This is a genomic window from Iodobacter fluviatilis (assembly GCF_004194535.1).
Lineage (GTDB): Bacteria > Pseudomonadota > Gammaproteobacteria > Burkholderiales > Chitinibacteraceae > Iodobacter > Iodobacter fluviatilis_A.
This window is the reverse complement of record NZ_CP025781.1, coordinates 1,784,645-2,015,330: the sequence shown is the minus strand read 5'-3', so window position 1 is coordinate 2,015,330 and position 230,686 is coordinate 1,784,645. Positions and strand designations below refer to the sequence as shown.

The window sequence follows — 230,686 nt, the reverse complement described above, 5'->3', positions numbered from 1 at the left end:
CTTCCGCACTACCCCCTGCTCCGCCCAAACCCGCAGCAGTTGCTTCTAACTCAGTGGACAAATCTGTGCCGCTGGCGATTGCGGCCGCAATTTTATCCGTTGAAGCATTCAGATCGGCAATCGCCGCTGATGCAGCATCAACGGGGGCTGAGCCCAGCATCTGAGCGTCAACCTGTACCGTACGATCTCCGCCAATTTCTAGCAGCTCGCCATTGGGCATAAGTAGCTGAACTCGCCCATCTACCGAGGTAACAAAAATTTCATTCTCATTCAACTGTTGGCCTTCTTTTAAAGGCACAGACTTCCCAGTCGCATCTCGCAAAAAAACGCTACCATCAATATGAACAACGGTAACGTTGGGTTTGCTTGCACTAATTTGCTCGGCCATGATAGGTCAACCAGTGAATGAGTTAGGCTTTTAGGCTAGCCCCATTCCTTTGACGTTCCTACTGTACCTAAGTACAGTGCCAGCGGCCGCTGGTCAGAAAAAAGCCCCGTATAAACGGGGCAACTCTGACACAAAAATGTAATGAAAATACAAATTAGCGTATACCCTTAGACAGCAGCGTAAGTTGCAAACGATCATTCACACTGAGCTTTTCAAATATCAAGCTTAGGTGAAACTTAACAGTACGCTCAGTAATACCCAACTCACGAGCAATTTCTTTATTCGCACTACCACTGGCGGCTAAAGTAGCCACTTCGCGCTCACGATCAGTCAGCGGCCCCATCCAAGCCTGAGTATCTTTGGGTACAAATAATTTATGCATAGAGCGAATCAAGGCCTGCAAAATAGCTGGCCCTGCCCAAACCCCACCAGCCGCAATCACATTCAAAATGGCCTGCAAAGACTCGCCCGTGGCATAGGCATGGCAATAACCCCGTGCGCCCGCTGTTAATGCCGCTAGGTGTTCTTCATCGCTAGGTGTTGAGCTTAAAAAAAGTACTTGGTTAGACGTGGTATATACAAGCCAGCTGGCATCGCTCAAAGCTGGCAAGCTAGGCAAAGCCAAATCAATCAGCACCACACCACCGCTAAGCTGGCTTAATGCAGGCAAAGAACCTAGCAGCAAGAACTCTTGCTGCGTACCCTGCTGGATATGCGCAAACAAGGAGGTATCGGTAGTTAAAATGGAGAAGTTCATCGCTCAGTCAACGCATTGGATTTTGCACGAAGTACCGGTTTCAACAAATAGGAAAGCACTGTTTTTTTACCCGTTAAAATATCAACCTCAGCCACCATGCCGGGGATAATAGGTAGTTTTTTTTCTCCAGCCTTCAAGAAGCTAGCATTCGTTCTTACCTTAACGATATAAAAAGCGTTACCTTTTTCATCCACAACGGTATCTGCACTGATGTGCTCTAGCTTGGCCTCCAAACCACCATAGATAGAGAAATCATAGGCTGTAAATTTTACAATTGCTGTGGCGCCAGGGCGTAAAAAGGCAATATCTTTCGGCAAGATCCTAGCTTCTAATAACAGCGCGTCATCCCCCGGCACAACTTCAATAATATCTTTACCAGGCTGCACCACTCCACCCACGGTATTAACTTGCAATTGCTTTACAGTGCCATTTACCGGCGAGCGAATTTCTGACTGCTTCACCCGATCAGCAAGGGCCACACTACCTTCAGTCAAGCTATTGAGCTTGCCCACCGTTTCACCCAGTTCTGCACGGGCGACGTTTTTGAAACTCAGCTCTACCTCACGAATTTTGCTACCTGCCTCAGACATCGCCGATTGGATACGCGGAATTTGCGAGCCTGCAGAATCGCGCTCACCCAAATAACGCGAAACATCACGCTCTAAACGTAGGATTTCTACATCAGAAACGGCACCACTTTTCAATAAAGGCTTAGTGGCTTCCAGCTCACGTAAAGTCAGCGCATAGCCTTGGCCTGCTTGTTCGCGGCGAGTGCGTGCTTCATTTAGCTCCTGCCCGCGTTGCACCAACTGCTGCTGTGCGCCGCTGATCAAAGCCGTCATTTCAGCATGACGTGATTCATACAAGCCACGCTCTTGAATCACTATTCCTGGCGCTTCGGCCTGTACTTCAGCAGGAACAACAAAGTCTTTACCCGAAGCCAGCGCTTCCAGCCGTGCAGCCTTAGCTTTCAGCGATAAATACTGTGCCCGATTTTCTTTTAATGACGACACAAAGCGGGTTGGGTCAATCGTAATCAGTAATTGCCCCTCCTTAACCTGCTGCCCCTCTCTGACTAAGATGGCCTTCACAATGCCGCCATCCAAGCTTTGTATCACCTGTATCTGCCTTGAAGGAATCACCTTACCTTCGCCACGTGTAACTTCATCAATTTTTGCCAAACTAGCCCAAATCAGCACCACCAACACGGTTAACGCAGATACCCAGACCAAGACTCTTGCACCACGCGAGCTTTGCTCAACAATCACCCAATCGGCATCAGCAATAAAATCATTGTGATCAACGACATCCGCCGCTTCGCCTCTAAATAAATAGCGATCAAACCAATACGAGCTTTTGCTGACTAAAGCTTGCCACTTGTTGCGCCAAAATGCAGGTTTAACGGTTTTAATCTCCATCATCAACTCGTCCTACCTATTCTGCCCTGCTGCAGGGCTTCAATCACCTGCGCTTTCGCGCCATCTGCAACGACTTGCCCTTGATCTAGCACGATCAAACGATCGACCAAATCCAGCAAAGAGGTGCGATGTGTAACCAGCAATAAGGTTTTTTGCGCGATATAAGCCTTCAGGCGCGCTTTTAGTTTTTCTTCAGAAAGGTGATCCATTGCACTGGTTGGCTCATCTAGCAACAGCATCGGCGGATCATTCAATAAAGCGCGAGCAATCGAAACCGCTTGCCGCTGCCCCCCCGATAAGGAATCACCACGTTCAGAAATCAACATATCAAAACCGCGTGGGTGCAGATCAGAGAATTCCTTCACCCCAGCTAAATCAGCCGCAGCCAAAATACTGCTATCGTCTGCAAATGGCGCGCCCATGGCTATATTCTGGCGCAAGGTGCCATAGAACAAGATGGGCTCTTGTGGCACATGCCCAATGGCACGGCGTAATTCAGCGGGATCAATTTGCCGCGTATCCACACCATCAATTAACACCGCCCCTTCAGTAGGGTAATAAAGCCCAAGGATCATTTTTTCGATCGTGGTTTTGCCAGAACCAATCCGGCCAATAATGGCCATTTTTTCACCGGCTTTAAGCTTAAATGAAACATTATTGAGTACTTTTTCATCACTACCGGCATAGGCAAAGCTGACGTTTTTAAATTCAATTTCACCTCGGAATGATTCGCGGTGTAAGAAATTGCTATCTTGCGGACGCTCAACCGGCAACTTCATATGAGATTCAATCCCCGCCAGCGAGGTGCGCGCATTTTGGTATTGCATCAACAAACCAGCCACCTGACCAAGCGGGGCTAATGCACGGCCAGATAACATAGAGGCGGCAATAATCCCCCCCATTGTTACCATGTTTTCGGTGAGTAAATACACACCCACAATAATCACGACCACACTCACCAATTGGCTAATAAACGATGCAAAATTAACCGTTGTTGATGAAAGTAATTTAAGTTTTGAGCCCACTTGGGCGAGGAAATGCGTTGAGCGCTCCCAGCGACGCTGGAACTCGCTCTCCGCTCCCATCACCTTGATGGTTTCTATCCCAACCAAGCCCTCAACCAAGGTAGCATTACGCTGTGCGGATGCCCGCTGAGTGAGCTCAACCATTTCGCGCATTTTATCTTGGGCCAGCAAGGTAAAAACCACCACCAGCACAATGCCCACCATGGCAGGCACCGCCAACCACGGCGAGATCCACATCATCACCAGTAAGAAAATCAGCACAAAAGGCAAATCTACCAAGGTGGTTATCGAAGCCGACGCGATGAAATCTCGTACCGATTCAAAAGCACGCAAATTAGCCACAAAAGAACCGACCGAAGCGGGCCGCGCCTCCATGCGGATTCCAAGCACACGCTCCATAATCAAAGCGGATAAGGTCACATCAATACGCTTTGACGCTACATCAATAATATAGCCACGGATCGTTCGTAATAAGAAATCAAACGTCAACACCGCTAAAGCGCCAATCGCCAGCACCCACAGCGTTTCTAAGGCATGGTTGGGCACGACTCTATCGTAAACATTCATCGAAAACAGCGGCATGGCCAGCGCCAGCGTGTTAATCAGTAGCGCGGCCAATAGTGCATCACGGTATAAGCGCCAATTGTCTTTAACTACACTCCAAAACCAATGGCGACCCCGCACCGAGCCATGCTCTGGTGCACGGGCTTCAAATCTAAACTTGGGCCGAACAAAAATAACGATGCCAGTATGCACGTCTTGTAATGCCTCAGCACTAATCAGCTCAGATGATTCACCGGTTTCAGGAAAACATACGCGTGCCATGCCGTCATCCAGCCACTCCAGCAGTAAGCAAGCGCCTCGATCTTTAAGCAGTAAAATAACGGGGAATAAGCTGGTAGGTAATTCATTCAAGGAGCGGCGCACCACTCGAGCAGATAAGCCTGCTCGAGCTGCTGCGCGCGGCACGAGTGAGGGTGATAAGAGATTATCGCTCAGGGGTAAGCCAGCAGATAAAGCCTCACACGTCCAAGGAGAGCCATGAATACGTGTAAGCTCAGCCAAACAATCTAAAAGGGGATCAAAGCGGCTTTGATGCTCACCCACACGCCAATCAGGACGGTCAGAAGCTTTCGAATGGCTGGGGTTGGACTCGCTCATACCTGAATTTCGTTGTAGTAGTTATGAAAATATATTCTACGCAGTTTGTAAGCTAAAACATATACATTACTTAGTTAACACTAATATATAAGTAAATGATTACATTTTTTAATCGAGTAATACTTTTCCAGGGTTCATAATTCCAGCCAAATCAAACGATTGTTTAATTCTTTTCATTAATGCTAATTCCAAGGGATTTCTGTATTTAGCCAAATGATGGCGCTTTAATTGTCCAATCCCGTGTTCTGCACTGATACTGCCGTTATGCTTTGCAACGCAAGCATAAACAATATCATTCACCATAGGCTCATCTGAGTAAATCGCTGCAGTTTTATCTGCTCTAAATACGTTGTAATGCAAATTACCATCGCCCAAATGCCCAAATGCAATAATGGCGGCATCACTGAAAGCCGCCGCCAACTCTTGACCACATTCAGTTAAGAAATCAGGAATACTGCCTACTGGCACACTAATATCATGCTTAATACTTACGCCTTCTCTGCGTTGAGCCTCTGGGATATGCTCTCTTAACTGCCAAAAATCTCTGGCTTGCTTACTATTTTGTGCCAACAAAGCATTTTCACAGTCTAAAGTAACGAGCACTTGCGCTAATTGATCGCTTAATACCTCGCTATCTCCCCCATCCGATAGCTCCAGCAGCGCCGCCCATTCAGGCAAAGGCTTAAAAGGGTGAGGCAAGCTAGGGCATTGCTTAGCCAACAACTCAAAACAAGGCTTGGAAATCAGTTCAAATGAAGTTACTCGGTCACCCACTGCAGCCTGAACGCCGCGGAGTAACTCTACCGCAGCGGCAGGATGATCCAAAGCCACCAAAGCCGTTGCATGGGCCGTTGGCAGGGGGTAAAGCCGAAGCACCGCACGGGTAATCACGCCTAAAGTGCCCTCAGAACCAATAAAGAGCTGCTTTAAATCATAACCAGTATTGTCTTTTCGTAGCCCGCGCAAACCGTCCCAAATTTCGCCATTGGGCAGCACGACTTCCAAGCCCAAAGTCAGCTCGCGCATATTTCCATAACGCAGCACATTCACGCCGCCCGCATTGGTCGCTAAAGCGCCACCCATGCGGCAAGAGTCAGCCGCAGCCCAATCGGCAGGAAACAAGCGATTTTCCGCGCGCGCAGCAGCCTGCACCTGCGCCAAAACAGCGCCTGCTTCTACAATAATGGTGTTGTTATCGCTGTCCACCTTGAGTACTCGGTTCATTCGCTCCAAGGACAACACCAAGGCCTTGCCCGATGTATCAGGCGTAGCAGCACCACAAAGGCTGGTGTTTCCACCTTGCGGAACAATAGCAACGCCGTACTGGGCACAAAGCTTAATCACAGCCGACACTTCTGCGGTGCTGCGCGGCCTAGCCACCGCCAATGCCGCTCCCTGATAACGACGGCGTTGATCTAAGCAATACGCCGCAGTAGCTTTGCCACTTAAAACACCCGCCACATCAAGCAACTGGCTTAATTCATTTAAAAAAATGTTCACACGTAAAAATCCTGCCGCTGTGCATGCGCACTGATCACCCGTTGGCAATGCCCAGGGTCTTTGGCATAGGTTATTTCACCGGCCGCAGGCTTATAAAAATCATATAAACGCGATACCCAAAAGCGCAGCGCCGCCGCACGTAATAGCACGGGCCACGCGGCAATTTCATCCAAGCCTAAGGGGCGAACTGTTTGATAGCCATGCAACAATGCCTTGGCCCGCAGCGAATCGATATCGCCTGATTCTGTTACGCACCAATCATTCAGCGTGATAGCTAAGTCATAGGCCAACACATCATTGCAGGCGTAGTAAAAATCAATAAAACCGCCCACATGATCGCCATTGAGCAAGACGTTATCGCGGAATAAATCAGCGTGAATCACGCCTTGGGGCAAGTGATCAAAACAATGCTCAGCCTGTAAAGCCAACTCGGAGCGCAATTGCTCGGCCTCATCCGTGCCCATTAACTCAAACAGCTGTGGCGCGGTGGCATTCCACCATTTTGGCCCACGCGGATTGGGCATTTGCCCTTGGTAGCTGCGCGCAGCCAAATGCATTTGCGCCAGCATTTCGCCAACCTCTGCGCATTGCAAAGCACTAGGCTCATCGACCACCGTGCCGGGCACACACTGCACCAACAATGTTGGCCGACCATTTAACTCATCAACATATTGATCTTCCAAATTGGCAATCGGCGCGGCCACTGCAATGCCATGATGGGCAAGATGAGCCATTAAATTGACGTAGAACGGTAGCTCATCGGCAGCCAAGGTTTCAAACAGAGTCAGCACATAGCGGCCATGCGTGGTGGTCACAAAGTAATTTGTGTTAGTAATCCCAGCAGCAATACCTTTAAGCTCAAGCAAGCTGCCAATGGAATAACGCTTTAGGAAGGGACCGAGGTCTTCCACTGTCACGGTGGTAAAAACTGACATAGATTTGACTCAAATGGGCATTCTTAAACTGGTTTTCCGCCCACAAAAAACACGCAAATATAACGTTGAATTATAAATAACAAGCGCGAATATCCATCTCAAGCTTGCAATCACTGCTCATGCTTTTTGTGTATTTCGTAGACTATTCATTACTTACGATACTTCATCAAAATTCAAAAATGACCCAGCGTGGTACTGATAAATTACTGCCGCCCAAATCATCACTGCGGTCAAAACGTCCTTGCCCTTCTCTATCGATCAAGAAATAAGGCTTACCCACTTTAGGGGTTACTTTCATCATGTAAAGCTTACCTTTTAAGCGATACTCTGCAATGGTTGCGTCAGATTTTTCGATCACCTTGATTTCTGGCTCATCCTGCACTTTTGCCTCGCTTTCTTTGGCTGGCAAAGGTGGGGGCGCATCACTCGGTGACGCAGCAAAGGCGTAACTGCTCAGTAATAGGCTAAGCAAAATAATGCGCATGATCGTTTCCTTGTTAAAGTCGCTACTGGAGTCTGAATTATTCTTTACACGGACAAGCGCTAATTGACGTCTTTTATCGTGGAATACATCGTACAAAGCTGACATATAAACACAGCAGCTTAGGCCTTATAATACGCTGGATTTAATGTCTTCCAAATATCAATCCGAACCTTGGCTAGCGGCAAACGCACCAGTGTTTTCATTTTTCTTACACTTAGTATAGAGAGTTTCATCGCATGGCGACCCTGCTTTTAATTGACGGCTCTTCCTACCTCTACCGAGCCTTCCATGCGATCCGCGATTTGGCGGCTCCCGATGGCACGCCCACCAATGCCCTCTATGGCTTTGTGAATATGCTGAAAAAACTACGTCAGCAAACCCCCGCCGATTATATCGCCTGCGTGTTTGATGCCAAGGGTAAAACCTTTCGCGACGATTTATACCCTGAATACAAGGCGCAACGCCCATCCATGCCCGACGAGCTGCGGGTGCAAATCGAGCCCATTCACGCCGCTGTGAAAGCCTTTGGTATTAAGATTTTGATGGTGGATGGCGTAGAAGCTGACGATGTAATTGGCACCCTTGCAAGCTGGGGTACAGAGCACGGTATTACTACCATCATGTCTACCGGCGATAAAGATATGGCACAGCTAGTCAATCAGCACGTGCGAATTGAAAACTCAATGACCGAAGAAGTGCTGGATATCGAAGGCGTGATTAATAAATTTGGCGTACGTCCTGAGCAAATTGTCGATTATCTAGCGCTGATTGGCGATACCGTAGATAACGTGCCTGGCGTACCCAAATGCGGCCCTAAAACCGCACAAAAATGGCTAAGTGAATACCAGACACTAGACGCCATCGTCGCCAATGCCGATGCAATCAAAGGTGTGGTTGGCGAAAATCTGCGCAATACACTGCAATGGCTGCCAATGGCCAAACAACTGGTCACCATTAAATGTGATCTGGATTTAAGTTGTGAGCTACCACAACAATTTACAGATTTAGCGCCACAGGCAGAAGACTGGGATACGCTGCTGGGCATCTTTCGCAAAGCAAACTTCAAAACTTGGATTCGCGAGGCAGAAAGTAAGATAAGCACCGTGACAGCCCCCACCAGCGGTGATTTATTTAGCGCCCCAGCCGAACCTGCCGCCACAGCGGAAATCATCAGCGAGTCAGCCCCTATTGAGCGCCACTACCAAACCATCCTCAGCCAAGAGCAGTTAGATGAATGGCTAGAGCAACTGATGGCCGCCGATGTGGTTTCGCTAGATACCGAAACAACGGGTCTTGACACGCTCAATTCGCAAATTGTGGGCATGTCTTTTTGCATTAAAGCAGGTCTTGCAGCGTACTTACCCCTTGCTCACTGCGGGCCAGATGCAGTGGAACAGCTACCGCTAGATGCCACGCTAGCCAAACTGAAACCTTGGTTAGAATCCGCAGAGCACAAAAAGCTAGGCCAGAATTTAAAATTTGATCAGCATATTTTTGCCAACCACGGCATTGCACTGGCTGGCATTTCTGACGACACCATGCTGATGTCTTATGTGCTGGCCAGCTTTGAAAAACATAATATGGATGCACTGGCCGAACGCGAGCTAGGCGTTGCTACAATAAAATTTGAAGAGCTCTGCGGCAAAGGGGCCAAACAAATTGGCTTTGACGAAGTTGCGGTTGAGATTGCCAGCACTTACGCCGCAGAAGATGCCGACATCACCCTGCAACTTGCCCACGCCATGCTGCCACGGCTAACTGGCGGGCTGGCTACGGTGTACCGTGATATCGAAATGCCCTCGCGTGCGGTGCTGTTTGAAATGGAGCGCACCGGCGTATTGCTCAACAGCCACAAGCTAAATCAGCAAAGCCACGAAATTGGCCTGCGCTTACTTGAAATCGAACAAACCGCTTACGATTTAGCTGGCCAGCCATTTAATCTGGCCAGCCCTAAGCAGCTTGGCGAGATTTTCTTTGAACAGCTCAAGCTGCCGGTGATTAAAAAAACCCCTAAGGGCGCGCCTTCTACCGATGAAGAAGTATTGCAGGAACTGGCCAAGGATTTTCCGCTGCCCAAGGTCTTACTTGAGCATCGTTCGCTTTCTAAACTTAAATCCACCTACACCGACAAACTACCGCTCATGGTAAACCCGCGCACCGGCCGCGTTCACACCAGCTATAACCAAACCGTCGCCGTGACTGGGCGTTTAAGCTCTACCGAGCCTAACCTGCAAAATATTCCAGTTAAAAGCCTAGAAGGCCGCAAGATTCGTGAAGCCTTTATTGCTCCCAAAGGCTGGCAGATTATGTCGGCCGATTACTCGCAAATTGAGCTGCGTATCATGGCGCATTTATCTCAAGATGCTGCAATGATTGCTGCGTTTACTTCTGGGGAAGATATTCACCGCACCACCGCTGCCGAAGTGTTTGGCGTAGCACTTGATCAAGTTAGCAGCGAGCAACGCCGCTACGCCAAAAGCATTAACTTTGGCCTGATTTATGGCATGGGCGTGTTTGGCTTGGCCGCGCAATTAGAAATCCCGCGTGACGCGGCTAAAAACTTTATCGACCGCTATTTTGCCCGCTTCCAAGGCGTAGCCATGTATATGGAAAACATCCGCGCCAGCGCTAAAGAACACGGCTATGTAGAAACCGTTTTTGGCCGCCGCCTGTGGCTACCAGAAATCAAATCATCCAATGCCGCACGCCGCGCCGGAGCAGAACGCGCCGCAATTAATGCCCCAATGCAGGGTACGGCGGCGGATTTAATTAAACTAGCCATGATTAATGTTGCGAATTGGATTAAGACAGAAAAACTACAAAGCCGATTAATTATGCAGGTACACGATGAATTGGTGCTAGAAGTGCCTGACCATGAGGTGGCAATGATGCGTGAGCAATTGCCGATTAGAATGGCACAAGCGGCAGAACTTACAGTTCCATTACTCGCAGAAGTGGGCGTGGGCATGAATTGGGGAGAAGCTCACTAATATATTTCCCCTCGTTGCCTTTACCGAAAAGCGAGGGGCAGATGACAAAAACAGCTAAATTTCTATCAATAACAATGCTTGCTTTGTCAGCCTATAGTAAATAGTCTAAAGTCTAAGTACTAATCAATACCTCTAATCAATGACAATAATCCATTCCCCTTTCAAGCAAAATATAAGTTGGCAATTGCTATGCGCAGCACTACTACTGCTCATTGTGCAACCTGCTGCTGCCCTCACGCTTGGGGAATTGACAATTCAATCATCGGTTGGCCAACGATTTAAAGGCTTTATCCCCTACCAACTCGCCCCCGAAGATGGCTTGGCAGAAGACTGCAATAAATTAAGTGTTATTGCTACAAACAATGACCTACCAGGATTAGGCCAAGCCTCATTACGCCTAGAAAGTAATGAGCGCAGCGGACGAATTTTAATTCAATCGGCAGATCCCCTATTTGAACCGGTAGCCAGTTTTAGCCTCAAAATGGAATGCAAAGGACAACAACTACAACGTAGTTACACCGTCTTTTTAGACCCTGCGCCCATCAATCCTCCAATCATTACAGAAGAAGCATCTTCAAACAAAGTAATCACTAAAGCAGCGACTAGGTCGCCACGCGCAGCTCGAACCAAATCGACCCAAAAGCAAACAACAGAACCAAGCAACAACGCCACCAACTCGCCCAAATCGCCAGAGACCTCTCTCACATTAGCCCCTCTACCCGCCACAGTGGGCCAGTTGCGGATTGAGAGCGAGTTAAGCAGCAAAAACGTAGCACCCGCCGTACTGAGCCCTGAAGATTTAAAAACCAAAATTGCGATGATGCAGAGCCTGCAAGAGCAGCTGCAATCGGAAATGATACGCCTGCAAAAATCGATGCTTACCCTGCAAACCTTGACTGGTGGCCAAGTCGTCGCCAGTAGCACAAGCAGCGCGCCTACAGCACACTTAAATATTGATCAAGCAGAAGAAACAGCTCCCCCCAAGCCCAGCGCCATCAGCCCCCCACTCCCTGCCCCAACCGCTGTTCAAAGGCACCCTACTGAAGCCACCAGCAGCAACCGGTGGATTGTCTTAGTGCTCGTGCTCTTGGCAGCCGTTGCAGGCGGTTGGATCTGGCTGCGCCGCAAACAAAAACAAAATACATGGGAGCCTGACTCTGATAGCAGCATCTCTAGCATACACCGCAGCAATATCAAGCCCATCCCAGCGAATACTCAAGAAGGGCACTCTATATTTAGGCACAGCCAGCTGTTTTATGGCGGCATTGAAGTGCAAGAGGAAGATGGCAGCGCCACGCTAGAACGCGCGCAATTATTGGTTGCCCAAGGCGAAACAGACAAAGCCATTGAGCTGCTGTATATCACCATTAATGAAAATGAAAACGAAACAGAACCTTGGTTACTACTATTCCGCGTTTTACGCCAACAGGGCATGAAAACTGAATACGCACAACTTGCCAGGCGCTTCCATGATCTCAATGGAGATAAGGATGACTGGGCCTTGGTGCGTAATATTGGTTACCGACTCGACCCTGAAAACCCGCTATATAGCCCACCTGAAAACGCCCTGCCGCATGTTGAAGCAGAGGCAAAGCCGGTTAATCTTGCGCAAACGCCAGCGCCTATAGACATTGAGCACCCCATAGAAATTGAGCTGCCTTTAGATATCACTCTGCCTGCCAAACTAGCAGAGCCAGAAAACATGGTGGTAGAAGTTGAGCCGCAGCGACCACAGGACGCCATGTTGATGGATTTCTTAACCGCAGCAGCAGAAAATACTGAGCAAAATACTTACAGCTCAGACAATGCGCCCTTGCAAATAATCTCGCTAGATTTGCCACCGCTTGAGTTTGTTCCCCCGCCGGAAGAAGAGAATAGCCCGCTTGATCTTTCTTTAATTACTCCTGAAGAAGAAACCATTGAAGCAGCCACGGTTCCCGATAACGCCGAAGAGGTTTTTGAAGAAATTGATTTAGTGGAGCTCGATATCGAGCTACAACCACCACTGTCCTTTTTTGAGCCGCATAAAAAATAAGCGGCAAACTCCTGCAGACAGCCCACAGGCGGCTAATGATAGAATGCGCCCTTGTATGAAAAACTCAAGGAATCGCAAGTGATACTGCCTACTCGCCTCGTTATTGCAACTCGTGAAAGCCCGCTTGCTCTCTGGCAGGCTAACCATATCAAGGCGAAGCTTGAGGCGCTCTATCCAGAGCTCACCGTTGAGTTGCTTGGAATGACCACTCAAGGCGACCGAATTTTAGACGTCACTTTGAATAAAATCGGCGGTAAAGGCTTATTTGTTAAAGAGCTAGAAACCGCGATTGAGGAAGGGCGTGCCGATTTGGCCGTGCACTCCATGAAAGACGTGCCCATGCTCTTGCCAGCAGGCTTTGCACTGGCCGCCATTGGCGAGCGTGAAGACCCCCGCGATGCCTTTGTCTCAAACCAATATCAATCCCTAGATCAGCTTCCTGCTGGTGCCATCGTTGGCACCTCTAGCCTGCGCCGTGAATCGCAACTACGCGCTCGTTTCCCTCACCTGTTAATCAAGCCCTTACGTGGCAATGTAGGCACACGTTTAGGCAAATTAGATGCAGGTGAATACGACGCCATTATTCTGGCCGCATCCGGCTTAATTCGACTGGGCTTAGGTAATCGAATCAAAAGCGCCATTTCCCCTGCTGATAGCCTGCCATCGCCAGGACAAGGCGCGCTAGGCATTGAGATTCGTGAAGATAGAGAAGATTTAAAAACCCTATTAGCGCCACTAAACCATGCCATCACGGCAGCCTGTGTCACGGCAGAGCGCGCCTTATCACGCCGCTTGGGCGGATCTTGCCAGATTCCACTGGGTGCTTTTGCAGAAGAAGACGATGGCTTTTTGCGCCTGCGCGCCTTTATTGCTAACCCAGATGGCAGCGATATTGTGTATGCCGAAGCCAACGGCTCACTCGCCGCCGCCAATGGCCTTGGTTTGCAAGTTGCTGAATTACTTTGCACCGAAGGCGCAACAGAGATCTTAAAAAACCTAGCCGCTGCGGCTTAGCCCGCCTCAGGCGATTTATCTTGCGTGGCCTTGACTAACTTGATGCTTAGAGGGCTGGCTATTTCTCCACGCTACATTTCTAGGGCACGACTATGAGCCAAACTCTTGAAGGTCTGCGCCTGTGGGTAACTCGCCCCAGCCAGCAAGCTGTCGGCTTAATCACACTACTCAATGAGGCTGGCGCAGAAGCGGTAGCAATGCCACTACTGGAAATTGCCCCCGCCGCCGATCCAGCCTCGCTAGTGGCGGCTTTAGCTAACTTAGCGCAATTTGATTTAGCGATCTTTGTTAGCCCATCGGCGTTAGATGCCGTGTTTGCACAATTACCGCAGTGGCCAAAAGATTTACCGATTGCCGTTGTTGGCCCAGGTAGCGAGCGCCGTGCCAAAGAACTAGGTGTGGAACAAATTATCTGCCCAAGCAGTCAATTTGATAGTGAGGGCTTGTTACTTGAGCCTGCCATGCAAAACTTACAAAATAAAAAAATTGTCATATTTCGCGGCAATGGTGGTCGTGAGTTATTACCTAAAGCCTTACAAGAGCAGGGAGCACAGATCACCTTGATCAGCGCCTACCAAAGACAGCCTCCCCACTTTGATCTAGCACGCTTAAATGCCGAATTAGCCGCTGGCTGCGATGGCATCGTCATTTCTAGCTCTGAAGCGGCGCAACACTTATTTCAGCTCGCTGGAGATGGTGCGCTGCAAGCGTTACAATCACGCATATATTTCGTGCCTCATCCGCGCATTGCAGAGTCACTGATCGCTTTAGGTGCCAAACAAATAGAACTAACAGATGCGGGGGATAACGGTATTTTACGTGGCCTACATCAGCACTTCACCCATCCCCGCTAGGAAACCAGACCAAGATGACTCAGGATACTTCTCAAGAATCACTTTCTGCGGCACTGCAAACTCCCAGCCGTCGTTTTATTCCTCAAACGGCCATTGTGCTTAGTACTGCAGCCTTAATTGCCTCAGGCGGCGTATGGCTATACCAACAGCAGGCTATGGAGCAGCTCAAGCTGGATGTAAGCCGCCAACTCGCCAATAATAAAACCAGCGCCAGCCAACTGACGCAGCAACTCGCCGAAAATACTAAATTACAGCAGCAATTTGTCGGCAAGCTGTCTTTGCTTGAAGCCAAGCAAGCTGAATCTCTAAATCAGCAGCAAGCCCTAAATAATATGTATGAGGCACTTACGCATAACGAAACACACCGCGCCTTATCAGAAATCGAACAAATCTTGGGTTTTGCCAGCCAGCAATTGCAATTAGGCGGCAATATCAATGGAGCCCTGTTGGCACTGGCCAATATCGATCAAAAACTCACTCAGCTCAATCGCCCTGAGCTTATCAGCCTGCGCCAAAGCATTACTCGCGATATTGATACGCTAAAAGCACTACCTTATGTAGACACCATTGGCATTAGCGCCAAGATCGATAGCCTGATTTCAGGGCTAGATGACTTACCCTTAGCCATTGATAGCTATCGCCAGGCCCCGCCTCAGGCCGAGGAATCAGTCAGCATCACCGCATTTGGGCGTTTTTCTGATGATCTCTGGCACCAGCTTAAGCAGCTGATTAAAATTCGCCGAATGGATAAACCGGAAGCCATGCTGCTATCCCCAGAGCAGGGCTTTTTCCTGCGCGAAAACATTAAGCTCAGATTATTAGACGCCCGCACCACGCTGATGCTAAAAGATGAAACCAGTTACCGCAGCGATCTTGCCGCCGCGTTACGTTATTTAGAGCAATACTTCGATCAAAAATCCCCCCAAACCGCCACCTCTATTGCCACGCTTAAGCAACTGCACTCACAAGATTTAGTGATTACCTTGCCAGAGCTGGGCACTAGTTTGGCCGCCGTTCGCAGCGCACGCACGATTGCAGAAAGGGCTAAGCAATGACCACGCTTTGCCGCATCAGCTTAACGCTCACTTTTACGGCTACACCTAAGGCTATCCGATGAGAATCCTATTTTGGATCATCGCCCTATTTGCGCTGGCAGTCGGCCTGACCCTATTTGCCCAGCTGAATACCGGCTATGTACTCCTGTTTTTGCCACCTTGGCGTATTGAAATATCGCTGAATGTGTTCGCCATGCTGACCTTGGCAACCATTACCCTGCTGTATTTACTGCTAAGGCTAATCGCCGAATTTGGCGGCTTGCCACAACGGGTTAAGCAATACCGCGAACGTCAGCAAAGAGATGCCTCCATTCAACTAGAGCGTGAAGCGCGCTTAGCCTTTTTTGAAGGCCGCTATCAACGTGCTGAGCGGCTAGCTGGTGAGGCGCTCAATAATAGCGAGAATAACGATGCCTTCGCCGTGAATGCGCTATTGGCCACGCGAGCTGCGCATCAAATGCGTGATTTTGCTCGCCGAGATCAATACTTAGAAAAACTTCAACAGCGTTTTGGCAATCAGCACTTATCTGCAGCCATGATGGCAGCTGAACTTTATCTGGATGAGCGCCGCTATAGCGATGCGAGTAATGCCCTTGCCGCAGCAAGGCAAATCTCACCCAAGCTCACTGCCGCTCTGCAATTAGAGCTACGTTTGCGCTTACGTGAAGAAAACCCAGACGCTATTTTACGTTTGGTAGAGCAGCTAGCCAAAAGCGAAGCCGTAGATGCAGAGCAAGCAAGACGCATCCGCAATCAAGCTTATTTGCTAAAGCTAAAGCAGCAGCCTTTATCCAGCCAGCAATTACAAGACTGGTGGCATAAGCTGCCAAGCGGCGATAAAACCCTGCCGCAGCTGGTAGAAGCCGTAGCCGACAGCCATAAGCAGCAAGGTGAGCCTGCCTTTGCCCGCATCTTGATTGAAGAAACGCTGCGTAATGAATGGTCCAGCACGTTAGCGGGGCGCTATGGCTTACTTGGCTTAACGGGCGAAGCTTTGATCTCTCAGCTACAACAAGCTGAACTCTGGCTGAAGCAACACCCTAAAGATCATTTACTGCTACTGACCTTGGGCAGGCTCTGCCGTGCAAGCGCACTCTGGGGTAAAGCACAAACGTATCTAGAAGCCAGCATTGCTGTGCATCCTACGGCGGTTGCCCATGCGGAATTGGCGGAGTTATTAGATTCGCTAGATAAAAATGATGTCGCTAGCAAGCATTATCGTGCCAGTTTGTCCTTGGCCTTACCGCAGGCTAGCTTGCTGTAGCGCTAAGACAAAAAACGGCTGCATCTTGCAGCCGTTTTGCTTATTTCACCGCTTGTTTTTTCGGTGGAGCAGACGGTTTAGCTTCATCAGAGAAAGCGATCCACGCAAAGGGCGCAGAACTTTTATTACGTTCAAAGAAACTAGGTGGCGCTGAAGCATCACGAACAGGAACAACGGGTTTACGGACTTGCGTATGAATTAGCATTTTAATGCCCCCGAGTAAGTTGCAATAGCATATTACGCGATGGCAATACAATACATTGGAATAATTACCTGCTAATTGACTTAAAACAAGATACGAATTGTCCATGCAAGTAACATAAAAGACACAAAGATAAACAATTCCTTACTTATCTCCGTAAAACAAGTAAAAAACTCACCAAAACTGCGCTAAAGCCAAGTAAAAGCCCTCGCCCCACCTTTAGCCAAAGTAAAATAGTAAAAAAATACTTACAAAAGATCAGGCGACATGACCGCCCGCAGCAAGTAACTAATTTGTCCCGCTCTAACCCGCCTTTGTAGCCACCAACAGCCACCACGGCGCACATTCCAATCTAATTCTTTACCTGCCATCAGTACCGCAGCGGCATGCCCAAGCTCAGTCTGATGGCCAACCAAGACCAGTACCTTACCCGTTTCACGCGGCCAATTACTCACCTCTAAATAAGTGGCGGCACGCGCACCAGGATTAAGCCTTGCATCGATTTTAAATTGCTTACTTAATGCCCTAGCGGTTTCTTGGCTGCGTAATGCCTCACTAGAAATCACCGTAAGCGCAGCACCATTTAAACGTTTATTCAACCAAGCTGCCATTTTCTCGGCCTGCTTGCGTCCTTTAGCCGTCAGCGGACAAAGCAAATCGTTTTCGCCCTCTTCCGCTTCGGCATGACGCCACAAAATTAAATCCACAAACTACGCCTTTATACGATGGAATAAACTGGGGCAGCCTCCCCCACAAGCATCACAGGCCATTCACATCAAATTGAACCAAGATCATCAAAAGCGAATCGCCTAGCAGCCTGTCGGACTTAGACGGTCGAAGCGAAAAATCGCATGGTCGAGACCAGATTTTGCCGGATTTGCAGCGCCAATAACGAGTTATTGGTCAAAAATCTGGTGAAATATAGGCCGATCAGGTGATTTTGCAGCTGGCTGATGCTAAGTCCGACAGGCTGCTAGAGCAAGTAAGCACTCCCTCTAGGAAAACACCCGCTTTTATCCCCTAAACTTAACTACGTGGCGTAGCCGTCAATTCTGCCAATAGAGTTGCTTGTGAAGAGCGTGATTTACCGCCACGCGCCGTCTTGCGACGATAGCGGCCATCCGACAACATTTCCCAAGCTTGGGTGTTGTCCACTAAACAAGGGCGTAGGCTTTCACGAATCACACGACGTTTTACTTTTGGATTTAAGATCGGGAAAGCAATCTCAATGCGGCGGAATAAATTACGCCCCATCCAGTCGGCAGAAGACAAATACACATCTTCAGCACCATCGTTATAAAAATAAAACACGCGATGATGCTCTAATAAGCGCCCAATAATCGATCGAACCCGAATATTGTCCGACACCCCAGGAATACCTGGGCGCAGTGCACACACCCCGCGCACGATCAGGTGAATCGTCACCCCCGCTTGCGATGCCTGATACAGCTTATCGATCACCGTAGGCTCTAAGAGCGCATTCATTTTTGCGATAATGACCGCCTTACGCCCTTCCTTGGCGTGGGCAATTTCTTTATCGATATACTTTAAAATATTCGGCTGCAAAGTAAACGGCGCTTGCCATAGCTGATGATGATCGCCAGCCAAGCCAAGGCCGGTAAGCTGCATAAACACATCATTCACATCGCTGACGATTTCTTCATTCGTCGTCATCAAGCCAAAATCGGTGTACAGCTTAGTGGTACGCGGATGGTAATTACCTGTGCCAACATGGGCATAGCGGTTTAAGCGCCCTTCCTCTCGGCGCACAATCAGCAACATCTTGGCGTGGGTTTTATAGCCATATACGCCATACACCACGTGCACACCTGCCAGCTCTAGCTTGGCAGCCCAGTTAATATTGGCTTCTTCATCAAAGCGCGCCATCAACTCAACCACCGCCGTGACTTCTTTACCACGCCCTGCCGCCTCGCTTAAGGCTTCCATCAAAGCTGACTCAGTGCCGGTACGATAAACCGTCATCTTAATCGCCACCACCTGTGGGTCCCTTGCTGCCTGCTGCAGCAAATCAATCACGGGGGTGAAACTTTGGTAGGGGTGATGCAATAAAATATCGCCTTGGCGAATCGCGGCAAACATATCTGGCTGCTTGCGTAGCTCCGAAGGAATCCCCGGTACAAACGGTTCAAACTTTAGATCTGATCGATCAACCTGATCTGGCACTTGCATCAAGCGCACTAAATTTACTGGCCCGTTTACGCGATATAAATCAGCATCTTTTAAACCAAACTGATCACGCAAGAAATCTTGTAAATGCTTAGGGCAGTTATCCGCCAGCTCTAAACGCACAGCATCGCCATAAGAGCGTTGCGACAACTCGCCTTTTAACGCTGCACGTAAGTCTTTTAGATCATCATCATCCACCGATACATCAGAATCGCGCGTCACGCGGAATTGATAACAACCCAGCACCTGCATGCCAGAAAACAACTCATCCACATGCGCATGCAAAATGGAAGATAAGAAAACAAAGCCGTTTTCCACACCAGAAATCTCATTCGGCATTTTTACAAAGCGCGGCAAAATACGCGGCGCTTGCACAATGGCAATCCCCGAGCTACGGCCAAACGCGTCGTTGCCTTCTAGCTCAACAATGAAATTGAGGGATTTGTTAAGTACTCGCGGGAAAGGATGCGAAGGATCAAGCCCAATCGGCGTTAGAATCGGCATCAACTCGCGGAAAAAGAAATCACGCACCCATTCGCGCTGCTCATCACTCCACACGCTGCGGCGGAAAAAATGAATCCCCTCTTTAGCCAGCGCGGGGAACAGCACCTCTAGCAGCAAGCTATATTGGCGATCCACTAAATCATGCGCTTCCCGCGTCACCAACTCAAAAGCCTGCTGCGGAGTCATGCCTTCTGGCAGTAAACGCGTGGGGTTATGACAAATATTTTCTTTAAGCCACGCTACCCGCACTTCAAAAAACTCATCCAAATTGGACGAAACAATGCACAAAAACTTCAGACGTTCCAACAAAGGATTACTAGCGTCCTCCGCCTGAGCCAATACTCGGCGATTGAACTCCAATAACCCCATTTCACGATTGAGCATTAACTGATTGTCTGTAGGTTTGTAACTCATCTTTCTTCGCTTTGGTATAGCGTTACACGCTGTCAGGAATAAATAAAACCCTAGAATGGATAAGGTTTCGAGCCAATTTTAAGCTTCAAATTCAATCGCGAATTTCACGCCAACTCTGCCAATTAAAACATTTATAGCGTAAGCACGTTTTTTAACCACGCCATACATTAACGCAGGTCACCTAAACCGCCTTTGCCAACCCTATCTATATTTATGAGATTGCGCTTCACCCACCCTACACACACTTTCTAATAAAAATACTCTGCCGCCTACAGCAGAAACAACACAGGCCACTCTAAGTGGCCTGTGCTTAAGAATTATTGCGGCACAAAGCCTGCGGGCATTTCTGCGCCATCGCCAAAGAAATAATTCTCTAACTGCTGCTGCAAATACTGCCGCGCACGCGGATCAGCCAAGCTCAAACGGTTTTCATTAATCAACATGGTTTGGTGCTTAATCCAAGCCTGCCATGCTTCTTTAGACACATTCTCAAATACCTTCTTACCCAAAGCACCTGGCAATGGCGGGAAATCCATCCCCTCCGCTTCACGGCCCAGCTTTACACAGTTCACAGTGCGGCTCATTAGTATCACCTCAATAATATTACATTTATGTTTCTAGAAAATGACAAAAGCTGCATGGGAGTGGCAAGAACGCCAAATGCATAGCAGCAAGTGTTGACTCAGCCAAGGTAGCCATGATTATAACAGAGGCAAGGCCCCCAGCAGAATCAGCCAGCCTAAGTTCACAGCCTGAATCAAGCCTTTGGCAAATTGCATTAAGCCTATCATCAACCCACTACACATCGGCTTGTGCAAGCCCCTCCAAAAATTACAAAAAATTACAAAAATAAACTGCTTGTAATAATACATAAAAACCCTAGTAAAAATCCGTCTTTACACGCCGTTTTTTCACACTTCCCCCTAGCTAAGCTAGCCAGCCAAAACAGCCTGCCTAAATGATATTTAGGCACAAAAAAACAGGTTAAATTACCCCAGAAAAGCGCATATAAAAAAATATTTAGTGAACCCATCCAAGATAAAAAATCAAAAAATGCCATTCTGAAACAGTGACTTAAATAAATCTCTAATATGTAAATAAAATTCAAAGAAAGCTATATTTATACCATTGACGCAACACGATACAAAACGTTACATTTCGCCATGAAATTAAGAAAAATCTTACGTCTAACGTCATAAGCAATGACGAATTAATCCTTACAGCCCCATCACATTTTTAATATGCATCCATTCTTGGTTTGATAATTTGGTGGAATAAAGAAACTACTCTAAGTATTGGTCAAACTCGTGTTTTTACCTATCGATACAGCGCTCAATGCGCTGTTTTACTTTTCAGCAAAGAACGGCAACTAAGATGGCGCGTAGTCCATCCGCCATTACGCTAGCCGTATGGAAAGCACTCTTTCTACGCGAAGCCGTCGGCCGACTGTTCTCCGGCCGCGCCACTTGGTTTTGGCTGCTGGCCGAGCCAATGTTTCATGTGGCCTATCTGGTTTTTATTTTTACCGGCATTCGCGTAAGCAATATCGGCGGCATCGATACCACCATCTGGATTATGGTTGGCATGCTTGCCTACTTTATGTTTAACCGCACCGGCACACAGGTCAAAAATGCAATCAATGCCAACCAGGCACTATTTGCTTATCGGCAAGTAAAACCAGTCGATACCGTGCTGGTGCGTGGCGCACTAGAAGGCTTTTTGATGATTATCATCAGCAGCATCTTGCTAATGTGCGCCGCGCTATTTAATCACCCCATTACCCCTAGCAACCCTCTAGCCGTACTCGAGGCTTTTTTTGGGCTATGGCTGGTTGGCATGGGCTTTGGTTTGGTGGCTTCTATTTTTAGCGAGCTAGTCCCAGAGCTGGGCAGGGTCATCAATTTAATCATGATGCCGCTGTATATGATTTCCGGCGTGATGTTCCCCATTGCCACCGTACCGCAGCCCTACCGTGACTGGCTGTTGCTCAACCCTGTAGCGCATGGATTAGAGGCCGCTCGCCTTGGTTTTGCAGGCAATTACCATGCCGTACCCGAGCTGAGCATTGCTTATATCTATAGCTTTGCCCTTGTCAGCATCTTTTTAGGCTTGGCTTTACATCGCCGCTTTGCCCAAAGGCTGACCACTAAATGATTATTGCTAAAGATGTGCATAAGCGTTACCTCACCGATCACGGCCCCGGCCGCTGGGTGCTGCAAGGCGTTAATTTTACGATTCCACCCAAGCTGAATGTCGGGCTGATCGGTGCCAATGGCGCGGGTAAATCCACCCTATTGCAGATTGTGGCGGGTGTTGATCACCCCAATAAAGGCAGCGTAGAGCGCCAGTGCAAAGTGTCTTGGCCGATGGGCTTTGGCGGTGGCTTGCAAGGATCCTTAACGGGCCGACAAAACTCCAAGTTTGTTTGCCGCATTCACGGCCACGAAGACGATATTCCTGATCGGCTAGCCTTTATTCAAGACTTTGCTGAGATTGGCGACGCTTTTGATCACCCCATTAAAAGCTATTCATCCGGCATGAAGGCAAGGCTGCAGTTTGCCATGTCTTTGGCTTTTGATTTCGACGTTTATATCTCGGACGAAGTGACCTCGGTGGGCGATGCCGCATTCCGCAACAAAGCCGCTGCCGCCTTTAAAAATCTAGCCGATAAAGCGGGGCTGATTATGGTGGCGCATGGCGAGGCCACGCTAAAGCAATTTTGCTCCGCAGGCATTTGGATACACGACGGCAAGGCGCACTGGTTCGACCAGATCGACGACGCGCTAAAAGCATATAAAGACACATTAAAGAAATGATTAGAAAATTTAGAAATGGCCGTGTTGCCAAAACATGGGCCAGAAACCGCAAAAAATGGTCGCCGCCACTCAAGCGCAACCTGATTTTTAGCATCGCCCTAGTTGCCTTTGCGCTATCGGCCTTTTACTGGCTGGCGCTTGCATCAGACCGCTATGTATCTACCGCGCATGTGATTATTCAACGCACTGACGTGGCCGGTGGCCAAGGGATGGATTTCTCTAGCCTGTTGGGTGGATCTGGCGGCAATCGCGCCGATCAGCTGCTGCTACGCGATCATCTGCTGTCTATCGACATGCTTAAAAAGCTGGATACCCGCTTAAATTTGCGCGCCCATTACAGCGATAGCCATCACGATCTGCTATCCCGCATGTGGTCTGTGGATAACTCTATCGAACACTTTTATAGCTATTACCTATCCCGTGTAAGCGTGGAGTTTGACGACTACACCGGCGTGCTGATTATTAAAGCCCAAGGCTACAACGCAAAAATGGCCCAAGCCATCACCGCCTTGCTGGTGCAAGAAGGTGAGCTATTTATGAATGAAATAGCGCATAGCCTAGGTAAAACGCAGGTCGAATTCCTAGAAAAACAAGTGATCACCATGAACGAGCGCTCCATCAAAGCGCGCCAAGCGGTATTAAGCTACCAAAACAAACAAGGCCTTGTCTCCCCACAAGCCGCAGCAGAAAACATCGTCGGTATTGTTGCCAAGCTAGAAGCACAACGCACCGAGCTAGAAACCCAGCGTAGCGCCCTGCAATCTTATTTAGTCCAGGATCACAGCAGCATTATTCAGCTGAATCAGCAAATAGAAGCCATCAATAAGCAGCTTGCCCAAGAGCAGGCCAAGCTAACCTCGCCCACAGGTAAGCCACTAAACCGCACCGTAGAAGAGTTTCAGCGCCTAGAAATGCAGGCGGCCTTTGCCCAAGACGTTTACAAAGTAGCACTGGTGGCGCTAGAAAAAGGCCATATCGAAGCCACCCGCATGATCAAAAAAGTATCGGTTATTCAAGCCCCAAGCCAACCCGAATACCCACTAGAACCACGCCGCTATTACAACACGCTGGTATTTATGCTCGTCATCATGCTCATGGCCGGTGTGGCCCAGCTGCTGGCCGCCATTATTCGCGACCATAAGGACTGACCCCATGAAAATCGCCTCTATCCTCATCAACAGCATGCTGGCCCTGCTTTGCAGCACAGCCGCTGCTGCCACCAGCCCGTTTGAAATCAGTGCCGCTCAAAAGCAAGCGAAGCAAGAACAACAACTCGCCAAACTAGCCAAGCCCGCCGCCGACGAGCAGCCCTTAGCAGAGCCACCACAACGCTATGACTACAGCACTAATTTAAAAAGTGATGTATTTGGTGCCAACCTATTTACCGGCGCATTTGCCCGCGCAGGCGCCACCCAATTCAACCCTGATTACGCCGTGGCCGTGGGTGACAAAATTCAAATTCGCCTATGGGGCGCGTTTGATTTTGACACCTCGCTGACCGTAGACCCCAAGGGCAATATTTTTCTGCCCCATGTTGGCCCCGTCACGGTCTTGGGCGTGCGTAATCAAGATTTACAACGCATTGTAGAGGCCGCCGTTGCCCGCACTTTTCGCAGCAATGTAAACAGCTACGCCAGCCTAGCCGCCGCCCAACCCGTGCGTGTATTTGTTAGCGGCTTTGTAAACCGCCCTGGCCTGTATAGCGGCACCAGCATGGACAGCCTGCTGCATTACCTAGACCAAGCAGGTGGGATAGATGCGGAGCGCGGATCATTTCTAAACGTGCAAGTAAAGCGCGGCCAAACCATCCGCGCCAGCGCCAATCTTTACGACTTCTTACTAAACGGCACCATGCCGCTAATTCAACTGAGCGATGGCGACGTTATTTTTGTAGCGCCACGTCAACGCAGCGTAAAAGTAAGCGGCCTAGCCGCCAATGCCAAACGCTTTGAATTTAGCGATAAAACCCGCACCGTGGCCGACCTGATCAACATCACCAAGCCCAACGCCGCCACCACCCATGTGCGCGTGATTCGCAACACCGGCAGCATCAAAAATATCGAATATTACCCACTAGGCGATGCCGCCAGCGTGGCACTACAAAATGGCGACGAGCTGGAATTCACCGCCGATAAAAAACCCGGCAGCATCACCGTGCGGGTAGAAGGCGAGCACAACAGCGCCCAAGAATACGTAATGCCCTACGGCGCACGCATGAGCCAGCTGCTAGCGCAAATCCAATTCACCGATCATTCCGATCAAGCCAGCCTGCAGCTATTTCGCCAAAGCGTAAAAACACGGCAAAAGCAAATGCTGGATACCTCGCTGCGATCCCTAGAAGCCGCCGCCCTCACCGCCCGATCAGGCACCAGCGACGAAGCCGTGCTACGCAAACAAGAATCAGAGCTGATCTTGCAATGGGTAGAGCGCGCCAAAAAGATCGAACCAAGTGGCCAAGTTGTGATCGCCCAAGCCAGCAGCCGCGATCAGCTACTGCTAGAAAACGGCGACGTATTACGTGTACCCACCAAAGACGGCCTAGTACTGGTCAGCGGCGAAGTGCTCTTCCCCAACGCAGTGGCTTTCGACCGAACACTACAGCTAGATGATTACATCAACCGCGCCGGTGGCTACACCCAAAACACCGACGTAGCCCGCATCGTAGTCGCCCGCCGAGATGGCAGCTTTAACGAAGCCAGCAGCGAAACCGGCATCTTTGGCTCCGCCAAAAGCAAAATCGCCATTCAATCTGGCGACGAGATTCTAGTACTGCCAAAAATCGACGTGAAATCAAGGCAGATTTGGAAAGATATGACACAGATTATTTATCAGATAGCGGTAAGTGCGAAGGTGGTACTGGGACTATGAACATCCAACTAAAAAATACAAAACACACGCCAATCAACAAAATTGTCATCGTCGGCCATCCACTATCAGGCTACCAAGATGTAGAAGCTCTACTTAATAGTGGGGGAATGAATGCTGCACTGCCATCACGTCGAGATGGATTTTTGCCCGCAGAAATCAGCATGGCACTCTGCAAAGCGCACCATGTGCCTCGTTTCGAGCTAATGAATTCGCCCGCAGAAATTAAGCAGATTGAAACAGCGGCGCTTTGGCATGGCATGGCGCTCGATCTTTTTCTTGGCAATATTGATCAGGAATTCTGGGGCTGGGCGGATCCGCAATCCGTGTATTTGTTGAATTACTGGCAATCACTCGACCCGCAAATTGCTTTTATTCTGGTCTACGACACACCACAGCAGCTGATCAGCCAAGCATTTGATGAGCAAACACAGCTATCAACAGAAGCGTTGGAAAAAACCATACACGGTTGGTGCGCCTATAACGCCGCCCTGCTGCATTTTTACCATCGCAATACTGAGCGCTGCCTGCTTGTGCACTCACAACAGGTACGCGAATCCACTGCGGCCTGCTTACAACAAGTGCGCACTCGTATTGGTGCGCCAGTCCAAACTGTCAGCGAATGCGGCCGTGTTAGCCACATTATTGATGTTACTACTAACGATGAAATCGCTCGTCAACAGCAAACCAGTCTCAAAACCTATATTGCACAGGCCCTGATGCACGATCAGCCTGACAGCATGCAGCTTTATGAAGAGCTGCAATCGGTCGCCAATCTACCACTGGTCGATACGCCATCCAAGCCAGCCAGCCCACTGGATGCATGGCTGGCAATGACAGCTATGCAATCCCAACACACAGAGCAAATCACACAAGTAGAAGTGAAGTGCCAAGAGCAAGCAGCGCACATTCAGCAGCTCAATCAACAAATAAGCAGCAGCAAAATACAGCTTAATGAAAAGCAACAGGGTATTGCCCAGCTACAGTTGAGCCTCGCTTCAGACCAAAAACAAGTACAAGAGCAGCAAAAAGAAAATGCCCTGCTCCTTGCTCATCTACACCAAGTACAAGAAGAGCTGGAACGCCAGTTTTTAGCCGATCAGCAACAAAAAATCAAAGCTCTGCAAGTCAGTGAAACATTAGCCACTGAGCGCAAAAAGGATATCGACAAGCTGAGCTTAGAAAAAGCCAAGCTTGCAGAAGAGTATAAAAAAGAAGTTGCACAGCGCAAAAAAGACAAAGAACAACATGCGGCAGAGCTAATTGCACAAAATACTCAATTAAAAAATCAACTCGCAGCAGAACTGACCGCACAAAGCACGCAGTTAAAAAAACAGCTCGCAGCAGAGCAAGCCACCATTCAAGCAAGCGCATTAAATAAACAACTCACCACCCAATCTGCACAAGAAAACGAGCTATTACTCCGCCAGCTGCATCAAGTTCAAGAAGAACTTGAACGTTATTTTCATGAGAACCAAAAGCTCAAGCACCCAGTTGCACCGCCAAAGCCAAGCTACTATGGGGCTGCAGATCGCATCAAAACCCAGCTTTCTTACAAGCTAGGTGCAACCATGATTAGCCAATCCAGCAGCTTATCCGGCCTGCTCACCCTGCCTTGGGCGTTAATAAAACAAGTGCGTGAATACCGCGCCAACCACCAAGCCAATATCAAACTACCGCCCATCCAACAATACAGCGATGCGCATGAAGCAGAACGAGTTAAACAACACCTCTCCTACCGCCTAGGCACAGTACTGCTAAGCAGCGCCCGCAGCCCGCTAGGTTGGCTAAAAATGCCTTGGGTGATGCACGGTGAAATACGTCAATTCAAATTAAGCCGCAGCAGCAAATAAAAAGACTTACCCCTACTACCCAGCAAATGACATCGAGTACAAAAATGCATAACAGCACCATTTCACACACTTCTTACTTGCATCATTTTCGCCATCAAATGCCACCCAAAAATATTATTGTCGTAGGGGCGGGAGCGGGTAGCTGGGCCAATTTGCTGAGCGAATGGGAGGTGGGCGACGCACACTTCGTAGAAGCCGATAAAAACCAAATTCAACATCTGCGCAGCAAGCTTGCCAAGCATGCAACATGGCAAGCACATACCGCCGTAATGTGGCATGAATCAGCAGAAATCAGCTTTTACCAAGCAGCCAACCCTGCCGAAAACAGCAGCCTGTCGCCCGATACCCTTGCCAACCTTTGGCCTAATTTTAAAACCTTGGGGCAAGAGCAACGCCAAACCACCACCCTTAATCATTTAATCAATGAGATTCAAGCTGAAACGCCACCCAATTGGCTGATTGTTGACTGCTTACCCGCTTTAAACATTATTCAAGGCGCAGGCGCATGGCTGAATCATTGCGAAGTCATCATTGCGCGTGTCTTGCTGAGTGATAAAGGATTTACAGGTTTAAATACCAGCAAAGAAGAGCTAGATACCTATTTAAATAGCCAAGGCTTTCATTTTGTTTCCCTACAAGAAGAACGCCACCCCAATATTGGCAACGCACTCTATGTGCGTAATGTAGAGCAAGTAATCCAATACCCAAGCCAAGCATTAGAAGCAGAACAACCCACAGGCAACAACAATCAACAAATGCCCGTAATCACAGAAAATGACGTATCAACAGAAAAATTACAGAATCAAGTAGTAACGATGCTAAATGAAAAAAACATAAGCCAAGCAGCTAGCAACTCCGCAACTACAGCATTAAAAGCTCAACTCGAAATAGCCAACATATCGGCCGCTGAATTTAAACAACAGTTAGAAATCACTCAGCAAGCAACAACAACGGCAGATAAAGCACCGCAGGATAACAAAGCCCAACTGGATGCCGCTAACCTTGCCAAGGACACACAGCAAAAGCTAGATGAAGAGCGCCAAGCCAAGCTGCTTGAATTGCAAAAACAACTAGATATCGCACTTATCGCCAAAACGAGCAGCGAAAAAGCACTCGCAGAAGTTAAAGCACAATGTGATCTTCTCAATATAGAAAACGAGAAAAATATTGCCTTAGATAAGAAATTAGACCTGCTATTAACTGAGCAAAAGAATTATAGCAATCACTTACAGGGCAATTTATTTGCAGAAATGACCCGAGGCCTTAGCAACACCGCCAAGCAAATTGAATCGTTTATGGGTGTACAGAACTACCTAGAAAACGGCAAAAGCCCACTCAGTTTTCATGGCTGGCCGATTAGCCCGGATATTGCGCTATTTTTGCTAGGTAAAATCGAAGAAAAAAATTACGATTTGATTATTGAATTTGGCAGCGGCACATCGACCGTGCTCTTTGCTAAAGCGCTTTTACAAAAAAATAAATCAACCACCCTCACGCCAGTACAAGAGATTAATTCAGTAACATTTCAAAAAAAGATTGTTACCTTTGAACATAATAAAAACTATTTTGAACAGACACTAAAAAACGTAGAACAACAAAACTTAGCACACTTAGTTGATCTTGTGCATGCACCATTGGTTGATTATCAATATAACGAAGAAGATTACTTATATTACTCATGCGCAGATAAATTAAAAGAAATATCAAAATCACTGAATGGCCGTACAGCTAAGATATTAGTATTAGTTGATGGCCCTCCAGGCGTTACAGGCCCGCTTGCACGTTTCCCTGCTATTCCCTATCTATTTAAATATTTAGGAAATCATCAATTAGATATTGTGCTAGATGATTATAATCGTAAAGAAGAAAAAGATACTGCCGAAAAGTGGAAAGATCTGTTTATAAAACGAAATATAAATTTTTTAGAAGAGAATATTCCATGTGAGAAAGGTGCATTTTTTTGTAGTATTAATTAAATAGCATTAATTTTTATAATATAACATAGCGCAAAAAAAACATCATGAAAGATGAAATTATAAGCAAAGCAAATCAGTCATACATGAGTGGGGATTATTTAAATGCTTATAACCTTTACAAGCAAGCTGCATTAAGAATGAGTACAAACAGCTTCGACTTAAATATATTACTATGCGCAAACAGACTAAATAATATTTCAGTCAACAAAGAAAAATTACCAAGCGAAAATTCACCATATTCATTAACGGAATTACATAAAAATAATCCTGAGCAGGTCTACCTAAACCTTGAAAAACGGAACAATCCAATTTGGCTATCATTAGGTGAAAATTGTCTCTCAGATAATATCTTACAACGCCATGGTTTAAAGTCATTTAGCTCTCCTTATGCAGCTTCGCGTTCAAATATTGACTATGTAATTGCTTTGGAAAAAGAAAATTATGCAAGTATTTTACTGAAAGAAAACCTTGTTTATGAAGATGCATGGGGGAAAAAAGTTGTTCGTTCAACATCGATAATAAATGCAGATGATATTTATGAACCCAGTTGTAGCAAAGGATTCGAATTTACTCACCATGATCCAATATCATCCATCAATGACAGGAATAGTTTTCAAAGAAGAATTCAGCGCTTAAACGAGTTCAGGAAAAAGAAAGATGTTGTATTTCTCTATCACCATAGAATCACAGAAAGATCTAACCTCATAAAGCTTAGAGAAAAATTTTCTACGTTTATTTCATTTTATCTTGGCAATCAATCAAACTGCCATTTGATTTTTTTCTATCAAACATTAATTCCTAAAGGGGGAGACAGCTTAAATCTAATTTCGTTTCATCAAATATAATTGAGTTTGAATTCTTCACTGAACGCGCATGGGGGGAAATAATCTAGATGACTTTTGGGCAAGAAATGATGATGACCTAGTTGCTCTGATGTTGCAGCAAGCAGCTCAATATTTTTACAAGAAGATATATTAATTTTTTATAAAAAATACGCCACGGGAGAAAGGTGAATTTTTTTTGAATAATTTAATAATTACACAAGCGCCTGACCTATGAAAAATGAAATCGTAAGCAAAGCAAACCAACTATACATAAAGGGAGATTATTTAAATGCCTATAATCTCTATAAAAAAGCAGCCGCAAAGTTAAAAACAAGTAGCTTTAACTACAATTTGTTTTTATGTGAAAAAAAATTAAATCTTGACGTATGCACGCAAGAAAAATCCACCACAGAAAATGATGCAATAACAAAACTGCTGCAAATAAATGCCAACGAAATAAAATCGAGCGCGCAAGAAAAAAGCAGATACCTCGCCATTTTTAATGATTTAAAGAAAAAAAAATCTGAGCCCGCTGAGGCAAGAAAAATAAACCCAATTCCTAGTGATTGGCCCAAAGATTTAACATTAGCTCCACTTCCAGAAAGTACAAATGATTTTGCATGGCAAGCTGCGCGAAACATTACCTTATGCCCAAGTGAAACACAACTTGTTGGCTTAAGTATTGTTATTCCTACTTTTAATCGGACAAACATCCTTGACATTACCTTAGCATGTCTTGTTAACCAAAAAACAAATTATAGATTTGAAGTTATTGCCGCCGATGATGGTAGCCATGAAGAATTAACTCAAATATCAAGAAAATATGAAAATTTATTAGATATAAAATTTGTAAGGCAAAGAGACTATGGATACCAATTATGTGCAGTACGTAACCTTGGATTACGCACTGCAAAATATGACTATGTTGCTATTTTAGATTGTGATATGGCCCCAGGTATTAACTGGGTAGAGTCATATATGGAACTATTAGTTCAATCATCTGATGTTGCACTAATTGGCCCTAGAAAATATGTAAACACTCAAGGGCTTGTTGCTGATTCATTCTTAGAAGATCCTAACTTTCTAGCTTCTTTACCCGAAATCGTCACCAATAATAATGTTGCTGGTAAAGTAAACGGTGTTGCATCCGTAGATTGGCGCTTAGAACATTTTCAAAAAACAGACAATTTACGCTTATGCGATAGCCCTTTCCGGTTCTTTAGCGGAGGTAATGTTGCCTTTGCAAAGAAATGGCTAAGTATTGCGGGCTGGTTTGATGAAGAATTTACCCACTGGGGCGGTGAAGATAATGAGTTTGGTTATAGATTGTATCGTGCTGGGTGCTTCTTTAGAGCGATAGATGGCGGATTAGCATTTCATCAGGAGCCGCCAGGTAAAGAAAATGAAACGGATAGGGCCGCTGGCAAGGCAGTAACAATTAAAATTGTTGAACAAAAAGTCCCATATTTTTATAGAAAATTAGAGACTATTGATAAAGCAGTTATTAAACACACCCCATTAGTTTCTATCTATATTCCTGCATATAATTGCGAAAAATATATTGAACAATGTGTGAACAGTGCTCTTAATCAAACCATTACAGACCTTGAAGTATGTATCTGTGATGATGGCTCAACCGATGCTACCTTAGAAATATTAAAGCATAGCTATGGTCAAAATCCCAGAGTTCACTTTCTCAGCAAAGAGAATGGCGGAATTGGCGCTGCATCAAATGCAGCCATCAAACTTTGCCGTGGCTACTATATTGGCCAACTAGATTCTGATGATTTTCTTGAGCCTGATGCGGTGGAACTTTGTTTAAAAGAATTTATGAGTGATAAAAAACTAGCATGTGTTTACACCACCAACAGAAACTTAAACCCTGATGGCTCATTAATTGCTAACGGATATAACTGGCCAGAATATTCGCGTGAAAAATTAACCACGGCAATGATTTGCCACCACTTCAGAATGTTCACCATGCGCGCATGGAATTTAACCTCCGGATTCGATGAAAAAATAAGCAACGCCGTAGATTATGACATGTACTTAAAATTAAGTGAAGTTGGCCCATTTAAACACTTGAATAGAATTTGTTATAACCGTGTTTTACATGGTGAAAATACTTCTATTAAGAAACTAGGTCTGCAAAAAGAAAATCATTTTTCTGTTGTCAATATGTCACTGCAACGCCAAAATATAAAGTCTATAAATTATAGGCCACTAAATGATGATAACGATGCATGTCGTAAATATTATTTCACTTGTAAATAAGTACGCGAAAGGGAAAAATTATGCCATTAAATATAACTGTCACACATAATAACGATACAATTAATTTTAACTATTCATTTTCAGAAGGAACATTTAGTCACCAATTAGAAGTATTAGATAGTTAATTTAGAAAGTTACAAAATACTTCCAATGACTGACGCTGAAATACTAAACTTTAATATTGCAAAAAAACTAATAGAGAAAAAATAAAAAAACATAGAAAACCAACAAATTCACCATCTTACTACAAATTCAATTATGAATTTAATTTCATCAATCAAAGACAAATTAATTGTAGAGCTTAAAACGTGAAAATCACAATCGCAGGAACAGGCTATGTTGGCCTTTCTAATGCCATTTTATTGGCACAGCATAATGAAGTTGTCGCGCTCGATATTATCCCTGCAAAAGTAGAGATGCTAAATCGTAAGGAATCCCCGATTGCAGATAAGGAAATTGAGGAGTATCTGCAAACTAAAGCGCTTAATTTAAGAGCAACGCTGGATAAGCACGATGCTTATTCCAATGCGAATTATGTGATTATTGCTACGCCCACTGATTATGATCCAGAAACAAATTACTTTAATACTAAATCAGTAGAGGCGGTGATTAAGGATGTGATGGCGATTAATCCACAAGCGGTAATGGTAATTAAATCGACAGTCCCGGTGGGCTATACGGCAAAAATTAAGGTGCAATTTAATTGTGAAAACATTATTTTTTCACCTGAATTTCTGCGTGAAGGCACGGCGCTGTATGACAATCTGCATCCTTCGCGCATTATTATCGGTGAATGCTCTGAGCGGGCAGAAATCTTTGCTGGTCTATTAACGCAAGGGGCCATTAAGCAAGATATTGCTGTGCTATTTACTGTTTCTACCGAAGCCGAAGCGATTAAATTATTTGCCAATACTTATCTGGCCATGCGCGTTGCTTACTTTAATGAACTGGATACTTACGCATCCATGCTAGGACTGGATAGTAAACATATTATTCAGGGTGTGGGTTTAGACCCGCGAATTGGTGAGCATTACAATAATCCATCATTTGGTTATGGCGGTTATTGCCTGCCAAAAGACACTAAACAATTGCTGGCCAATTATCAGAATGTACCACAAAACCTAATTCGAGCAATTGTGGAATCTAATACTACACGTAAAGATTTTATTGCAGAAAACATACTAAAACGTAAACCAAAAGTAGTTGGGTTTCATCGTTTGATTATGAAATCTGGCTCAGATAATTTCCGCGCTTCTAGTATTCAGGGTGTAATGAAGCGCATCAAAGCCAAAGGCATTGAGGTGATTATTTATGAGCCGAGTTTAACTGAAGCAGAGTTTTTTCACTCTAAAGTGGTGAATGATCTAGCACAATTTAAGCAATTATCTGATGTGATTGTGGCCAATCGTATGAGTGATGATTTGAGTGATATTGCGGATAAAGTATATAGCCGCGATCTATTCGGCAAAGATTCATGATTCATAAGCTATTGTTTTATTGGTTTTTTTATAAAAAACAATTTGCTGAAGCACTGGCCTACTGTGATAAATCGCTACTGCTGCGTAGCGATTTTGAGCTGTATGCGGCGTATCGCTTGGGGCTTTATGAAGCCGTTGCCAATTGCTCTTTTAAACCTAGGCATTGGCGGGGTAATGTGGCGATTGCCCTATCACTGGCTGCTTGCGGCCGTCATGCTAAAACCACCGCTGCCGTGCATGGTTTGCTTACGCAGCGCAGCTTTACACGGCACAAAGCAGCTTTGGCTGTAGGCTTAACCTCCTATATGCCAGAGCTTGCGTTTGACATTATTCAAGATACGAATGTGCCTGTAGGTTTGCGGGCTGCCTTATTTTTGGCTACCGGCCAGCAGCAGCAAGCAGCCGATTTATTGCGCGCAAACCGAGCCAATAACTTAGAAGAAAAACCAGAGCAGCGGCTATTACTTAGTAATGCCGTGCCATCCACACCGGCAGAAAAACTTACAGATATAAATATTTTCCTTACCAGTTATTCTTTATCGCCCTTAGCTTTATGCGATAACACCCAGCCACCCAGCGTCTTAAATTTAAAACCTGCCTGCCCGCTACCAAGCAAGATAGGGCCGCTGCTTACAGTACTCATGACGGCCTATCAAGCCAGTGAGCATATTGAAGCCGCTATTTATTCTGTGCTGGCGCAAACATATCAAAACATAGAAATCATTGTGATCAATGATGGCAGTACTGATAAAACCGAGCAGATTGTGCGAGCAATTGCTTTGTCTGATCCGCGCGTTATTTATCTGGGGCTGCCGTGCAATGTTGGCACTTTTGTGGCCAAAAATATTGGCTTGAGCCATAGCTCTGGTGAGTTTGTGACCTGCCATGATTCAGATGACTGGTCACATCCCATGCGGCTAGAACGACAAATCCAGCCTTTACTTGATAACGAGCAGCTTGTTTTCACCACTTCGCAATGGGTACGTATTCAGGATAACGGCATTTACTTTGCACGCCAGCTTTATCCGCTGCTGCGCTTAAACCCCGCTTCGCCTCTGTTTAGAAAACACATAGTGCTCAAGCACGCAGGCGGCTGGGATGCAGTTCGCACAGGTGCAGACAGCGAATTTTTAGCCCGCTTGGAGCTGGTATTCGGGTCTAAAGCCATGCACCGCGTAGCCCAGCCACTAGCCTTTGGCGCTCATCGTCCTGATTCACTGATGACAGCCAAAGATACGGGTTATTGCACAAATGGAATATCCCCAAACCGTATGGCGTATTGGCAATCTTTTACCCAATGGCATATTGATGAATTAAGAAATAAACGCAAACCTTACATTGCTACAGGCATTCAGGCAGCAAGGTTTTTTACTGCGCCTGATTCAATACAAGTTTCATCTAAAGATATTGCAAGATGCATGAACCAAAATATATTTATACCATCCAATTAATAAATGCATTTCGTATACTAATACAACAACAGGAATTAACTTTGTGATTGGCATTTGTTCTTCCGGTATTTGGTCTATTCCGCATATATCTTCATTTCTTGAGCTGCCGCTATTCAAGATTCGGCGATTGACCACTACTGCCTCAATACAACAGCTCAATAGCATTGCAGGCTGGGGCCAGCGCCCGAGTACGCGCTTATCCCGTGCGTTGGCGGCAAAGTATCAGCTTCCTTTTCTTGCACTAGAAGACGGTTTCTTACGCTCGTTTAATACTGGCGAGCATAGCCCGCCTTTGGCTTTGGTATTTGATTCGCAAGGTATTTACTACGATTGCACCGGCCCTTCGGCTTTGGAAACGCTGCTTAATTCTAATGATGATTTGCTAGCGGGCATTACGGCGGATGTGACGCGAGCTAAGGCTTTGCTGCTGCAGCATCAGCTGAGTAAATACAATCATGCGCCGGTGTTGGATCAGGCTTTGCTGCGCGGCGATGATCGCCAGCGGGTACTGGTGATTGATCAAACGGCTGGGGATATGAGTGTGGCTTTGGGTGGTGCGAGTGCGGCTAGTTTTAGCCAGATGCTGACTGCGGCTTACGCCGAAAACCCTGACGCTACGGTTTATGTAAAGACGCATCCAGAGGTTACGTCAGGGCGTAAGCAGGGTTATTTAAGCCATGTGCAAGATGATGAGCGCACGGTAGCGTTGCGCCAAGCGATTAACCCGCTAAGCCTGATTGAGCAGATGGATAAGGTGTATGTGGTGACGTCCACCATGGGTTTCGAGGCTTTGCTGGCTGGCAAGCCGGTCAGTGTATTTGGCATGCCTTGGTATGCGGGCTGGGGCGTAACGGACGATAGTCAATGCTGCGCGCGCCGCACTCAGCATCGCTCTGTGGATGAGTTGTTTGCGGCGGCGTATTTCCATTACAGCCGCTATTTAAATCCTGTAAATCATCAGCGTGGCACGATTTTTGATGTGATTGATTGGCTGATATTGCAACGCAAAATGGCCAAACATTATTCTGGCCGAATGATTTGTGTGGGCTTTAGGCGCTGGAAAGCGGTGAATATCAAACCGCTGCTGTCACTGCATGCTGGGCAGGCTTTATTTGTAAAAGACGCGGCTCAGGCGGCGGCTTTAGGGCTGCAAGCGGCAGATTGCTTGGTGTTTTGGGGGCGGCAAGCGCCTAAAGGCGTGGCAAAGCTGGCAGCTGAATCTGGCGCGCGGCTGCTGCGCATGGAGGATGGCTTTGTGCGCTCGGTGGGCTTGGGCTCAGATTTAATCCGCCCACTGTCGCTCGTGCTGGATGAGCAGGGAATTTATTTTGATCCTAGCCATCCTTCTGCTTTAGAACACATCCTAAATACCACAGCATTTTCAGCGGCGGAATGTGCGCGCAGCCAGCATCTACGCCAGTTCATCACTGAGCATGGCATCAGTAAATATAATTCAGAGCCGCGTGATATCGCACTATGGCCATGCACTGGCAAGGAAGTTGTGCTGGTGCCGGGCCAAGTCGAAGACGATGCTTCGATTCGCTATGGCTGCAGCGATGTTAAAACCAATCTTGGCCTGCTGCAGGCGGCCAGAGCGGCGCATCCCAACGCATTTATTGTCTACAAGCCGCACCCGGATGTGATGTCGGGCAACCGGGCGGGCAAGCTGGCGCTGGCTCAGGCGCTGCAATTTGCGGATTTTATGGAGGCTAGGCTGTCGGTGGTCAGCTGCATCGATGCCTGCGATGTAGTGCATACCATGACGTCCCTCACCGGCTTTGATGCGCTGCTGCGTAATAAGCGGGTGGTGGTGTATGGCCAGCCGTTTTACGCTGGCTGGGGGCTTACCGAGGATGTATTAAACGCTGGCGCGGCCTTTGCTCGCCGCACACGGCCATTATCACTAGATGAATTAGTGGCGGGCACTTTATTGCATTACCCACTGTATTGGGATTGGTCTTTAAAAGGCTATACCCATTGCGAGGCGGTATTGCAGCAAATTATTCAAACCCGTAATACGCTTGAAGCCCAAAATGGGCTAGAAAAACTGCGCGTTGGCTTTGTACGTCGCCAATTACGCAAGCTTAATATATTAGCGAAAGCTTGGATTTTTAAATCATGATTAATGAAGGTATTCAGGCATTTGCTGGCAAACGCGTGCTGTTATTACAAGGGCCGGTTTCCACATTCTTTGCACGCTTGGCAAAAGATTTACGCAATACTGGGGCAGAAGTTTTTAAAGTAAATTTTAATGCCGGTGATTGGTTTTTTTATCCGCGCAATGCCATTAATTATCAAGGCAAGATGGAGGATTGGCCTGCTTATTTTGAGGCGTTAATCAAACGGCTAGATATTGATGCCATTTTATTATTTGGCGATTGCCGACGTATTCATCAAGATGCACACGCTATTGCTGATAAGCACGACTTAGAAATCGGCGTATTTGAAGAAGGCTATGTGCGCCCAGATTACATTACACTAGAGCGATTTGGCGTCAATGCTTACTCAAAATTATCCCGCGAGCCAGCGCATTATCAGGAAAAAACAGCTGTTCCCAAAAAACAGCCTGTGGGTAATGCGTATTGGGCGATGATTTGGTTTGGATTTTGGTATGGCAGCATTGCAGCCTTAGGCAAAGTTTTCTTTAGGCATTATCAGCATCACCGCCCTTTATCACTGCTGGAGTTTTTTCCGTGGATGCGCTCGGCACGGCGTAAACAATGGTATCGCTGGGCAGAGCGCGGCACACAAGAAGAGCTGATTACGCATTGGGACAAGCAATTCTTTTTAGCGCCCTTGCAAGTATTTAATGATTCACAAATCACCGTGCATGCTGATTTTGATGGTGTGGAGCACTTTATTGAAGACACGCTGCACTCCTTTGCTCAACATGCGCCAAAAGACACACTACTGGTTTTTAAGCACCATCCAATGGATAGGGGCTATCGAGATTACACAAAGCTAATTAACAAGCTAACGCGCCAAGCCAAAGTGGCAGCTCGGGTGCTGTATATCCACGACCAGCACTTACCCACGCTGCTTAATCATGTACGTGGCGTGGTGGTGGTGAACAGCACCGTAGGCTTATCCGCCCTACACCACGGCGCGCCGACTATTACCTGCGGCAATGCAATGTACGATATTGCGGGCCTTACCTATCAAAACGGGCTGGATCAATTCTGGCAAGCGGCCCCTAATGCCAAGCCGAATAACGCCTTGTATCTGCGCTTTAGAGATCATTTAGTGGCCAAAACTCAGCTTAATGGCAGTTTTTATAAGCCACTGAAATTACTCGACTCATACACAGGCCTAGTGTGGGGAAGAATAAAAACAATAAATAGTGAAGTTCAAGCAAAAAATGGCAAACTTAATGCCAATCCAATAACAGAAATCAAGCAACATAAAATTTCAGGACAGCAGAATCAATTAATCTTAAATAGATTAATCAAAACAAACAGCCAAGAGTAGATATCACTGATCAATAAGGAGTAAGCAGCCAAGTTAGTGCCATATAAATAGCTAATCGCTTACGCTCAACAATTATGCCATTTAAATATAAATTAACGAAAAAAAGCATTACAAACCATAATCAAGCAACGTCTTTACAACCTTAATAAAATGAAGATATGCTATGTAAAAAATACACAGAGTAAATATTATGCGCAGCAAAATTCCATATGCATTGTTCTTTTGCTTGTTTAGTGCATCTACATTTGCCGATTACTCTCTTTTAATAGATGGCGTATCCAAGCATTTTGGCTGCAAAAAAAACAGGCATAATCCCTGTGAATATAATGAAATAAACCCAGGTTTAGGCATTGAATTATCTTCTAAAACAAGCAATTGGGGCATCCCATTTATACGCGCCGGAGCCTATAAAGACTCCTACTCCGATGCCGCAGCCTACGCCGCAATGGGTGTACGCCAAGATTGGGAAATCAGCGGCCCCTTTCGATTTGGAGCGGGTGTAATGGGTGGATATTTAAAAAGCAAACGTCAAGATGGCGCTATTGCACTCCCGTTTATTTATTTGACATACAAAGATTTAGCCCTTGAATTAGGTTATATCGCCGATACGCAAATTCTTAATCAAAGAAACAAAGCGAAAAGCCTTGCCACCCTAGGGTTTCGCTGGGATTTTTAAAAAATATTCCTACCCAGTTTTAACAAAAGAATCATCTCCATGCAAAAAGCCCAGCATCATCTGCTGGGCTTTTTGTATTCAAGCAATTAATTTATTAATTGCTGATCAGGCTTTAAACATTGAATAAGAAATTCAACACATCGCCGTCTTTCACTACGTACTCTTTCCCTTCTGCACGCATCTTGCCCGCTTCTTTTGCGCCTTGCTCACCTTTGTATTGGATGAAGTCTTCAAAAGCGATGGTTTGGGCGCGGATGAAGCCGCGTTCGAAGTCGGTATGGATCACGCCAGCGGCTTGTGGGCCGGTGTCGCCTTTGTGGATCGTCCAAGCGCGTACTTCTTTAACGCCAGCGGTAAAGTAGGTTTGCAGGCCAAGTAAATCGTAACCTACGCGAATCAGGCGATTCAAACCTGGCTCTTCTAGGCCCAGCTCGGCGAGGAATTCTTGCTTGTCGGCGTCATCCAGCTCGGCGATTTCGGCTTCGATTGCGGCACATACGGCGACAACTGGTGCGCCCTCTAGAGCGGCATGGGCGACCAAGCGATCAAGCAGCGGGTTATTTTTGAAGCCGTCTTCGGCCACATTGGCCACGTACATGGCTGGCTTGATGGTCATCAGGCAGAGTGATTTAATCGCCAATACTTCGTCATCACTCAGGCCAGCCGAGCGTGCTGGCTTGCCGTCATTTAGCAATGGGATCAGCTTTTCTAATACCGCCACCATTTGGATGGCTTCTTTGTCACCAGCGCGGGCTTTTTTGCTATCGCGGGTGAATACTTTTTCTGCCGTGGCCAAATCGGCCAGTGCCAGCTCGATACCGATGGTTTCGATATCGGCGATTGGGTCTACACGGCCATTCACGTGAATGACGTTATCGTCTTCAAAGCAGCGAACCACGTTCACAATCGCGTCGGTTTCGCGGATATTAGCGAGGAACTTGTTACCCAAGCCTTCACCTTTAGACGCGCCAGCCACAAGACCAGCGATATCAACAAACTCTACGATCGCCGATTGGACTTTTTGCGGTTTAACGATTTCAGACAACTGAGCAAGGCGCACATCCGGCACTTCAACGATGCCAACGTTAGGCTCGATGGTGCAAAAAGGATAGTTTTCAGCCGCAATACCGGCCTTGGTCAGTGCATTAAATAGTGTCGATTTACCGACATTAGGCAGGCCAACAATGCCGCATTTGAGACTCATATCAATCCTTTTGCCGCAAATCGCGGCCAACATATACTTTAAAAGCGGGATTTTACCCGATTGTGAACGCCGCCGCTCCCACCCTGAACAAATCCCATTGGCAAATAGGGGTGATTTGCTCGTGTTCAGTGGGGAAACCCAGGTCTTGAACCACTTCGACCCCAGAGAACACGGAATTTCACGGAGAAAAACGAGGGTTTAGTAAAATTGTTTGTTATGAATCTAAAATCAACGCCAAACCGTCATCCCCGAATGTTTTAGTCGGGGATCCAGCAGCGCAGCTAGATTCCCGCCAAAAGCATGCGGGAATGACGACGTTTCAAAAACAGTAAATTAATCCGAACCAGAGCCTAAGGTTTCTTTCCCCGCCCCCGCCCCGTAAACTGCAGCTCCTTTGCCTTTTATTGCCCAGCTCATGAGTAAACGCCGTACTTCTCCCCTACCGCATCGCGATGGTATTGCCCCGAGTTTTTTGCAGCTGCCTGCGGGGCAATGGCCTGATTTGCTGACGTTTTTAATCACCCGCTTTCCGCACATGCCTGCCGAAATTTTGCGTGGGCGTTTAGAGCGTGGCGAGATTGTTGATCATCAAGGCGAGGTATTAAATGTTGCGAGTAGCTACCAGCCTAATGGCCGCATCTGGTATTACCGCGAAGTGCCGGAAGAAACGCCGGTGCCTTTTGCCGAGCACATTATTTATCAGGATGAGCGCTTGCTGGTTGCCGATAAGCCGCACTTTTTGGCCTGCATTCCGGCTGGGCGTTATTTGCAAGAAACGCTGCTGACTCGACTACGTAAGTCGCTAGGAGCGCCCGACATTGCGCCAATTCATCGCTTGGATAGGGAAACAGCAGGGATTATGTTGTTCAGCCTCGATCCAGCCTGCCGCGCTGGCTACCATGCGCTGTTTTCTGAACGCGATGTGGCAAAAGAATACGAGGCGATCGCGCCTTTTCGCGCTGATTTAGAGCTACCCCGCGTGCATCGCAGCTTTATGCAAGAGCAACAGGGCATGTTCACCATGGAAGAAGCGCCAGGCGAGCCCAATAGCGAAACCTATATCGAGCTAATCGAGCAACGCGGTGAGTGGGCGCGTTATCGCCTTAAGCCACACACCGGCAAAAAGCATCAGCTGCGCACGCATTTAAGCGCCCTAGGCGTGCCTATTTTGAATGACCCTTGGTATCCAGAATTGTTGCCCGAAAAAGGCGACGACTTCAGCCGCCCCTTGCAATTATTAGCAAGGGCGATTGAGTTTGTTGATCCGTTTACCGGTGAAAATCGGCGTTTTGAAAGCCAGCGGGAACTGTGCTGGCCTGAATAGAAGTCGCTCTAAAAGGCATCGCTTGATGCAGGCTTAGGGCGGGTGAAACCCGTGTATTTTTCAACACAGCTCGCGGGTTTCACCCCGTAGGCGCTAACCAAAGTCAAAAAGATCTTTTTATGCCTTCGGCACGTTGATTTTGGAGCGGTTGGCCACCGCGGGGGCCTTCCTTTCTTGAACGGCCAAGAAACGAAGCCAAAGAAGGCCGCCCCAAACAGCACGAAGGCCCCTCACTGCGGACAATCGAGGTGGCGTCAATTCAACTCGCTTCGCTCAAACACGAATTGACGATTACCCCACCCCGTTTGTTCCTCGTTTCGGCGTGCTTCAGGGGGGATTTAAGCCCCATGCCGAGAGCGTGGGCATCGTGTTTTTTCTATGTTTGCTAATGAAAAAACATTTGGTTAACACACATGGGGTTTCACCCGCCCTACGTAAGCAACCTTACTTCTTCACCGGCCGCTGCCAGCCGTAAATCGTTACCTGCTTAGCTCGTGCCACAGTCAGCTCGCCAGCCGGTGCGTTTTTGCCGATCACCGATCCTGCGCCTGTGGTTGCGCCTGCACCAATAGTGACGGGTGCAACCAGCACATTATTCGAGCCGATGCGCACTTCGTCTTCAATCACGGTGCGGAATTTATTCACGCCGTCGTAATTGGCCGTAATTGTGCCTGCGCCCACGTTCACCTTACTGCCCATGGTGGTGTCGCCGATATAGCTCAGGTGATTTACTTTAGAACCTTTGCCGATGGTGGCTTTTTTGACTTCTACAAAATTGCCGATATGCACGTCATCGGCCAGCTCCGCACCGGGGCGAAGACGCGCAAATGGGCCGATGAGATTACCCTTGCCTACTACCGCGTCTTCCAGATGGCTAAATGGGTGAATGATGGCATCGTCATGAATCGTTACATTCTTTAAAACGCAGTTAGCACCGATTTTTACGTTTTCCCCAAGCAATACTTCGCCTTCAAACACGCAATTCACATCGATAATCACATCCATGCCGTGGCGCAACGTGCCGCGAACATCGATACGCGCAGGGTCAATCAAGCTTACACCCGCCAGCAACAATGATTGGGCGATCTCGGCTTGGTGAATGCGTTCCAGCTGAGCCAACTGCACCTTATTATTAATCCCTTCGGCTTCCCAATGATCTTGCGGGTGCACGGTGGCGATCTCAATGCCATCGCGCACAGCGAGGGCAATCAAATCGGTGGCGTAATATTCGCCTTGGGCATTGTCATTTTTAAGCTCACCCAGCCAGCCTGCTAATTTAGCTGTTGGCAGCGCCAAAATGCCTGTATTCATTTCCGTAATGGCGGCTTGCTCAGGGCTGGCATCTTTTTGCTCAACAATGCACGTTACCTTGCCCGCAGCATCGCGAACAATCCGGCCATAGCCAGTCGCATCGTCCAAGATATCCGTCAAAATCCCTAACTGCCCTTGGCTGCTGGCGGCTAACAGCGCCTGCAGCGTGGCTAAGCGAGTCAAAGGCACATCGCCGTATAACATCAGCGTGGTTTCACTCTGCAAATACGGCAAAGCCTGCGCAAGCGCGTGGCCTGTGCCTAGCTGCTCGGCCTGATGTGCCCAAGCCAGATCCTTGCTATCTAGTAGCTCTGCTTGCACCTGCTCACCACCGTGGCCATACACCACCACCAACTTGCTCGGTTTTAAATGTCGCGCAGTATCAAGCACATGCCCCAGAAGCGGCTTGCCCGCCAAGCGATGCAAAACCTTTGGCATTTTGGAATACATACGCTTGCCTTGGCCGGCAGCGAGAACAACAACATCAAGCAAAGCGCTCATACGACAAAACCTAGTAAGCTAAAAGACATTATTTTAACCCTTTTTGTGCGAAAAACTGGCGGAAAAATGTAATATGAGTTCCGTAGGGCGGGGAAACCCCATGTGTGCTAACTAATTAGTTTTTTCATAAACAAACAGTAAAAAAACACTATGCCCACGCTCTCGGCACGGGGCTTAAGTCACCCTGAAGCACGCCGAAGCGAAGAACAAGCGGGGTGGAGCAGTCGTCAATTCGTGTTTGAGCGAAGCGAGTTGAATTGACGCCACCTCGATTGTCCGCAGTGAGGGGCCTTCGTGCTGTTTGGGGCGGCCTTCTTTGGCTTCGTTTCTTGGCTGTTCAAGAAAGGAAGGCCCCCGCGGTGGCCAACAGCTCCAAAATCAACGTGCCGAAGGCACTAAAAAGAACTTTTTGATTTTGGTTAGCACATATGGGGTAAAACCCGCCAGACTTTTGCACGAAATGCTACAAAAACGGCGGGTTTCACCCACCCTACGTTCTCCGACCTTATCAGGCCAAATAACGCTGTTCTAAATGCTTACGAAAATGCGCTGGGTTGAGTGATTCACCTGTGGCACGGCGGACCAGTTCACCCGTTTCCCACTGGCTGGCTTGGCTCCAGATATTGGTATTCAGCCAGCTAAATATCGGCTCTAAATCACCCACAGCGATGCGCTCGTCCAGATCTGGATGCAGCTTACGAATCGTGGCAAAGTATTGCGCTGCATACATAGCTCCCAGCGTATAGCTCGGGAAATAGCCAATCATGCCATCAGTCCAGTGGATATCTTGCATGCAGCCATTTTTAAAATTGCCCTTGGTATCCACGCCCAAATAAGTCTGCATTTTTTCATCCCACAGTGCGGGCACATCATCGGCTTCGATTTCGCCATCGATCAGTGCGCGCTCAATTTCGTAGCGCAAAATAACGTGCGCTGGGTAAGTCAGCTCATCGGCATCAACACGAATAAAATCAGGACGCACGCGGGTATACATCTTGGCCAGATTAGCCGCTTCAAACGCAGGCTGATCGCCTAAATGCTTTTTAACCAGCGGGCTAATCAGCGCCAAAAACGCTGGGTTTCGGCCTAATTGCATTTCGAACGATAAGCTCTGGCTTTCGTGAATGCCCATAGAGCGAGCGCGCCCAACCGGCAAGGCCACCGTTTCACGCGGCAGGCTCTGCTCATAACGGGCGTGGCCGGTTTCATGCACGATGCCCATCATGCTTTGCATAAAATCATCTTCGCGATAGCGGGTAGTAATACGCACGTCTTCTGGCACACCACCGCAGAAGGGGTGGTTTGATACATCCAAGCGGCCACCTTCAAAATCAAAGCCCAATAAAGCCATTACTTCTAAACCCAAAGCACGTTGTTTTTCAACCGCAAACGAGCCAGTCGCAGCGATTAGTTGCTCGGTGCCTTGTTTTTCCATAGCTTGGCTAATCAGCCCTGGCAGCCAGCTTTTAACATCAGCAAAAATACGATCCAGCTCAGCGCAAGTCATGCCCGGCTCGTATTTATTTAAAAGTGATTCGTAAGGCGATAAGCCAGTTTCCTTTGCCAAGAGCTGTGCTTCTTCGCGAGATAAACGTACTACTTCACGGAAATTTTGTAAAAAACCCTGCCAATCGTTATTTGATCGCTGAGTCCGCCACTCATGTGAGCAGTGCGATCCCACAAGTGTCTTGGCTTCTATCAAGCTGGCAGGCAGCAAATTGGCGTGCTCCCACTGACGTTTAATTTCACGCAGGCTGGCTTGCTCAGCCGTGCTTAGATCCCCAAGCTCTGCCGCATTAATCAACTCGGCCAGTGCCGAGTCAGTCAAAGTGTGATGAATCAACACGCCCAGCTCGGCCATCGCTGCACCGCGCGCATCATTGCCTTTAGACGGCATCATTGCAGCCTGATCCCAACCTGCGATCGAGCCTAAATGCTCATAGCGATAAATACGAGTAAATGTTGCAACAACAGCTTGATAGGCAGTTTGGCTCATTAATATAAGACCTCTATAGATAAGAATACTTATCATGCCAGTTTGCATGACAAGTGCAACTGCTTTGAGCCCTAGCAGCCTATCGGACTTAGACGGTCGAAGCGAAAAATCGCATGGCCGAGACCAGATTTTGCCGGATTTGTAGCGCCAATAACGAGTTATTGGTCAAAAATCTGGTGAAATATAGCCCGATCAGGTGATTTTGCAGCTGACTGATGCTAAGTCCGACAGGCTGTTTGCGCAAAAGAACCTTCAGGTAATGCAGCATCTCAGCCAGACGACAGCTAATCTATATGTAGATGAAAGCAAGGAGGCCCCAATATGCAAGACCTAAAAATAATATGGAAAATCATGCTCCCGGTAGGCTTACTCACCCTGGTTACGCTATTGATTGTGCTGCTAGCACTGCACGCCATTGCATCCATCAGTAGTCTTGCCTCTTCAGCTTTAGATGAAAATGCCCACAGAGTATTTCTTGCTAATCAAGCGGCGTTTTTTATCACGAGCACCACCACCGATGATCGCAACCAAATTCACGCTTGGAGTACGCAAATGGAAGCAGCTGCCGAGCAACAATTTCAAATTAATTTAGACAAGGGGCGCAGCGCTTTAGAAAAATTGTATGCAATAGAAAGCGACAACAGCCGAAAAACATTGATCGATAATGCACGCAAAAAATTACTGCAATTTGAAAAACTAGATAAAGAAGCTTTTAAACTAACCCGGCAAGGCATGCCCACTGAAGCCTATGCCCTTATCAATGGCGATGCTTACACCGCTTATAAAGCCGCAATGGGCTATCTCAATCAATTAGTAAAATTAGAACAAAATGATATTGCAATTTCACGCGCACAGATTGATGCACGGGGTAAAAGCACGTTTTGGACGGTGGTGATTGCGACGGTTTGTGGCTTTTTGACTAGCCTTGCAGCCGTATGGCTTAGCACGCAACAAATCCTAAAACAATTGGGTGGCGAGCCTGCTTACGCGACTAAAGTAGCCCAACAAGTTGCCGCTGGCGATCTTAGCTTGCAAGTTATGCTGCACGCAAACGATCAAACTAGCCTACTGTTTGCTATGCGCCAAATGGTAGAAAAACTAAACACTATTGTTATTCAGCTCAGAAACGCCACACAAGCCACCTCGATATCGTCTTCAGAAATTTCTAACGCCGCCCAGCTACTCTGTAAAAACACCAATATCAATGCCAATCTACTAAAAGAAAGCAGCAGTTCCATTGATCACCTCAGCATCAGTACTGAAAGTAATACCCACACAGCGCGTATTACCAACGCCATGACTCGTCAATCCACATTAGATGCCCGCAACAGCCGTGAATCAGTGCAAGAAACCACCTTGGCCATGCTTAGAATTGCCAAAGAAATTAAAATTATTGATGAGATTGCCTACCAAACCAATCTACTGGCTTTAAATGCCGCTATTGAAGCGGCACGAGCAGGGCAAAATGGTAAAAGCTTTGCGGTAGTAGCCGCCGAGGTCAGAAAACTAGCCGAGCGCTGCCAAACCGCAGCACAAGCAATTGGCGAGTTATCCCAGAGCAGCGTACTGCTTGCAGAAACCGCCAGGGAGCAGCTCAATCAAATTGAGCCAAATATTAGAAAAACTGCCGACTTGGTTGAAGAAATAGCCGCAAATAGCCACGAGCAGAACCAAGAGCTTGATCAAATTAGTCAGAATATTGCCGAAGTATCGCAAAGAGTAGAGATCAATGCCGCAGCATCCGTACAACTATCGGCCACTGCCGAACAACTCGCTGAACAAGCCCTGCAAGTGCAAGCTCAGCTTGCATATTTTAAAGTATAAAAGAATGAATCTAACCATACTTGTCTCACAAAGCCTGCAAGCTTGGCCAAAGGGTAGCGACCACTAGTGATGCTGGTTTTGCCCCGTCATAAGTGATACTTTTTGATGTAATTTTGAGTCTTTGTAAGATTACTCGCCATGCCGTCTTTTAAAGTGCAACGAATCATCCAGATCCGTGTGGATCAGTTGCCTTACATTCTTCCCATAGCACGTCAGCTTGACCACTGAAAAGGCGAGGTTATCGATACTTTTGTCCCGCTTGGTAAGCGTGGGAAAATTGTTAAAGTTCGCTGGATTGCCTGTTGCGCTACCGAGAGGGATGTCACCATGGAGCATTCAGAAGAAGATCTACAGCTCGCATAAAACACTTTAAGTGCGTTTTAACAGACAAATAAAAAGGCAGCCGAAGCTGCCTTTTTATTTACCACAAATACTTCACCACTAAAGCTTAGTGACCACGCTTTTTGAGCTTGTCGATCACGGCAAGTTTTGCTACCGCTTCTACTAGCTCGGCCTGAGCCATCGCAAAGTCCATCGATGAGCCGTGGTTCTTAATTGATTCTTCGGCGCGGCGTTTGGCGTCTAGCGCCTTCGCTTCGTCGATGTCTTTACCGCGAATAGCAGTATCTGCCAACACGGTAACCACATGAGGCTGCACTTCTAACATGCCGCCCGAAACATAAAGAATCACTTCTTCATCGCTATTGGCAACTTTGATGCGCACCGCTCCGGGCCTCACGCGAGTGAGTAGTGGGGCGTGACGCGGCAGAATACCAATCTCACCTTTTTCAGCAGGAGCCGAGATAAACTCAGCGACGCCAGAGTAGATCAGTTGCTCTGCACTTACCACGTCCACATGCATTGTCATTGCCATGGCACTAATCCTTATTGCATGGTCTTGGCTTTTTCAACCGCTTCTTCGATGCTGCCTACCATGTAGAAGGCTTGCTCTGGAAGATGGTCGTAATCGCCATTAAGAATGCCCTTGAAGCCCTTGAGGGTTTCTTTCAGTGGCACGTATTTGCCTGGAGAACCAGTAAACACTTCGGCCACATGGAAAGGCTGTGACAAGAAACGTTGGATCTTACGTGCGCGGGATACCGACAATTTGTCTTCAGGAGACAATTCATCCATACCCAGAATCGCAATAATATCCTGCAGTTCTTTGTACTTTTGCAATGTTTGCTGCACACCACGCGCAACAGCGTAATGCTCTTCACCCACCACTTGCGGATCAAGCTGACGCGATGTTGAATCGAGTGGATCAACCGCTGGGTAAATACCCAGTGAGGCGATGTCACGCGAAAGAACAACGGTTGCATCCAAGTGAGCAAATGTTGTTGCTGGCGACGGATCGGTCAAGTCATCGGCAGGCACGTAAACGGCCTGAATCGACGTAATCGAACCTGTCTTGGTCGAAGTAATACGCTCTTGCAGGGCACCCATTTCTTCAGCCAGAGTGGGTTGATAACCCACGGCAGAAGGCATACGGCCCAAGAGTGCAGATACTTCAGTACCGGCCAGTGTGTAGCGGTAGATGTTATCTACGAAGAACAGAATGTCACGGCCTTCATCACGGAAGTGTTCGGCCATCGTCAAACCAGTCAGCGCTACGCGCAAACGGTTGCCTGGTGGCTCGTTCATCTGACCGTAAACCATCGCCACTTTATCAAGAACATTGGAGTCCTTCATTTCATGGTAGAAGTCGTTCCCTTCACGGGTACGCTCACCTACACCAGCAAACACGGATAAACCAGCGTGTGCCTTAGCGATATTGTTGATCAGTTCCATCATGTTAACGGTCTTACCCACACCCGCACCGCCGAACAAACCAACCTTACCGCCCTTAGCAAACGGGCACATCAAGTCAATAACCTTGATACCTGTTTCTAATAGATCGATAGATTGGCTAAGTTCGTCGAACTTAGGTGCAAGTTGGTGAATCGAGCGCTTATGCTCGCTCTTCACTTCACCGGCTTCATCAATTGGGTTACCGAGCACATCCATGATGCGGCCCAGTGTAGCGTTACCAACGGGTACCGTAATCGGTGCGCCAGTACCACTTACCAACATGCCACGCTTCAGGCCGTCAGTACTACCCATTGCAATCGCGCGTACTACGCCGTCGCCGAGCTGTTGTTGTACTTCCAGCGTCAGGCTGACTGCGTCGAGCGTGATCGCGTCATACACCTTGGGCAGGCTGTCACGTGGAAATTCCACGTCGACGACCGGGCCAATGATTTGTACGATTTTACCTTGGCTCATCGTTATTCCTAATCCCAGTTATTCATTGTGCATCAGGGCCATTACACCGCTGCCGCGCCAGAAACGATTTCGGAGAGTTCCTTCGTAATCGCTGCTTGACGGGTTTTGTTGTAAAGGAGCTGTAGATCGCCGATCACATTGTCTGCGTTATCAGTCGCCGCTTTCATCGCCACCATACGGGCCGCTTGCTCAGAAGAAATGTTTTCCGCTACGGCCTGGTAAACCAATGCCTCAATGTAACGGCTCATTAATTCATCGATCACAGTCTTAGCATCTGGCTCAAACAGGTATTCCCAGTTGTAGCCTTTTTTAGGCTCGCCAAATGCGTTGTCTGATAGCGGCAACAGCTGCTCCATCACTGGCTCTTGCTTCATGGTATTCACGAAACGAGTGTAAACGAGGTGAACTTCGTCTACTTCACCAGCAACAAAGGCATCGATCATTACTTTGACCGGGCCAATCAGCTGCTCAAGGTGCGGGGTATCGCCGAGTCCGTGCGCAGAGGACAAAACCTTTGCGCCGTAACGGTTCATAAACCCAATACCCTTGTTACCGATCGCGGTGACAGAGGTTTCTACGCCGTCTTGATGCCATTCCTTCATACGGTTCACGGCCAGACGTAGGGAGTTGGTGTTTAAACCACCACACAGCCCCTTGTCTGAAGTAATCGTAATCAGGCCCACACGCTTAACAACGTCGCGCTTTTGCAAATAAGGGTGCGTGTAGTCAACAAAGGCAGCGCTCAGGTGTGCAGCCACATTACGGATTTTTTCACCGTAAGGGCGTGCCGCTCGCATACGCTCCTGAGCCTTGCGCATTTTTGATGTCGCAACCATTTCCATAGCACGGGTGATCTTTTGCGTATTTTTTACGCTCTTGATCTTGGTCCGAATTTCTTTACCGCTTGCCATGATTTGATCCTTGTCTCAACGTATCAAATCAATACGCAGCGCTGGCCTTGAAGGCTTCCACGGCTTTCACGATTGCTTTTTCGTCATCAGAAGCAAGGTCACCCTTGTCTTCGATACGAGCTAGCACGTCAGCATGGTTAGCTTTCAGCTCTGCCAAGAATGCCGCTTCAAACGCTAATGCTTTTTCAACTTTGATGTCATCAAACACACCCTTGTTGATCAGCAATAACGTAATGGCCAGTTCAGAAACTTTCAACGGGCTGTATTGACCCTGCTTCATCAGCTCTGTAACCATCTTGCCACGCTCAAGTTGCTTACGTGTTGCTTCGTCCAGATCAGAAGCGAACTGCGCGAACGCAGCCAATTCACGATACTGAGCCAGAGCCAAACGTACACCACCACCAAGCTTCTTAATAACCTTGGTCTGCGCTGCACCACCTACGCGAGAAACCGAGATACCGGCGTTCATCGCTGGGCGAATACCCGCGTTGAACAAGTCAGTTTCCAAGAAAATCTGACCATCAGTAATCGAAATCACGTTAGTTGGAACGAATGCAGATACGTCACCCGCTTGGGTTTCAATAATTGGCAGAGCGGTTAAAGAACCGGTCTTGCCTTTTACTGCACCGTTAGTTAGCTTTTCTACTTCTGCTTCGTTAATGCGGGAAGCACGTTCCAGCAAGCGCGAGTGTAGGTAGAAAACATCGCCCGGATACGCTTCACGGCCCGGAGGACGGCGCAGTAACAGGGAAATTTGACGGTAAGCTACAGCTTGCTTAGACAAATCGTCATAAACGATCAAAGCATCTTCGCCGCGGTCGCGGAAGTATTCGCCCATCGTGCAACCGGAGTATGCAGCGATGTATTGCAGAGCAGCAGCTTCAGAAGCAGCAGCAGCAACCACAATGGTATGACCCATCGCGCCGTGCTCTTCTAATTTGCGCACTACGTTAGCGATCGAAGAAGCCTTTTGGCCAATCGCAACATAAATACATGTCACACCATTGCCTTTCTGGTTGATGATCGCGTCCAGAGCAACGGCAGTTTTGCCGGTCTGACGGTCACCAATGATCAGCTCGCGCTGACCACGACCAACTGGCACCATGGTATCAATAGACTTGATACCTGTTTGCAGTGGTTGCGACACAGATTGGCGGGAAATAACGCCTGGCGCAATTCTTTCGATTGGTGCAGATTCTGTTGTACCCAATGGGCCTTTACCGTCGATAGGCTGGCCAAGAGAGTTAACAACACGACCAATCAATTCACGGCCGACTGGAACTTCCAGAATACGGCCGGTACATTTGACTTCGTCGCCTTCTTGAATGTGCTTGTAATCACCAAGCACAACGGCACCAACAGAATCACGCTCTAAGTTGAGCGCAAGACCGAAGGTATTACCCGGGAATTCCAGCATTTCGCCCTGCATAGCCTCTGACAGGCCGTGCACACGAACGATACCGTCTGTTACGGAAACTACAGTACCAATGGTACGTGTTTCGGAAGCAGTCGATAAATTCTGGATCCGAGCTTTAATCAGTTCACTGATTTCGGACGGATTGAGTTGCATGATTTCTCCTAACTCTTCAGGCTCGAAGCGAGAGCGGTTAGCTTGCCGCGGACAGATGCGTCTACGACCAGATCACCTACCGTCACCTTCACGCCCCCGATGAGTTCCGGGTTAACGCTGACTTGGGCCGTGACCTTGCGGTGCAGCTGTTGGGAAAGTGTTGCTGATAATTCAGCAACTTGGGCATCAGTCATTGCAAAAGCGGACTCAATGCTGGCTTCAACTTCGCCAGCATCGGCTGCTTTGTACTCTTCAAATAGCTCTGCTACTGCCGCTAGGGCAGTAAAGCGGCGATTTTCAAGTACGGCGTCGATGAAGTTATGCACTTCATCGCTCTGCTGACCACCCAATAATCCAAGCAACAGCTCCTTAACCTGAGCCACGGAAAACTTTGGATTAGCTACTACTTCTAACGCCAACTCGTTGCCTGCAATCAGGGCGAGTTGGGCCAACACATCCGACCAAAGTGGGAGCGTGTTGGTTTCTTTAGCTAGACGAAAGATAGCTACGGCGTAGGGCCTTGCGACGGTAATGAGTTCTGCCATGACGCTCTTACAGTTCCGCTTTGATGGATGCTAACAATTCAGCATGGGCACTCGCGTCAACTTCACGGCGCAGAATTTGTTCAGCGCCTTGTAGCACCAAACCTGCAAGTTGTTGACGTAATGCTTCTTTTGTTTGCTGAATTTGCTGGTCAATTTCCGCTTGAGCGCCGGCAACAAGGCGTTCGCCCTCTGCCTTTGCATGGCCCTTGGCTTCTTCAACCAATTGCGCGCCACGCTTTTCAGCTTGCGCAATGATTTCAGCGGCGTGCTGCTTTGCTTCGCGAAGCTTGTCAGCTGCTGCTTTTTCGGCCAAAGCAAGATCTTGCTTGGCACGATCAGCAGAAGCTAAGCCATCAGCGATACGCTTAACACGCTCTTCCATCATATGGGTCAGCGGAGGCCACACGAATTTCATCGTGAAGATGACCAAGATCGCAAAAGTGATCATTTGGCCAAAAAGCGATAGATTAATATCCACGCTGTTGTCCTCCTAAAAGACGGGCTAGATTACTGAGCAACCGCATTAAGCAGAGGAGTCAGGAACGGGTTGTTGAATGTGTAAAGCATTGCAACACCAACGCCGATCATTGAAATAGCATCTAACAAACCAGCAATAATAAACAGCTTAGTTTGCAGAACTGGGATCATTTCTGGCTGACGGGCAGCAGATTCTAAGAACTTACCGCCAAGCAAAGCAAAACCAAGTGCAGTGCCGATAGCAGCTAAACCGATGATGATCGCGGCAGCGATAACAGTCATGCCTTGAACGCTAGCAATTACTTCTGGTGCAACCATTTCTAATATCTCCAAGAGGAAGGTTGGGTAAAACAAGGGGAAAGCGAAACGCTCATATAGACCAGCCTAAGCTGGCCCAGAGGAAATTAGTGATCTTCAACCGCAAGGCTGAGATAAACAATCGTCAACATCATAAATACGAAGGCTTGCAGGGTAACAACCAAGATATGGAAAATGGCCCATGGTGTGCCAAGAATCCACTGCGCCCAGAATGGCAGTAACGCGATCAGAATAAAGATCAGCTCACCGGCATACATATTGCCAAATAGTCGCAAAGCTAAAGAGATCGGTTTAGCTACCAACTCAACCATCTGGAAAGCAAAATTAACTGGCGCTAACAACACGGTCATTACTAAACCTTCAGCATGGAATGGCGCAGTAAATAACTCTTTAAGCCAACCCACAAGGCCCTTAGCTTTAATAGAGAAACCAATAATCAACAACATGACAGACAAGGACATCGCAAAAGTCTGGTTCACGTCGGCAGTTGGCACAACGCGGAGCTTTTCAATGCCAAATACATGCAAGCCAATCCAAGGCAATAGATCAACAGGCAAGAAATCCATGGAGTTCATCAAGAACACCCAGCAGAAAATCGTTAAACTTAATGGGCCAATTACTTTCGATTTACCGTGAAAAGCGTCTTTAATTTGCGAATCAACCATTTCAACGATTAATTCCACAAAATTTTGCAATGGGCCTGGTACACCCGATGTCGCCTTTCTTGCGGCATAAGCAAAGACACCGACAAAAAGGAGACCTAAAGCGAGAGCAACCCAAAAAGTATCCAAATGGAAACCATTCGCTGCCTGATTAAAGGATAAATGGTGTTGAATATATTCGGTGGCGTTAGCGGGTGCGTGGTGTTCAGTCATTTTATTTTTTGCCGTCAAATTTTATCAAAAGCCCAAACCAAAAGGCACTGGTGGTGGCGAGATAACCCACAAACGTCCATGGCCAATCTGCCTTTCGGTACAAAATAAACAACGCCGCAAACGCGACGAGTGTACAAACCAACTTGCACATTTCAGCAGCAAAATGCTGCTTTAAAAGTACAGCTGGCGGAGCGTATTCAACACGATATGCGATGGCTGCGTACAAAACACTGCCTATCACCGCGATAAATCCGCCCAGTAAACTTGAAATTGCCGGATTTTGCCCCAAGATCAAGAAGAGTAAGAAAGCCGTACTAATGGCGATTCCAATCTTTAGTCGGATGATGCCCCGAACCTGTGCTTTCCCAATCATTGCTTCACCACTAGGGAAAAACCCCGCGATTATACTGACCTGATTTGTGTTGCGTCAATTTTACCTATTGAACTATTCAGTAAAATTTACTTGTCATTCAAGTAAGTCACAAGTAAAAACCTGCTTACTTACAAAAGGCCGGCACATAGTTAGCCATAACTTTATTACATCTTTCTAAGCAAGCTATTCAGTTGTTCTGAGCTACTGTACTCGATGGTGATTCGGCCACTCCCCTGTTTACCAGGCTTAATGGATACTTTGGCCCCCACTCGCGTAGATAGTTCTTCTTCTAAACGAAATATTTCTGGATCAGGCTGCGAAGCGGGTTTTTCTATCGCTGTTTCTTGTTGTTTTTTAACCAAAGCTTCGGTTTCTCTCACCGATAAGCCTTTTGCAATAACTCGCCTTGCCAGATCAAGCTGCAATAAAGCATCCAAAGGCAGCAAGGCGCGAGCATGGCCCATACTGAGCTGATCAGCCATTAGCATATTCCGCAGTGGCTCAGATAAACTTAACAGTCTTAATAAATTTGAAACGCTGGCTCGGGACTTTCCTACCGCAAGTGCCGCAGCTTCATGTGTCATACCAAATTCTTCGATCAAGCGTGCAATACCTAACGCCTCTTCTAGCGGATTCAAATTTTCGCGCTGAATATTTTCGATTAAAGCCATTGCCAAAGCGGCTTCATCGGCAATTTCACGTACTAAAGCAGGAATCTCCGTCAGCCCTGCTTTGATAGATGCTCGCCAACGGCGTTCACCAGCGATAATTTCGTACTTATCTAGCCCAATAGGCCGTACCAGCACAGGCTGCATTAAGCCCTGTGCTGTAATTGATGCAGCAAGCTCATCTAATGCAGTTTCATCCATCTGCATACGAGGCTGATACTTGCCCGGCTGCAAAGCCGTAATTGGCAAGTTTTGCAAAGAATCCTGACTATCCCCCATCAAGGCATCTAAACCGCGACCAAGTCCTTTCATTTTCATGCTGTGGGAATCTCTTCTAGCAGGTTATGACGGGCCAGCAATTCTTCAGCAAGTTGAAGATACGCTTGTGCGCCTTTGGAGTGTTTGTCGTAGGACAAGATTGGGCGACCATAAGACGGTGCTTCGGCCAAGCGAATATTACGCGGTATGACAGTGTGGTAAAGCTTGCTGGTGTAATGTTTAATCAGTTGATCCGAAACTTGCTGCGCCAAAGTTGAGCGTGGATCAAACATGGTGCGCAGTAAGCCTTCAATCTCAATTTTACGATTCATCGAATGTTTAACGCGTTTAAGCGTATTCACCAAGTCAGATAAACCCTCCAGTGCGTAATACTCACACTGCATCGGGATCAATACGGCATCCGCCGCCACCAAGCCATTCAGGGTTAGCAGCGTTAACGCCGGTGGGCAATCTAAAATAATGTAATCATAGTGCTCGCTGACTTGGGCTAAAGCGTTTTTAAGCCGCGATTCTCTGTGCTCCTGATTCACCAGCTCCACCTCGGCCCCTGCCAAATTACGATTGGCGGGTAGTACGTCGATGCCTGCTAATTCAGAATGCTGAATAATCTCTTGAATCGGCGTTGCACCAAGCAAAAGGTTATACACAGAGCTGGCTAATTTCGCTTTATCAATCCCTACGCCCATCGTGGCATTGCCCTGCGGGTCTAAATCCACCAGCAGAACTTTTCTGCCCAGATGAGCCAGACTTGCAGACAAATTGACGGCCGTAGTGGTCTTACCTACGCCGCCTTTTTGATTGGCAATTGCCAGAATTTTCATCTTTTAATCCTTCACTGGCCGTTAATAAAACGTAACTATGCCTTAACTACATGCACCAGATGACGTTCAGCATCGATACCTGGCACTTTTAAATGATCCACGTGGGTAACTTTAACAGTTGCAGGCAAATGAGCGATTTCTTCAAAGGGGTAAACGCCTTTTAAAGCTGCCCATTCGCCATCCTCAGCCAATAAATGGCTGGTCAGTTTAATAAATTCACCCAGCTCGGCAAAGGCACGCGAAGTAATGATCTGGAATGGTGCTTCTGGCTTATATAGCTCCACTCTTTCGGTCAGTACCGTCACATTGGTGAGTTTTAATTCAGCAATCACTTGGCGTAAGAACGTGGTTTTTTTATGATTTGAATCGAGCAAAAATAATTGCCAATCTGGCCGTGCAATCGCCAATGGAATCCCAGGCGTACCAAAGCCCGACCCCACATCCAAGATACGGATATTCTCGCCCTTAAACTGTGGCAAAGGTGCCAGCGAGTCCAAAATATGGTGTGAAACCATACGCTCTGGCTCACGAATTGCCGTTAGGCTATAAGTTTTATTCCACTTAGCAATCAAGGCCACATATGCCAACAAATTTGCGGCTTGGGACATCGATAAATCAATTTTAAGCTCAGTCAGGCCAGCGGCCAGTTCAGAAAATAGGGAATCAGAAGCTGTCATTCAGTAACCTTACTCGCATCAAGCGCTTGTTTTTTCTTGAGATGAACCAGCATTAAAGCAATAGCTGCTGGGGTAATTCCTGAAATTCTGGACGCTTGGCCCATGGTTTCCGGCTTATGCTTGCTTAATTTTTGCTGAACTTCCTTAGATAAACCCGATACCTGTGCGAAATCTAAATCCTGGGGTAAGTTGAATTCCTCTAGATTATCGCGGTTAGCCACTTCAGATTGTTGCCGCTCGATATAACCCTGATATTTCAATTGAATTTCTACCTGCTCAGCGACGAGTGGGTCTTCAACAGCCGGTTTGGCAATTTCCATAGTCATCAAACTATCGTAGGAGACCTGCGGACGGCGCAGTAAATCGGCCAGCGTGTATTCACGCTCAATCGCTTTACCCAACACCCGCTCAGCGTCGCCTACCGCAAGAATACGTGGATTTACCCATGTCGTGCGCAAGCGTTCCAATTCTAAATCAATTGCATCGCGTTTTTTGCAGAAGGCTTCCCACTGCGCATCACCAATCAAGCCCAGCTCACGGCCCATTTCTGTCAGACGTAAATCAGCATTGTCTTCGCGCAATTGCAGGCGGTATTCGGCACGGCTGGTAAACATGCGGTAAGGCTCGGTCACGCCATTGGTCACCAGATCATCCGCTAATACGCCTAAATAAGCTTCATTGCGTTTTGGCGTCCAAGCGTCTTTTTCACGCACATAGAGGCCCGCATTTAAGCCTGCCAGCAAGCCTTGCGCTGCAGCTTCTTCGTAGCCCGTAGTGCCATTAATTTGCCCAGCAAAGAATAAACCAGCAATGCTTTTGGTTTCAAAGCTGGCTTTTAAATTACGCGGATCGTAGTAATCGTATTCGATGGCGTAGCCCGGACGCAGAATATGTGCGTTTTCCATACCGGCGATCGAGCGCACGGCAGCCAGCTGAATATCAAATGGCAAACTGGTCGAAATACCGTTTGGATAATATTCGTGCGTATCTAGGCCTTCAGGCTCTAAGAAAATCTGGTGGCTGTCTTTATCGGCAAAACGATTAATTTTGTCTTCGATACTTGGGCAATAGCGCGGGCCAACGCCTTCAATTTTGCCGGTAAACATTGGGCTGCGATCAAAACCACTGCGAATAATCTCGTGCGTTTTAAGATTGGTGTGCGCCATCCAGCAAGGTAATTGCTTAGGATGCATGCCGACATTACCACGTACCGAAAACACCGGCTCTGGCGTATCGCCGTATTGGGCTTCTAGTACCGAAAAATCAATCGAGCGGCCATCAATGCGTGGCGGCGTACCGGTTTTTAAGCGCCCAACCGGTAAATTTAAATCGCGTAAACGTGCCGCCAAGGTGACCGAGGCTGGGTCGCCAGCACGGCCACCAACGTGGTTTTCTAGGCCAACGTGAATTTTGCCAGAAAGGAAAGTCCCTGCCGTCAGCACCACCGCACCCGCTTCAAAGCGAATACCAATTTGCGTAATCACGCCAGTTACACGATCACCATCTAGGGTTAGATCGTCAACGGCCTGCTGAAATAAATCCAGATTGGGTTGGTTTTCCAGCATATGACGAACGGCCGCTTTATAGCGAACGCGATCAGCCTGAGCACGAGTAGCACGAACAGCAGGGCCTTTGCTGGAATTCAGCGTTTTAAACTGGATGCCGCCAAAATCGGTGGCCAGCGCCATAGCACCACCTAAAGCATCCACTTCTTTAACCAAATGACCCTTACCAATCCCACCAATCGAGGGATTACAAGACATTTGGCCAAGGGTTTCAATATTATGCGTGAGGAGTAAAGTTTTACTCCCCATGCGCGCGGCCGCCAACGCAGCCTCAGTCCCAGCGTGACCGCCGCCAACGACAATCACATCGTATCGAGTAGGATAAAGCATAGTGGGCATTCCAGCAGGCAAAGGGCAATTATTTTACGCCCTATCTGCCCCGACGACTATCACGGCGCGACGAAAAGAAAACGCCTCGATGATCTCGAGGCGTTTCACGTGAAACAAAGATTATTTACAGCAGACCAAACTCACGCGCGGCTTCAATCGCTGCGCCTACAATACCGGCATCATTTTTCAGCTCAGCGGGCACAACAGGGAAACGCAAGCCCGTTAATTCTGGAATAAATTTCTCATGTTTCTTACTAATTCCGCCGCCAATAATAAGTAAATCTGGCGAAAGTAATAATTGTAGATGCAAGATGTATTCGTTAAGCCGCTGTGTGTATTCTTTCCATTTTAAATCTAAATCGTCTTTTACTTTACCGGAGCAATACTTTTCTGCAATGTCATTGTCTTTTAAAATAAGATGGCCCAATTCGGTATTGCTAATTAATTTACCATCCATAATTAATGCACTACCAATACCTGTACCAAGCGTGATCATTAGTACTTTCCCTGAAATACCTTTAGCTGCACCAAACACCCCTTCGGCCAAGCCAGCAGCATCTGCATCATTAATTAATTTAAGCGGTAAACCCGTTACTTGGGCCAAAATATCTTGAGCAGGTGCATTCATCCAAGAACCATCTACATTGGCAGCAGAAAGTGTAACCCCGTTATGCACAATGGCAGGGAAAGTACAGCCAATCGGGCCTTGCCAGTTGAACAGTTCAACCAATTGCTTAACCACCAACCCCACAGCCTCTGGGGTGGCAGGTTGAGGTGTATCAATCCGAATACGTTCAGCTAAAAGCTCGCCAGTTTCGACATTAACCGGTGCACCTTTAATCCCTGTACCACCGATATCAATGCCCAAAACAATTTTGGGGGAGGTGAATTGTTCAGTCATGGTTTATTTACTCTTCAAGAGTGTATTGATTATTTTTATTTAAAAATAAAGCACCGTTTTATTTTGGAGCAGGCGATCTAAGCTCTACTAAACGTTTTTTATCTTCTTCTGCTTTAGCTTTTACCGTTTCAATTTCAATTAATTTAGTTTTATTGTCATTCTTTATTTCCTGCAACTCTTTTTTAGCCAAGCCATATTCAGTATCCAAATCAGCAGGGATAGGTTTATTCTTTTTATTTAAACGACTCATTTGTTTTTCTATGCGTTCTTTATGCTGCGTTGCCGTTTGCAGACGCATGGTATTTGCACTCATTGCGGATTGAATAATGCTAATACGCCGATCTCGAATAATATCTATTTCTTCAGGCCGAGAAAACGATTCTAGTAAGGCACGGTCTTTTCGCTGCTGCTCTTTTTGCTGCGCTTGTTCCTGCAGTTTTTTTTCTTGCTCCTCCTTGCTAACCACAGGTAAGGGCGTGGTTTTTACCATTCCTGATTTATTAAGCTCCGAAATACCACTGCTAGGAGTAATCGACGGTGGCTTGTCGCTGTATTGCACCCTGCCCGCTTCATCAACCCAGCGATACAGCTTGGCTGAAACGGGTGCCGTACATAGCGCCAGCAGTAAAAAAGTAAGAAAACTACGCAACATAAAATATACCTTTTAGATTCCGTACTGATTACGATAAGCACTTACTTTGGCTAGCTTCTCATCCATACCTGCCTGAGCGCCCAAATACCCTAGCAAATCATCCAGTGACGCAATTGGAATCACAGGGATTCCAAACTGCTGTTCCACTTCTTGCACTGCAGACAACGCACCTTGGCCACGTTCCATACGATCAAGCGCAATTAAAACCCCCGCTGGCTCGGCGCCTGCTGCACGAATCATATTCACCGACTCACGCACTGAAGTACCGGCAGAAATCACATCATCAATAATCATCACTCGCCCTGTAAGCGGAGCACCTACCAGTACGCCGCCTTCACCATGGTCTTTGGCTTCCTTGCGATTAAACACAAACGGCACATTACGGCCCTGTGCGGCTAATGCAACCGCCGTAGCCGAAGCAAGCACAATACCTTTATAGGCTGGCCCGAATAACACATCAAACTCTACGCCAGATGCTTGTACCGCCTGTGCATAAAATTGCGCCAACGCGCCTACCGATCTGCCGTCACTAAATAAACCTGCGTTAAAAAAGTACGGCGATTGACGGCCAGCCTTAGTGATAAAATCACCAAAGCACAGCACATTTTGCTCTACAGCAAAAGAAATAAAGTCGCGACGAAAATCACTCATGCTGCATTATCCTGTTTTATTGTTCTCAATACTGCGAAGCATAACATTTCTTACAAAAGGACACCGAATGCGCATTATCAGTGCTAATTTAAACGGCATTCGCTCAGCTGCAAACAAGGGCTTTTTTGAATGGCTAGCCACACAAGATGCCGATGTGGTGGCCTTGCAAGAACTTAAAGCACAAGAAGCCGATCTTTCCCAGCAAATGAAGGCCCCCGAAGGGCTAAAAGGCTTTTTTCACTATGCGAATAAAAAAGGCTATAGCGGCGTAGGCCTCTATTGCCGCCGCGAACCAGACCGAGTCATTACCGGCCTTGGCATTGCGGATATCGATTTTGAAGGCCGCTATTTGCAAGCCGACTTTGGCAATCTTTCTGTGATCTCCCTTTATTTACCATCGGGCTCTTCATCAGACGAGCGCCAGCAGGTTAAATTTTCATTTCTAGAACGTTTCCGCCCTCATTTAGAACAGCTTGCCGCTAGTGGCCGCGAAGTGGTTCTGCTGGGAGACTGGAATATCGCTCACAATGAAATCGACATTAAAAACTGGAAAGGCAATCTGAAAAACTCAGGTTTCTTACCAGAAGAGCGTAGTTGGTTGGGTAAACTATTCAGCGAGCTAAATTTTGTAGATGTCTGGCGCAAGCTTTACCCAGAAATTCCTGGTTACACATGGTGGAGTAATCGCGGCCAAGCCTATGCCAAAGACGTAGGCTGGCGTATCGATTACCACATCACAACACCAGGTATTGGCGCTACAGCGACAACGGCATCTGTATATAAAGAACAAAAATTCTCTGATCACGCCCCGCTGATTGTGGATTACGATTACCAGCCTTAAAAACTTGCTCATTCATATAAAAATCTAAAATCTGTAGACACAGAGAACACAGCACTTGAACGCAGATGTTTTTTTTCTGTGTACTCTGCGTTCTGCTTTGGCTCTGTATCTACAGATTTTCTTCACGCTCTGATTCACTTTTCCACGGTGCAACCTTAAATAGTAACAACATGCCCGGAATAGCCAGTGCAGTGCATAAGAAGAAGAAATTAATCCAGCCCATTTGTTCTACCAACCAACCCGTGCTGGCATTAATAAAGGTGCGAGGTACGGCAGCCAAACTAGTAAACAAAGCAAACTGAGTGGCGGTATAACGTGGATCAGTGGTTCTTGCGATATAGGCGGTAAATGCAGCCGTACCCAACCCAACGCCTAAAGCTTCAAACGCTATCACGGTCGCCAGCGCTACCTTATCTGCCCCCATCGTCGCCAACCATGCAAAACCCAGAATAGATAAAACCTGCACCACCCCAAATAGCCACAAGGCGCGGTTAATACCCAGCTTAACCATCCATATACCGCCAACAATCCCACCAAAGACGGCAGGCCAAAGGCCGGCATTTTTAGCGATCACGCCAATTTCTGTTTTACTAAAACCCAGCTCTAAGTAAAACGGCGTAGCCAAAGCCGTGGCCATGCTATCGCCTAATTTATATAAAAAGATGAACGCCAGAATCCACAATGCATTACGCCAGCCATGACGGGTCATAAACTCATGGAATGGTTCAATCACCGCTTCACGCAGTGATTTAGGCGGGCGAACTAATTGTGGCTCGCTCACAAGCAACGTCATCACAATACCCGGTAGCATAAACAGGCCTGTAATCATAAACACCTGCGCCCACGGCAGATGATCTGCAAGAATCAAAGAAAACGCGCCGGGAATCAGGCTAGCAATACGATAAGCATTTACGTGCACCGACGTGCCAAGACCCAATTCTTCGTCACTTAGAATTTCACGTCGATAAGCATCAAGCACAATATCCTGACTGGCACTAAAGAACGCCAGAGCGGTGGCGAGATAAGCAATCGACCATAAATCTAGCTTGGGGTTAAATAAACCAAATGAGGCGATTAAAACCAGCAAGGCGAGCTGAGTAAGTAGCATCCAGCCCCGCCGCCGACCTAGCCCCGGCACAGCATAGCGATCCAATAAGGGAGCCCAGATAAATTTCCACGTAAATGGGAATTGGATCAGCGCAAAAAAACCAATCGCTTTTAAATTAACACCTTCACTTTTTAACCACGCAGGGACTAAATTAAGCAGGATATATAGCGGCAAACCCGAGGCAAATCCGGTAAACACACAGATCAACATGCGCCGAGACAACAAGAGTGATTTCCAGTGAGTAGTAGTCATAGTGTCTGGCGGTAAAAAAGAGGCATTACCTTACCTTAAATTCAACATTTCAAGGACATACCTGTGCGCATTATTAAAAAATACACAGGCTATTTTTACCAAAATGGTAAGCAAATACGCCATTTCCGGCACTCTGCTGGTAAACCCCAATAGGACAAGCAGGATAAATCAAGCTAATGTTAATTCAAACGATCGTTTTGACACGCCACAATTTCTACCTAAACGCAGCGATTAAGCACCAAGAAGAAAAAAGAAATCAGCTTGATTTTTAATTAATACCATTGCTGGGAAATGCACCGATGTCGACCTACACACAGCTATTAAGCCCGCTCGATCTGGGCTTTACCACCCTTAAAAACCGCGTTTTGATGGGGTCCATGCACACGGGGCTTGAAGAAGCCCCTGATGGCCCTGAGCGCATGGCGGCCTTTTATGCCGAACGCGCAAAAGGCGGCGTGGGTTTGATCGTTACCGGCGGCATCGCACCCAATGCAGCAGGCCGTATTTATGAAGATGCAGCCATGCTGGCCGATGAATCTGATATTCCACGTCATCTGCCTATCACCCAAGCCGTGCACGATGCAGGTGGTAAAATCTGCCTGCAAATTTTACACGCAGGCCGCTACGCCTACCATACAGCCAGCGTTGCCCCATCCGCCATTGCTTCACCCATCACGCCGTTTACACCACATGCCTTAAGTGATGCAGAAATTAAAACCACCATCGCTGATTTTGCTACTACCGCAAAACTCGCGCAGGCGGCTGGCTACGATGGCGTAGAAATCATGGGGTCGGAAGGTTATTTAATTAACCAATTTCTTTGCAGCCATGTAAATCAACGTGACGATGAATGGGGAGGGGATGCCACCCGCCGTCAGCGTATCGCGGTTGAAATCAGCAAAGCCGTCCGCGCTGCGGTTGGCCCCAACTTTATTGTGATTTTTCGCCTATCTTTGCTTGATTTAGTCCAAGATGGCAGCACGCTGCCCGAAGCGATTATCCTTGCCCAAGCACTTGAAGCAGCTGGCGTTACCCTGATTAACACCGGCATCGGCTGGCACGAAGCACGTATCCCAACCATCGCCGCAGCCGTACCTCGCGGTGGCTTTAGCTGGGTAACGCGCAAATTAAAAGACCATGTGTCCATCCCGCTGATCGCGGTAAACCGCATCAACACCCCAGAAATTGCCGAGCATATTTTAGCCAGCGGCGATGCGGATATGGTGTCCTTAGCTCGCCCGCTTTTGGCCGACCCTGATTTTGTCAATAAAGCCGCGAGCAAGACCGCCAATCTGATCAACACCTGTATCGCCTGTAACCAAGCTTGCCTAGACCATGTGTTTGAAGGCAAAGCAGCCTCTTGCCTAGTCAACCCTCGCGCCTGCCGCGAAACCGAATTCCCGATTGCGGCCAAAACCCAGCAAGCCAAACGCATCGCCGTGATTGGCGCAGGCCCAGCCGGATTATCTTGCGCTACTGCCGCAGCTAGCCGAGGCCACAAGGTCACGCTGTTTGAAGCAAGCGCTGCCATTGGTGGCCAATTTGGCATTGCCCAGCGCATTCCCGGCAAGGAAGAATTCACCGAAACACTGCGCTACTACCGCAATCAGCTTGATTACCTTGGCGTAAATGTAAAACTCAATCATTTTGCCAAAGCGGCCGAGCTAGCCGGTGAATTTGATGAAATCGTAATTGCCAGCGGTGTAAAACCACGCGTACCAGATATTGTTGGCATCGCCCACCCCTGCGTAGTTTCCTACCCAGCCCTGCTGCGTGGCGAGGTAAAACCGGGTAAAAAAATTGCGATTATTGGCGCAGGTGGGATTGGTGTTGATACCGCGGTGTTCCTATCAGAAACCCATAGCGATCTCAGCCCAACAGACAACTTTATCCGCGACTGGGGTATTGATTCCAGCATGAGCAGTGCGGGTAGCTTAGCCAAACCGGCCATGCAGCCTAGCGGCCGAGAAATCTGGCTATTAAAACGCAGCAAGGGCAAGCCTGGCAGCGGCCCCGGCAAAACCACTGGCTGGGTACACCGCGCCACCTTGCAATTACGCGGCGTAAACCTGCTCGGCTCAGTTGAATACCTGAAAATCGACGATGCTGGTCTGCATATCAAGCAAAATAACGAAGAGATCTGCCTTGAAGTCGATCAAATCGTGCTCTGCGCAGGGCAGGAATCAGTCACCACACTTTGGGATGAACTCAGCGCAGCCGGAGCGCCCGTCCACCGCATTGGCGGAGCGTTACTTGCCGGTGAAGTAGACGCCAAACGCGCCATTGCCGAAGGATTTAATTTAGCGATGGGGTTTTAAGCTAGAGCCTATTGGACTTTGGGTGGACCTAAGGAATAGCTTAAAATAAGCTCCAAAAATGACACCCTCAATAAGATCGTCATTCCCGAGTGTTCTTGTCGGGAATCCAGCGGCTCTGCTGGATCCCCGATAAATACACTCGGGGATGACGGGCCAGCCATTTCAGGAAGTTAATATAGGGCAAGTCCGGCTGAGCGGCCAGATCGGGCTTGTGATTCACAAGCCCATTTTTACATCGCTAAGGCAATCACACCCGTAGCAATAAAGACCGCCCCCAGCAAACGTAATAGCCGATCACCCTCTCCTAGTAATCGCCCACCAATTAAGGCAGCAAATAGCATAGAGACTTCGCGGGCAGGAGCAACGTGGCTGAGCGGTGCGGCCTGCATGGCAAATAAGACCAATACATAAGAAATAGGGCTGATCAACGCCACAATCAGCGCGTATTTCCATTGTGTTTTCCACAGGGAAAGCGTGGTGGCTTTGCCTTTTAATAAGGGCGGCGCTAAAAAAACAATCCGAATAAAATTGCCAAAGTAATCCAGCAAAATCGGTGAAAGTAATAAAACTTTGACGGCATAGCCATCTAAAACCGTATAACTGGCAATAAATAAGCCTGTTAGCAGGCCATAAAACAGCCCCTGCCTTACGCGTGGCCCTTGGCTAACGTCCTGCATCGTTTTAAAGATTTTGGGCCCACCGGCAATTAAAAATACCCCAGCCACAACCCCCAACATTCCCAGCATGCCCTGTAAAGACAGCACTTCGCCAAGCAAAAATACCGCACATATCGATGAAATCAGCGGCCCAGAACCACGTGCTATCGGGTACACCACAGTTAAATCGGCCTTGCGATAGCCTCGAAGTAGCGCCACAAAATACAGCACATGTAAAACGCCTGAGAGCGCAACAAAAGTCCACTCAAGCCTGCCCCAGCTTGGCACCACGTCCCAGCCATAGTAAATGCCGACCGGCGCCCAGACCACCATAATTATCAGGCTAGAAAAGCCAGCAAAACGCGCGTCTCCACCGGCTTTTTTCGCCGCAATATTCCACAAGGAATGAATAAAGCCCGCCAGAATAACCAGAGCAAAAGCAGAAAGCGGCATCAGTCAAGATCACAATGTATTTGCAGGCTTTCAGTTGAGTTTAAGTGAATTCGAAAACCCTCATTGATAAGAGCCTCTTTTACCTGACACAGCGGAAGTACATATCGCTCCACTCGGCGTTTTTGCCAAAATAGTGGAGTAAACACGCTCAGAGGTAATAGCCGTACACGACGCCCATGCAGAAGAAAGGACACATCAATATGAGTACCGTCCACGTCGTGGCCATTACTTCCAAAAATGGCATCTATCTCACCTTGCCTACTGGAATAACAAAAGCGAAATGTGCGAATACCCAGAGAACGAAACTTATTACGGGCGAAACCAAGCTGAGATTCTTTTTTTTCATAGCCCCGAGTCAAAATCAAACCAATGTGCTCAGGTAAATTCGTCTGAATGCGCTGCAATTTACTAAATACATCTGAATCTACCTGCACCTGCTGAGCTGGCCATCGCGGTCTGATTTGCACTTTGGCATAAATGCCACGATTAAGAGTAAGTAAGGTCAAATGCAGCGCCTTTAATTAAAAAAACGATAAAACGAAAACATAGCAAATACTGGATCAAGCGCCTTGCTTAGGCATCAAAAACCACAGAATCAAATAAACAAAAATACCGGGAAACGCCGCCGATATGCAAGACACAATCACAAAGATCAGACGCAGCTTGCCCGAGCCTATCCCCAGATAATCAGCCAGCCCTCCCATTACCCCTGCAACCCACTGATCATCACGACTTCTGCGTAAAACTTTATTCATGGTTTATTTCCTAGTTAGCACTGCGATTTGCAATCCGTTCCACCAAAAATAACACGTTTTTGCTTTGCAAATAATCAAACAAATACCCCAATCAAACTGTATCGCTCCAGCGAAGCCCCAAAGGAAGCGCTATGGGAGCAAATAGAAAGTGCAAGACTCTGCGCTGGCTTTTGCCTGATGATTTTGACGATGAATGCAAAAGCAAAGGCCGCATCAACAAAGCGCTACCAGATTCAGCCGCACAGACGATCTCTTGCTGGCGAGCTAAGACAGCATCCTCCGCCGTTACCAAGCCTTGCAAATGCGATCCTGGCACCAAGCGTAGCGGGCCATCATCTGCCCCACACGGATCCAAATGAATCCTCACCGCAATCAGCTGCTGCAATATCTCAACAGGTGCTTGTACATACAGCTGGCCTTCTTTAACTGACCAGCCCTGCAATGCAGGGTGCTCAATACGCTCTGCCACAGGAATGCTTAAATCTTGATGCACCGCGACCAGCCAATTTCGGGAAGCAGATTTTTCAAAAAAGGTGCACTGAACCGCAACCATGCCTGCTGGAATCAATGGTGATAAAACCGGATTCTGGCGTATTTTTGCAGAAAGAGAGCGGCACCCATCTTGCGATAAGAAACGCCGTGTTCCTACCGTGGTGCAACGCATTTTTTCAATCTGCCCAGCAATAGCTCTACATTCCGCAGGGTTTAATACGGCGGAAACCAAAGCAAAGCCATCACGCTCAAATGCATTCATATGTATCTATGCCAGGAAGATATTTTGATATCCAGCTTACCATTACTTTTTATTCCAAAAAAAAACCCGTCATCACTAACGGGTTTTTATAGAGCGTTAAGCTTTTATTTTGCTAAGGCACTAGCAACATCGCCGGCATGTTGCCCCACAATCAGGTGGAATACTTGTTCACCCTGTGGCATCACGCCTTCTACACCCGCTGCTTTTAAAGCGGCTTCATCAAGGCGTGAAGCATCTGCAAGCTCTACACGCAAGCGCGTACCCGCAATGGCTTCTAACTTACGAATGTTAGATAAACCACCCAAAGCCGCCTGAATTTGCATCGCTTTACCATGAATATCGCTACCACCCGTAGCGCTTGCCTTGGTAGAAGTCACTGCCGCTAGTGCCTGAACTGGAGCAGTTACGGCGTCTGCTTCAGGGCCTGCTACTTTCAGGTAATTCACCATATCGGATTTCAGATTGTCTGATTGCGTACCAAAAATAGCCTGAATACCATTACCTACCACCATCACACCAGCAGCACCCATGGCTTTCAGCTTAGGCTGATTCACTTTCGAGATATCTTTAACCGAAATACGCAAACGGGTAATACATGCATCCAAACCGCTAATATTGCTGCGACCACCAAATGCCAGCACTAATTCACGTGCACGGCCATGCTCGCTGCTATCCACAATGTGCTCTTCCGCCGTTTCGTCTTCACGACCCGGTGTTTTCAGATTGAGTTTTACAATCACAAAGCGGAATACTGAGTAGTAAATCGCTGCGTAAACCGCGCCCAGAGGCAGAATCAACCACCAGTTTTGCGCGTATTTACCCAAGGCATTAAACATCAAGAAATCAATACCCCCTTGTGAGAAGCTAAAGCCCATATGAATATTGAGCGAGTTAGCAACAAACTGGGTAGATGCAGCCAAGAAAGCGTGAATCACATACAGTTGTGGAGCCACAAACAAGAAAGCAAATTCAATTGGCTCGGTAATACCGGTCATAAATGAAGTCAGCGCAGCTGAAATCATAATACCGCCAATTTTGACGCGGTTTTCCGGTTTGGCTGTGTGCCAAATGGCAATAGCCGCAGCAGGTAGGCCAAACATTTTGAACAAGAACGCGCCAGACAAGATCCCGGCAGTAGGGTCCCCGGCAAAGAAGCGAGCAATATCACCATGTACGGCTTTACCACTTGCATCAACAAAATTACCAATTTCAAAGAAAAATGGCACATTCCAAATATGATGCAGACCAAACGGCACCAACATCCGTTCCACAAAACCATACAAAGTCGCGGCTAAGCGTGGATCTGCATAGGCAGCCCATAAGGAGAAGCTCTTAATCACACCTTGAATCGGAGGCCAGATCAGCGACAAGATCACGCCGACAAAGATCGCTGCGATACCCGTTGCAATCGGCACAAAACGCTTACCGGCAAAGAAGCCAAGGTAAGGTGGTAGCTCGATGCGATAGTATTTATTGAATAAGCCAGCCGCCAGAGCACCGGCGATAATCCCGCCAAATACGCCGGTTTCCATCGCCTTCATACCCATCACCATGGCAGGTTCAGAGCCCAGTACCGGCGCCATCACCCCCATCGTTGCCAGCAGTACAACATAGCCAACCACGGCAGCAATTGCAGCTACGCCGTCGTTTTCGGTTAAACCTAAGGCCACACCAATTGCAAAAATAAGAGCGAGATTACCAAAAATCGCACCGCCGCCTGCGGCCATCAAATGTGAAACAACTTCCGGTAAAAAAGAAAAATTGGAAGCACCAAAACCAAGCAATAAACCCGCTACCGGCAATACTGACACCGGTAACATGAGCGATTTGCCGATTTTTTGCAAAAATGCAAAAGCGTTTTTAAACATCACTTTCTCCGTACCGCCTACTACTTGACAAAGCCAAGCAGCTATTTTCTTAAGACAGAATTTCCATATAGCGTGGGGCATCTGCACCAATAATAAGATGGAAAACTGGACCATTAACAGGCATCACTGCCAAAACACCGGCATTTTGTAATCGCTCTAAATTACAGCGGCTTGCATCTTTCAGTACCACGCGTAAACGCGTAAGAGCCACCAGTTCTAAGGAGCCAATATTGCCCCAGCCACCCAAAGCTGCAACCAACAAAAACGGAAAACTGTCACGCATGGTATTTTGATCTTTTAAGATTGATTCTCACGCATAAGGCGCAGTGCCACAATCCATTGAACACCGCATGATATAAGACTTTAGAGCTTGACCTGTCCGCTTGACAAAACAGGCCAATAGCGGCCTGTTTTAATCATCATTTAATCAGCAAGCTGCTGAGATAAACGCGTACGCACTTCTGCTACCGTACCCATTTGAAGCACTTCAGCCGCCAACTTTTGGCAATCCGCTTTCGACAATGTACGCACCAAGGCTTTAACAGCCGGAATAGCCGGTACGCTGACGGATAATTCATCCACACCCATACCAATTAACAAGGGAACCGCTGAAGGATCAGATGCAATACCACCGCAAACCCCTACCCACTTGCCATGGGTATGCGCCCCCTTCACGGTGTTAGCGATCAAACGCAAGACACCTGGGTGCATTGCATCGGCATCTTTAGCTAGCTTAGGATGGCCGCGATCCATCGCCAGTGTGTATTGGGTTAGATCGTTAGTACCGATCGAGAAGAAATCCACTTCACGAGCAAAGATTTCTGCCATCACTGCAGTAGCCGGCACTTCTACCATAATCCCGATCTGTACTGCAGCGGTAACACCTAGCACTGCTTTTTCTTCCGCCACAATGCGCTTCACTTCACGAACTTCTTCTAAAGAAGTAATCATCGGGAACATGATGGCTAACTTAGCGTGTTCGGCAGAGCGCAAAATCGCACGAATTTGTGTATGCAATAATTCTGGCTCGGCCAAGCATAAACGCACACCGCGCACGCCCAAGAAAGGGTTTTCTTCTGCAGGCATCGGTAAATAAGGCAAAGGCTTATCGCCACCCACGTCTAAAGTACGAACAACAAAAGTTCTATCCTTGCCAAGTGATTTAGCAATATCGCTATATATTTTGTCTTGTTCGGCTTCTGAAGGCGCTTCGGTGCGTTCTAAGTACAAAAACTCGCTGCGTAACAAGCCAACACCTTCACCGCCGAGTTTAACGGAGTGCTGTGCTTCTTCCAGCCCGCCAATATTAGCGACTACTTCAACGCAAACACCATCAGTAGTGGTAGCGGGCTCAAAAGCTGCAGCCAGCTCTTCTGCCTGACGTTTTGCTAATTTAAGTTGGCGTTCACGAATGCTACTGACTTCTTCTGGCGAAGGATTTAAACGCAAACAACCCTTGCTGCCTTCTAAAATAACTGGTGTACCGTTGGCCAATTGCAATGCGGCATCTTCGATGCCACAAATCGCCGGAATATTCAGAGATCTAGCCAAGATCGCTACGTGGCTAGTTGCTCCGCCACCAATCGTACAAAACCCAAGTACTTTATTGCGGTCTAAACTTGCGGTATCCGATGGGGTTAAATCTTCTGCAATCAGAATGGCATCATCTGGCACTTCAAACGCTGCCTCTTTAATCCCAGCAATCAAGCGCAATACACGGCGGCCAATATCGCGAATATCATTAGCTCGGCCCGCTAAAATTTCATTTTTAAGCTTCGCTAATTTATCAGCGTAGCTGGTAAATGCAGCGCGCCATGCAAAGCCTGCGCTCTTCCCTTGGCTAATCGCGGCAGTAGCCAAGTCTAATAAATCAGGATCGGATAATAACTCTTGGTGAGCGGTAAAAATTCCTGCCTTTTCCGGATCGGCAATCTCACCTTTCAATGCTTCTAACTGCTGATACGCTTCTTTTAGCGCAACATCTAAGCGACGTTTTTCTAGCTCAGGCTTGTCACCTGCTTCATGCACGTCGATCACTTCTTGTTTTACTTGGAAAATATGCCCAACAGCCAAACCTGGTGAGGCAGACACACCCATCAGTACATTTGGATCATTCGATTTTAATGCAGGCCGAGTTTGTGCCTTAGGAATATGCTTTGCAGCCACCGCAGGCAATACACCACCACAGTCTTCACCTGAACCACTGGCAATCAGCTCTGCTAGTGCTTTAGCGGCTTGACCTGCATCCGGGCCGATGGCTTTTACAAAAATCGAATCTCCGTGCTGAACTTCCAAGCCCATAATCGAAACTACGGATTTTGCATTGGCTTCATCACCAGCGCGAACTAACTTGAGTTCAGATGTAAAAGTCTTGGCCATATTGGCAAGCACAGCGGCAGGACGTGCGTGTAAACCCGTTGGATTTGGCACAATCACGGCCGCAGATTGAATAGCAGCATCTGCTTGTGGAGCGACGCTACTTGCATTGCCAACCAGCGTGGCACCTGCTAAATCTAAAGAAAGTAAAATGTCTTGCCCAGCAACAACCGTTTTTTTAGTTGTTGGGGTGTACTTAACCACTTTATCTCCCGTTGTAATGACCATTTGCGTCAATAAGCTCAAAGCTTTACGCGCAACCAAATCGGCATCAAACTCAATCAACGGCTGACCAACTTTTACTTCTGCCCCCTCGGCCACTTTAGCGGTAAAACCTTCACCACGCATCATGACCGTATCCAAACCAATATGAATCAGCACTTCAACACCTGCAGGCGTGGTAATGGTAATCGCGTGCCGTGAAGAATGAAGTTGAGTCACTTTACCGGCAATAGGTGCGAGCAAGTGATTGGAGATTGGGTCAACGGAAATCCCATCTCCCACCATTTTTTGAGCGAAAACCGGATCAGGAACCGATTCGATAGCAACAACAACACCAGACAGCGGTGCAAATAGATCCAGCCGAGAGGCTTGAGTCGAGTTATTCATGGCAACCTCGTTATTGGGGGTAGTGCTTGTAAAGACTCTTTGTCGGCTTTATAGCCAATCGGGATGTAGCAATCCGTTGCACTTAGGATATTTCTACTGGCTGCTAGTTTAGTGCTTAGGCAAAGAAAATAATTGTGAATTTATTGCCTTTGTCATTGCATAAATTTGCGTTATCTCACAAAACAGCTAAATTTGGCAAAAAGATACATGTCATCTAGCTAAATAATGACTGTGCAGCCCAGAAACATACATGTGCATGACTACAACAAAATGTAATCAGCGATTAGGATTTCGCCAAATTCTTTGACCGCTTAAAATGTAATCTAATCGTAAGTCCCAAGTATCCACCGCTAATTGTTCCACATGCTGCACATCAAAAGCTAAGCCCACTAAACGGGGCTTTTTCCATACCCGACGCCAGCGCCGAAACTCAAAAGTGCAATCGTAATATCCACCACCCTGCCCTAAACGAGCCAGATTTGAATCAAAACCCAACAAGGGCAGAAACACGATATCCAGATCACGTGGGGAGCATGGCACGCCAGATTGCAGCTCCAAAATGTTTTGTGGACCAAGCTTCCAACGATTTTTAGCATCCAAACGTACAAAAGTAAGCTTTCTACCACGCTTTGGCACTTGTGGCAGATACACCTCTACACCACCTGAAATGGCACGTAGCATTAATAGCCAAGGAGAAAACTCACTGCCTGCAGGAACATATGCCGCAACTTTTAGGCCACGCCGCAATAAGCCAAGCTGCTTTGCCTGAATAGCAACAGCACTTTCTGCGGCATGTCTTTCAAGGGGGGTATTGAAGCACGAGCACGACGTATCAAACGCCGCGCTTCGGATTTGCTAGATTTACTGATGATATTCACGTGATGTGAAACAATGAAGAGCTTCCCGCGAGTGCCGTCCGACGAGCAATCTTGAACCGAAGGTTCAAGCGGTCACCGACCGGATGCCATCAGGTGCATCCAACGGGGGATGCGCACAACAGGCACACTCATGGCAGGCAACCAAAGTAATTATTGGTTCAGAGAGACAAGTCGTAACAAACACCGCAGGAAAGCATTGGTTTACACAATTGCCACATTAGGAAAACATATCAGTCTGTTCGCCAATTACTGCGTCAATCGCTGAATTCATGTTGGTAATTCTACGCTGAATTGTAGCAATGTCAAAACCCCCATCAACCCGCGTATGCAAATATTCATGCGTAATATTTAACGCAGCCATAATGGCAATTTTTTCCAAACCAACCACCTTACCAGACGCGCGAATCTCATGCATACGCTGATCTAGGAGCTCTACGGCCTGTACTAAAGTCGCTTCTTCGTTTTCTGGACAAGCCACACGAAACTCACGGCCCATGATAGAAACGTCGAGTTGCTTAATCACCGCATCACTCATTCTGATCCTCCGGCAGTTTCGCCAAGATAGCAGCAACTCTTTCTTTGCTGCCCTCTACCTTAGCGAGCAAACCTTGATTTTGCTGCTGTGTTAGCAATAATTTCTGGCGTAAGCCCCGATTTTCATCGCGTAACTCACGACAAAGCTGAGCCAATTGCCCAATTTTGTCTTCAAGATTTACAAGTTCAGCTTCCATCAGTCACTTCCAAAGCTACAGAGCAGTCAAATTCTAAGACATTTTTCTAGAACACGCCTCGCCAATAATGAAACATTCTAAGCAATTAGCCCTGCTCAAAACATCATTTCACAAATCTGGGTCTGGCAACTCGGTTTCATCCGTTGGGTCATAAACCGGCATTTCCAAGAAATCATCCGGTGTTTCCAAAGTGATGCGGCCTAATATTCCAGCACGAAATTCAGTCAAAATCATATCAGCAGTTTTTTGAGTATCGATACGGCCACCCGACAGCATCGCACCACGTTTTTTACCAATCAACTCAAACAAAGGCTCTGCATCACCCAGCAAATCTTTCAATTTATAGCGATCAAGCAAGAGCTGTGGATAGCGTTCGATCAAGCTTTCAATGGCGTACAAAGCCACATCCACTTCATCATAAGCATTACGACCAATCGATCCTGCCATTGCTAAACGATAACCAGAATCTTCATTCTGCACTTTTGGCCACATCAAACCTGGCGTGTCATACAAAATCATCCCCGCCAAAGTCTCTACTCGCTGCTGCATCTTGGTCACACCAGGGGTATCTGCCACTTTAGCAATTTTACGCTTAGCTAAATGATTAATTAACGTCGATTTACCGACGTTAGGAATCCCAACAATCATCGCACGAAGTGGTTTTTCTTCCCCGTCACGATGTGGCGCTAAAGCCTGACACAGCTGAGGAATCAGCTTAGCACCCTGAATTTTATTATCTTCGCCCAACAATACCGCTTCTGTACCTGGCTGAGATTTAAACCATTCAAGCCAGATTTTATTAAGTCTTGGATCTGCCAAATCTGCTTTATTCAAAACCTTGAGGGCAGGACGCTGCCTTAAGCGGCGCATCGGCTCAATCATGGGATTGCTACTAGACAGTGGCAAGCGAGCATCAACCACCTCAATCACCAAATCTACCTTGGCCATGGTCTCTGCAACCTGCTTGCGGGCAGTGTTCATATGCCCTGGAAACCACTGGATCGCCATCGAACCCCTCCGTCAAAACGAGCCATTATACGGTGAAAAATCAAACGATCCATCAAATCAACTACTTGGGCTGTGGGCAATATCAACTGACTCTGTGGATAACCACAAAACATGAGAAACCCAAAAAACTATCTCCAAATTGTCCACAGGCCAAACAGATTTCACACCCAGCCTTGTGGATAAGTTAAGGTGTTGAAAAATATAATAAAAATGACTTATCCACAGAAAACATCAACCCTTATTAGTTGTTCTTATATCTTTCTTCTTAAATGAAGTATTAAAAGAAAAAAAAGGTGTAAATATATTTTTCAACGCAAAACATCCAAAAAATGTTCTAAAATCGCAAGCTTGAAAGACAAGGACAGCAAAATGAAAAAATACTTACAGCTGACACTAGTAATCAGCATTGCTATAAGCATCACTGGCTACTTACTTTTTCAAGCTCCAAATAAATCAGCACCTGATATAAAATTAACCAGCATTCAAGGTCAAAATCTAAACCTGTCTACATTAAAAAACCAAATCGTTTTAGTTAACTTTTGGGCAACAAGCTGCACTGGCTGTATTCAAGAAATGCCTGAACTTATAAAACTACAAAAAAAATATGAAACAAATAATTACAAAACAATTGCAGTAGCAATGGATTACGATATTCCTGAATATATTGAAAATTATGTAACAGAAAAAAAATTACCTTTTTTTGTTCAACATGATTCAGATGGAAAAATTGCTAAAGCATTTGGAGATGTTGGATTAACGCCTAGTACATTTTTAATTAATAAAAACGGTAAAATAATTAAAAAATACGTTGGGGTTGCTGACATAAATGAAATAGAAAAACTGATCAATAAAGAAATAAAAAACATATAAATATTAGTTTAAAATCAATTAGTTACCTATTTTTTTAAAATAAAACCGGTCTACATAAAAAATGTACTTAAATACATGGCAAAAAAAAACGACCCGCAGGTCGTTTTTTTAAAAAAAACTAATCATATTTCTGTAAAAACAATTTTAGCTACAGCAAGTGTATTTAATATATCTTCATCACTATGTGCTGCAGAAACAAATCCTGCTTCAAATGCTGACGGAGCTAAATATATTCCTTTATTTAACATTCCATGAAAAAATGCATTGAATCGAGTACGATCAGAATTCATTACATCTGCAAAGGATACTGGGATATTTTCACTAAAATAAAAACCAAACATTCCACCCACACTTTGGGCATTAAAAACAGTGTTGGTCTCTTTAGCAACTTGAATTAAACCCGTAATTAATTTATTAGTTTGCTGTGTTAAAGAATTAAAAAATCCAATTTCCCTGATCTTCTTTAAAGTAACCAATCCTGCAGCTACTGCAACAGGATTTCCAGAAAGAGTACCTGCTTGGTAGACCGGCCCTAAGGGCGCCAGCTTCGCCATAATATCGCTACGACCACCAAAAGCCGCGAGCGGCATACCACCACCAACTACTTTTCCTAAGCAAGTTAAATCAGGTTTGATGCCATGTAAGCCTTGGGTACATTGTAAATCAACACGAAAACCGGTCATGACTTCATCATAAATCAGCACTGCACCGTATTTGATGGTTAAATTTCTCATTGCTTGTACAAAAGTAGGGCTAGCTTGCACCATATTCATATTGCCAGCGATGGGTTCTACAATGATGGCGGCAATTTTATCGCCGATTTCAGCAAATAATTGTTCTAGGGCTGCTACATCGTTATAAGGTAAAACTAATGTATCAGCGGCAACTGACGCAGGAACACCAGCTGATGAAGGATTATCGAAAGTTAATAAGCCAGAACCCGCCTTTACTAATAAGCTATCGGCATGACCGTGGTAACAACCCTCAAATTTCACCAATTTATCGCGGCCTGTAAAACCTCGCGCAAGGCGAATAGCACTCATTGTGGCCTCTGTGCCGCTAGAAACTAGGCGAACTTGTTCGATAGACGGTAGCATTTCACAGATTAAATCGGCTAATTCCACTTCTAAAGCCGTTGGTGCGCCAAAACTCATGCCATTTTTAGCTGTAGAAATCACTGCTGCTACTACATCAGGGTGGGCATGGCCTAAAATCAAGGGGCCCCAAGAGCCAACATAATCAATATAACGTTGATCATCAGCATCCCAAATATAAGCACCCTCACCTTTTTTAATAAAGAGTGGCGTACCGCCAACAGAACCAAAAGCCCGAACTGGAGAATTAACACCACCAGGAATATGCTTTTGTGCAGCAGCAAACAATTGTTGATTTTGATTCATGTCGAGATCCAAAATAGAAAAGCAATATGATAGCGCTATCAATCTGCTAGAGCATTGTTTAGCTATTACATGTTGCTTTGTTTTTCTAGTAACGTAGTTTTATATTTGTTACTACATAGGTATTAGAGTCTGTTGACATTTGATTCACAATTGCCCTGAGCCGGAAAACGGCCAGACACAAGACATGTGACGAAGGCAATAACGGGTTATTGTCGAGGAGCATCACGCAGTGAATGGTCATTTTCCGGCTCAGCCCCAAAAATGGGCCAAACGCAGCCGTGAATGAAACGTCAACAGACCCTAGCAGCCTGTCGGACTTAAGACTGATCTACTACGGAAAAGCCGGATTTGGCCAGATTTCACGCATTTTCTTGTTGAATAGCCAGCTATTCGCCTCAAAAACCCGCGAAATCTGTCTCAAACCGATCTTTTCCTCGCTACGATCGCTTAAGTCCGACAGGCTGCTAGGATCAATTTAAATATTAGGCACAAAAAAATAAGCACCTCTGTAAAGGTGCTTATTTTTTGTTGGGCTTCGTTTCACTCCGTATCAAGCTCCGACTATATGGCTATTAAATTGCAGCTGTTTAATATCACCAAGTTGTATAAGCATGCTCAGAAAGATAGCTATTAAAATAGCGTGGATCATCTGAAACTTCCTCACCTAACCACTCAGGTTTATCAAAATATTCATCGCTACTTGTTAGCTCTAATTCAGCAATAATCAGAGGAGCATTTATGCCGTGAAATTCGTCGATCTCCCAAGTATATCCAGCAAATTCTACTAAATATCGAGTTTTATCGAGTAATATTGGGCAGAGTTTAAGTAGCTCGATTGCGTCTTGTTTGGGAATTTCATATTCAAATTCCACGCGCTCAATGCCTTCTGTTTTGCCTTTTATGGTTATAAATCCCTGCTCACCTTTTAAACGAACCCGCACAATTCGGTTTAGGTCACTGGATAAATAACCTTGAGCAATACGGCTCGATTGCTGCACTGCACTACGCCAAACATCGTTGTTTAATAAGAATTTACGTTCAATTTCTATGCCCATATATCTTCCTAATTATTAAAACGGCTTAACCACCACCAAAATCACACAAGCGGCTAAAACGAGTACAGGGATTTCGTTAAAAAAACGATACCATCGATGGCTGCGTGTATTACAGTCGCGGGCAAAATCTTGGCAAATCTTCCAACACCAAGCATGGTAAGCGATTAAAACGGCAACTAAGGTAAGCTTTACATGCATCCAACGCCAGCCTACACCCATATAAAAATCAAAATATGACCACAGCCAAATCCCAAAAATCAGCGCCAAAATGCCCAAGGGCGTCATAAAGCGGACTAATTTTCGCTCCATTAGTTTTAAACGCTCAATTGTTGCTGAGTCTGTGCTCATAGCATGATTTACAAATAGCCTTGGTAAATAAAACAAACCTGCAAACCAGCTCGTAATAAAAATAATATGCAGTGCTTTTATCCAGAGCATTAATTTGCCTTTTTAGCGGGATATTTACGCAGTGCAACATCGTACAAACCTTGTACCGCTGGAATTTTAGCCTGTAAGTCTTGAATGCGGGTTTGGTTTGATGGGTGAGTTGATAAGAATTCAGCGGGTTGGCCTTGACTAGCAGCGGCCATTTTTTGCCATAAGCTCACTGCTGCTTCTGGTTTATAACCTGCTCTGGCGGCTAGCTCTAGGCCCATGGTATCGGCTTCGGATTCATGCTCGCGGCTATTAGGTAGGAAATAACCCACTTGTACTAGTTGATCGGCCATACCCATATAACCGTCGTATTTACCCCCTGTAAGGATGGATAAACCTTGCATGGCTAATTGCTTGTTATAGGCGCTACTCATGCGCTCACGGCTATGCTCTCTTAAAGCGTGGCTGATTTCATGGCCCATAATTTGGGCAATTTCATCATCAGTTAGCTTTAGTTTTTCGATAATGCCAGAGTAAAACATGATTTTGCCACCCGCCATGCAATAGGCATTGAGCTCTGGGCTGGTTTCAACATTGACTTCCCAATCCCATTTACTAGCGTCGCCACGAAAAACGCTGGCTTGGGGAATGATGCGATTGGCAATACCACGTACCCTTGCCGTCATTTGCTTATTGCTATTTAGCGTGCCTTTGGACTGCGCCTTACTCAGGGTTTCTTGGTAGGACTGCAATGCCATTTTGTCTACTTCTTGCTCAGACAAAAGCATACTCATACTTTGTTTGCGGTTGATATTAGTAACACCGCTATCGGTTGTACTGACTTGCTGACAGCCTAGCAATAGTGTTGAAAGAACAGTAACGCTAATCAGTTTTTTCATAGCTATCCTTTAGACTTCTATCATCTCAAAATCATCTTTTCTAGCGCCGCAATCTGGGCAGGTCCAGTTTGGAGGAACATCTTCCCAAGAGGTTCCAGCGGCAATTCCATCATTAGGTAGGCCTTCAGCTTGATCGTAAATAAAACCACAAATGAGACACATATATTTTTTCATTCGATTTACCTATTAAGTAAGTTAAAATTTAATTTTACCTGATTCAGTGAATACCCTCATGACTGCCAGCCCCCCTATTGTGCTTGTATTTGCCGGCAATGATCCTACTGGCGGCGCTGGACTTGCTGCAGATATGCTGGCTTTGTCGTCACTCGGTTGCCATGTCACGCCAGTTATCACCGGCATCGTTATACAAGATAGCGCAGGTGAGCAAGATGTTTTACCTATTGATAGTGAATGGGTTGAAGATCAAGCACGCTGCATTCTTGAAGACATGAAGGTAGATGCCATTAAAGTAGGCTTAATTGCTAGTATTGAAGCCCTTACCGTTATTGCTGAAATTGCCTCAGATTACCCAGAAATTCCACTGGTATTAGACCCAGTCTTCTTCTCTAAGCCAGATGATCACTTAGCTAGCGAAGAGTTACTTGCTATGTTGCGAGAGCTGTTATTACCACACACTACGCTACTAATACTTAATAGTATTGAAGCGCGGTATTTAGCTTCAGATGATCCTGATGAGCAAGTTGATTTAACGCTAGATATCGCTGCTAGTCGAATTCTAGACTGGGGTTGTGAATATGTGTTGATTACTGGCACGCATGAAAACACCCCTAAGGTGATTAACACCCTGTACAGCGATATGGGCCGCTCTAGCGTTGATACATGGGATCGCTTAGTGGGGAGTTATTACGGCTCTGGAAATACGCTGGCTGCGGCTATTGCAGGCGCTTTAGCTAATGGTGCTGAGTTTATTGAAGCCGTTAAAGAAGGCCAAGATTACACTTGGCAAACGCTGCAGGCGGCTTATCGTCCAGGTATGGGGCCGCAGATTCCAGATCGATTCTTTTGGGCCCGTCCTGTTGAAGAACAAGGCGCTGTTGATGAGGCTAAAGATCATTCTGCTGGGTAAGGGCTGTTTCACGTGAAACAGCTTGCTAAGAGATGATGAAAGAAACAAAACAACCGCCATGCCTGCGTTTAGAAAAAGCCATTGATCGTATGGTGCGTGGCTTAGCTGCGCCTTTACAATTAGCCGATTTGGCAGATGTAACACATTACTCACCTTGGCATTTAGCGCATCGTTTTCAAAGCGCATATGGCGATAGCCCGCAGGCATTTTTATGGCAATTACGCTTAGAGGTGGCGGCATCTCTTTTGCAATGGTCACCTTATTTACCGATTGGGCAAGTGGCCGATTTAGTTGGTTTTTCTTCCCCAGCTACTTTTAGTCGTGCATTTAGCCGTAGCTTTGGCTTTACTCCCAGCGATTTACGCGCTGGCCGCGCCGTGGCAATTGGTTGGATGGCTAACAATTTAGGTGAAATGTCTTATCGCCCTGGCCCTTCTATTGCGGGTAGCAAAATCGATAGAGTGTGGAGTTGGGACGAAGTGGAGTCTTGCATCACCCTTGCCGATTGGCCTGCGGAGCGAATGGCTTATCAGAGAGAAGTGGGTGATTATGGTGTGCATCTAGATACGCTGCGCATCAATTTTCAGCAGCAGTGCTTGCAGGTAGGATTAAACGCTGATCGTTGGTTTGGCTTGGTTTGGAGTGATCCAGCCACCACACCTGCTGGCCGGCGCCGTTACGATGCTGCGGTTACTATACCTAAGGCCTTTAAACTACCTCGGCATCTTGGTGAGTATCAGCGCCCTGCTGGGCGTTGGGCAGTATTTAGTCATGTGGGGGAGTATGCAGATATCGGCCCACGTTGGCGCGATTTAATGCTGGTTTGGTTGCCATTTTCTGGTTGGATGCTAGACCCGCAGCGGCCACGAGTAGAGAGCTATTACGATGGCAGTTATGATCTCTGTTTGCCTCTATTACCAGGGCGTAGCATTCAAGACCGTTTACCAGAGATTTTGCCTGAGCTGCTGAAGCTAGTTACAACGGTGGTGATTGATAAATAGTGTTTCACTAAAGCCCAGATCTTAAACTACGGAGCCCGTAGAGAACACGGAATTTCACGGAGCAAAACGATAAGCATTTTTTTGTGTATGTTTTGTTCTGTGCCGGAGATTTATGCTGTTTGTGAGGATTGCCAACACCAGTGCCAAGGCTCGTAGAGATAGCCATATTGATTGCCACGTGGGAAAGAGAGCGTAAAGCCAAAATCACCTGCATTTATAGTTAACCAACTAAATGCGCTGGTATTTTCAAAAGCTTCTTCAACTACGGGGCCACCGGGTTGGTAGATATCGATGGCGCGGCCGGTGTGGTGTTCGCTGCAGCCTGGTGGGGCAAGTACTTGCAATATCTGCTCGATATCCTGCCCCGCGGATAGTTTTCTTTTAATTAGCTCGCATTGCCTGCTCGATGCCCGATAGGCAGAGGTGATTTGGATATCAACTCCTGCTGCTTTGGCCGCTGTCTGCATGGCCAGCCAGCCAGCGGCTGCCTCAGGGATAAGCTGCCATACTCGCCCATCCGCTGCTATTGCAACATTGACCAGTTCGCTGGCTTCTTCAAATAATTGCAAAGGACGACGGTTAAGCAAATCCAGAGGGATCCCTAGATCTGCCCACGCCGCTGCAATTGCTGCTGACATATGTATTGGCATATTAAAAGCCTGGAAACTTCAAAGCAGAACTAATAGGTTTGCCTTTACGTGCACGCTTGCCTTGATAAGGGGCCATTTCATTGACGTTAAGTACCCACTCCACGACTTTTCCTGCGCGGCCAGTGCCATTGATAGTCAGTTTTTCACCATCGCAAATGGTAATAGCAGCAAGGCTGTCTTTATCATCTAGGGCCATCGTAATCACACCACGCCCTCCTCCTGCCAGCTGCTTAAATTCGGCGAGGGTAAATATATGCAATTTACCGCCTTTAGATAGGCAAGCCACTTGCGATGTTTCACGTGGAACAAAGGTGGAAACCTTCAACAGCGTCTCGCCTTCTTCGATGCTTAAGAAGCTTTTACCAGCTTTTTGGCGGCTCATTAAGTTTTCAAATAGGCAGTAGAAGCCATAGCCGCTAGAGTTGGCGATAACTAAATGATCCTGTGGTCTGGCGGTGAGTAGCTGCACGATCTGTGTTTTGGCGGCCAGATCTACGAGCGTTGTTACGGGTACACCATCGCCTCTGCCGCCTGGAATCACCGATGCCTGAATGGTATAGACGCGGCCGTCTGAGCCAAACATGGCAATTGAATCGATTGAGCGGCACTCAATAAAGGCCAGTAGTGTATCGCCGTCTTTAAAGCTTAAGTTCTGTAGTTCAAGTGCATGTCCTTGGCGGGCGCGCATCCAGCCTTTTTCTGACAAGATAATAGTCATGGGCTCGTCTACTACGGTGACTTCCAATGAGGCGCGTTCGGCTTCCACAATCAAGGTGCGGCGTGGGTCGGCAAATTTCTTTTTGTCGGCTTCAATCTCTTTAATAATGAGTTTTTGCATGACGTCAGGCGAGGCTAAAAGATGCTCTAACTCTGCTTTTTCTTTTGCCAAATCTGCCAGTTCTTGCTCAAGCTTAATGCCTTCTAAGCGGGCAAGCTGACGTAAACGAATCTCTAAAATATCTTCGGCTTGTCGATCGCTTAAATTAAAGGCTTCGATCAAGGCCGCTTTAGGCTCGTCGCTATGACGAATAATGCGGATTACTTCGTCGATATTCAGAAAGACAATTAAGCGCCCTTCCAAAATATGCATGCGATCATTAACTTGGCCTAAGCGATGCTCGGTGCGGCGGGTAACGGTGGTAAAGCGAAAAGCAATCCACTCGGAAATCACCTGCTGCAACGATTTTTGCCCTGGGCGGCCATCAAGGCCAATCGTCACCATATTGATGGATAAGCCACTCTCTAGCGCGGTGTGCGCCAATAGTAGCTTCATCATATCGTCTGGATTTTGCCTTGATGATTTTGGCTCAATCACCAAGCGAACGGCGTTTTCCTTGCCGGATTCATCCCTTACTCGATCAATCAGCGAGAGAATCAGTTGCTTGGTTTGAATCTGCTCTTGGGTAAGGGCTTTCTTACCTTTCTTGATTTTGGGATTACTTAAATCTTCAATTTCTTCCAATACTTTTTGTGTGGAAGTGCCGTGCGGCAATTCATTAATGACGATTTGCCACTGGCCGCGAGCTAGGTCTTCTTTAGTCCAACGGGCGCGAACTTTTAAGCTGCCTCGGCCATTTTCATAGGCCGTTACAATATCCTTGCGTGGCGAGATAATCTGCCCACCACCTGGCAAATCTGGCCCCTGGATATAGCTGAGCAAATCACTGGTCGTCAGCGTAGGCTTTTTAATCAGTGCAATGGCCGCATCGGCAACTTCGCCTAGATTGTGTGCTGGGATTTCTGTTGCCATTCCTACCGCAATCCCAGATGCACCATTCAGCAGCAGTATGGGTAAGCGTGCAGGCAATAGCGCTGGCTCTTGGAAAGCGCCATCATAATTTGGGATGAAATCGGTGGTGCCTTTATCAAGCTCACTCAGTAGTAACTCAGCAATCGGGGTTAAACGCGCTTCGGTATAACGCATAGCCGCTGCGCCATCTCCATCGCGGCTACCAAAGTTACCCTGGCCGTCAATGAGTGGATAGCGCAGTGAAAAATCTTGGGCAATACGCACCAGAGCGTCATAGGCCGATTGATCGCCGTGTGGATGGTATTTACCCATCACATCACCCACGATACGCGCTGATTTAATTGGCTTAGCATTGGCAACCAAGCCAAGGCCATGCATGGTGAAGAGAATGCGGCGTTGTACTGGTTTTTGCCCGTCTTCTACCTGTGGCAAAGCGCGGCTTTTAATCACGCTCATTGCATATTCTAGGTAGCTTTTCTCGGCGTAAAGCCCTAGCTGTACGGATTCGCCATCATCTGGAGTCGCAGAGATCTGCGCTTCAACAAAGCGGCGCGGTTCATGATCTGCAATGAGCTCATCTGTATCATTAGGCTCTATATCGTTAGCTTCTATATCGTGGCTTGTCATAGTTTCACGTGGAACATTCGAGGATGGGATTGTTTCAATACATGCTGTCACAATAGGTCGGGTGAAGCCCGCCAAGGCAAGATAGTATGCCTAGTTAGGCGCTGGAATCTACCCACTTTTTATGTATTGTGTCCTCATTAAGATAACTCTATGCAAAAAATAGCTTATTTAGTTTTGATTTTACTTTGGTCTACCACCCCTTTGGCGATTAATTGGAGTGTACAAGGTGTGCCTTTTTCTTTGGCTTTAGCTGGACGTTTTGGCCTAGCCGCCGCGCTTGGCTTATTGGTTTTATTACTTAGCCGTAAAAAAATACCTAGAAGCAGCTGGCCAGCTGCTGCCTGTGCTGGAGCAAGCACCGCCTTGTCGATGCTTTGTGTTTATTGGGCGTCGCTTACCGTATCGTCGGGCTTAGTGGCGGTGTTGTTTGGATTAATTCCGCTCGCTACGGCAGGTTTTTCATGGCTTTGGCTAGGTTTAAGTCTAAACCGTGGCGAATTATTGGCGATGGCCATGGGGATGACAGGCTTATTTATTATCTTTGTAGAAAAGCTCAGTTTAAGTGGCGTAGCGGGAGTGCTGGCTGTGCTGATAGCCGTTTTGATTCAAGCCGCTGCTGCGGTAAAGTTAAAAACACTGGCTGTCGGCCAATCACCGCTGGCGGTCAATGCCGGTGCACTGGCGATTGCTGCTGTGCTGTTGAGTATTGTTTGCACCATGCAGACGAGTAGCCTTGCATGGAATTTCCCTAGTCAGAGTATGCTGGCTATTGCTTATTTAGCAGTATTTGGTTCGGTGCTGGGTTTTAGCCTGTATTACTGGCTGATCCGTGAATGTAAACCGATTACAGTATCGTTGATCTCCATTATCACCCCTGCTTCGGCCTTATGGATGGGACATAGCCTAAATGCTGAGGTGATATCAGGTGCATTAATTGGGGGAACAGCCTGTATTTTGCTGGGGCTGATGGTTCATTTGCTGGCGCAACCTCGTCGTGAGGCCTCCCCTTACCATAAAGTTCATTTTGGTAAATAAGAAAGCAGCCTTTGCGTAGCGCCACGGTGTGTAGCGGCAAAAACTAAGCCTGCTTCTCCCATCGCCCTACTCACTTTAGGATGAGCTAATAAATATTGTGCTTGGGCGATGATGCTGATGGCGTCTTGCCCTTGCCATGCGGCGTGATTGGCGAGGGCGGCTTGGGCGGCTTCAGTAAAATTATAGGTTGAAGGGCCAAGTAATACGGGGGTGGCGATGGCGCAGGCTTCGATTAGATTCTGACTCCCAAATGGCAAAATAGAGCCACCGATAATGGCTAGATCGCTGGCTGCATAGTAGCGGGTCATTTCCCCCATAGAATCCCCAAGCAAGACTTGCACGCGGCTAGGGATAGATTTTTCGTCCCATTGGCTGCGCTTTAGTAAGGCTAAGCCTCGATCAGTGAGTAGTTGCTCAACGCTAGCAAAACGCTGTGGATGGCGCGGTACAATGATCAGCAACAAGTCTGCAGGCCAGTCTGTTAGTGCATCAAGGATTAATGCTTCTTCGCCATCGCGGCTGGATGCCAGTAGCAAAACCTTGCTCCGCCCAATTGCCACTCGCCAGTTTTTACCCTGCAAAATTGCGTTTTCATTGGGTAGATTATCAAATTTTATATTGCCAACGATGGCGGTATGAACGCTGCCAAGCTGCTGCAAACGTGCTGCATCCTGCTGGCTTTGGGCCAATACGCCAGCCAGCCGTGCTACGGCGGGTTGAACGAGATATTTAATTTTTTGATAACCCTTGAGCGATTTCTCAGATAAACGCGCATTGGCTAAAAACAGCGGGATATCGTGTTCGGCACAACAATGGATTAGATTGGGCCAGATCTCGGTTTCCATCAGCAGGCCAAATTGCGGCTGATAATGTTTTAAAAAGTGCCCTACCGCACTTGGATAATCGTAAGGCAGATAGGCAATCTCGGCTTGTTCAGCAAATAATTCTTGAGCGGTGGCGCGGCCAGTGGGCGTCATGCAAGTGATTAATAATCGATGCTTGGGATATTGAGCTTTTAGCTCAGCAAAGAGTGGTGCTGCTGCACGGGTTTCGCCTACGGATACGGCGTGCAGCCAAATTAAGGGAGCTTGATTTGGGCTGCTGCGATAAAACCCCAGCCGCTCTAGCCAATGCTGGCGATAGTCGGGCTGGCGTTTTGAGCGCTTAAGTAGATATAAAAAAATAAAGGGAAAAGCGCAGTAAAGCAGCGCTCGATATAGCCAGCGGCTCATGCCAAGCCATCCTTGGTTGCTTGCCAAACGCTGTTTAAATCTGGCGGAGCGCCGTTGCTGCCTAGGTTTACAGCGTAAGTGCTGGCCAAAACACCAGTAAGTAGCGGATCAGACGCACAAAAAATCGCCACCACGGGCACTGCTACAGCCGCTGCTAAGTGAGCTAGGCCAGTATCAACGCCCACTACAATCTGGCTACCTGCTAGCAAATATGCGGCCTCAGCTAGATTTAAACGCGGTGGGCAAAGCGCATATGGGACAGCCGCTGCCAAGCGCTGGCTGCGTTCTTGTTCAAGCATGCTACCCCAAGGGAAAATTGCGATGATATTTAGCTCTAGTAGGCGCTTAGCCAAATCAATCCAGTGTGCTTCTGGCCATTCCTTATCTCTGCGGCTGGTGGCAGAAAGTAGAACGGCGTAGCGAGATTTAGCAAGCCAAGGCAGATCTAGCTGCGGTACTTTCAGGCCGTAATCAATTTTGTTATCGATAGTGTAGTTAAATATGTGGGCGCTTAATTGGCGATTTCTTTGGATGGCGTGTTGATCACGCGCGACTGAATATTGTTTGTGGTAAACCAAGCTGGCAAGACCTTCACGAGCGGATTGCCTATCGTATCCACTAATGGGGCCTATTGCTTGTTTGGCAATAAAGGCGCTTTTAATTAAGCCTTGCGAATCTAAAATTAAATCATATTTGCATGATCGTATATGAGCACGAAAGTTTAAAAATTCTGCTTTAGATTTGAGTGGAGCCTTACGCCAACGTCTCAGTGCCGTTGGAATAATTGATCGCACCGCCGGATGCAGGCTTGGTAGGTCAGCAAAGCTCTCTTCTACCACCCAATCGATAGCAATATCGGGCCTATGCCTTGCTAAATCGCTAAGAGCAGGGAAATTATGAATGATGTCCCCCATCGAGGAGAGACGAACAATTAGGGTTTGAAACATGCGCGCATTCTACCCGTACTGGCTTGATAACGACTACACTGCAAGCGAAGTATAATTTACAGGATTAGTAAATAATGATTGATGAGCTATTGGCTGTTTTACCTTGGATACTTACGCTTATTATGATTTCTTTATGGGCTTGGAGCGAGCGTTTGCGTCGTGTTCAGAATTTAAAACTTACTATGTTAATGGGAAAAGACTCGCTTACAGGGCTATCCAATCGCCGGGATTTTTTAGAGTTGGCCGGCAGAGAAGTGAATCGAAGCCAGCGATTTTCTAATCCTCTAACTGCTTTAATTGTTGATGTTGATGACTTGCGTAATCTGAATAGCACTTATGGAACGATTGGTGGTGATTTAGCTTTAAAACATTTAGCTAATGCTTGCCGGCAAAGCGTGCGTGATTTTGATTTGATTGCGCGCTTCTCAGGAGAAGAAGTCGCATTAATTTTACCCGATACGTCACTAGATGGGGCAATTGTGGTGGCTGAGCGCATTCGTAAAAAATCTGTAGAACAAAGAATATCCATGCCAGACGGCCTAGAATTCACCATGACTGTGTGTATTGGCGTGGCGCAAACCAAAAATGAAATGGATAGTTTAGAAGACCTATTATTAGCGGCGGATATTGCATTGCAGCGCGCTATGGAAAATGGCCCCAATAAGGTTATGTACTAGATCACGATTGAAATGTACGTCCCCACTATCTACTTGCGCGATGATAGCTCATCGTCTACGGTGCTTCTTTTTGCTTGGCCATTGTATGTCTACTCCTAATCAAGCACTCGCTCTTGCCGCGCTGAATCATCAATCTAATTTAACTAAACCTCAGGGTAGCTTGGGTAAGCTTGAAGAGCTGGCCGTGTGGTTTGCTGCGCGCTCTAATTCGGCGATACCTGGGCGTTTACAGCCAGCCATCGTGGTGTTTGCTGCTGATCATGGCGTGGTTGCTGAAGGCGTTTCGGCGTTCCCAAAGGAAGTGACTGGGCAGATGGTGGCCAATTTTGTTGGCGGCGGAGCAGCAATTAATGTGTTGGCGCGTGAAGTGGGTGCCAGTTTATCGGTGGTTGATGTGGGTGTAGCCAGCAGCTACTCCACGGTGGTGACCAGTGGTGCACAGTTGTTTAGAGTACCGGTGCGTGCGGGTACGGGTAATTTGCGGGTTGAGCCTGCAATGAGTGAACCAGAATGCCATAAGGCTTGGTCGATTGGTGTTGGCAGTGCGCAAGAAGGGTTTATTCGTGGCAAAACGCTATTGATTGGTGGTGAAATGGGTATTGCTAATACCACGGCCGCTGCAGCCTTGATTTGTGCGCTCACTGGTATCGAGCCAGAAGAAATTGTTGGCCTTGGCACAGGGATTTCGGCGACCAGCCGTGAGCATAAAGTACAAGTGGTTAAAGATGCGTTGGTGCGGGCGCGTGCTGCGGGCGCAGTCAGCGCTAAAGATTGGCTGATGCACGTAGGCGGCTTAGAAATCGCCGCTTTGGCAGGTTTTTACACTGGTGCTGCTGAAGCGGGTATTCCTATTTTGCTGGATGGTTTTATCACCACCGCTGCGGCACTTGTGGCGGTAAAAAACCAACCACGGGTAGCAGATTGGCTGCTTGCAAGCCATGTATCGGATGAAAAAGGCCATCGTCATGCCTTAGCAGCTTTACAGCTAGAGCCATTATTAGCTCTGGGTTTGCGCTTAGGTGAAGGAAGTGGTGCTGCATTAACGATTCCGCTGATTCAAAGCGCATTGGCTTTGCACCGTGAAATGGCGACCTTTAGCTCTGCCGGTATTGCTACTAAAGAATGAGTAGTTTTCGTTTAACACTGCTACGCCACGGGGCAACAACGGCGCCTGCTGGCATGTTAATTGGCCATAGTGATTGGCCGCTCTCTGCCTTGGGCGTGCAGCAGCTTGCCAGCCGCGCCGAGCACTTTGCACGTTTCCCCCCCAGCAGCGTGGCCAGCTCGGATCTATGCCGCTGTGCAGATTCTGCACAGCAGCTAGCAGCTAGTGCTGGCGTAGATTGCCATATCGATAGCCATTTGCGCGAGATTCACTTTGGTGAGCTGGATGGCTTGGCTGAAAGGAGCCCCGCGCAGCAGATTGCGTTGGCGCTATGGCAGCAAGATTTGTCCGCCAATTCACTTGGCATAGAAGCTTGGACGGATTTCTCGGCAAGGGTCGCTACCGCCACTCAAGCATGGCTAAAAGCTGGTCAAGGCGAGCATCGGGTATTGATAACCCATGGTGGCGTGGCTAAAGCATTGCTCTTGGATTGGCTGGGCCTGCCTCTTACACGGCATAATCAGCTGTGGCTGGCTCATGCGGGCTTAATTACCCTCTACTGGGACGATGACTACCCGCCTATTTTGCAAGGCATAGATAATGATGTTCGATTGGCGTAAGCCTGTACTGGCGCTGCAATTTTTAACCCGTTTGCCTACGCCGCAGATTCGTGATTTTCAACCTAGCCTGCTTGCTGCAGCCGCGCCGTGGTTTCCGGTGGTGGGTTTATTGATTGGGGCGTTTTTATCTGCCCTTGTGTACTGGTCCAGCTGGATAGACCCTTGGCTGGCGGCTTTAGTTGGTTTTTTGCTTTGGACATGGATTACCGGCGGCCTGCATCTGGATGGCCTTGCCGATATGTCCGATGGTTTGGGAGCAGCCCATCGAGATCCCACACGGTTTTTAGCCGTACTTAAAGATCCACATCTAGGCAGTTTTGGAGTGCTTGCCTTGATTGCCCAATCTGCTGCCAAGCTGGTGTTGTTGATGCTTTTAGCCAAGCAAGGAGCATGGCTATCCTTGCTATTGATTCCTGCCTGGGCGCGTTTAGGCGTGCTGTATTGGAGCTGTTTACCTGCACTAGCCCCTGGCATGGCTGAGCAATTTGCTTGGCAAAAAAGCAGCTGGTCTTTATATATTATTTTGGCGTTGCTCTTAGCAGCATCCTATTTTCTGGCCTCGCCTTTATTAGCGGCCCCGCTGTTAATTTGGGCTTATGCAAAGTGGCTGATGCATAAATTAGGCGGCATGACAGGTGATTGCTTGGGGGCGGGGATAGAAATAACAGAAACAGGGCTGTTATGCTGTGCCGTATTGCTGAAGCCATTTCTTCTTTTTTGATGTTATGCGGCTCCCTTAAGCCGCGCTGAGCAAGGAACAAGCGGTACGGGGTAATCGGCTATTCGTGTTTGAGAAAAACGAGTTGAATCGAAGTCATGCCGAAGGCCTTAAAAACTAAAAATGCACAGCTACGTTGTGCTTTATCAGGTGAAGGTATGAAAATTATTCGTAGTATTGAAGTCTGGGAAAAGGGTATGGATGGCGGTTTTATTGGCCATTTACCACTGGCAGAGACCATCAGCTTGCCATTTCTCTTTAATCTGTTTCGGCATGAACAAGATAAGCCAGATGAAGAGATGAAGCTCTCCTATATGTTAGACGCTGCGCGTATCGCCCTTTTGCAGCCCTATGTGGCGGAGCTTATGGATTTGGCGCTGCATGATTATATTTTGACGGCCCATGGCCAGCCTGATTACTAGTTTTTTAATGCCTCCTACAAGCTAGCCATTAAAGGAATTTATGCTGCGCTTACTTTGCATTTTAATGCTCGCCCTACCCGTACATGCCCAAACGCTGCGGATTGCTGCTGCATCTGATTTGGCTTCTTGCATTGAAGACTTAAATGCAGGATTTAAGCAGAGTCAACCTAATACTGAGTTCAAAGTCAGCTTAGGTTCGTCTGGCAACTTCTACACCCAAATCGCCGCAGGTGGGCCGTTTGATGTGTTTTTATCTGCCGATCAATCCTATCCAAAACAGCTGGCTGCTAGTGGTGCTGCAGAGTTATCAACCCTAAAACCTTATGCGATTGGCCGCTTAGCGCTATGGACGATGCAGCCTAATGTGGTGCTTGATTTGACCCGCTTGGGTGATGTAGGGATTAAGCGTATTGCCATTGCTAATCCAGATCACGCTCCCTATGGTCAAGCCGCCCGTGCCGCTATGCAGCAGGCAGGGGTATGGGATACTGTCAGCCCCAAATTAGTATTGGGTAATAATATTGTTCAAGCGGTGCAGTTTGTACAAACTGGCAATGCCGATGTGGGTTTAGTGGCGTATTCATTGCTGAAGTCGCCCGCTTTAAGCGGTGTTGGCCGATCCTTGCTATTGCCGGCCCAAAGCCATTCACCGTTGATTCAGGCCGCGATTGTGACGCGTTACGGCAAGAGCAATCCACTGGCGGCCAGCTACGTGGATTTTCTACAAAGTAATGCTGCCCGCAGCACGCTACAACGCTGTGGTTTTGATCTGCCGGAGCGCCATTGAGCCCTGAGCTTTTTGCCACGCTGTGGTTAACGCTAAAGTTGGCGGGCGTTACCACGCTGTGTCTCTTGCCAATTAGTATTATTTTGGCGCGCTGTCTGTGTGAATGCCGCAGCAACTGGGTGCTGTTGCTAGAAATAATCGTCACTCTTCCCATTGTTTTACCACCTACTGTGATTGGTTTTTATCTGCTGCAGATTTTTGCCCCGCAAGCTTTGGCTGGGTCTTGGTGGGTAGCCATATTTGGCCAGCCGCTGGCGTTTAGCTTTAGTGGGCTGGTGGTGGGATCTATCCTCTACAGCCTGCCCTTTGCTGTGCAACCTATTCAAACCGCTATACGCGGTGTTTCACCCGAGCTAATCGAATCTGGCCGTGCCTTAGGCGGTTCGGCAAGCAAGGTGTTTTGGGGTGTGGTGTTACCCGCTGCTAGGCATGGCATTTATAGTGGCGCAGCGCTTTCTTTTGCCCATACCGTGGGCGAGTTTGGCGTGGTGCTGATGCTGGGCGGTAATATCGCGGACGAAACGCGTGTTGCATCGATTGCATTATTTGATGCTACGCAGCGGCTTGATTACGCCAGCGCGCATCAATATGCCATCGCACTATTGCTGATTGCTGCGGTAATGGTATTGGTAATTGCAGGGCTGAGGCGTTATGCAGATTCGGTGGGCAAGTCTTAGTTTATTATTTTTTGATTATCATCAATTACCCTATATCTAGTTGAGCATTGATAGTTTAAACACCATATATTGTGGTCTGTGAAAATATTCTACCCTGATCTAGGTGGGGAAAAATGACCATATACCCGCAATATGTGCTGAAACGCGATGGCCGCATCGTGCCTTTTGATGTTGATAAAATTCGTCTTGCCCTGCTGAATGCCAGCCGCGTAACAGGTGAATTTGATGAGGCAGAAGCAATCCGCTTAAGCTCGCTGATTAGCAGCCGTTTGCAGGGTGATCTCACCCCCACTATCGAGCTGATTCAGGATCAGGCTGAAGAAGCGCTGTTGCAATATCATTATCTAAAAACCGCCCGTGCCTTTATTGCTTATCGTAGCCAGCATGCACGTTTGCGCTCCGATGTGCGCACCGTGGTGGATGTTGAATCGTCAATTAATGAATATCTGGATCAATCTGATTGGCGGGTGAATGCCAATGCCAATCAGGGCTGGAGCCTAGGCGGGCTGATTTTAAATACCAGCGGCAAGATGATTGCCAATTATTGGCTAAGCCATGTTTATCCGCCAGAAATTGGCGAGGCGCATCGCTCTGGTGCCATGCATATTCATGATTTAGATATGCTATCTGGCTATTGTGCGGGCTGGTCTTTACGCCGCCTTTTGCAAGAAGGATTTAATGGCGTGCCGGGCAAGGTAGAAGCCAAACCGCCTAAGCATTTCTCGGCCGCCATTGGCCAGATTGTTAACTTTTTAGGTACTTTGCAAAATGAATGGGCGGGCGCTCAGGCATTTAGCTCATTTGATACCTATATGGCGGCGTTTATTCGTGCGGATAATCTGCAATACAAGCAGGTAAAGCAATATATCCAAGAGCTGATTTACAACCTGAATGTGCCCAGCCGCTGGGGCACACAAACGCCGTTTACTAATCTGACTTTCGATTGGATCTGCCCAGAAGATTTACGTGAACAAATCCCCTATGTGGGTGGCAAGGAAATGCCATTTAGCTACGGCGATTTGCAAACTGAAATGGATATGATTAACCGCGCCTATATCGAAGTGATGATGGAAGGCGATGCGCTAGGGCGTGTGTTTACTTTCCCTATTCCCACCTACAACATCACCAAAGATTTTGCTTGGGATCACCCCAATACCGATCTTTTGTTTGAAATGACCGCTAAGTATGGCCTGCCCTATTTCCAGAATTTTTTAAATTCGGATTTAGAGCCGCATATGGTGCGCTCGATGTGCTGCCGCTTGCAGCTTGATCTGCGTGAGCTATTAAAACGCGGTAATGGCTTATTTGGCTCGGCTGAGCAAACCGGCTCGCTGGGCGTGGTCACTATCAACTGCGCGCGTATTGGTTATGAATTCAAAGGCAATGAAGCGGGCCTTATGGCGCGTGTTGATCAGCTGATGGATTTGGCCAAGCAATCTTTAGAAATTAAACGCAAATTGATTGGCCGCTTAATTGATGGCGGTCTTTACCCCTATACCAAGCGCTATCTGGGTACGCTGCGTAATCACTTCAGCACGCTGGGGGTAAATGGCATTAACGAGATGATTCGCAATTTTAGCGATGATCAAGACGATATCAGCTCGGAAGCAGGTTACGCCTTAGCAATCCGTTTGCTGGATCATATTCGCGCCAAAATGACCGAAATTCAGGAAGAAACCGGCCATCTTTACAATTTGGAAGCTACGCCAGCCGAAGGCACGACTTATCGCTTTGCCAAAGAAGATAAAAAGTTTTATCCCGATATTTTGCAAGCAGGCACGGTTGAGCAGCCCTTCTATACCAACTCCAGCCAGCTGCCGGTAGGCTTTACCGATGACCCATTTGAAGCCTTGGGCCGTCAGCAGGAATTGCAGCGTAAATACACCGGCGGCACGGTTTTGCATCTGTATATGAACGAGGCCATTTCCAGCCCCGCAGCGTGTAAAGCACTGGTGAAAAAAGCGCTGACCAACTACCGCCTGCCCTACATCACCATCACGCCTACTTTCTCTATTTGCCCGAAACACGGCTACCTGAGCGGCCACCACGAGTTTTGCCCAAAGTGCGATGGCGAGTTGCTGGTGAAGAAGAGCTGTGTGCTGGGATGAAAATTCAAAAAGGTCTGTAGACACGGAGCGCACAGAGTTAAAAAGCAGCACACAGAGAGACACTTAAGAAGTTTTGTAGGTTTTCTCTGTGGGCTCTGTGTTCTCACTGTTCTCTGTGTCTACAGATCTTTTTCGACCTTAAACTACATTTAACAGGAAAAAATCATGAGTGATTTATCGGTTCAAACCCAGCTATCTCCTGAGCTTAAAGATGAAGAACGCACTCGCTGCGAAGTCTGGACGCGGGTGATGGGTTATCACCGGCCTATTAGTAGTTTTAATATCGGGAAGAAAGGCGAATTTAAAGAAAGGCAATTTTTTAACGAATGTAATACCGTTCAATAATGATGCCCGCGCCCAAGATTGGCGGCTTGGTGCCGTTCTCTAGCTGTGATTATCCCGGCGAGCTGGCTTGTGTGGTGTTTTTGGCTGGCTGCCCTTGGCGCTGTGGCTATTGTCATAATCCGCATTTACAAGCGCGTGAGCATCACGATGCAGCACCACAGTGGGATGAAATCCTGATCTGGCTAAAAACGCGGCGTGGCCTCTTGGATGCGGTGGTTTTTTCGGGCGGTGAGCCACTGACCGAGCCTCAGTTACCCGAGATGATGCGTGCTGTAAAAGCACTCGGCTTTAAAATTGGCCTGCATAGTGGCGGCGCTTATCCCAAGCGTTTGCAGGAATGCTTGCCCTATTTGGATTGGGTGGGTTTTGATATTAAAAGCGATTTTCTGCACTACGAAAAGATCACTACCATCGTAGGCAGTGGTGCTGTCGCTAGCGCTTCTTTAAAGCTGCTATTGGCGAGCAAAGTGGCGCTGGAATGTCGCAGCACCATCCATCCCAGCTTGCATAGCGAGGATGAGCTGATCGCCCTTGCTAGAACCTTAAGCGCTGCAGGGGTGCAGCGCTATGTATTGCAATCCTTCAGGCCAGCTGGTTGTATCGAGCCTGCACTGGTTAATTCTGCGCAGCTTCATTTTCCTCAGCGTGCCACTTTAGCGGCAATTGAGCAGCAGTTTGCGTCATTTGAGTTTGTACCAACACTTGTTGTCTAAAGGCGCGGTAAGCTTGTTTTAGGCTTGAGAAAATCAGAAAGTTGGCGTGTAATTCATCTAGCTTGTGGTGTCTGGTGGCAATAAATTCGGTCTGTGATTTGCGCCCTGATAGCGCCAGTGCGATGCCGCGCTCTTTTAAATCTCTTTGCAAAATAATGATGGCTTCTATTCCAGCTAGATCAATCTGGTTAATCGGCACGGTATCTAGCACCACCCACGAGACATGGCTGCCTGCACCGTCGGCTAGCGACAATACGCGTTGGCGGAAGTAATTGGCGTTAAAGAAATTAAGCGAGGCATCAAAGCGATAAACCAGCATGCCATCAATCGGCGCAGCGCCGGGGTGGTGGGATAAATCGTGAAAGCTGTTTTTGCCAGGATAAACACCCAGCAGGCTTTCATGCGGCCGGGCCAGCTTAATAAGTAACCGCAGCGTCGCCATTAACACTGCAAACAGCATGCCCTGCATCACGCCTACACAGGCCACGCCAATAATGGTAAGGATGGCAATACCGTATTCGCCACGGCTGGCTTGGCGAAAATAAATAAAATTAGCAAAACTCATTAGCCCAAACGAGGCGGTAATCAGTACGGCGGCCAGCGCGGCAATCGGCACATATTGCAGCGGGGCGGTAAACAGCGCGATGGCAATGGCGATAGACGCCGCAGCGACTAGGCTCACCATTTGCGTTTTACCACCGGCATGATCATTGACTGCCGTTCTGGAATCCGCGCCACTAATCACAAAGCCCTGTGAAAAAGCAGCCGCAATATTCGCCATACCCAATGCGGTAAATTCTCTATCGGCATCGATTTCATAACGATTTTTAGCGGCAAAGCTGCGTGCCGTTAGAATGGCGCTGCTAAAGCTGATTAGCGCCAGCCCTGCGCCTGCGCCGAGTAATTCACCCAGATGGGCTCTGGGGATGGTGGGCCAGTGCAAAGTGGGTAAGCCAGCTGGCAATAGGCCAATCACTGGGATACCTGCAGATTGTAGATTCAGGCTAAAAATAACCAGTGCCGCCACTGCCATCGCAATAAGGGAGGTGGGGAGCTTAGGTAATAAGCGCTTAATAATTTGGATAAAAACCAGTGTGCCAAGGCCAATGATGGCCGTTGCTGGGTGTAGCTCTGGTAGGCGATTTGGCAGCTCAAGAATGCGGCCAATAAAGTCGTGCTTTTGAAAAGTAAAACCGAGTAATTTACCCAGTTGCCCCAGCGCAATGCTGATCGCTACGCCATTTAAAAAGCCTGCTAGAATCGGCGGGGATAAAAAATCGGCCAGAAAGCCTAGTTTAAAGCGGCTAGCCAGCAGGCAAAACAGGCCGGTAATCAGTGCCAAGGCTACTGATAGTGAGATATATAGCTCAGGCAATCCAGCCGCCATCGGCAGTAAAGTTGAAGCCACCATTGCACAGGTCGCCGCATCTGGTCCTACAATCAATTGCCGTGAAGAGCCAAATAGGGCGTAAGCCACCATGGGTAAAATACTGGCGTAAAGACCTGCAATAGGGCTCATTCCGGCTAGCTGGGCATAGGCTACGCCTACTGGCAGGGCGACGGACGCCACAGACAATCCCGCCAGTAAATCCTGACGCCAGCAATCACGCGGGTAGTTAAGAAATAATGCCAGCCCAGGGATGGTGCGTAGAAAGAATTTGTTCAATGCCGAGTCCTGTTGCGTAGCTAACGTTTTTTGTAGGGTGGGCAAAACGTTTTATCTTGCGCACGCGGTTGATGCACGAGCGTTGGGTATTGATGATTCGCTTATCCTTAGCAAATCACCCCCGCCTGATCCCTGCAAAACTGAATAAACCGGCGTAAGGCTGCTGAATGATATTTTTGTTTGTGCCACGCAAGGTACAGCTGGCGTGGGAAGCGCTGCTGGATGGGCAGGCAGACTAATCGCCCGCTGCTTAGGCGGTCTTTTACGGCCAGCTTGGAGATAAAAGTGATTCCTAGCCCCTGCTCTACCGCTAGCATCACCGCCTCCAGTGTATTGAGCTCTAATCCAATGCGGCTGTTACTGAGCTGTGGCTGGATCAGTTGCTCAAATTGTTCCCGATTACCAGACATAGGTTCTCGCAGTACCCATGTTTCGCCATTTAAGGTGGTGATTGCCAGCTCTGCCTTGGTCGCCAATGGATGAGATGTTGCCGCTACAATGCACATTTCATCTTGTAGCCAAGGATCGGCGATTAAATCGGGGTGGTGATTTTTGCCTTCGATCAAGGCGAGGTCTAGCTCAAAATGGGCGAGCGCATGGCTAAGGATATGGGTATTGGCAATAGAGATACGCGGGGTGGTGGCTTGCTCGGAACGTGCTAGCAAAATAGGGAGTAGGTAATTGCCTATGGTTTGGGTGGCTCCAAGGCGTAGCTGCCCAACAGGCTCGCTATCACTGGCAAACATCGTTTCAATATCTAGCACCCGAGCGAGTAACTCTTCGACCACGGGTTGTAATAACTTACCCTCTGCATTCAATTGCAGGCGTGGGTGAACCCGATCAAACAGCGGCGTTGCCAGCTGGCGCTCTAACTCTTGTAAAGATTGCGAAACCGCGCCCTTACTTAGACATAGCTCATTGGCGGCCATGCCAAGATTGCCATAACGAGCTATAGCCGCGAAGGTTTTTAGCTGCTGCAGAGTAAGCTTCATATTGTTTTGCTAAACACCTAATTCAAATCATTTAGATATGATAAACAATGGCCGAGCGTTATTCTATTTATATTGTCAGAAGCAAGAAGGCCGTTATGTTTACTCGAACTCGTCAATTACTCGCCGCAGCCCCTACACCAATGGCAGGACTGGCCTTAGGGATTGCTAGCTTAGGGTGGTGTTGGGAAAACGGCGGTGAATTTCATGGTTATGCTCAATTACTTGGAGCTGCCATTGCTGCAGTGTTATTACTGATCTTAGCTTTCAAATTTGCACTGCACCCTCGTTTATTACAGCAAGATTTAGCTCACCCTGTAGTTGGCAGCGTGGTGCCTACCTTTGCAATGGCGACAATGGTGGTTTCCAAGGCGCTGGGCAGCTTTGATGTGAACTTTGCAGAGGGACTTTGGTTATTTGCCGTGGTCTTGCATATGGCGTTTCTGGTGATGTTTATCTGGCACCGCGCCAAAGACTTTGAAATCCATCATATGGTGCCAAGTTGGTTTGTACCGCCAGTGGGCATTATTGTGGCCGATGTGGCTTTCCCCGGTGGGCAGTTTGCAGCGCTTGCTCATGGTTTATTGTGGTTCGGTATTTTCTGCTACGCCGTAATGTTGCCGCTGATGTTGTATCGGCTGATTTTTAGCCATGAAGTTCCAGACGCAGCCAAGCCCACTATTGCTATTTTAGCCGCTCCTGCCAGCCTTTCGCTTGCTGGTTATCTAACGATTACCGCCGAGCCATCATTATTGATTGTGGCTGTGTTATTTGGGATTTCGCTCTTGATGACGGGAATTATCTATCTGGCCTTTTTTAAGCTGCTGGGCCTGCCTTTTTCACCAGGCTATGCCGCATTTACTTTTCCACTGGTGATTGGTTCTACTGCCTTATTTAAGCTTAGCCATTTACTTGGGCAGTGGGAGTTTGCTGCTGAATACGTGGCGCAGGTACAGTGGCTAGCGCAGCTAGAGTTGGGCGTTGCCACGGTGATCGTTGGGTATGTAGCGGTGCGCTATGTGATGTTTTTTATGCAAAAAGGCAATGAAAGCAAAGCGCTGAGACTGGCTTAGAGCGCCAATCTACTGAAGGCTGGCAAGCTATTGCCCTATAAGCTGTTTAGCTAGACGTAAAAAAGGCTGCATATCACTATGCAGCCTTTTTTTGCTTAATTTATTCTGCGGTTTTATCGCTGCCTACTTCTTCAGTAACAGCCGTTACTTCGGTCACGATTGGATCAGCAGTCACTTCAGCTGCTAGGGTAGCAGTCTGTGGTTTTTTGCGATCTTCGATATTTTGTACGAATTTGGCTGCAGCTGTTTTTTCTTCAACAGTCACATCGCCAACTGGCTTGCCATTCAGATCAAAGCGCTTGCCGCCACGAGCTACCGACTTAAGGTAGCGCACTTTGCGACAGTGAGCGGCAATGGCGCGATGCACATGATTGGCACCAAACTGTGGCAGTGCTTTTTCTAGCTCTTTGTGAACACCGATCATTAAAGGTTTAAATTGCTTCATCACCGGATAACGCTGATAAAGTAATTCAATAATCATAATTTGCTGCTGACGGGCAGATTTCTCGCCAATCGCAGATTGAAATGCTTGGGCTAAAGCTGAATTTTGATCGGTCATCATTGGAAAACTAGGGTTGGTATGAACGGGTAGCTTACCTTAACTCTGCGTTTGCATATACCGTACTATCGCAAAGTGTCGTTTATCAGTCCTTAGTAAAATGGCTGCATATTTTTTATTCTCTAGCAAAAAACGGCTAAAAATGATTGTTTCCGCTTAGTAAACTCATTATTTTGGCTATTTTTTGCCTTTTAAGGCCATTTTTCTCGGTTTTGAGCGCTAAGGGTGAAGAGTGCAATATTTGATGGAATGCATCGTTATTTGGCGATTACAGCGCCAGATTGTGGATTAAAACCAAAGAGCAGGCCGTGGCTGAGGCGATACTTATCCGCTGTTTTGGCTCTCTTGCACTAGCCCAGTGCCAATCTACATCAAGATTACTATCTGTAATTATGCTGCTACCGCGTATTACGTGCTCACGTAAACCCGCTTTAAACGCCGCTTCACGTAAAGTCCAAAGCAGATAAAAGCGCTCTTGAGCTTCTGCCTCTTCGGCGTTTACCCAGCTGGCTTCATCTTGATGCAGTGCAAATGTGGCCAATTTGGCGATATTGGCTTTAGGTCGGCAGCTTTCAATATCTAGCCCTACTCGTTCAGTATTGACCGTCACCCCCAAGCTATCCCCACTATGCGAAATACTGGCGTGCAAATGAGCAGCCTTGCTTAAATAGGGGAAAAACTCGCCTTCTTCAATATCTGCCGCTGCGTAATCAACCCCTAAGGCTCGTGTCGCTGCTTGAGCGAGCAGCATGCGGCCAAGAATAAACTGCTGAACGCGGGCGGGTGATTTCATTGTTACTAGCTTGGCTTTGCTACTGGCTGAGAGCGAATCGCTGCTAAGCGAAGGATTAAGTGAGATTTGGGTAAGAATAACTTTGACGTGAAGCATGTGTAAACCAAGGGTAAAGGATGGGGAATGATATACCTTGGTGCGAGTTTGAACTTCTCAAACAATTCAAGGCCGTCATCCTCGAGTGTTTTTATCGGGGATCCAGCAGAGCCTCTGGATTCCCGACACAAACATTCGGGAATGACGAGATAACACTACCCCGCCTTCCCATCCGCTCTTGGCTTTAAATACACCGGCATAAAGCGGCTGCCCCATAGTAGGAAGGCCAGCAATGCGCCCAAGGCTGCGGCGCAGAGCAGGGTGTTTTGCCAAGGCAACACTTCGGCCAGCACACGAGCAATGGCGACGCCATGCAGCAGGCAATAGAGTGTCCAAGCAAGGCGGCTGAGGATCAGTGGCAGGCCAGCGTGGCCCAGACTCACCCTTGTGGCAAAGCCCAGTAGCATCGTGCCAAAAAAGCCGATGCTGATGGCGTGCAGCGGTGCAAATCCCAGAATGGCCGAACCAGCTAGTAGGGCCGCATCTTGTACGGTGTAAAGCAGCATCGCGACCGCCGCCCAGGCAAAGGCAAGATGCAGCATGGCTAAGAGGCGGTTTTGGAGCGAGGCAAATAGACGCCAGCGGTAGCTGGTATAAAGTAGCAGCCCAGCAAATACGGCATCAACAGGCAGGCTGTTGAAATGCGCCAGCTTTAAGGCCCCATGGCCCCAAGACAAGGCAATCATGGCGTTTAACAGCCATAGCGGCCGCCATGCGCTGTAGTTTGGGATGGCGTTGGCAGAGAAAAACGGCAGCATTCTGTGGCTGACGGTTAAATACACCGGCAGCAAAAATCCCCATAAGCCGATTTCTATCATGCTCAGCCAGCCCGTCGTTGCGCCAAACACGGCCCAATACAGCGCCAGAGCTTGTCCTATCCACCCCATAGCAAAGGCCAGTGCAATACGAATGGCGTGGCCGCGATCTGGGGCGCTGCTGGCTAGCACACGGTTTAACCAGACGAGGCAGGCGGCCCCCCAACTAATCCAGTGCAAGGCAATGCCGAGCCTAAGCAGTGGCTGCCAAAATAGCGCGGCAATCAAGAGGGCGCTACCTATGGCATAGGTGATAAAAATCGGCACATAGAGCTTGGCTGGGGGGCTGGCCACTCCCAGCCATTTAGGCCCCGCCGTGTAGATAAAGCCCAGCATAAACAGCGGGAAAAATCCGTACAGCATCAGATAGCCATGCAAAAACATCGGTGCAATACTGCTGGGCATGGTGTTGCCGCTAGCCCTAAGCAGCATTTCGCTGGCCCACCAAGCAAGGCTTGCGATCAGCAATAAAGTGCCGCAAAAAAAGCCAACACGGTGAGGGGCGCTGAGAAAGGTTTTCATAAGGCTTTCTCACTGCTTTGGATGCGTCGGTTTGCCATGTTCTGCCCTATTGCCGCCAGTGTGGGGGCATCGAGTAGCAATTCGGCACTGGGATAAATACGGTTTTCTTCCAGATCCGCATGGGCGGGGTAGCGCTTGGAAAATTCACTGGCTAAAGCCAGAGGTAAGCTGCCACCTTGTCCTGCAGCCAGTGGGATTAGATAGCCGCGTACTTCTTGCCAGAGCAGGCCAAGTGTTTCGTGTTCGGCGCTGGTTGATGCAATGATGGCTTGCAGCTCAGCATCGCCGTATTGGCTAAGTAGCGGGAATAAATCGAGATCTTCATCGTCATGGTGCAGCGGGGCTGCCACGTTGAAATAGCGCAAGATGCCGGTAGCAGCATCTTGTGCCTTGGCATCTACACCCTCTTTAATCAGGTGCTGAGCCAGTTTGAGCGTTAAATCAGCGTACTGGCGCACCCTGTCGTGACAGGCTATCAGCATGGCGATAGGCGTTTCAAAAGTGACCGTTTCGGTAGAAAACAATGACATCTTTCCTCTCCTAATAATTCCCGACTAATTTAGTCGGATTTTACGCAGAAAGACAGTTGCATATTTGACTTAGGGCAATTTTTACCTTTTTTGAGGGCTGGGTGGGCACGGCTTTATCGTACCCACGCGGCCGCATGAACACGTGTGAATAAAAACGTACCCTCCTACATTTTGAATAAAAAATGGGCCGAATCAATCGGCCCATGGTTTTTTACGAGGGGTCTAGCAGCCTGTCGGACTTAGCATCAGTCAGCTGCAAAATCACCTGATCGGCCTATATCCCACCAGATTTTTGACCAATAACTCGTTATTGGCGCTGCAAATTCGGCAAGATCTGGTCTCGACCATGCGATTTTTCGCTTCGACTGTCTAGTCCAACAGACCCTAGTTAAATATCTGCTTCTGCTTCATTACCCCGCGCTTCTAGCCACGCTTTACGGCTGCTGGCTTCGGTTTTGCCCATCAACATATGCATCAGCTCACGCGTATTCAGCGCTACGTCGTCGTTAATGCCAACGCGTAGCATGCGGCGGGTATCGGGATTCATGGTGGTATCGAATAATTGCTCGGCATTCATTTCACCAAGCCCTTTAAAGCGGCTGATGCTCCATGCGTTTTCACGCACTTTTTCAACCCGTAGCTTGTCTAAAATAGCCGTTAGCTCACCCTCATCCAGCGCATAGAATTTACGCGGTGGCTTGGCCTTGCCGCTGCCTGCCACGTCAACGCGGTACAGGGGTGGCTGGGCCACATGGATATGCCCTGCTGCGATCAGCTGCGGAAAATGGCGGTAAAACAGCGTGAGTAGCAGTACCTGAATATGGCTGCCATCCACGTCCGCATCCGACATGATTATAATTTTGCCGTAACGCAGGGCAGATAAATCAGCCTTGCTATCCCCAAGAGTGTGTGGATCCACACCAATGGCAACCGCCATATCGTGCACTTCATTATTGGCAAAAATCTGGTCGCGATCGACTTCCCAAGTGTTGAGTACCTTACCGCGCAGCGGCAGAATAGCTTGGAAATCCTTATCACGGCCTTGCTTGGCCGAGCCACCAGCCGAATCACCCTCAACTAAAAATAACTCGCAGCGCTCTGTTTCATCCGATGCGCAATCGGTCAGTTTGCCGGGCAAGACGGCCACGCCAGAAGATTTTTTCTTCTCTACTTTTTGCGAATTCTTTTGCCGAGCTTGCGCCGCGCGGATGCATAGTTCGGCTAGCTTTTTAGCCAGATCAACGTGTTGATTCAGCCAAATTTCAAACGGCGAGCGCACCACGGTAGAGACCAGCTTTAAGCCATCGCGGCTGGTCAGCTTATCTTTGGTTTGGCCTTGGAATTGAGGGTCTAGAATCTTGGCTGAGAGCACAAAAGAGCAGCGGCCAAATAAGTCTTCTGGCAGCACTTTTACGCCCTTAGGCAGTAGGCTGTGGAACTCGATAAAGGTTTTAACTGCTTGAAAAACCCCGTCGCGCAGGCCCGATTCGTGCGTGCCACCGACCGGCGTGGTAATCAAATTCACATAGGATTCACGGTTCACTGGGCCGTCTTCGGTCCAAGTCAGCGCCCAAGCGCAGCCTTCACCCAGCGAGAAAGTATCGTCTACCTGCTCGATATACTTCTCGCCTTCAAAAATAGGGATGAGCTGGGTATAGCCCGCTACTTTTTCAGATAGATAACCGGTTAAGCCATCTGGGTAGCACCAAGCATTCTGAATAAACTCACCATTGGCTTGCTCAACCGCCAGATTTACGACCAAGCCAGGCAAGAGCACGGCTTTGGATTTGAGCTGATGCTCTAAATCTGCCAATGGGATATTTGGGGAGTCAAAATACGTCACGTCAGGCACAACATAAACGCTGGTACCGCTGTCTTTTTTAGCGCAACTACCTAGCACCACCAGTGGCTCAATCACTTCACCACTGCCAAATACCAAGCGATGTAGCTGGCCTTCACGTTTGACTTCAACCTCTAAACGCGTGGATAGCGCATTGGTTACCGATACACCTACCCCGTGCAAGCCGCCAGAAAACGCATAGGCGCCGCCGTCTTTTTTATCGAACTTACCGCCAGCATGCAGTTGGGTAAACACCACTTGCAGCGTCGGTACGCCTTCTTCAGGATGTATTCCAACCGGAATGCCACGGCCATTGTCAGAAACGCGCACGCTTTGGTTTTTGTACAGCACCACATCAATTTTAGTGGCGTAGCCGCCCAAAGCCTCATCGGCAGCGTTGTCGATAACCTCTTGGCAGATGTGCAGAGGATTATCGGTGCGGGTGTACATTCCTGGGCGGTGCCGGACAGGATCAAGGCCTTTTAAGACCTTAACGGAGGATTCGTCGTATTTAGGAGTTGCCATGTTTCACGTGAAACCGATTACTAAAGTGCCTCGGAGTCTAGCAAGCTAAGACAAAATTAACTACCACAAGGCTGTATATAAAAAACTGGCGAGGGGGGATATGCACGGGTACGGCATGCCGTGCCTTTAAATTTGTTTATTTTATTACCCGCCTAACCCTCGTCGATACTGAATGGCTTCGGCAATATGGCTGGTGCTAATGTCGTCTTCTCCGGCTAAATCGGCAATGGTTCTGGCTACTTTTAGCACACGGTGGGTAGCTCGGGCGGAGAGGGAGAGTTTTTGGATGGCTGTTTGCAGCAGGCCTCTGGCATCGTTATTTAATGGGCAATGCAGCTCTAGTAATTTTCCGCTAAGTCGGGCATTTGGCGTTTGTTGTCGCGCCTCTTGTTTTAGGTGAGCGGCAGCTACCCGTTGCTTTACCACGCTGGATAATTCTCCTGTGGCCGCGGCTAGCAGTGTGCTTTCTGGTAATAATGGCACTTCGATAACTAGATCAATTCTATCCATAAAGGGGCCAGATAATTTGCCTCGGTATCGTGCAACTTGAACGCGGATTCAATCTGGTGTAAGTTATTGATTAAAAAGTAAATTATCATTAATTTATCTAATAAATTAGTGCTTAGTTGACGATTGATAGAGTCGCATTTTTACTGGGCTAAAAAACAGCGTATTAGAACAATTACGCCCCCAAGCAACATGGGTAAGATGGCACGTTTAGGATGCAGCAAGGCTACCAAGTAAGGTGCAATACTTACGCGAATAATGTAACTCTATAAAATTTTGTGTAGTAATTACAATCAATCACAAACAGCCATCATAAAGCCTCATGTAATATACGAAGCTTCTCGTAAGCCGTTGGTTTATTATGCCCTTTGATCTGCTTGCCTCATTCGCCGCTGCTTTTAATCAAGATCAGCGCCTTATCTCTATTCAATTAGGCGATGGTGCAGCATGGGGCCAGCAGCTCTTACCCCAGCGCGTAACAGGTAGTGAGGGGATAAATCGCGCTTTTCACTACGAGGTAAATTGCCTATCCTCCAATGGCGATTTAGAACTTAAATCGCTATTAGGCTTGCCGGTGGTATTGGCGATAGAAAACGCCAATGGCGATGCGATTGAGCGTTGCGGGGTGGTGAGTCAGGCGCAGCTATTAGGTTCTGATGGGGGCTTCGCTCAATATTCCCTCACCGTAGAGCCGCCTTTTGCCTTGCTCAGACACCGCCGTACTTCCCGCGTATTTCAAAATTTATCCGTGGCAGATATCGTCAAGCAAATTTTGGCCGAGCACCAAGCTAAAAACCCTGTGTTTGCCGCCGTGCAAACGCTGGATTTCAAGCTATCCGGCACGTACGCGCCCCGATCCTACTGTACGCAGTATAGAGAATCAGATAGCGATTTTATTACACGGCTATTGGCGGAGGAAGGGCTTGGCTGGAGTTGGCTTCATCTGGCAGGAGATAGCCCCCAAGTTCAGCTGCTGATCTTTGACGATGCGTTTGCGATACCAGAGGCGCATGAATCACTGGTACGCTTTCACCGCGCTGACTCGACGGAGGAGTCAGATTCTCTTACCGAATGGGCAACTCAGCGCCAAGTAGGCAGTAGCTCGGTTTCTTTGGCTAGCTTTGATTACAAAACCACCACAACGAACCAAAGTTTTGATGAAAGTTATATCGACCAAGGCGAGGGTGGTCAACAGCTACAAGTCAGCTTTGAGGATTATGATCCTCAGTCTTTGTATTACGCAAGCGATAACGATGAACTAAGCCACTACGCAAGGCTACGTCAGCAAGCGTTGGATGCAAAAAAGAAATCATTCACCGGCACTGGTACTTTACGTAGCTTACAAGCGGGACAGTGGTTCCGCCTAGAAGACCACCCCGCTCATGAGGGTACGTCAGCGGAACAACGGGAATTCGCCATCACCGAGCTAAAATTCACCGCCAATAATAATTTCCCAGCCGATTTAACCCAGCAACTTGGCCTAGTCGCGCCCAGCTTACTGGTCGCAGCGGCTTCAGCTGCGAATCCTCCTTACCAAGTTAACTTCACCGCCCAAAGACGTGGCCAGCCGATTACGCCTAACTTTGCTCATACCGAACACAGCAAACCCACCAGCCTAGGCGTACAAACCGCCACCGTGGTTGGCCCACAAGGCAGCTCTGCCGACTCTAGCCAACAAGCAGAAGTGTATACCGACGAATATGGCCGAATTAAGGTGCAATATCACTGGCAACGTGCCGCAGAGCACCCAGAATTTGGCGCAAACCTTGACGATAAGTCATCCTGCTGGGTTCGCGTTGCGTGCCCATCCGCAGGTGTAGGTTTCGGTCATCAGTTTATCCCTAGGGTGGGCCAGGAGGTGAGTGTCAGCTTTATAGAGGGCGATATCGACCGCCCAATTGTAACGGGTGTTACCTATAACGGCAGCCATTCAGTGCCCGCGTTCAGCGGCGCTGGCGCTCTGCCTGCCAATAAAACCCTATCAGGTATCAAGACCAAAGAGCATGAAGGCGGCCAATACGGCGAGCTGCTGTTTGACGATAGCAAGGGCGAAGTGCGCACTAAATTATCGAGCGAGCACGGTAAAACCCAGCTCAACCTTGGCTACTTAATCCACCCAAGAACGGATGGAAAAGGCGAAGCACGCGGCGAAGGCTTTGAGCTGCGTAGCGATAAACAAGGCGCAATCCGCGCCAGCGGCCTACTGATTAGCACCGAAGCCAAAGGTGATGCATCCGGCAAGCAGCTAGACCGCAGCCCCGCGCAAAGCCAGCTGGAATCGGCCCTAGACACCGCCAAAAACCTTGGCGAATACGCGGCTAAACAACTTGCCGACAGCATGGAAACCGGCGACGACGATCAAACCGTCAAGCCCGACAACAGCCCCGGCAGCAAAGCCAGCACCGGCCACTTGCACCACCACGTACACGCCAGCAAAAGTTTTGAAGCGGGCAGCAATACGGATCAAGACGGCAAAAGCAAATCCAAAGAGCAAGCAGGCCAACAAAAAATCATCCTGCTGCACGGCGAGGACGGCGTGGCCATCACCACCCCGCAAAGCCAGACGATTAGCGCAGGCACAAACCTAGACCAAATCGCCCAAAGAGACAGCAACCAAAGCACCGGCCGCCGCTGGATTCATAACGTAAGCCAGCACATCAGCCTGTTTGTGGGGGGTATCAAAGACCAAATCACCCTAAAGCTGATTGCAGCCAAAGGCAAGCTGCAAATGCAGGCGCAAAGCGACGATATTGAAATCACCGCCGACAAAAACACCAAATTCACCGCCATCAAAGGCAAGGGCCTGTTCAACGCCAAGCAAGAAATTCTGATGACCGCCGGTGGCGCTTATATCCGCATCAAAGACGGAAAAATCGAGCTGCATGCGCCGGGGAAGATCAGTATTAAAGGCGGGAGCCATGATTGGAGTGGGCCGGATAAGATGACTGCCCAGCATCCAGCCTTTCCTCAAAATATGCCTAAAACACCCTTTGTGTTTAAATTTGATCAATCTCCTATGGGCGAGCAAAGTAGCTGGGCGCGGATGCCTTATAAGCTCTATGCCGATGGAGCATTAGTCCAGCAGGACGTCTTAGATGGGAGTGGCCAGCTAAAAATTATGCATGAAGTGGTCACAGGGCATTACAAATTAGAATTGGCAAATGGATTGGTTTATCAGATTCCAGTACCTAGCGAGTATAAAAACGCCTCTCAAGGAGATCTGGCAAATAAAGGATTTCATCGCTATGAGCCAGTAAAATCAAATGATACTGATGCAACAAAGCACCAAGATTCTGTCCGTGAAGATTATCGCAACCTATTTACCGGCAAAGGTGAAGTATGAGTAAATCTATTGTTACTCCCGCTGCGCTGGGGCAGACCAATGAATGCACAATCACACCGCCTTGGGTGGTGCAAAAAGCTGAATACGCACCCGTTGGAGCGAGCTTTAAGCCATTAATTAATGGAGAAAGAGCCTTTAAAGCTGTTTATGAAGCTATTGTCGCCGCAGAAAAGTCTGTTTGCATTATTTGCTGGGGCTTTCAGCCTTCAATGTATTTTATTCGTGAAAGCGATCCTGATTTAATGAGCATTGGCAAGCTATTAGAGAAGAAAGCGGAAGCGGGCGTTAAGGTTAGGATTCTGTGTTTTGCTTTTGAGTTAACCCTTAAACCTTTTTACCTCAACGTTACAGGCGTTAAGCAGGGTTTAGGTGAATCCAATACACCAGGCAGACATTCAATTGGGGTTCAAGATCGCCCAGCATATAGTGATGATGCACAGTATCAATATGACTGTGATTGGTTTAATAAATACGATGAAAATCAAGAGATGCTGGATGTTGCCGTAAAGCTTGGAAAGGCAGTGTTTGGTAATAAAGCCGCAAATAATCTACGTTTCTTTAGCCGAGGTTTTAGCGCAATAGATCGCGCACGGATTGCTGGCCGTAATTATGAAGATCAAGGATTGGCTGTTGGTACTAAAGGCGTGCTAGCGGCGACCCCCAGCCATCACCAAAAAATGGTGTTAGTTGATTATGAAACGCCCAATAAAGCGACTGGATTCGTTATGGGCCACAATATGCTTGATGAATATTGGGATAAAGATAACCACAGCTATTACTGCCAGCATTATAAAGCAGGCCGTAATGGCGTTATTGGCCCACGTCAGGATATTTCGAGCAGAGTAACTGGCCCTGTTGTGGGCAATCTATTTGCTAACTTTAGCCAAGCTTGGGAAAAAGAAACCGGCGAGTCACTGGGTAAACTTGATTTCTCACGTTACCCTATACGCAAAGATGCTGAAAACCTGCCTGTGCATGCGCAAATTTTACGCACCCAACCGCAATATGGCATCAAAGAAATTAAAGATGTTTATATGCAGGCAATCAACAATGCCAGCACAATGATTTATGCTGAAAATCAATACTTTCGCTGGCCCCCTTTAGCTGAAAAACTTAAAGAAGTTGCTCAAAAACAAACTCAGTGGGGATGTGATCCTGGCAAGCATGATTCCCTTTATCTTTTTGTGATCACCAATTCCACTGATGACGGTGTTGGCTCAGGCACGGTGAATACTTATCGTATGCTCGATAGCCTTGGCCGGGCCGATACGATTCCTAACGTGGCAAGGGCCAAAGAGCTGGATGTGCGGCAAGCTGACTTAGAGCAGGCTCAAAAAGGCGTAGGCAAAGCTCAAAAAGACGTCAATGCATCTGCGCCACAAGTCGTGGGAGGCATTCAGTTTGGTGGGATTAGCCAAGCTCACCAACAAAATCTAGAAGCGCTTAATGCCGCAAATCAGCGTCAGGCAAAGGCAGAGGCTGCGTTTAAAGGTAGCCAAGAAGCACAGCAAAGGGCAAAGAAAAGTGGCAACGCGCCGATTATTACGTCAAGAGAAGTGCCACCGGGCTTGAAAATGCAGATTTGTACCTTGGTGGCACCAGACTCCCCTGCAGGCAAGCCTTGGTTAGATGTCTATGTACACAGCAAATTACTGATGGTGAATGATAGTTTCACCACCCTAGGCTCTACAAATATCAATACCCGCAGTATGGAGGTTGATAGTGAATTGAATATTGCCTTTGCTGATAGCAGAATCACTAAGCCCATGCGCCAGCATTTATGGGGATTGCATACCAATGGCATGGGCGTGCAGGATGAACCGGAAGTGGCGTTTAAACAATGGAATTACATTATTAAACAAAATAAAGACTATGCTCCCGACAGAAGTAAAGCCAGCAAAAAGAAGCCTTATGCCTCTTTGGTTGAGTTTTATCGGGGCAGCGCCAAAATTAAGGATTCGGATTAAACCATGCGCCTAAGCTATCTATTCTTGATTTGTTTTATTTGTACGGCTTGCAAAGCCAATACCCCAAATGCTAAGGAAAGGATTATGCCCGACGTCGCTAATGTACACGCAAAACTGGCTTTTACTTGCGTGTATGAAAAAGATCATTTACCTGCACTGCCGCAAGAAGCAGATGTGCTATTTATGTATAGCCGCTGGTTGCAAAAAAATAATCTATTAAAACAAGACGCAAATGTCTATCCAGAAATTGCCCGCCTTTACCGCATTGCTGCGGCCAATGGGCATTACAAGGCCAATATCAATTTACAAAATGGCATTACCGATGGCAGCTTTGATGGCTCGATCATTGAGGTATTGGATTTAAACGATCAACTGATTAAAGAGAAGATCCCAACTGGCTTTTACAATATGGCCTATTACATCGAGCATGCTTATGGCTATGATAAAAATGATGAATTGGCTTTAAAGTATTTCAGGAAATCGGCAGATATGGGCAGCCCAGCAGGCCAATACTATGTGGGGGAGAAACTTGCTCCTGATGATATGGCCCCTGATGTGATGCGGCAGTTGCGCCTTTGCGCCGCCGAACAAGGGCATGTTGAGGCTGGCGTTGATCTGGGTATAAATTTAAAAGGATTGAAACGTTTTGTTGAAGCTTTAAGTTCGTTTCAACTTGGTGTGAAAGCAGGAAATGAAACAGCTGCGTTTGCTTTAGAAAATGGCTTTCTTGCGCCTCCCCCTACTGATGAACTTAATTACCTTGCCTTAGAAAAAGACGAAGAACGTTCACGCCGCTATAAGGCCATTGGCAAAGTTTTAGGTCGCTATTCCTATCTCAAACCGACCGTAGAAGAAATTGACGATATTGTGCCCCTGCCACCAGCAAAACTCCCCCCTTGGGATGGAAAATTGAAATGGCTAACTGCCCACGAAGCTAATCTTGCCCCCAGCAAGCCCAGCGATGAACTGATCGCCAAACTAGCTAAAGCAAAGGGGCTAGATCCTGCATCAGGCATGCCACTGGCCCTGCTTAAAAAAGCTGAAGTTGCCCCCGTCCCCATTGCAGCCACCACGCCAGACCGTGTTTCCCTTGGCACGCTTTGCCACAACGGCCTACCTTGCCCAGAAGCCGGTCTATGGGTCGGCTATTTTGAAGGGCAGAAATATAGCCATCAATTAAGCAAAGGCCAGCCCATGCCCACCATTACGGCATCAATTACCCGCCGCAATAAGCTAGCCCAATGGCTAAAAGGGCCAGAAAAAATGGAGCTGGCGATGGAATGGCAATTGGAAAAATATAGTTAATCATCGACGGCCCATCTTTTAAAAAGGAGCTCGCAAATGAATGACAATGATGAGTCGGTAAAAATATTGCCTAGCAATAAAATGGAAATCTCTAGGAAGTCTGATGGTACTGTTTTATGTTACTCAGAGGGCTCTATTGAAGTTGAGCTTAAATCAATAAAGAGTATTGGAATTGAAAACATTATCGATATAGAAAAACATGAAATTATCAATTTATTTGATTCAGTCTCCCATTACATGAGATTTCATGGGGGAGGTGAAGTACAGCTTTCTTATAACCTTGATGGCCGCTTACTTGATCTTGAGATTACAAATGTACTTATCGTCGTAAATGAAGGCAATAAGATCACGTTAAAACGAGCCTTAGACAAAGGATCATCTATTTTGCATGAGTTGCAATAATGAGCATGTAAACAGCCCATTTTGCAAGCTTGATGATGGGCATTTTTTACCGTTTAGCGCCATATTTGGCGCGGCTTTAGCCTTCATCATGCAGGTGCATAAAAAATAATGGGTTAAGTGGGCAGGCGTGGCGGGGTCACGAGGGCGCGCGCTGGGGGCTGACTGCAGATTCTTCTTAAAATGCAGGCGCAAAAAAGCCCGCGCTTGCGGGCTTGCTGCTTACTTGGGCTTGTTTACGCCAGTACGTAAGGTTTGAAGCGGATCACCTCCACCCCCAGCCAGTCGTTTAACTCCTTCATGCGTTCCTGCAATGGTTCAATCTCGTTATACGCAAACACGGTGGCGGCTTTCTCTACGTCACCTAAGCCGCCGGTGTTGTTGGGGATGATGCCCATCAGTTGCGCCGGTACACGGTGGGCACTGAGTTGGTCGTCGCGGGTTACGTTTTTGATATTCCAGAAGTCATCCTTGGCCGCTACTTCTGAGATAGGCAAGATCTGCATGCCGTCTTTCTTGCCGCCAGGCGCGTACACCATTAAGTTTTTAAAATTCCCTGGGCCTTTGCTTTTTTGCAGGGCTTCGCGCAGGTCGTCGATATAGCTTTCGTTTTGGGCGGCGTCGGTCATGTACAGAATAAAACCAGCGTGGCTGCCGTTTTCAAAATAGCGGCGGCGAAACAGCGTGGCGGATTCATTCAGCCAGGTTGAATTAAGCGCCGATAGGTATTCAGGCAAGCCGTAAATCTCTTGATTGATATCAGGCTCGAGCAGGTGAAACACCGTGCCCTGCTGGAATTCATATTCTTTGGCATGATTCAGTACTTGATAAAACCCGCCCTCTTTTAACCCGACGCGTATGTACTTGGCCAGCGCGTGGGTAAGCTTAAGCACCTTGCCGGTGCGGCCTAGGTTCTTCTCTAAATAGGCATTCCCAAAGATCAGGTAATCCAGCGCAAACTTAGCAAACTCAGTGCGGCTTAATAGCGGGTGCGGGATAAAGGTTTTAAGTAGGATGTTGCGCTTAACCTGAATGGGGCTGGAATGGTGAACGGTAGCGCGGTAGGTTTTAGCCAGCCCATCAAATGACATCGGCGGCTCGTACCATTTGCCGTTGTTGTTGCACTCGAGTAAATCCAGTAATTCACGGCGATCGAGCACAGCGGAAGGCTCGCCAAAGGTGAAGGCCACAGATTGATCGGGTGCTTTTGCTTCTGGCATGCGTTGATTTTTTGCTTGGTAAACAGATTTCTTTTTCATTTAGCAAATTTCCATAAAGCCGGAATTAGTCGAATTGGCGCCTTCTAACGGCTCATTGAGTAAGGCGTGCATACATGCCCAGGCTAAGTCGGCGTGGCTGAGTTCTTCGGAGCGGCTGGCCGTGTAAGTCACATGCCGCTGGCTGGCGGTCATGGTTTTTTGAATCGCCATAAATGCGGCGGCAAGATCAGTCCAGCCCGCGTCAAACTCCAAACGCCCTTTGCGGATCACGTCTTGCGCCTTCATGACTAAGCGCGCTTTCATCTCCACGCTGTAATTAATGGCCCTTACCGCTGGGTAAAACTGTTTGACCAGTTGATAAACGCCCTGCCCGATGCCGGTGGTATCAATGCCGATATAGGCCACGTTGTATTGGCTGCAGATATCCTTAATCCCTTGCGCCTGCGCGGCAAAATCCATGCCTTTCCATTGGCGTTTCTCCAACACGCGGAATTTACCGCCAGGCACCAGCGGCGGGGCCAGTACGATCAGGCCCGCACTATCGCCAGATAAAGCAGGGTCGTAGCCAATCCATACAGGCCAGTATGTTGACGCCGACCGAAAACTGACCCACCACAGCTAGTTCTGCCGATCCAAAATTGACCCAGGTGCTTTACTTATTCTGCTTAACTCTTGAGCAGAGGATAAAAGGTGATCACCATGGAAATGATGGGCAAAATCCGCAGGATGTATTTTCGCGATAATCTGTCGCTGCACGAAATCACCAAGCGCACGGGGCTGGCGCGTAACACTATTCGCGCTTGGGTTCGCAAACCCGCTGCCAAGGCTGAGCCGCAATACGTACGGCAGCGTAAGCCTGGCAAACTGACGCCCTATCATGCCACTCTAGAACAAGCCCTGACTGCCGACTCCTTCCGATCCAAGCAGAATCGTCGCACCGCCAAAGCCTTGTTTGAGCAGATTCAAGCTGAGGGTTATACAGGGGCTTACAGTGGCGTCACTGATTTCGTTCGTGCTTGGCGGGGCAAAGCCGGTAAGACCCCACAGGGTTTTGTGCCCTTGCAATTTGCTTTGGGCGAAGCCTTTCAATTTGATTGGAGTGAGGAGCATCTACTTATTGGTGGTATTTATCGGCGCATTCAAGTTTCCCATCTGAAATTGTGTGCCAGTCGCGCCTTCTGGTTAGTGGCCTATCCCAGTCAAGGGCATGAAATGTTGTTCGATGCGCATACTCGATCCTTTGCGGCTTTAGGGGGTGTGCCGCGCCGAGGCATTTACGACAATATGAAGACCGCTGTTGATAAGGTATTGAAAGGCAAAGGCCGGATCGTGAATGCCCGATTCTCGGTGATGTGCGCCCATTATTTGTTTGATCCCGACTTTTGCAATGTCGCCTCTGGCTGGGAAAAAGGCGTGGTTGAAAAGAATGTCCAAGATAGTCGGCGGCGAATCTGGCTGGAGGCGCAAAGCATCAAGTTCAGTACCTTTGACGCATTGAATGCGTGGCTGGCCGAGCGTTGTCGCGTCTTATGGGGCGTGCTCAGGCATCCCGAATTCAAAGGTCTGAGCATTGCCGAGATGTTGGAGCAAGAGCGTTTAGAAATGATGCCGATGCCGACCCCGTTTGATGGTTACGTTGAGCATCTGGCTCGGGTTTCCAGCACCTGTTTAATCACCGTCGCGCGCAATCGTTACTCGGTGCCTTGTGAATGGTCGCGGCAGCGTGTGAGTGTGCGCTTGTATCCCACGCAAGTTGTGGTGGTGGCGAATAATGAAATCATGGCCCGACATCAGCGGCTGACGGGGCAACAGCAGGTGAGCTTTGATTGGCTGCACTATATTCCGCTGATTGCCCGTAAGCCGGGGGCCTTACGCAATGGTGCGCCCTTTACGTCGATGCCTGCGCCCTTATTGCAGCTCAAGGAAAGGTTGTTACGGCGTAACGGGGGAGACAAGGTGATGGCGCAAGTGCTGGCCACGGTTCCGGTGGCGGGTTTGGATGCAGTACTGGTTGCGGTTGAGTTGGTACTGGAGTCAGGCGTCATCAGCATTGAACACATTTTAAATGTAGTGGCGCGATTGAATGACCCACCGTCCGCTATTAGCGCTGAAACGCAGCTGCAATTAGTAGAAGAACCGCAGGCGAACACCCAGCGTTACGACGGCTTGCGTGCAGCGAGCGAGTTCGACAGCGACCACGAGGAGTCGAGCCATGCATGAGATGAGTGTTGAACTCAAAGCCTTGCGCTTGCATGGGATGGCGGCCGCTTGGCTGGATCTGAAGAGCCAGGGCGGCCAGAGTATGGAAACGTGTGGCTGGCTGATTGAGCATTTATTGCAAGCAGAACACAGCGATCGTAAGGTGCGCTCGATTCAGCATCAAATGAGCGCAGCGAAGTTTCCCGTGCATCGTGATTTAGCGGGATTTGACTTTAGCGCGAGCAAGGCAGATCAAGCACTGGTCAATCAACTGGCGACATTGGCCTTTACCGACACGGCACAAAATACCGTACTGATTGGCGGCCCAGGCACGGGTAAAACACATTTGGCCACGGCGTTAGCGATCGGCGGGATCACGCATCACGGCAAGCGCGGCCGTTTTTATTCGACCGTGGATTTGGTCAATTTACTGGAAAAAGAAAAACGTGAAGGCAAAGCAGGTCGTATTGCACTCGCGCTGATGCGAGTGGATGTGGTGATTTTGGATGAACTGGGCTACTTACCCTTTAGTCAGGCCGGAGGCGCATTGCTGTTTCATTTGTTGTCGAAGCTCTATGAGCACACCAGCGTCATCATCACCACGAATCTGAACTTCTCGGAATGGTCGAGTGTATTTGGCGATGCCAAGATGACGACGGCGTTGTTGGATCGGCTGACGCACCATTGCCACATTGTAGAAACGGGGAATGACTCCTACCGTTTCCAGCACAGCAGCTTAGCAGCAAAAACGAAGATAAAACAAAGGGAGCAAAGCAGAAAGGAGGAAGCGCGTACCGAGGCTGAGCGGTTTTAAGCCGAACCTGAAGGCGTAAAAATAGCGGGTGAGTGGCCCGCTATTTGCTAGACTTATGCACAGTTGCTCCGATAAAAAGCAACGCTCGGCCCTGGGTCAAAATTCGATCGGCAGGGTGGGTCAAATTTCAATCGGCGTGAACAGAGGTTGCAGAAGCCACAAAGAAAATGGGGACGGCTGACCAGCTATCCATTTTAAAAGAGGTCTTTGGGGCCGAAGCGGCCACAGGCGTATCCGAACTTATCGAGAATCAAGGCATCGGTGCGCTTGATGACTACATCAAAGTTTTAGAAAACGCGAAGGGCACAGCGGCGAAGATCGCCGAAATCATGTCAGACAATGCCAATGGCGATGTAAAAAAATTAAGCTCAGCATGGCAAGACCTGAATATTCAGCTCTATGAAACAAACGACGGCCCTTTACGTGGCGTCATCCAAAGCATTACCGAGGTAATTGGCAAGGTTAAAAAATGGACGCAAGAAAACCCAGCGTTAACAGAGAAGCTAGTCAGGCTGTTTGCCATTATTTCGGCAGCATTACTCATTATGGGCGGCTTCACCTTAGCTATGGCTGCCGCGCTGGGGCCGATGGTGATGATGCGCTATGGGCTTAGCTTACTGAATATCAAAATGGGGTTAGGCACAAAATTAGTCAAAGCCGCCACCCTAAGCTATGGAAAATTAAGTGCCACATTGAAAGCGCTGAATCAGACCAGCCCCAAAGCCATATTCCAGTCTATGACCGGATCGATGGGCCGAGCCAACCGCGCAGTAAAAGGATATACCGCCTCCATTTGGCAAGCCATCCGCGCACAAGGGGCCATGGCGGCCAGTAAGGCCACGGGGGCCATGCAATACGCACGAACTGCCGGTATAGCTGGAATGACTAAAGATGCGGCCAAGGGAGGGGCTAATCTTGCCGTGAAAGGCGGAAAAGGCTTACTGAATGGCGGGATAGGTCTAATCAAACTCCCCATTAAAGCCGTCATGCAATTGGGTCAAGCACTGGCGTTCGTGGGCCGCCTGGCACTCACCAACCCTATCGGCTTAGTCTTGACGGGCATCGCCTTAGCGGCCCTGCTCATTTACAAATATTGGGAACCCATCAAAGCCTTCTTTACCGGCCTATGGCAAGGCTTTACAGAGGGAATCGCCCCATTAAAAGCCATCTTTGTGCAAACGTTTACGCCATTAATGGCCGCATTACAGCCGCTTATGCCGGTATGGGATTGGATGATCGGCGCTTTTAAAATAGCGTGGGAATGGGTAAGTAAACTGTTTGCCCCGATTCAATCCACTAAGGAAAGTTTAGAGGGGGCGACTCGGAGCGGTAGCGGCTTTGGTCAATTCCTCGCCCATCTTGTTGTGATTGTCGCAGAAGTACTGGCCGCCTTTATTGGCTTGCCCATTAAAATCATGGCCATTGGGGTGCAAATTGTTGAAGGCTTATGGCAAGGCATTGCTAGCAAATGGGACTGGTTAAAAGGCAAGTTCTACGAGCTGGCCAAGATGCTGCCCGAGCCAGTACAAAAGGCGCTTGATATCCACTCGCCTTCTCGCGTCTTTGCCCAGATTGGGCGGCATACCGTGGCCGGTTTAGATCAAGGCTTAACGGATGGCAAAGATGCGCCACTGGCCACCATGAAGAACATCACCCACCAAATCATTAACGCGGCCAGCGGCCTGATGATTGGTGGGGCCAGCCTTGGCGCAATGGCCGGTGTCACCATCGATACACGCCCGCCCATTGCCAACACCGCACCCGCAAACAATGCCGCCTCTGCCCCTGTATTCCAAATCACAATCAACGCCGCCCCAGGCATGGATGAACAAAAACTCGCCCAACTGGTTGCCAAAGAAATCGCCAAGGCCGAACGCCAGAAGCAAGTGCGTAGCCGTTCACGCTTAGGAGACAACGACTAATGATGATGGTTTTAGGCATGTTTGTTTTTGAGCTGGCCAGCGCGCCTTACCAAACTTTAGAGCAATCTAAATCATGGCGGCACGCCAGCCAAACCCGTATCGGCACCGGCCCTGCTCATCAATTCTTAGGGCCAGATGCGGAAACCATCACACTGAGCGGCGCGCTTTACGAAGAGCTCAACGCGGGCGAGGTGTCTTTGCTGGTGCTAGACGAGATGGCCAACACCGGGGAGAAATATTTTTTAATTGAGGGCACCGGCTGGATTTATGGCGAGTACGTGATCGAATCGATTAAAACCACCCGCAGCCTGTTTTACCAAGACGGCTCGGCCCGCAAGATTGAATTTAACTTAAGCCTTAAGCGGATCACGTCTGACACTCTCGAAACCATCATTGGGCTATTGCAATGAATGAAGGCCACAAATCCCCACGCTTTAAAATCCTCGTGGGTAGCAAGGATATTTCTAAGCTGGTCAACGATAGGCTGGTATCGGTTGGCCTGACGGACAATCGCGGTTTTGAAGCGGATCAGCTCGATATCACGCTGGACGATAGCGACGGCCTGCTCGAGATTCCGCCACGCGGTGCCATTGTCAGCGTATCGCTGGGCTGGTCGGATAGCGGCTTAGTGGATAAGGGCCAATATACGGTGGATGAAGTCGAGCACAGCGGCGCACCGGATCAGCTCACCATTCGCGCCCGCAGTGCCGATTTACGCGCTGGCCTATCAGTCAAAAAAGAAAGGTCGTGGCACCAAACCACGCTGGGCCAGATTATTGAAACCATCAGCAAGCAAAACAAGATCGAGCATCGGATAGGGCAAGGCTTAGCCGAACAAGCCATTAGCCATATTGACCAAACCAATGAAAGCGACGCCAGCTTCTTAAGCCGCATGGCTAAAATGTTTGATGCCATTGCCACCGTCAAAAATAGCAGCCTGATCTTTATGAAGGCGGGCCAAGCCACCACCGCCAGCGGTAAACCGCTCAGCAAAGTACAAATCACCCGCCAATCTGGCGATGGCCACCGCTTTGGCATCGCAGACCGAGGCGCATATAGCGGCGTAAAAGCTGCTTGGCAAAACACCAAAACCGCCAAGAAAGAAACCACCACCGTAAAACGCAAACCCAGACAAAAGAAACCCGCAGGCCCAGGGCAAGGCGAAGTGATCCAAGGCGCGGACGATAACGTCAAAACCCTAAGACACGTTTACGCCAGCAAAACCAATGCCGAACGGGCCGCAAAAGCCGAATGGGAAAAACTGCAACGCGGCGTGGCTCAATTCTCAATCACCCTCGCCTATGGCCGCCCCGAACTCTTCCCCGAACTACCCGCCAGCGTTTCAGGCTTTAAGCCGATTATCGACCAGCAAGACTGGATCATTACCCGCGTGGTGCATAGCTTAAGCGACAGCGGCTACACCACGGCTTTAGAGCTGGAAGTAAAGGCCAGTGAAGTGGACGGGTAAATAAAAACGGCGACCATCTGGCCGCCGTTTAGCATCTAATTTTTTAATGCAAAGTTTTACACTGGCGCAAACCAACAATAATGTATAGAATTTTATACATGCGAGATGATAAAGAAATAAGGTGGGCGGGATCATCATTTGATGACCTTATTCACTTTCCAGAAGGGCCACGTAAAGAGGCAGGCTACCAACTCTCAAAAGTACAAGCCGGTTTAGATCCAGATGATTGGAAGCCTTTTAATGACGTAGGCCAAGGAACAAAAGAGGTTCGGATTAAAGATGCAGCCGGTATCTTTCGCGTAATGTATGTGGCCAAGTTTGAAGAGGCCATTTATGTATTGCATTGCTTCCACAAGAAAACAGAAGCGACCGCAAAAAAAGATAAGGACATTGCCGAAGCACGCTATCGGGCCATCGTTCAATCAAGGAAAACAGAGCCATGAAAAATATTGACACCACAATCCAACATATCACCCCGCCAGGTGCCAACTTGTTTGCTGAGCTTGGCTTTGCGCCGGAAGAGGCACAGCGCTATCACGCCGAATCACAAAAACAAATTGATGCTACCTTAATGCTCAAAGAGCAGCTTATTACAGAGTTAGGGTCATGGATTGAAGGCAAGCAGCTTAAGCAAGCTGAAGCGGCAGCAATACTCCATATTTCGCGACCACGCGTTTCGGATGTAGTTAATAAAAAAACCAATAAGTTTACGATTGATACGCTGATTTCTTTGCTGGGCCGTGCAGATAAGCCAGTAACCATACATATTGGCTAGAGCGCTGATAATTGGCCCCACTAACCAAGCCCCTGCCAGTCAGGGGCTTTTGTTTACCTGCGACCTATACCGCAGAACTCGCATCGATTGTCAGTGGCTGTGAATCAACTTGTTGCTCTGTCATAGCGGGCTTATCCTCTGGCGAATACCGAACAGGCAGATAGTCTCTGCCCGTCACCACACCCAGCGCAAAAGACAGAATTAAACAGGCAAGCCAAAGTAGGCGAGATGAAGCGGGAAAATGAAAGTGTGCGTGATTAATTTTAATATCCTTACATGCAGCCATACCAGTGGAATCGAAGAATTTTCTATCTTTCATTTTGAATTAGCCATAAAAAAACCCGCCAAATTGCGGGCTCAATTAGCAAAAAAACAGCGTTCACAATATATGCGCTGTTTTTTTAATGGCCGTTCACATTCAAAATTTAAAAGTTTGATCACCGTGGATGGTCAAATCACCCTCAATGACCTTGCCAACTCCTCCAACATATTTTTGCTGAACGACTACCTGCTTATCAACGCCTGCATGAGCCATTGATAAAAGAGCAGTCCGCACTGATGGCGTCGCTGCACGTAAAGCAGAAATCATCTGTTGCTCTTCTGGAGACAGAAGAGCTGTAGCACGTTCACCTGTCACGATGTATTGAACATCAGCCCCTAATTTAGCTAGTGGTATTAGTACCGACACTGGCGGTGTAACTCTATTCCCTTCATATGTGTAAAGAGATGTAACAGAGACCCCAAGCGCCTTAGCAGCTATTTCACGGGAAAGTCCAAGCCGCTTCCGCTCTTCCTTCAAACGCCTAGAAACAGAAATCATGTCACCGTCTTGACTTGACAACAGTTGGGATGTTGATGATAATTTGGTCATAGATTCTAGCAAGTCTCTTAATGTCACTCTAAACAGCCTTAATGGTAGCGCAAACAATGGAAGAAAACGATTCAGGCGATCAAAGCATGCCCAGAGCGCCGCGCGGCCTACTCAGCCGCCGAGGCATCAATTTACGATTAACAACAATTGAGCACCCCGTTGTGGGTTCAATTGCAAAGCAAGAATCAAGGTCTGTTGCTTCTATGTGCCGAATATTGATCTTAGAAGGTTTGGCTTTTCGTGGGGTTGAAATCCCAGCAGAAGAGCTTAAAGACTTAGAAGACATTGATCTTATCGAGATAGAACAAGCCGCTGTCGCTTAATGCGCGATTAAGTTTCGTAGAGAAATATAAGCGCTTTACCCGACGAATGGTAGTCGTTTGTGGCTCTGCCTTTAGGTTTTGTAATTTTTGTTAGCTTTGGAGTAATCATCATGGCCGTAGAAATCTTTTGCCCATACTGTAATTCTAAAACCAATACACGAGACAGCCACCGTACATCCCCAACCTCAGTAGCGGCGGCTGTAAGATGCCGAGAGTGCTCAGCTAGGTTTGAGGTCACTATTCAGTTTAGCCGCTCACATATTCCAAATTTTGTAGAAGATCTAGAAGTCTTTAAATGGACAGAGTTTAGACCCTCCAACGATCCAAAGTTTCATAAAGACCAGCTCCCCCTCGCACTCTAAAGCAGCACTAAAACCCCACATTCTGAAGCCTCCCCGCGCCTGTTTAACAGCCGTAGGGGCTTTGTCACGTCTGGATAAAACATGGTCGCTCTCGCAAAGCAGTTACAAACAAGGATTGATCTACCTGTCAGCGCTTTAGAACCTAAGCGCTGTGTGGTCACTGATGTCAGTGTTGATGCGCGAAGCCTTGCTCTAGCGATGGTCAGAAACGCCCCGCCCATGCCTTTGCCAGAAGTAAAACAAGAACGCCCTGCCTTTATCTATGCCGACGACGGCGAAGAAGTTCTCGGCACACTGAAACCACAGCGCAAGCCTTTGCCGGTATTGAATCAAGCAGAAAACCAAGAGCTGACCGATTTATTAGCATGGGCACAAAAAGCCGATGCCGCGATCCATGCCCGCATGGCCCGCCTTCATCAATTTGATTTAGCCCGTGAATCCGCCAAGCTTAAACAGATGCGCGGCTTGCTGGGGTGCTTGATAGCAGAAGGCGAAACCACGCTGCAAAACGCATGGTATGCCAAGGCGACCGCGCAATGATTCCAAAATTCAATTTACAAGCATGGCTGGAAACCGCCACAGATACCGAGTGTCGCGCCAAGGCCAAAGAATTTGCTGTGCGTTGCTCAAATATCGAAGCGCCGCTGGAATTACTAGAAATGGTGGTGGCTCGTGGCTGGATCGTACTACCCGAGCACGGTGTAAAGCACCTTGAATACAAGAAAATGAAACCGTCCCAGCGCCGTTATGTGCTGGAGCTGGTCGCACGGATCAAGTCAGATAAGTGGTGGAGTAAGCGCTTGCGCACGCTCGCTATCCGCGCCGCCGAAGCCCGCGCCTATTCCTACGGTATCGGCATGGGTAAAGATCAGGCTTATGTTAGCCCGTGGAATTTAGAACGAATGGTCATCCGTGCCCAACAAGGCGCGGTGGCGATGGCCGAAGCGGTGGCTATTTCGCCCGATGGCGAAGTGATCGATATGGCCGATGTACTGGCAGGCAGTATGGCCAACGGCAAGAATAAGCGCACCGAGTTGATTGTCCGTACCAAGGGCATGGCCGAACGGGCGCAAGAACTGGGCTACCGCGCTTACGCCATCACGCTGACTGCGCCAGGCTGCTACCACCGCTGTACCAGCGTTGGCGAAAAACCGCACTTAAAGCTGATCCTCAATAAAAAATGGAATGGCTACAGCCAGCAACAAACCGCCAGCTATTTGACTAAGTGCTGGGCGCAATGCCGCACCCAATTTAGCAAAGCCGAAATTGATTTTATGGGGCTGCGCACTTTAGAGCCGCACAAAGACGGCACCCCGCACTGGCACTTAATCTTTTTTGTGAAGCCGCAAAACGCCAGCGAAGCCCTGAAGATCATCCGCGATAAGTTTCTGCAAGCCGAACCCAATGAAAAAAACGCTCAAACAGTCCGCGTAAAAATAGACCCCATCAAGCCACGCAAAGGCCAAGATATGGTTTATGCCGCTGTGGCCTATGCCATCGCCTACATCGCTAAAAATATTGACGGCTACAAAGTGGACGGCGATACCGAAGCGGGTATGGATGCCATCAGCGGCGCGCAGCGTGCCACGGTCTGGGCGCGTATTTTAGGCCGTCGTCAGTTCCAGATGTTTGGCACCGCGCCGGTTACGCCTTACCGCGAATCCCGCCGCGTGCGCAAAGACGCTGAAACCCTATTAGAAAAACTCATTGCGCTAGATAAAGAGCCGGCCATTGTCGAAGCCGCGAAAGGGTTAATCGACGGCAATTTACAGCCCTGCATTACCGAAGCCATGAAGGCCATGAGATCAGGCCGCGCCGATGTACTAGCCCCGCTCACCGCTTTACGCGACTTACACCTTGATGGCCAGATCGTTTGCCCTACCCGTATCTTGGGCAGCGCATGGGATGCCGCCGACAAGGGCGACTTTAGAGCCTATATGGTTGCAATGGAAAACGACCCGCTGGAACTGGTAAAGCGCGAGCAAATCAACGGCTATGGCGAAGTGGTTGCGGTGATTTGCGGCGTAAAGAGCAAGCGTGGCCAAGTGCTCACTCACAAAGAAGGTTGGACAGTGCAATGGGGAGCCAAAAGCAAAGCACGCCTAGGCAAAACTTGCCCCGCCCAAAAAGGCCCATTTAAGGGCGTATCCCATATCGAATACAGCCAACACGAAGTGGCCGAAATGAAACGCGCCCAGAAGCAAAAACAAGAGGCGGTGTTTTTAGGGGTGGCCTTTGCCGCTGAAGCGAAGCGTAAGCGTCGGGAGAGGGCGAAGCCTTCGACCCTAGGACATGTGGCATTAACTGTTTCCTGCACCTTGAATCAATCATTAAATGATAAAGGCATAAAAAGAGAAGAAGCCCCACCGAATCTAAGCGAACGGGCCAGATTAAACGCCCAGAAGTATGGTGCGCAGGCTTATCTCGACGCCAAAAATAAAAATTAAAGCACGACCAAGGCCCTGCTACGCCTGCCGCGTCAGCCCGACGTATGCAGCTTAATCATTCATTGATCTAAACAGGAATCTGAACCATGAGCGACAAAATAGACCAAGCCAGCGCTGTATCCGAGCTGATGCGCTGCAATGCCATCGCAGCCCACTACGCCAATGCAAAGCTAAGCAAAGATAAAACCCCTCTGCCAAGCGGGGAATGCCGCTGGTGCAGCGCGGTCGCCGTCAATGATGCGGTGTTCTGCTGCGAGGAGTGCGCCAAGGACTGGCAAGGGCATAACGCCACGAAGCAAAAAGCCCAGCGCATTGCAGGCAGATAAATGGAAATAAAGCGGATATCTGAACTAACCGAGAGTGGCCACTACTGGTGGCGCGCTACCCCAACACAAAGCTGGCAGATTTTTTATATCGCCAACCCTAAAAGATTAACTTATGGCATTGCGGGTTTTGAATTCGTAGGGCCAATACCGGAGCCAAAAGCATGCAAAGCTTAAGAATAAACCAAGGCGATTTAATTGAACTCACCGGCAAGCAGCAAAAAAGCGCCCAAATAAAGTGGTTCAAGCAACACCTCTTTGTTGACCTCACTTGCGATTCTCAAGGGCCAATCATCAATAAAGCAATTTATGATGAGCTATTAAAAAAACGCTATGGCCTGCTCTCCATCGTCCCAGCAGAAACCAAGCGCCCACAGGTTGCCTTAAGGGCTAAACATGGCTAGGCATCGCACAACTAATCGCGGCTTAACCAACAGCCGAATTTATATCAAAAGAAAAAGATATTATTTATTTACCGCTGATTACACCATCAGCCCCATCGATGGCAAAGCAAGGCAATGGCATAGCCTTTGCCTTGTTGCAGATGGAGAAGCCAGCGCAAGAGAACTCGCTCAGCGAGTCATTAAGCACAATACACAGCAAGATGAAGAAGGTGATTTCATCTCTCATTTTAAAAAGTACTCTTCTTCTTTTTTCAAAAAAAGAGAGCAAGAGGCCCCTAAAGACCCGCCAAGATTACGAATGCATCAAACAGCGAACAAGAATTTTAAAAGTGTTTTCAATACGATCGAGCAAGCATTTAAAACTTTTGATTTAGTAGATGTACTTCCCGTCGATATCGCAACTTTCGTCGATCAATGGGAGGGGCAACGAATGGCCCAAATTTATCAATCAAGGCTTTCTGACTTTTTTAAATGGACATGCAGAAAAGGCTATCGTGCTGATAATCCATGTAGAGAAATTACAGTAGCAAAACCCAAAAAAAGATCACGCTACATTACCGATGATGAATTTAATACCATCAAAGATGCATTATTACTTGGCCAAGATGGCTTAGAAACCCGCAATGGCAAGATGGTGCAATGCTATGTAGACCTTTGCTTTTTACTTTACCAAAGAACAACGGAAATCCGCTTACTGCGCTGGGATCAAATTACAGACAAAGGAATCCTCTTTACCCCAACTAAGACAGAGAAAAGCAGCGGCGCCAAAGTACTCGTTCCAATGAGTCCAGTCGTACAGGATGTTTTAGAGCGAGCAAAAAAAGCTTATCCAGAGCGGAGTCAAAAATCTGACTATGTTATTCATACCTATGATTTAAAACCGTACTCCACAGGTGGAATGGCTTCGGCATGGAGACGAGCGGCACAAAGAGCGGGCGTAACAGATGCAACTCTTAAAGACTTACGTGCCAAAGCCATGACCGATGCAAAGCGTGACGGTTACACGGTGAAGCAAATCAGTATCGGTGGAGCACATACAGGCGAAGAAATGACGAAAGGTTATATCAAGCTAAGAGAGACCCCTGTAAGCGAAGTAGTGATGAAACTGCCAAGAAAAACAGATGAAAAACATAATTAAATAGGGGGTAGAAAAACAAGATTTAAAGCCTACTATTTCAGATTATTTTAGAACTTGTTCTAAAACTATTTTAAAAACAAGGAGTCGTATAAAAATAACTCCTTGTTTTTAAAAGAATTAACTTTATAGCCCGATCATAGGTATCGTGCAACTTGATCGGGAGTGCAGCGGCAGGCTTTTTTAGGGTGGCCCAAAAAGCCACATGGGCAGGGATTCATCGCGGCGATTAGCTGGAAATCGGCAGGGAAGATGGTTGAATGCGCGGCGCGCGCAATATGAATTTTTTGGCTTTCTAGTGGCTCACGTAAAACTTCTAAAACTTTGCGATCAAACTCGGGTAATTCATCTAGAAACAACACGCCATGGTGGGCTAAGGAGATTTCGCCTGGTTGGGGTACACTGCCCCCGCCCACTAAAGCCACTGCCGATGCGGTGTGATGGGGGGCTCGGTAAGCGCGGACTCCAAAGCGGCTAGCGTCTAAACGCTCTTTGCCTAGAGATTGAATTCTGGCGGCTTCTAGCGCCTCCAGCTCGCTCATATCGGGAAGTAGGCTAGGCAAGCGCTGTGCCAGCATGGATTTCCCTGTGCCCGGTGGGCCAATGAGCAGCAGGCTGTGCCTACCTGCGGCGGCAATTTCTAGTGCGCGTTTGGCCTGTTGCTGCCCTTTTACCTCGCTTAAATCTAGCATGGCCGGTTGTGCGTCTATTGCCAGTGGTTGGGCAATGGGGAGTAGATCACTACCTAGTAAATGGCGGCAAACTTGCATCAGATGCGTTGCGGAAAGCACGCTAGCACTGCTGAGTAGGGCGGCTTCTGCTGCGCTGGCAGCGGGTAAAATGAGCGTTCTATTTGCTGCTTGTGCTGCCCAAGCCATACCTAGTGCACCTCGAATAGAGCGTAATTCACCTGATAGCCCTAACTCGCCGGCGAACTCAAAATGATTAAGCTGCTCCAAAGGAAGCTGACCACTCGCTGCTAAAATACCTATGGCTATGGGTAAGTCGAAAAGCCCAGATGATTTAGGTAAATCGGCAGGGGCCAAATTGACCGTAATGCGTTGGTTAGGAAATTCAAAACCACACACGGCTAGGGCGGCTCGAACCCGTTCACGGCTTTCTTTGACCTCTAAATCGGGTAAACCAACCAAGTTAAAAGCCGGTAAGCCGTTAGCCAAGTGGATTTCTACCAGCACGGCACTCGCTTCAATGCCAATCATGGCGCGGCTATGGACAATGGCGAGTGACATTCAGCAAGCCTGTAATAAGATTCTTATAGTGTAGGCTCTGTTTTCATTTGTTTCTGAGACAGATCATCAGCGTTTACATCGTAGATGTATCAAATGGATAAACCATATGCTGCTAGAGCAATTAAGCGAAGAGCCCGTTCCCCTGCCAGATTTTCGTAATTTTGGCGTTATTTTGCGAATTTTAGTCGTAGTGCATTTGGGGATGCTGGCTTACGTATTATTGGGCTTATCACGCTGGGAAGAATGGCCGTTAAGGCTAGGTGAGGCAGCGATGTGGGTGGAGCTGCCACTTTTAGGCACTTTATTAGGCTTGGCCTTAGCTTCACCATTTTTAAAGCCACTTTCTTTTCGAGTTGGCATTGTCCTCGTTAGTGTACTGGCGATGTTGCTGGTGTATGCGCAACGAAAAATATTAACTTCACTATTACTACCGCAGACCGGCTTGCTTCCTGCGCTGCTGTTTACCATGATATTGGTAGTGTCTTTGATGCTTTACATGCGTTTACGCTGGAAGTCTTTATCGCCAAGGCTAACGGAGGCGAGATTGGCGGCGCTGCAAGCAAGGATTCGACCACATTTCTTTTTTAATAGTTTGAATGCGGTCTTGTCCTTGATTCGTCGTGAGCCACGGCGAGCAGAGCAGGTTTTAGAAGACTTGGCTGATTTATTCAGAGTGGTCATGGTGGATAAGCAGCAGCTGGCTAGTTTGAAGTGCGAGCTAGAGATTGCTCGGCGTTATTTAAACATTGAAGCAGTGCGTTTAGGGGATAGGTTGAAGGTGGAATGGGATATTAGCGATGCCCCTTTAATGGCTGCCCTACCCCCCTTGCTATTGCAGCCCTTGTTAGAAAATGCAATTTATTACGGCGTAGAACCTATATTGGAACCAAGCCCCGTTCAGATTCGGATTTATCAGAAAGACACGCACGTGCATTTAGTGATTAAAAACGCGTTACCACCCGTAGGTACGGTAAGCCAGCATCGAGGCAATGGCATGGCGCTGGAGAATATCCGTCAGCGCTTATTGCTTCACTTTGATGCCGAAGCCAATTTAAGCACTTACGCGAATAACGACTATTATCAAATACATATTGTCTTGCCTTACCGGGAGATTCCCCATGGGAACACCATTGCGCCTTTTCCTTGTTGATGACGAAATCCCTGCCTTACGCAGGTTACAAGATGTGTTGGCTGATGTTGCTGATGAATGTCCGCACGATGTAGTGGGTACGGCTACCAGTGGTATGGCGGCCCTTGCCGCGCTGGCAGAAGCAGACGCTGATGCGGTGATTGTGGATATTCAAATGCCACAAATGAGCGGTATTGAGCTGGCGCGAGAGCTAAGCCATTTCTCGCACCCTCCTGCGGTGATTTTTGCTACCGCATTTGAAGAGTATGGTGTGGCCGCCTTTGAAGTACGCGCCGTGGATTACTTATTAAAGCCCATCCGTAAGGATCGGCTACTTTCTGCTTTGAAGCGGGTGCAGGATATGCGTTCTGCTCGAGTTCAAGCTGAGCCAGCTAGCCATGCTCGCAGCCATTTTAGTGTTACAGAACGGGGTCGAGTGCACTTGATCCCTGTTTCTGATGCTTATTACCTTAAAGCCGAGCAAAAATACATCACGCTACGCACACGGGATCGTGAGTATTTGCTGGAAGACTCTCTTACCCGATTAGAAGAAGAGTTTGGTAATCACTTTATACGCATACACCGTAATTGCTTGGTGGCGCGCGGTATGATGTCTGGCTTTGAAAAATCAGCTATCGGTGGAAGCGAAGCGCACTGGCAAGTGATTTTGCGTGATTTGCCAGAGCGCTTGGCGGTAAGCCGTAGGCAGCAGCATGTAATTAAAGAGCTTAAAAAATTAGAAAGCGAAGGTCGTTAAAAACACGGGTTGCTGCGTGTTCCCTATGCGCTGGAGTCACTTACTTGGCCAAGGTAAATCCCAAGGCGAATCGATGGTAGCGAGCAGCGCTTCTAGCCCTTGAAAGGCAGATCCTGATTCTGGAGCCAGTAAAATTCGCTGCTGCTCTCCTTGATAATCAAAATCTAAACCCCAGGCATGTAGATAGCCACGATCTGCAGGTGTACCGCCATAGCGCTCATCGCCCAAAATAGGGCTGCCCAAACTTTTCAGGGCAACGCGTAATTGATGAGTGCGACCACTGAGTGGCCTAAGCACAAACAATCGTTGGCCGTAAAGCATATCTCCGTAACTAAAAAATTGTGTGGCCGCTTTTAACTTACCGTCACGACTTAAGCGCCAAGAGCCTCCCCTGCCTTTTTCCATTGCACCTTTGATCCAACCTTGTTTTTTGGATGGCTTTTTGTCAGAGATGGCTAGGTAATATTTATTAATACGATGCTCGGCAAAGGCGGCTCCAAAGTAGCTAGCCGCTTCAGCATTTTTGGCAAAAAGTAGTAAACCAGAGGTGAGTTTATCGAGTCGATGCACGGGCCAAAGTGGCATTTCGCCTAGCGTTTGGCGTAATACCTCAACAAAGCCCAGTTCATTCTCTTCTTTATGAAAAGATAAGCCAGCGGGCTTAATCGCCACTAAAAAGTCAGGGTGGTCATAAACAACAAAGTTACTCATATATAAGCATATTCTAATTTGGTGTAAGGTTGTTGAGATAGCAACAATATAGGGCGTCAGCAGAAATATATGCTCAAAAAAAAACTATTCTGGCAAGCCATTCTAATCTCGATTCTTGCCTGTGTGGTGGTGACGATGTTTGCTGCTTGGCTAGCTAGGGAGCAGGCAAAAGAAGAGCTACAGACTTATCTGAAGGATGTGGCAGAGCAAGCCATGCTGCGTAGTGATCGTGCATTTACGGTGAGCGGCAATATTTTGGATAAATTAGACCGCTCAGATCTAAAGGACTGTAGTGAAGCTCATCAACGGCAGCTCAGTATTTTTATTTTTAAAGAGCTGTTTGTACGCGATGTGTTGTATGCGCCGAATCAACAAGTGCAGTGCTCGCAGTCTAGCCGCGTAGTTTATTCTTTGCCCCCACGAGATCAGCAAACTATCTCGGGGCCTTCGCTTTGGTTTGCGTTTAAAGGGGATTTATTTAGACCCTCTGTTTTATATGGATCAGGCCCACATTATGCGGTCTTGAATTCACAATATTTAGTAGATATTTTGCCAGTTAAAAAGCGCGAACTTTGTATCGAAGCCGTGCTGAATAATCGAGTTTTGGCGAAAACAAAGGGTACGCCGGCACACGATAACTCATGGTTGCAGCAGTCCAAAGTGAGTTTGAGCAATCCACATTATGTAATCACCGCCTACTTGCCCCCTAAAGAGCTGCAGCGTGCTTGGTTAGGTTACTTTAAAGATTGGCTACCACTAGGTTTTATTGTTTGCGTCCTACTCATTGGCATTATTGTTTGGCTTACTCGGCGCAGTTTTACAATGGGGCTGGAAATTATCGAAGGCCTGCAACTGGGTGAGTTTGTGGTGCATTACCAACCTATGGTTGCACTGGCTAATGGAAAAGTGTGCTGTGCTGAGGCGCTACTGCGCTGGCAGCGGCAAAATGGCTCAAAAATTAGCCCTGATCTTTTTATTGGCTATGCCGAAGAAAACGGCCAAATCAACCTGTTAACGCAGTTTGTACTAGAAACAGTAATTACAGATTTAGCCAAGCTGAGCCATTTGGATATATCGGTTTCGGTTAATTTAGCTGGCGCAGATTTAGCCTCGCCCTTATTCGTAGAAAACTTGGCCGTACTTTGTAGAAAATACCAGATTGCACCTAGCCGGATCGAGCTAGAAATTACCGAGCGTAGTTTCGTGCTGGGTCAAAGCGCGATCAATACGATTAGCCTCTTGCGCGAGGCTGGGCATCTTATTTTGATTGATGATTTTGGTACGGGTTATTCCAGCCTGAGCTATCTGCATCATCTGCCGGTTGATTTATTAAAAATCGACAAGAGTTTTGTACAAGCACTAGGTAGTGGCGCTGCTACGCACCATGTAGCTTCGCATATTGTGCAGATGGCCAAAGATCTTGGCTTAGAGGTGGTGGCAGAAGGAATCGAAACGAGCGATCAGGCCGAAATACTCAAAGAAATGGGGGTTGAATGGGGTCAAGGTTGGCTTTACGCCAAAGCCATGCCCTTTGATGATTTGTGTAAATTCTTGCAACCATCTACCACTACACCCTTTAAACCGCTAAGCTCCGACCCTTTGCCAGATGCCGTATGAAACTCACCCTAATCGCTGTTGGGCATAAAATGCCAGATTGGATAGATGCTGGTTATAAAGAATTTTCCAAACGCATGCCGCGCGATTTTCCGCTGCAGCTATTAGAGCTAAAGCCGGATAAACGTGGTAGCGGCAAAACAGCGCAGCAGGTTATGGTGGACGAAGCTGAGCGCATCTTAGCCGCTATTCCTCAAGATGCCCGCGTGATGGCTCTGGACGAGCACGGTGCCAACTGGACCACCATGCAGCTGGCGAGCAAAATGAAATCTTGGCAAATCGATGGCCGTGAAACGGTATTTATCATCGGTGGTACCGATGGCCTAGATCCAAGTGTTAAAAAGCGTGCCGATCAACTATTACAGCTCTCCGCCATGACCCTACCCCATGGCATGGTGCGAGTGATTTTGGCCGAGCAGCTGTATCGCGCCGTATCCATCATCAATAATCACCCTTATCACCGCGAATAATAATGCCTAATATCCAACTCTACCTTGCCTCTGGCAGCCCGCGTCGCAAAGAATTGCTGGCGCAGATTGGCGTGCTGTTTGAGCGCATCTCTGCCCCTATCGACGAAACGCCTTTGATTAATGAAAGTGCCAAGGATTATGTGCTTCGTCTAGCCGAGCTAAAAGCCGAGGCCGGTTGGCAAGTCATGTTAGAGCAAGGTTTAGCCCCCCTCCCCGTTTTGGCGGCTGATACGACCGTGGTGCTGGATGGGCAAATTTTGGGTAAGCCGATTGATGTCATGGATGCCACTGCCATGCTAGAGCAGCTATCTGGCCGCAGCCACGAAGTGTTTACTAGTTTGGGTTTACGCACTGCTACCGGCATAGAAGTTTTGCTGTCGGTTAGTACTGTTACCTTCATGGCACTGAGCCCCGCCCAAATCGCCGCCTATGTTACTAGTGGCGAGCCTATGGATAAAGCAGGCAGCTACGGCATTCAAGGCACGGCAGGACTGTTTATTTCAAACCTGCAAGGCAGCTATAGCGGCGTAATGGGTTTGCCATTACACGATACGGCCACCCTACTCGCTCGTCATGGACTAGGTTTATTAGCGGCTTTGTCTTAAAAATCTTTAATTTTTAGCTAAAAACTAGACTAACTTTAAGCTTGCTCAGATTGTGCTTACAGTATGACATTTAGAATAAATGGTCTACCTGATGTCAAAATTGGGCGCTACCTGACCATTTTCGTCACATTGCAGCTAGTCGCCACAATAAAAAAGACCCAAGAGGGTCTTTTTTTATTTTAAAGAAGTGGTGCCGTTGGGGTGAATCGAACACCCGATCTACTGATTACGGGTCAGTTGCTCTACCAACTGAGCTACAACGGCATCATTAATCAAGTATATGGCAGCTTCGTTAAAAAATCTGCCGTTAATCAGCTTTGCAGTAAAAGTGGCATAGCTAGGCATTGATATTGCTATGTCATATCCAAGCGATGCAAAGACAGCGCTAAATAATGCTCAGGGAAAAAAGCTTTTGAATTAAAGACTTAGGAGCAAGAGATGAAAAACATACAAAAGGGTTTTACCCTGATCGAACTGATGATTGTTGTGGCTATTATTGGTATCTTAGCTGCTGTAGCTATTCCGTCTTATCAGGATTACACCAAGAAAGCGAAGTACTCTGAAGTATTAAGTATTTCTGATTCTTACAAACAAGCTGTTGCATTATGCCAATCTGATTTGAATACCTTTGCCGGATGTAATGCAGGCACTCAGGGTATTCCTGCAACTCCCACTGTTGCTACTACTGGTTTGGCTACTGGTGGTACTGTTACTAATGGCGTGATTAATTTTTCTGGAACAGCCGCAGCAGGTGGATATACTTTTATTTTAACTCCTTCTTTGAATGCTGAAGGTACGGCAATTACTTGGGCACAATCAGGTAATTGTTTAGCTGCTAAGTACTGCAAATAATAAAAAACTGAATAAAAAAGGCTAACTTATAAAGTTGGCCTTTTTTTTTTGCAGTAAATTTCCAATGATTTACTAAAATGATTAAATCAATAAAGGAAAACATCATGACTGATATGGTAAAAAAAAATTTTATTGAGATAAAATCATCCATGCTCAGTCGGGAAGTAAAAATTGCTTTTGGCATTACAATGTTTGGTTTGTTTTTAAAAGTGTTTTTATTTTCAATAGGTTTGATTGAGTATTCACTTAACTCGCTTGTGCTTAGTTTTTTTAAATTACCCACCTTATCTTCAATACTAAGCTTTGCTAGTGTGATGGTTTTATGCACTAAAAATGAAAAACTAGGTAGGTGCATTTGGGGGGGAGTGGCTTGATCTGCTTACTTGCCTTAATGATATTTACGCCTGACTTCATAAAAAATGCAGATCAAAACACCACAATTATTGTATTTACCCAAGGTTTACTTTCTTTTTTCTTTCTTATTTACAGAAGCTTTACCGGGGAATCTGTTTTATCTAGGCAACACGCAAGAGAAAAATGTTTTCTAATTTTTTTACTTTCCATTGTCTCTATTTACGGATTTGGAGTGGTATCGATTACCAGTGCATTAAGCCCGCTTGTCTATGATGCAATTCTTTATCAGTTTGATGGTAGCTTAGGCTTTTCTGCTAGTGCAATTTTAAGTAGTTTAGTGCAGGATTATCCATTATTTTTAAACTGGGTTATAAAACCAATTTATCTAATGCTGCCTCTAGGAATGGGCCTGCAATATGTCCAGCAAATGCAATCAAAAGAGCCTGCTAAGATTTATCTTTTATTGTTCTGGTTCAGCTCCATGTTTATTGTTTGCTTATTTTCCTATCTGCTTTTACCCGCAACAGGGCCTAAATATATATTTGGTAATTTATTCCCAAATAATATGCCTACGTTAACAGATATTATGGACGTTCCGCTTGTTAATCCAGCGACTTATCCACGTAATGCGTTCCCTTCTATGCATTTTGGCTGGGCATTTGCTATGTGGCTGAATGCCATGTTAATGAAAGGAAAGTTGCAAACCAAGTTTTTTTTAGTAATAACAATATTAACTGCTTTAGCAACATTAAGTCTGGGTGAACATTACTTAATTGATTTAATTGTTGCGGTTCCATTTACCTATGCACTGCAAGGGATTTTTCTACGCGGATTACCACTTAATCATACTGCGCGTTGGCAGTGTATTTTAGTTGGAACAGCTTTATGGCTGGCATGGGTTGTGGCGTTGCGAATTGGTATAGAGGTATTTATTGGTTTACCATGGTTATCATGGAGTGCCGTATTATTTAGCCTGGTTTTCTCTACTGTCTATTATCGAAAAATGGCTAAGGCTCAGGAAGAATGGTTTAATTCACCTGCTGCGATTGAAATATCTGTTAAAGCCGATAAGATAAATAGCAATTTAAAACCAGTTTATTTTATGTTTATATTATCTGGTTTTTCAGGGTTGATTTATGAAGTGGTTTTTTCAAAAGAACTAGCATTAATTTTTGGCAGTAGCAGTATTGCCACATACACTGTACTGGCTACCTATATGGGGGGGATGACATTAGGCGCTGCGCTAGGCGGCATGTTTAACCCCAAGCGCCCATTAATGGCATATATTGCATGTGAAATGCTGATTGGCGTTTATTGCATCATTACCCCATTTTTATTCAAGTTTATTCAGGAAATTTATCTGCATTTAGCAACCGGATTACCGCCAGATGCCAGCGTTTTGATATTTTATAGATTAGCACTGGGCTGCATATTATTACTGCCGCCTACACTGCTAATGGGCGCAACCATGCCATTACTACTGGCATATTGTCGTGAAAAACGTGGGCAAATTAATATGGCGGTTGCTAATCTTTATGCCGCTAATACGATTGGCGCCGCATTGGGTGCCTTGCTGGCAGGGTATTATATTCTTCCTGCTATGGGTATTACCTTGAGTACTGCCATTGCTGCCGCTATTAATTTCGCTGTTGCTTTTATGGCTTTACAAATATTTAAAAAGAATAATGGGCCAATCGAACAGGAGATTGACTTCGGTATTCAGAGGGCTCCAATTTCTAGCTATGCAGGGGTGGAAGCGCTAATTGTGTTATTTTTAGGCGGGATGATTACCCTTGCGCTTGAAGTTAAATATATGTTTTTACTAGCGGTCGTGGCAGGAAATAGCACCTATGCTTTTTCTTTAATGTTATTTACTTTTTTATTAGGTTTGGCCGCTGGTTCTATTTTAATTAAGCCATGGATAAAGCAGCATAATCTATTAGCTATTCTTGAATTTAGCCTTGCGGCTGTAATATTGTTGGGAATTTTTAATTGGGAGAGTATGCCGGCTTATTTTGCCAGCTTTGCCAATTACCCATCTGCAAAAGAATTTGGGGCAAGAGAGTTTATTCGTGGCTTAGTTTGTTTTTGCGCTATGTTTCCCCCTGCGTTAATTATTGGTGCTATTTATCCAGTGGCTATGGCCCAGGTGGCCAGTGCTTTTCCTAAAAATCCTGTGCGAGCTTTGGGCCTGGCTAATGCTTTGAATACCAGCGGCAATATTATCGGTGTACTGTGTGCCAGCTTTATTATGCTGCCAGCTTTTGGCGTGCTGTATTCAATTCAAATACTGGCCGCTGTGGCTTTTATGCTTGGCTTAATGCTGTGTTTAAAAAGGCGAGTACATTTTATTAATATAGCTTTGATGGTTTTGGTGCTGGGTATTTTTTATATCCAACCCAAATCATTTGACTACTCTGCTTTAGCCTCTGGAGCCAATGTATATTTCGCGCCGCAGAATGAAGGTAAGGTTATAGATTACGCAGAAAGTATTGATGGTGGTTTAACTACGGTTATCTTTAATAAAGAGCATAGTGTAAAAATATTACTAACTAATGGTAAGTTTCAAGGAAATAATGCACTAAAAGGTGAGATGCAAGCTCAAACTGGCTTTGCTCTTGCTCCCCTTTTACATACTGATGCAAGAGAGCGTGCTTTGGTTATAGGCTATGGAACAGGAGCAACCAGCCGCGTATTAAATGAGACAGGCTTTAAAAATTTAGATATCGTTGATCTAAGTTCAGATATTGTAAGGCTTGCAAATCAGCATTTTTTTACGATTAATCAGCGTGTCACTGAAAAAAAAGGTATTGCTACCTATATTACTGATGGTAGAAATTATTTATTACTTACTGATAAATCTTATGATCTGATTGGACTTGAAATTACTTCAATTTGGTTTGCCGGTGCAGCTTCTTTATATAATCAAGAGTTTTATGCTCTGGCTAAAAGAAAGTTGAAACTTGATGGGGTTTTACAGCAGTGGGTGCAATTACACCATACGAAGCTCAATGACTTATTAAGTGTTTTGGCTTCAGTGCGCAGCGAGTTTAAATATGTCTGGTTATATGAAATTGGAGGACAGGGAATCATCGTGGCAACAAATGATTATGATCGCCGCCCTGAGCAAAGGTATGCTGATTTAATTAGTAATACATCTGGATTAAAAGAAGTGTTAAAAATTTATGATCGCCCCGTTAATGAGCTGTTACAAAAAATACTCTTAGAGCCCGAGAGCCTTGATCGATTTTTACTAAAAGTATCAAGTGGAGATCCAGAGGCATGGGTTAGCACCGATGATAATCTTTATCTGGAATATGAAACGCCTAAAGGTAATGTTTTAGATGGCGCTAAATCATTAGCGAGTAATCTTGAAATGATAAAAAAGTTTTCAGCAAAGTAGTTTTATTAATAATCAGGATAATTAATATTATTGGGGCGGTAATGAACAATATTTTTTTTAAAAAAAATAAATTAGTAATTTTACATGTTACATTGTTGTTGTTTATTCCCTTTATAGTCTATTTTAATTTTAGATGGAATCCTATCGTTTTTGATGATCTATATTTTTTTGATGGTGTAGAGCATTCTCAATTTTTTAAAATATTTGACTTATCAATTCGATGGTTGCCCTATGCTACTTTTGAGTGGACAAAAGCACTATTTGGAAGCGATGTTATTTGGCTTCACTTTGGTAATAATCTTATCCATGCGGCTAATGGAATTTTTCTTTATTTTTTATTGAATTATTTATTTCCAATATGCATTAAAGAAGATAGCATTGCGTTATCTTTAAGAAACACCGCATTTTTCGCCGCTTTTTTGTTTATGTTGCACCCCGCCTCTGTATATTCTGTTAATTACATTTCGCAAAGAAGTATGCTTATGGCTACTTTTTTTGCGATTGCGATGATGTTCTCTTTTGTTGAAAGTATTCATACTAAAAATAAAAAATTGTTGTTTTTTGCAGTGTTTTTATATGGTATGTCGGTGCTGTGCAAAGAGCATGCTATTATGCTGCCTGCGCTTGCTTTTTTTGCAGCCTTCTTATTAGTCAAAGATATAAAACAAATATTTAAATATTGCTGGCCATATTTCCTATTATGCTTTTTCATTGCGATATATGTGGTTATTCAAATAAAAAGCATAAATTTATATGGGAACCCTTATGAAAGCGGTGCTTCAGAGTTATTAAGCCGTTTGCAATTGATCGATCCATCCTTTAGCATAAAACAAGCCTATTTCTACTCCGTATATACGCAAATGGGATTGTTCTTTAAATACTTACTACTATGGATTATCCCTTCTTCTATGTGGATGTCTATAGACATGTATGAAACATTTGCTACCCGTGTTTTATTATTCCCACAATTGGTTGGGGCCATCTCTTTTCTTGTATATCCTATTTTTTCGGTTTGGTTGATTAAAAAAAATGATCTGTTCGCATTACTAGGGTTTGCATTAATATGCCCATGGTTGTTGTTTTTAACTGAAATAACTACGGTAAGAATTCAAGAGTCATTTGTTATTTATCGTAGCTATATTTGGATGGTTTTTTTTACCTGCGCATTGCCATTTGTAATTCAAAAAATATCTTCGAAAAAAGCGATTGGATTGTTATGTATTATTTCAATCATGATGGTGCCTTTAACTTTGCAAAGGCTGATTAGTTTTTCTCATCCTTTATTATTATGGGACGATGCCGCTAGATTAGTGGAGGGAAAAGAAAATAGACCTGGCGTGGAGCGTGTTTATCATAATAGAGGCTTGGCTTATTTGCAGCAAAAGCAGTATAAACTCGCTATTGAGGATTTTAATAAAGCTTTGGAAATTTGGCCTCAATATAACTTTGTTTACAATGATAGAGGTGCGGCATATTTAGAGCTGCAGGATTATCAACAAGCAATCAATGACTTCAATCAATCGATCCGTCTAAAACCCAACTACTTCAGGCCCTATTTAGGCCGTGCACATATTTTTGAGCTGATGGGGCAACAAGATCAAGCTAAGCAAAACTACGCTATCGCTTGCAATATGGGTTTAGCAGAAGCCTGCGCTAAGCGTTAGATTGCATATCAGTAAGACTAACCATCGTTGCTATCTATTTGTCATGAATGGGCCGCGTCAGGCAAAAGAAATAAGCTTCTTGCCCAAGCTGACGTAAAAGCTGGCACGCCTATTGCTTATACTCTGCGACACACAAAAATCATAAGTAAAGCGCAGCAGGGGCGGTGCTTCTTAATGATTGTGGGAGAAAAATATGAAAAATATGCAAAAGGGTTTCACCCTGATCGAACTGATGATTGTTGTGGCGATTATCGGTATCTTGGCTGCTGTAGCGATTCCTTCGTATGCAAATTACCAAGCTAAAGCAAAAATGGCTGCTGGGTTAGCTGAAGTTAGTCCAGCAAAAACAGCAATGGAAGAAAGGTTGAACAATGGTGAGGCTGTTGCTGATGCTGCTGCTATTGGTTTAGCAACCTCTACTAGTAATTGTGCAATTGCTGCAGAAGGTGCTACTACGGGTATTGCAACTATTTCATGCACTATACGTAATGCTCCAGAGAAAATTTCTGCTGCTGTCATTACATGGAGTCGCGTTGCTGGTGGTGAATGGACTTGTGCAACGACAGGGATTGTGTCGGGCTCTGAGGACTTAGCACCTAAAACATGCAAGCAGTTATAAGTTGTTAAGTGGTTATGGCACAGTTGGCTCTGCTTACTGATGCTATATATAGACCCCGTCTCTATAATGGGCACGGGGTTTTTTATTATGGTATTTGCTATTTCTTATTGCTCTCTAATATGCAAATTGAGAAATGATTTTTTGTTTTTAGCTTATGGAACCTCTACACGAATCAAAAATATCGAATGGAAATACAATAAAATTAATGGTTTACGTTGGTTTAGTTTGCGAAAAATGTATTTGCGCAGAGGTTACTTAGATCTTTTTTCTGAAAAAATTCAAGCAAAATATATGACTATACATTATTTGCGTGCTGATATTTTCCCCCAGCTTTTCCACAAAAAGTTGTTGGAGTGCAATATGAAAAACATGCAAAAAGGTTTTTCTCTGATTGAATTGATGATTACTGTGGCAATTATCGGTATTTTGTCTGCAATAGCGATTCCCTCATATGCGAATTATCAAGTGAAAGCAAAGATGACAGCGGGCTTGGCTGAAGTTACAACGGGAAAAAAAGTAGTAGAAGTAAAGTTGAATAACGGTGAAATCATTACAAATGCAGCAGCTATTGGCTTAGCAGCGACTACCCATAATTGCACAATCACTGCAGAAGTTGCGAATACAGGTATTGTATTTATTTCATGCTTAATGGCTAATGCGCCAGGGAAAATTTCTGCGGCAAAGATTACATGGACGCGTGCTGTTGGTGGTGAGTGGACTTGTGTGACGACAGGCATTGTGGCGGGTTTCGAGGATTTAGCGCCGAAAACGTGTAAACAGGTGTGAGGTGTTAATCAGTTGTAAGGCCATAAGGTGTATGGTTTTTTAGGGGTCAATAAGCGAAGGCCCATTGCACCATCGCTGCCGAGCGATGCCCTCTAAGCCCCGTATCTAACATGGATACGGGGTTTTTGTTTTTGGTGGGTTAATGATGGTGTACAGGGTGCAATGCGCTTTGCTTATTGGCACTCTACAAACCCCCACCATCACCCCTTAAAAATCTCCCTCACATCCCGCGCGCCCCATTCTGGGAAGTGTTTGCGTACCAGTGTATTTAAATCCACTTCAAAAGCACGCCATTTGGCTAATTCATCTTGCTCGTCGCTCACAGAATGAGCTGCGGCTTGTTCTATCATGCCTGCGCCTGCAGTGGCGTTGCTTAGGCGATCGATGATGATAAAGCTGCCGGTGCCTTTGCAATCTGCGTAGGTGTCGAAGACGACGGGGGCATTGAGGATGATGCGGCAGAGGCCGATTTCATTGAGTTTTAGCTCGTTAGCGCTCACATGCTCCATGCTGTTTACATCCACACGGTGGGCGATTTGGGCGACTCGGCCGAAGATGTTTTTGCCCGCAAGTTTAAAGCCGTATTCTTTGCCCACGGTGAGTGGCACTTCGTTCATCCACACCAGATGCGCGTCAAAAGACTGGCCGATTTGCGGAGGGACGTCGCTGGTTTTGACGATCATATCGCCACGGCTGATGTCGATTTCCCGATCTAAAGTCAGCGTGATGGCTTGGCCGGCAAAGGCGGTTGCTAGCTCGCCCTCAAAAGTAACAATCGCTTTAACTTTGGCGGTTTTGCCTGAGGGCAGGGCGATGATTTCATCACTGGGGAAGACGCGGCCAGCGGCGATGGTGCCGCAAAAACCACGGAAATCGAGGTTAGGGCGGTTAACGTATTGCACCGGCAGGCGGAAGGATTCTAGGCGGCTATCGCGATTGATTTGCACGGCTTCTAGGTGCTGCATAAAGGTGAGGCCGCTATACCAAGGCGCTTGCTCGCTTGGTGTCACCACATTATCGCCGCGCAGTGCAGAAATCGGCACAAATTGGATGTCGGCGATATTTAAGGATTTAGCCAGTGTTAGATATTCGGCGCGGATTTCATTAAAGCGCTGTTCGCTAAAGCCGACTAAATCCATTTTATTCACGGCGATAATCACGTGCTTAATGCCCAGCAGGCTGACGATATAGCTGTGACGGCGGGTCTGGGTTTGCACGCCATAACGCGCGTCGATCAGGATGACGGCTAGATCACAGGTGGAGGCACCGGTGGCCATATTGCGGGTGTATTGCTCGTGGCCGGGGCAATCAGCGATGATAAATTTGCGCTTATCGGTGCTGAAGTAGCGGTAAGCCACGTCGATGGTAATGCCTTGCTCGCGCTCAGCTTGCAAGCCATCTACCAGCAGGGCTAGGTCGATTTCTTGATCGGTGGTGTTGTATTTTTTGCTGTCTTTTTGAATGGCGGCGAGCTGGTCTTCAAAAATCAGTTTTGAATCGTGTAGTAGGCGGCCAATCAAGGTGGATTTACCGTCGTCCACATTGCCACAGGTAATAAAACGCAGCAGATCTTTGTTTTCGTGTTGCTTTAAATAGGCTTCGATATCGCTGGCGATCAGATCAGATTGGTGTGACATGTTTATATTCCAGTAGTAGGAAGTATCAAGGACATGCGGATAGGTGTTGGACTATTGGGAGTCGGGGGAGGGGAGTCGGGAGTAAAATCTTTCCCTTGTCTACTCCCCACTCTCCAATCCCTACTCCCCGCTTCTAGAAATACCCTTCCATTTTTTTCTTTTCCATTGAGCCAGATGAATCGTGGTCGATCATGCGGCCTTGGCGTTCGCTGGTGGTGGTGAGCAGCATTTCTTGGATGATTTCTGGTAGCGTTTTGGCGGTAGATTCCACTGCGCCGGTGAGGGGATAACAGCCTAGCGTTCTAAAGCGCACCGATTTCATTTCTGGCACTTCACCAGGTAATAGCGGCATACGGTCGTCATCTACCATGATCAGGGTGCCATTACGCTCTACTACGGGGCGAACGTCGGCGTAGTAGAGCGGCACGATATCGATGTTTTCCATATAGATATATTGCCAGATATCCAGCTCTGTCCAATTAGACAGCGGAAACACGCGGATGCTTTCGCCTTGGTCGATTTTGGAATTGTAGATATTCCATAGCTCTGGGCGCTGTACTTTTGGGTCCCAGCGATGGTTTTTATCGCGGAATGAATACACGCGCTCTTTAGCTCGGGATTTTTCTTCATCACGACGTGCGCCACCAAAAGCGGCATCAAATTTATATTTATTCAGCGCCTGCTTTAAACCCTCGGTTTTCATCACGTCGGTGTGCTTGGCCGAGCCTGAGCTAAACGGGTTGATGCCTGCTTTTACGCCTTCTTCATTGATGTGAACAATCAGATCAAAGCCGCACTTAGCCGCCATTTTGTCGCGAAATTTAATCATTTCGCCGAATTTCCATGTGGTGTCCACATGCATCAGCGGAAAAGGCATTTTGCCCGGCGCAAAGGCTTTCAGCGCCAGATGCAGCATCACGGCAGAATCTTTGCCGATGGAGTAGAGCATGACCGGATTATCAAATTCGGCGGCCACTTCACGAATAATATGGATGGACTCTGCTTCGAGTTGCTTAAGGTGAGTCAGCCTTGCTTCACTGAGGGTAGTCATACTTTATCCGGGCAAAGAGTTTGTTTCAAAACGCGGGTGAATTTTCCGCTGCGTTTTGCGTAGCTCTGAAAATAGTGGGTCATACGGTGGCTGATAAAAGCCCATGTAACGCTATAGCCTTACGAATTTACCGAAGTCGCGCCAGTAAACGAAGGATTTAATCGTTATATCTATATGGAGGCTTGGCTAGGGCGGCTGAATCAATCGTTATCCCCGAGGACTTTAATCTGGAATCCAGCAAAATCACTGGATTCCCGCTACTGGCTAAAACATTCGAGGGCAGGCTCTACACGGGAATAAGGAATTGAAGTTAATCAGAGTTTGCCTAGGATTTCTTTTACCAGCTCGGAATTGGTTTCAACCAAGGCGTATTCGTCTTGGCCGGGGATGCCCATATGCACATTGGGGTTGCAATAACGCATCTTGCTGGCGAAGGGCAGGCGGGCCGAGGTGTGGAATTCTTTGCAGCCGGTGGCGGCGACTAATTCGGCGATATTATTGCTGCGCACGCCAGCACCTGGCATCACGACGAGTCGATCTCCTGCGGCGGCTTGCAGTCTTTTAAGCATGGAAGCGCCTTCTAATGCAGTAGCTGCTTGGCCGCTGCTGAGCAGGCGATTGCAACCGGTGGCGATCACGTCTTCAAGTGCCTTTAGTGGATTTTGGGCTACGTCGAAAGCGCGGTGGAAGGTGACTTGCATGGGGCTAGCTAGCTCAACCAAGGCTTTGCAGCGGGGTACGTCGATATAGCCATTGGCCGTCAGTATGCCAATCACTACGCCGTCTACACCGAGCTTTTTGCAGGCGATAATATCGCGTTGCATGACTTCGTATTCCAGATCGGTATATAAAAAATCGCCACCGCGCGGGCGGATAATCACATTCAGGCCGATCCAAAGTCGCTCTCTGGCCACCGCAATTTGCCCATACGATGGCGTGGTGCCGCCTTCTAATAAATTATCGCAAAACTCAACCCGATGCGCGCCACCTTCTTGTGCGGCTAAACAAGACGTGATCGATCCCGCGCAAATTTCTAGCAAAATAGTAGACATAGACGTTTCCAAAAGAGAACGCCGCCTAAGTGCAGGCGGCGTTAATTTGCAGAAAAAAACCTGCGGAGCTAGTTAGAGGTTTATCTGGACTTAGAGTGCAGAAGAGCGGCGAGCGGTGGCAAGTATCAGTCAGCCAAGTAAATCTTGCTTAAAAACCGCCTAAACCACTCTGCAGTTGAAGCATTATGCTGCTTTAGCTTCGAAAATATCCTCGTTGAGTGCGGCATAAATGCTGCGTAAACGTGAGTCTAGATCGGCGAGTTGTAGTGCGAGTTGCCTGTCCATTTCTTCTAGCTCTTCGATACGGCTGTCTAAGGTATCGGTGGCTTTGTGGATGCGCTTGATGCTTTCTAGGCGGCGGCGCAGCTGCAGTTGATGCTCACGCACCTGCGTTTCCATTGGTGCCATCACAGCTTTTAGCCAGTTTTCGATATCGCGGTTGGCTACTTCAAATACATACAGCACGCGACTGGCGACGGTTTCAAAGAATTTATGCGAAAGCTGGCCCTTGCTAGTGGTTAGCAGGGTACTAATGGTGTTGAAATGTTCACGGAAGGCTTTTTCTAGCCGAGAAATTTCTTTGTGGTATTTCAAAGTAGAAAAGGGCGGTGGGGTGACGCTGCCTAAGCCGTGCTCTTCGCTAAATTTTTTGTACATCGCTGCCATCATGGCTTGAATTTCGGTAACTTGTTCGGCAGATTTACTGATATTGCCGTTCACGTCTTTAAAAAAATGATCCATGATGGCGCGTAAGCCACCTTCACCAAACGAGAACTTGCTGTGCTCCATTTGGCCGCGCACAACTTCAATATTTCCTTTCAGCGCATCAATACTCAGTAAGGTAAGCAGGCTATTGGTTTGTTGGCTAAAGATGCTACGCAGGGCTTGAAAGCGCACGAGGCCCTGTTCAAATTTGCGCTTATCGGCTTGGACTTTATCCATCATTTGCCCGACTACGTCTTGATTCTTGCCATGCAGTTTAGATAGCTCGACTAATTGCTCCAGTACACCATCTCGTCTTGCAGACAAAATTGTGCGAGTGCCTTGCACGATGTCTTCGATCTCGGTCATGGTGCTATCGCGCACGATATCTTGCTTAGAAGGCAGTAGCTCGTTAGAGAGCGCTTCTTCTAAGATGGTAAGGCGCGAGCGGGCGAGTAAATCGACATCGTGATTGACCTTGGCAACGAGGGCTTTTTGTGCCGAAATCGGGTAAACGTGTTGCGCTGGTACGCCTAATAGCTCGGCGGTGGTGGCGATTTGGTGGTTGATTTCTGCTTCAATTTGCTCTGGGGTTTTTAATTCATCCCACATGCTATCGATTTTATTCAGCACCGCTAAGCGGCCACGATTGCTGCCTTTACCAATGTGGGTGCGCCAAATATCAATATCAGAGCGCGTTACGCCCGTATCGGCCGCCAAAATAAACAAAATGGCGTGGGCGTTAGGTAGTAAATTCAGCGTTAGTTCTGGCTCGGTACCAATGGCGTTTAGCCCTGGTGTATCTAAAATCACCAAGCCTTGTTTAAGCAGCGGATGCGGGAAGTTGATCACCGCATGACGCCAGCAAGGAATCTCAATCGTGCCTGCGGCATCTACGGCAATCAGTTGATCAGGATCATCGCTATTATATAGGCCGTAGCGGGTGGCTTCTTCTACCGGAGCACGCCGGGTTAGGCCTACATGGCGAAAGGCTTCGAGCATGGCGTCGGAATTGTTGATATCCAACTCAATGGTTCGCCATTCTTCTGGGTAGCGGCGGTATTCGCTAGTGGTCACGTTTTCGGCACGGGTTTCAATCGGCAAAAGCTGAATGGAAGGCACGCGCGATGCATCGTAGAGTAACTCGGTGGGGCACATGGTAGTGCGGCCAGCGGAGGAGGGTAGAATCCGCTTGCCATAGTTGGCAAAGAAAATCGCATTGATAAGCTCTGATTTGCCACGAGAAAACTCGGCGACAAAGGCGATATTAAGTTTATCTTCGCGTAGTTTCTCGAGCAGCTGAGAAATGCGTAAGCCATTTTGTGCGTCTTCTAAATCTTGCTCGTTGAGCCAGCGTGATAGCTGGCTAATCGTTTGGGTGAGCTGGGCTCGCCAATTGCTGTAGGCTTGAAAATCTCCCACAAGACGGTCATTGCCACTTGGGTCATTTACGGCCAAGTCATGCTGATGTAGGTAATCAGTGCTCATTGCGATCTCTCTATTTACTGCGCCAAGATTTAGTATCAATTATGGTTGGGGTATTCACTGACGTTTTGCCCCATAAAATCACGAACATACTTTTAAAGCTAAATTGATGAGCATCTATGTAGGGGTGTTGCTTGCTGCGCTCTGTTTAATATTGGGCAGCTGAAAGCTGCACTCTACTGTATTTGTGGTTTCCCTAGATTTGGTGGAGACCATTTTTATGCTCTGCTTAACATTCAGTTATTGATTTGAGGTGAATAATTTAATTTTAAAAATAGTCTTTTACTACATATTTTTCAGTACTTTATCGCATAAATATCATTTTAGTAATAAGCGATTACTAACATACTTACTGACTTAGCTTGCTGCTGATTCAAAATATAGGAATATATCAATTAAATTTGGCATTGGGGGCAGTAAAAGGTGCTGCGTTGGCCTTGGCGTATTTGCTTAATTTCACCGCTACATATTCTGCATGGCATGCCCGCTCGGGCGTAAACAAAGGCACTAAGCTGAAAATATCCCGCCTTACCATCACTATCTACATAATCTTTTAGCGTACTGCCCCCCGCAGTAATTGCATCGTTGAGAGTGGCTTTTATCGCAATAACTAGTTGCGCTGCTTCTTGCAAACTCAGGCTATTTGCGGCTCTTTGTGGGTTGATTTTTGCTCTAAAAAGCGATTCTGCCGCATAGATATTCCCCACTCCTACTACTGTATGGTTATCCATAATGGCGAGTTTAATGGCTATTTTCCGATTAGAGTTGGCCAATAGTAGATAGTCGGCATTAAATTGATCCGATAAGGGTTCTGGGCCGAGTTGTAGCAATAAAGGATGGGGGCCATTTTCTATTGGCTGCCATAGGCATGCGCCAAAACGGCGTGGATCTCGATAGCGTAGCCGTGTGCTATTTGCGAGCACTAAATCAAAATGATCGTGTTTTTCAGCGGGGAAGGCTTCGGTTAATACGCGTAAATTACCTGACATGCCCAAGTGAATGAGTAAGGTGCCATGCTCAAAGCTGAGTAGCAAATATTTGGCCCGCCGCGTAACGCTGAGTACTTTTCGCCCCACCAGTGTTTGAGCTAAATCGGCCGGAATAGGCCAGCGCAGCCTTGCTTGACGAATAATGACTTCGCTAATGCTTTGCCCTTCTATATGGGGAGAAATGCCGCGTTTTGTGGTTTCTACTTCAGGTAATTCTGGCACTTTTTCTTCCTATTAGCGGTGTTGTACTTGCGTTAAACGCGGCCTATTGATGGTGAATACATGGGCAATTTACCAATAAATATTGATGCAATGCCCTGTTTTGTAAGGGAAATAAGCTTTAACTAATTCTGCTAGCCTTGTTGAGGAGCTAGGCTTACATTGTGTTTTTAAAATCAGTAAGCGTAAGACGAGCTATTACTATCTGAAATATCCGAGTTAATATGGAACGATTAATGACGTTACTGGATTGTGCCATGCCCGTCCCATTCAGACTCACCACTTTTAAACACTCAGCTCTATGCTTGCTTATTAGCGGCCTGTTTTTGGGCGGATGCGCCGCTGTGCCTGTTTCTACATCAAGCACTGCAGCTAACGAGCCAGCAGAAGTGGTGGCAGAAACCGAGACTGTTCGGGATGAAAGCTTTGCGCCAGAAACGTTATCACGTATGCCGCTGACCAATGATTTATTGCTGCGCTTTTTGGTTGCGGAGGTTTCATTACAGCGAGGCCGTACAGCGCTCTCTGCGCAAACTTGGCATGATCTGGCTAATCGTACCCATGACCCTCGTGTGGCCCGCCGCGCAACCGAAGTGGCCGTAGGGGCAGGGCAGCTGGGTTTAGCACAAGAAACCGCTCAGCAATGGATAGCGGCTGCGCCAAACTCTGTGGGTGCTCGGCAAATTTTGCTCACTCTTTTGATTCGCGCTGATCGAATTGAAGATGCCAAGCCGCATATCGAGGCACTGCTGGCGGCAAAGCCAGAAGACGCCGCATCATTTTTTATGCAAATGCATTTGCTCTGGGATAAGACCACCGACAGAAAAGTGGCATGGAAGCTTACTGATGAGCTAACCCAAAAGTATCCACAGCTTCCTGAGGCACATTTTGCCCGTGCTGTGGCAATGGCTAATCAAGAGCGGTTTAATGATGCGCTGGCGGAGTTAAGTATTGCGCTTGCAGCAAGGCCAAATTGGGAAACCGCCATTCAGTACAAGGCGCAGCTATTGGCTAATCAATCGCCAGCGGCCAGTGTTGAATTCCTAGAAAAAACCATCAAAGACAATCCAATGTCTTTAACGTTAAGAAATAGCCTAGCGCGTCAGCTGGTTGCGGCCCAGCGCTTGCCTGAGGCATTACAGGGTTACCAAGAAATTTTAAAGTTACAAGGCAATAATCTGGATGCATTGATTGGCTCTGGCTTAATTGCACTGCAGCAGCGTGATTTTGATACGGCGTATAGCAATCTCAGCGCCGCAATCAAACAAAACCCACGCAATGTGGATAATTTGCGTTACTACCTAGGGCAGATTTCTGAAGAGCGCTATCGTTTTGATGAAGCCTTAAGTTGGTATAGCCAAGTGGGCGGAGATTTTGCCGCCTTGGCTAAAAAACGTCTGCCGCGTGTTTTGGCGCGTTTAGGGCGCACAGAAGAAGCACGTAAGGCTATTGCGGCTCTGCCTAGTGATACCGAGCAAGCAAAAGTAGAGCGTATCCAAATGGAAGCGCAACTGTACCGTGAGGCACGCAACTATAAAAAAGGCGTTGAAATTCTTAGCAAGGGCCTAGTGACTTATCCACAGTCTACAGATCTGGTTTATGACCGCGCACTACTTGCAGATATGCAAGGTGATTACGCCTTAGCAGAAAGCGATTTGCGTAAGTATGTAGAGCTTATGCCAGCTAATGCACAGGGAATGAATGCGCTTGGCTACACCCTGCTGACACGCACCACTAAATTAAGCGAGGCAGAGGTACTGTTAGAGCAAGCCATTGCGCTAGAGCCGGATAGCCCCGTGATTTTGGATAGCCTAGGTTGGCTGCGGTATAAACAGGGCAGGCTGCAGGAAGCCAGTACTTTGCTGAAACGTGCGTATAGCAAGCTTGCTGAACCTGACGTGGCTGCGCATCTGGCCGAGGTATTGTGGCAGCTGGGTGAAAAGACAGAGGCTAAAAAACTTATAGATGCTGCGGTTTTGATTGATGCCAAGAACGAAACTTTGCTTGAAACCATTCAGCGCTTAGGGATTCATTAATGCGTTTATGGTTAATCGCGGTATTGTTTTTAGTTGGCTGTGCAAGTACGCCCCCTGTGAGCCGTTCAGGTTATTCTGCCAGTGGCCGAGTGGCCTTAAAAGTGGCAAATGAAAGGCATTATGCGCAGTTTGATTGGCATCAGCTTGGTGAGCAAAGCGAGTTATCTTTATCAGGCCCACTAGGGCAAACCGCGGCAGAGCTGCGATTTAGCCCTGGTTTAGCGAGCTTTAAGGATGCTAATCAGCGTGTCATTAAGGCCGCATCCCCCGATGAGTTGATCAAAGAAGCGCTGGGCTGGCCCCTGCCGGTGTCTGGCCTGCGCTGGTGGTTGCGTGGCGAGGCCGATCCAGATAGCGTAAGCCACCAAAGCAAAATTGAAAACGGCCAACTGCTTGAGCAAGCAGGCTGGCGTATTGAGAGCACAGATTATCGTGGCCAGCCTAGCTTGCCGCATAGGCTGATGCTAAGTCGTGACGATCTTGAAATTAAAGTAGTGATATCAGAATGGCAATGGAATCCCTAAGCATAAATAGCGTCTGGCAAGATTTTCCTGCTCCAGCTAAGCTCAATCTTTTCTTACATATTGTTGGTCGTCGCCCTGATGGCTATCATCTGCTGCAGTCTGTTTTTCAGCTAATTGATTTAAGCGATACGATTAGTTTGCGGGTGAATACAAGTGGAGAGGTGAGGCATCACAATCCTTTGCCAGGTGTTCCTGCCGAGACGGATCTCACCGTGCGTGCTGCCCGTTTGCTGCAGCAAGCCACGGGTTGCAAGCTTGGTGTGGATATCCGAGTAGATAAGCGCCTACCAATGGGGGAGGGGTTGGTGGCGGTAGCTCTGATGCTGCTACCGTGATGTTGGTGCTCAACCGCCTGTGGCAGCTTAATTTGCCACGCAGCAAACTGATGGCGCTAGGTTTAAGTTTGGGGGCAGATGTGCCGTTTTTTATTTTTGGCGAGTCGGCTTTTGTTGAAGGGATTGGCGAAATAATGACGCCAGTTGCCACGCCAGACACCTATTTTGTGATCTTGCATCCAGCAGTGCATGTTTCCACGCCGCAGATTTTTCGCGATCCAAGCTTGACAAGAAATACTCCGCCGATTACAGTTCCGCTCCTCAGTAGCGCCGTCACCCAAAACGATCTGGAAGCGGTGGCCTGTAAAAGTCATCCAAAGATAGCTGAAAGTATTACGTGGCTTAGCCAGTATGCAAACGCAAGAATGACTGGCTCAGGTAGTTGTGTTTTTGCAAGTTTTTCTTCACCCAACGAAGCAAACAGTGTAATATACGACCTGCCAAAAAATATGATCGGATTTGTTGCTAGGTCATTAAGTAAGCATCCATTACATGAATTTGCCGAGTAGTTGCGGGCAGTTTCATTAGGGGAGTCGCCAAGTTGGTTAAGGCATCGGATTTTGATTCCGACATGCGAAGGTTCGAATCCTTCTTCCCCTGCCATCATTCGAATAGAAAAGCGTGTAATTTAAAAATTACGCGCTTTTCGTCCTTCTGGAATACAGAAATGGCTTACGATAGTCTCATGGTGTTCACTGGTAACGCTAACCCGAAACTTGCTGATAGCGTAGTTAATCACCTGGACATCTCGATTGGCCGTGCCACGGTTGGTCGATTCTCGGACGGTGAAGTGACCGTTGAGCTGCTAGAAAACGTTCGCGGTCGCGATGTTTTCGTTTTGCAGTCCACTTGTGTCCCGACCAACGATAATCTGATGGAAGTGATGTTAATGGTTGATTCGCTGAAACGCGCATCGGCTGGCCGCATTACTGCAGCAATTCCCTACCTTGGGTATTCCCGTCAAGATCGCCGCCCACGCTCCGCTCGTGTACCTATCTCCGCCAAAGTGGTTGCAAATATGCTGACCGTTGCGGGCGTAGATCGCGTACTGACGGTAGATGTACACGCTGATCAAATCCAAGGCTTCTTCGATATCCCTGTAGATAACATCTACTCGACCCCTGTTTTACTGTCGGATATCCGCGAAAAACGCTACGAAAACCTAATGGTTGTTAGCCCAGACGTAGGCGGCGTATTGCGTGCCCGCGCTATGGCTAAGCAATTAGGTGTGGATATGGCGATTATCGATAAACGCCGTCCTAAGGCTGGCGTTGCCGAAGTCATGCACATTATCGGTGATGTAAAAGATCGTACCTGTGTGATTATCGATGACATGATCGATACCGCCAACACCCTGTGCAAAGCCGCGCAAGCGTTGAAGCAACACGGTGCTAAGCGCGTATTGGCTTATGCCACTCACGCGGTATTTTCTGGTGCCGCGGTTGAGCGCATCATGCAATCTGACTTAGATGAAGTGGTTGTGACTGACACCATTCCAGTAAGCCAAGCAGCGCAAGATAGCGGCCGCGTTCGCGTAGTATCGATTGCTGGCCTCTTGGCTGAAACGATGCGTCGCATTAATAACGATGAGTCTGTTTCTTCATTGTTTGTCGATTAAATCGGCTTAAGAATTCAAAACCCAGATATTTTATCTGGGTTTTCTGTTGCACTGTCTGGTCGCGGACGGTGCTTATTAAAATGCACTTCGGTGCGTATGGAGTTTTATCATGACATTTGAAATCAATGCAGTAGCACGTGATGCGCAAGGTACGGGTGCGAGCCGCCGCCAGCGTCGCGATGGTCGTTTGCCAGCAATCGTTTACGGTGGCGATGTAGCTCCTGTAGCCGTAACACTTGATCACAACAGCATGTACTACGCTCTGCAAAAAGAAGCGTTCCACACTGCTTTGATCAAGCTGAACATTGAAGGTGCTGCTTCTGAGCAAGTTCTGGTTCGCGCTGTTCAATACCACCCATTCAAGCAATTGGTTCTGCACGTTGATTTACAACGCGTAAATGAAGCAACTGTTGTTGAATTGAAAGTGCCATTGCACTTCATCAACGGCGATGCTTGTCTGGGCGTTAAGCTGCAAGGCGGTACAATCAGCACAGTATTGAACGAAGTAATGATTCGTTGCGTAGCTTCTAAGCTGCCAGAATTCGTAACTGTTGACCTTGCTGACTTGTCTGCAATGAAGACTTCGGTTCACTTGTCTGACATCAAGCTGGCTGATGGTATCGAATTGGTATCGTTGGCTTCTGGTAAAGACTTGGGTATCGTAAACCTGAACGGCGCAAAAGCTGTTTAAGTTTTAAGTACTTTAAAAAAACCCGCTGCGGCGGGTTTTTTTATGTCTATATTTTTATGCCTTGATACTGGAACGGAATCGTTCTTAAGGCTAATGGATGATTGACCTAGGGTATCATGTAGCCCTTTTCGCCTGCTTTTGAAAGACTATGCCGCAAATTAAACTGATCGTAGGGCTGGGCAATCCCGGTAGCGACTACGCGCAAACCCGCCATAATGCGGGGTTTTGGTGGGTGGATGAATTAGCCAAAGATGCCAATGTCTCTTTGCGCCACGATAATAAATTCCACGGCCTAGCTGCTAAAGCCCGCCTGCATGGCAGCGATGTGTGGCTGCTAGAGCCGCAAACTTTTATGAACCGCAGTGGCTTATCCGTGGTGGCGCTGGCGCAGTTTTATAAAATCTTGCCCGCAGAAATCCTCGTGGTGCACGACGAGCTGGATATCCCTGCAGGGCAGATCAAGCTGAAGCAGGGCGGCGGGAATGGTGGGCATAATGGCTTAAAAGATATTCAAGCCCACTTGGGAACACCTGATTTCTGGCGCTTACGCGTGGGCATCGGCCATCCGGGTAATAAGGCCGAAGTGGCTAATTTTGTACTTAAGCCACCACGCAAAGAAGAATTCGAAGGCATCATGGATGTGTTGATCAAAGCCCATCACGTGCTACCTAAAATGCTGGCAGGGGACATGGGCGGGGCGATGCAAGCTCTGCATGCGGGTGTGCAAAGGCCAAATAAACCTAAGCCAGACTAAAAAAAGCCTGTAGACACAGAGCTAAAGAGAGGACACAAAGACCACGGAGAAAACAATTTTATGCAGTCTCACCGTCGATGCCGAACTACTGCGTCATTCCCGAATGCTTTTATCGGGAATCTAGCAGCCTGTCGGACTTAAGACTGATCTACTACGGAAAAGCCGGATTTGGCCATATTTCACGCATTTTCTCGTTGAATAGCCAGCTATTCGCCTTAAAAACCCGCTAAGTCTGTCTCAAACCGGTCTTTCCCTCGCTACGATCGCTTAAGTCCGACAGGCTGCTAGCGGCGCTGCTGGATCCTCGGTAAAAACGCTCGGGGATGACGGCTTGCCATATTGAGATTTATTTGGAGCCATATCTTTAGTTTCTCTGTGTGCTCTGTGTTCTTCCTTTTTCTCTGGGTCTACAGAAGTTCTATTTTTTTTGCTTTAGCAATAATGAGTATTTATGAATCGCACTCCGGTCAATCTAATCAGTGGTTTTTTAGGCGTGGGCAAGACCACGGCCATGATGAAGCTGCTTGCCACTAAGCCACAGGATGAATACTGGGCGGTGGTGGTGAATGAGTTTGGTGAAGTGGGCATCGATGGGGCCAGCCTGTCGGTGGCGGGGGATGGTTTGCCGGTTGGAGATATACAAGTTGCCGAAGTGCCTGGCGGTTGTATCTGCTGCACCACCAGCCCCATGCTGCGCGTGACGCTGACTAAATTACTCAAAGGTAAGCGTCCTGATCGCCTGCTGATCGAGCCATCTGGTTTGGGCCATCCGGCAGGCATTATTGATTTACTGCGCGATCCATTTCTGGCCGCAGCCCTAGATGTGCGAGCGGTGCTGACGTTGCTTGATGCGCGGCACTTGCAAGACAGCCGTTATACCAGCCATGAAACATGGCGCGATCAGCTGCAATTGGCCGATGTGATTGTGCTGAGTAAGGCCGATTTGGCCGATGTGGATCAAATGGCTGCTGCGCGGAAAATGGCAGAAGCCATGTTCCCGCCCAAACTCGCCATTATCCAAGCCGCACAAGGCGAGTTCGACCCTGCTTTGCTTGATTTAGAGCTGCATCCAGAGCGCTGGCCAGTCACCAGCACACCTAATTTGCATAGCAATAATCTGCGTAAACGCGTTAAACCAGTTGCTGCCGTGGAAGAAGAGTTGGCTTGGCCGATTAAAAAATCCCACTCCGCCTTGGGCTCGCATAGCTGCGGCTGGATTTTTTCTCCAGAAACCCTGTTTTTTAGCGCTAAGCTCGCCGATTTATTTGATACGTTATCCAGCCCGCAAAGCGTGGGATTAGCAGGTTTATCCCGCGCGAAAGGCGTGTTTCACACCGAGCGGGATTGGTATCGATTTGATTGGGTAGACGGCATGCCGGGAGCGACCACCACGGCTTATCGACGCGATTCACGCTTTGAAGTGATCGTCAGCAGCGACACCGTGCCCGATTGGGCGGCGGTAGAGGCTGCCATTTTGGCCGCGATGATTTAAAAACCTAAGGTCTGTAGACACAGAGAACACAGAGTTTAAAAGCAGAACACGAAGAAAGAATGAAAATGATGTTAAGGGTGCTTTGATTAGACCGTCATCCCCGAATGTTTTTGTCGGGGATCCAGTAAAAATGCTGGATTTCAATCTGCACGGGAATGACGAAACGGGATCAATCAGGACTTCTTTTAGGTTTTGTTTGCTTGGTTTTCTCTGTGTTCTCCGTGTCCTTAATGTGCTCTGTGCCTACAGATTTTTTTCGCGTGCACGACGTAGTTCAATTGCGTGGGCGTATTTGATGTAGGAGGCGATGGCTTTGCCTAGCGAGATTGCTAATCCATCGTGCCCCGCCAGAAAGCCTAGCTTAATCACATAATGTTTTAAAAATGAAAACAGGCAATGAAAGCCTGGTGTGAGCGGGCCGATTTTTTTATTGGTTTTAGCGATGGTTTGTGCCTGCCAAGTGCCGTAGAGACAGGCCCGCTTAAAGATATCCGGATAATCTTTATAAGAATAATGGGTAATATGCGCGGGTATTTTTTTTAATGAATTGCTTTGAATTTTAGTGTGTGCAGCGACAGGTGAAAAATCCGCCTGCGTTTTATTAAATATGCGCCGTACATAATCCGGATATTGCCCAGCAAAGCGGGTGGTCTGATTGCCAATATAATTACGGCGGCGTGTTTCAATGGCGTTGACTTTTTGCTGGCTTAAATCAGTATTTTTTAAATAAGCGACTAAATCGTCTTCTAAGCGCTCATCGGCGTCTAAATTCAGCACCCAATCGTGGAGGCAATGCGGCAAACCCACGCTGCGCTGCGGCCCATCGCCCAAGAAGGGTTGCGAAATGACTGTTGCGCCTTCTTGCCTCGCTAATTCTACGGTGTTATCACTACTGCAAGAATCGACCACCACAATGTCATCGCAAACCTGTTTCATAGAGCGCAGGCATGCAACGATATTGTGTGCTTCATTAAATGTAATAATCAGACCACTTATTTTTAACATGTTTTGCAAGCGTGTAGACGCGAGATAGCTGTATTGAGGCTGCTATAATCTCGCGATTGGCTAGCTACTTGCAAGCTTGCATTTTACGGATTCCCTATGAAAGTTAGCGGCTTTACCTTCCTACGCAATGGCACTCTGCTTGGCTATCCCTATATTGAAAGTTTAAAAAGCTTACTTAGCGTTTGCGATGAAGTGGTCGTGGCGGTGGGTAAAAGCGATGACGATACTCTGGAGCGCGTCCGAGCCATTGGCGATGCACGGATTCGGGTGATTGAAACCACCTGGAATGAGGATATGAAAGACCGTGGTTATGTTTATGCCCAGCAAAAAATGATTGCTCAGTTTAATTGCAGTGGCGATTGGGCTTTTTATCTGGAAGGCGATGAAATCATTCATGAAGAAGATGCGCCCAAGATTCGTGCCGCAATGGAAAAGCATTTAGCCAATAGCGAAGTTGAAGCACTGGTATTTGATTATCACCATTTTTATGGTTGCCCGGATTTAGTAGCAAAAAGCCCTGCTTGGTATCGCCGCGCCCCTCGAATTATTAGAAACACCATTCGCAGCTGGGCCCCTGATGGTTTGTTCTGGGTGGTAATGCATCAGAATAAGCGCGGCCGCTATCCTAATGCGGCTTTAGTGGGCTGCCCGATTTACCATTATGGCCATGTGCGATCCAGCGAAAAAATGAACGAAAAAATTCGTCAGGTTTCCCGCTACTGGAATCACACACCAAAGGCGCATGATTACAGCCAGATTGATGCCAGCATATTGCAGCCCTTTAAAGGCAAGCACCCGGACATTGTTCAGCCTTGGTTTCAGGATTATGCCGAATTAGTATTCACGGCGGATCCGCAATATCGTTTATCTAAGCGTGAAAAGCGTCATCGCTGGCAAATGAAAGTAGAAAAACTACTGGGCCGCGATTTAACTAAAAAACATTATTGTCTGGTGGTGGCATGAATTTAAATATCGCTCGGCAGCCTCTGCTTTGGTTTTCTTTTCTGGCAGGGTTTGCTATTCCTGTTTCAACCGCTATGCAAAATATCAGCGCGGGGGTATTGGTTTTATTCGCGATTTTCACGACAGAAATCCACCAGCATATTGCTAATGCATTACGCCAGCCTTTGATTCAGGCCTGCCTTTTGATGTATTCGCTCTTTGTATTGGGCGTATTCTGGACTGATGCATCAATTAACGATGCGCTTGGCATGTTGCTTAAAATGCGCGCCTATTTATTAGCACCTTTGTTTTTTGCGCTATGTACCTTGGCCCCGGTTCGCCAGTATTTATTAGCGGGTTTTGGCCTTGGGGCGATAATGACTCTTGTGCTCTCTATTGGCAGTGGCTTGAGTGGCACGCCTATTATTCAAGGTGCAATTGGCGATTACTCCGTTTTTAGAACCCATACCTATCACAGCACCTTTGTGAGTTTCCTTGCCTGCGGTATTGCCGCGTATTGGATGGCAGGGCGCCTGCCTAAGCAATGGCGCTGGCCAGCGGCAATCACCATTACCCTGTGTATTTTTGATGTTTTCTTTATGGTGAAAGGGCGCACGGCGCAAGTATTGTTGCTCTTACTTTTAGGTTTATTAGTGGTGCTATGGCAGGGCAAGCGCGGTTTTTTGATTGCGCTAATTGCTGCTGCGGTAATGGGCCCCTTACTTTATTTAGGATCTAGTTCATTGCGCACGAGTATGAGCACCGTGCAAAGCGATGTGCAAAGCTACGATAAAGGCGATATTGATACCTCGGTGGGCTTGAGATTATTTTTCCATAAAGTGGCTAAAGATTTAATTAAAGAAGCGCCAATTTTAGGGCACGGTACCGGCAGCTATAAGCAGAATTATTTAAAAAATGCCGGCGATTCAGAACTGCGCCGCTCTTTTGCTAATCCGCATAATGATTATTTATGGCTGGGTGTAGAGCTGGGTATTGTGGGGGTGTTGTCCTTGGTTTTAGTTTTACTTGCCACAGCAAAACAAGCATGGAATACCATTTCGGCTGAGCGCTGGTTAGGCTCGGTTTTAGTTTGCTCTTACGGGATATCGACTTTAGCCAATTCCTTTTTCACCGATAATATTACGGGCCTAGCCTATGTGCTATTGGCTTGTGCCTTGTTGGCAGGTTCTAGTTTTCAGTATAAGGTTTCTTTATGATTAGCATTATTACTGCCATCCATAATCAATTAGCAGTGAATCAATTATTCTGGGAAAACCTGCAGCGCTATACCCATCACCCGTTTGAGCTGATTATTATTGATAATGGCTCGAATGATGGCAGTGCGGAGTTTTTTGATTCGGTGGGCGCAACGGTGATTCGTAATCACGCTAATTACGCCTATCCACACAGCCAGAATCAGGGGATTGCCATTGCAAAATATGACTGGCTCGCTTTTCTGAATAATGACATTATCGTATCCCCCTTGTGGGATATTAAACTGATTGAATCGATGACCGCGAATGGCTTAGAGGTAGCTACGGTTTGCGGAATTGAGCAAATTGAAAATGCCCAAGCCACTAAAAAACTGAAGCATCGCTGGCAAAAAATTAAAAATTTCCTTGGCTTATTTGGTTTTAATCGCACCACGCTCAGCTGGATGCATAAGCTGATGTATCGCAATTGGGAAGGTTTTTGCTTTGATCGGCAAACGCGATTTAAGCATCAAGTTAAAGAAGGTTTTGTGGGCAATACGGTGATGATAGCCCGTAGTGCTCTAGCTAAAATTGGCGAGTGGGATGAGCGCATTCAGGCCGCTGATTTCGATTTATATTTGCGCACTAAAAAGCGCGAACAAGAAGTTGGTGATATGCGCGCTATGCATGTTTGCTTAGACGTATTTATTCACCACTATATTCGCCTGACGATGAAAGCGGGCTATCCGCCATTTGCGGATAGAGATCAGCTTATTGGTCTGGAAGATAAATGGTCTGACGCAGAGCGGGCGCAATTAGCAAAATTGAATAAATAGGGCTTAAAACCCAAATCTTAAACTACGGAGTACACAGAGAACACGGAGTTTCACGGAGAAAATCTTTAGAGAGGTTTATATATTTTTCACTCTCGTTTTTGCCTTTCTCCGTGTTGAAGATTAATGGTTTGGGTTTAGTTTGAGCTTTTTAGACTTGGGAAAAACAATGCAGCTATCTCGCAGCGTTGGTTTAGTCACCGCTCAAAAAGCGGTTTTTGACGAGCCAATTACTTTATCTTCCGGCGCTATCCTGCCGTATTACGAGTTGGTTTATGAAACCTATGGCACGCTGAATGCCGATGCGTCGAATGCCATTCTGGTTTGCCATGCCCTATCGGGCAATCATCATGTAGCCGGTCGCTATACTGTCGATGATAAAAATCCGGGCTGGTGGGATACGATGATCGGGCCGGGCAAGCCGATTGATACCGATAAATTCTTTGTGATTGGTTTAAATAATCTGGGTGGCTGTCATGGCTCAACTGGGCCTTCTTCGATTAATCCGGCTACGGGCCAGCCCTATGGTTCGACTTTCCCGCTGGTATTGGTGAGGGATTGGGTAGAAACGCAAAAGCGCTTAGCCGATCGTTTAGGTATTGCTCAATTTGCAGCGGTCATTGGCGGCAGTTTGGGTGGCATGCAAGCACTGCGTTGGTCCATTACCCATCCAGAGCGAATTCGCCATTGCTTGGTGATTGCTTCTGCGCCTAAATTAACTGCGCAAAATATTGCTTTTAATGATGTGGCCCGCCAAGCGATTTTGACCGATCCAGATTTCCATGGTGGTGATTATTATCAGCACAATACTCTGCCACGGCGTGGCCTGCGATTGGCCCGAATGTTGGGGCATATCACCTATTTAAGCGACGATGGCATGGGCGAGAAATTTGGCCGGCTATTGCGCTCGGGCGAATATAAATACGGCTTTGAAGTGGAATTCGAAATCGAATCGTATTTGCGCTATCAAGGCGATAAATTTGCCGAAATATTTGATGCCAACACTTATTTATTGATGACCAAGGCGCTGGATTATTTTGATCCGGCCCGTCATTACAATAATGATTTAGTGGCGGCTTTAAGTGAAGCTAAAGCACAATTTTTAGTTGTTTCATTTACCACTGATTGGCGTTTTTCTCCTGCTCGCTCTAAAGAAATTGTAAAAGCTTTGCTCGCGGCTAAGCGCCAAGTTTCTTATGCAGAAATTGAATCAGAACACGGCCATGATGCATTCTTAATGGAAGACGCTCCTTATCACGCCATTATGCGCAACTATATGCAGCGGATTGCTAAGGAGATTGCCCAATGAGCGAGCTAAAAACTTTACGCCCTGATTTGCAATATATTGCCAATTGGATTCCCCCACAATCTAGAGTATTAGATTTAGGTTGTGGAGATGGAGAATTGCTGGCTTGGCTGGCGGCACAAAAAGAAGTCAGTGGCTATGGCGTAGAAATCGATGTCAATGGCGTGGTGGGCTGCGTGGCTAATGGCGTGAATGTAATTCAAAGCGATATGGAAAGTGGCTTATCTACTTTTGAAGACCATTCCTTTGATTATGTGGTGCTCTCACTCACGATTCAGGCCATGCACAATATTGAAGGTATTTTGCAGGAAATGGTCAGGGTGGGTAAAACCGGTATTGTAACCTTTCCTAATTTTGGCTTTTGGGAAAATCGCTGGCAAATCCTAATGGGCAGAATGCCGGTATCAGAAACAATTCCATTCGAGTGGTATAACACGCCCAATATCCATTTTTGTACCGTGAATGATTTTGCTAAATTATTGAATAAATTAGGCTTAAAAATAGATCATCAACTGGTATTAAATCAGGGTGAAAAAGTAGAATTCTTACCTAATCTATTAGGCAGCTTGGCTTTGGTGCGGTTTAATAAAGTTTAATCGTGATTTAAGCAAACCCAGATCTTGAAACACGGAGGCCACAGAGAACACGGAGTTTCACGGAGAAAAACGTGACTCTAATTAAGTTGTTTCGTAGGTTTTAAGTATTTCAAAACTTGTCTAATTAGAATTTGTATCGCAGTTAGTGGCACGGGGTTTAAATCACCCCTTGAAAACACGCCGTAGCGAGGAACAAGCGGGGCGGGGGATCGCTTGGGAGCGAGGCACGAGCCAATCCCGCCCGCCGCCGACTCGATTGTCCACAGCGCAGGGGGCTTCGTGTTTCGTGGGGGCTTTCTTTCGCTTCCTTTCTTGGCCACACAAGAAAGGAAGGTCCGGCGGGACGCCCGCACCAAAATCAATGTGCCGAAGGCACTAAAAAGATAAGAACTGCGTAACACCTGTTACTAAATACAAAGGCACTCAATGACTATTCGTTTTGGGATTATCGGTACTGGCCATATCGCCAATCGCTTTGCTCAGGGCTTAGCTTTGATTCCTGAGCAGGCCCAGCTTGCTGCTGTGTGGAACCGCAATCAGGCTAAGGCAGCCGCTTTTGCTGATCAGTATGGCGGGGTGGTGCTTCAAAGCGTAGATGATTTGCTCACCAGCGATATCGATGCGGTGTATATCGCTACGCCCCATACTAGCCATGCTGAGTACTGCATTGCAGCGATGAGGGCGGGTAAGGCGGTACTGTGTGAGAAGCCTGCGGCCACCAGCCTTGCCGAGCTGGAACGTGTGCTGGACGTGGCGACTCAAACCGGCCAATTATTTATGGAAGCAATGAAGCCGGGGTTTTATCCGCTGTATCAGGCGCTGCGTGAGCACTTATTGATCGACCCAATCGGCCCGATTGCTTTTGTGCGTTGCGGCTTTGCCAATCCGAATGTAGCGCCAGATCACGCCGTGCTAAAGCCCGAAATGGCGGGTGGTGGCCTGCTGGATATCGGTATTTATGGCGCGTTTTTAGCGGCGGATTGGCTGGGTGGCGTGCAGAATGTGCAGGCTTTGGGGCGGCTTAATGGTGGTGTGGATACTTTTGCCAGCATCAATAGTCAGCACAGCGGCGGAATCAGCCAACTTTACTGTGGTCTGGATTTGGCCGGATCGGGCGAGGCGATGCTGGCTGGCCCGGATGGGCATGTGGTGTTGGATGAAAGGTGGTGGAACCCGACTACCGCGACCATTTTTTATAAAGATGGCCGCAAAGTCAGGCTGGAAGCGCCACCTGTGGGCTCGGGCCTGCAATATGAAACCGCCCATTTTTGCCATTTATTGACCACAGGCCAAAGTGAAAGCCCGCTAATGCCTTACGCTCACTCAAGAGCCATGATTGCCATGATGGACGCAGCCAGAGCCGGGCTGAGCCTGGTCTATCCGTTTGAAGCAACAGGCAGTTAATCTTTATTTAGCTTCAATATTTTCTAATTCAGGATTGCATCATGCTAAAAATCTCCAGCCAGTTTGATTCTGGCGCTATTGAAGTTGTCAGCCTTGCTGATGCTCAGAATATCCATTTAAAGATCCGCAGCGATAACGCTTCGCCATTTAGCCAGTGGTTTCACTTCCGTCTGCTTGGCGCTAAAGACCAAGACTGTGTGATTCATTTTGATAATGCGGCTAGCAGCGCTTATCCAGATGGTTGGCCTGATTACAATGCCGTAGCCAGCTACGACACCGAAAACTGGTTCCGCGTGGCCAGTGATTACGATGGTCAAACTTTGCGTATCCATCACCGCCCAGAGCGTGAATCGGTGTTCTACGCTTATTTCGAGCCTTACTCATGGGAGCGCCATATGCGCTTGATTGGTGAGGCCGTTGAAGCAAGCCCGCTGTGCGAGTTGGTGCATTTAGGCAGTACGCTGGATGGTCGAGATATGGATTTGCTGCGCGTTGGTGTAGAAATGCCTGGCAAGAAAAAGATCTGGATTACCGCCCGTCAGCATCCGGGTGAAACCATGGCCGAGTGGTTTGTGGAAGGTCTGCTGGAAACTCTGCTCGACCCAGAAAATAGCGTAGCCCGTGTGCTGCTAGAAAAAGCAGTGTTCTATATTGTGCCCAATATGAATCCGGACGGCAGCGTGCGCGGTAATTTGCGTACCAATGCAGCGGGGGCCAATTTAAACCGCGAATGGGCAACGCCAACGATGGAGCGCAGCCCAGAAGTATTCCTTGTGCGCCAGATGATGCTAGAAACCGGTATCGATGCCTTCCTCGATGTGCACGGTGACGAAGCGATTCCGCATAATTTTGTGGCGGGTTGTGATGACAATACGTCTTTCTCTGCACATCAAGCCAGCTTGCAAGACGCTTTTAAAGCTTCATGGCTTGCGACTTGCCCTGATTTTCAGACTGAATTTGGCTACGAAAAAGGCAAATTTGGCCCAGAAACACTAACTATCGGTACCAACTGGGTAGGCGATGCCTTTGATTGCTTGGCTTATACCATCGAAATGCCATTCAAAGACACCGCCAAACGTCCATTGCCCGAAGTAGGCTGGAACGGTGAGCGCAGTCGTCAGTTTGGCGCTAGCGTATTACTGCCTTTGTTGGCGGTGGTAGATCAGCTGCGTTAAGTGCTGAGGGTTGGAATAGCCGTTATGGTTTTCCAACCCCTGATGTCACAGCTTAAGCGGACAGTGCTTCTTTCATTGCCGCAATCACTCTATCAATCTCAGCCTTGCCTATTTGCCAGTGGCAAACAAAGCGCCATTGGCCCGCTTCTGTGCCATTAGATTTAATGCCACATTCGCTTAGATGAGCGAGCACTTGGGCTTCATCTACCGGTTGAGTGATTTCAAAAAACACCATATTGATTTGCAGCTGATCGGTGCAGACCCGCACATTGGCTAGCTCGGCTAGTTTTTTGCCTAGATACTGGGCATTAGCATGATCTTCACCTAGGCGTTGCGTCATTTCTGTGAGTGCCAATAGTGCAGGAGCAGCCAGCACGCCAGCTTGTCGCCAGCCACCGCCTAACAATTTACGTTTTTTGCGGGCGATTTCAATAAAGGTTTTGTCCCCGCTAAGATTGAACCTACTGGTGCGGCTAATCCCTTGGATAAGCAACACATCACGCTATCTGCATATTGGGTGATTTGCTTTACATCCACGCCCAAACTAGTGGCGGCATTAAACACCCGTGCGCCATCGAGGTGGACTTTTAGCCCTGCAGATTTTGCGGTTTCCCATACTTCTTGCATGGCGGCCAGCGGTATCACTCGGCCACTAGAATGGGCGTTTTCCATGCAGACGAGGCGAGTACGCGGTAGGTGGATATCGCCTTCGGGGCGAATGCGGCGGCGTACTTGTTCCGCGTCTAGCACGCCGTTTTGTGTGGGAATAGGGCGCAGATTGACGCCGGAAATCACTGCGGCTCCGCCAACTTCGTGCCATACAATATGGGAGTCTTCGCCCAAGATTACTTCATCACCACGCTCGCAGTGGGTAAAGAGCGCAAGCTGATTACCAAACGTGCCGGTGGGCACAAACAAGGCGGCTTCAAAGCCTAGTGTGGTCGCAGCAAGGCGCTCAAGCTCATTAACTGTGCTGTCATCACCATAAACATCATCACCCACTACCGCATTCATCATGGCAGTGCGCATGGCAGGGGTAGGCTGGGTGACGGTATCACTACGCAGATCGATCCATTGCATGTTTAAAGCTCCAAAAGGTGAAATTGCGCCGGAGGCGCTGTCTGTTCCCCTCTTTCGTTTGGGGAGAGGGTAGCTAGTTACTATGATCGTTGGGGGATTGCTCTCTATGAACAATTCTATTTTGAGTATGCCCTTTTGTGCATATCTTTAGGGCGTAAAAAATGCCCCGATCAATTCTCGGGGCATGCATGCGGCGAATTGCCTTATTTCTTTTTAGGATTAGCCACTGCAGGTTTATCTTTGGCAAGCAGCTCATTAATTACTTGAGTGATGGTGCCGTCTTCCTTGCCAACCATTGCTGGGCTGGTCACGTATTTTCCATTCACCACAAACATGGGTACGCCATCAACTTGGTAATCGCGTGTCATTTTCGCCAGTTTATTCATATTGGCGCTGCTGCTAAATGAGTTGTATTGGGCTTTGAATTTTTCTACATCGATGCCTTGTTTTTTGACCCAATCAAACAATACATCTTCTTTACGTAATTCAATGCGATCTTTTTGTACCGCGGTCATTACGGCTAGCTGTTGCTTGCCTTCTAAACCCATGGCTTGTAGGGCGATAAAGATTTTAGCGTGGCCTTCCATATCGCTACGGCCTGGCCATGCAACGTGTATGCGGCGGAAATTAACATTGGCCGGTAATTTACTTGCCCAGTCTTCCACATAAGGGGCTACGGTAAAGCAGTGTGGGCATCCATACCAAAAGAACTCGATGACTTCACTTTTGCCAGCCACTGCAACAGCTTGTGGCTTAGCCATTTTTTTATATTCAACACCTTCACGGATTTCTGCGTGGGCAAGGCTGGCGGCCAAAAGAGTAGTAGAGATAAGTAAGCGTTTGAGCCAAGTATTCAACATAAACTGATCCTGAAAGTTATTTCAATGCCAATTAAAAACGATCACATTCTTAGCTTTGCAGCGCGAGTAGCACCTTGTTTGAGGCCTTGCTGCTTACTTACTTGTTCTTGTTTTTAACTGTTTTTGAAATTATTTAACCACGGCGCTATCGACGCCATTGGATTTGAGTTGTGAGCGGGCGTTTTCTAATTCATTGCTAGAGTTAAATGGCCCAAGACGAACACGGTGCCAAATCCCTTTGCTTGGAACATCGCTGGTTTGGATACGGGCTTCAACGCCCAGTAAAGCCAGCTTGGCTTTAAGGTTATCTGCATCTTGCTCATTTTGGAATGCGCCAATTTGTAAATAAGCCCCTTTAGGGACTTCTACTTTTACTGGTGGGCTGGCTTCTGGCTTTTTAGGTTCTACCGGCTTAGCGACTTCGGCAGTTTTTTTGTCTGCAAGTTCCGGCAGCATCTTATAAAAGTCAAATCGTTCCCCATTGTCACTTTTTACTGTGGATGCGGTTGGTACTGGAGTAACAATGACTACGTCATTCTTTCCGCCAGGCGAAAGGACCTCTGGCTGCTGCGGCGCAACACCGGGTGGCGCAGAGGAGATCGCATCTGCTGGGGTTGTGCTGGCTTTTCCTGCAAAAGGATTGGCACTGCGGTTTAAAAATACGGCCACCGCTACGGCTACTGCAACACCGCCAAATAGGCCTATGAGTAAGCCTGTGAGCAATGATCCACCTCCGCCGCTTTTGCGACCATTAGGATTGTTGCTGCTGCGTGTTGTTTTTTTCATGTCTCTAGACATTGCTGATAGGGCCTCCGGTGTGGTGCTACACCGTGTTTATAAAAATTGGGCAGATTGGCCTATGCGCTAGCAGCCTGCCGAGTTTAGAACTGATCTACTGCAAAAGCGCCGGATTCGGCCATATTCCACGTACTATCCCATTAAAGAGCTCGTTATTCGCTTCAAAAACTCATGGCTTCTGTCTCGAGCCGGTCATTTTTTAGCTTGCGTCTAGGTAAAAGTTTCAATTCTTAAGCTGGGTGAATTAAGAAGATACATTGCTAATATTTTTTGCAAATTTTAGTGTTTTTTCATACTTAAACGCGGCTATTTTTATCTATCAAGCATTTTTATGTTGCGAGTTATATATCTTGCGGATTATACGGCTCTTTAGCCTTTTGGAGCAGTCGTAGTTCTTAGTTTTTTATAAGTTAATTCCCATTGTTACAAGGTAAATCCTTAAGGCATAAGTAATAATCTACTTTGCTTCTGTTGCATACTCAGTATAGGTTCCATATTGGGTTCTCTACATAGCCCCATGGTTAAATAATTTGATGCACTCATTAATTCAAGGAAATTTTACGTATTGTTGATGGGGGCAGATATAATTTGCTCTAAATCTAGATTCAATCAGGAAACAAACATGCAAGATCAGGGCAAAAAGATGTGGTCTGGCCGTTTTAACGAGCCGGTTACCGAACTCGTTAAGCGTTATACCGCCTCAGTAGATTTTGATAAACGCATGGCTGAAGTGGATATTCAAGGCTCTTTAGCGCACGCCACCATGCTGAATAAAGTGGGTGTGTTATCGATTGAAGACCTGAAATCGATTCAGGGCGGCATGGCCGATATCCTGAATGAAATCCGTGAAGGCACGTTTGAATGGAGCCTAGATTTAGAAGACGTGCACATGAATATCGAGCGCCGTCTGACGCAAATGATAGGCGATGCGGGTAAACGCTTGCACACTGGCCGTAGCCGTAATGATCAGGTTGCCACTGATATCCGCTTGTATTTGCGCGGCGCTATCGATTTGCTAGTGGGTTTGATTCACGAGTTACAAGCATCGCTGATCGATCTGGCTGAAAAAAACGCCTCTACCGTGATGCCAGGCTTCACCCATTTGCAAGTGGCTCAGCCAGTTACCTTTGGCCACCATATGATGGCTTACGTAGAAATGCTGGGCCGTGACGCTGAGCGTTTTATTGATGCGCGTAAACGTGTGAATCGCTTACCGCTTGGCTCGGCGGCATTGGCGGGTACCACTTATCCAATTGATCGCGAATACACCGCTAAATTGCTGGGCTTTGACGAAGTCTGCCAAAACTCGCTTGATGCGGTATCTGATCGCGATTTTGCGATTGAATTTACTGCAGCCGCTGCGCTGGTGATGACACATCTATCGCGTTTATCTGAAGAGCTGATCCTTTGGATGAGCCCACGTTACGGCTTTATTGATATTGCCGATCGCTTTTGTACCGGCAGCTCTATCATGCCGCAAAAGAAAAACCCGGATGTACCAGAGCTGGTGCGTGGTAAAACTGGTCGAGTCAATGGCAGCTTGATTTCACTGCTCACTTTAATGAAAGGTCAGCCGCTGGCTTACAATAAAGATAATCAAGAAGATAAAGAACCGCTATTTGATACAGTAGACACCCTGACTGATACGCTCAGAATTTATGCAGATATGATGCGCGGAATTACCGTAAAGCCAGAAGCCATGGTGCGTGCGGTGAAGCAGGGCTTCTCCACCGCAACTGATCTGGCAGATTACCTAGTTAAGCGTGGTATTCCTTTCCGCGATGCGCATGAGGCCGTGGCTTTGGCCGTGCGATATGCTGAGCAAAAACATAAAGACCTTGGTGATTTGCAATTGGTAGAGCTGCAAAGTTTTTCGCCGCTGATCGGCGAAGATATCTTTGAAGTGCTAACGCTAGAAGGTTCTTTAAATGCACGCAACCACGTGGGCGGCACTGCGCCGTTCCAAGTCTTAGTGCAAATTGCCAAATGGCGTGAAAAGCTAGGCTGCTAGTCTGGTGTGTCTCAAATGTAGGGTGGGCTTTATGCCTATACGCGCCTGTGCATTTGCAGCATAGGCATGCTGAAGCGCTGTGCCCACTCTACAAGTATTTTGTTTTTAAATGAATAAAAAGGCTGCTTCGGCAGCTTTTTTTAGGAGTCCATTATGGAATTGGAATGGCGTTGGTTTGGTTTGGCTGATTTTGATCCGCTCACTCTTTATGCTTATTTAAAATTACGCCAAGACGTGTTTATTGTTGAGCAAAACTGCGTGTATCCCGATATGGACCAATACGATGCCGTTTCTCAACATTTGCTGGGTTTGGATGAAAATGGCCGAGTCTTAGCTAGCTTGCGTCTCGTACCTCCGGGGCTTAAATATGCCGAGCCATCGATAGGTCGAGTGATTACCCATCCAGATGCAAGGCGCGGTGGTACGGGGTCTAAGCTGGTTAATGAGGGCTTGCGGATGTCTAGCCAGCTTTATCCTCAGCAAGGCCACCGTATTGGTGCGCAAGCGCATTTAAAGGGTTTTTACGCTTTGTTTGGCTTTGTAACGATTGGGCAGGAGTATTTAGAAGACGATATTCCGCATATCGATATGCTGATTGAGGCAGCTTAAATTTTACTCATTGCAGGGTAAGCCTTTCCCGTTATGCGGTGGTAAAGCGTGGCGATCAGCACCAGTAGGATAGCTCCGCTGGCAACGGGAGTGAGTAAAAACCACGCACTTAATGGCTTGGCAGTTAGAAAAAATAGCAGTGGATTGGCCCCTGCGGGTGGGTGAGTGGTTTTGCTTAGAACCATGGCAGCAATGGCAACCCCAACGGCTAGTGCGGCAAAAAAAGGCGTGTTAGGGGCGAGCGTATAGAAGGCAAAGCCTAAGCTGGCGCTGATTAAATGCCCACCAATCACGTTTCGCGGCTGTGATAGTGGCGCGTCCGGAAGTGCAAACAGCAGCACACAAGAAGCGCCAAATGGTGCCATGATTAAAGCAGCCATGCCAAATTGACTAAGGCTGGCGAGTAGTAAAATCGCTAAAAATCCACCTGATCCGGCTAGCAGCGCATGTTTTAAAGTTCGTTTATCCATGTTATCTCTCTTAACATACCAAACGATTGGTATGTTTTTTGCGGTTAAATATCCGCTTTGCTGTAAGGGTTTAAGCGCAGAGTCTTAGTAATGCTTGCTGTTGGCGCTGTAGCGGCTCGATATTGCCGTTGATGCGATACATCAAAACGCAGCCTTGTACGATGGCAAGCGCATCTTCGCTCAGTGCTTTGGCTTTATTGCTAGGGTAAAAAGCGTTGAATGCTTGGTAGTAGCAGCTTTGCCACTTACTGAAAAAATCTAGAATACCCTGCTTAAAAGGCCCTTCCCCCCCACTTATTTCTAAGCTTAAATTGGCGAGTAAACAGCCATTTGAGTGCTGCCAAAAGAATTCCTCAATCGCCAAATTAAACGCAGCTAGGCTGGTGGCGGGCTGATGAGGGTTGATTTGGGCAAAGATATGCTCATCAAAATAGGTTTCTAGTTCAAGCAAGGCGGCTAAGCCCAGCGCTTCTTTGCTGGCAAAGTGATGGTAGAGGCTGCCCTTGCTAATACCGCAGGCTTGGACAATTTCACCAATGCTGGTCGCTGCATAGCCTTTCATTCTGAAAAGGGCGGTGGCTTGCTCGATGAGTTGCTGCCTAGTGATTGGCTTTGCCATGGATATGCTCTGCGAAAAAAAACCAATCGTACGGTATGTTTTTGCTTTAGGCAAGTTCTGGCTACTTATATGTATAAGCGCATATACAAATATTAGGGTCTGTTGACGTTTTATTCGCGGCTCAGCGCAATTGCGAATGGAACGTCAACAAAACCTAGGTTTATGCTTTATTTTAAATAAAATTAATGCCAAAAAAGTATTTTAGTGAACAATTAAATTGCTTATATACCTTAAAGTTTGGTTAATCATTTCTTTATTTGTTTGATTAAGGAATAAATACCCCAATATACTTATGCAAGGGGAATCACCTATCGCTGAACCTATCCCCCAACGGTAAGCTGCAAACAGTACATACCCAGTGGGCTAAGGATTAAATAATATGCAAGTGATTGTAATCGGAGCTGGCGTTGTCGGCGTAGCAACTGCGCACTACCTGCGCGCAGCGGGATGCGAAGTCACCGTACTAGAACAACTAGACGGGCCTGCAACCGAAACGAGCTTTGCTAATGCGGGGCAGGTATCTCCTGGATACGCTGCTCCTTGGGCTGCGCCGGGCATCCCATGGAAAGCCGTTAAATGGCTGACTCAGCCCCATTCCCCACTTAAAATTCGCCCTGATGGCAGCTTGTTTCAGCTGTCGTGGATGGCAAGAATGCTAGCTAATTGCACCCATGCAGCTTACGAGCGTAATAAAGGCCGTATGGTGCCCTTGGCTGAATATAGCCGCGATTGCCTGCGCGATTTGCGTGAAGAGCTAGATCTCCAGTATGAGCAACGCAGCTTAGGCACTTTGCAGGTTTTCCGCACAGCCAAGCAGCTTGAAGCCGCTCAACGCGATTCAGATATCCTGAGCGCGATCGGTGTGCCGAATCATTTGCTGGATGCGCAAGGCTTGATCGATGTAGAGCCAGCGCTGGCGAGGGTGCCGGGTAAATTAGTTGGCGCTTTGCAATTGCCCAATGATGAAACGGGCGATTGCAAAATATTTACCGACGAGCTGGCAGCGCGTTGTGAAGCCGCCGGTGTGGTGTTTCGCTACGGCGTGACGGTTGAGCGCTTGATTGCTGCAAATCAGCAAGTTCGCCAAGTACAGCTTAAAGGCGGGGAAATCCTCGATGCCGATCATGTGGTGCTGGCCGCAGGCTGCACATCACGCGCCTTGGCTTTGCCGCTGGGTCTGGATTTACCGGTTTATCCGGTGAAGGGTTATTCGCTGACTATTCCTCTGAAAAACGCCGATGCCGCACCACGCTCTACCGTACTGGATGAGAGCTATAAAATTGCGCTGACTCGTTTTGATTCACGCCTGCGTGTGGGAGGCATGGCCGAAGTAGCGGGTTACGATCGGCATTTGGATATGAACCGCGTTGCTACGCTGGCGATGGTCACCAATGATCTGTTCCCTGATGCGGGGGACACCAGCAAGGGTGAGCCTTGGACGGGTTTACGCCCTATGACACCGGATGGCACTCCGCTGGTGGGCGGTACGTCTTATCCTAATCTGTGGCTGAACACTGGCCACGGCACATTAGGCTGGACGATGGCTTGCGGCTCTGGCCGTGTGTTGGCTGATTTGATCACCAATAAAAAAACAGAAATCGAAAGTAGCGGCTTGGCTTTGGCGCGTTATTGATGTTGGGGTGGATATTCGTCCGCCCCATTTTTTTTCATATTTTGTCAGCATTGCGCAATCATCCCCTCCCAATCTTCGCTAAAATAAGCGCACTCATTTATCGGTAGCGCCTTATGCATAGCAATCGCTTGTTCCCTACTACCCGTTTACGCCGTATGCGCCATGATGATTTCTCGCGCAGGATGATGCGCGAAAATCATTTAACTGCGAACAATCTGATTTTGCCGGTGTTTGTTTTAGATGGGACAAATCGCACTGAGGCGATTGCATCTATGCCAGGGGTCAGTCGCCAGAGTCTGGATCAGCTATTTTATACCGCCGAGCAAGCAGTCAAGCTGGGTGTGCCTGCTCTGGCATTGTTCCCTGTTATTGAGCAAGATTTAAAAACGCTGGATGCGGCTGAGGCCTGGAACCCGAATGGCTTAGTACCACGCGTAGTGCGTGAGTTAAAAGCGCGTTTTCCGGAGCTAGGTTTGATTTCAGATGGTGCGCTTGACCCATATACCATACATGGTCAGGACGGTATTATTGATGCCAATGGCTATGTGCTAAATGAAGAAACCGTGGCTGCACTGATACAGCAAGCGCTTTGCCATGCTGAGGCGGGCGTCGATATCATTGCGCCATCGGACATGATGGATGGTCGTATTGGTGCGATTCGCAAGGCTTTGGATGCTGATGATTTTATCAACACTCGCATCATGGCCTACTCGGCAAAATACGCATCGGCATTTTACGGCCCTTTCCGCGATGCCGTGGGTTCAGCCGCTAATCTGGGCAAGGCTGATAAAAAGACTTACCAGATGGACCCTGCCAATCTGAACGAAGCCTTGCACGAAGTAGCGCTCGATTTGGCAGAAGGCGCTGATATGGTGATGGTGAAGCCGGGCATGCCTTACCTAGATGTAGTGCGCCGCGTGAAAGATGAATTTGCCGCGCCGACTTTTGTTTATCAGGTATCTGGCGAATACGCCATGATCAAAGCCGCAGTGCAAAACGGCTGGCTGAATGAAGAAGCGGTGGTGCTGGAAAGCTTAATGGGCTTTAAACGCGCCGGTGCAGATGGGATTTTGACTTACTACGCATTGGATGCGGCTAGGTGGTTGGCAGGGAAGTGATTGCTAAGAGGGTAAATCCAACATGAGATAAGCTTGGTTTCGTTCTTAGCAAACAAAGAAACTACCCGAGCCACACTCTTGGCACAGGGCTTTAGAGTCCCCTTGAAACACGCCGTAGCGAGGAGGGGCGGGGTTTCGGCAAGGGAGCGAGGCAGCGAGCCAATCCCGCCCGCCGCCGACTCGATTGTCCGCAGCGAAGGGGCCCTCGTGTTTTTGAGGTTGCGGCTTTGGTTCTTTTCTTGGCCGTTCAAGAAAAGAACGCCCCCGCGGTGGCTATCGCTCCAAAATCAATGTGCCGAAGGCATTAAAAAATAGTCTTTTGTTTCGCAGGTTTGAAAATCGGCTCCGTGCAAGCACGTAAGCCGATTTTTTTTGCATATACTTGCTGGCGTACTGCGCTATCGCCGATCGACACAAACCGTCGCTCAGCGAAGCTTTGATTACGCCCTAACTTGATACCGCGTCGGATCAGCCAACCCTGCATTGGCAAAACCAGCGCTACGCAGGCGGCAGGCTTCGCATTGGCCGCAGGCGCGGCCTTCTTCGTCGGCTTTGTAGCAGGTTACGGTAAGTGCGTAATCCACGCTTAGCTCGGTGCCTTTTTGGGCGATTTCTGCCTTGGTGAGTTTCAGCAGGGGGGTGTGGATGGTGAGTTTTGATCCTTCAACGCCCACCTTAGTCGCCAGCCTTGCCATGGCTTGAAAAGACGCAATATATTCTGGGCGGCAATCTGGGTAGCCTGAGTAATCCACGGCATTCACGCCAATAAAAATATCATCGGCTTTCAGCACTTCGGACCATGCCAGCGCGTAAGAGAGCAGCACGGTATTGCGTGCGGGCACATAGGTCACAGGGATTTCACCTGGCTTGCCGCCGTCGATGGGCACATCAATATTGGCGTCGGTAAGTGCCGACCCGCCAAAGCCTGCTAAATCAATTTTCAAAATGCGGTGTTCAACTGCGCCTAGTGCTTCTGCTACTCGTGCGGCGGCTTTCAGTTCGGCATTATGTTTTTGGCCGTAATCAAAAGACAGGCAATAGGGTGCAAAGCCTTCTGCTTTGGCAATGGCAAGGCAGGTGGCAGAATCGAGGCCGCCGGAGAGTAAGATCACTGCTGGTTTTTTGGTCATGATGTTTTCAATTTAAATAGTGTTTATGGATTGATGGCAATGATTTTGGTGGTTTGCTCTGTGCATTGCTTATTTAGGCAAATACCGGAAAACCAGATTTCACCATTGCCGATCATTGCGCCATTGCTATTGCGAAACAGCGTTTCTGCTGTTTGTGCCAGCACGGCCGCTTTTACCTTGGGCGTGATAATTTTTGGGTACTGAGCAATAAACTGCGGCGCTTTCAGTGTTTTTTTCTTTAGCAGATTCACTCGCAGGGGAAAGTGGGCCAGCTTGGCTACGCTGGCGGCATCGTCTTTGGCGATGGCCGTTTGCAGTGATTTTAAAAACTCACCTAGCTGAGCTGTGGTCATTCCATCTGGGCCTGTTGATTCTGCTTGAGCAAATGTAGCTACCAACGCAAATACAGCTAGAAAATAGCGCATAAGATCACTTTAGAAGTTGTGGCTGAGCCAAGCGTTGCAAGGTTTTTTCTGCCAAATCATGATAAAGATTGGTGCCAAAGAGGCGTGCTACGCTGGATGAGATCATCGCGGCGGCCAAAATTGAAATCACCATCGAATGGCCATCGGTCATCTCAATTAAAATAATGGCCGAAGTGAGCGGTGCTCGTGTTACTGCGGCCAGCATGGCGGCCATTCCAATGGCGATCAGTTTGATATGGATGCTGCTATCAAACCATGGCAGAAACCAGCTACTTACCCCTGCGCCCATGGAGAGCGACGGGGCAAAAATACCGCCAGGCAAGCCCGTTAAAAAAGTGGCTAGCAGGCCTAAAAACTTCAGTGGTAAAAAGTACCATGCCATCGTGCCATGCCCACTCACTACATCACTGGTGATTTCTGCTCCACTGCCAAAAATGGGCGCTGCCAGCCCCATGCAGGCAATCAAAAATCCGCAAGCTGCAATAAATAGATAGGGTTGGGCTGCTCGCCACATCCTTACTTTTATGGGCAACCAGCGATCTTGATGCACGCATAGCCAAGAAAAAAAACCACCAATTAACCCCGCACTTACCGCTACGATCAACATTGGCCATAAAATGCTGTAATTAAACCCTGGTACATGGATACGGCCAAAATAGGTGTAGTCCCCTTGAATGGCTAAAGAAACCACCCCAGCTAAAATCACCGCACCCAGTAATTTACCCGATGTTTTTTCCTCTACTGAGCGTGCTAGCTCTTCAAAGGCAAACACAATCCCTGCTAATGGTGTATTAAATGCTGCAGCAATCCCCGCTGCACCGCCTGCCAGAATAAGTTGGCGGCGAAAAACAGCATCAGATAAAGGAATAAAGCGGCGGCAGGCATACATTAAGCTTGCGCCAATTTGCACCGTTGGGCCTTCACGCCCGAGTACAAAGCCGCAGCCAAGGCCAGCAACTACGGCAACAAACTTGGCGAAGGCAATGCGCAGGCTGAGTAATTGTCGGATGATGGCGGGCTCATCTGTTACCTGCAATGCCGCCATAGCCTGTGGAATGCCGCTGCCTTCCGAGCCTTTGCCGATTCTTTGCATTAGCCAGCGTATTGCCATGCCACCAAAGGGCAGGGCAAAAAAAGGCCACCACGCCCAGCGTTGGCTAAGACTATGAAATATGGCCAAGGCACCATCAGCCGCCTTGGCCAGAATAACCGCGACAAGGCCTACTAAGGCGGCACCAAACCAGAGAGCCAGTGTGGCGCGGCTACGCTCTGGTAAGTGTTTGATACGTACTAGCCAGCGTTTCCAATACATGTGCTTGCCTGTTAAACGCCGGGACGTTCACCCCAGAGGATTTTGTGTAATTGCACCTGCATACGCACGGGTAAATGGTCTTTCAGTACCCAGGCGGCAAGGTCGGCGGGTTGCAGTGTTTCCCACACAGGTGACATTAGCACAGGGGCTAATGTTTCCAAGCGACGCTCGTGGATTAAATTGCGCGCCCATTCGTAATCGCTACGATCGCATAAAACAAATTTTACTTCGTCTTGTTTGCTCAAATAATCGAGGTTTTCCCAATGCATTTTGGACAACTCCCCCGAACCCGGTGTTTTGATATCCAGAATGCGGGAAACGCGCGGGTCCACATCGGCAATCGATAATGCTCCACTGGTTTCTAGGCTGAGTGAGTAGCCAGCATCGCAAAGCAAGCGCATTAGCTCGTGCACGCCTTTTTGCGCCAGTGGTTCGCCACCCGTTATGCAGATATGGTGGGTGTTAAATGAGGCAATCTTATCAAGGATAGTTTGAAACGATTGCGTTTCGCCACCGGTAAAAGCGTAGGCGCTGTCGCAATAGCCACAGCGCAATGGACAGCCGGTGAGGCGAACAAACACGGTAGGTAGGCCCATGCGGGTAGTTTCACCCTGCAATGAGCAGAAGATTTCGGTAATGCGTAATGCGTCTTTCAAGATAATGCTCCTGGCCGGAGAACAGTCCGGTGGAAATAAAAACGGCGTCAACCCATTCGGTGACGCCGAGTAAATAATACTGCGTGTTCACACTTAAAGTGAATAAAAACACTTAGAAAAACGTGAGTTGTTTATCGCGTATCCCAAATTCAAAGTGATTTTACTCAGTTTTAGCTTTGAGTGATGGAGTTTGTGATGTTTAGTCGGTGGCTAATAATGCCTTTTTGGCCGCTGCGGCTTTTTCTGCCTGTGGGTATTTTTCGATAAGCTGTAATAAGTATTTACGTGAGGATTTTTTATCCCCTTGAGCATTGGCTACAATCGCTAAGCCAAATAGTGCATCGGGCGCTCGCGTTTCGTCATTACTAGCCAGCACCTGTTGAAACGAATTTTGTGCGCCCTTAAACCCCTTTAAAGCGGTTTGGCTGGTGCCCATCCAATACCATGCGCTTGGGACTAGCGTGCTGCTACTGTTGTCAGTGATAAATTTCTGAAACCCTAAAATTGCTTCTTTATGCTTGCCTGTGCGGCTTAGCTGTACGATATCATCTAATTGCTGCTGTTCAGAAACCACGGCTGCTGCTTTGCTTTCTACTTTTGCTAGCTCCATGGCACGCATCCGCGCATCTAGATCGGTATACAGATCTTTCTGACGTTTGGCGGCTTCATCTAAGTTAAATTGCAGTACTTCATTCTGGCCACGCAAAGTGGATAGCTCTTGCCGCAGTTTTTCTAGCTGGCCAAGTAATTCAATTGAACGGCTATTGCCCGCCTCTAATTGCATCAAACGTTCATCGGTTTTCTTTTGTGCTTGAACTTGAGCATCACGCAGATTATTTAATTGCTGACGAGCTACGTTGTCATCAAATAGACCCGCATGAGCCTGAATAGAGAAAGCAAGCAGAAGCAGAGTAGCAATTCGTTTCATAGATTGGTGGTCTGATTTGAAGTGAGAAGGGAAACGGACGAGTCTAACCCGTCCGTGGCAAAGCCTATGCGCTTTTTATATCAGCAGCAAGTGACTATTGAGTCGCTTCACCGTTGTAAACGATTTCAGCACGACGATTACGTTCACGCACGGCATCGCTATCGCCTGCTTCAAGTGGGCGCTCTTCACCAAAGCTTACTGTTTCGATCTGGTTATCTGGGACACCCAGCACATTTAACATTTTACGTACGGAATCTGCACGCTTTTGGCCCAAGGCTAAGTTGTATTCTGCAGTACCACGCTCATCAGTGTGGCCTTGCAGGATGATTTTTGCATCCTTATGGGTGTTCAGGTATTTAGCATGGGCTTGCACAAGCTCATGGAAATCTGGGCGCACAATAAAGGAATCAAAATCAAAATACACACGACGGCTAGACAGAATATTGTTTGGATCTGTTAGCTCGGTAAATGTCTTTGTCTGGCCTTGCGTGAGATCGACGGTGCTTGGGTTTGTCGTTGATTGCGATGTAGATGTGTTTGAACTCGTTGAGCCGCTAGTATCAGCAGGAGTTGTAGGTACAGGGGTGCTGGCGCAAGCGGCGAGCAGGGCCGTCATGATTAAACTAAGCGCTACTTTTTTCATTGTCTTCTTCCTTAGATCTTACATCTTAAAGAAATCAAATAAATCCAAACTTTGGTCATATGACATTTAGCTTGGCATAAGTTCCGCAAGTGGTACCTTTACCGTAAAATGGGGCCCCATGCGGGTTGTCTTACATCTCCTGCTTGCGCTCTAAGGCGCTGTTTGACTCTTCCATCACTTGAAACAGCTGCCAGTACTCCTCGCCCACCTATTTTTGATTCATATAAAATCATTTGGCCGTTTGGTGCAAAGCTCGGTGAGTCGTCTGAGCTGGAGTCGGTAAGCGTTTGAACTTGGCGCGTACTCAAATCCATAATAGCGACTCGGTAGCCACCGTCACGGGTGATAAAGGTTAAGTTTTTACCATCTGGGCTGAGCTTGGCCGAGCTATTGTAACTACCTTGAAAGCTTACCCGTTCTGTATTACTACCATTACTATTCATACGATAAATTTGTGGGCTGCCACCGCGATCAGAGGTGAAGTAAATAAAGCGCCCATCCGGTGAGAACGCAGGTTCGGTATTGATTTCACCGCCTCGGCTAAGTTGGCGTAAATCACTACCATCGGTGTTAACGAGGTAAATTTGTGAACTGCCACTTTGGGTGAGTACTACCGCTAGCTCACGGCCATTGGGAGACCACGCCGGAGCGTAGTTGCTACCCTTAAAACCTGCTGCTCTCCAACGGCGGCCTGAAGCCAACTCGTGCACATACACCACGGGTTTTTGATCTTCAAAAGAAACATAGGCCAATTTGCTGCCATCCGGTGACCATTTTGGCGACATAACGGGTTGTTTGGAAACCAAAATAGCCTGGGAGCCAAAGCCATCAGCATCAGACACCTGTAACTCAAAGCGTGCGCCTTGTTTGAGTACATAGGCAATCCGCGAGTTAAACGCGCCTGACTGACCGGTGATTTGCTGATAAATCAGGTCGGCAATTTGATGTGCTACACGGCGCATTTGCCCAGCAGTAGCGTTACGCTCCCAAGAGATCAACGGTTTTTTGCTGGCTAGATCAATCAGCCAGAATTGCACCTTAAATCCTCCCGCATCTGGTGTTACCCGGCCGATGGCCATGGTTTGCGCACCTTTTGCCAGCGCCGTTGTGTAGTTTATTTGTTCAGGTGAAAATGGTACTGGTGATAAATCACCTGCGCCAATTACTTTAAACAAGCCACTGCGTGTTAAATCATCATTAATTACCGGCGTGAGTGCTTGTTTTTGCTGGTTTTCATTTTGAAAAGGAGCGATTGCAATTGGATATTGCGATGCGCCTACGCCAACTACATCAATGGTCATATCTGCATGAGCCACACTACTGAGCAACAAGCTTGCGGCCAGTAGCTTAAAAAGTTTACGCCACAGCATTATTGGAGTTCTCCAGAAAATAAAAACGGCACGGATGGTGCTATAGGTCACCCTCTTCTGTTTCGGTAGTGGGCTAGCAGCCTGTCGGACTTAAGACTGATCTACTACGGAAAAGCCGGATATGGCTAGATTTCACGCATTTTCTCGTTGAATAGCCAGCTATTCGCCTCAAAAACCCGCTAAATCTGCCTCAAACCGGTCTTTCCCTCGCTATGATCGCTTAAGTCCGACAGGCTGCTAGAGGGCAACGCTCTGCGTAAGATGAGTCTTCTTCTGCCTGAATAAAAGGGAATGGCTCTAATCATTCAAGCGGAACATAATTGTCATATTGCGCAAATCACCGCTAAATGCCTGCCCATCTGGTAAGGGGGGCATGCGTTGTAAGGCCAAAATGGCACGTTTTGCGGCTTCGTCGTACATTGTCTCACCACTAGATTTCAGTAGCGTCACTTCTTGAATCTCGCCATTGGGTAGTAAGTTAATTCTGAATTCAGCCGATGGATTGCCCTTAGGATTGGGGTAGACCAATTTGGACCGAATCAGTTGCGAAACTTTACTGCGATAGTCGGCTAGCCCTTTCTTGGCAATTGGGCTATTGCCGCTGCCCGAGCCTGGGCCAGTATTGACGGTTGAATTGGGGTTATTGCCTTTGCCGCCGAGTTTGGCTCCTGGCTTGCTTGGCTCTAATAAACTGCCTTCTGAGAGGGCATCTTCAAAAGCAGATCTTTTTGGAGGTGCTTTAACTAACGGCTTGGGAGCCGTAGTGGGCTTTGCTACAGGAGCAGCCGTAGGTTTTACGCTGGCTTTAGGCGGCAGAGTAGGTATAGGCGTCGGCACTGGCGTTGGCTTAGCTGTTGGCCGCGGAGCCAGCGTTGGTTTTCCTTTTGCTGTGGCAATCTCGGCAGGTTTTTCTGGCAAAGGCTCTGGCTTAGGCATCTGCTTAGGTGCTTTTGTTGGAGACGTTTCTACCGCAGGTGTTGTTTGCTGGCTGGCTGCTGGCGAGCCGCCCCATAGCTCTACCACAACCGGCTCTTGCTTTTGGGTTTGCCAATTCATGGATAGCAATAAGCCCAACACTAGTAGCAGGTGCATGGCCGCTGCCAGTACAAAGGCTAGCTTGCGATGCTCATTACGATTTACGGTTTGTCTCATATCACTTCGGCTGAACGAGCAGGCCAACTCGGGCAATATTGGCCTGTTTTAAAGCGTCCATCGCATTCATAACTTGCTCGTAACGGATGGATTTATCTGCAGCAATCACCACAGGGCGATTGGGAGTAATGGCTTGTTTGGCCTGCACACTGGCGACGAGGGCTTTTAGATCGGCTAGATCGCTGCTTTCTTCCTTATCATGCAGCTTGATTGCGCCAGCAGCATCAATTTCCACGCGCAGTGGGGCGACATTCACTTCCTGATCGGATTTGCCAACGGTGGGGAGATTCACCACGCCTTGCTGCATCATGGGTGTGGCCACCATAAAGATCACTAGCAAAACCAGCATCACGTCGATATAGGGAACGACATTGATCTCGTTTTTAATCCTGCGTGCGCGGCGAGCCATTATTTCACCTGACGTTGCAAGATATTAGAAAATTCTTCGATAAAGGTATCAAAGCGGTTGGCGAGCTTGTCGACATCATTGGCAAAGCGGTTATAGGCAACCACAGCCGGAATAGCGGCAAATAGGCCGATGGCGGTGGCAACCAGTGCTTCGGCAATACCGGGGGCTACGGTGGCTAAGGTAGCTTGGCCCACATTTGCTAGGCCGGTAAAGGCATTCATAATGCCCCAAACCGTGCCAAACAGCCCGATATAGGGGCTGATAGAGCCAACAGTGGCTAAAAATGCGGTGTGTGCATCTAGCTCATCTAGTTCGCGCTGGCAGGCGGCACGCATGGCGCGGCGGCTGCCTTCCATCACGTCGGATAATTCCATATTGCCGCGCTCACCTGCACGCTGACGCAATTTTAAAAACTCGCCAAAGCCCGCTTGAAATATTTTTTCCATGCCCAGCGTTTGGCCACGGCGCACTTGATCGTAGAGCGTGGCGAGGTCTGCACCATTCCAAAAACGACTTTCAAAGTCTTCGGTTTGTTTTCTGGCGTGTGAAATTGAAAAATGCTTGCTGAAAATATACCACCAAGACATAAACGACATGATCAGCAAGAGTCCCATCACCGCTTGTACTACAGGGCTGGCGTGTAAGACTAAAGTGATAATTGATAAATCCTGATTTGCTGCAGCAACGTCCACTTTCATTATTCCTTGCATTCTTAAAGGCGGGTGTTGGCTCGCCGTGTTGTCAAAGTAAAGCTACGCGTACTTGAAGCTTTGCGGCATGAAACACTATCTTAGCTTGGGTTAAAAAACCAAACTCGTTGAATACTTCCATTAATGACTTCGTAGGCGGCGGCAACTTCAATAGGATGCTCGCCCATACCCACCACCCGCTCGTGGTCGATTACTTTGTTTCCAATGACCATTCGGTTTAACAGCTCAGCATGCAGGTTTGGCAGATTGAAACGCTTCGACACATAGTGTGCAGCTAGGGCTGCTCGGCCCTGAAGGAGAGGTTCCGCTTTGCCAGCCTGATAAACAAGCACTGATTCAGCGTACCAAGCCACAAAGCGCTCTAAATCGTGCGCGTTGTAAGCATCAAGCTGGCCTTGGACAATTATTTCTGCGGTGAGGCGTTGTTCCATTGCAAACCCTGACATTATTCAAATCAATCTTTGGGTGTAAAGCCAAAGTGTTCATACGCAGACAGTGTAGCAATTCGGCCGCGTGGTGTTCTTTGTAAAAAGCCTTGTTGAATCAAGTACGGTTCAATCACGTCTTCAATGGTATCGCTTGATTCGCCAATGGCTGCCGCTACGTTGTCTAGCCCTACTGGGCCACCAGCAAATTTCTCTAGGATGGCAGATAAAAGCTTCCTATCCATGACATCCAGCCCCGCGTGATCTACGTCTAGCATTGATAGCGCGGCGTCCGCTACTTCACGGGTGACATGGCCGTCGGCTCGTACTTCGGCGTAATCCCTTACGCGGCGTAGCAAGCGGTTAGCAATGCGCGGTGTACCCCGTGATCTTCGCGCAATTTCGAAGGCACCGTCAGGTGCGATATTCACCTTGAGTAATTGCGCCGAACGTGTAGTGATGCGGGTTAGCTCTTCTGGGGTGTAGAACTCCAGCCTTGCCACAATACCAAATCGATCACGTAGTGGATTGGTCAGCATCCCTGCACGAGTGGTGGCCCCAATCAAGGTAAATGGCGGTAGGTCGAGCTTTACCGATCGAGCCGCTGGGCCTTCACCTATCATTAAATCGAGCTGAAAATCTTCTAGCGCTGGGTAGAGAATTTCTTCTACTACGGGGCTTAGGCGGTGAATTTCATCGATAAACAACACGTCATGCGGTTCTAGATTCGTCAAAATTGCCGCTAAATCGCCCGCTCGCTCCAGTACAGGGCCGGAGGTTTGGCGCAAATTAACCCCCAGCTCGCGGGAAATAATATGCGCCAGCGTGGTTTTGCCAAGACCCGGTGGGCCAAATAGTAAAACGTGATCGAGTGCTTCACCGCGTTTTTTTGCAGCTTCAATAAAAATCTCTAACTGCCCACGCGCCTTGGCTTGGCCCACGTATTCGTCGAGTAATTTAGGACGCAGCGCGTGTTCTTGTTTCTCTTCTTGTGATGACATTTTTTTACTGCTGATCAGGCGATCAGCAGGTGCAGAAGAGAGCGCATCAGTTTCGATCATGGCAGGCGATCCAGTCGGGTAAAGCGGCTTGTGGCGTAGCAATAAGTCAGCACAACAACGCTGGCGACACTAAAGCCTGCAATGATATCGGAGAAATGGTGCACGCCTAGTACTAGCCGAGCCAAGCCACCCAATATTGCGGCGCAAACAGCGAGGGTAAACCAAAGGCTACGTTGCTGTGGACGGTAGTGAGTGGCGATGATGGCTAATACAAAAGACATAATCCAAGCGCTCATAGCGTGGCCGCTGGGGAACGATGGGCCGTGGGCTGAGGCTAAGAATTCTAGGCTAGGTCTTGGGCGAAGAATGGTAAATTTGAGCAGGGCATTCAGTACCCAGCCGCTTAAAATAGCCAATGGAAGGCCTATCGCATCCCAGTGTTGGCGGGTTTTTCTCCAGATGGCGGCACTAATCAGCGCTGCCAGTAGTAGGGAGCCAAATGCACTGCCAAACCAAGCTAGCACTTTGCTTGCCGCAATAAGGGCCTGAGGCCCGCCGTACAGCGCATTGCCGATAGCATCATCGAATGCATTGAGCTGCGGTGTGCCTAGGGCTGAGGCTAGCACAATAAAAATAAGGGTGCCGGCAAGGGCGGTGATAGCCAGAGTGCGCATTTAAATTTTAACCAGTTGTTTAAGGGCACGCCGAATGCCGTCAGACACATCTACATCCGTCGCGAACTCTTTGACCGCGCTACTGGCTTCGCGTTCGCTATAGCCTAAGGCAATTAATGCATGGTGCACATCGTCTTTATTTGAAACAGGCGCTTGAAACAACGCGCTTTTATCATTTACAGCAGTCATAATAGGCAGGTTATTGAGCTTGCCACGTAGTTCTAGTACTAGTCTTTCTGCTGTTTTTTTACCAATTCCTGGTACTTTAGCAAGGCGAACAAGGTCTTCTGCGGCAATGGCTTGTGCAAGTTCATCTGTATTCATGCCTGATAAAATAGCCAGTGCAATTTTTGCGCCAATACCGCTTACTTTAATCAGCGAGCGAAAAGTATCGCGTTCTGGCTTGGTGGCAAAACCATACAAAAGCTGCGCATCTTCGCGTACAACCATGTGAATAAATAAGCTTGCTGGCTGCCCTGTGTGGGGTAGCACATAAAACGTACTCATCGGCACATCTACTTCGTAGCCCACGCCATTGGTTTCAATCACAATTTGTGGGGGCTGTTTTTCGATCAGGGTTCCGGCAAGGCGTCCGATCATGATGTGCATCTCTAAATGAAAGCGGGGATTATAAATGCCTGAGATTGGCTTGACGAATTGGACGTTAGGTATTTTTTGCTGGATCTGTATGCAGCAAGTTCATGCAGCGCCTGTCCGATTGCTGACGCAGCAACAATTGCCCTATAGCAATCAGCAGGATAATGGTCACCAAAGTGGAGTTGCTTTGGAGACAGTACGCTGTGTAATGACTAAGTTGCAGCGCCCTGTGGATATAAAGTTTGTGCCTTGGAAACGCGCACAACGTTTTGTTAAATTGGGTGAGGCGGATGGGTTTTTCTCTGCTTCACGAAATAGTGAGCGAGATCATTATGCTACGCTTTCGCAAATGATTGCTCCTCAGCAGTGGCGCTGGTATTTCCGCTCTGAAAGTTTGGCTAAACCTTTGAGCGAGGAGTTTCGCCTTTCCGCAACGGTAGGCGCTTATTTTGGTTCTAATATGCTTGCCTGGCTAAAAAAAGGTGGTTATCGCATCTATGCCACGCCGCCAGCGCATGATCAGCTATTAAAAATGCTGCTTGCTGGCCGAGTTGATGCAGTGTTAGCTAGTGATTTAGCCATGAATGAAGCGATTCACTTGGCCCATGTAGAGCAAAAAGTACGCTCCGAATTACAAGAAGATAAACCGCTAGGTGTGTATTTTTCGCATCATTTCTTAAAAAAAGAGCCTGATTTTTTAACGCGCTTTAATGCTCAGTTGCCGTCTTGTCGCATAAAGTTTTAAAGCAGAGCTTCAAAGACCTTAAGGGGGCTGTTTGTCGCGCCCATCTCGGCCTATATGCAGCAAGTAGCGCCTACCATGCGTGAAGATTTAAGCCAGTCGCCCACGTTTAATGGTGAGCCCTAAGCTGGCTAGTTGTTTCATCGCGCCGCTATCGTGCTGAGCGTGGGTGAGGGCGACGGCCAAGGCATCTGCGGCATCGGCTTGTGGCGCACCGTTTAGGCGTAGCATACGTTGTACCATTTGGCTGACTTGTTCTTTATCGGCATGACCATTGCCTACTACTGCTTGTTTGACTTGTAGCGCGGTGTATTCGCCGATAGGTAAATCAGCCAATACCAGTGCGGACATCGCCGCGCCGCGTGCTTGACCTAGCATTAAGGTGGATTGTGGGTTGACGTTTACAAACACAATTTCAACTGCGGCAATATCAGGCTTATAGGTTTCAACTACTTCCGCAATGCCGCGCAAAATTGATTTTATGCGGGTGGCCAATTCACCGCCAGGAGTACGGATGCAGCCTGATGCAACATACGTTCGGTTTTGCCCGTCTACATCGATCACACCAAAACCGGTCACTCTAGAGCCGGGGTCAATTCCTAAAATACGCATTAATCGTTGCCTAAAACGGTATCGCCCTTGGCAAAGGTCCAAGTGCGGCTGATGCTAATCACATCAGTATCTTTACGAATTTCATCAGGAAATTTACCAAAAGGCGCGGCCATTTTAACGATGCGTAATGCAGCAGCATCAAGCTCCTTATTGCCTGATGATTTACTGATTTCTGCCTTGCGTACATTGCCGTTTGCATCAATTTCTACCGAAACCAATAAACGGCCATACATTTTATTGCCTTGCCCATCTAAAGGGTACGTTAGTGCTCCGACGCGTTCCATTTTCATCCGCCAATCTTCAACATAGCGGGCAAAACGATATTCACGCGCCCTCGCACCAATAAAGGTCATACGAGGTCGGCTTTGATAAGCACTGGTTTGCTTACTAATTTGTGCTGCTAAGCCCGCAATTTCAAGCGCTTGTTGTTTTAATTGCTCACTATCTTGGCCGGTATCCGCTACTTGCGTGCTTTTGCCTAAATCTTGTGCAATATGGGTATTTGCCTTGAGCTGTAGCATTAGTTTTTCTGCGTCAGCTTCAAGTTTTTTTTGCTGCTCTTTAACCTGTTCTACCTCTTTAGATGGCAAATTATCGTTAGCAGGTAAAGGTGATTTTACGTGTTGATTTGCCACATCGGTATTGCCACCACCATTGAGGTTGGCTTGGGCAAGCGCATCAGCTTTCAGTGCGTCTTGCAAAGTGCGCTGATTTACTAGGACCACTTCAAGTGGTTGCGCAGAAAAGAGAGTCTTAGGGTCGGGCATTACAAATTTCATGCCAAAAATCGGAACGGCATGGGCCAGTATCGATAACATGACGCCCAGAGCCATAAACCGTTGCGCTCTATCCATTGTTAGCCCATACATACTTAAGATTTTTAATCGCGGGAGTGTAGCACAGCGTTGCGATACTCACTTGCTGCTAAAATAGTTCATTCATCTACCCGTCAGGATAAATAAATAATGATTAAGTATTTTTTTACGCTATTACTAGTCTGTACCCCATTGGTTTGGGCGGAGGATGGGGCTAAGGTTGCCGCCAAATACAATTGTTTGGGGTGTCATGCGATTGATAGTAAAATTGTAGGGCCATCTTATAAGGATGTTGCTGCAAAATATCGCGGGCAAAAAGATGCAGAAGAAATGTTAATGAAAGAAGTGCGTGCGGGTTTGCCAGGCGGAAAATGGGGAAAAATTCCTATGCCAGCTCAGCAAATTGAAGAGAAAGATTTAAAAATTATTATCCATTGGGTGTTGTCTCATTAATACCATACCGCCCATATGGCAAAACGAGTTATTGCATTGCGGCGGCGACTTGATTATGCTGCCTCCCCATTTGGTGGGGTGTATGCTCGTAAGTTTATGTTCTGTCTAGTATTTGTTTCAATATGTTGAAACAACACAGCAGTTCACACGCCCCGCCCCCATTTGCAGAAAGGGAGAACCACCATGGCCAAACTCACGGAACAAGAAATCATTAGCTGGAATGGTTCAGAAGATGATTACATGAACTCGGATCACCTCGAGTTTTTCCGAGCTAAGCTTCTGCAAATGAAAGCAGAGCTTTTGGCTAATGCCAATCAGACCAGCCAACACTTGCAAGAACAAGAAGCTACGCCAGATCCTGCTGATCGCGCTACTTTGGAAGAAGAATACGCATTAGAGCTACGTACACGGGATCGTGAGCGTAAGCTATTGATGAAAATCGACTCCACCTTGCGTAAATTGGACGAGGGTAATTACGGTTACTGCGAAGACACGGGTGAGCCTATTGGCTTGCCGCGTTTAGTAGCTCGCCCAACGGCCTCCATGTCTTTGGAAGCGCAAGAGCGTCGTGAACGCATGAAAAAACAGTACGCAGATTAATGCCCTGTTTTTATGAGTAACAGTGCTGAGACTATCGCTAAAGCGCGAGATTTAGTCGCCCAAACCCGTGCCCGCACAACGCCTGCACGGGTACGTGTGCTGGCGGCTTTGCTAGATGCCCAGCGGCCGCTATCCCATCTAGATGTCTTGGCCGCGCTGCAGCCTGCGATTGATCGTGTCACAGTCTATCGCGTGCTTGATTGGCTCAATGAACAACATTTGGCGCATAAGCTATCTGGGGATGATCGAGTTTGGCGCTTTTCTGTTGCACCTGCTCCACACCATCATGCGCATTTTCAGTGTGAAGAATGCGGTCGTTTTTTCTGTTTAGAAAATGTTAGCAGTGATTTACCTGTAAGCTTACCTGTGCAATTCATGGCACGTACGGTGGAAATCACGGTTAAAGGCATTTGCGCCGACTGTCGATAGACGCTAATCTCTTCCCTCCACATGGAAAATAAAAACTTGCCGCAGCGTAGACGGCAATGCGACAGGGGAAGCATATGCAATACCAAACAGATGACGTCCGTATTCGTGAAATAAAAGAACTACTCCCCCCGATTGCTGTGATGGAAAAGTTTCCAGTCAGTGAAGTGGCTTCCGTTACGGTATTTGAAACCCGCCAAGCGATTCAGCGCATCCTGCAGGGCACAGATGATCGTCTGCTAGTGGTGATTGGGCCCTGCTCAATCCACGATACTACGGCTGCCCATGAATATGGGGCTAAGTTAAAAGTGTTGCGCGAGTTGCACAAAAACGATCTTGAAATTGTGATGCGGGTTTACTTTGAGAAGCCGCGCACTACGGTGGGCTGGAAAGGTCTGATTAATGATCCTTACCTAAATGGCAGCTTTAATATCAATGATGGCTTGCGTATTGCGCGTAAATTGCTGGTTGATTTAAACAATGATGGCATGCCAACTGCCGGTGAATTTCTAGACATGATTACGCCGCAATACATGGCGGATCTAATGAGCTGGGGTGCAATTGGTGCCCGTACCACTGAATCACAGGTGCACCGTGAATTAGCTTCGGGCTTATCTTGCCCGGTTGGTTTTAAAAATGGCACCGATGGCAATTTAAAAATTGCCTTGGATGCGATTCGCGCATCTAGCCAATCCCACCACTTTTTGTCTGTGACAAAAATGGGCCATTCGGCGATTGTTGCAACGGGAGGCAATCCTGATTGCCATATTATTTTGCGTGGTGGTAAAGAGCCTAATTTTGATACCAACCATGTACAAGCTGCGGCTGCAGATTTAGCTAAAGCGGGTTTACCACAAAAAATCATGGTTGATTTTAGCCACGCTAATAGCAGCAAAGATTACCGCCGTCAGGTGAATGTATCGGCTGATGTTTGTGCTCAATTAGCCCGTGGTAATAATGCGATTTTTGGTGTGATGGTTGAAAGTCATATTGTGGGAGGCCGCCAAGACCATGTGGAAGGAACACCTCTAACTTATGGGCAATCGATTACCGATGGTTGCATTAGTTGGGATCAAACTGAAACCATGTTGAGCGATTTAGCACAGGCGGTGCTTGATCGCCGTGCAATTGCCAAGGTGCATATTTAAGCGCTGGATGATTTAACCGTCAAAAATGCTTCGTTGTGAACTGCACCCCAAAAGTTGGACACCAATCTATATTTTTGGGGTGTTTTTATGCCTAAGCACACAACGCAATTCAAGTTTTCTGTTGTTCAGCAATATTTAACTGGCGAAGCACGAATCAAAACGATCGCCAACCAACATGGCATCGAGCAGGCCATGTTTCGTCGCTGGGTGAGGTCCTTTCTCTTGCATGGTGAATCGGGTTTAGTATCCACATATAGTCATTACGATGCCGTAATTGTTGCCCTTGAACCCGCGGCGAAGGGTCGAAAAAAAATCACCTATGCCTGTCGCCGAAAATAACACGGCTCCCCTACCGATTGATGATTAAATCCGTAGCCGTGAAGAACTCATTGCAGAAAAAAACGCCTCCGTTTAGAGGTGGTCTACATAAAAAAGTACAATGCCTTAATTGAAGCCAAAGCTCAATTTGTCACCGGTGCTGGATTTATACAATGGGGAAATTATCGCATTTGAAATGGCGCGTCGTCCGGTATTTGCGCTGGTCAGTCAAATGCTAAAGAAGGCCTTAACTAAGCTGAGCGCGGATGAAAAAACGCTGCTGCATTAGATCAGGGTTGGCAGTATCAAATGGCAGGGTATCGGCAGCAAATGGCAGAAAAATGGCTGGTGCAAAGTATGTCAAGAAAAGGGAACTGCCATGATCATGTAACGATGGAAAGCTTCTTCGGCTCGTTGAAGTCTGAGTTCTTTTATCAGGCAAAATTCGCTAGTCTTGAGCAACTAGAGCAAGGCATAGTGGATTACATCCATTACTCTAACTATGGCCGAATCAAGCTGAAGTTAAAAGGGCTGAGTCCTGTTCAATACAGAGCCCAGCTCTTGAGCACCTAGTTTTTATACCGTCCAACGTATTGGGGTCAGTTCATTGATTGAGGCGTTTTTCATTTGAGAGCCTGCTTGCTCTTTCATGTTTAAAATTGAACCCAAGCATGTCCATTGTGTGGTTTTTATATGGCTTTTGGGTGCCTATTTATGCTCGTGATAAGACCCATTAGTTCATCCATGCCGCGCTAAATAAGCACTTATTGTGCTGTTGTAGCTCATCTTTTTTGACCGTAGAGCATGGAATTGCTGGATTTGGCTAGACTCTTTACTAATATTGAAAATCGGGTGGCTTGAATCAGTTTTTTTCACTACTGATGTAAGTCAAGGGATTAGCTAATAAGGAGCAAGTCCATGCAATTTGATGAAGTTATTCCAGATCATTTTAATATTATTTCTCGCACCCCATTGCCCCATGTTTTGATTGAGCAAGCGCTGATGCAATTAGGGGGCGGGGGGATTGAGGGCACTAATTTTAAGCGGAATGCCTTGCTTTCCGCTGGTTGGAAGCACGCCAGTGTAGTGTCATATGGTAAACATCCTATTGAGGCGGCGGCGGCGTTTAATTTAGTACGCGCAATGCTAGAGGTAAGCCAAAATCCTGTAGAAATTATGGAAAAGCTACAGAAAAAATAGTGGGCAAACATTGCCTGAAGCCCGCCATGTAATGGGTATTCTTTACTTTATATAGGCTAAGATTTTGCTAACCATTGCAGCATGATGGAGCGCACATGGGCTTCCACATCGGTCATTTCAATCGATGGTCCTTGGGGAGTCACTGTACTGAGATCAACGCCCAATTTGGCGGCAAGTTTGGCCGCAGGTGGGCTGACACTGAGTAGTGGGGCCGCGGGCCAATCAAGTTGACACGCGCTGGCAAATGATAACTCTTCTGTGCCAAACATTTGCACGGGTACTTCTTCTATCTCCATTTCCACAAGCAAATCACCACAGGCTACCGTTTCTAATAATGTCACCATTAGGTGAGAAACTAAGCCTGTTTCTGGAGCACAAATTTCTACTAACTCATCCCCACAATGCAGTGTAAGTAATGGTGTATTTATTTGGACATGCTGGCTAGGCAAGACATGTAAGGCTACTACGCTAGCGGTATTGTCTAGTTCTGGTACGCAAATCAGGTGCGTGGTAAATGCAGTCATGGTGAATATGCACCTATTTGAGGGCGATTTAGCTTGATTTTGGCCAATACAGGGTGATTTGGTGTTGCTTAAAATATGCAGCAGTAATTATTCCGTTGCGGTGCAGCATCGCTGTTTTTAACATTCGGCCTCAATGGGCAAGAGTTATACAGATATTACCGCAGCAGCTCGGTGGTGTTCAGCAAAAATAGCGGTTCACTAAAAGCACAAAAATATATTGGGCGCAGCAAGTACGGCCCTTTTCTCGCCTGTGCAAGCTCAGTGAAGAAACAGCGATCTACCTATCTTGAAGTTTGCTAGGCTAGGTGATTGTTCTGATCTATCGATACAAGCTAGTGGTAGGGCGACGCTTATCACGGCCAGTGCAATACTAAGGAGTAGTTTATGAGTGAGTTGGTTTTAGTTATCAATGCCGGTTCGTCCAGCATCAAGTTTTCCCTGTTTGAAACCGACGCAGCTGACCCTGTTTTGCTCTTTAAAGGCCTAGCTGATGGGATCTATGTTGATCCAAAATTTGTAGCCAAAGATGCAGATGATAACAAGCTGGTGTCTGAGTCTATGCCAGCCGATATGCCAAAAAACCATGATTCTGCGCTGCGTCATATGTTAGCTTGGCTAAACAGCCATATTAATGGCCGCCATATTGCGGCTATTGGCCATCGCGTAGTGCATGGTGGTTTAAATTTTTGCCATCCCGTACGTATTACAGAAGAAGTATTAAAAGGCTTGGACGAGACCGTGCCTTTGGCTCCTTTACATGCGCCGCACAATATTATGCCTATGCGTGTTTTGGCCCAACTCTTGCCAAACGTACCGCAAGTAGCGTGTTTTGATACCGCTTTCCATCGCACTCAGCCTGAGCTTGAGCAGCAATACGCGCTGCCGTATGAATTTAGCGAGCAGCATGGTATTCGCCGCTATGGCTTTCATGGCCTGTCTTATGAATATATTGCCAGCGTCTTGCCTACGATTGATGCTAAGGCAGCGACAGGGCGCACGGTAGTGGCTCACTTAGGCAATGGCTCATCGATGGCTGCCTTGCTTAATTGTGTATGCCAAGCCACCACGATGGGCTTCACGGCCTTAGAAGGCCTGCCTATGGGCACACGCTGCGGTACGATCGATCCAGCGCTGGTTCTGCACTTTATGAGCCACCTAAAAATGGATGTGGCGCAAATTGAAGAGCTGATGTACAAAAAATCTGGTTTGTTGGGTATGTCTGGCATTTCTAGCGATATGCGTGATCTACACGCCAGTAAAGATCCACATGCAAAATTTGCCGTTGATTATTTTGCTCACCGTGTAGTGCGTGAAGCCGCTTCTTTGGCGGCTGCGATGCAAGGCTTTGATGCCCTCGTGTTTACCGCAGGTATTGGTGAAAACGACGATATTGCCCGTGCCACCGTATGTAATGAATTGCGCTGGATGGGGGTAGAGCTGGATGAAGTAGAAAACGCTAAGCGTTCCGGTGAGCCGCGTTGCATCTCGCTGCCAAGCAGCCGCATTCCTGTTTACATCATTCCAACCAATGAAGAGCTGATGATTGCTCGCCATGCTTTAAAGTGCGTGGCAGCTTAAATTAACTAGCCTTATCAAACGGCCACTGGAGGCTATCCATGTGGCCGTTTTTTTACGTGTCGAATTTGAGGGTTCAATTTTGAAATGGATTTTGTATGGTTTAACTTTGAAGCCGGTTCACGTATCCTTCAGGCCTTGCCAGAGTCCCAGTGGACAAAAAAATAATGGATAAAGATACTGTAATCGATTTAGTGCCAGAACCGCGTCATCTTAAGGCTGGCAGAGGTTGGCAGTGGTATGTGCAGGGATTCACGCTATTTCGCCACCAACCTGGCATGTGGATTGTGCTGGCATTGCAATTTCTAGTTTTAGCTTTACTGGCCAGCGTGCTGCCTGCCGTGGTGGCTATTGCCTACACCCTTGTCTCACCAGTGCTTTCTGCGGGGTTATTTTTAGCCGCTAAGCAATGTGATCTAGGAAATAAAGTGGGGCCATTGGATTTATTTGCCGCTTTTAAGGCTGATGTAAAACCATTACTACGGATTGGTTTTATTAATGTGCTCGCCGTTTTGTTGGTTACGGCATTGCTGAGTTTATTGGGTAGTCAATCCAGCTTGGCCGATATTGCGCCAGGAACCTTGCCTACACCCGAACAAATGAAATCATTGTATTTGCATACTTCACTTAATTTAATGTTGATGACGCCGATGATCTGTGCCGTTTGGTTTGCTCCGGCGCTGGTTTTATTTGAAGGCTATACGCCGCTAGAGGCGATGAAGCTGTCTTTTATTGGCGTTTGTAGGAATTGGCAGGCGTTTTTAGTGAGTGGTTTGATTACAATCGTTCTGTGTGTTTTCTCCGCATTTACTTTAATGCTGGGCTTTTTGGTTGTGCTGCCTGTGATGATGTTGATGCAGTATGTAGCTTACCAAGAAATTTTTGAAGTAACGCCAATTGGCATTGATGGAGCATCCGCGTGCTAGAAAGTCCATTTAAAGGGAAAACAGGAGTTGCCCGTGTTTTTAATGCACTGGGCTATTCTTTAGACGGTTTAAAAGCGGGTTGGCTGAATGAAGCGGCCTTTCGCCAAGTTAGCTTATTGGCATGTATAGGGATTGCTTGCGCTTTTTTTATTCCAAGCTTGCCCCATTGGGGGCGTGCAATTTTAGTTGTTAGCCACTTTGCCACCATGATTGTGGAATTACTCAACTCTGCAATTGAAGCGGCAGTCGATCACACCTCATTAGAGCGTCATGTGCTCGCTAAACGGGCTAAAGATTTAGGCAGCGCAGCGCAGTTGGTTTGTTTATTAAATTTAGCCCTGATGTGGTGTTTGGTATTACTGGGTTAAGTAATGTGCTTGGTATGGGCTAAATAAGCCATTGGAATATTTTTAATCAATCCTATCGCTATAGCGATGGGATTTTGTTATTCCACCCTAAAGCCGCGTTAATTTGTTTTAAGTAGGCATAAGCCGTTACTTCATGGCCAGCATCACATAAGAGTTTGTGCCAATGTTCTAATACGGTTTCTAGCCCAGCTCTATTTTGAATAAGAGCAAAGTCTTCCTCTAAAAAGCGATCTAGCTTGCCTGCTAAATACTGCTGATTGCTCATAAACATCATTTTGTAGACTTGCGCTAATGCTTGCTTATCAATCCCAGCTAGGCCTGCTTGATTGAGCCCACTCACTTCTTCAACCATTTTGAGCAATTCTAGCCGCGCTAGGCTTTCTTCTAACTCATCTAAGCTCATGGCTTTCAGTAATTCACCGCGAGTTCTTTTGCCATCAAGCATAATCAATAGGCGGCGTGCGGTGGAAGAAAGAAAACCGCTGCGCTCGGCGATTTCTTGATTGCCTTTAGTGGTTTTACGATAGCACTGCTGATCCATTTATCATGACCAAATAGAGTTATATTCGGTGAAGATTACCCTAAGACCCTATATAAGCCAACATTAAAATAGCAAATGCTTACTTAGGACTTATTCAGCTGACATTAAATTGTAACTGTGACCTAAGCAGAGCATTGGAGATAATAAAGTTTATGCAATAAAAAAATCGCCTCATATAGAGGCGATTATGATTAGATTGAGCGGCTTATTAAAGGCCGCCGTATGAATGTAAGCCAGATAAAAACATATTCACGCCAATAAAGGCAAAGCTGGTCACAAATAGACCAATCAAGGCCCACCACGCCAATACATTACCTCGCCAGCCTTTAACTAAACGCATATGCAGCCATGATGCATAGTTGAGCCACACGATCAGTGCCCAAGTTTCTTTTGGGTCCCAGCTCCAATAGCCGCCCCATGCTTCGGCTGCCCACATGGCGCCCAAAATGGTGGCAATGGTAAAGAATAAAAAGCCGATGGAGATGGCCTTATACATCACCTCGCCGAGCGTTTCGTAGCTAGGTAGGCGGCTAGCTAAAATGCCTTTAGAAACCAGTAGCTGGGCCGCAGCAAGGCCTGCAGATAGGGCAAAAGCACCGTAACCAACAAAATTAGCCGGTACGTGAATTTTCATCCACCAAGATTGTAGGGCGGGGATCAAGGGTTGAATCTCGTGCGCTTGGCGATCCACGCTATACCAAAGAATAAAGCCCACCGCTGCCATGATAATGGGTAGCACAAATGCGCCCATAGTCTTTGCTTTGCCTTGGCTTTGAAATTTCTGTTCGTAATACAGATACATCAAGGTGGTGATCATGCAAAACAGAATAAATACTTCGTAGAGATTAGAAACGGGGATATGCCCCACGTCGGAACCAATCAAATAGCTTTCGTACCAGCGCACAAGTTTAGAAACTAAGGCGGCTGAAGCGGCCGCCCAAGTGAGGTTGCTGGCTATATCTAAAGCTGTGTTAGAGCGGCGTAACATACCCAACCAATACATTAAGGTGGCGAGCAGATAAAGCACGCACATCCACATCACCGCCGATTGGCTGGATAAAATATATTTTAGCCAGAACACGCTTTGCCCATTGGCAAGGCTGCCTTGGTAAAGCGAGATACCCGCAAGGGCACAGAGGGCGCTGATGGGTAGAAACACGCGCATGGCAGGCCAAAAGCGGCCAAACCAGACGATAGCAGCCACCGTTCCAAGTAAGATGCCTTCTTCGTAATAATCCATAAAATTGGCGTAGCGCTTATATGCAAATAGGCCGCCAGCAATAATGACAAAGGCAAACAGCATGTCAAACAGCGATACACGGCGTTTGGAGGTAGTGAAACTCATGGGGTTTTTCCTTCGGCCAAATCCGAGCTAAGCTCGGTAAATTCTCGATCCAGATCGGAGGTTTTGCGATTACTACTCATCGCAATCAGGGTTTTTCCAGCAGCAAGGCGAACCCAAACGCGATTTTCACGAATATAAAACATGCAGAAAATACCGATGACCAATAATAACGAGCCTAAATACACAATGTTTTGCCCTGGTGCGCGGGTAATTTGAAAGCCGCTGGCTTTGATTTCTTCAAAGCTATTGGCCTCTAGCCAGATCGATGGCCCGTATTCAAATAAACTGCTTACCGCCACCAAACTATCCATCAAAAAGCGATATTGCGTTTCATCCATGGGCAACAACGCAAGCCCTTCTTTTTCTTGCGCCACATCCATCACGTCAATAACGGCGCCTTGCAAAATTTTAATATAGGTTTGGGCCACGGTTTGGCGCTGGTCTTTAGGTACTTTTTGATCGAGGAAAATTTCAATGGCGGGAAAGCCCCCTTCGCTAAAGCGCGTCAGTACGCCGCTAGTCACATCCCTAAATTGTGCTTCGCCTGCTTTAGAAATCCCACCACTTTGGAAAGCTTTAGCAGCAGTACGGCGGGCAATTTCTGCGCGGAGTGATTTATTCAGTAGGGCGGCGCGCAAACGCATAAAGGTGTTTGCTTCCAGCTCCTTATCTAGCGGAATACGTACAAACTGAAAGGGAGCTGCAACTTCGGTGCGCATGCCAGTTACAGCGTAGCCCGCACCTTTTTCAAAGAACGGCGCGAAATAATTCAGGTATTCGGTTGCTTGACCGTTTTTATCGCGCAATTTAAATTGAATCGATGGACCGATGTTTTTTAAATTGTGCTCACTTTGCACCGCTTGGGCTGAGGCCATCGCTTGGGCAAATTTGCTCACTGCCATGGTGTTATTGGCAACCTTGCCCATATTTTCAATATTAAACGCGCGAAAATCGCCCATTTCTAATTGATAAGGCTGGCCATTAATTTGTACAGCTTGGGTGGCTTGTGAGCGGGTAATCATCGGCTGTGCCGTGTTGCTGTTTAAATCCCAGCGCTGCATTTCAAGCTTGGAGCCACCATCGCTAAAGCTGGCTTGATAAACCGCTACGCCATTGTAAATTAAAGGTTTATTAACTTCGATTTTGGCTCTTTTAAGTACTTTGCCAGTTTCTTTATCCAGTAAATCAATATCACTAGCAAACAGCTTAGGTTGGCCGGTGGAGTAATGCTCGATATGAAATTTATTTAACTTCACTGCAAAGGGTAGGTCTTGGACAAAATAACCTTGGCCGGCATTTAAAAACACCACATCACCTACCGTGCCCTCGGATAGGGTGACGTTACCACGGAAAGATAAATTATCTTCGGGTAGGCGGCTTTGTGCGGGGACTTTACTCTGGGGTAAATCGCGTGTTTCTGGCGTTTTAAGGCCAAAGAGCTCGGTGAGCTTGAGGGGCACATTGCCATCTAGTAAGCCACCAATACAAATCACCACAATTGCGGCGTGGGCAAATAAATAGCCTAAACGCTGAAAGCTGCCTTTTTTGGCCGCAATGAGCACATGGTCATTTCCTTCCTTAATTCTGCTGCGGTAGCCGTGATTGGATAACACATCGATTACTTTCGCTGCAGCCAGCTCACGATCAATCTCGTGATGGTGTGACATTAAACGCAGAGAGTTCTGTGTGGCGTTTTCACGATAACCACGGACATCGCGCCATATGCCGGGCCACTGTCGCCAAATACACAGGCTGGTGGACAGCACTAGAAAAACCAGAATGAGCAAAAACCATACACTGTGGTAAACGTCGAATAGACCGAGCGGATGGAAAACTTGGAACCAGAATTCGCCAAACTCAATTTTATAGTTTGGATAAGGCTCGTTTTGCTTGAGCACGGTGCCAATCATTGAGGCAATAGCCAGAATGATTAGCAGACTGACGGCAAAGCGCATAGACGAGAATAGCTCGTAGAGCGCTTTAGAAAAGGAAGTTTTGGGTGTCATAAGAAGTCAAAAAGGGGCAAGTGGCCCCTTGGTCTGGGGATCTCAAGTAAGCAATGCAAGCTGTGACATTTGCACGAGAGATCCCTTATACCGGAAAAAGTTCCAGTAGGGAGTGGCAGCGCTCGCTCACAAAGAGACAACGCTGCCAAGTTATGCCTTAAATCAATGTAGCGCTTGAATGTACTCTGCTACGGCTTTGATTTCGTTGTCTGACATTCTGCTCGAAATATCTTTCATAACCTGATTATTGGCACGGCTAACATTAGGATCTTCGCTGCGGAAAGCATTTAACTGGGCCAGTACATAGGCTGAATGCTGACCACCCATACGTGGGTACTGCCCTGGAATACCCGCGCCAGATGGTCCGTGGCAGGCCATACAGGCAGGAACCCCTTTCGCCATAATTCCACCGCGATAGATTTTCTTACCTGCTTCGATCAACGCTTTATCAGAAGCGCCACGATCTTTGGCTTGTTGGGTAGAGAAATAGGCGGCAATATTTTGCATGTCTTCAGGGGACAAAGGCGCTGCCATACCCATCATTACGGGATTTTTGCGCTTACCGGCCTTGAACTCGGCCAATTGTTTTACAATATATTCAGGATGTTGGCCTGCAAGGCTAGGATTTGCAGAAGCCGCACTATTGCCATCTACGCCATGACAGGCCGCACAGACTTTATCAGCCAGTATTTTACCTTTGGCCGGATCTGCTTTCGTGCTGCCGGCGGCAAATGCGGTCGGGGCCATCATCAAAAGTGTGGCAATGATTGCTGCAACAGGCGCACGGCGCATAAGTATTATCCTCAAAAGTGCAATGTGGCCGAGCTGAACCGGCCGACGATCATTCAAATGCTGGTATTCTATAACAAGACCTGTTCACAAACCACAGTGGTTACCCAATGTCGCTTTTTCAAGGCTTGCAATTCCTGACAACCGTCAATGACCTGAAGGCTCTTCCGGCTGACGGTATGGAAGTTGCATTCGCCGGTCGCTCCAACGCCGGCAAGTCCAGTGCTATCAATACACTGGCCAACCATACGCGGCTTGCCTTTGTTTCTAAAACACCAGGCCGTACTCAACACATCAACTATTTTCAATTTGGTAACGCGAATAATCGTCTTGTCGATTTACCTGGTTATGGTTATGCCGAAGTACCTGTGTCAGTTAGACAACACTGGGAAAAATTGCTTAGTCAATATCTGGTCCGTCGGACAAATTTAATCGGTCTTGTGCTCATTATGGACTCCCGCCGCCCACTTACTGATTTAGATCGGCAGATGCTGAATTGGTTTCGCCCGACGGGTAAGCCGATTCATTGCATTTTAACGAAGTGCGATAAACTTAATCGTCAGGAACAGATTGCGATTTTACGTAAGGTAGAAGCGGAGTTTGCTGATGAGTCCATGATTACCGTTCAGCTCTTTTCTAGCTCTAAAAAGTTAGGTGTAGATATCACGGAAAAGGTTGTTGGTGGCTGGTTTGACGCCATGAATTACCGTGAAAATTTGATTGCTGGCGATGATGATTTAAAAGAAGGAAATTCAGAACCGACAGACGGGGGCTAATCAGGCTTGCAGTTCCATGCCAACGTCCTATCTTGACTTTAGGTGCGCCCCTGCACCTCCCGCTTTTTCCTCCCTGAGCGGGTACTTTGGCAACGTGCCAAAGCTGTATATAACCCCGGTCTATGTAAGCTTTGGCCGGGGTTTCTTTTTTCTATTTCACGTATCTTTGACTAATTTACTTAATAATCCTTTAGTATTGTCTAATATTAGGGTGCAGCCTCAGCTCGTCGTATATACAATGTAGGGTTCAAACTGTGGCGTGTGTATGATATTTCGCTGCAAAAATGGCTTAGATTATCCACAATACTGCTTCGATTATAAGAACAGGAGGGGAATGCAATGTCAAAGCTCGCCGGAATAAAAGTCATGGTGATTGATGACAGCAATACCATACGTAGGAGTGCTGAAATATTTCTTGGTCAAGCAGGGTGTGAGGTTATTCTGGCCGAAGATGGCTTTGATGCTTTGGCCAAAATCAGTGATCGCTTGCCTGATGTGATTTTTGTTGATGTCATGATGCCAAGGCTAGATGGCTACCAAACTTGCTCGCTGATTAAAAAGAATCCACGTTATAAAATGACGCCCGTTATCATGTTGTCTTCTAAAGATGGTTTATTTGATCGTGCTAGGGGCCGAATGGTGGGCTCTGACGAGTATTTGACTAAGCCTTTTACCAAAGATAGCCTACTGCAGGCTGTTAGTGCACATATCAGGCTTGATTAACCTTGTATTTAGCAGCACTCTAAATCAATGGGTAGCCGAGCTTAGTACTTGATTTTAATTATGGGTAGAACCGCAATGAGTATTAGAAAAATATTGATCGTCGATGATTCGCCAACTGAACGCCACTTTTTGGGCGAATTGCTCAATAAAAATGGTTTTCAAGTGTTGACTGCCGAGTCAGGTGAAGAAGCCATAGCAAAGGTCAAAGAAATTATGCCTGACCTTATTTTAATGGATGTAGTGATGCCAGGGATGAATGGCTTCCAAGCTACACGCACCATAAGCCGTGATGAAGCCACAAAACATATTCCGATTATTATGTGTACGTCTAAAAACCAAGAAACAGATATGGTCTGGGGGCGCAGGCAAGGTGCAGTAGAATACGTAGTTAAACCAGTTGATTCTCAAGAGCTGCTTGCTAAAATTGCAGCACTGTAAAATTTTAAATTGATCACGCAATAAGTGCTGTATTTTTTTAAAAATAAATTAAATAACGTATTGCGTTTTCAAATACCTGCCTATTAAGCGGAAAAATAATGGCCAAACGGATTAGTCTGCGTGAATATCAAGAAGGGGTAATGGCTCGCTTAAGAAGTGTTGCCGCTACCGCTCAAGTAGATGCCCGTTTGGGTGTGAAAATAGGCGGAGAGAATTGGTTGCTTGATTTATCTGATGTTGCCGAAGTAATGCCTTTGCCTGCGATATCGCCAGTGCCTTTAGTGCATGCATGGTTTAAAGGCGTGGCAAATTTGCGAGGTAATTTGGTCAGTGTCAGTGATTTAGCTGAATTTATTGGGGCAGGCAGTTTATCTGCCACGCCAGCAGCTCGGTTATTGCTTCTACATCCTCGCCATATCTTGCATTCGGCTATTTTGGTAGATCGGATGTTGGGGTTAAAGCATTTGGCCGATTTAACTCCAGATCAGGCATTAGAAAGATCGGGAGAGTGGGTAGGGGACGCATATCGTGATGCCTCAGGCATTACTTGGCGTAGTTTAGATATTCAAGCATTAGTTGCGCAGCCTGCTTTCTTGCAAACAGGTCAAATATAGTCATTTTTTGAAAGATATAGCCCGTCTTTAAGTGCCATTTATCAGTGATAAACTGTGTGTTTAAAGCGTGTTCGAGCGAGTAGCGATCACCATTGGGCGTTATTTTTTAAGATATTGTTCATTTGAAGTATTCATAAATATATATACGGGATCGGGAGTAACACAAAATGGCACTAAATCTGGATGGCGTAAAACGCCTCTTTTCCGGACTTAAAAAAGCAGCTCCTGTTCCAGAAAATTCTGAGCCTGCAAAATCAACAATTATGGGCCGGATCAGCTTGCCTGATGCCGACGATGCAAAGCTAAACAAACCCCTTCCTCTGATTGGAGCTTTGCCGCTACGGCAGCAAATGGCTTTATTACTGATCGTGATGTTAGTTTCAGCGGCCTTGTTTATTGTTACGGCCTTTGTTGCTTTTCAAAGCTCTTCCTTTAATGCCGAGCGTCGTGCGGTTTCCACTGAAATGCAAATGCTTTCGCAGCGTATTGCGCGTGCATCTACGCAAGCTGTACAGGGTAAGCCTGATGCGTTTGCCACACTAAAAGACTCCTATGACAAGTTTGATAGCAATTTAACGCAATTATCTGCAGGTGATTTTTTCTTTAGTTTATTGGCAAAAAGTCCTGATCAATTAATTAATTCAGTGCGTCAAACATGGGTGCAATCGTTTGCACCGAACAAGTCTCGGCCAACAGTCGACACCATTCTCAAGCGAGAAAAAGCCTTGGTGAGCTTGGGTCAATCGGTGGGCTCAATTAATAGTACAGATGCCTCCTTGCTGGAAAATATTCAGCAATTTACCACTATGCTTGGGGAGAATGGCGGGACGATGCGTGAGCTGGATTACGCACACCAATTATCCATGCTGTCGCAACGGATGGCTAAAAACGCTAATGCGGTTTTGGGTAGCGACTTGATTAACCCAGAAGTGGTGTTCTTGTTGGGTAAAGATGTATCGGTATTTAATGAAATCGTGACGGCATTTGGGGATGGTAAAAATCCAGAATTACCTATTCGGGCGATTTCAAGCTCGCAAATGGCAAGTAAATTAAGTGACATTCGCAACCGTTTCCAGGATTTTGAAGTTGTAGTTACCTCTTTTTCTAAAAATATGCAGCCTTTGGTCAGCTCGCGATTAGCTAACCAAAGTATTGTTTTGGATTCTGAAAAACTACTGAAAGAAACCAGTGAATTAGCTGACACCTATGAAAATAGAGTAGGTGGGTTTTTAATTAACGCCCTGCAGGTGGGTTTTATTGCGGTTTCATTGCTGGCTCTATTTTTACTGGTACGGACATTTAACCAAGAAGCCGTTCGCCGCCGTTTGGTACTAGAAGCTGAAAACAAAAAGAATCAGGAGGCTATTTTGCGCTTGCTGAATGAAATGGCCGACTTAGCCGACGGTGATTTGACCGTGCGCGCTTCGGTTACTGAAGATTTGACTGGTGCGATTGCCGACTCGATTAACTATACCATTGAAGAACTGCGCTCCCTGATTACCAAGATTAACCGTGCCACTGGCCAGGTTAACTCGGCCACCCAAGAGGCTCAGGGTATTTCGGATGAGTTGTTGGCCGCTGCGGAACGTCAGTCAACCGAGATTAAAGACACTAATAGCACGGTTGAGCAGATGGTTACCTCGATTCGAGGCGTGTCCTCCAATGCTGCCGAATCAGCCAACGTTGCGCAATCCTCCCTGATGGCTGCTGAAAAAGGTGCTGAAGCGGTACAGAATCAGATTAAGGGGATGGGCGAGATTCGCGAGCAGATTCAAGAAACTGCAAAACGGATTAAACGTTTGGGTGAAAGCTCTCAAGAAATTAGTGAAATTGTTGAATTGATTTCTGACATTACTGAACAGACCAACGTTTTGGCGTTGAACGCGGCGATTCAGGCTGCTGCAGCGGGTGAAGCAGGTCGAGGCTTCTCGATTGTTGCGGAAGAAGTGCAACGCTTGGCGGAGCGCTCTGGTGAGGCGACTAAGCAGATTAGTGCGATTGTGAAAACTATTCAAACCGATACCCACGATGCGGTTGCCGCGATGGAAGTGTCAACACAGGGTGTGGTTGAAGGGGCGAAGCTATCAGATGCCGCTGGCCGTGCGCTGACTGAGATTGGTCAGGTTTCGCGTGATTTGGCGCGCTTGATTGAATCGATTGCGCATGAAACGGAAGATCAAACATTACTGGCAAGTAAAGTGAATATCTCAATGCGCGACATTTTGGCGATTACCGAGCAAACCTCGGCAGGTACCAAGCAATCAGCAACTGCGGTGGGGCAGTTGACTGCACTCGCGCAAGAGCTGAAAGACTCGGCATCGGGCTTTAAGCTTTAATAAGTGTTGTTAATTAAAATATTATTTTCCGCGAAAAACACTAAAACTAGCTAAGTTGAGCCGCGTAACGTATTTAATATTGATGGCCTTGTTTATTAAGTTTTTCGTTATGTTTGTGTTTTTCGTGGAAAGAATAGTTTGTATGTTAAATGTGTCACTTAAAAATAGGCTTTAAATGAGCGCGCATACCGAATTCGATCTGGGCTCTCTGGTCTGGGTCAAGAGCGAAATCGAGCAAACATTACAAAAAGCAGCGCAAGCGCTGGCTCAATTTGGCGAGACTAACGATAGCGCATTGCTTAAGCATGCCCGTACTTTTCTGCATCAGGCCTATGGCGCTGTGCAAATGGTAGAACTCACGGGCTTGGCACGTTTTTGTGAAGAAATTGAGCAGGCGCTTGTATCAGATGAGCTTAGTCCTGATGCCTTAGAGGCAATTCAGTGTGCAATTACTGAAGCCAGCCATTATCTAGAGCAGCTCTCCGCTGGCGCACCTAATCAGCCGCTTAGACTGTTGGCTAGCTTTAAGAAGCTAGCGGCATTACGCCAAGCGACTGAAAGCGGTGCTGAATTATTTTTCCCGCAATTATCCGAATTAGAACTGCCACTTGGTTTGCCGCTGAAAAGCCTGCCTCCTGAAGAGATGAGTGGCTTTATCCGGCTGCGCCGCCAGCGTTTTGAGGCAGGCTTGCTAAATTGGATTAGCAAAGATGTAGGTGCTGCTAGCATTATGGCAAGGAGCTTGGCAGAGATTGCCGCGACTCAACCAAATGTTGTTTCTCGGCACTTTTGGTGGGCAGCTGCAGGCTTGTTAGATGGATTAAATAGCCATTGCGCATCAGTAGATGTCGATTTTAAATCACTGATTTTACGGCTCAATTTACAGCTTCGTCGCCTAAGCGACGGCTCTGCCAAGGTGGCTGAGCGCCTGTATCGCGATATTTTATATGCTTTGTTGGTTATAGAAACAAGCAGTCCTTTGGCGCTTGGTCTACGTAAAGCGTTTGCTTTGGATAGCTTATTGCCAGGAAAAGATGCTGATTTGCTTTCCCCTGAGGCTGTTTCGCGTAAGCAGCTGGCCCGTAGTTTGCGGGATGATATGGCAGTATGCAAAGACGCTTGGAGCCGAATTTGTTCTGGTCAGTTTGAGCGTCTTGCCGCTTTTTTGGCAGATTTTGAGCCTTTGGCCTCGCGTTCAGCCCCTTTAAGCATTCCTGGTTTAGATGATTTATGGCAGGCATTGCACCAAGCGATACATCGCTTAAATAAACTGGCACCTAGCGATGGGCAGGCTTTGGAAGTGGCCACAGCTCTATTGTTAATCGATAACGGCTTGGCTATTTATCCGCTCTTGGCTGATGATTTCCCTGAGCAAGTGGATGCAATGAGCCAGCGCTTATTAAATCCATTTTTAAATAGCGAAGTGCCTCATTTAGATGCGGTTTCTCACCAAGCACAAGAGCGCTTATTGCAAGCGCAGCTTGCGCATGAAATGCGTAGCAATTTACAAATGGTTGAAGATGTATTGGAGGAATGGTTCCGTAATCCTGATCACAATACAGAGTTGGTTAAAGTAGAGCCTAGCCTGCGCCAAATTCAAGGCGCATTGCAAATGCTGGATAAGCAGCAGGCGGTTGAGCTGTTACAGCTATGTCAAAAGCGGATTGAGCAATTTGTTCGTAGCGAGCTATTACTGCCTGCTCAAGAAGAGTTAGAACTCTTGGCAGAAGGGTTATCCAGTCTTGGTTTTTATCTGGATGATATTGCACAAAGCCGCGATGAGCCGGCGTCTTTGCTGGGTATGATCGATAAACTCTCCGGTGCGCTGCCGAATAATCTACAAGCAGATAGTTTACTTGAGGTGTTAGAAGAAGAGCCTGAACTAGAAACGATTAACACGGTTGTGCCTCCACAGCAAGACCTATCTAAGCCTTTACCTGTATCAGATGCTGCAGTAGACGCTGAGTTGCTTGAAGTGTTCTTAGAAGAAGCGGAAGAGGTCTTGGCCAGCATTGCAGAGCAGTTACGCATCTGTAAACACACCCCGCATGATCGCGAAGCACTGACCGTTGTAAGACGCAGTTTCCACACCTTAAAAGGCAGTGGTCGGATGGTGGGCCTGAATCACTTAGGGCAAGTGGCGTGGGCGATAGAGCAGCTTATGAATAAGCTGATGCAAATTGAACGATCGGCAAGCGCCGAACTTCTCGATTTGCTTGAGCAAGCGCATCGGGCGTTTTCTGGCTGGGTGCAGCAGCTTTCTAGCACCGGTTCTGCACTGATTGAGGCAAGTGATCTAATTGTCTTGGTAGATAAAATAAAAGCGCAGCTAGACGAGGCATCTGCAGCACCAGCAGAACACGTGCATTTATCAGTAGACGCCGATCAAGCAGAAAGCGATGAAGTGATGATAGGCACCGTAACGGTGTCTGCATCTCTGTTTGCGTTATTTTGTAATGAAGCTTCGCAGTATCTGGCGACCTTGCAAAATAAAAATAGTGACCCATCTGCCTATCTATTGGCGGCTCATACCTTGGGTGGTATTGCCTCTACGGCGGGTTTTCGCAGCCTAGGTGAGTTAGCCTATACCCTAGAGCATGTGGTGCAGCAGCTTGGTGAAATGGTCATTGCGGACGAGCTGGTGTTGGTGCAAGCGGTTAATCGCATTGCTTCTATGCTAGAAGCAATTTTTGCGCTGCAAGCCCCTGGCTTTGCTGAGGCAGAAATTCTTGCACTGCAAAACTTGCGTGTTCAACCTTTCGAAATTTCTTTAGATGAAGCCGTAGAGCTAGCGCCACTTGATTTAGATTTGCACGAGTTGCACAGCGATCTCGTAGATGCCCCATTAGAGAGTGCTTTAGACCTTGCTAGTGATGCCCAACTGGCTGAGCTGACATTGGCTAGCGATGATCTTGAATTGCCCTTGTTGGATAGCGCCGAGCTTAGTCTGGCCAATGAAGAAGTTGAACACGCCCTAGAAGCCGATGCTGAAGCGCCTCTTCATCTAGTGTCGCCATTATTAGAGAATTTGTTAGCTGTTGAGCCTAGTCTGGCCAATGAAGAGATTGAACATGCCGTTGAGGCTGAAGCGCCTTCTCATCTAGCGTCGCCATTATTAGAAAATTTGTTAGCCGCCGAGCCTAGTCTGGCCAATGAAGAGATTGAACATGCCGTTGAGGCTGAAGCGCCTTCTCATCTAGTGTCGCCATTGTTAGAAAATTTGTTAGCCGCCGAGCCTAGTCTGGCCAATGAAGATATTGAGCATGCCGTTGAGGCTGAAGCGCCTTCTCATCTAGCGTCGCCATTGTTAGAAAATTTGTTAGCCGCCGAGCCTAGTCTGGCCAATGAAGATATTGAGCATGCCGTTGAGGCTGAAGCGCCTCTTCATCTAGTGTCGCCATTATTAGAAAATTTGTTGGCTGTTGAGTTTAGTCTGGCCAATGAAGATATTGAGCATGCCGTTGAAGCTGAAGCGCCTTCTTATCTAGAATCGTCATTATTAGACGGCTTGTTAGCTGAGCCTAACTTGGCTGAAGCGGATATTGCTACGTCTCTTGAACCGGCTTTACACGGCTTGCAAGTAGCAGAGTCATCTTTGGAAGTGGCGGCAGAGCAAGCCAAAAAAATCAGTGAAAACGAGCTAAAAACTATTGCCTCACCATTATTAGATGGGTTGTTGGATGTTGATTCTTCAAGCACTACTGGGCCATTGGATGACTTTGAAGATGATATTGAGTTTGAGCAGCATGCGGCCTTGGCCGATTTGCTGGAGATTGATCCTGATTTCTTAGATCCTTTGCACGGCTTGCAGCGTAAGGCGGAGCTAGATAGCGAGCAGTTTGACGATATCGATGAGCAGCTATTGCCGGTGTTTATTGAAGAAGCCGATGAGCTGATTCAGCAAATGAGTGCGTCATTGCGCGGCTTACGTGTGCCAGAGCCAGATCAAAAAGATGCCCGTGCTTTAGCCCGCGTTTTACACACCTTTAAAGGTAGCGCGCGTATGGCCGGTGCGATGCGGATGGGTGAGGTGATCCATCAAATGGAAAGCCGCTTGCTGGCAGCAGGCAGCCATTATTCTTCGTCGCTATTAGACGCCTTTGATGCCGATTTTGATTTGATTCAAATGCTGGCCGAAGAGCTAAAAGGTGGCAAGAAGCCAGAAGAGGTTATTGCTCCCGTTGTGGCGAAGCTGGTGGAGGTGGATACCAGCACTACAATCCGAGTGAAATCAGAGCTGATGGATCAGCTGGTAAATCAGGCTGGTGAGGTATCGATCGCGCGATCGCGTATTGAAGCCGAAATGCTGACGATGAAATCATCCCTGCTCGATTTAACAGAAAACGTAAATCGTTTGCGCAGCCAGCTGCGTGAGCTGGAAATCCAAGCAGAATCGCAAATGCAGGCCAAGGTGAAAGAGCACGATGGGGATGAGGCAAACTTTGACCCACTTGAATTCGATCGCTTTACCCGCTTGCAAGAAATAACCCGCTTTATCGCTGAAAGCGTGCATGACGTGGCTACTATTCAGCAAAACTTGTTGAAAAACCATGACGATTCTAGTTCGGCGCTATCTCAACAAGCGCGGATGACCAAGGAGCTACAACAAAGCCTGATGCGGGTACGTATGGTGCCGTTTAGTAGCTTGTCTGAGCGCCTATACCGCCTGACTCGTCAGACCGGTAAAGAGGTTGGGAAGAAAGTCAACTTGGAATTACGTGGTGGCCGAGTAGAAATCGATCGTGGCGTACTCGATCAAATGATGTCGCCGTTTGAACATATGCTGCGTAACGCTATCGATCATGGCTTAGAAAGCACTGAGCAGCGGCTTGCGTTAGGTAAGTCAGAGTTTGGTGAAGTACAGGTAGAAGTTCGCCAAGAAGGCAATGAGCTGGTCTTGCTACTAAAAGATGATGGTAAGGGCCTAGACTTAACTCGTTTGCGTGCTAAAGGTCTTGAAAAAGGCCTCATTAATAACAACGCCAGTGATCAAATGGTCACTGAGCTGATTTTTGAGCCGGGCATCACTACAGCTAGCAGCTTAACCACTTTATCTGGCCGTGGTATTGGTATGGATGTGGTGAAAAATAAGCTAGGGGATTTGGGTGGCCACATTGATGTAAGTAGCGAAACTGGCGTTGGTACTACGTTTACAATCTACCTGCCCTTGACCTTGGCGGTAACGCAAGTGGTCTTGGTGAAGGCTAATGGCCAGCAATATGCGATTCCATCTGGCATGGTGGAGCAGGTGCAGGAAATTAAGCTGGGGCCACTAGAGAGTATTTATGAAAACCGCTTTCAAGAGTGGATGGATTCTCGCTATCCCTTTGCCTATTTCCCAAGGCTTTTAGGCGACACGCAGTCTGTACCAGAGCAAAAACGCTATAACACCGTCATTTTGCTACGTAGCGGTAGCAGCCGTATGGCCTTGCATGTTGACGAGCTGCTGCGTAATCAAGAGGTGGTGGTGAAAGCGATTGGGCCGCAATTAGCGCGGATTCCAGGCGTAACGGGCGCAACAGTATTGGGTAACGGTGACGTGGTGATGATTATGAATCCACTTTCGCTGTTAGCTCGTGGGGAAACGCGCAGTACTGCGATTCATATCAGCCCAGAAGCACTGAAAACCACGCCGGTAGTGATGATTGTGGATGATTCACTGACCGTACGTAAAATCACTGGGCGCTTATTGGCGCGTGAAGGCTTCCAAGTTCTGACGGCCAAAGATGGTTTGGATGCCTTGCAGCAACTATCTGATATTAAACCTGATGTAATGTTGGTGGATATCGAAATGCCGCGTATGGATGGCTTTGAATTTACCCGGAATGTGCGTGCCAATGAGGGTACACGCCATATCCCTATCATTATGATTACCTCACGCACGGCGGATAAGCATAAAAACTATGCTTTCGAGCTAGGAGTAAATACTTTCCTTGGCAAGCCTTACCAAGAAGAAGAATTACTCGGCTATATTCGCGGGTTTATTCAGGCTTAGTCAGGGTACGGCATGGCATGCTGTGCCCCTCAGCTTAAATAGGTGGGGAGGTAACCATCTTCCTATTTGCATTCTCCTAAGCGCAGCTAGCTCCCCTTAGCACCATGGTTTTACTTTTAGCCAGTATTAGGTGCTCGTACTGATAGATCTCTAGCGGGGCTAAATTGAATAACGCCGTGGATCGTGGCAGCATGGGGCTGATGGCATTGCATATTGATAGTGAGGGTGTTTCCACTATTGTTTATCTTGGGCTGCTCGCAGTTTTGTGAGGGCTTTTGCCCCATTTGCTGCTAGTTGCCCATTTTCTCTTTTTATAAACAAAGTGACATCGTCATCGTCCCAGCCTTGGGATGCGAGATGCATGCTTGGTTGTTGCATTTGCTTGATCCGCTCAGGCTTCATCTCACTGACGGCTCCCTACTGACCTATTTGTTGTACGAGCTCGGCAGCGAGTCAGATGGAGCTTAAAAATGCTAGGAGCTTGTCGGACTTAGCATCAGTCGGCTGCAAAATCACCTGATTGGCCCATATTTCACCGTGTTTTTGACCAATAACTCGTTATTGGCAGTGCAAACGCTGCAAAATCTGGTCTCTAATCATGCGATTTTCCGCTTCGACCGCTTAAGTCCGACAAGCTCCTAGGCTGAAAAAAAATGTGCATAATCCAATTTCGTTTAAATGTTTAAATAATAAGCTGTTATAGACCGTGTAATGAGCAGAGAAAATATAAGAGCGGCATTGATTGCACACTAGTGGATGGTTAAACCAAAATCCTTGTGCATATAAAACGCTCTGTGCAAACAGCCAATGCGCTTCTTCAGGGGTTTCTATGCCTTCGGTAATAATTTTTAATTCTAAAGCGCTGGCTAAATAAAGTAGCGCATGGCACACGCGCTGTTGGGATTGGTTATTGGCAATATCTTTAATTAAGCTGCGATCAAATTTTAATTTGGGTAAAGATAATTGTTAAATAAGAGATAAATTAGAGTAACAGGTTCCAAAATCATCCATAAACACAAAGGGATGTTTGCGGCGCTGAGCGCTTTTATGCTTTCAATGGCTTTGATCATGCATTAAGGCTTGATTTATCACATAGGCCATTGCTGCTTGATCCAGCAACACAAATTCGTTACCACCCTAGCCTGAATATTTTGGTATCAAGGTGAGTAGATTGGCTGCTACTTGTGTTCAAGCTTGATCACCTGCCCCCAGTGGTCTAAATCAATAAGCCAAAGGAAAAATGGCTGAGTGGTATCAATTTTATGCTGGAGTATATTGGCTAAATAAGTGCGATTACCCAATGGAGTGAGCGGATCGTGATGTGCTAGTCAAGATAAATGCTCTTCTGCTGTTTTACGCTCGCTAATATCTCGGGTAATTCCTACTGTGCCAATAATCTGGCTGTGCATATATACCGGTATTTTAATCAGCGCCATTCAACGGGAGCCATCGCGAAAATGTTTAAAATTGTGTTCGAAGCGAAGCGCTTTGGCAGCTTGCATAAACCGCATATCGTCGGCCTGATAATTGGCTGCTAAATCAGCCGTAGATAAAAAATAGTCATCTTTGACAATTAGCTGATTTGGATCACGGGTATTCCAAATATTACGAAAAGCTTGATTAACAATTACAAAGCGGCTGCGCTTATTTAAATTAGGAATGCTATCAAGCAGTGCTTGGTAGCGCTTTTTGCGCCTTAATCGGTAGATTTGCACGATTGCTAAAGTAAGTAGCAGCAATAAAATACCGTTTATTGCGTTCAATGGCCCCATTATTCGAGTGGCCTGATCTTACTGATGCGATGTGTTGTTGGGGGCTTTTCTAATTTGAGGAGTGTAAGAATAAATTTTAACCTAAATACAGCACGCATGAGGAAAACTATCTCAGTATAGAGCGGATCTAGTTTATGAAGGTGAGGGACGTATGGAGCAGATAAAAGAAAAGCCCAGTCTGAAGACTGGGCTTTTCTTAGTATTCTTGGTGGGTCGTGCGGGATTCGAACCTGCGACAAACGGATTAAAAGTCCGCTGCTCTACCAACTGAGCTAACGACCCATAAAGGGCATTCCTGATGTATTCAAACTGGTGGGCTGTGACAGATTCGAACTGTCGACCTACGGATTAAGAGTCCGCTGCTCTACCAGCTGAGCTAACAGCCCTGCAAATACGGTGTGTTTGGTGGGTCGTGCGGGATTCGAACCTGCGACAAACGGATTAAAAGTCCGCTGCTCTACCAACTGAGCTAACGACCCGCTCACACTTCAGAGAGGTCGCATTATAAGGATAATTAAATTTGTGTCAAGCCCCTTACAGCTTAAATCAAGCGGAAACTCAGTGTTTCGTCGCTTAGTGACTGATTTTTATCATTATTTATTTATAAGGATCTAGGGGCGATTGGTGCTAAATATGCAATCTTTGCTCGATTGAAAAGTAAGAGTATTTTTATATCAACCGTGAATTTATGTAAAAGCTTGCATGCTGCAATTGCAGTGAAACACGGTAAACTCAAGTTTTTCTATGATATGGACAATCGTCATGCGCTTGCTACATACCATGCTCCGTGTGGGCAATCTGGAGCTTTCTATCAAGTTTTATACCGAAGTGCTTGGTATGCGCTTATTACGCAGCAAAGATTTCCCCGAAGGCCGTTTTACTCTGGCATTTTTAGGCTATGACGATGAAGTCAACGCTACAGTATTGGAGCTAACCCATAACTGGGATACCGCACAATACGTTTTGGGTAACGCTTATGGGCATATTGCGGTTGAAATCGATGATATTTATGCCTGTTGTGAAGAAGTTCGGCAAAAAGGCGGCAAAGTTGTGCGTGAGCCAGGCCCTATGAAGCATGGCAGCACGGTGATTGCTTTTGTTGAAGACCCAGATGGTTACAAAATAGAATTTATTCAAAAATGAAAAAAATCCTCTTTGCAGTTTTAAGCGTGTTGCCAGCCTTTGCGCTGGCTGCTGATTTTAATGGTGCAGAATTAAGCTTGGCTTGGGCACTGCCTTTTGTGGGTATTTTGCTCTCGATTGCGCTATTTCCCTTATTTGCGCCTCATTTTTGGCATTTACACTTTGGTAAGATCACCGCATTCTGGGTGGCATGCCTTTTGCTGCCCTTTACCATGGTGTTTGGCTTACCTGTCTCGATAGGGGTGATCGCCCATGCGATGATTGCTGAATACATACCCTTTATCTTGATTCTTTTTGCCCTTTACACCATTTCGGGAGGGATATTGGTCTGGGGTAACTTGCACGGCTCACCCAAGCTAAATACCGGTCTTTTAGCTTTAGGCACGGTATTGGCATCGATTATGGGAACGACTGGCGCGGCCATGCTCTTGATTCGCCCTTTGATTAAAGCCAATGACAACCGTAAACATAATGTGCACGTGGTGGTGTTCTTTATTTTCTTGGTGGCAAATATTGGTGGTGGTTTAACCCCTCTGGGTGATCCTCCCTTGTTTCTTGGTTTTTTAAAGGGAGTAGATTTTTTCTGGACCTTTAGCCATATGTTGCCTTTAGTGGCTTTTGCCGCTGCGGTATTGCTGACAGTGTTTTATTTTATTGATAGCTATTACTTCAAAAAAGAAGGCGTGCTAGAGATTGATAAAACTAAAGATAAGCCGATTAAAATTCATGGAAAATTCAATTTCTTTTTGATTGCTGCTGTAGTGGCTGCTGTGGTCATGTCTGGGGTTTGGAAGCCAGGGATTAGCTGGAATATTGCAGGCACTGAGTTGGCCATTCAAAATTTAATGCGCGATTTAATTTTACTGGCATTGGCATTGGTTTCTTTAAAGTTCACACCTAAGCAAGTGCGGGCCGGTAATGATTTTAATTGGGGCCCTATTTTAGAAGTAGCTAAATTATTTGCCGGTATTTTTATTGTTATGGCTCCAGCGATTGCAATTTTGCGTGCTGGCGAGGCAGGGCATTTAGCGTCATTGGTGAATACAGTGAGCAATGCCAGCGGTGGGCCAATTGATTATATGTATTTCTGGATGACGGGTTTACTATCGGCATTTTTGGATAATGCACCGACTTATCTAGTGTTCTTTAATCTAGCTCATGGCGATGCGGCATATATGATGGGCCCAATGGCCTCTACTCTATTGGCTATTTCGGCAGGATCGGTCTTTATGGGCGCATTAAGTTATATCGGTAATGCACCTAATTTCATGGTGAAAGCCGTTGCTGAAGACCGCGGGATTAAAATGCCTAGCTTCTTTGGCTATATGGCTTGGTCATGCGTAATATTATTGCCGCTATTTATTGTGATGACCTTGGTATTCTTTAGCCATTCATTTTAAATATGCATGTTTTATGATTACGAATGGGCACTTGCTTAGCAGGTGTCCATTTTTTTAGACGCCTATTCTGAGTAAAGGCTTTAACGATGCTTTGCTTGGGTATGGTGTGTATTTGCAATGTTTTTATATTTTTACGTAAGTTGGTGTAAAGTATAAAGTTAGTTTTGCTAACTTGATGATGAGGCTAATTAGCTTTAAATGATTTTTGGCGCAGTGATAAATATTTATTATGAAAAAGGTAAAGCATTGACCTTAGTCAGAAGTTTCAAATGAAGCGCTGTGTATAGTCGTTTGTGAAGAAGCTAGAACAACCACTGGCCTTAACAGGTGGGCAAGGAATAAGTGTCAAAAAGTTAATAAATGGGAACGTACAGTGATGGCAAAGGTCTAGACAGACTGTTGGACTTAAGACTGATCTACTACGGAAAAGCCGGATTTGGCCATATTTCACGCATTTTCTCGTTGAATAGCCAGCTATTCGCCTTAAAAACCCGCGAAATCTGTTTCAAACCGGTCTTTCCCTCGCTACGATCGCTTAAGTCCGACAGGCTGCTAGCTTAGGTACTCATTTAAATGCTTGATAAATAGATTTCCCGATCAGCAATTCTAGACGAGGTGTTACGTGACTCAACCGCTATCTCTTGCACAAATCGACAAAATGCACGCTTACTGGCGTGCGGCTAACTACCTTTCGGTTGGCCAAATTTATTTGCTAGATAATCCGCTTCTTACCGAACAACTGAAGTTTGCCCACATCAAGCCTCGTTTGTTGGGCCACTGGGGCACAACGCCTGGCCTGAATTTTATTTATGTTCACGCCAATCGCATTATCAAACAACGCAAAAGCCCAATGATTTATATCACTGGTCCTGGCCACGGTGGCCCGGGTTTAGTGGCAAATACTTATCTGGAAGGCAGCTACGAAGAGTTTTATCCACATATCGACCGCACTACCGCCGGTATGCAACGACTGTTTAAGCAATTCTCCTTCCCACGCGGTATTCCTTCGCACGTAGCACCGGAAACTCCGGGCTCGATGCACGAAGGCGGCGAGTTGGGTTATTCGCTTTCACACGCTTTTGGTGCTGCATTTGATAATCCAACTCAAACGGTGATTGCCGTTGTGGGTGATGGCGAAGCAGAAACTGGCCCGCTGGCGGCTTCTTGGCACTCCAATAAATACTTGCACCCAGTGAACGATGGTTTTGTACTGCCTATCTTGCATTTGAATGGCTACAAGATTGCTAATCCAACGTTGCTGTCCCGTATTAGCCACGAAGAAATCACCAAGCTATTTGAAGGTTACGGCTACAAGCCACACTTTGTTGAGCTGAAAACCGAAACATTCAATGAAAAGAATGAATCGTTTACCGAGATCCACCAAAAAATGGCTGCGACCATGGATCTGTGTATGGCCGAGCTGGATGCGATCCGTGCTAAGGCACAGGCAGAAATGGATGCTGGTCAGCCTATCGTTCGCCCACGCTACCCAATGATTGTGATGCGTACACCTAAAGGCTGGACTGGCCCGAAAGAAATTAAGGGCAAGAAAGTTGAAGATTACTGGCGCAGCCATCAAGTGCCGTTTTCTGATATCGATGAAGAAAACGTTCACAACTTAGAAAACTGGATGAAGAGCTATCGCCCAGAAGAGTTATTTAATACCGATGGTTCGTTCAAGGCAGAGCTGGCTGAATTAGCACCTGAAGGCGCATTGCGCATGGGTTCTAACCCAGTAGTGCATGGTCAAGAGTCTAAAGATCTGCGCATGCCAGATTTCCGCAAATATGCGGTTACGTTTGACAAGCCAGGTACTGTAAACGCTGAAGCAACTCGCGTGATGGGTAAATTCCTGCGCGATGTGATGGAAGAGAACGAAGAGCAAAAGAACTTCCGCATCTTTGGGCCGGATGAAACCGCATCCAACCGTTGGAACGATGTGTTTGATGTATCGGGCAAAACTTGGTTTGCTGATTACCTTGAAGCCGATAAAAACAACGATTACCTAGCGCAAGATGGCCGCGTGATGGAAATCTTGTCTGAGCATACTTGCCAAGGCTGGCTGGAAGCGTACAACTTGACAGGTCGTCACGGCTTCTTTAGCTGCTACGAAGCGTTTATCCATGTGATTGATTCGATGTTTAATCAGCACGCAAAATGGCTGAAAACAACACGCACCATCAACTGGCGTAAACCTTTGCCATCGCTGAACTACCTGCTGACATCACACGTATGGCGTCAGGATCACAACGGTTTTAGCCATCAAGATCCAGGTTTCCTTGATCATGTGATCAACAAGCGTGCAGAAGTAATCCGCGTTTACCTGCCAGCAGATGCCAACACCCTGCTCAGCGTAACCGATCACGTATTACGCAGCCGTCACTATGTAAACGTAGTGGTTGCAGGTAAGCAGCCAGCGCTGCAATACCTGACCATGGATCAAGCCATTACCCATTGCACTAAGGGTTTGGGGATTTGGGACTGGGCGTCTAACGATCAAGGCGGCGAGCCAGATGTAGTCATGGCTTGCGCGGGTGAAGTACCAACCATGGAAGCACTGGCCGCAACTGATTTGCTGCGCCAACACTTCCCTGATCTGAAAATCCGCTTTGTAAACGTCTGCGATTTGATGACCTTGCAGCCAGAAGAAGAGCACTCACATGGCTTAACAGATCGTGAGTTTGATTCGCTGTTTACTACCGATAAGCCAGTGATGTTTGCCTTCCACGGCTACCCATGGCTGATTCACCGCCTGACTTACCGTCGCAATGGTCATAGCAATATCCATGCGCGTGGTTATATCGAAGAAGGCTCGACCTCTACACCGTTTGATATGGTGGTGGTGAACAAGCTGGATCGCTACAACTTAGCCATCGACGTGATTGATCGTGTGCCAGCGCTGCAAAAAATCGGCGCTCATGTTCGTCAAAAACTGTCGGATAAATTGGTAGAACACGGCCAATACATCGCAGAACATGGCGACGATATGCCAGAAGTTAAAAACTGGAAGTGGCCTTATTAATTAGCGCTTTTTAGCTGATTAAAACCCACAAAAACCGCTTTCCTGATGGGGGAGCGGTTTTTTTATGGGTGGGATCTTTTGTAGGGCGGGTTAAACCCGCGAGCGATGTTGAAAAATACGCGGGTGCACCTCATAAGAGCTAATCAAATTGAGAAGGATCTTTTTAGTGCCTTCGGCACGTTGATTTTGGAGCGGTAGCCACCGCGGGGCCTTCCTTTCTTGAACGGCCAAGAAACGAAGCCAAAGAAGGCCGCCCCGACCAGCACGAAAGCCCCTCACTGCGGATAATCGGCTCGGCGAAAAAGGCTGCTCGCTCGCTGCCTCGCTACCCCTTTTCCGAAATCCCGAGCCGCTTATTCCTCGTTTCGGCGTGCTTCAAGGGGGGATTTAAGCCCTATATTTAGATCGTGGACCCTTACGTTCTTTGTTGTTTGCTAATGCAAAGTCAAATTACTTAACGCACAAGGAGGGGCATCTGTTTTACGAGTCACAATTTCTACCCGCGTTTTCATGTGCACATGTAACAAAGCTATCTTACTGCCTTACAATGGGGGGTAAACAAGGGAGAAAGCTGTGAGCGATTTTGAGCGTTTATCTGATCTGGTGGCTTTGGCTAGGCGTGTGGCGGCTGAAGAAATTATGCCGCGTTTTCAGCAGGTAGCATCAGCACGTAAACAGGATGGTAGCCTTTTTACCGAGGCGGATATGGCATCGCAAGCGGCTTTGCAGCGTGAGCTCCCTAAGATTGTGAATTGCCCTGTGCTGGGTGAGGAAATGAGCATCGCCCAGCAAAAAGCGCTGTGGGAAAACCATGCAGACGGGCTGTGGATTGTTGATCCGATTGATGGCACCACCAATTTTGTGCATGGTTTGCCGCACTTTTCGGTATCGATTGCCTTATTTCGCCAAGGGCGGCCTGTGTTGGGCGTGGTGTATGTGCCCGCCTTGGACGAGTGCTTTTCGGCTGCCGCAGGCTACGGCGCATGGATGAATGGGCGATCTTTACCACTACGTACCGAGATGCCTAAGTCTTTGTGTGAGGCGGTAGCCGCGGTGGAGCCAAAGTACCTAGGCGGGCGCTTGCCTGCGCGGGTGGTCAGTGTTGCGCCATTTAGTAGCCTGCGTAACTACGGCTCGTCGACGATCGATTGGTGCTGGCTGGCGGCTGGGCGTACGGATTTAATGCTGCATGGCTCGCAAAAATTATGGGATTACGCTGCAGGCGTACTGATCTTGCTGGAATCTGGCGGGCAAATTGCCAGCATTCATCAAGATAATTATTGGCAAGATCATATCTGGCAAAGATCAGTAGTCGCCGCGCGTAGCCCAGAATTATTTAAGCCATGGTTAGAATGGGTGAGAAATAATCGTTAAATTATTTTTAATATAAATACTTAATTTAAGCATTTCATTTTTTTAAATGAAATTTCGCGGATTTATTCAGTTTAAAAGTATAGATTGTCATTTGTCGATCAAAAAAGGCACTCGCTACAAAGCATGTGCCTTTTTTGATATCTCTCAAATAAAACAGCATATTTTATTTCTTACGATAATTGAAAATATAAACGGATGAAAATTGGTTTTTCCTGATAATTGGTGAGGAAGTTTGGTTTTCTTGTGTGAAAAACATTTATTATGTGTCGTTTTTTTTGAAAACAAGCTATTTCCCTTACATGAAGGGAGTTGCTAAACATTCAGCTTGGTTTTTAGTGTTTGTCGAATAGGTAAAACACCTTATTTATTCAAATGTTGCCAAGCCTATATTGCAGGCTGAGTGAAAACCCGTAAAAAACAAGCCGCAGCGCACGCTAAATAAAGCGGTATGTGAAATTTCAGGAGACGAAGATGTTTGAAGTTGGACGCAGCCTAATCGGTATCGCTGTTCTATTGTTGATTGCTTTTGCACTTTCAATGAATCGAAAAGCAATTAAACCCCGCGTTATTATTGCCGCACTATTAACCCAAATTTCTATTGGTGCAATTGTGCTATTTATCCCACTTGGTAAAGATATTTTGCTGAATGTGGCTAATGCTGTAAATCATGTATTGGAATACGGAAATCACGGAATATCCTTTTTATTCGGCGGCTTAGTCGATAAAAAGATGTTTGAGGTGTTTGGCAACGGCGGATTTGTGTTTGCATTCCGTGTGTTACCCATGATTATCTTTATGACTTCATTTATTTCAGTGCTTTACTACCTCGGTGTAATGCGCTGGATCGTTACTATTCTAGGCACCATCTTCCAAAAGCTCTTGGGCGTGAGCAAGCTGGAATCTTTTTCAGCGGTAACGACTATTTTCTTAGGCCAAAGCGAAATGCCTGCGGTAGTTAAGCCGTTTATGAAAACCATGAGCGGCCCTGAGCTGTTTGCGGTGATGTCTAGTGGTATGGCTGCGATTGCAGGCTCGGTACTGGCGGGTTATGCCGGCCTTGGTGTGCGCATGGAATACCTGATTGCCGCTTCATTTATGGCGATTCCGGGTGGTTTGTTGTTTGCCAAAATCATTTGTCCAACTACAGAAGAAAGCCAAGTAGAAATCAAAGATCTGACTTTTGATGATGAGCGTCCGGCTAATCTGATCGAAGCGGGTGCTGCTGGTGCCTCGGTGGGTCTGAAAATTGCCCTGAACGTAGGCGCAATGTTGCTGGCGTTTATTGGTTTGATTGCGCTGGTAAATGGTTTGGTTGCTGGTGTGGGTGGTTTGTTTGGCCATCCTGAATATAATCTGGAATTGATTCTGGGTGTGGTGTTCTCGCCATTGGCTTACTTAATTGGTGTGCCTTGGGAGCATGCTGCGCTGGCGGGTAACTTCCTCGGTCAAAAAATGATCTTGAACGAGTTTGTGGCCTTTGTTGGCTTAGCGCCTTACCTTAAAGACGCGGCATCGGTAACGGCTGCTGGCCTGCAAGTATTGGACGCTAAAACGCTGGCGATTCTGTCTTTTGCCCTGTGTGGCTTTGCTAACTTCTCATCGATTGCTATTTTGGCAGGTGGTTTTGGCTCAGTAGCGCCAGAGCGCCGTTCCGAAGTAAGCCGTTATGGCTTGCGTGTGGTTGCTGCTGCAACGCTATCTAATCTAATGAGCGCAACCATTGCTGGGTTGTTTATTAGCATGGCTTAGGATACGGCTCAAACCCGTCATTCCCGCATGCCTTTGGCGGGAATCCAGCTGCGCGGCTGGATCCCCGATAAAAACACTCGGGGATGACGGGCAGGTCACCTTGGAAATTAATATGAATCAATTTCTTAAGGTTTTAAAGCAGGCTCTGTTGATTTTTTTCCTTGGAAGTTAGTCAACAGCGGCGTAACCCAACATGGTTAGGCGGCTTTTACGGAAATGTTTTATTCCTAAAGCAAGGGCTTGGCCCATATAAATTGGGTGGTTTGGTTTAGCTGGGCTGCTAGTAAACTAGCTAAACCAACATGCTCAGACAACGTTTCATCTTTGAGGCGAACCGCTCAAATAATTGTTAAAGGAAAAATGATGACTACTCAAAATCAACTGTGTGCCGCTGCCCTGCGTGGCTTGCATTTAATGGATTTAACCGCGCTAAACGATTCTGACACCGTGGCATCAATCGAAGCGCTTGCTGCATCGGCTAAAACTCCGGTAGGCAATCCTGCCGCGCTTTGTGTTTACGCACAGTTTGTACCCGCTGCAAAAGCAGCTTTGGCAGCTCACGGCTTAAATATTCCGGTTGCTACCGTAACCAACTTTCCTAAGGGCGAGCCAACACCGGCTGAAGCTGCTGCTGAAACAGCCGCCGCCATTGCTAATGGCGCAGATGAAGTGGATGTTGTTTTCCCATGGCGTGCGCTGATGGCTGGCGACGAGCAAGTTGGCTTTGATGTAGTGGCGCAAAGCCGCGCAGCCGTTGGCGACAAAATTCTGAAAGTGATTATCGAAAGCGGCGAGCTAAAAACAGCTGCGCTGATTCGTAAAGCCAGCGAAATTTCGATCGCTGCAGGCGCGCATTTTATTAAAACATCTACTGGTAAAGTGCCGGTCAATGCGACTCAAGAAGCAGCTGAAATCATGATTCAAGCGATTAAAGACAGCGGCAAGGCGGTTGGCTTTAAGGCTGCAGGCGGCGTGCGCACTGCACAAGATGTGCTGGAATACTTGGCGATTGCGGATCGCATCATGGGGCCAGATTGGGCGCAAGCTGCGACTTTCCGCTTTGGCGCATCCAGCCTGATGGGTAGCTTGCTGACCACTTTGGGCCACGAAGCAGGCGCAACGGCAAAATCGGCGTATTGATAGGCACCGAGTCAAGAACCCTAACGCAGGGTGGGTGTGTTCACGCTTTTACATAATGCGTGAGCCGCTGGTTGACTGCCATACATCGTTCATTAGAGGTTTATATGTTTCTGCCCCAAGAAATCATCCGAAAAAAGCGTAATGGCGGTGTGGTGAGTGGCGATGAAATTCGCTTTTTTGTACGCGGCATCAGCGATCAGAGTATTTCAGAAGGCCAGATCGCGGCTTTTGCAATGGCGGTTTATTTTAAAGGCATGACGTTGGATGAGCGAGTGGCGCTGACGCTGGCAATGCGTGATTCTGGGCAGGTTTTGGATTGGCGCAGCTTAGATTTACCTGGCCCAGTGCTGGATAAGCACTCAACTGGCGGCGTAGGCGATTTAGTCTCCTTGCTGTTGGGGCCAATGATTGCGGCTTGTGGCGGTTTTGTTCCGATGATTTCTGGCCGTGGCCTTGGGCACACCGGCGGTACGCTAGATAAGTTTGATGCTATTCCTGGCTACAACACCGAGCCAAGCACTGAGCTATTTCGCAAAACGGTGCGTGAAGTGGGCGTGGCCATTATCGGCCAGACAGGTGATTTAGCCCCTGCGGATAAACGCCTCTATGCGATTCGTGATGTGACGGCCACGGTGGAATCGGTTGCCATGATTACCGGCTCGATTTTGTCGAAAAAATTATCAGCAGGGTTGGATGCGCTGGTGATGGATGTCAAAGTGGGTAGTGGCGCATTTATGCCAAATCTAGCTGCATCGCGTGAGCTGGCAGATAGCATTGTAGAAGTGGGCAATGACGCAGGCCTGCCAACTGCTGCGCTGCTCACCGATATGAACGAGCCACTGGCTCCATGTGCGGGTAATGCTATTGAAGTGCGTTGTGCCTTGGATTATCTAAGCGGTAAACATCGCCCAGCGCGCTTGCATCAGGTGACGATGGCGCTGTGTAGCGAAATGCTGGTGCTGGGTAAATTGGCGGTGAATGAGGCCGAGGCAGAAAGTAAACTGATGGTGGCGCTAGATAGCGGCCGTGCGGCAGAGATATTTGGCCGGATGATTGCTGGTTTGGGCGGACCTGCTGATTTTATAGAAAAGCCAGAGCAATATCTGCCACAGGCTGCGCTACAAATTGCGGTACCAGCGGTGCAAAATGGTTTTATTGTGGGTATAGACACCCGTGCACTGGGTATGGCTGTAGTGGGCCTGGGCGGTGGCCGTCGTAAACCAAGCGATAAGCTTGACTACGCGGTTGGCCTTACGCAAATTAGTGGCCTTGGTCAGCAGCTTGGCGCAGGTGAGCCACTGGCCATCGTGCATGCACAGACTGCTGCAGCGGCAGAGCAAGCGGTTCGTGAAGTACAAGCGGCATTTAGCTATGGCTTGGCAGCGCTTGCCAGTCATCCAATTATTTATTAACACCCAAAGGTGGAGTGGTGAGGCATGCCGCGCCGCTACATATATTGATTAAAAGCCTACTAAAGGCGTAAGGAGTTTCCCATGCGTGCCATTTTCTTGATTATGGATTCACTCGGTGTCGGTGCAGCACCCGATGCAGACAAGTTTGGTGATGTAGGCTCCAATACGCTTGGTCATATTGCTGAGCGTTGTTTCAATGGCGAGGCCGATATTGATCGCAGCGGCCCGCTGAAAATCCCTCATCTTGAAGAGCTAGGAATGGGCTTGGCTTGTGGCCTAGCCAGCGGCAAAGTGCCGGCAGGTTTATCCGCCACGATTAAGCCGACTGCCGCTTATGGCGCAGCTTTTGAGATTTCGTCCGGCAAAGATACCCCATCGGGCCACTGGGAATTAGCCGGTGTGCCGGTCTTGTTTGATTGGGGCTATTTTACTAAACCAACTGATACCTTCCCGCCAGAGCTGCTGGAAACGCTTGTAAGGCGTGCAGGTCTGCCCGGCTATCTGGGTAATTGCCATGCTTCGGGCACCGATATTATCGCCAAGCTGGGTGATGAGCACCGCGCCACCGGCAAGCCAATCTTTTATACCTCGGCGGATTCGGTATTCCAGATTGCCGCGCACGAAGAAAGCTTTGGCTTAGAAAAGCTGTACGAGCTGTGCCAGATCGCTCATGAAGAAATGCTGCAATACAATATTTGCCGCGTGATTGCTCGTCCATTTGATGGCGAAACACCAGCAACTTACGCCCGCACCGGCAATCGCCATGATTACGCCGTTGCACCGCCGGCTAAAACAGTGCTGGAAAAATTGACTGATGCGGGCGGCACGGTGGTTTCTATCGGCAAAATAGCTGATATTTACGCACATTGCGGCATTACCAAGGGCATTAAAGCCAGCGGTTTAACCGCGCTATGGGATGCCACGCTAAAAGCCACGATTGAGGCGCCGGACAACAGCATTGTGATGACCAATTTTGTTGATTTCGACGAGAAATTTGGCCACCGCCGCGATGTAGCGGGTTACGCCCGTGGCTTGGAGTTATTTGATAAGCGCTTGCCAGAAATGCTGGCCCTGCTTAAAGATGACGATATTTTGATTATCTCGGCCGATCACGGCTGCGATCCAACTTGGCCAGGTACCGAGCACACTCGTGAGCATGTGCCTGTGTTGGTTTACGGCAAGTGTGTACCGGCTGGCAGTATTGGTATTCGCGAATCTTTCGCAGACGTGGGCCAGAGTCTGGCTAACTGGTTCAATCTTTCTTCTTTCCCGGTTGGGAAAGCTTTTCTGGAGTAAGTCATGACGCGTGAAGAACTTGATGCAAGAGAATTACTCGATCAGGCCCGTATTGCCAGAACTTCGGCCTACGCACCGTATTCCCGTTTTCTGGTCGGCGCGGCGCTGATTACTAAAGACGGCCGTGTTTTTCACGGCTGCAATGTAGAAAACGCCTCTTATGGCCTGTGCAATTGTGCAGAGCGCACGGTGCTCTTTAGCGCCATTGCCAATGGCTATAAGCCAGGTGATTTTTCTGCCATTGCCGTCGTGGGCGATACCCTCGGCCCGATCGCGCCTTGCGGTGCTTGCCGTCAGGTGATGATCGAAATCGGCACACCAGTGCTGCCAGTGATTTTGGGCAATATGAAAGACGATATGGAAATCACCACCGCAGGCGATCTGCTGCCAGGAGCTTTCTACCTCGACCCAAAAGATACACCCGCGCTTTAAATATCAAAATCGTAGGACGGGTGAAACCCGCCAAGTTTTGTGATGAAACAGCGGCGGGTTTCTCCCGCCCTACGATTACATCTCAAATTTAAACTCAAACTATAAAACGTGGAATTTCTGAGAAGGCGAGGTGATACGAGGAAATGATTGTTTTCTCCGTGTTCTCTGTGGCATCGCGGGTTCAAGGTTTGGGTTCGTTTTTTTTAAATTGAAGGACTCTCATGTCTAAATCTGAAGTTTTCCATTTAGGTCTCGCTAAAAGCGATTTAGCCGGTGCCACTCTTGCGATTGTGCCGGGCGATCCTGCCCGTGTGCAGCGTATTGCTGAAAAAATGAGTAATGCCAAGTTGCTGGCCAGCCATCGTGAATTCACAACCTATCTTGCTGAGCTGGATGGCAAGCCGATTGTGATTTGCTCTACCGGTATTGGCGGCCCTTCTACTTCGATTGCGGTAGAAGAGTTGGCTCAGCTGGGGATCAATACCTTCTTGCGCGTGGGTACAACCGGTGCGATTCAATCGCATATCAATGTGGGTGATGTGCTGGTCACTACCGGTTCGGTTCGTTTGGATGGCGCAAGCTTACACTTTGCACCGATGAGCTTCCCCGCTGTCGCCGATTTTGACTGCACTACAGCGCTGGTTAACGCGGCTAAAAAAGCGGGTAAACCACTGCATATCGGCGTAACCGCGTCATCAGACACTTTCTACCCAGGCCAAGAGCGTTACGATACTTGCAGCGGTCGTGTACTGAGCAGCTTGCAAGGTTCGATGAAAGAATGGCAGGCGATGGGCGTGATGAACTACGAAATGGAATCCGCAACTCTGCTGACCATGTGCGCAACTCAAGGCTGGCGTGCAGGGATGGTGGCTGGTGTGATCGTAAACCGCACCCAGCAGGAAATCCCAGATGCTGAAGCGATGAAGCTGGCAGAACACACTGCAGTAGATATCGTGATTGAAGCTGCGCGTAATCTGATTTAATTGTTGTCGATCGCGCGCTGCAACCCGCGATTCATGCATAAAAAAACGGCCATCATCGATGGCCGTTTTTTTATGCACTCAAAAACAGTGCATAAGCGGGGTTATCGCTTTCATCCCAGTGCATATAGCCCAGTTTTTGTAGGAAAGCGGCAAAGGCGTCGTCGTCTTGTGGCGGCACTTGGATGCCAACCAAAATACGCCCGTAATCTGCACCGTGGTTGCGGTAGTGAAAGAGGCTGATATTCCACTCGCCACTCATGCCATTCAAGAAGTTGAGCAGGGCGCCGGGGCGTTCTGGAAATTCAAAGCGCATCAGCCGCTCGTTTTGCACATTGGGCGCTTTGCCGCCCACTAAATGGCGGATATGCAGCTTGGCTAGCTCGTTATCAGTGAGATCGACGGCGGCGATTTTTGCGGCAGCTAGCTCGCCGATCAGCTCAATGACTTCACTGCGATCGTTAATAGATAGGCCAACAAACACATGCGCTTCGCTGGCAGTGGAGTAGCGGTAGTTAAATTCGGTGATATTGCGCGCACCAATCAGCTGACAGAAAGTGCGGAAAGAGCCTGGCTGCTCAGGAATCGTCACGGCCACAATCGCTTCGCGCTGCTCGCCCATTTCGGCTTGCTCGGCGATATAGCGCAGGCGGTCAAAATTCATATTTGCGCCAGATGCTACGGCGATCAGCGTGGCGTCTTGTTTGCCTTCACGTTTGGCCCAAGCTTTAAGGCCAGCAATGGCTAGCGCACCGGCAGGCTCTAGAATCGAGCGATTGTCTTCAAATACATCTTTAATTGCCGCGCACATGGCGTCGGTATCAACCAAAATTACATCGTCGACAAATTGGCGGCACAGGCGGAAAGTCTCTTCGCCAACTTGTTTCACTGCCACGCCATCGGCAAAAATGCCAACCTGCGGCAGGGTAATGCGCTCGCCCAGCTTCAGGCTTAAATACATGGCGTTGGCGTCAGTGGGCTCTACACCAATGATTTTAATTTCTGGGCGCAGGCGTTTGATATAAGCCGCCATCCCTGCCAATAAGCCACCACCGCCAACGGGAACAAAAATCGCGTCAATATGATCGGGGTACTGGCGCAAAATCTCCATCGCCACCGTGCCTTGCCCGGCAATCACATCAGGATCATCAAAAGGGTGAATCAGCGTAGCGCCGGTTTGCTCGGATAAATTAAGCGCGTGTTGATAGCAATCAGAGTAAGAGTCACCAATGAGCACCGCCTCTGCACCACGGCGAGTTACGGCATCTACCTTGATGCGTGGGGCGGTGGTTGGCATCACAATAGTGGCGCGGCATTTTAAGTATTGTGCCGCCATTGCCACGCCTTGCGCATGGTTGCCCGCAGAGGCCGCAACCACGCCGCGCTCTAGTTCGGCGTGCGTTAGCTTCACCATCTTGTTATACGCGCCGCGAATTTTGAACGAGAACACGGGTTGCATATCTTCGCGCTTAAACAGTACTTTATTGCCAATGCGGCGCGATAGATTAGGGGCAAATTCGAGAGGGGATTCAATAGCCACATCGTAGACACGGGCTTTGATAATACTTTCCAGATAATCTTTCGACATAGCGTGCAGACGGGTTGGTGAGAGGGAATAGATGATTCTACCGTTGAAAGCGATAGCTTGGGGCTTTGAAAAAGCAGTAAGCTAAAAATCGGTTAGATATACTTTGTTCAAGAGGATGACTTATTCGGTTGAGCGGCTTTAGCCAAAAATGTATTTAGCCAACCAAGCTAGTGAGGCCTTACTCCGCGCCACGTAGCGCTTGAATTTCTTTATTCATTATTAAATTTTCAAATGCGATGCTGACATTGCGGCAGAATAATTCGATGAGTTCTTTATCTGGATTAGATAAAGCCACTGGCCCATCGATAATCAGTAAATTGACTGGCCCATGTTCAGCATGGAAAAAACCGACAAAATGATCGGTAGCATAAACACTGCTTTCATCGTGCATGGCCAGCTTAATGGAGGCGTCAAACTTTGCCAGCTCGCTATATTCAAGTTTTTTGCCGCAGAGCGCTTGATAGCCACCCGTGGCATACATCACTTGAATCTCGCCATCTTGAGATAAAGCAGCCATGCCGCCTTGCACCACAATATATAAAGCCTCTTGCTCAAAAAATAGCAGGGATTGCAATTGCTCTAGTACGCCTTGGGCAAAGTTTTGAATAGATTGTTGTTTAAAAATATTGGCCGAGGCTTCAATCACTTTGATTAAGCCTCGGCGATTAGCATCTAGCATTTGGCGCTGATGCTCTAGCAGCATAATGTCTTTATACGAGCGCAAGGTGCCTAAGATGGCGGTGTAAAGCTTATCGCGGGTTAGCTCGGTTTTGGCTTTGTAATCATTAATATCGTAGCTTTCAATCACATGTCGCTCGGGCGCAACCCCTGGTTGGCCGGTGCGCAAGATAATACGAATTTGGTGATTGCCGAGCGTTTCACGGATGGCATGCGCTACTTGCAGGCCGGAATCTTCTTGCTCCATGACTACGTCGAGTAAAACCAGAGCAATATCATTGCGGCTACGAAGTAGCTCCAAGCTTTCTGCCCCAGAATAGCAGGATAAAATTTCTAGTTGTCGGCCTAAGAATTCAATATTGGCGAGCGCAAGCCGAGTGACGTGATGAATATCTGGCTCATCGTCAACAACTAGAATTGTCCATCGATTGGCATTGTTGCTGGTAGATTCGTCTTCGTTGTCTTCATCCAGCCAGTCATCGTTATCGTTATCGTTCATATTCTCTCTGCGTAATCCTCGCATCTTGTTATTGTAGAACTTATCGTGTGCTTTGATAGGAAATGAGCATTTTTTTAAAGCTAAGAATAGCTTGGTTCCATCGTTTATCTTGAGCAGGGTAATAGTGAAATATCTATGAATTAGTCTTTAAATTTAGTGCTAGTGCCGCCATCTGGTTTATATATTTTGTTAAGGATTGATCATGAGCCAAATGACTCCGCGAGAAATTGTTCACGAGCTAGA

General features: G+C 47.4%; 210 protein-coding genes, 5 tRNA genes, 1 other RNA gene and 6 pseudogenes (2 of these 222 cut by a window edge). 115 read left to right on the top strand and 107 right to left on the bottom strand.

Annotated elements, in window-relative coordinates; translation table 11 throughout:
• From C1H71_RS09035 to C1H71_RS09005, 7 genes are all read right to left on the bottom strand, one after another.
• On the bottom strand, positions 1 to 388 hold the 5' portion of the coding sequence (locus C1H71_RS09035; protein ID WP_130106266.1) for a retention module-containing protein. It extends 7,787 nt beyond the left edge of the window; 388 of the gene's 8,175 nt are visible here — the first part of the coding sequence; the start codon lies at positions 386 to 388; the stop codon falls past the left edge of the window.
• A gap of 154 nt (positions 389 to 542) precedes the next feature.
• Positions 543 to 1,145, bottom strand: a complete 603-nt coding sequence (locus tag C1H71_RS09030) for a response regulator transcription factor (protein ID WP_130106265.1) — start codon at positions 1,143 to 1,145, stop codon at positions 543 to 545.
• On the bottom strand, positions 1,142 to 2,566 hold the full coding sequence (locus tag C1H71_RS09025; protein WP_308418306.1) for an HlyD family type I secretion periplasmic adaptor subunit: 1,425 nt from the start codon (positions 2,564 to 2,566) through the stop codon (positions 1,142 to 1,144). The genes C1H71_RS09030 and C1H71_RS09025 overlap by 4 nt, the downstream gene beginning before the upstream one ends.
• Positions 2,566 to 4,749, bottom strand: coding sequence for a type I secretion system permease/ATPase (locus C1H71_RS09020; RefSeq protein ID WP_130106264.1), 2,184 nt, complete (start codon positions 4,747 to 4,749; stop codon positions 2,566 to 2,568). Before C1H71_RS09020 ends, C1H71_RS09025 begins: the two co-directional genes overlap by 1 nt.
• A 108-nt stretch (positions 4,750 to 4,857) precedes the next feature.
• A complete protein-coding gene (locus C1H71_RS09015) occupies positions 4,858 to 6,249 on the bottom strand; it encodes an FAD-binding oxidoreductase (RefSeq protein WP_130106263.1) in 1,392 nt (463 codons plus the stop codon).
• Complete coding sequence (locus tag C1H71_RS09010; RefSeq protein ID WP_130106262.1) at positions 6,246 to 7,184, bottom strand: homoserine kinase; 939 nt, start codon at positions 7,182 to 7,184, stop codon at positions 6,246 to 6,248. Before C1H71_RS09010 ends, C1H71_RS09015 begins: the two co-directional genes overlap by 4 nt.
• 166 nt (positions 7,185 to 7,350) lie before the next feature.
• Positions 7,351 to 7,668: a DUF2782 domain-containing protein gene (locus C1H71_RS09005; RefSeq protein WP_130106261.1), complete on the bottom strand. Its 318-nt coding sequence runs from the start codon at positions 7,666 to 7,668 to the stop codon at positions 7,351 to 7,353.
• Positions 7,669 to 7,904: 236 nt separating this feature from the next.
• On the opposite strand from C1H71_RS09005, the gene polA reads away from it, so the two are divergent.
• From polA to C1H71_RS08975, 6 genes are all read left to right on the top strand, one after another.
• On the top strand, positions 7,905 to 10,658 hold the full coding sequence (polA, locus tag C1H71_RS09000) for a DNA polymerase I (RefSeq protein ID WP_130106260.1): 2,754 nt from the start codon (positions 7,905 to 7,907) through the stop codon (positions 10,656 to 10,658).
• Positions 10,659 to 10,797: 139 nt separating this feature from the next.
• Entirely contained in the window at positions 10,798 to 12,693 is a 1,896-nt protein-coding gene (locus tag C1H71_RS08995) for a type IV pilus assembly protein FimV (RefSeq protein ID WP_130106259.1), read from the top strand.
• Positions 12,694 to 12,771: 78 nt separating this feature from the next.
• Positions 12,772 to 13,707, top strand: a complete 936-nt coding sequence (hemC, locus tag C1H71_RS08990; protein ID WP_188053687.1) for a hydroxymethylbilane synthase — start codon at positions 12,772 to 12,774, stop codon at positions 13,705 to 13,707.
• Between the two features lie 92 nt (positions 13,708 to 13,799).
• The gene (locus C1H71_RS08985) at positions 13,800 to 14,561 is read left to right on the top strand and encodes a uroporphyrinogen-III synthase (RefSeq protein ID WP_130106258.1); all 762 of its coding nucleotides are present in this window, start codon (positions 13,800 to 13,802) and stop codon (positions 14,559 to 14,561) included.
• A 14-nt stretch (positions 14,562 to 14,575) separates the two neighbouring features.
• The gene (locus C1H71_RS08980) at positions 14,576 to 15,616 is read left to right on the top strand and encodes a uroporphyrinogen-III C-methyltransferase (protein WP_130106257.1); all 1,041 of its coding nucleotides are present in this window, start codon (positions 14,576 to 14,578) and stop codon (positions 15,614 to 15,616) included.
• Positions 15,617 to 15,674: 58 nt separating this feature from the next.
• Positions 15,675 to 16,880 carry a heme biosynthesis HemY N-terminal domain-containing protein gene (locus C1H71_RS08975; protein WP_130106256.1) on the top strand — a complete coding sequence of 402 codons (1,206 nt, stop codon included), beginning with the start codon at positions 15,675 to 15,677 and terminating at the stop codon, positions 16,878 to 16,880.
• A 40-nt stretch (positions 16,881 to 16,920) separates the two neighbouring features.
• Here the strand turns inward: C1H71_RS08975 and C1H71_RS20630 are convergent, their stop codons facing one another.
• The 4 genes from C1H71_RS20630 to C1H71_RS08960 all read right to left on the bottom strand — a co-directional run bounded on the left by C1H71_RS20630 (position 16,921) and on the right by C1H71_RS08960 (position 20,771).
• Positions 16,921 to 17,085, bottom strand: coding sequence for a hypothetical protein (locus tag C1H71_RS20630; protein WP_188053685.1), 165 nt, complete (start codon positions 17,083 to 17,085; stop codon positions 16,921 to 16,923).
• Positions 17,086 to 17,330: 245 nt separating this feature from the next.
• Positions 17,331 to 17,789, bottom strand: a complete 459-nt coding sequence (locus tag C1H71_RS08970; protein ID WP_130106255.1) for a SixA phosphatase family protein — start codon at positions 17,787 to 17,789, stop codon at positions 17,331 to 17,333.
• A 319-nt stretch (positions 17,790 to 18,108) separates the two neighbouring features.
• A complete protein-coding gene (gene ppk1, locus C1H71_RS08965) occupies positions 18,109 to 20,187 on the bottom strand; it encodes a polyphosphate kinase 1 (RefSeq protein ID WP_130106254.1) in 2,079 nt (692 codons plus the stop codon).
• Between the two features lie 317 nt (positions 20,188 to 20,504).
• The gene (locus tag C1H71_RS08960; RefSeq protein ID WP_046353818.1) at positions 20,505 to 20,771 is read right to left on the bottom strand and encodes an oxidative damage protection protein; all 267 of its coding nucleotides are present in this window, start codon (positions 20,769 to 20,771) and stop codon (positions 20,505 to 20,507) included.
• Positions 20,772 to 21,561: 790 nt separating this feature from the next.
• Between C1H71_RS08960 and C1H71_RS08955 the strand changes: the two genes are divergently transcribed.
• From C1H71_RS08955 to C1H71_RS08895, 13 genes are all read left to right on the top strand, one after another.
• Positions 21,562 to 22,341 carry an ABC transporter permease gene (locus C1H71_RS08955; protein WP_130106253.1) on the top strand — a complete coding sequence of 260 codons (780 nt, stop codon included), beginning with the start codon at positions 21,562 to 21,564 and terminating at the stop codon, positions 22,339 to 22,341.
• Positions 22,338 to 23,003, top strand: a complete 666-nt coding sequence (locus tag C1H71_RS08950) for an ABC transporter ATP-binding protein (RefSeq protein WP_130106252.1) — start codon at positions 22,338 to 22,340, stop codon at positions 23,001 to 23,003. Before C1H71_RS08955 ends, C1H71_RS08950 begins: the two co-directional genes overlap by 4 nt.
• A complete protein-coding gene (locus tag C1H71_RS08945) occupies positions 23,000 to 24,151 on the top strand; it encodes a chain-length determining protein (protein WP_188053683.1) in 1,152 nt (383 codons plus the stop codon). The genes C1H71_RS08950 and C1H71_RS08945 overlap by 4 nt, the downstream gene beginning before the upstream one ends.
• Before the next feature lie 4 nt (positions 24,152 to 24,155).
• On the top strand, positions 24,156 to 25,871 hold the full coding sequence (locus C1H71_RS08940; protein WP_130106251.1) for a polysaccharide biosynthesis/export family protein: 1,716 nt from the start codon (positions 24,156 to 24,158) through the stop codon (positions 25,869 to 25,871).
• The gene (locus tag C1H71_RS08935; protein ID WP_130106250.1) at positions 25,868 to 27,721 is read left to right on the top strand and encodes a hypothetical protein; all 1,854 of its coding nucleotides are present in this window, start codon (positions 25,868 to 25,870) and stop codon (positions 27,719 to 27,721) included. Before C1H71_RS08940 ends, C1H71_RS08935 begins: the two co-directional genes overlap by 4 nt.
• A gap of 44 nt (positions 27,722 to 27,765) precedes the next feature.
• On the top strand, positions 27,766 to 29,697 hold the full coding sequence (locus C1H71_RS08930) for a hypothetical protein (protein WP_130106249.1): 1,932 nt from the start codon (positions 27,766 to 27,768) through the stop codon (positions 29,695 to 29,697).
• A 44-nt stretch (positions 29,698 to 29,741) separates the two neighbouring features.
• Entirely contained in the window at positions 29,742 to 30,542 is an 801-nt protein-coding gene (locus C1H71_RS08925; RefSeq protein WP_130106248.1) for a DUF1796 family putative cysteine peptidase, read from the top strand.
• 210 nt (positions 30,543 to 30,752) lie between these two features.
• Positions 30,753 to 32,795: a glycosyltransferase family 2 protein gene (locus C1H71_RS08920; protein WP_130106247.1), complete on the top strand. Its 2,043-nt coding sequence runs from the start codon at positions 30,753 to 30,755 to the stop codon at positions 32,793 to 32,795.
• A 308-nt stretch (positions 32,796 to 33,103) separates the two neighbouring features.
• Complete coding sequence (locus C1H71_RS08915; protein WP_130106246.1) at positions 33,104 to 34,273, top strand: nucleotide sugar dehydrogenase; 1,170 nt, start codon at positions 33,104 to 33,106, stop codon at positions 34,271 to 34,273.
• A complete protein-coding gene (locus C1H71_RS08910; RefSeq protein ID WP_130106245.1) occupies positions 34,270 to 35,724 on the top strand; it encodes a glycosyltransferase family 2 protein in 1,455 nt (484 codons plus the stop codon). The genes C1H71_RS08915 and C1H71_RS08910 overlap by 4 nt, the downstream gene beginning before the upstream one ends.
• 43 nt (positions 35,725 to 35,767) lie before the next feature.
• The gene (locus C1H71_RS08905) at positions 35,768 to 37,846 is read left to right on the top strand and encodes a capsular polysaccharide biosynthesis protein (protein WP_130106244.1); all 2,079 of its coding nucleotides are present in this window, start codon (positions 35,768 to 35,770) and stop codon (positions 37,844 to 37,846) included.
• Positions 37,843 to 39,192 carry a capsule biosynthesis protein gene (locus tag C1H71_RS08900; protein WP_130106243.1) on the top strand — a complete coding sequence of 450 codons (1,350 nt, stop codon included), beginning with the start codon at positions 37,843 to 37,845 and terminating at the stop codon, positions 39,190 to 39,192. The genes C1H71_RS08905 and C1H71_RS08900 overlap by 4 nt, the downstream gene beginning before the upstream one ends.
• 190 nt (positions 39,193 to 39,382) lie before the next feature.
• Complete coding sequence (locus C1H71_RS08895) at positions 39,383 to 39,868, top strand: hypothetical protein (RefSeq protein WP_130106242.1); 486 nt, start codon at positions 39,383 to 39,385, stop codon at positions 39,866 to 39,868.
• Positions 39,869 to 39,980: 112 nt separating this feature from the next.
• Here the strand turns inward: C1H71_RS08895 and ychF are convergent, their stop codons facing one another.
• The gene (gene ychF, locus C1H71_RS08890) at positions 39,981 to 41,072 is read right to left on the bottom strand and encodes a redox-regulated ATPase YchF (RefSeq protein WP_130106241.1); all 1,092 of its coding nucleotides are present in this window, start codon (positions 41,070 to 41,072) and stop codon (positions 39,981 to 39,983) included.
• 415 nt (positions 41,073 to 41,487) lie between these two features.
• Between ychF and C1H71_RS08885 the strand changes: the two genes are divergently transcribed.
• Positions 41,488 to 42,396 carry an RluA family pseudouridine synthase gene (locus C1H71_RS08885; RefSeq protein ID WP_130106240.1) on the top strand — a complete coding sequence of 303 codons (909 nt, stop codon included), beginning with the start codon at positions 41,488 to 41,490 and terminating at the stop codon, positions 42,394 to 42,396.
• A 444-nt stretch (positions 42,397 to 42,840) separates the two neighbouring features.
• Here the strand turns inward: C1H71_RS08885 and glmU are convergent, their stop codons facing one another.
• Both glmU and C1H71_RS08875 read right to left on the bottom strand, forming a co-directional pair.
• Entirely contained in the window at positions 42,841 to 44,208 is a 1,368-nt protein-coding gene (gene glmU, locus C1H71_RS08880; protein WP_130106239.1) for a bifunctional UDP-N-acetylglucosamine diphosphorylase/glucosamine-1-phosphate N-acetyltransferase GlmU, read from the bottom strand.
• A 508-nt stretch (positions 44,209 to 44,716) separates the two neighbouring features.
• Positions 44,717 to 46,204, bottom strand: coding sequence for a carboxypeptidase M32 (locus tag C1H71_RS08875; protein ID WP_130106238.1), 1,488 nt, complete (start codon positions 46,202 to 46,204; stop codon positions 44,717 to 44,719).
• Positions 46,205 to 46,525: 321 nt separating this feature from the next.
• On the opposite strand from C1H71_RS08875, the gene C1H71_RS08870 reads away from it, so the two are divergent.
• Positions 46,526 to 48,028, top strand: coding sequence for a methyl-accepting chemotaxis protein (locus tag C1H71_RS08870; protein ID WP_130106237.1), 1,503 nt, complete (start codon positions 46,526 to 46,528; stop codon positions 48,026 to 48,028).
• A gap of 448 nt (positions 48,029 to 48,476) precedes the next feature.
• Here C1H71_RS08870 and C1H71_RS08865 read toward each other — a convergent pair whose 3' ends face one another.
• From C1H71_RS08865 to pyrE, 16 genes are all read right to left on the bottom strand, one after another.
• Positions 48,477 to 48,902 carry a F0F1 ATP synthase subunit epsilon gene (locus C1H71_RS08865; protein ID WP_130106236.1) on the bottom strand — a complete coding sequence of 142 codons (426 nt, stop codon included), beginning with the start codon at positions 48,900 to 48,902 and terminating at the stop codon, positions 48,477 to 48,479.
• Positions 48,903 to 48,913: 11 nt separating this feature from the next.
• Positions 48,914 to 50,293 (bottom strand): F0F1 ATP synthase subunit beta, encoded by a 1,380-nt coding sequence (atpD, locus tag C1H71_RS08860; protein ID WP_130106235.1) that lies wholly within the window; start codon positions 50,291 to 50,293, stop codon positions 48,914 to 48,916.
• 41 nt (positions 50,294 to 50,334) lie between these two features.
• Positions 50,335 to 51,204 (bottom strand): F0F1 ATP synthase subunit gamma, encoded by an 870-nt coding sequence (gene atpG / locus C1H71_RS08855; protein ID WP_130106234.1) that lies wholly within the window; start codon positions 51,202 to 51,204, stop codon positions 50,335 to 50,337.
• Positions 51,205 to 51,232: 28 nt separating this feature from the next.
• Positions 51,233 to 52,774 carry a F0F1 ATP synthase subunit alpha gene (atpA, locus tag C1H71_RS08850; RefSeq protein ID WP_130106233.1) on the bottom strand — a complete coding sequence of 514 codons (1,542 nt, stop codon included), beginning with the start codon at positions 52,772 to 52,774 and terminating at the stop codon, positions 51,233 to 51,235.
• A gap of 8 nt (positions 52,775 to 52,782) precedes the next feature.
• Complete coding sequence (locus tag C1H71_RS08845) at positions 52,783 to 53,319, bottom strand: F0F1 ATP synthase subunit delta (protein ID WP_130106232.1); 537 nt, start codon at positions 53,317 to 53,319, stop codon at positions 52,783 to 52,785.
• A 7-nt stretch (positions 53,320 to 53,326) separates the two neighbouring features.
• Positions 53,327 to 53,797, bottom strand: a complete 471-nt coding sequence (locus C1H71_RS08840; RefSeq protein ID WP_130106231.1) for a F0F1 ATP synthase subunit B — start codon at positions 53,795 to 53,797, stop codon at positions 53,327 to 53,329.
• Between the two features lie 29 nt (positions 53,798 to 53,826).
• Entirely contained in the window at positions 53,827 to 54,114 is a 288-nt protein-coding gene (gene atpE / locus C1H71_RS08835; protein WP_046353800.1) for a F0F1 ATP synthase subunit C, read from the bottom strand.
• Positions 54,115 to 54,200: 86 nt separating this feature from the next.
• Positions 54,201 to 54,989, bottom strand: a complete 789-nt coding sequence (gene atpB, locus C1H71_RS08830) for a F0F1 ATP synthase subunit A (protein ID WP_130106230.1) — start codon at positions 54,987 to 54,989, stop codon at positions 54,201 to 54,203.
• A gap of 1 nt (position 54,990) precedes the next feature.
• Complete coding sequence (locus C1H71_RS08825; protein ID WP_130106229.1) at positions 54,991 to 55,362, bottom strand: ATP synthase subunit I; 372 nt, start codon at positions 55,360 to 55,362, stop codon at positions 54,991 to 54,993.
• Positions 55,363 to 55,526: 164 nt separating this feature from the next.
• Positions 55,527 to 56,348, bottom strand: coding sequence for a ParB/RepB/Spo0J family partition protein (locus tag C1H71_RS08820; RefSeq protein ID WP_130106228.1), 822 nt, complete (start codon positions 56,346 to 56,348; stop codon positions 55,527 to 55,529).
• Entirely contained in the window at positions 56,345 to 57,130 is a 786-nt protein-coding gene (locus C1H71_RS08815) for a ParA family protein (protein WP_130106227.1), read from the bottom strand. Before C1H71_RS08815 ends, C1H71_RS08820 begins: the two co-directional genes overlap by 4 nt.
• A 35-nt stretch (positions 57,131 to 57,165) precedes the next feature.
• Positions 57,166 to 57,807 (bottom strand): 16S rRNA (guanine(527)-N(7))-methyltransferase RsmG, encoded by a 642-nt coding sequence (gene rsmG / locus C1H71_RS08810; protein ID WP_130106226.1) that lies wholly within the window; start codon positions 57,805 to 57,807, stop codon positions 57,166 to 57,168.
• Positions 57,804 to 59,711 (bottom strand): tRNA uridine-5-carboxymethylaminomethyl(34) synthesis enzyme MnmG, encoded by a 1,908-nt coding sequence (gene mnmG / locus C1H71_RS08805; RefSeq protein ID WP_223146017.1) that lies wholly within the window; start codon positions 59,709 to 59,711, stop codon positions 57,804 to 57,806. The genes rsmG and mnmG overlap by 4 nt, the downstream gene beginning before the upstream one ends.
• 115 nt (positions 59,712 to 59,826) lie before the next feature.
• Entirely contained in the window at positions 59,827 to 60,603 is a 777-nt protein-coding gene (gene ppgK, locus C1H71_RS08800) for a polyphosphate--glucose phosphotransferase (protein WP_130106224.1), read from the bottom strand.
• 58 nt (positions 60,604 to 60,661) lie between these two features.
• Complete coding sequence (locus tag C1H71_RS08795) at positions 60,662 to 61,255, bottom strand: DUF4124 domain-containing protein (RefSeq protein WP_130106223.1); 594 nt, start codon at positions 61,253 to 61,255, stop codon at positions 60,662 to 60,664.
• Positions 61,256 to 61,267: 12 nt separating this feature from the next.
• Complete coding sequence (gene pyrE, locus C1H71_RS08790) at positions 61,268 to 61,906, bottom strand: orotate phosphoribosyltransferase (RefSeq protein WP_130106222.1); 639 nt, start codon at positions 61,904 to 61,906, stop codon at positions 61,268 to 61,270.
• Positions 61,907 to 61,973: 67 nt separating this feature from the next.
• Between pyrE and C1H71_RS08785 the strand changes: the two genes are divergently transcribed.
• Positions 61,974 to 62,747 carry an exodeoxyribonuclease III gene (locus C1H71_RS08785; protein WP_130106221.1) on the top strand — a complete coding sequence of 258 codons (774 nt, stop codon included), beginning with the start codon at positions 61,974 to 61,976 and terminating at the stop codon, positions 62,745 to 62,747.
• Between the two features lie 109 nt (positions 62,748 to 62,856).
• On the opposite strand, the gene C1H71_RS08780 is transcribed toward C1H71_RS08785, so the two are convergent.
• Complete coding sequence (locus tag C1H71_RS08780; RefSeq protein ID WP_130106220.1) at positions 62,857 to 64,107, bottom strand: AmpG family muropeptide MFS transporter; 1,251 nt, start codon at positions 64,105 to 64,107, stop codon at positions 62,857 to 62,859.
• 299 nt (positions 64,108 to 64,406) lie between these two features.
• Here C1H71_RS08780 and C1H71_RS08775 point away from each other — a divergent pair, with 299 nt between their 5' ends.
• Positions 64,407 to 66,425 carry an NADPH-dependent 2,4-dienoyl-CoA reductase gene (locus tag C1H71_RS08775; RefSeq protein WP_130106219.1) on the top strand — a complete coding sequence of 673 codons (2,019 nt, stop codon included), beginning with the start codon at positions 64,407 to 64,409 and terminating at the stop codon, positions 66,423 to 66,425.
• 230 nt (positions 66,426 to 66,655) lie between these two features.
• Here the strand turns inward: C1H71_RS08775 and C1H71_RS08770 are convergent, their stop codons facing one another.
• The 12 genes from C1H71_RS08770 to ylqF all read right to left on the bottom strand — a co-directional run bounded on the left by C1H71_RS08770 (position 66,656) and on the right by ylqF (position 76,513).
• A complete protein-coding gene (locus C1H71_RS08770) occupies positions 66,656 to 67,534 on the bottom strand; it encodes a DMT family transporter (RefSeq protein WP_130106218.1) in 879 nt (292 codons plus the stop codon).
• Positions 67,534 to 68,040 carry a hypothetical protein gene (locus C1H71_RS08765; protein ID WP_130106217.1) on the bottom strand — a complete coding sequence of 169 codons (507 nt, stop codon included), beginning with the start codon at positions 68,038 to 68,040 and terminating at the stop codon, positions 67,534 to 67,536. The genes C1H71_RS08770 and C1H71_RS08765 overlap by 1 nt, the downstream gene beginning before the upstream one ends.
• Positions 68,041 to 68,094: 54 nt before the next feature.
• Complete coding sequence (locus C1H71_RS08760; protein ID WP_130106216.1) at positions 68,095 to 68,289, bottom strand: PspC domain-containing protein; 195 nt, start codon at positions 68,287 to 68,289, stop codon at positions 68,095 to 68,097.
• A 91-nt stretch (positions 68,290 to 68,380) separates the two neighbouring features.
• Positions 68,381 to 69,043, bottom strand: a complete 663-nt coding sequence (locus C1H71_RS08755; protein WP_130106215.1) for a phytanoyl-CoA dioxygenase family protein — start codon at positions 69,041 to 69,043, stop codon at positions 68,381 to 68,383.
• Positions 69,044 to 69,147: 104 nt separating this feature from the next.
• Complete coding sequence (gene ptsG, locus C1H71_RS08750) at positions 69,148 to 70,911, bottom strand: PTS glucose transporter subunit IIBC (protein ID WP_130106214.1); 1,764 nt, start codon at positions 70,909 to 70,911, stop codon at positions 69,148 to 69,150.
• 49 nt (positions 70,912 to 70,960) lie between these two features.
• Positions 70,961 to 71,194, bottom strand: a complete 234-nt coding sequence (locus tag C1H71_RS08745) for a PTS transporter subunit EIIB (RefSeq protein ID WP_130106213.1) — start codon at positions 71,192 to 71,194, stop codon at positions 70,961 to 70,963.
• Between the two features lie 140 nt (positions 71,195 to 71,334).
• Positions 71,335 to 73,896, bottom strand: a complete 2,562-nt coding sequence (gene ptsP / locus C1H71_RS08740) for a phosphoenolpyruvate--protein phosphotransferase (protein ID WP_130106212.1) — start codon at positions 73,894 to 73,896, stop codon at positions 71,335 to 71,337.
• Between the two features lie 276 nt (positions 73,897 to 74,172).
• Positions 74,173 to 74,748, bottom strand: a complete 576-nt coding sequence (locus C1H71_RS08735) for a 5-formyltetrahydrofolate cyclo-ligase (RefSeq protein ID WP_130106211.1) — start codon at positions 74,746 to 74,748, stop codon at positions 74,173 to 74,175.
• 44 nt (positions 74,749 to 74,792) lie between these two features.
• A non-coding RNA gene (gene ssrS, locus C1H71_RS08730) (6S RNA) lies at positions 74,793 to 74,969 on the bottom strand.
• A 22-nt stretch (positions 74,970 to 74,991) separates the two neighbouring features.
• Complete coding sequence (locus C1H71_RS08725) at positions 74,992 to 75,309, bottom strand: cell division protein ZapA (protein ID WP_130106210.1); 318 nt, start codon at positions 75,307 to 75,309, stop codon at positions 74,992 to 74,994.
• Positions 75,302 to 75,505: a hypothetical protein gene (locus tag C1H71_RS08720; protein ID WP_130106209.1), complete on the bottom strand. Its 204-nt coding sequence runs from the start codon at positions 75,503 to 75,505 to the stop codon at positions 75,302 to 75,304. Before C1H71_RS08720 ends, C1H71_RS08725 begins: the two co-directional genes overlap by 8 nt.
• 108 nt (positions 75,506 to 75,613) lie before the next feature.
• Positions 75,614 to 76,513, bottom strand: coding sequence for a ribosome biogenesis GTPase YlqF (gene ylqF, locus C1H71_RS08715; RefSeq protein ID WP_130106208.1), 900 nt, complete (start codon positions 76,511 to 76,513; stop codon positions 75,614 to 75,616).
• A 369-nt stretch (positions 76,514 to 76,882) separates the two neighbouring features.
• On the opposite strand from ylqF, the gene C1H71_RS08710 reads away from it, so the two are divergent.
• Positions 76,883 to 77,383 carry a peroxiredoxin family protein gene (locus tag C1H71_RS08710; RefSeq protein WP_130106207.1) on the top strand — a complete coding sequence of 167 codons (501 nt, stop codon included), beginning with the start codon at positions 76,883 to 76,885 and terminating at the stop codon, positions 77,381 to 77,383.
• A 122-nt stretch (positions 77,384 to 77,505) separates the two neighbouring features.
• On the opposite strand, the gene hemL is transcribed toward C1H71_RS08710, so the two are convergent.
• The 5 genes from hemL to C1H71_RS08685 form a co-directional block, all read right to left on the bottom strand.
• Positions 77,506 to 78,783 (bottom strand): glutamate-1-semialdehyde 2,1-aminomutase, encoded by a 1,278-nt coding sequence (hemL, locus tag C1H71_RS08705; protein ID WP_130106206.1) that lies wholly within the window; start codon positions 78,781 to 78,783, stop codon positions 77,506 to 77,508.
• 593 nt (positions 78,784 to 79,376) lie between these two features.
• On the bottom strand, positions 79,377 to 79,838 hold the full coding sequence (locus tag C1H71_RS08700; RefSeq protein WP_130106205.1) for a CYTH domain-containing protein: 462 nt from the start codon (positions 79,836 to 79,838) through the stop codon (positions 79,377 to 79,379).
• Positions 79,839 to 79,853: 15 nt separating this feature from the next.
• Positions 79,854 to 80,276 (bottom strand): CopD family protein, encoded by a 423-nt coding sequence (locus C1H71_RS08695; RefSeq protein ID WP_130106204.1) that lies wholly within the window; start codon positions 80,274 to 80,276, stop codon positions 79,854 to 79,856.
• A complete protein-coding gene (locus C1H71_RS08690; protein ID WP_130106203.1) occupies positions 80,276 to 81,112 on the bottom strand; it encodes a M48 family metallopeptidase in 837 nt (278 codons plus the stop codon). Before C1H71_RS08690 ends, C1H71_RS08695 begins: the two co-directional genes overlap by 1 nt.
• Positions 81,113 to 81,121: 9 nt before the next feature.
• Entirely contained in the window at positions 81,122 to 81,286 is a 165-nt protein-coding gene (locus C1H71_RS08685; RefSeq protein ID WP_130106202.1) for a rubredoxin, read from the bottom strand.
• A gap of 58 nt (positions 81,287 to 81,344) precedes the next feature.
• Here C1H71_RS08685 and thiD point away from each other — a divergent pair, with 58 nt between their 5' ends.
• Together thiD and C1H71_RS08675 are read left to right on the top strand one after the other, a co-directional pair.
• Entirely contained in the window at positions 81,345 to 82,199 is an 855-nt protein-coding gene (gene thiD / locus C1H71_RS08680; RefSeq protein ID WP_130106201.1) for a bifunctional hydroxymethylpyrimidine kinase/phosphomethylpyrimidine kinase, read from the top strand.
• A gap of 32 nt (positions 82,200 to 82,231) precedes the next feature.
• The gene (locus C1H71_RS08675) at positions 82,232 to 83,200 is read left to right on the top strand and encodes an AraC family transcriptional regulator (RefSeq protein ID WP_130106200.1); all 969 of its coding nucleotides are present in this window, start codon (positions 82,232 to 82,234) and stop codon (positions 83,198 to 83,200) included.
• 110 nt (positions 83,201 to 83,310) lie between these two features.
• Here the strand turns inward: C1H71_RS08675 and C1H71_RS08670 are convergent, their stop codons facing one another.
• Complete coding sequence (locus C1H71_RS08670; protein ID WP_130106199.1) at positions 83,311 to 83,838, bottom strand: M15 family metallopeptidase; 528 nt, start codon at positions 83,836 to 83,838, stop codon at positions 83,311 to 83,313.
• Positions 83,839 to 83,851: 13 nt separating this feature from the next.
• On the bottom strand, positions 83,852 to 86,227 hold the full coding sequence (gene parC, locus C1H71_RS08665; RefSeq protein WP_130106198.1) for a DNA topoisomerase IV subunit A: 2,376 nt from the start codon (positions 86,225 to 86,227) through the stop codon (positions 83,852 to 83,854).
• Positions 86,228 to 86,377: 150 nt separating this feature from the next.
• Between parC and C1H71_RS08660 the strand changes: the two genes are divergently transcribed.
• Entirely contained in the window at positions 86,378 to 87,262 is an 885-nt protein-coding gene (locus tag C1H71_RS08660) for a DMT family transporter (protein ID WP_130106197.1), read from the top strand.
• Here the strand turns inward: C1H71_RS08660 and waaA are convergent.
• The gene (gene waaA / locus C1H71_RS08655; protein ID WP_130106196.1) at positions 87,247 to 88,494 is read right to left on the bottom strand and encodes a lipid IV(A) 3-deoxy-D-manno-octulosonic acid transferase; all 1,248 of its coding nucleotides are present in this window, start codon (positions 88,492 to 88,494) and stop codon (positions 87,247 to 87,249) included. The genes C1H71_RS08660 and waaA overlap by 16 nt on opposite strands.
• Positions 88,491 to 89,441, bottom strand: a complete 951-nt coding sequence (gene waaC, locus C1H71_RS08650) for a lipopolysaccharide heptosyltransferase I (RefSeq protein WP_130106195.1) — start codon at positions 89,439 to 89,441, stop codon at positions 88,491 to 88,493. Before waaC ends, waaA begins: the two co-directional genes overlap by 4 nt.
• A 74-nt stretch (positions 89,442 to 89,515) precedes the next feature.
• Here waaC and C1H71_RS08645 point away from each other — a divergent pair, with 74 nt between their 5' ends.
• The 10 genes from C1H71_RS08645 (at position 89,516) to C1H71_RS08600 (ending at position 97,613) form a co-directional block, all read left to right on the top strand.
• Positions 89,516 to 90,118, top strand: a complete 603-nt coding sequence (locus C1H71_RS08645) for a GGDEF domain-containing protein (protein ID WP_130106194.1) — start codon at positions 89,516 to 89,518, stop codon at positions 90,116 to 90,118.
• Between the two features lie 85 nt (positions 90,119 to 90,203).
• The gene (cobT, locus tag C1H71_RS08640; protein WP_130106193.1) at positions 90,204 to 91,244 is read left to right on the top strand and encodes a nicotinate-nucleotide--dimethylbenzimidazole phosphoribosyltransferase; all 1,041 of its coding nucleotides are present in this window, start codon (positions 90,204 to 90,206) and stop codon (positions 91,242 to 91,244) included.
• On the top strand, positions 91,241 to 91,843 hold the full coding sequence (locus C1H71_RS08635) for a histidine phosphatase family protein (RefSeq protein ID WP_130106192.1): 603 nt from the start codon (positions 91,241 to 91,243) through the stop codon (positions 91,841 to 91,843). The genes cobT and C1H71_RS08635 overlap by 4 nt, the downstream gene beginning before the upstream one ends.
• Entirely contained in the window at positions 91,824 to 92,564 is a 741-nt protein-coding gene (cobS, locus tag C1H71_RS08630) for an adenosylcobinamide-GDP ribazoletransferase (RefSeq protein WP_130106191.1), read from the top strand. The genes C1H71_RS08635 and cobS overlap by 20 nt, the downstream gene beginning before the upstream one ends.
• A gap of 155 nt (positions 92,565 to 92,719) precedes the next feature.
• Positions 92,720 to 92,983, top strand: a complete 264-nt coding sequence (locus C1H71_RS08625) for a hypothetical protein (protein WP_130106190.1) — start codon at positions 92,720 to 92,722, stop codon at positions 92,981 to 92,983.
• Between the two features lie 40 nt (positions 92,984 to 93,023).
• Entirely contained in the window at positions 93,024 to 93,770 is a 747-nt protein-coding gene (gene modA, locus C1H71_RS08620; protein WP_130106189.1) for a molybdate ABC transporter substrate-binding protein, read from the top strand.
• The gene (modB, locus tag C1H71_RS08615; protein WP_130106188.1) at positions 93,767 to 94,447 is read left to right on the top strand and encodes a molybdate ABC transporter permease subunit; all 681 of its coding nucleotides are present in this window, start codon (positions 93,767 to 93,769) and stop codon (positions 94,445 to 94,447) included. The genes modA and modB overlap by 4 nt, the downstream gene beginning before the upstream one ends.
• 113 nt (positions 94,448 to 94,560) lie before the next feature.
• A complete protein-coding gene (locus C1H71_RS08610) occupies positions 94,561 to 96,555 on the top strand; it encodes a ribonucleoside triphosphate reductase (protein ID WP_130106187.1) in 1,995 nt (664 codons plus the stop codon).
• A gap of 165 nt (positions 96,556 to 96,720) precedes the next feature.
• Positions 96,721 to 96,900: an anaerobic ribonucleoside-triphosphate reductase gene (gene nrdD / locus C1H71_RS08605; RefSeq protein WP_130106186.1), complete on the top strand. Its 180-nt coding sequence runs from the start codon at positions 96,721 to 96,723 to the stop codon at positions 96,898 to 96,900.
• Positions 96,900 to 97,613, top strand: coding sequence for an anaerobic ribonucleoside-triphosphate reductase activating protein (locus C1H71_RS08600; protein ID WP_223146016.1), 714 nt, complete (start codon positions 96,900 to 96,902; stop codon positions 97,611 to 97,613). Before nrdD ends, C1H71_RS08600 begins: the two co-directional genes overlap by 1 nt.
• Here the strand turns inward: C1H71_RS08600 and C1H71_RS08595 are convergent.
• Complete coding sequence (locus tag C1H71_RS08595; protein ID WP_188053679.1) at positions 97,516 to 99,279, bottom strand: SulP family inorganic anion transporter; 1,764 nt, start codon at positions 99,277 to 99,279, stop codon at positions 97,516 to 97,518. The genes C1H71_RS08600 and C1H71_RS08595 overlap by 98 nt on opposite strands.
• A gap of 107 nt (positions 99,280 to 99,386) precedes the next feature.
• Positions 99,387 to 100,271, bottom strand: a complete 885-nt coding sequence (locus tag C1H71_RS08590; RefSeq protein WP_130106184.1) for a LysR substrate-binding domain-containing protein — start codon at positions 100,269 to 100,271, stop codon at positions 99,387 to 99,389.
• A 95-nt stretch (positions 100,272 to 100,366) separates the two neighbouring features.
• On the opposite strand from C1H71_RS08590, the gene C1H71_RS08585 reads away from it, so the two are divergent.
• The gene (locus tag C1H71_RS08585; protein ID WP_130106183.1) at positions 100,367 to 101,341 is read left to right on the top strand and encodes a TDT family transporter; all 975 of its coding nucleotides are present in this window, start codon (positions 100,367 to 100,369) and stop codon (positions 101,339 to 101,341) included.
• Positions 101,342 to 101,441: 100 nt separating this feature from the next.
• Here C1H71_RS08585 and C1H71_RS08580 read toward each other — a convergent pair whose 3' ends face one another.
• From C1H71_RS08580 to C1H71_RS08555, 6 genes are all read right to left on the bottom strand, one after another.
• Complete coding sequence (locus C1H71_RS08580) at positions 101,442 to 101,903, bottom strand: ProQ/FINO family protein (protein ID WP_130106182.1); 462 nt, start codon at positions 101,901 to 101,903, stop codon at positions 101,442 to 101,444.
• Positions 101,904 to 102,168: 265 nt separating this feature from the next.
• Entirely contained in the window at positions 102,169 to 102,789 is a 621-nt protein-coding gene (locus C1H71_RS08575; RefSeq protein WP_130106181.1) for a 4'-phosphopantetheinyl transferase family protein, read from the bottom strand.
• Positions 102,790 to 102,944: 155 nt separating this feature from the next.
• Positions 102,945 to 104,126 carry an NnrS family protein gene (locus C1H71_RS08570; RefSeq protein WP_130106180.1) on the bottom strand — a complete coding sequence of 394 codons (1,182 nt, stop codon included), beginning with the start codon at positions 104,124 to 104,126 and terminating at the stop codon, positions 102,945 to 102,947.
• A complete protein-coding gene (locus C1H71_RS08565) occupies positions 104,123 to 104,656 on the bottom strand; it encodes a hemerythrin domain-containing protein (RefSeq protein WP_130106179.1) in 534 nt (177 codons plus the stop codon). Before C1H71_RS08565 ends, C1H71_RS08570 begins: the two co-directional genes overlap by 4 nt.
• 388 nt (positions 104,657 to 105,044) lie before the next feature.
• Positions 105,045 to 107,021 (bottom strand): DNA topoisomerase IV subunit B, encoded by a 1,977-nt coding sequence (gene parE / locus C1H71_RS08560; protein ID WP_130106178.1) that lies wholly within the window; start codon positions 107,019 to 107,021, stop codon positions 105,045 to 105,047.
• 144 nt (positions 107,022 to 107,165) lie between these two features.
• Positions 107,166 to 107,579 (bottom strand): magnesium chelatase subunit ChlI family protein, encoded by a 414-nt coding sequence (locus C1H71_RS08555; RefSeq protein ID WP_262488448.1) that lies wholly within the window; start codon positions 107,577 to 107,579, stop codon positions 107,166 to 107,168.
• 310 nt (positions 107,580 to 107,889) lie between these two features.
• Here C1H71_RS08555 and C1H71_RS08550 point away from each other — a divergent pair, with 310 nt between their 5' ends.
• The 4 genes from C1H71_RS08550 (at position 107,890) to C1H71_RS08535 (ending at position 114,545) form a co-directional block, all read left to right on the top strand.
• On the top strand, positions 107,890 to 110,871 hold the full coding sequence (locus C1H71_RS08550) for a type VI secretion system Vgr family protein (RefSeq protein WP_130106176.1): 2,982 nt from the start codon (positions 107,890 to 107,892) through the stop codon (positions 110,869 to 110,871).
• Complete coding sequence (locus C1H71_RS08545; RefSeq protein WP_130106175.1) at positions 110,868 to 112,838, top strand: phospholipase D-like domain-containing protein; 1,971 nt, start codon at positions 110,868 to 110,870, stop codon at positions 112,836 to 112,838. The genes C1H71_RS08550 and C1H71_RS08545 overlap by 4 nt, the downstream gene beginning before the upstream one ends.
• 84 nt (positions 112,839 to 112,922) lie before the next feature.
• On the top strand, positions 112,923 to 114,143 hold the full coding sequence (locus tag C1H71_RS08540; RefSeq protein WP_130106174.1) for an SEL1-like repeat protein: 1,221 nt from the start codon (positions 112,923 to 112,925) through the stop codon (positions 114,141 to 114,143).
• Positions 114,144 to 114,179: 36 nt separating this feature from the next.
• Positions 114,180 to 114,545 (top strand): hypothetical protein, encoded by a 366-nt coding sequence (locus C1H71_RS08535; RefSeq protein ID WP_130106173.1) that lies wholly within the window; start codon positions 114,180 to 114,182, stop codon positions 114,543 to 114,545.
• A 233-nt stretch (positions 114,546 to 114,778) separates the two neighbouring features.
• Here the strand turns inward: C1H71_RS08535 and C1H71_RS08530 are convergent, their stop codons facing one another.
• Together C1H71_RS08530 and C1H71_RS08525 are read right to left on the bottom strand one after the other, a co-directional pair.
• The gene (locus C1H71_RS08530; protein ID WP_130106172.1) at positions 114,779 to 115,801 is read right to left on the bottom strand and encodes a phage portal protein; all 1,023 of its coding nucleotides are present in this window, start codon (positions 115,799 to 115,801) and stop codon (positions 114,779 to 114,781) included.
• Positions 115,802 to 116,332, bottom strand: coding sequence for a phage terminase large subunit family protein (locus C1H71_RS08525; protein ID WP_445351656.1), 531 nt, complete (start codon positions 116,330 to 116,332; stop codon positions 115,802 to 115,804). It lies immediately after the preceding gene.
• Between the two features lie 129 nt (positions 116,333 to 116,461).
• On the opposite strand from C1H71_RS08525, the gene istA reads away from it, so the two are divergent.
• The 7 genes and pseudogenes from istA (at position 116,462) to C1H71_RS08490 (ending at position 122,940) form a co-directional block, all read left to right on the top strand.
• Positions 116,462 to 117,982 carry an IS21 family transposase gene (gene istA, locus C1H71_RS08520; RefSeq protein ID WP_130104993.1) on the top strand — a complete coding sequence of 507 codons (1,521 nt, stop codon included), beginning with the start codon at positions 116,462 to 116,464 and terminating at the stop codon, positions 117,980 to 117,982.
• On the top strand, positions 117,975 to 118,775 hold the full coding sequence (gene istB, locus C1H71_RS08515) for an IS21-like element helper ATPase IstB (RefSeq protein WP_130104872.1): 801 nt from the start codon (positions 117,975 to 117,977) through the stop codon (positions 118,773 to 118,775). Before istA ends, istB begins: the two co-directional genes overlap by 8 nt.
• A gap of 155 nt (positions 118,776 to 118,930) precedes the next feature.
• Positions 118,931 to 120,697, top strand: a pseudogene (locus C1H71_RS08510) (phage tail tape measure protein); the annotation flags it as partial.
• Positions 120,697 to 121,107 (top strand): phage tail protein, encoded by a 411-nt coding sequence (locus C1H71_RS08505; protein WP_130106169.1) that lies wholly within the window; start codon positions 120,697 to 120,699, stop codon positions 121,105 to 121,107. The pseudogene C1H71_RS08510 and the gene C1H71_RS08505, both read left to right, overlap by 1 nt.
• A complete protein-coding gene (locus C1H71_RS08500; RefSeq protein ID WP_130106168.1) occupies positions 121,104 to 122,165 on the top strand; it encodes a phage late control D family protein in 1,062 nt (353 codons plus the stop codon). Before C1H71_RS08505 ends, C1H71_RS08500 begins: the two co-directional genes overlap by 4 nt.
• A 98-nt stretch (positions 122,166 to 122,263) precedes the next feature.
• Positions 122,264 to 122,608 (top strand): type II toxin-antitoxin system RelE/ParE family toxin, encoded by a 345-nt coding sequence (locus C1H71_RS08495; RefSeq protein ID WP_130106167.1) that lies wholly within the window; start codon positions 122,264 to 122,266, stop codon positions 122,606 to 122,608.
• Positions 122,605 to 122,940: a helix-turn-helix domain-containing protein gene (locus C1H71_RS08490; protein WP_130106166.1), complete on the top strand. Its 336-nt coding sequence runs from the start codon at positions 122,605 to 122,607 to the stop codon at positions 122,938 to 122,940. The genes C1H71_RS08495 and C1H71_RS08490 overlap by 4 nt, the downstream gene beginning before the upstream one ends.
• Before the next feature lie 64 nt (positions 122,941 to 123,004).
• Here C1H71_RS08490 and C1H71_RS08485 read toward each other — a convergent pair whose 3' ends face one another.
• Together C1H71_RS08485 and C1H71_RS08480 are read right to left on the bottom strand one after the other, a co-directional pair.
• Positions 123,005 to 123,259 carry a hypothetical protein gene (locus C1H71_RS08485; protein ID WP_130106165.1) on the bottom strand — a complete coding sequence of 85 codons (255 nt, stop codon included), beginning with the start codon at positions 123,257 to 123,259 and terminating at the stop codon, positions 123,005 to 123,007.
• 99 nt (positions 123,260 to 123,358) lie between these two features.
• Positions 123,359 to 123,811: a helix-turn-helix domain-containing protein gene (locus tag C1H71_RS08480; protein ID WP_130106164.1), complete on the bottom strand. Its 453-nt coding sequence runs from the start codon at positions 123,809 to 123,811 to the stop codon at positions 123,359 to 123,361.
• Between the two features lie 41 nt (positions 123,812 to 123,852).
• On the opposite strand from C1H71_RS08480, the gene C1H71_RS08475 reads away from it, so the two are divergent.
• The 7 genes from C1H71_RS08475 to C1H71_RS08450 all read left to right on the top strand — a co-directional run bounded on the left by C1H71_RS08475 (position 123,853) and on the right by C1H71_RS08450 (position 128,808).
• Complete coding sequence (locus C1H71_RS08475) at positions 123,853 to 124,134, top strand: hypothetical protein (protein WP_130106163.1); 282 nt, start codon at positions 123,853 to 123,855, stop codon at positions 124,132 to 124,134.
• A gap of 110 nt (positions 124,135 to 124,244) precedes the next feature.
• Positions 124,245 to 124,496 carry a PaaD-like zinc ribbon domain-containing protein gene (locus C1H71_RS22110; protein ID WP_445351654.1) on the top strand — a complete coding sequence of 84 codons (252 nt, stop codon included), beginning with the start codon at positions 124,245 to 124,247 and terminating at the stop codon, positions 124,494 to 124,496.
• Between the two features lie 81 nt (positions 124,497 to 124,577).
• Positions 124,578 to 125,036: a hypothetical protein gene (locus tag C1H71_RS08470; protein WP_130106162.1), complete on the top strand. Its 459-nt coding sequence runs from the start codon at positions 124,578 to 124,580 to the stop codon at positions 125,034 to 125,036.
• Complete coding sequence (locus C1H71_RS08465; RefSeq protein WP_188053677.1) at positions 125,033 to 126,943, top strand: replication endonuclease; 1,911 nt, start codon at positions 125,033 to 125,035, stop codon at positions 126,941 to 126,943. Before C1H71_RS08470 ends, C1H71_RS08465 begins: the two co-directional genes overlap by 4 nt.
• A gap of 86 nt (positions 126,944 to 127,029) precedes the next feature.
• The gene (locus C1H71_RS08460; protein ID WP_130106160.1) at positions 127,030 to 127,269 is read left to right on the top strand and encodes a hypothetical protein; all 240 of its coding nucleotides are present in this window, start codon (positions 127,030 to 127,032) and stop codon (positions 127,267 to 127,269) included.
• Positions 127,270 to 127,430: 161 nt separating this feature from the next.
• A complete protein-coding gene (locus C1H71_RS08455) occupies positions 127,431 to 127,670 on the top strand; it encodes a DUF4224 domain-containing protein (RefSeq protein WP_130106159.1) in 240 nt (79 codons plus the stop codon).
• Complete coding sequence (locus tag C1H71_RS08450; RefSeq protein WP_130106158.1) at positions 127,663 to 128,808, top strand: tyrosine-type recombinase/integrase; 1,146 nt, start codon at positions 127,663 to 127,665, stop codon at positions 128,806 to 128,808. Before C1H71_RS08455 ends, C1H71_RS08450 begins: the two co-directional genes overlap by 8 nt.
• 140 nt (positions 128,809 to 128,948) lie before the next feature.
• Here C1H71_RS08450 and C1H71_RS08445 read toward each other — a convergent pair.
• Positions 128,949 to 130,055, bottom strand: a pseudogene (locus tag C1H71_RS08445) (YifB family Mg chelatase-like AAA ATPase); the annotation flags it as partial.
• Between the two features lie 106 nt (positions 130,056 to 130,161).
• Here C1H71_RS08445 and C1H71_RS08440 point away from each other — a divergent pair.
• Together C1H71_RS08440 and C1H71_RS08435 are read left to right on the top strand one after the other, a co-directional pair.
• Entirely contained in the window at positions 130,162 to 131,205 is a 1,044-nt protein-coding gene (locus C1H71_RS08440) for a sensor histidine kinase (protein WP_130106156.1), read from the top strand.
• On the top strand, positions 131,174 to 131,941 hold the full coding sequence (locus tag C1H71_RS08435; protein ID WP_130106155.1) for a LytR/AlgR family response regulator transcription factor: 768 nt from the start codon (positions 131,174 to 131,176) through the stop codon (positions 131,939 to 131,941). Before C1H71_RS08440 ends, C1H71_RS08435 begins: the two co-directional genes overlap by 32 nt.
• 36 nt (positions 131,942 to 131,977) lie before the next feature.
• Here C1H71_RS08435 and C1H71_RS08430 read toward each other — a convergent pair whose 3' ends face one another.
• Entirely contained in the window at positions 131,978 to 132,652 is a 675-nt protein-coding gene (locus C1H71_RS08430) for a TIGR01621 family pseudouridine synthase (protein WP_130106154.1), read from the bottom strand.
• A 69-nt stretch (positions 132,653 to 132,721) separates the two neighbouring features.
• On the opposite strand from C1H71_RS08430, the gene C1H71_RS08425 reads away from it, so the two are divergent.
• From C1H71_RS08425 to C1H71_RS08415, 3 genes are read left to right on the top strand one after another with little or no spacing between them, the layout of a single operon-like run.
• Complete coding sequence (locus tag C1H71_RS08425; RefSeq protein ID WP_130106153.1) at positions 132,722 to 134,269, top strand: EAL domain-containing protein; 1,548 nt, start codon at positions 132,722 to 132,724, stop codon at positions 134,267 to 134,269.
• Positions 134,266 to 134,736, top strand: coding sequence for a 23S rRNA (pseudouridine(1915)-N(3))-methyltransferase RlmH (rlmH, locus tag C1H71_RS08420; RefSeq protein ID WP_130106152.1), 471 nt, complete (start codon positions 134,266 to 134,268; stop codon positions 134,734 to 134,736). Before C1H71_RS08425 ends, rlmH begins: the two co-directional genes overlap by 4 nt.
• 2 nt (positions 134,737 to 134,738) lie before the next feature.
• Complete coding sequence (locus tag C1H71_RS08415) at positions 134,739 to 135,341, top strand: Maf family protein (protein WP_130106151.1); 603 nt, start codon at positions 134,739 to 134,741, stop codon at positions 135,339 to 135,341.
• Positions 135,342 to 135,529: 188 nt separating this feature from the next.
• Here C1H71_RS08415 and C1H71_RS08410 read toward each other — a convergent pair.
• Positions 135,530 to 135,605, bottom strand: a tRNA-Thr gene (locus C1H71_RS08410).
• Between the two features lie 174 nt (positions 135,606 to 135,779).
• Between C1H71_RS08410 and C1H71_RS08405 the strand changes: the two genes are divergently transcribed.
• The 6 genes from C1H71_RS08405 to C1H71_RS21795 all read left to right on the top strand — a co-directional run bounded on the left by C1H71_RS08405 (position 135,780) and on the right by C1H71_RS21795 (position 143,019).
• On the top strand, positions 135,780 to 136,193 hold the full coding sequence (locus C1H71_RS08405; RefSeq protein WP_130106150.1) for a pilin: 414 nt from the start codon (positions 135,780 to 135,782) through the stop codon (positions 136,191 to 136,193).
• A 104-nt stretch (positions 136,194 to 136,297) separates the two neighbouring features.
• Positions 136,298 to 136,567, top strand: a complete 270-nt coding sequence (locus C1H71_RS08400) for a hypothetical protein (RefSeq protein WP_130106149.1) — start codon at positions 136,298 to 136,300, stop codon at positions 136,565 to 136,567.
• Positions 136,564 to 139,950, top strand: coding sequence for a fused MFS/spermidine synthase (locus tag C1H71_RS08395; RefSeq protein WP_130106148.1), 3,387 nt, complete (start codon positions 136,564 to 136,566; stop codon positions 139,948 to 139,950). Before C1H71_RS08400 ends, C1H71_RS08395 begins: the two co-directional genes overlap by 4 nt.
• Positions 139,951 to 139,991: 41 nt before the next feature.
• On the top strand, positions 139,992 to 141,614 hold the full coding sequence (locus tag C1H71_RS08390; protein WP_130106147.1) for a tetratricopeptide repeat protein: 1,623 nt from the start codon (positions 139,992 to 139,994) through the stop codon (positions 141,612 to 141,614).
• Between the two features lie 193 nt (positions 141,615 to 141,807).
• On the top strand, positions 141,808 to 142,233 hold the full coding sequence (locus C1H71_RS08385; RefSeq protein ID WP_130106146.1) for a pilin: 426 nt from the start codon (positions 141,808 to 141,810) through the stop codon (positions 142,231 to 142,233).
• Between the two features lie 87 nt (positions 142,234 to 142,320).
• On the top strand, positions 142,321 to 143,019 hold the full coding sequence (locus C1H71_RS21795) for a pilin (RefSeq protein WP_308418305.1): 699 nt from the start codon (positions 142,321 to 142,323) through the stop codon (positions 143,017 to 143,019).
• Positions 143,020 to 143,219: 200 nt separating this feature from the next.
• Here C1H71_RS21795 and cysN read toward each other — a convergent pair whose 3' ends face one another.
• The 5 genes from cysN to mutM form a co-directional block, all read right to left on the bottom strand.
• A complete protein-coding gene (gene cysN / locus C1H71_RS08375) occupies positions 143,220 to 144,656 on the bottom strand; it encodes a sulfate adenylyltransferase subunit CysN (protein ID WP_130106145.1) in 1,437 nt (478 codons plus the stop codon).
• Positions 144,657 to 144,789: 133 nt separating this feature from the next.
• The gene (gene cysD / locus C1H71_RS08370) at positions 144,790 to 145,707 is read right to left on the bottom strand and encodes a sulfate adenylyltransferase subunit CysD (RefSeq protein WP_130106144.1); all 918 of its coding nucleotides are present in this window, start codon (positions 145,705 to 145,707) and stop codon (positions 144,790 to 144,792) included.
• A 314-nt stretch (positions 145,708 to 146,021) separates the two neighbouring features.
• Positions 146,022 to 146,759, bottom strand: coding sequence for a copper homeostasis protein CutC (locus C1H71_RS08365; RefSeq protein WP_130106143.1), 738 nt, complete (start codon positions 146,757 to 146,759; stop codon positions 146,022 to 146,024).
• Positions 146,760 to 146,942: 183 nt separating this feature from the next.
• Positions 146,943 to 148,949: a dynamin family protein gene (locus C1H71_RS08360; RefSeq protein ID WP_130106142.1), complete on the bottom strand. Its 2,007-nt coding sequence runs from the start codon at positions 148,947 to 148,949 to the stop codon at positions 146,943 to 146,945.
• 392 nt (positions 148,950 to 149,341) lie between these two features.
• Positions 149,342 to 150,157 (bottom strand): bifunctional DNA-formamidopyrimidine glycosylase/DNA-(apurinic or apyrimidinic site) lyase, encoded by an 816-nt coding sequence (gene mutM, locus C1H71_RS08355; protein ID WP_130106141.1) that lies wholly within the window; start codon positions 150,155 to 150,157, stop codon positions 149,342 to 149,344.
• A gap of 254 nt (positions 150,158 to 150,411) precedes the next feature.
• Between mutM and C1H71_RS08350 the strand changes: the two genes are divergently transcribed.
• From C1H71_RS08350 to C1H71_RS08315, 9 genes are all read left to right on the top strand, one after another.
• Complete coding sequence (locus tag C1H71_RS08350; RefSeq protein WP_188053674.1) at positions 150,412 to 152,190, top strand: tetratricopeptide repeat protein; 1,779 nt, start codon at positions 150,412 to 150,414, stop codon at positions 152,188 to 152,190.
• Positions 152,190 to 152,714 carry a lipoprotein insertase outer membrane protein LolB gene (gene lolB / locus C1H71_RS08345; RefSeq protein WP_130106139.1) on the top strand — a complete coding sequence of 175 codons (525 nt, stop codon included), beginning with the start codon at positions 152,190 to 152,192 and terminating at the stop codon, positions 152,712 to 152,714. The genes C1H71_RS08350 and lolB overlap by 1 nt, the downstream gene beginning before the upstream one ends.
• Positions 152,696 to 153,049, top strand: a complete 354-nt coding sequence (locus tag C1H71_RS21395) for a 4-(cytidine 5'-diphospho)-2-C-methyl-D-erythritol kinase (protein ID WP_262488418.1) — start codon at positions 152,696 to 152,698, stop codon at positions 153,047 to 153,049. The genes lolB and C1H71_RS21395 overlap by 19 nt, the downstream gene beginning before the upstream one ends.
• Positions 153,049 to 153,558, top strand: coding sequence for a 4-(cytidine 5'-diphospho)-2-C-methyl-D-erythritol kinase (locus C1H71_RS21390; RefSeq protein WP_262488417.1), 510 nt, complete (start codon positions 153,049 to 153,051; stop codon positions 153,556 to 153,558). The genes C1H71_RS21395 and C1H71_RS21390 overlap by 1 nt, the downstream gene beginning before the upstream one ends.
• A 17-nt stretch (positions 153,559 to 153,575) precedes the next feature.
• A tRNA-Gln gene (locus C1H71_RS08335) sits at positions 153,576 to 153,652 on the top strand.
• Positions 153,653 to 153,716: 64 nt separating this feature from the next.
• Positions 153,717 to 154,667: a ribose-phosphate pyrophosphokinase gene (locus C1H71_RS08330; protein ID WP_099396806.1), complete on the top strand. Its 951-nt coding sequence runs from the start codon at positions 153,717 to 153,719 to the stop codon at positions 154,665 to 154,667.
• A gap of 109 nt (positions 154,668 to 154,776) precedes the next feature.
• On the top strand, positions 154,777 to 155,358 hold the full coding sequence (locus C1H71_RS08325) for a 50S ribosomal protein L25/general stress protein Ctc (RefSeq protein ID WP_130106138.1): 582 nt from the start codon (positions 154,777 to 154,779) through the stop codon (positions 155,356 to 155,358).
• A gap of 148 nt (positions 155,359 to 155,506) precedes the next feature.
• Positions 155,507 to 156,112, top strand: coding sequence for an aminoacyl-tRNA hydrolase (gene pth / locus C1H71_RS08320; protein ID WP_130106137.1), 606 nt, complete (start codon positions 155,507 to 155,509; stop codon positions 156,110 to 156,112).
• Between the two features lie 451 nt (positions 156,113 to 156,563).
• Complete coding sequence (locus tag C1H71_RS08315; RefSeq protein ID WP_130106136.1) at positions 156,564 to 157,604, top strand: CobW family GTP-binding protein; 1,041 nt, start codon at positions 156,564 to 156,566, stop codon at positions 157,602 to 157,604.
• A gap of 243 nt (positions 157,605 to 157,847) precedes the next feature.
• Here C1H71_RS08315 and C1H71_RS08310 read toward each other — a convergent pair whose 3' ends face one another.
• Positions 157,848 to 158,609 (bottom strand): glycosyltransferase family 2 protein, encoded by a 762-nt coding sequence (locus tag C1H71_RS08310; RefSeq protein WP_130106135.1) that lies wholly within the window; start codon positions 158,607 to 158,609, stop codon positions 157,848 to 157,850.
• A gap of 96 nt (positions 158,610 to 158,705) precedes the next feature.
• Between C1H71_RS08310 and C1H71_RS08305 the strand changes: the two genes are divergently transcribed.
• The 7 genes from C1H71_RS08305 to C1H71_RS08275 all read left to right on the top strand — a co-directional run bounded on the left by C1H71_RS08305 (position 158,706) and on the right by C1H71_RS08275 (position 166,058).
• Positions 158,706 to 159,572, top strand: a complete 867-nt coding sequence (locus C1H71_RS08305; RefSeq protein WP_130106134.1) for a glycosyltransferase family 2 protein — start codon at positions 158,706 to 158,708, stop codon at positions 159,570 to 159,572.
• Positions 159,569 to 160,768 carry an O-antigen ligase family protein gene (locus C1H71_RS08300; RefSeq protein ID WP_130106133.1) on the top strand — a complete coding sequence of 400 codons (1,200 nt, stop codon included), beginning with the start codon at positions 159,569 to 159,571 and terminating at the stop codon, positions 160,766 to 160,768. The genes C1H71_RS08305 and C1H71_RS08300 overlap by 4 nt, the downstream gene beginning before the upstream one ends.
• On the top strand, positions 160,765 to 161,580 hold the full coding sequence (locus tag C1H71_RS08295) for a glycosyltransferase family 2 protein (RefSeq protein ID WP_130106132.1): 816 nt from the start codon (positions 160,765 to 160,767) through the stop codon (positions 161,578 to 161,580). The genes C1H71_RS08300 and C1H71_RS08295 overlap by 4 nt, the downstream gene beginning before the upstream one ends.
• A 166-nt stretch (positions 161,581 to 161,746) precedes the next feature.
• On the top strand, positions 161,747 to 162,886 hold the full coding sequence (gene metX / locus C1H71_RS08290) for a homoserine O-succinyltransferase MetX (protein WP_130106131.1): 1,140 nt from the start codon (positions 161,747 to 161,749) through the stop codon (positions 162,884 to 162,886).
• Positions 162,883 to 163,479 (top strand): methionine biosynthesis protein MetW, encoded by a 597-nt coding sequence (gene metW, locus C1H71_RS08285; RefSeq protein WP_130106130.1) that lies wholly within the window; start codon positions 162,883 to 162,885, stop codon positions 163,477 to 163,479. Before metX ends, metW begins: the two co-directional genes overlap by 4 nt.
• 426 nt (positions 163,480 to 163,905) lie before the next feature.
• Positions 163,906 to 164,883 (top strand): Gfo/Idh/MocA family protein, encoded by a 978-nt coding sequence (locus tag C1H71_RS08280; RefSeq protein WP_130106129.1) that lies wholly within the window; start codon positions 163,906 to 163,908, stop codon positions 164,881 to 164,883.
• 41 nt (positions 164,884 to 164,924) lie between these two features.
• Positions 164,925 to 166,058 carry a M14 family metallopeptidase gene (locus C1H71_RS08275; protein WP_130106128.1) on the top strand — a complete coding sequence of 378 codons (1,134 nt, stop codon included), beginning with the start codon at positions 164,925 to 164,927 and terminating at the stop codon, positions 166,056 to 166,058.
• Positions 166,059 to 166,110: 52 nt separating this feature from the next.
• On the opposite strand, the pseudogene C1H71_RS08270 reads toward C1H71_RS08275, so the two are convergent.
• From C1H71_RS08270 to C1H71_RS08260, 3 genes and pseudogenes are all read right to left on the bottom strand, one after another.
• Positions 166,111 to 167,075: pseudogene (locus C1H71_RS08270) on the bottom strand (threonine aldolase family protein).
• A gap of 266 nt (positions 167,076 to 167,341) precedes the next feature.
• Complete coding sequence (locus tag C1H71_RS08265; protein WP_130106127.1) at positions 167,342 to 167,998, bottom strand: thiol:disulfide interchange protein DsbA/DsbL; 657 nt, start codon at positions 167,996 to 167,998, stop codon at positions 167,342 to 167,344.
• 129 nt (positions 167,999 to 168,127) lie between these two features.
• Positions 168,128 to 168,784, bottom strand: a complete 657-nt coding sequence (locus tag C1H71_RS08260; RefSeq protein WP_130106126.1) for an SPOR domain-containing protein — start codon at positions 168,782 to 168,784, stop codon at positions 168,128 to 168,130.
• Positions 168,785 to 169,418: 634 nt separating this feature from the next.
• Here C1H71_RS08260 and argH point away from each other — a divergent pair.
• Positions 169,419 to 170,807, top strand: a complete 1,389-nt coding sequence (gene argH, locus C1H71_RS08255) for an argininosuccinate lyase (RefSeq protein ID WP_130106125.1) — start codon at positions 169,419 to 169,421, stop codon at positions 170,805 to 170,807.
• Between the two features lie 153 nt (positions 170,808 to 170,960).
• Positions 170,961 to 171,416, top strand: a complete 456-nt coding sequence (locus tag C1H71_RS08250) for a GNAT family N-acetyltransferase (RefSeq protein ID WP_130106124.1) — start codon at positions 170,961 to 170,963, stop codon at positions 171,414 to 171,416.
• Here C1H71_RS08250 and C1H71_RS08245 read toward each other — a convergent pair.
• Both C1H71_RS08245 and C1H71_RS08240 read right to left on the bottom strand, forming a co-directional pair.
• Complete coding sequence (locus tag C1H71_RS08245; RefSeq protein WP_130106123.1) at positions 171,413 to 171,886, bottom strand: HPP family protein; 474 nt, start codon at positions 171,884 to 171,886, stop codon at positions 171,413 to 171,415. The genes C1H71_RS08250 and C1H71_RS08245 overlap by 4 nt on opposite strands.
• Before the next feature lie 70 nt (positions 171,887 to 171,956).
• A complete protein-coding gene (locus C1H71_RS08240; protein WP_130106122.1) occupies positions 171,957 to 172,505 on the bottom strand; it encodes a TetR/AcrR family transcriptional regulator in 549 nt (182 codons plus the stop codon).
• A gap of 379 nt (positions 172,506 to 172,884) precedes the next feature.
• On the opposite strand from C1H71_RS08240, the gene C1H71_RS08235 reads away from it, so the two are divergent.
• Positions 172,885 to 174,138 (top strand): D-amino acid dehydrogenase, encoded by a 1,254-nt coding sequence (locus tag C1H71_RS08235; protein ID WP_130106121.1) that lies wholly within the window; start codon positions 172,885 to 172,887, stop codon positions 174,136 to 174,138.
• 113 nt (positions 174,139 to 174,251) lie between these two features.
• Positions 174,252 to 175,256 carry a porphobilinogen synthase gene (gene hemB, locus C1H71_RS08230; RefSeq protein ID WP_130106120.1) on the top strand — a complete coding sequence of 335 codons (1,005 nt, stop codon included), beginning with the start codon at positions 174,252 to 174,254 and terminating at the stop codon, positions 175,254 to 175,256.
• A gap of 440 nt (positions 175,257 to 175,696) precedes the next feature.
• Here hemB and queC read toward each other — a convergent pair whose 3' ends face one another.
• From queC to ruvA, 14 genes are all read right to left on the bottom strand, one after another.
• Positions 175,697 to 176,386 carry a 7-cyano-7-deazaguanine synthase QueC gene (gene queC / locus C1H71_RS08225; protein ID WP_130106119.1) on the bottom strand — a complete coding sequence of 230 codons (690 nt, stop codon included), beginning with the start codon at positions 176,384 to 176,386 and terminating at the stop codon, positions 175,697 to 175,699.
• A 23-nt stretch (positions 176,387 to 176,409) separates the two neighbouring features.
• Positions 176,410 to 176,811, bottom strand: a complete 402-nt coding sequence (locus tag C1H71_RS08220) for a hypothetical protein (RefSeq protein WP_130106118.1) — start codon at positions 176,809 to 176,811, stop codon at positions 176,410 to 176,412.
• Between the two features lie 4 nt (positions 176,812 to 176,815).
• A complete protein-coding gene (locus C1H71_RS08215; protein WP_130106117.1) occupies positions 176,816 to 178,123 on the bottom strand; it encodes a chloride channel protein in 1,308 nt (435 codons plus the stop codon).
• A gap of 11 nt (positions 178,124 to 178,134) precedes the next feature.
• Positions 178,135 to 178,779, bottom strand: coding sequence for a 7-carboxy-7-deazaguanine synthase QueE (gene queE / locus C1H71_RS08210; protein WP_262488416.1), 645 nt, complete (start codon positions 178,777 to 178,779; stop codon positions 178,135 to 178,137).
• Between the two features lie 199 nt (positions 178,780 to 178,978).
• Complete coding sequence (locus tag C1H71_RS08205) at positions 178,979 to 179,707, bottom strand: YbgF trimerization domain-containing protein (RefSeq protein WP_130106116.1); 729 nt, start codon at positions 179,705 to 179,707, stop codon at positions 178,979 to 178,981.
• Positions 179,708 to 179,801: 94 nt separating this feature from the next.
• Positions 179,802 to 180,350, bottom strand: a complete 549-nt coding sequence (pal, locus tag C1H71_RS08200) for a peptidoglycan-associated lipoprotein Pal (protein ID WP_130106115.1) — start codon at positions 180,348 to 180,350, stop codon at positions 179,802 to 179,804.
• Positions 180,351 to 180,448: 98 nt separating this feature from the next.
• Positions 180,449 to 181,720, bottom strand: coding sequence for a Tol-Pal system beta propeller repeat protein TolB (gene tolB, locus C1H71_RS08195; RefSeq protein ID WP_130106114.1), 1,272 nt, complete (start codon positions 181,718 to 181,720; stop codon positions 180,449 to 180,451).
• Between the two features lie 297 nt (positions 181,721 to 182,017).
• Positions 182,018 to 182,872: an energy transducer TonB gene (locus C1H71_RS08190; RefSeq protein ID WP_130106113.1), complete on the bottom strand. Its 855-nt coding sequence runs from the start codon at positions 182,870 to 182,872 to the stop codon at positions 182,018 to 182,020.
• 1 nt (position 182,873) lies between these two features.
• Positions 182,874 to 183,281 (bottom strand): protein TolR, encoded by a 408-nt coding sequence (tolR, locus tag C1H71_RS08185; protein WP_130106112.1) that lies wholly within the window; start codon positions 183,279 to 183,281, stop codon positions 182,874 to 182,876.
• Entirely contained in the window at positions 183,281 to 183,979 is a 699-nt protein-coding gene (gene tolQ / locus C1H71_RS08180) for a protein TolQ (protein WP_130106111.1), read from the bottom strand. Before tolQ ends, tolR begins: the two co-directional genes overlap by 1 nt.
• Positions 183,980 to 184,071: 92 nt before the next feature.
• On the bottom strand, positions 184,072 to 184,422 hold the full coding sequence (locus C1H71_RS08175) for a nuclear transport factor 2 family protein (RefSeq protein ID WP_130106110.1): 351 nt from the start codon (positions 184,420 to 184,422) through the stop codon (positions 184,072 to 184,074).
• Positions 184,423 to 184,445: 23 nt separating this feature from the next.
• On the bottom strand, positions 184,446 to 185,477 hold the full coding sequence (gene ruvB / locus C1H71_RS08170) for a Holliday junction branch migration DNA helicase RuvB (protein WP_130106109.1): 1,032 nt from the start codon (positions 185,475 to 185,477) through the stop codon (positions 184,446 to 184,448).
• Positions 185,474 to 186,091: a phosphatase PAP2 family protein gene (locus C1H71_RS08165; RefSeq protein ID WP_130106108.1), complete on the bottom strand. Its 618-nt coding sequence runs from the start codon at positions 186,089 to 186,091 to the stop codon at positions 185,474 to 185,476. Before C1H71_RS08165 ends, ruvB begins: the two co-directional genes overlap by 4 nt.
• Positions 186,092 to 186,691, bottom strand: coding sequence for a Holliday junction branch migration protein RuvA (gene ruvA, locus C1H71_RS08160; RefSeq protein WP_130106107.1), 600 nt, complete (start codon positions 186,689 to 186,691; stop codon positions 186,092 to 186,094).
• A gap of 88 nt (positions 186,692 to 186,779) precedes the next feature.
• Between ruvA and C1H71_RS08155 the strand changes: the two genes are divergently transcribed.
• The gene (locus tag C1H71_RS08155) at positions 186,780 to 187,433 is read left to right on the top strand and encodes a substrate-binding periplasmic protein (RefSeq protein ID WP_188053672.1); all 654 of its coding nucleotides are present in this window, start codon (positions 186,780 to 186,782) and stop codon (positions 187,431 to 187,433) included.
• Positions 187,434 to 187,520: 87 nt separating this feature from the next.
• Here C1H71_RS08155 and ruvC read toward each other — a convergent pair whose 3' ends face one another.
• Positions 187,521 to 188,042 carry a crossover junction endodeoxyribonuclease RuvC gene (gene ruvC, locus C1H71_RS08150; RefSeq protein ID WP_130106105.1) on the bottom strand — a complete coding sequence of 174 codons (522 nt, stop codon included), beginning with the start codon at positions 188,040 to 188,042 and terminating at the stop codon, positions 187,521 to 187,523.
• Entirely contained in the window at positions 188,042 to 188,896 is an 855-nt protein-coding gene (locus C1H71_RS08145; RefSeq protein WP_188053670.1) for an energy transducer TonB family protein, read from the bottom strand. Before C1H71_RS08145 ends, ruvC begins: the two co-directional genes overlap by 1 nt.
• 111 nt (positions 188,897 to 189,007) lie before the next feature.
• Between C1H71_RS08145 and C1H71_RS08140 the strand changes: the two genes are divergently transcribed.
• The 7 genes and pseudogenes from C1H71_RS08140 (at position 189,008) to C1H71_RS08110 (ending at position 193,002) form a co-directional block, all read left to right on the top strand.
• Positions 189,008 to 189,310 carry a c-type cytochrome gene (locus C1H71_RS08140; RefSeq protein WP_130106103.1) on the top strand — a complete coding sequence of 101 codons (303 nt, stop codon included), beginning with the start codon at positions 189,008 to 189,010 and terminating at the stop codon, positions 189,308 to 189,310.
• 183 nt (positions 189,311 to 189,493) lie between these two features.
• Complete coding sequence (dksA, locus tag C1H71_RS08135; protein WP_130106102.1) at positions 189,494 to 189,910, top strand: RNA polymerase-binding protein DksA; 417 nt, start codon at positions 189,494 to 189,496, stop codon at positions 189,908 to 189,910.
• A 12-nt stretch (positions 189,911 to 189,922) separates the two neighbouring features.
• Positions 189,923 to 190,339, top strand: a complete 417-nt coding sequence (locus C1H71_RS08130; protein ID WP_130106101.1) for a Fur family transcriptional regulator — start codon at positions 189,923 to 189,925, stop codon at positions 190,337 to 190,339.
• A gap of 74 nt (positions 190,340 to 190,413) precedes the next feature.
• Positions 190,414 to 191,484: a 3-deoxy-7-phosphoheptulonate synthase AroG gene (gene aroG / locus C1H71_RS08125; RefSeq protein WP_130106100.1), complete on the top strand. Its 1,071-nt coding sequence runs from the start codon at positions 190,414 to 190,416 to the stop codon at positions 191,482 to 191,484.
• An 87-nt stretch (positions 191,485 to 191,571) separates the two neighbouring features.
• Positions 191,572 to 191,823: a transposase gene (locus tag C1H71_RS08120; protein ID WP_130106099.1), complete on the top strand. Its 252-nt coding sequence runs from the start codon at positions 191,572 to 191,574 to the stop codon at positions 191,821 to 191,823.
• A 118-nt stretch (positions 191,824 to 191,941) separates the two neighbouring features.
• Positions 191,942 to 192,375, top strand: a pseudogene (locus C1H71_RS21385) (IS3 family transposase); the annotation flags it as partial.
• 345 nt (positions 192,376 to 192,720) lie between these two features.
• The gene (locus tag C1H71_RS08110) at positions 192,721 to 193,002 is read left to right on the top strand and encodes a hypothetical protein (protein ID WP_130106097.1); all 282 of its coding nucleotides are present in this window, start codon (positions 192,721 to 192,723) and stop codon (positions 193,000 to 193,002) included.
• Between the two features lie 56 nt (positions 193,003 to 193,058).
• On the opposite strand, the gene C1H71_RS08105 is transcribed toward C1H71_RS08110, so the two are convergent.
• Positions 193,059 to 193,526 carry an E3 binding domain-containing protein gene (locus C1H71_RS08105; protein WP_130106096.1) on the bottom strand — a complete coding sequence of 156 codons (468 nt, stop codon included), beginning with the start codon at positions 193,524 to 193,526 and terminating at the stop codon, positions 193,059 to 193,061.
• 384 nt (positions 193,527 to 193,910) lie between these two features.
• Between C1H71_RS08105 and C1H71_RS08100 the strand changes: the two genes are divergently transcribed.
• From C1H71_RS08100 to C1H71_RS08090, 3 genes are all read left to right on the top strand, one after another.
• Positions 193,911 to 195,104, top strand: a complete 1,194-nt coding sequence (locus C1H71_RS08100; protein WP_130106095.1) for an acetate/propionate family kinase — start codon at positions 193,911 to 193,913, stop codon at positions 195,102 to 195,104.
• 164 nt (positions 195,105 to 195,268) lie between these two features.
• A complete protein-coding gene (locus tag C1H71_RS08095) occupies positions 195,269 to 196,027 on the top strand; it encodes a BPSS1780 family membrane protein (RefSeq protein WP_130106094.1) in 759 nt (252 codons plus the stop codon).
• Positions 196,015 to 196,395, top strand: a complete 381-nt coding sequence (locus C1H71_RS08090; protein ID WP_130106093.1) for a diacylglycerol kinase — start codon at positions 196,015 to 196,017, stop codon at positions 196,393 to 196,395. The genes C1H71_RS08095 and C1H71_RS08090 overlap by 13 nt, the downstream gene beginning before the upstream one ends.
• A 58-nt stretch (positions 196,396 to 196,453) precedes the next feature.
• Here C1H71_RS08090 and C1H71_RS08085 read toward each other — a convergent pair whose 3' ends face one another.
• The 4 genes from C1H71_RS08085 to C1H71_RS08070 form a co-directional block, all read right to left on the bottom strand.
• Positions 196,454 to 196,936 carry a hypothetical protein gene (locus C1H71_RS08085; protein WP_130106092.1) on the bottom strand — a complete coding sequence of 161 codons (483 nt, stop codon included), beginning with the start codon at positions 196,934 to 196,936 and terminating at the stop codon, positions 196,454 to 196,456.
• A 208-nt stretch (positions 196,937 to 197,144) separates the two neighbouring features.
• Positions 197,145 to 198,281: a c-type cytochrome biogenesis protein CcsB gene (gene ccsB / locus C1H71_RS08080; protein ID WP_130106091.1), complete on the bottom strand. Its 1,137-nt coding sequence runs from the start codon at positions 198,279 to 198,281 to the stop codon at positions 197,145 to 197,147.
• Entirely contained in the window at positions 198,278 to 200,287 is a 2,010-nt protein-coding gene (locus C1H71_RS08075; RefSeq protein WP_130106090.1) for a cytochrome c biogenesis protein ResB, read from the bottom strand. The genes ccsB and C1H71_RS08075 overlap by 4 nt, the downstream gene beginning before the upstream one ends.
• Before the next feature lie 162 nt (positions 200,288 to 200,449).
• Complete coding sequence (locus tag C1H71_RS08070) at positions 200,450 to 201,079, bottom strand: c-type cytochrome (protein ID WP_130106089.1); 630 nt, start codon at positions 201,077 to 201,079, stop codon at positions 200,450 to 200,452.
• A 107-nt stretch (positions 201,080 to 201,186) separates the two neighbouring features.
• Between C1H71_RS08070 and yihA the strand changes: the two genes are divergently transcribed.
• The 6 genes from yihA (at position 201,187) to C1H71_RS08040 (ending at position 211,958) form a co-directional block, all read left to right on the top strand.
• Positions 201,187 to 201,852, top strand: a complete 666-nt coding sequence (gene yihA / locus C1H71_RS08065) for a ribosome biogenesis GTP-binding protein YihA/YsxC (protein WP_130106088.1) — start codon at positions 201,187 to 201,189, stop codon at positions 201,850 to 201,852.
• A gap of 339 nt (positions 201,853 to 202,191) precedes the next feature.
• Entirely contained in the window at positions 202,192 to 202,575 is a 384-nt protein-coding gene (locus tag C1H71_RS08060; RefSeq protein WP_130106087.1) for a response regulator, read from the top strand.
• Positions 202,576 to 202,650: 75 nt separating this feature from the next.
• On the top strand, positions 202,651 to 203,013 hold the full coding sequence (locus C1H71_RS08055; RefSeq protein WP_130106086.1) for a response regulator: 363 nt from the start codon (positions 202,651 to 202,653) through the stop codon (positions 203,011 to 203,013).
• A gap of 98 nt (positions 203,014 to 203,111) precedes the next feature.
• Positions 203,112 to 203,627 carry a chemotaxis protein CheW gene (locus tag C1H71_RS08050; RefSeq protein ID WP_130106085.1) on the top strand — a complete coding sequence of 172 codons (516 nt, stop codon included), beginning with the start codon at positions 203,112 to 203,114 and terminating at the stop codon, positions 203,625 to 203,627.
• Positions 203,628 to 203,794: 167 nt separating this feature from the next.
• The gene (locus tag C1H71_RS08045; protein ID WP_130106084.1) at positions 203,795 to 205,963 is read left to right on the top strand and encodes a methyl-accepting chemotaxis protein; all 2,169 of its coding nucleotides are present in this window, start codon (positions 203,795 to 203,797) and stop codon (positions 205,961 to 205,963) included.
• Between the two features lie 175 nt (positions 205,964 to 206,138).
• The gene (locus C1H71_RS08040) at positions 206,139 to 211,958 is read left to right on the top strand and encodes an Hpt domain-containing protein (RefSeq protein ID WP_130106083.1); all 5,820 of its coding nucleotides are present in this window, start codon (positions 206,139 to 206,141) and stop codon (positions 211,956 to 211,958) included.
• A 621-nt stretch (positions 211,959 to 212,579) separates the two neighbouring features.
• Here the strand turns inward: C1H71_RS08040 and C1H71_RS21925 are convergent.
• The 6 genes and pseudogenes from C1H71_RS21925 to C1H71_RS08010 all read right to left on the bottom strand — a co-directional run.
• Positions 212,580 to 212,897 (bottom strand): annotated as a pseudogene (locus tag C1H71_RS21925) (EAL domain-containing protein); the annotation flags it as partial.
• 239 nt (positions 212,898 to 213,136) lie between these two features.
• Positions 213,137 to 213,271: pseudogene (locus C1H71_RS21920) on the bottom strand (hypothetical protein); the annotation flags it as partial.
• 123 nt (positions 213,272 to 213,394) lie between these two features.
• Positions 213,395 to 213,730, bottom strand: a complete 336-nt coding sequence (locus C1H71_RS08025) for a hypothetical protein (protein ID WP_130106081.1) — start codon at positions 213,728 to 213,730, stop codon at positions 213,395 to 213,397.
• Positions 213,731 to 213,936: 206 nt separating this feature from the next.
• Positions 213,937 to 214,012, bottom strand: a tRNA-Lys gene (locus C1H71_RS08020).
• 28 nt (positions 214,013 to 214,040) lie between these two features.
• Positions 214,041 to 214,116 (bottom strand) — tRNA-Lys (locus C1H71_RS08015).
• A 17-nt stretch (positions 214,117 to 214,133) separates the two neighbouring features.
• Positions 214,134 to 214,209, bottom strand: a tRNA-Lys gene (locus tag C1H71_RS08010).
• A 283-nt stretch (positions 214,210 to 214,492) separates the two neighbouring features.
• Between C1H71_RS08010 and gloA the strand changes: the two genes are divergently transcribed.
• The 10 genes from gloA to udp all read left to right on the top strand — a co-directional run bounded on the left by gloA (position 214,493) and on the right by udp (position 227,681).
• A complete protein-coding gene (gloA, locus tag C1H71_RS08005) occupies positions 214,493 to 214,873 on the top strand; it encodes a lactoylglutathione lyase (RefSeq protein WP_130106080.1) in 381 nt (126 codons plus the stop codon).
• Positions 214,870 to 216,273: a sodium:proton antiporter gene (locus C1H71_RS08000; protein ID WP_130106079.1), complete on the top strand. Its 1,404-nt coding sequence runs from the start codon at positions 214,870 to 214,872 to the stop codon at positions 216,271 to 216,273. The genes gloA and C1H71_RS08000 overlap by 4 nt, the downstream gene beginning before the upstream one ends.
• Positions 216,274 to 216,895: 622 nt before the next feature.
• Positions 216,896 to 219,295: a phosphoketolase family protein gene (locus tag C1H71_RS07995; RefSeq protein ID WP_262488415.1), complete on the top strand. Its 2,400-nt coding sequence runs from the start codon at positions 216,896 to 216,898 to the stop codon at positions 219,293 to 219,295.
• A gap of 573 nt (positions 219,296 to 219,868) precedes the next feature.
• Positions 219,869 to 220,669: an inositol monophosphatase family protein gene (locus tag C1H71_RS07990; protein WP_130106078.1), complete on the top strand. Its 801-nt coding sequence runs from the start codon at positions 219,869 to 219,871 to the stop codon at positions 220,667 to 220,669.
• Positions 220,670 to 221,140: 471 nt separating this feature from the next.
• The gene (locus tag C1H71_RS07985; protein ID WP_130106077.1) at positions 221,141 to 222,418 is read left to right on the top strand and encodes a NupC/NupG family nucleoside CNT transporter; all 1,278 of its coding nucleotides are present in this window, start codon (positions 221,141 to 221,143) and stop codon (positions 222,416 to 222,418) included.
• Between the two features lie 363 nt (positions 222,419 to 222,781).
• The gene (gene deoC / locus C1H71_RS07980; RefSeq protein ID WP_223146015.1) at positions 222,782 to 223,558 is read left to right on the top strand and encodes a deoxyribose-phosphate aldolase; all 777 of its coding nucleotides are present in this window, start codon (positions 222,782 to 222,784) and stop codon (positions 223,556 to 223,558) included.
• A gap of 104 nt (positions 223,559 to 223,662) precedes the next feature.
• Positions 223,663 to 224,970, top strand: coding sequence for a thymidine phosphorylase (deoA, locus tag C1H71_RS07975; protein WP_130106075.1), 1,308 nt, complete (start codon positions 223,663 to 223,665; stop codon positions 224,968 to 224,970).
• A gap of 81 nt (positions 224,971 to 225,051) precedes the next feature.
• Positions 225,052 to 226,266 carry a phosphopentomutase gene (locus tag C1H71_RS07970; RefSeq protein ID WP_130106074.1) on the top strand — a complete coding sequence of 405 codons (1,215 nt, stop codon included), beginning with the start codon at positions 225,052 to 225,054 and terminating at the stop codon, positions 226,264 to 226,266.
• A gap of 3 nt (positions 226,267 to 226,269) precedes the next feature.
• Entirely contained in the window at positions 226,270 to 226,698 is a 429-nt protein-coding gene (locus C1H71_RS07965) for a cytidine deaminase (RefSeq protein WP_130106073.1), read from the top strand.
• Between the two features lie 221 nt (positions 226,699 to 226,919).
• Complete coding sequence (gene udp, locus C1H71_RS07960) at positions 226,920 to 227,681, top strand: uridine phosphorylase (RefSeq protein WP_130106072.1); 762 nt, start codon at positions 226,920 to 226,922, stop codon at positions 227,679 to 227,681.
• A gap of 70 nt (positions 227,682 to 227,751) precedes the next feature.
• Here udp and ilvA read toward each other — a convergent pair whose 3' ends face one another.
• Both ilvA and C1H71_RS07950 read right to left on the bottom strand, forming a co-directional pair.
• Positions 227,752 to 229,266, bottom strand: a complete 1,515-nt coding sequence (gene ilvA, locus C1H71_RS07955; protein WP_130106071.1) for a threonine ammonia-lyase, biosynthetic — start codon at positions 229,264 to 229,266, stop codon at positions 227,752 to 227,754.
• Between the two features lie 178 nt (positions 229,267 to 229,444).
• Positions 229,445 to 230,443 (bottom strand): DUF3369 domain-containing protein, encoded by a 999-nt coding sequence (locus tag C1H71_RS07950; RefSeq protein ID WP_188053668.1) that lies wholly within the window; start codon positions 230,441 to 230,443, stop codon positions 229,445 to 229,447.
• A 202-nt stretch (positions 230,444 to 230,645) separates the two neighbouring features.
• Between C1H71_RS07950 and hslU the strand changes: the two genes are divergently transcribed.
• Positions 230,646 to 230,686 carry the 5' portion of an ATP-dependent protease ATPase subunit HslU gene (hslU, locus tag C1H71_RS07945; protein WP_188053666.1) on the top strand. Its footprint extends 1,255 nt past the window's final position, so the window shows 41 of its 1,296 coding nt (coding positions 1-41); its start codon is at positions 230,646 to 230,648; its stop codon lies beyond the right edge, outside the window.

Coding starts and splice junctions, on each gene's coding strand:
- C1H71_RS08425 (WP_130106153.1), top strand. CDS start 132,722: ATGCTCAAAAAAAAACTATTCTGGCAAGCCATTCTAATCTCGATTCTT.
- C1H71_RS08475 (WP_130106163.1), top strand. CDS start 123,853: ATGGTAGCGCAAACAATGGAAGAAAACGATTCAGGCGATCAAAGCATG.
- C1H71_RS08925 (WP_130106248.1), top strand. CDS start 29,742: ATGAAAGATGAAATTATAAGCAAAGCAAATCAGTCATACATGAGTGGG.
- C1H71_RS08535 (WP_130106173.1), top strand. CDS start 114,180: ATGAATGACAATGATGAGTCGGTAAAAATATTGCCTAGCAATAAAATG.
- C1H71_RS08500 (WP_130106168.1), top strand. CDS start 121,104: ATGAATGAAGGCCACAAATCCCCACGCTTTAAAATCCTCGTGGGTAGC.
- C1H71_RS08240 (WP_130106122.1), bottom strand. CDS start 172,505: ATGGCAAAGCCAATCACTAGGCAGCAACTCATCGAGCAAGCCACCGCC.
- C1H71_RS08450 (WP_130106158.1), top strand. CDS start 127,663: ATGGCTAGGCATCGCACAACTAATCGCGGCTTAACCAACAGCCGAATT.
- istA (WP_130104993.1), top strand. CDS start 116,462: ATGGAAATGATGGGCAAAATCCGCAGGATGTATTTTCGCGATAATCTG.
- C1H71_RS09020 (WP_130106264.1), bottom strand. CDS start 4,749: ATGAGCGAGTCCAACCCCAGCCATTCGAAAGCTTCTGACCGTCCTGAT.
- dksA (WP_130106102.1), top strand. CDS start 189,494: ATGGCCAAACTCACGGAACAAGAAATCATTAGCTGGAATGGTTCAGAA.
- C1H71_RS08610 (WP_130106187.1), top strand. CDS start 94,561: ATGACCATATACCCGCAATATGTGCTGAAACGCGATGGCCGCATCGTG.
- C1H71_RS08205 (WP_130106116.1), bottom strand. CDS start 179,707: ATGAAACGAATTGCTACTCTGCTTCTGCTTGCTTTCTCTATTCAGGCT.
- C1H71_RS08215 (WP_130106117.1), bottom strand. CDS start 178,123: ATGTATTGGAAACGCTGGCTAGTACGTATCAAACACTTACCAGAGCGT.
- C1H71_RS08075 (WP_130106090.1), bottom strand. CDS start 200,287: ATGACACCCAAAACTTCCTTTTCTAAAGCGCTCTACGAGCTATTCTCG.
- parC (WP_130106198.1), bottom strand. CDS start 86,227: ATGACAAGCCACGATATAGAAGCTAACGATATAGAGCCTAATGATACA.
- C1H71_RS08305 (WP_130106134.1), top strand. CDS start 158,706: ATGAAAGTTAGCGGCTTTACCTTCCTACGCAATGGCACTCTGCTTGGC.
- ruvC (WP_130106105.1), bottom strand. CDS start 188,042: ATGCGTATTTTAGGAATTGACCCCGGCTCTAGAGTGACCGGTTTTGGT.
- C1H71_RS08390 (WP_130106147.1), top strand. CDS start 139,992: ATGAACAATATTTTTTTTAAAAAAAATAAATTAGTAATTTTACATGTT.
- modA (WP_130106189.1), top strand. CDS start 93,024: ATGCTGCGCTTACTTTGCATTTTAATGCTCGCCCTACCCGTACATGCC.
- C1H71_RS08415 (WP_130106151.1), top strand. CDS start 134,739: ATGCCTAATATCCAACTCTACCTTGCCTCTGGCAGCCCGCGTCGCAAA.
- C1H71_RS08250 (WP_130106124.1), top strand. CDS start 170,961: ATGGAATTGGAATGGCGTTGGTTTGGTTTGGCTGATTTTGATCCGCTC.
- C1H71_RS08265 (WP_130106127.1), bottom strand. CDS start 167,998: ATGTTGAATACTTGGCTCAAACGCTTACTTATCTCTACTACTCTTTTG.
- C1H71_RS08600 (WP_223146016.1), top strand. CDS start 96,900: ATGATGCCCGCGCCCAAGATTGGCGGCTTGGTGCCGTTCTCTAGCTGT.
- parE (WP_130106178.1), bottom strand. CDS start 107,021: ATGGCAACTCCTAAATACGACGAATCCTCCGTTAAGGTCTTAAAAGGC.
- deoA (WP_130106075.1), top strand. CDS start 223,663: ATGTTTCTGCCCCAAGAAATCATCCGAAAAAAGCGTAATGGCGGTGTG.
- rlmH (WP_130106152.1), top strand. CDS start 134,266: ATGAAACTCACCCTAATCGCTGTTGGGCATAAAATGCCAGATTGGATA.
- queC (WP_130106119.1), bottom strand. CDS start 176,386: ATGACCAAAAAACCAGCAGTGATCTTACTCTCCGGCGGCCTCGATTCT.
- C1H71_RS08900 (WP_130106243.1), top strand. CDS start 37,843: ATGATTAATGAAGGTATTCAGGCATTTGCTGGCAAACGCGTGCTGTTA.
- C1H71_RS21795 (WP_308418305.1), top strand. CDS start 142,321: ATGGTATTTGCTATTTCTTATTGCTCTCTAATATGCAAATTGAGAAAT.
- rsmG (WP_130106226.1), bottom strand. CDS start 57,807: ATGACAGCTTCTGATTCCCTATTTTCTGAACTGGCCGCTGGCCTGACT.
- C1H71_RS08100 (WP_130106095.1), top strand. CDS start 193,911: ATGAGTGAGTTGGTTTTAGTTATCAATGCCGGTTCGTCCAGCATCAAG.
- C1H71_RS08775 (WP_130106219.1), top strand. CDS start 64,407: ATGTCGACCTACACACAGCTATTAAGCCCGCTCGATCTGGGCTTTACC.
- C1H71_RS07985 (WP_130106077.1), top strand. CDS start 221,141: ATGTTTGAAGTTGGACGCAGCCTAATCGGTATCGCTGTTCTATTGTTG.
- ychF (WP_130106241.1), bottom strand. CDS start 41,072: ATGAGTCTCAAATGCGGCATTGTTGGCCTGCCTAATGTCGGTAAATCG.
- C1H71_RS08770 (WP_130106218.1), bottom strand. CDS start 67,534: ATGCCGCTTTCTGCTTTTGCTCTGGTTATTCTGGCGGGCTTTATTCAT.
- C1H71_RS08710 (WP_130106207.1), top strand. CDS start 76,883: ATGAAAAAATACTTACAGCTGACACTAGTAATCAGCATTGCTATAAGC.
- C1H71_RS08570 (WP_130106180.1), bottom strand. CDS start 104,126: ATGAAAACCTTTCTCAGCGCCCCTCACCGTGTTGGCTTTTTTTGCGGC.
- yihA (WP_130106088.1), top strand. CDS start 201,187: ATGTCGCTTTTTCAAGGCTTGCAATTCCTGACAACCGTCAATGACCTG.
- C1H71_RS21395 (WP_262488418.1), top strand. CDS start 152,696: ATGGCAATGGAATCCCTAAGCATAAATAGCGTCTGGCAAGATTTTCCT.
- C1H71_RS08145 (WP_188053670.1), bottom strand. CDS start 188,896: ATGGATAGAGCGCAACGGTTTATGGCTCTGGGCGTCATGTTATCGATA.
- C1H71_RS21390 (WP_262488417.1), top strand. CDS start 153,049: ATGTTGGTGCTCAACCGCCTGTGGCAGCTTAATTTGCCACGCAGCAAA.
- lolB (WP_130106139.1), top strand. CDS start 152,190: ATGCGTTTATGGTTAATCGCGGTATTGTTTTTAGTTGGCTGTGCAAGT.
- C1H71_RS08660 (WP_130106197.1), top strand. CDS start 86,378: ATGCAAAAAATAGCTTATTTAGTTTTGATTTTACTTTGGTCTACCACC.
- C1H71_RS08275 (WP_130106128.1), top strand. CDS start 164,925: ATGCTAAAAATCTCCAGCCAGTTTGATTCTGGCGCTATTGAAGTTGTC.
- C1H71_RS08385 (WP_130106146.1), top strand. CDS start 141,808: ATGAAAAATATGCAAAAGGGTTTCACCCTGATCGAACTGATGATTGTT.
- C1H71_RS08870 (WP_130106237.1), top strand. CDS start 46,526: ATGCAAGACCTAAAAATAATATGGAAAATCATGCTCCCGGTAGGCTTA.
- C1H71_RS08000 (WP_130106079.1), top strand. CDS start 214,870: ATGAAAAAAATCCTCTTTGCAGTTTTAAGCGTGTTGCCAGCCTTTGCG.
- C1H71_RS08505 (WP_130106169.1), top strand. CDS start 120,697: ATGATGATGGTTTTAGGCATGTTTGTTTTTGAGCTGGCCAGCGCGCCT.
- C1H71_RS08815 (WP_130106227.1), bottom strand. CDS start 57,130: ATGAAAATTCTGGCAATTGCCAATCAAAAAGGCGGCGTAGGTAAGACC.
- C1H71_RS08910 (WP_130106245.1), top strand. CDS start 34,270: ATGATTCATAAGCTATTGTTTTATTGGTTTTTTTATAAAAAACAATTT.
- C1H71_RS08875 (WP_130106238.1), bottom strand. CDS start 46,204: ATGAGCCAAACTGCCTATCAAGCTGTTGTTGCAACATTTACTCGTATT.
- ppgK (WP_130106224.1), bottom strand. CDS start 60,603: ATGACTGAACAATTCACCTCCCCCAAAATTGTTTTGGGCATTGATATC.
- C1H71_RS08930 (WP_130106249.1), top strand. CDS start 27,766: ATGCATAACAGCACCATTTCACACACTTCTTACTTGCATCATTTTCGC.
- atpG (WP_130106234.1), bottom strand. CDS start 51,204: ATGGCAAGCGGTAAAGAAATTCGGACCAAGATCAAGAGCGTAAAAAAT.
- C1H71_RS09010 (WP_130106262.1), bottom strand. CDS start 7,184: ATGTCAGTTTTTACCACCGTGACAGTGGAAGACCTCGGTCCCTTCCTA.
- C1H71_RS08495 (WP_130106167.1), top strand. CDS start 122,264: ATGCGAGATGATAAAGAAATAAGGTGGGCGGGATCATCATTTGATGAC.
- C1H71_RS08795 (WP_130106223.1), bottom strand. CDS start 61,255: ATGTTGCGTAGTTTTCTTACTTTTTTACTGCTGGCGCTATGTACGGCA.
- C1H71_RS08760 (WP_130106216.1), bottom strand. CDS start 68,289: ATGAATAAAGTTTTACGCAGAAGTCGTGATGATCAGTGGGTTGCAGGG.
- C1H71_RS08295 (WP_130106132.1), top strand. CDS start 160,765: ATGATTAGCATTATTACTGCCATCCATAATCAATTAGCAGTGAATCAA.
- C1H71_RS08895 (WP_130106242.1), top strand. CDS start 39,383: ATGCGCAGCAAAATTCCATATGCATTGTTCTTTTGCTTGTTTAGTGCA.
- C1H71_RS08460 (WP_130106160.1), top strand. CDS start 127,030: ATGAGCGACAAAATAGACCAAGCCAGCGCTGTATCCGAGCTGATGCGC.
- ppk1 (WP_130106254.1), bottom strand. CDS start 20,187: ATGAGTTACAAACCTACAGACAATCAGTTAATGCTCAATCGTGAAATG.
- C1H71_RS08565 (WP_130106179.1), bottom strand. CDS start 104,656: ATGTCATTGTTTTCTACCGAAACGGTCACTTTTGAAACGCCTATCGCC.
- C1H71_RS08490 (WP_130106166.1), top strand. CDS start 122,605: ATGAAAAATATTGACACCACAATCCAACATATCACCCCGCCAGGTGCC.
- C1H71_RS08110 (WP_130106097.1), top strand. CDS start 192,721: ATGCAATTTGATGAAGTTATTCCAGATCATTTTAATATTATTTCTCGC.
- ilvA (WP_130106071.1), bottom strand. CDS start 229,266: ATGTCGAAAGATTATCTGGAAAGTATTATCAAAGCCCGTGTCTACGAT.
- C1H71_RS08025 (WP_130106081.1), bottom strand. CDS start 213,730: ATGGGGCCATTGAACGCAATAAACGGTATTTTATTGCTGCTACTTACT.
- ylqF (WP_130106208.1), bottom strand. CDS start 76,513: ATGGCGATCCAGTGGTTTCCAGGGCATATGAACACTGCCCGCAAGCAG.
- C1H71_RS08550 (WP_130106176.1), top strand. CDS start 107,890: ATGCCCTTTGATCTGCTTGCCTCATTCGCCGCTGCTTTTAATCAAGAT.
- C1H71_RS08190 (WP_130106113.1), bottom strand. CDS start 182,872: ATGAGACAAACCGTAAATCGTAATGAGCATCGCAAGCTAGCCTTTGTA.
- C1H71_RS08455 (WP_130106159.1), top strand. CDS start 127,431: ATGCAAAGCTTAAGAATAAACCAAGGCGATTTAATTGAACTCACCGGC.
- C1H71_RS08625 (WP_130106190.1), top strand. CDS start 92,720: ATGAAAATTATTCGTAGTATTGAAGTCTGGGAAAAGGGTATGGATGGC.
- hemB (WP_130106120.1), top strand. CDS start 174,252: ATGCATAGCAATCGCTTGTTCCCTACTACCCGTTTACGCCGTATGCGC.
- C1H71_RS08725 (WP_130106210.1), bottom strand. CDS start 75,309: ATGAGTGATGCGGTGATTAAGCAACTCGACGTTTCTATCATGGGCCGT.
- C1H71_RS08780 (WP_130106220.1), bottom strand. CDS start 64,107: ATGACTACTACTCACTGGAAATCACTCTTGTTGTCTCGGCGCATGTTG.
- C1H71_RS08685 (WP_130106202.1), bottom strand. CDS start 81,286: ATGAAAAAATATATGTGTCTCATTTGTGGTTTTATTTACGATCAAGCT.
- C1H71_RS08040 (WP_130106083.1), top strand. CDS start 206,139: ATGAGCGCGCATACCGAATTCGATCTGGGCTCTCTGGTCTGGGTCAAG.
- waaA (WP_130106196.1), bottom strand. CDS start 88,494: ATGAGCCGCTGGCTATATCGAGCGCTGCTTTACTGCGCTTTTCCCTTT.
- C1H71_RS08310 (WP_130106135.1), bottom strand. CDS start 158,609: ATGTTAAAAATAAGTGGTCTGATTATTACATTTAATGAAGCACACAAT.
- C1H71_RS08130 (WP_130106101.1), top strand. CDS start 189,923: ATGAGTAACAGTGCTGAGACTATCGCTAAAGCGCGAGATTTAGTCGCC.
- ptsP (WP_130106212.1), bottom strand. CDS start 73,896: ATGAATAACTCGACTCAAGCCTCTCGGCTGGATCTATTTGCACCGCTG.
- C1H71_RS08950 (WP_130106252.1), top strand. CDS start 22,338: ATGATTATTGCTAAAGATGTGCATAAGCGTTACCTCACCGATCACGGC.
- C1H71_RS08785 (WP_130106221.1), top strand. CDS start 61,974: ATGCGCATTATCAGTGCTAATTTAAACGGCATTCGCTCAGCTGCAAAC.
- C1H71_RS08350 (WP_188053674.1), top strand. CDS start 150,412: ATGCCCGTCCCATTCAGACTCACCACTTTTAAACACTCAGCTCTATGC.
- cysD (WP_130106144.1), bottom strand. CDS start 145,707: ATGACTACCCTCAGTGAAGCAAGGCTGACTCACCTTAAGCAACTCGAA.
- atpD (WP_130106235.1), bottom strand. CDS start 50,293: ATGAGCCAAGGTAAAATCGTACAAATCATTGGCCCGGTCGTCGACGTG.
- C1H71_RS08330 (WP_099396806.1), top strand. CDS start 153,717: ATGGCTTACGATAGTCTCATGGTGTTCACTGGTAACGCTAACCCGAAA.
- nrdD (WP_130106186.1), top strand. CDS start 96,721: ATGAGTGATTTATCGGTTCAAACCCAGCTATCTCCTGAGCTTAAAGAT.
- C1H71_RS08485 (WP_130106165.1), bottom strand. CDS start 123,259: ATGAAAGATAGAAAATTCTTCGATTCCACTGGTATGGCTGCATGTAAG.
- C1H71_RS08405 (WP_130106150.1), top strand. CDS start 135,780: ATGAAAAACATACAAAAGGGTTTTACCCTGATCGAACTGATGATTGTT.
- C1H71_RS08055 (WP_130106086.1), top strand. CDS start 202,651: ATGAGTATTAGAAAAATATTGATCGTCGATGATTCGCCAACTGAACGC.
- C1H71_RS08820 (WP_130106228.1), bottom strand. CDS start 56,348: ATGAAAATGAAAGGACTTGGTCGCGGTTTAGATGCCTTGATGGGGGAT.
- C1H71_RS09025 (WP_308418306.1), bottom strand. CDS start 2,566: ATGATGGAGATTAAAACCGTTAAACCTGCATTTTGGCGCAACAAGTGG.
- C1H71_RS08300 (WP_130106133.1), top strand. CDS start 159,569: ATGAATTTAAATATCGCTCGGCAGCCTCTGCTTTGGTTTTCTTTTCTG.
- C1H71_RS08220 (WP_130106118.1), bottom strand. CDS start 176,811: ATGCGCTATTTTCTAGCTGTATTTGCGTTGGTAGCTACATTTGCTCAA.
- C1H71_RS08920 (WP_130106247.1), top strand. CDS start 30,753: ATGAAAAATGAAATCGTAAGCAAAGCAAACCAACTATACATAAAGGGA.
- C1H71_RS08635 (WP_130106192.1), top strand. CDS start 91,241: ATGAGTAGTTTTCGTTTAACACTGCTACGCCACGGGGCAACAACGGCG.
- C1H71_RS08430 (WP_130106154.1), bottom strand. CDS start 132,652: ATGAGTAACTTTGTTGTTTATGACCACCCTGACTTTTTAGTGGCGATT.
- C1H71_RS08175 (WP_130106110.1), bottom strand. CDS start 184,422: ATGGAACAACGCCTCACCGCAGAAATAATTGTCCAAGGCCAGCTTGAT.
- C1H71_RS08070 (WP_130106089.1), bottom strand. CDS start 201,079: ATGCGCCGTGCGCCTGTTGCAGCAATCATTGCCACACTTTTGATGATG.
- C1H71_RS08700 (WP_130106205.1), bottom strand. CDS start 79,838: ATGGGCATAGAAATTGAACGTAAATTCTTATTAAACAACGATGTTTGG.
- C1H71_RS08885 (WP_130106240.1), top strand. CDS start 41,488: ATGAGTAAACGCCGTACTTCTCCCCTACCGCATCGCGATGGTATTGCC.
- C1H71_RS08675 (WP_130106200.1), top strand. CDS start 82,232: ATGATGAAAGAAACAAAACAACCGCCATGCCTGCGTTTAGAAAAAGCC.
- glmU (WP_130106239.1), bottom strand. CDS start 44,208: ATGAGCGCTTTGCTTGATGTTGTTGTTCTCGCTGCCGGCCAAGGCAAG.
- C1H71_RS07950 (WP_188053668.1), bottom strand. CDS start 230,443: ATGAACGATAACGATAACGATGACTGGCTGGATGAAGACAACGAAGAC.
- udp (WP_130106072.1), top strand. CDS start 226,920: ATGTCTAAATCTGAAGTTTTCCATTTAGGTCTCGCTAAAAGCGATTTA.
- tolQ (WP_130106111.1), bottom strand. CDS start 183,979: ATGAAAGTGGACGTTGCTGCAGCAAATCAGGATTTATCAATTATCACT.
- C1H71_RS22110 (WP_445351654.1), top strand. CDS start 124,245: ATGGCCGTAGAAATCTTTTGCCCATACTGTAATTCTAAAACCAATACA.
- C1H71_RS08960 (WP_046353818.1), bottom strand. CDS start 20,771: ATGAGCCGCACTGTGAACTGTGTAAAGCTGGGCCGTGAAGCGGAGGGG.
- C1H71_RS08165 (WP_130106108.1), bottom strand. CDS start 186,091: ATGCGCACTCTGGCTATCACCGCCCTTGCCGGCACCCTTATTTTTATT.
- atpA (WP_130106233.1), bottom strand. CDS start 52,774: ATGCAACTCAATCCGTCCGAAATCAGTGAACTGATTAAAGCTCGGATC.
- C1H71_RS07965 (WP_130106073.1), top strand. CDS start 226,270: ATGACGCGTGAAGAACTTGATGCAAGAGAATTACTCGATCAGGCCCGT.
- cobT (WP_130106193.1), top strand. CDS start 90,204: ATGTCTACTCCTAATCAAGCACTCGCTCTTGCCGCGCTGAATCATCAA.
- mnmG (WP_223146017.1), bottom strand. CDS start 59,711: ATGCCCACTATGCTTTATCCTACTCGATACGATGTGATTGTCGTTGGC.
- C1H71_RS08690 (WP_130106203.1), bottom strand. CDS start 81,112: ATGAAAAAACTGATTAGCGTTACTGTTCTTTCAACACTATTGCTAGGC.
- ruvA (WP_130106107.1), bottom strand. CDS start 186,691: ATGATCGGACGCCTTGCCGGAACCCTGATCGAAAAACAGCCCCCACAA.
- atpE (WP_046353800.1), bottom strand. CDS start 54,114: ATGGTTGCACCAGAAGTAATTGCTAGCGTTCAAGGCATGACTGTTATC.
- C1H71_RS08995 (WP_130106259.1), top strand. CDS start 10,798: ATGACAATAATCCATTCCCCTTTCAAGCAAAATATAAGTTGGCAATTG.
- C1H71_RS08980 (WP_130106257.1), top strand. CDS start 14,576: ATGACTCAGGATACTTCTCAAGAATCACTTTCTGCGGCACTGCAAACT.
- tolB (WP_130106114.1), bottom strand. CDS start 181,720: ATGCTGTGGCGTAAACTTTTTAAGCTACTGGCCGCAAGCTTGTTGCTC.
- C1H71_RS07970 (WP_130106074.1), top strand. CDS start 225,052: ATGCGTGCCATTTTCTTGATTATGGATTCACTCGGTGTCGGTGCAGCA.
- argH (WP_130106125.1), top strand. CDS start 169,419: ATGCAAGATCAGGGCAAAAAGATGTGGTCTGGCCGTTTTAACGAGCCG.
- C1H71_RS08235 (WP_130106121.1), top strand. CDS start 172,885: ATGCAAGTGATTGTAATCGGAGCTGGCGTTGTCGGCGTAGCAACTGCG.
- C1H71_RS08845 (WP_130106232.1), bottom strand. CDS start 53,319: ATGGCAGAACTCATTACCGTCGCAAGGCCCTACGCCGTAGCTATCTTT.
- C1H71_RS08975 (WP_130106256.1), top strand. CDS start 15,675: ATGAGAATCCTATTTTGGATCATCGCCCTATTTGCGCTGGCAGTCGGC.
- istB (WP_130104872.1), top strand. CDS start 117,975: ATGCATGAGATGAGTGTTGAACTCAAAGCCTTGCGCTTGCATGGGATG.
- polA (WP_130106260.1), top strand. CDS start 7,905: ATGGCGACCCTGCTTTTAATTGACGGCTCTTCCTACCTCTACCGAGCC.
- C1H71_RS08400 (WP_130106149.1), top strand. CDS start 136,298: ATGACTGATATGGTAAAAAAAAATTTTATTGAGATAAAATCATCCATG.
- C1H71_RS08045 (WP_130106084.1), top strand. CDS start 203,795: ATGGCACTAAATCTGGATGGCGTAAAACGCCTCTTTTCCGGACTTAAA.
- C1H71_RS08985 (WP_130106258.1), top strand. CDS start 13,800: ATGAGCCAAACTCTTGAAGGTCTGCGCCTGTGGGTAACTCGCCCCAGC.
- C1H71_RS08470 (WP_130106162.1), top strand. CDS start 124,578: ATGGTCGCTCTCGCAAAGCAGTTACAAACAAGGATTGATCTACCTGTC.
- ruvB (WP_130106109.1), bottom strand. CDS start 185,477: ATGATCGAAACTGATGCGCTCTCTTCTGCACCTGCTGATCGCCTGATC.
- C1H71_RS08745 (WP_130106213.1), bottom strand. CDS start 71,194: ATGCGTGACAGTTTTCCGTTTTTGTTGGTTGCAGCTTTGGGTGGCTGG.
- C1H71_RS08545 (WP_130106175.1), top strand. CDS start 110,868: ATGAGTAAATCTATTGTTACTCCCGCTGCGCTGGGGCAGACCAATGAA.
- C1H71_RS08050 (WP_130106085.1), top strand. CDS start 203,112: ATGGCCAAACGGATTAGTCTGCGTGAATATCAAGAAGGGGTAATGGCT.
- ptsG (WP_130106214.1), bottom strand. CDS start 70,911: ATGTTTAAAAACGCTTTTGCATTTTTGCAAAAAATCGGCAAATCGCTC.
- C1H71_RS08260 (WP_130106126.1), bottom strand. CDS start 168,784: ATGAAAAAAACAACACGCAGCAGCAACAATCCTAATGGTCGCAAAAGC.
- C1H71_RS08140 (WP_130106103.1), top strand. CDS start 189,008: ATGATTAAGTATTTTTTTACGCTATTACTAGTCTGTACCCCATTGGTT.
- C1H71_RS08825 (WP_130106229.1), bottom strand. CDS start 55,362: ATGATTGGGAAAGCACAGGTTCGGGGCATCATCCGACTAAAGATTGGA.
- metW (WP_130106130.1), top strand. CDS start 162,883: ATGAGCGAGCTAAAAACTTTACGCCCTGATTTGCAATATATTGCCAAT.
- cysN (WP_130106145.1), bottom strand. CDS start 144,656: ATGTCACACCAATCTGATCTGATCGCCAGCGATATCGAAGCCTATTTA.
- C1H71_RS08435 (WP_130106155.1), top strand. CDS start 131,174: ATGGGAACACCATTGCGCCTTTTCCTTGTTGATGACGAAATCCCTGCC.
- C1H71_RS08095 (WP_130106094.1), top strand. CDS start 195,269: ATGGATAAAGATACTGTAATCGATTTAGTGCCAGAACCGCGTCATCTT.
- metX (WP_130106131.1), top strand. CDS start 161,747: ATGCAGCTATCTCGCAGCGTTGGTTTAGTCACCGCTCAAAAAGCGGTT.
- C1H71_RS09005 (WP_130106261.1), bottom strand. CDS start 7,668: ATGCGCATTATTTTGCTTAGCCTATTACTGAGCAGTTACGCCTTTGCT.
- C1H71_RS08755 (WP_130106215.1), bottom strand. CDS start 69,043: ATGAATGCATTTGAGCGTGATGGCTTTGCTTTGGTTTCCGCCGTATTA.
- ccsB (WP_130106091.1), bottom strand. CDS start 198,281: ATGAGTTTCACTACCTCCAAACGCCGTGTATCGCTGTTTGACATGCTG.
- C1H71_RS08245 (WP_130106123.1), bottom strand. CDS start 171,886: ATGGATAAACGAACTTTAAAACATGCGCTGCTAGCCGGATCAGGTGGA.
- C1H71_RS08325 (WP_130106138.1), top strand. CDS start 154,777: ATGACATTTGAAATCAATGCAGTAGCACGTGATGCGCAAGGTACGGGT.
- waaC (WP_130106195.1), bottom strand. CDS start 89,441: ATGTTTCAAACCCTAATTGTTCGTCTCTCCTCGATGGGGGACATCATT.
- C1H71_RS08440 (WP_130106156.1), top strand. CDS start 130,162: ATGCTGCTAGAGCAATTAAGCGAAGAGCCCGTTCCCCTGCCAGATTTT.
- C1H71_RS08280 (WP_130106129.1), top strand. CDS start 163,906: ATGACTATTCGTTTTGGGATTATCGGTACTGGCCATATCGCCAATCGC.
- deoC (WP_223146015.1), top strand. CDS start 222,782: ATGACTACTCAAAATCAACTGTGTGCCGCTGCCCTGCGTGGCTTGCAT.
- C1H71_RS08645 (WP_130106194.1), top strand. CDS start 89,516: ATGATTGATGAGCTATTGGCTGTTTTACCTTGGATACTTACGCTTATT.
- C1H71_RS08590 (WP_130106184.1), bottom strand. CDS start 100,271: ATGAAGCTTACTCTGCAGCAGCTAAAAACCTTCGCGGCTATAGCTCGT.
- C1H71_RS08670 (WP_130106199.1), bottom strand. CDS start 83,838: ATGTCAGCAGCAATTGCAGCGGCGTGGGCAGATCTAGGGATCCCTCTG.
- C1H71_RS08540 (WP_130106174.1), top strand. CDS start 112,923: ATGCCCGACGTCGCTAATGTACACGCAAAACTGGCTTTTACTTGCGTG.
- C1H71_RS08465 (WP_188053677.1), top strand. CDS start 125,033: ATGATTCCAAAATTCAATTTACAAGCATGGCTGGAAACCGCCACAGAT.
- C1H71_RS08575 (WP_130106181.1), bottom strand. CDS start 102,789: ATGCTTCACGTCAAAGTTATTCTTACCCAAATCTCACTTAATCCTTCG.
- C1H71_RS08585 (WP_130106183.1), top strand. CDS start 100,367: ATGTTTACTCGAACTCGTCAATTACTCGCCGCAGCCCCTACACCAATG.
- pth (WP_130106137.1), top strand. CDS start 155,507: ATGCCGCAAATTAAACTGATCGTAGGGCTGGGCAATCCCGGTAGCGAC.
- aroG (WP_130106100.1), top strand. CDS start 190,414: ATGCAATACCAAACAGATGACGTCCGTATTCGTGAAATAAAAGAACTA.
- C1H71_RS08120 (WP_130106099.1), top strand. CDS start 191,572: ATGCCTAAGCACACAACGCAATTCAAGTTTTCTGTTGTTCAGCAATAT.
- C1H71_RS08720 (WP_130106209.1), bottom strand. CDS start 75,505: ATGGAAGCTGAACTTGTAAATCTTGAAGACAAAATTGGGCAATTGGCT.
- C1H71_RS08060 (WP_130106087.1), top strand. CDS start 202,192: ATGTCAAAGCTCGCCGGAATAAAAGTCATGGTGATTGATGACAGCAAT.
- C1H71_RS08940 (WP_130106251.1), top strand. CDS start 24,156: ATGAAAATCGCCTCTATCCTCATCAACAGCATGCTGGCCCTGCTTTGC.
- C1H71_RS08955 (WP_130106253.1), top strand. CDS start 21,562: ATGGCGCGTAGTCCATCCGCCATTACGCTAGCCGTATGGAAAGCACTC.
- C1H71_RS09030 (WP_130106265.1), bottom strand. CDS start 1,145: ATGAACTTCTCCATTTTAACTACCGATACCTCCTTGTTTGCGCATATC.
- C1H71_RS08365 (WP_130106143.1), bottom strand. CDS start 146,759: ATGTCTACTATTTTGCTAGAAATTTGCGCGGGATCGATCACGTCTTGT.
- C1H71_RS08935 (WP_130106250.1), top strand. CDS start 25,868: ATGAACATCCAACTAAAAAATACAAAACACACGCCAATCAACAAAATT.
- C1H71_RS08695 (WP_130106204.1), bottom strand. CDS start 80,276: ATGCTCTGGATAAAAGCACTGCATATTATTTTTATTACGAGCTGGTTT.
- C1H71_RS08480 (WP_130106164.1), bottom strand. CDS start 123,811: ATGACCAAATTATCATCAACATCCCAACTGTTGTCAAGTCAAGACGGT.
- cobS (WP_130106191.1), top strand. CDS start 91,824: ATGATGTTCGATTGGCGTAAGCCTGTACTGGCGCTGCAATTTTTAACC.
- hemL (WP_130106206.1), bottom strand. CDS start 78,783: ATGAATCAAAATCAACAATTGTTTGCTGCTGCACAAAAGCATATTCCT.
- C1H71_RS08315 (WP_130106136.1), top strand. CDS start 156,564: ATGAATCGCACTCCGGTCAATCTAATCAGTGGTTTTTTAGGCGTGGGC.
- C1H71_RS08085 (WP_130106092.1), bottom strand. CDS start 196,936: ATGGATCAGCAGTGCTATCGTAAAACCACTAAAGGCAATCAAGAAATC.
- C1H71_RS08945 (WP_188053683.1), top strand. CDS start 23,000: ATGATTAGAAAATTTAGAAATGGCCGTGTTGCCAAAACATGGGCCAGA.
- atpB (WP_130106230.1), bottom strand. CDS start 54,989: ATGACTGAACACCACGCACCCGCTAACGCCACCGAATATATTCAACAC.
- gloA (WP_130106080.1), top strand. CDS start 214,493: ATGCGCTTGCTACATACCATGCTCCGTGTGGGCAATCTGGAGCTTTCT.
- C1H71_RS08530 (WP_130106172.1), bottom strand. CDS start 115,801: ATGAAAAAGAAATCTGTTTACCAAGCAAAAAATCAACGCATGCCAGAA.
- thiD (WP_130106201.1), top strand. CDS start 81,345: ATGACTGCCAGCCCCCCTATTGTGCTTGTATTTGCCGGCAATGATCCT.
- pal (WP_130106115.1), bottom strand. CDS start 180,350: ATGAAAAAAGTAGCGCTTAGTTTAATCATGACGGCCCTGCTCGCCGCT.
- pyrE (WP_130106222.1), bottom strand. CDS start 61,906: ATGAGTGATTTTCGTCGCGACTTTATTTCTTTTGCTGTAGAGCAAAAT.
- C1H71_RS08865 (WP_130106236.1), bottom strand. CDS start 48,902: ATGGCAATGACAATGCATGTGGACGTGGTAAGTGCAGAGCAACTGATC.
- C1H71_RS08105 (WP_130106096.1), bottom strand. CDS start 193,526: ATGACTGCATTTACCACGCACCTGATTTGCGTACCAGAACTAGACAAT.
- C1H71_RS08580 (WP_130106182.1), bottom strand. CDS start 101,903: ATGATGACCGATCAAAATTCAGCTTTAGCCCAAGCATTTCAATCTGCG.
- C1H71_RS08155 (WP_188053672.1), top strand. CDS start 186,780: ATGCAGCAAGTTCATGCAGCGCCTGTCCGATTGCTGACGCAGCAACAA.
- C1H71_RS08360 (WP_130106142.1), bottom strand. CDS start 148,949: ATGAGCACTGATTACCTACATCAGCATGACTTGGCCGTAAATGACCCA.
- C1H71_RS20630 (WP_188053685.1), bottom strand. CDS start 17,085: ATGCTAATTCATACGCAAGTCCGTAAACCCGTTGTTCCTGTTCGTGAT.
- tolR (WP_130106112.1), bottom strand. CDS start 183,281: ATGGCTCGCCGCGCACGCAGGATTAAAAACGAGATCAATGTCGTTCCC.